General features: G+C 46.6%; 206 protein-coding genes, 5 tRNA genes and 1 pseudogene (2 of these 212 only partly in view). 86 read left to right on the forward strand and 126 right to left on the reverse strand.

Annotated features, from left to right (window positions below; all coding sequences use genetic code 11):
* Positions 1 to 75 carry the start of a hypothetical protein gene (locus P2W84_RS11980; protein WP_276090376.1) on the reverse strand. It extends 366 nt beyond the left edge of the window, so only the first 75 of its 441 coding nucleotides appear in the window; its start codon is at positions 73 to 75; the stop codon falls past the left edge of the window.
* Between the two features lie 220 nt (positions 76 to 295).
* On the opposite strand from P2W84_RS11980, the gene P2W84_RS11985 reads away from it, so the two are divergent.
* From P2W84_RS11985 to P2W84_RS12000, 4 genes are all read left to right on the forward strand, one after another.
* Positions 296 to 511, forward strand: coding sequence for a hypothetical protein (locus P2W84_RS11985; protein ID WP_276090377.1), 216 nt, complete (start codon positions 296 to 298; stop codon positions 509 to 511).
* Between the two features lie 92 nt (positions 512 to 603).
* Positions 604 to 1,623, forward strand: coding sequence for an SDR family NAD(P)-dependent oxidoreductase (locus P2W84_RS11990; RefSeq protein WP_276090378.1), 1,020 nt, complete (start codon positions 604 to 606; stop codon positions 1,621 to 1,623).
* A gap of 39 nt (positions 1,624 to 1,662) precedes the next feature.
* On the forward strand, positions 1,663 to 2,472 hold the full coding sequence (locus tag P2W84_RS11995; RefSeq protein ID WP_276090379.1) for an AraC family transcriptional regulator: 810 nt from the start codon (positions 1,663 to 1,665) through the stop codon (positions 2,470 to 2,472).
* Between the two features lie 54 nt (positions 2,473 to 2,526).
* A complete protein-coding gene (locus P2W84_RS12000) occupies positions 2,527 to 3,060 on the forward strand; it encodes a dihydrofolate reductase family protein (RefSeq protein ID WP_276090380.1) in 534 nt (177 codons plus the stop codon).
* Between the two features lie 21 nt (positions 3,061 to 3,081).
* Here the strand turns inward: P2W84_RS12000 and P2W84_RS12005 are convergent, their stop codons facing one another.
* Positions 3,082 to 3,315, reverse strand: a complete 234-nt coding sequence (locus tag P2W84_RS12005) for a nuclear transport factor 2 family protein (RefSeq protein ID WP_276090381.1) — start codon at positions 3,313 to 3,315, stop codon at positions 3,082 to 3,084.
* Between the two features lie 109 nt (positions 3,316 to 3,424).
* Positions 3,425 to 4,207: an SDR family oxidoreductase gene (locus P2W84_RS12010; RefSeq protein ID WP_276090382.1), complete on the reverse strand. Its 783-nt coding sequence runs from the start codon at positions 4,205 to 4,207 to the stop codon at positions 3,425 to 3,427.
* 134 nt (positions 4,208 to 4,341) lie between these two features.
* Here P2W84_RS12010 and P2W84_RS12015 point away from each other — a divergent pair, with 134 nt between their 5' ends.
* Complete coding sequence (locus tag P2W84_RS12015) at positions 4,342 to 4,767, forward strand: helix-turn-helix domain-containing protein (RefSeq protein WP_276090383.1); 426 nt, start codon at positions 4,342 to 4,344, stop codon at positions 4,765 to 4,767.
* Here P2W84_RS12015 and P2W84_RS12020 read toward each other — a convergent pair.
* The gene (locus P2W84_RS12020; RefSeq protein WP_276090384.1) at positions 4,734 to 5,507 is read right to left on the reverse strand and encodes an SDR family oxidoreductase; all 774 of its coding nucleotides are present in this window, start codon (positions 5,505 to 5,507) and stop codon (positions 4,734 to 4,736) included. The two genes, P2W84_RS12015 and P2W84_RS12020, sit on opposite strands and share 34 nt — an antisense overlap.
* 114 nt (positions 5,508 to 5,621) lie before the next feature.
* Between P2W84_RS12020 and P2W84_RS12025 the strand changes: the two genes are divergently transcribed.
* Positions 5,622 to 5,948: a helix-turn-helix domain-containing protein gene (locus tag P2W84_RS12025; protein ID WP_276090385.1), complete on the forward strand. Its 327-nt coding sequence runs from the start codon at positions 5,622 to 5,624 to the stop codon at positions 5,946 to 5,948.
* A 264-nt stretch (positions 5,949 to 6,212) separates the two neighbouring features.
* Positions 6,213 to 6,995 carry a hypothetical protein gene (locus P2W84_RS12030; RefSeq protein WP_276090386.1) on the forward strand — a complete coding sequence of 261 codons (783 nt, stop codon included), beginning with the start codon at positions 6,213 to 6,215 and terminating at the stop codon, positions 6,993 to 6,995.
* Between the two features lie 23 nt (positions 6,996 to 7,018).
* Here P2W84_RS12030 and P2W84_RS12035 read toward each other — a convergent pair whose 3' ends face one another.
* Entirely contained in the window at positions 7,019 to 7,846 is an 828-nt protein-coding gene (locus P2W84_RS12035; protein ID WP_276090387.1) for an inorganic diphosphatase, read from the reverse strand.
* Positions 7,847 to 8,061: 215 nt separating this feature from the next.
* Here P2W84_RS12035 and P2W84_RS12040 point away from each other — a divergent pair, with 215 nt between their 5' ends.
* From P2W84_RS12040 to P2W84_RS12050, 3 genes are read left to right on the forward strand one after another with little or no spacing between them, the layout of a single operon-like run.
* The gene (locus P2W84_RS12040; protein WP_276090388.1) at positions 8,062 to 8,331 is read left to right on the forward strand and encodes a DUF4242 domain-containing protein; all 270 of its coding nucleotides are present in this window, start codon (positions 8,062 to 8,064) and stop codon (positions 8,329 to 8,331) included.
* Complete coding sequence (locus P2W84_RS12045) at positions 8,332 to 9,135, forward strand: AraC family transcriptional regulator (RefSeq protein WP_276090389.1); 804 nt, start codon at positions 8,332 to 8,334, stop codon at positions 9,133 to 9,135.
* Between the two features lie 19 nt (positions 9,136 to 9,154).
* Complete coding sequence (locus P2W84_RS12050; RefSeq protein WP_276090390.1) at positions 9,155 to 10,393, forward strand: S41 family peptidase; 1,239 nt, start codon at positions 9,155 to 9,157, stop codon at positions 10,391 to 10,393.
* 14 nt (positions 10,394 to 10,407) lie between these two features.
* Here the strand turns inward: P2W84_RS12050 and arr are convergent, their stop codons facing one another.
* On the reverse strand, positions 10,408 to 10,833 hold the full coding sequence (arr, locus tag P2W84_RS18005) for an NAD(+)--rifampin ADP-ribosyltransferase (protein WP_346348964.1): 426 nt from the start codon (positions 10,831 to 10,833) through the stop codon (positions 10,408 to 10,410).
* A 529-nt stretch (positions 10,834 to 11,362) separates the two neighbouring features.
* On the opposite strand from arr, the gene P2W84_RS12060 reads away from it, so the two are divergent.
* The 4 genes from P2W84_RS12060 to dnaE all read left to right on the forward strand — a co-directional run bounded on the left by P2W84_RS12060 (position 11,363) and on the right by dnaE (position 16,615).
* Positions 11,363 to 11,521 carry a hypothetical protein gene (locus P2W84_RS12060; protein WP_276090392.1) on the forward strand — a complete coding sequence of 53 codons (159 nt, stop codon included), beginning with the start codon at positions 11,363 to 11,365 and terminating at the stop codon, positions 11,519 to 11,521.
* A 108-nt stretch (positions 11,522 to 11,629) separates the two neighbouring features.
* The gene (locus P2W84_RS12065) at positions 11,630 to 12,331 is read left to right on the forward strand and encodes a hypothetical protein (protein ID WP_276090393.1); all 702 of its coding nucleotides are present in this window, start codon (positions 11,630 to 11,632) and stop codon (positions 12,329 to 12,331) included.
* A gap of 183 nt (positions 12,332 to 12,514) precedes the next feature.
* Positions 12,515 to 13,672 carry a DNA polymerase IV gene (gene dinB / locus P2W84_RS12070; RefSeq protein WP_276090394.1) on the forward strand — a complete coding sequence of 386 codons (1,158 nt, stop codon included), beginning with the start codon at positions 12,515 to 12,517 and terminating at the stop codon, positions 13,670 to 13,672.
* Between the two features lie 3 nt (positions 13,673 to 13,675).
* Positions 13,676 to 16,615 (forward strand): DNA polymerase III subunit alpha, encoded by a 2,940-nt coding sequence (gene dnaE / locus P2W84_RS12075; protein ID WP_276090395.1) that lies wholly within the window; start codon positions 13,676 to 13,678, stop codon positions 16,613 to 16,615.
* A 36-nt stretch (positions 16,616 to 16,651) separates the two neighbouring features.
* On the opposite strand, the gene P2W84_RS12080 is transcribed toward dnaE, so the two are convergent.
* Together P2W84_RS12080 and P2W84_RS12085 are read right to left on the reverse strand one after the other, a co-directional pair.
* Positions 16,652 to 17,131 carry a GNAT family N-acetyltransferase gene (locus P2W84_RS12080; RefSeq protein ID WP_276090396.1) on the reverse strand — a complete coding sequence of 160 codons (480 nt, stop codon included), beginning with the start codon at positions 17,129 to 17,131 and terminating at the stop codon, positions 16,652 to 16,654.
* 138 nt (positions 17,132 to 17,269) lie between these two features.
* Positions 17,270 to 18,364 (reverse strand): TlpA disulfide reductase family protein, encoded by a 1,095-nt coding sequence (locus P2W84_RS12085; RefSeq protein WP_276090397.1) that lies wholly within the window; start codon positions 18,362 to 18,364, stop codon positions 17,270 to 17,272.
* 177 nt (positions 18,365 to 18,541) lie between these two features.
* On the opposite strand from P2W84_RS12085, the gene P2W84_RS12090 reads away from it, so the two are divergent.
* Positions 18,542 to 21,109, forward strand: coding sequence for a TlpA disulfide reductase family protein (locus P2W84_RS12090; protein ID WP_276090398.1), 2,568 nt, complete (start codon positions 18,542 to 18,544; stop codon positions 21,107 to 21,109).
* Positions 21,110 to 21,288: 179 nt separating this feature from the next.
* Here P2W84_RS12090 and P2W84_RS12095 read toward each other — a convergent pair whose 3' ends face one another.
* The 4 genes from P2W84_RS12095 to P2W84_RS12110 form a co-directional block, all read right to left on the reverse strand.
* Positions 21,289 to 22,398: an FAD-dependent monooxygenase gene (locus P2W84_RS12095; protein ID WP_276090399.1), complete on the reverse strand. Its 1,110-nt coding sequence runs from the start codon at positions 22,396 to 22,398 to the stop codon at positions 21,289 to 21,291.
* A gap of 24 nt (positions 22,399 to 22,422) precedes the next feature.
* Complete coding sequence (locus tag P2W84_RS12100; protein WP_276090400.1) at positions 22,423 to 23,226, reverse strand: helix-turn-helix domain-containing protein; 804 nt, start codon at positions 23,224 to 23,226, stop codon at positions 22,423 to 22,425.
* 67 nt (positions 23,227 to 23,293) lie between these two features.
* Positions 23,294 to 24,847, reverse strand: a complete 1,554-nt coding sequence (locus P2W84_RS12105; RefSeq protein WP_276090401.1) for a TlpA disulfide reductase family protein — start codon at positions 24,845 to 24,847, stop codon at positions 23,294 to 23,296.
* Positions 24,848 to 24,892: 45 nt separating this feature from the next.
* The gene (locus tag P2W84_RS12110) at positions 24,893 to 27,700 is read right to left on the reverse strand and encodes a gliding motility-associated C-terminal domain-containing protein (RefSeq protein ID WP_276090402.1); all 2,808 of its coding nucleotides are present in this window, start codon (positions 27,698 to 27,700) and stop codon (positions 24,893 to 24,895) included.
* A gap of 87 nt (positions 27,701 to 27,787) precedes the next feature.
* Between P2W84_RS12110 and P2W84_RS12115 the strand changes: the two genes are divergently transcribed.
* The 3 genes from P2W84_RS12115 (at position 27,788) to P2W84_RS12125 (ending at position 31,212) form a co-directional block, all read left to right on the forward strand.
* Positions 27,788 to 28,327: a hypothetical protein gene (locus tag P2W84_RS12115; protein WP_276090403.1), complete on the forward strand. Its 540-nt coding sequence runs from the start codon at positions 27,788 to 27,790 to the stop codon at positions 28,325 to 28,327.
* Between the two features lie 81 nt (positions 28,328 to 28,408).
* Positions 28,409 to 29,230, forward strand: coding sequence for a type II CAAX endopeptidase family protein (locus P2W84_RS12120; protein ID WP_276090404.1), 822 nt, complete (start codon positions 28,409 to 28,411; stop codon positions 29,228 to 29,230).
* 626 nt (positions 29,231 to 29,856) lie between these two features.
* Positions 29,857 to 31,212, forward strand: a complete 1,356-nt coding sequence (locus P2W84_RS12125; protein WP_276090405.1) for a serine hydrolase domain-containing protein — start codon at positions 29,857 to 29,859, stop codon at positions 31,210 to 31,212.
* A gap of 62 nt (positions 31,213 to 31,274) precedes the next feature.
* Here P2W84_RS12125 and P2W84_RS12130 read toward each other — a convergent pair whose 3' ends face one another.
* Positions 31,275 to 32,084 (reverse strand): hypothetical protein, encoded by an 810-nt coding sequence (locus P2W84_RS12130; RefSeq protein WP_276090406.1) that lies wholly within the window; start codon positions 32,082 to 32,084, stop codon positions 31,275 to 31,277.
* A gap of 342 nt (positions 32,085 to 32,426) precedes the next feature.
* On the opposite strand from P2W84_RS12130, the gene P2W84_RS12135 reads away from it, so the two are divergent.
* Both P2W84_RS12135 and P2W84_RS12140 read left to right on the forward strand, forming a co-directional pair.
* Complete coding sequence (locus tag P2W84_RS12135) at positions 32,427 to 33,278, forward strand: AraC family transcriptional regulator (RefSeq protein ID WP_276090407.1); 852 nt, start codon at positions 32,427 to 32,429, stop codon at positions 33,276 to 33,278.
* Positions 33,279 to 33,365: 87 nt separating this feature from the next.
* Positions 33,366 to 33,782, forward strand: coding sequence for an OsmC family peroxiredoxin (locus P2W84_RS12140; RefSeq protein WP_276090408.1), 417 nt, complete (start codon positions 33,366 to 33,368; stop codon positions 33,780 to 33,782).
* Positions 33,783 to 33,931: 149 nt separating this feature from the next.
* Here P2W84_RS12140 and P2W84_RS12145 read toward each other — a convergent pair whose 3' ends face one another.
* Genes P2W84_RS12145 through P2W84_RS12165 form a run of 5 tightly spaced genes read right to left on the reverse strand, consistent with a single transcriptional unit; the run spans position 33,932 to position 37,243 of the window.
* Positions 33,932 to 35,245: a pepsin/retropepsin-like aspartic protease family protein gene (locus tag P2W84_RS12145; protein ID WP_276090409.1), complete on the reverse strand. Its 1,314-nt coding sequence runs from the start codon at positions 35,243 to 35,245 to the stop codon at positions 33,932 to 33,934.
* A 39-nt stretch (positions 35,246 to 35,284) separates the two neighbouring features.
* The gene (locus P2W84_RS12150; RefSeq protein WP_276090410.1) at positions 35,285 to 35,707 is read right to left on the reverse strand and encodes a hypothetical protein; all 423 of its coding nucleotides are present in this window, start codon (positions 35,705 to 35,707) and stop codon (positions 35,285 to 35,287) included.
* Complete coding sequence (locus P2W84_RS12155) at positions 35,704 to 36,147, reverse strand: hypothetical protein (protein WP_276090411.1); 444 nt, start codon at positions 36,145 to 36,147, stop codon at positions 35,704 to 35,706. The genes P2W84_RS12150 and P2W84_RS12155 overlap by 4 nt, the downstream gene beginning before the upstream one ends.
* Positions 36,148 to 36,167: 20 nt before the next feature.
* Positions 36,168 to 36,647, reverse strand: a complete 480-nt coding sequence (locus tag P2W84_RS12160; RefSeq protein WP_276090412.1) for a hypothetical protein — start codon at positions 36,645 to 36,647, stop codon at positions 36,168 to 36,170.
* A complete protein-coding gene (locus P2W84_RS12165; RefSeq protein WP_276090413.1) occupies positions 36,644 to 37,243 on the reverse strand; it encodes a sigma-70 family RNA polymerase sigma factor in 600 nt (199 codons plus the stop codon). Before P2W84_RS12165 ends, P2W84_RS12160 begins: the two co-directional genes overlap by 4 nt.
* A 168-nt stretch (positions 37,244 to 37,411) precedes the next feature.
* Here P2W84_RS12165 and P2W84_RS12170 point away from each other — a divergent pair, with 168 nt between their 5' ends.
* A complete protein-coding gene (locus P2W84_RS12170) occupies positions 37,412 to 37,870 on the forward strand; it encodes a hypothetical protein (protein WP_276090414.1) in 459 nt (152 codons plus the stop codon).
* Between the two features lie 88 nt (positions 37,871 to 37,958).
* On the opposite strand, the gene P2W84_RS12175 is transcribed toward P2W84_RS12170, so the two are convergent.
* The 11 genes from P2W84_RS12175 to P2W84_RS12225 all read right to left on the reverse strand — a co-directional run bounded on the left by P2W84_RS12175 (position 37,959) and on the right by P2W84_RS12225 (position 48,209).
* Positions 37,959 to 38,252: a hypothetical protein gene (locus P2W84_RS12175; protein ID WP_276090415.1), complete on the reverse strand. Its 294-nt coding sequence runs from the start codon at positions 38,250 to 38,252 to the stop codon at positions 37,959 to 37,961.
* A 17-nt stretch (positions 38,253 to 38,269) separates the two neighbouring features.
* Positions 38,270 to 38,512, reverse strand: coding sequence for a hypothetical protein (locus P2W84_RS12180; protein WP_276090416.1), 243 nt, complete (start codon positions 38,510 to 38,512; stop codon positions 38,270 to 38,272).
* Positions 38,513 to 38,549: 37 nt separating this feature from the next.
* Positions 38,550 to 38,759: a hypothetical protein gene (locus tag P2W84_RS12185; protein WP_276090417.1), complete on the reverse strand. Its 210-nt coding sequence runs from the start codon at positions 38,757 to 38,759 to the stop codon at positions 38,550 to 38,552.
* Positions 38,760 to 38,953: 194 nt separating this feature from the next.
* Positions 38,954 to 39,229: a spore photoproduct lyase family protein gene (locus tag P2W84_RS12190; protein ID WP_346348961.1), complete on the reverse strand. Its 276-nt coding sequence runs from the start codon at positions 39,227 to 39,229 to the stop codon at positions 38,954 to 38,956.
* Between the two features lie 31 nt (positions 39,230 to 39,260).
* Complete coding sequence (locus P2W84_RS12195) at positions 39,261 to 40,538, reverse strand: DUF6624 domain-containing protein (protein WP_276090419.1); 1,278 nt, start codon at positions 40,536 to 40,538, stop codon at positions 39,261 to 39,263.
* A gap of 200 nt (positions 40,539 to 40,738) precedes the next feature.
* Entirely contained in the window at positions 40,739 to 42,250 is a 1,512-nt protein-coding gene (locus P2W84_RS12200; RefSeq protein ID WP_276090420.1) for a serine hydrolase domain-containing protein, read from the reverse strand.
* 80 nt (positions 42,251 to 42,330) lie between these two features.
* Positions 42,331 to 43,509: a serine hydrolase domain-containing protein gene (locus P2W84_RS12205; RefSeq protein WP_276090421.1), complete on the reverse strand. Its 1,179-nt coding sequence runs from the start codon at positions 43,507 to 43,509 to the stop codon at positions 42,331 to 42,333.
* Between the two features lie 172 nt (positions 43,510 to 43,681).
* Positions 43,682 to 44,038 (reverse strand): hypothetical protein, encoded by a 357-nt coding sequence (locus P2W84_RS12210; protein ID WP_276090422.1) that lies wholly within the window; start codon positions 44,036 to 44,038, stop codon positions 43,682 to 43,684.
* Positions 44,039 to 44,222: 184 nt separating this feature from the next.
* Entirely contained in the window at positions 44,223 to 44,663 is a 441-nt protein-coding gene (locus P2W84_RS12215) for a GNAT family N-acetyltransferase (RefSeq protein WP_276090423.1), read from the reverse strand.
* 187 nt (positions 44,664 to 44,850) lie between these two features.
* Positions 44,851 to 47,520, reverse strand: coding sequence for a hypothetical protein (locus P2W84_RS12220; protein ID WP_276090424.1), 2,670 nt, complete (start codon positions 47,518 to 47,520; stop codon positions 44,851 to 44,853).
* A gap of 551 nt (positions 47,521 to 48,071) precedes the next feature.
* Positions 48,072 to 48,209 (reverse strand): hypothetical protein, encoded by a 138-nt coding sequence (locus tag P2W84_RS12225; RefSeq protein WP_276090425.1) that lies wholly within the window; start codon positions 48,207 to 48,209, stop codon positions 48,072 to 48,074.
* A gap of 166 nt (positions 48,210 to 48,375) precedes the next feature.
* Between P2W84_RS12225 and P2W84_RS12230 the strand changes: the two genes are divergently transcribed.
* Positions 48,376 to 49,251: a hypothetical protein gene (locus tag P2W84_RS12230; RefSeq protein ID WP_276090426.1), complete on the forward strand. Its 876-nt coding sequence runs from the start codon at positions 48,376 to 48,378 to the stop codon at positions 49,249 to 49,251.
* A 125-nt stretch (positions 49,252 to 49,376) separates the two neighbouring features.
* Here the strand turns inward: P2W84_RS12230 and P2W84_RS12235 are convergent, their stop codons facing one another.
* The 3 genes from P2W84_RS12235 to P2W84_RS12245 all read right to left on the reverse strand — a co-directional run bounded on the left by P2W84_RS12235 (position 49,377) and on the right by P2W84_RS12245 (position 51,056).
* The gene (locus P2W84_RS12235; protein ID WP_276090427.1) at positions 49,377 to 49,913 is read right to left on the reverse strand and encodes a S1C family serine protease; all 537 of its coding nucleotides are present in this window, start codon (positions 49,911 to 49,913) and stop codon (positions 49,377 to 49,379) included.
* 255 nt (positions 49,914 to 50,168) lie between these two features.
* The gene (locus P2W84_RS12240; protein ID WP_276090428.1) at positions 50,169 to 50,567 is read right to left on the reverse strand and encodes a glyoxalase; all 399 of its coding nucleotides are present in this window, start codon (positions 50,565 to 50,567) and stop codon (positions 50,169 to 50,171) included.
* A 72-nt stretch (positions 50,568 to 50,639) separates the two neighbouring features.
* Entirely contained in the window at positions 50,640 to 51,056 is a 417-nt protein-coding gene (locus P2W84_RS12245; protein ID WP_276090429.1) for a DoxX family protein, read from the reverse strand.
* A gap of 139 nt (positions 51,057 to 51,195) precedes the next feature.
* Here P2W84_RS12245 and P2W84_RS12250 point away from each other — a divergent pair, with 139 nt between their 5' ends.
* Positions 51,196 to 52,173: a helix-turn-helix domain-containing protein gene (locus P2W84_RS12250; RefSeq protein ID WP_276090430.1), complete on the forward strand. Its 978-nt coding sequence runs from the start codon at positions 51,196 to 51,198 to the stop codon at positions 52,171 to 52,173.
* A gap of 500 nt (positions 52,174 to 52,673) precedes the next feature.
* On the opposite strand, the gene P2W84_RS12255 is transcribed toward P2W84_RS12250, so the two are convergent.
* Positions 52,674 to 53,396, reverse strand: a complete 723-nt coding sequence (locus tag P2W84_RS12255; protein ID WP_276090431.1) for a hypothetical protein — start codon at positions 53,394 to 53,396, stop codon at positions 52,674 to 52,676.
* 206 nt (positions 53,397 to 53,602) lie between these two features.
* Between P2W84_RS12255 and P2W84_RS12260 the strand changes: the two genes are divergently transcribed.
* The 5 genes from P2W84_RS12260 to P2W84_RS12280 all read left to right on the forward strand — a co-directional run bounded on the left by P2W84_RS12260 (position 53,603) and on the right by P2W84_RS12280 (position 55,683).
* The gene (locus P2W84_RS12260; protein ID WP_276090432.1) at positions 53,603 to 54,055 is read left to right on the forward strand and encodes a VOC family protein; all 453 of its coding nucleotides are present in this window, start codon (positions 53,603 to 53,605) and stop codon (positions 54,053 to 54,055) included.
* A 39-nt stretch (positions 54,056 to 54,094) separates the two neighbouring features.
* Positions 54,095 to 54,328: a hypothetical protein gene (locus tag P2W84_RS12265; protein ID WP_276090699.1), complete on the forward strand. Its 234-nt coding sequence runs from the start codon at positions 54,095 to 54,097 to the stop codon at positions 54,326 to 54,328.
* 131 nt (positions 54,329 to 54,459) lie between these two features.
* The gene (locus P2W84_RS12270) at positions 54,460 to 54,909 is read left to right on the forward strand and encodes a hypothetical protein (protein WP_276090433.1); all 450 of its coding nucleotides are present in this window, start codon (positions 54,460 to 54,462) and stop codon (positions 54,907 to 54,909) included.
* 35 nt (positions 54,910 to 54,944) lie between these two features.
* Positions 54,945 to 55,097, forward strand: coding sequence for a DUF3606 domain-containing protein (locus tag P2W84_RS12275; protein WP_276090434.1), 153 nt, complete (start codon positions 54,945 to 54,947; stop codon positions 55,095 to 55,097).
* A 235-nt stretch (positions 55,098 to 55,332) separates the two neighbouring features.
* Positions 55,333 to 55,683: a nuclear transport factor 2 family protein gene (locus P2W84_RS12280; RefSeq protein ID WP_276090435.1), complete on the forward strand. Its 351-nt coding sequence runs from the start codon at positions 55,333 to 55,335 to the stop codon at positions 55,681 to 55,683.
* Between the two features lie 44 nt (positions 55,684 to 55,727).
* Here P2W84_RS12280 and P2W84_RS12285 read toward each other — a convergent pair whose 3' ends face one another.
* A complete protein-coding gene (locus tag P2W84_RS12285) occupies positions 55,728 to 56,201 on the reverse strand; it encodes a hypothetical protein (RefSeq protein WP_276090436.1) in 474 nt (157 codons plus the stop codon).
* A 289-nt stretch (positions 56,202 to 56,490) separates the two neighbouring features.
* On the opposite strand from P2W84_RS12285, the gene P2W84_RS12290 reads away from it, so the two are divergent.
* Positions 56,491 to 57,042 carry a dihydrofolate reductase family protein gene (locus P2W84_RS12290; RefSeq protein ID WP_276090437.1) on the forward strand — a complete coding sequence of 184 codons (552 nt, stop codon included), beginning with the start codon at positions 56,491 to 56,493 and terminating at the stop codon, positions 57,040 to 57,042.
* A gap of 60 nt (positions 57,043 to 57,102) precedes the next feature.
* Here P2W84_RS12290 and P2W84_RS12295 read toward each other — a convergent pair whose 3' ends face one another.
* Positions 57,103 to 57,333: a hypothetical protein gene (locus P2W84_RS12295; protein WP_276090438.1), complete on the reverse strand. Its 231-nt coding sequence runs from the start codon at positions 57,331 to 57,333 to the stop codon at positions 57,103 to 57,105.
* Between the two features lie 73 nt (positions 57,334 to 57,406).
* Between P2W84_RS12295 and P2W84_RS12300 the strand changes: the two genes are divergently transcribed.
* Positions 57,407 to 58,591, forward strand: coding sequence for an SGNH/GDSL hydrolase family protein (locus P2W84_RS12300; RefSeq protein ID WP_276090439.1), 1,185 nt, complete (start codon positions 57,407 to 57,409; stop codon positions 58,589 to 58,591).
* Positions 58,592 to 58,848: 257 nt separating this feature from the next.
* On the forward strand, positions 58,849 to 59,160 hold the full coding sequence (locus P2W84_RS12305; protein ID WP_276090440.1) for a hypothetical protein: 312 nt from the start codon (positions 58,849 to 58,851) through the stop codon (positions 59,158 to 59,160).
* Between the two features lie 996 nt (positions 59,161 to 60,156).
* Here the strand turns inward: P2W84_RS12305 and P2W84_RS12310 are convergent.
* The 5 genes from P2W84_RS12310 to P2W84_RS12330 all read right to left on the reverse strand — a co-directional run bounded on the left by P2W84_RS12310 (position 60,157) and on the right by P2W84_RS12330 (position 68,020).
* Positions 60,157 to 60,810, reverse strand: a complete 654-nt coding sequence (locus P2W84_RS12310; protein ID WP_276090441.1) for a PIN domain-containing protein — start codon at positions 60,808 to 60,810, stop codon at positions 60,157 to 60,159.
* A gap of 295 nt (positions 60,811 to 61,105) precedes the next feature.
* A complete protein-coding gene (locus tag P2W84_RS12315; protein ID WP_276090442.1) occupies positions 61,106 to 63,946 on the reverse strand; it encodes a DUF6493 family protein in 2,841 nt (946 codons plus the stop codon).
* A 6-nt stretch (positions 63,947 to 63,952) separates the two neighbouring features.
* Positions 63,953 to 65,200 (reverse strand): SWIM zinc finger family protein, encoded by a 1,248-nt coding sequence (locus tag P2W84_RS12320; protein WP_276090443.1) that lies wholly within the window; start codon positions 65,198 to 65,200, stop codon positions 63,953 to 63,955.
* A gap of 424 nt (positions 65,201 to 65,624) precedes the next feature.
* Positions 65,625 to 67,067, reverse strand: coding sequence for a hypothetical protein (locus P2W84_RS12325; protein WP_276090444.1), 1,443 nt, complete (start codon positions 67,065 to 67,067; stop codon positions 65,625 to 65,627).
* 275 nt (positions 67,068 to 67,342) lie between these two features.
* The gene (locus P2W84_RS12330) at positions 67,343 to 68,020 is read right to left on the reverse strand and encodes an energy transducer TonB (RefSeq protein WP_276090445.1); all 678 of its coding nucleotides are present in this window, start codon (positions 68,018 to 68,020) and stop codon (positions 67,343 to 67,345) included.
* A gap of 518 nt (positions 68,021 to 68,538) precedes the next feature.
* Here P2W84_RS12330 and P2W84_RS12335 point away from each other — a divergent pair.
* The 3 genes from P2W84_RS12335 to P2W84_RS12345 all read left to right on the forward strand — a co-directional run bounded on the left by P2W84_RS12335 (position 68,539) and on the right by P2W84_RS12345 (position 74,521).
* Positions 68,539 to 72,189 (forward strand): P-loop NTPase fold protein, encoded by a 3,651-nt coding sequence (locus tag P2W84_RS12335; RefSeq protein WP_276090446.1) that lies wholly within the window; start codon positions 68,539 to 68,541, stop codon positions 72,187 to 72,189.
* Between the two features lie 492 nt (positions 72,190 to 72,681).
* A complete protein-coding gene (locus tag P2W84_RS12340; RefSeq protein ID WP_276090447.1) occupies positions 72,682 to 73,938 on the forward strand; it encodes an AAA family ATPase in 1,257 nt (418 codons plus the stop codon).
* Positions 73,916 to 74,521 carry a hypothetical protein gene (locus P2W84_RS12345; protein ID WP_276090448.1) on the forward strand — a complete coding sequence of 202 codons (606 nt, stop codon included), beginning with the start codon at positions 73,916 to 73,918 and terminating at the stop codon, positions 74,519 to 74,521. Before P2W84_RS12340 ends, P2W84_RS12345 begins: the two co-directional genes overlap by 23 nt.
* A gap of 458 nt (positions 74,522 to 74,979) precedes the next feature.
* Here P2W84_RS12345 and P2W84_RS12350 read toward each other — a convergent pair.
* Both P2W84_RS12350 and P2W84_RS12355 read right to left on the reverse strand, forming a co-directional pair.
* Positions 74,980 to 75,055: transfer RNA gene (locus P2W84_RS12350), tRNA-His, on the reverse strand.
* A 169-nt stretch (positions 75,056 to 75,224) separates the two neighbouring features.
* Positions 75,225 to 75,791: a DUF1572 domain-containing protein gene (locus P2W84_RS12355; RefSeq protein WP_276090449.1), complete on the reverse strand. Its 567-nt coding sequence runs from the start codon at positions 75,789 to 75,791 to the stop codon at positions 75,225 to 75,227.
* 157 nt (positions 75,792 to 75,948) lie between these two features.
* On the opposite strand from P2W84_RS12355, the gene P2W84_RS12360 reads away from it, so the two are divergent.
* The 3 genes from P2W84_RS12360 (at position 75,949) to P2W84_RS12370 (ending at position 78,940) form a co-directional block, all read left to right on the forward strand.
* Positions 75,949 to 76,470: a TlpA disulfide reductase family protein gene (locus tag P2W84_RS12360; protein WP_276090450.1), complete on the forward strand. Its 522-nt coding sequence runs from the start codon at positions 75,949 to 75,951 to the stop codon at positions 76,468 to 76,470.
* Complete coding sequence (locus P2W84_RS12365) at positions 76,467 to 78,707, forward strand: S41 family peptidase (protein ID WP_276090451.1); 2,241 nt, start codon at positions 76,467 to 76,469, stop codon at positions 78,705 to 78,707. Before P2W84_RS12360 ends, P2W84_RS12365 begins: the two co-directional genes overlap by 4 nt.
* A 77-nt stretch (positions 78,708 to 78,784) precedes the next feature.
* Entirely contained in the window at positions 78,785 to 78,940 is a 156-nt protein-coding gene (locus P2W84_RS12370; protein WP_276090452.1) for a hypothetical protein, read from the forward strand.
* A 39-nt stretch (positions 78,941 to 78,979) separates the two neighbouring features.
* Here the strand turns inward: P2W84_RS12370 and P2W84_RS12375 are convergent, their stop codons facing one another.
* From P2W84_RS12375 to P2W84_RS12475, 21 genes and pseudogenes are all read right to left on the reverse strand, one after another.
* A complete protein-coding gene (locus tag P2W84_RS12375) occupies positions 78,980 to 79,609 on the reverse strand; it encodes a peptidoglycan-binding protein (RefSeq protein ID WP_276090453.1) in 630 nt (209 codons plus the stop codon).
* A complete protein-coding gene (locus P2W84_RS12380) occupies positions 79,528 to 79,899 on the reverse strand; it encodes a hypothetical protein (protein WP_276090454.1) in 372 nt (123 codons plus the stop codon). The genes P2W84_RS12375 and P2W84_RS12380 overlap by 82 nt, the downstream gene beginning before the upstream one ends.
* A gap of 307 nt (positions 79,900 to 80,206) precedes the next feature.
* A complete protein-coding gene (locus tag P2W84_RS12385) occupies positions 80,207 to 80,854 on the reverse strand; it encodes a DUF6266 family protein (RefSeq protein WP_276090455.1) in 648 nt (215 codons plus the stop codon).
* Between the two features lie 128 nt (positions 80,855 to 80,982).
* The gene (locus tag P2W84_RS12390) at positions 80,983 to 81,444 is read right to left on the reverse strand and encodes a hypothetical protein (RefSeq protein ID WP_276090457.1); all 462 of its coding nucleotides are present in this window, start codon (positions 81,442 to 81,444) and stop codon (positions 80,983 to 80,985) included.
* 99 nt (positions 81,445 to 81,543) lie between these two features.
* Positions 81,544 to 82,209: a cyclic nucleotide-binding domain-containing protein gene (locus tag P2W84_RS12395; RefSeq protein WP_276090458.1), complete on the reverse strand. Its 666-nt coding sequence runs from the start codon at positions 82,207 to 82,209 to the stop codon at positions 81,544 to 81,546.
* Positions 82,210 to 82,530: 321 nt separating this feature from the next.
* Positions 82,531 to 82,854: a hypothetical protein gene (locus tag P2W84_RS12400; protein ID WP_276090459.1), complete on the reverse strand. Its 324-nt coding sequence runs from the start codon at positions 82,852 to 82,854 to the stop codon at positions 82,531 to 82,533.
* Between the two features lie 72 nt (positions 82,855 to 82,926).
* Entirely contained in the window at positions 82,927 to 83,256 is a 330-nt protein-coding gene (locus P2W84_RS12405) for an AraC family transcriptional regulator (protein ID WP_276090460.1), read from the reverse strand.
* Position 83,257: 1 nt separating this feature from the next.
* A complete protein-coding gene (locus P2W84_RS12410; RefSeq protein ID WP_276090461.1) occupies positions 83,258 to 83,632 on the reverse strand; it encodes a hypothetical protein in 375 nt (124 codons plus the stop codon).
* A 240-nt stretch (positions 83,633 to 83,872) separates the two neighbouring features.
* Positions 83,873 to 84,466, reverse strand: coding sequence for a sugar-binding domain-containing protein (locus P2W84_RS12415; protein WP_276090462.1), 594 nt, complete (start codon positions 84,464 to 84,466; stop codon positions 83,873 to 83,875).
* 8 nt (positions 84,467 to 84,474) lie between these two features.
* Positions 84,475 to 87,132, reverse strand: a complete 2,658-nt coding sequence (locus P2W84_RS12420; protein ID WP_276090463.1) for a prolyl oligopeptidase family serine peptidase — start codon at positions 87,130 to 87,132, stop codon at positions 84,475 to 84,477.
* Between the two features lies 1 nt (position 87,133).
* Positions 87,134 to 88,435, reverse strand: a complete 1,302-nt coding sequence (locus tag P2W84_RS12425; RefSeq protein WP_276090464.1) for a thioredoxin fold domain-containing protein — start codon at positions 88,433 to 88,435, stop codon at positions 87,134 to 87,136.
* A gap of 66 nt (positions 88,436 to 88,501) precedes the next feature.
* On the reverse strand, positions 88,502 to 89,938 hold the full coding sequence (locus P2W84_RS12430; RefSeq protein ID WP_276090465.1) for a RagB/SusD family nutrient uptake outer membrane protein: 1,437 nt from the start codon (positions 89,936 to 89,938) through the stop codon (positions 88,502 to 88,504).
* Positions 89,939 to 89,947: 9 nt separating this feature from the next.
* Positions 89,948 to 93,292 (reverse strand): SusC/RagA family TonB-linked outer membrane protein, encoded by a 3,345-nt coding sequence (locus tag P2W84_RS12435; protein WP_276090466.1) that lies wholly within the window; start codon positions 93,290 to 93,292, stop codon positions 89,948 to 89,950.
* A gap of 266 nt (positions 93,293 to 93,558) precedes the next feature.
* Positions 93,559 to 95,154 (reverse strand): FecR family protein, encoded by a 1,596-nt coding sequence (locus P2W84_RS12440; RefSeq protein WP_276090467.1) that lies wholly within the window; start codon positions 95,152 to 95,154, stop codon positions 93,559 to 93,561.
* A gap of 517 nt (positions 95,155 to 95,671) precedes the next feature.
* Positions 95,672 to 95,964 (reverse strand): annotated as a pseudogene (locus P2W84_RS12445) (recombinase family protein); the annotation flags it as partial.
* Between the two features lie 795 nt (positions 95,965 to 96,759).
* Positions 96,760 to 98,508: an SAVED domain-containing protein gene (locus tag P2W84_RS12450; protein WP_276090468.1), complete on the reverse strand. Its 1,749-nt coding sequence runs from the start codon at positions 98,506 to 98,508 to the stop codon at positions 96,760 to 96,762.
* A 17-nt stretch (positions 98,509 to 98,525) separates the two neighbouring features.
* Positions 98,526 to 98,741 (reverse strand): hypothetical protein, encoded by a 216-nt coding sequence (locus P2W84_RS12455; protein WP_276090469.1) that lies wholly within the window; start codon positions 98,739 to 98,741, stop codon positions 98,526 to 98,528.
* A gap of 178 nt (positions 98,742 to 98,919) precedes the next feature.
* Positions 98,920 to 100,131, reverse strand: coding sequence for a nucleotidyltransferase (locus P2W84_RS12460; RefSeq protein ID WP_276090470.1), 1,212 nt, complete (start codon positions 100,129 to 100,131; stop codon positions 98,920 to 98,922).
* Positions 100,128 to 100,340 carry a hypothetical protein gene (locus tag P2W84_RS12465; protein WP_276090471.1) on the reverse strand — a complete coding sequence of 71 codons (213 nt, stop codon included), beginning with the start codon at positions 100,338 to 100,340 and terminating at the stop codon, positions 100,128 to 100,130. Before P2W84_RS12465 ends, P2W84_RS12460 begins: the two co-directional genes overlap by 4 nt.
* A 266-nt stretch (positions 100,341 to 100,606) precedes the next feature.
* Positions 100,607 to 101,617, reverse strand: a complete 1,011-nt coding sequence (locus tag P2W84_RS12470; RefSeq protein WP_276090472.1) for a type II toxin-antitoxin system antitoxin SocA domain-containing protein — start codon at positions 101,615 to 101,617, stop codon at positions 100,607 to 100,609.
* Between the two features lie 6 nt (positions 101,618 to 101,623).
* On the reverse strand, positions 101,624 to 101,971 hold the full coding sequence (locus P2W84_RS12475) for a hypothetical protein (protein WP_276090473.1): 348 nt from the start codon (positions 101,969 to 101,971) through the stop codon (positions 101,624 to 101,626).
* 182 nt (positions 101,972 to 102,153) lie between these two features.
* Here P2W84_RS12475 and P2W84_RS12480 point away from each other — a divergent pair, with 182 nt between their 5' ends.
* The 4 genes from P2W84_RS12480 (at position 102,154) to P2W84_RS12495 (ending at position 104,409) form a co-directional block, all read left to right on the forward strand.
* Positions 102,154 to 102,906, forward strand: a complete 753-nt coding sequence (locus tag P2W84_RS12480; RefSeq protein ID WP_276090474.1) for an Rpn family recombination-promoting nuclease/putative transposase — start codon at positions 102,154 to 102,156, stop codon at positions 102,904 to 102,906.
* A 366-nt stretch (positions 102,907 to 103,272) separates the two neighbouring features.
* Positions 103,273 to 103,569: a GIY-YIG nuclease family protein gene (locus P2W84_RS12485; RefSeq protein WP_276090475.1), complete on the forward strand. Its 297-nt coding sequence runs from the start codon at positions 103,273 to 103,275 to the stop codon at positions 103,567 to 103,569.
* Positions 103,570 to 103,662: 93 nt separating this feature from the next.
* Complete coding sequence (locus tag P2W84_RS12490) at positions 103,663 to 103,953, forward strand: DUF2695 domain-containing protein (protein ID WP_276090476.1); 291 nt, start codon at positions 103,663 to 103,665, stop codon at positions 103,951 to 103,953.
* Positions 103,954 to 103,959: 6 nt separating this feature from the next.
* Complete coding sequence (locus P2W84_RS12495) at positions 103,960 to 104,409, forward strand: hypothetical protein (protein WP_276090477.1); 450 nt, start codon at positions 103,960 to 103,962, stop codon at positions 104,407 to 104,409.
* 140 nt (positions 104,410 to 104,549) lie between these two features.
* On the opposite strand, the gene P2W84_RS12500 is transcribed toward P2W84_RS12495, so the two are convergent.
* A complete protein-coding gene (locus tag P2W84_RS12500) occupies positions 104,550 to 105,083 on the reverse strand; it encodes a hypothetical protein (protein ID WP_276090478.1) in 534 nt (177 codons plus the stop codon).
* A gap of 255 nt (positions 105,084 to 105,338) precedes the next feature.
* Here P2W84_RS12500 and P2W84_RS12505 point away from each other — a divergent pair, with 255 nt between their 5' ends.
* Positions 105,339 to 105,725, forward strand: coding sequence for a PD-(D/E)XK nuclease family transposase (locus P2W84_RS12505; protein WP_276090479.1), 387 nt, complete (start codon positions 105,339 to 105,341; stop codon positions 105,723 to 105,725).
* A 298-nt stretch (positions 105,726 to 106,023) separates the two neighbouring features.
* On the opposite strand, the gene P2W84_RS12510 is transcribed toward P2W84_RS12505, so the two are convergent.
* Positions 106,024 to 106,548: a hypothetical protein gene (locus P2W84_RS12510; RefSeq protein ID WP_276090480.1), complete on the reverse strand. Its 525-nt coding sequence runs from the start codon at positions 106,546 to 106,548 to the stop codon at positions 106,024 to 106,026.
* A gap of 55 nt (positions 106,549 to 106,603) precedes the next feature.
* Entirely contained in the window at positions 106,604 to 107,137 is a 534-nt protein-coding gene (locus tag P2W84_RS12515) for a hypothetical protein (RefSeq protein WP_276090481.1), read from the reverse strand.
* A gap of 486 nt (positions 107,138 to 107,623) precedes the next feature.
* On the opposite strand from P2W84_RS12515, the gene P2W84_RS12520 reads away from it, so the two are divergent.
* The 3 genes from P2W84_RS12520 (at position 107,624) to P2W84_RS12530 (ending at position 109,619) form a co-directional block, all read left to right on the forward strand.
* Positions 107,624 to 108,079: a helix-turn-helix domain-containing protein gene (locus tag P2W84_RS12520; RefSeq protein WP_276090482.1), complete on the forward strand. Its 456-nt coding sequence runs from the start codon at positions 107,624 to 107,626 to the stop codon at positions 108,077 to 108,079.
* A gap of 514 nt (positions 108,080 to 108,593) precedes the next feature.
* Positions 108,594 to 108,773: a hypothetical protein gene (locus P2W84_RS12525; protein WP_276090483.1), complete on the forward strand. Its 180-nt coding sequence runs from the start codon at positions 108,594 to 108,596 to the stop codon at positions 108,771 to 108,773.
* Positions 108,774 to 108,818: 45 nt separating this feature from the next.
* A complete protein-coding gene (locus tag P2W84_RS12530) occupies positions 108,819 to 109,619 on the forward strand; it encodes a hypothetical protein (protein WP_276090484.1) in 801 nt (266 codons plus the stop codon).
* A gap of 89 nt (positions 109,620 to 109,708) precedes the next feature.
* Here the strand turns inward: P2W84_RS12530 and P2W84_RS12535 are convergent, their stop codons facing one another.
* Both P2W84_RS12535 and P2W84_RS12540 read right to left on the reverse strand, forming a co-directional pair.
* Complete coding sequence (locus P2W84_RS12535) at positions 109,709 to 110,314, reverse strand: hypothetical protein (protein ID WP_276090485.1); 606 nt, start codon at positions 110,312 to 110,314, stop codon at positions 109,709 to 109,711.
* Between the two features lie 324 nt (positions 110,315 to 110,638).
* Entirely contained in the window at positions 110,639 to 111,022 is a 384-nt protein-coding gene (locus P2W84_RS12540; RefSeq protein WP_276090486.1) for an STAS/SEC14 domain-containing protein, read from the reverse strand.
* A gap of 28 nt (positions 111,023 to 111,050) precedes the next feature.
* Here P2W84_RS12540 and P2W84_RS12545 point away from each other — a divergent pair, with 28 nt between their 5' ends.
* Both P2W84_RS12545 and P2W84_RS12550 read left to right on the forward strand, forming a co-directional pair.
* Positions 111,051 to 111,287: a hypothetical protein gene (locus P2W84_RS12545; RefSeq protein WP_276090487.1), complete on the forward strand. Its 237-nt coding sequence runs from the start codon at positions 111,051 to 111,053 to the stop codon at positions 111,285 to 111,287.
* A gap of 123 nt (positions 111,288 to 111,410) precedes the next feature.
* Positions 111,411 to 111,875 carry a BLUF domain-containing protein gene (locus P2W84_RS12550; protein ID WP_276090488.1) on the forward strand — a complete coding sequence of 155 codons (465 nt, stop codon included), beginning with the start codon at positions 111,411 to 111,413 and terminating at the stop codon, positions 111,873 to 111,875.
* Between the two features lie 15 nt (positions 111,876 to 111,890).
* On the opposite strand, the gene P2W84_RS12555 is transcribed toward P2W84_RS12550, so the two are convergent.
* Complete coding sequence (locus P2W84_RS12555; protein WP_276090489.1) at positions 111,891 to 112,475, reverse strand: RNA polymerase sigma-70 factor; 585 nt, start codon at positions 112,473 to 112,475, stop codon at positions 111,891 to 111,893.
* An 89-nt stretch (positions 112,476 to 112,564) separates the two neighbouring features.
* Complete coding sequence (locus P2W84_RS12560) at positions 112,565 to 112,780, reverse strand: hypothetical protein (RefSeq protein ID WP_276090490.1); 216 nt, start codon at positions 112,778 to 112,780, stop codon at positions 112,565 to 112,567.
* A 245-nt stretch (positions 112,781 to 113,025) separates the two neighbouring features.
* Between P2W84_RS12560 and P2W84_RS12565 the strand changes: the two genes are divergently transcribed.
* Positions 113,026 to 114,336 carry a hypothetical protein gene (locus tag P2W84_RS12565; protein WP_276090491.1) on the forward strand — a complete coding sequence of 437 codons (1,311 nt, stop codon included), beginning with the start codon at positions 113,026 to 113,028 and terminating at the stop codon, positions 114,334 to 114,336.
* Entirely contained in the window at positions 114,333 to 115,820 is a 1,488-nt protein-coding gene (locus P2W84_RS12570; RefSeq protein WP_276090492.1) for a PKD domain-containing protein, read from the forward strand. Before P2W84_RS12565 ends, P2W84_RS12570 begins: the two co-directional genes overlap by 4 nt.
* Positions 115,821 to 115,842: 22 nt before the next feature.
* Here the strand turns inward: P2W84_RS12570 and P2W84_RS12575 are convergent, their stop codons facing one another.
* From P2W84_RS12575 to P2W84_RS12585, 3 genes are all read right to left on the reverse strand, one after another.
* Complete coding sequence (locus tag P2W84_RS12575) at positions 115,843 to 117,966, reverse strand: cation:proton antiporter (RefSeq protein WP_276090493.1); 2,124 nt, start codon at positions 117,964 to 117,966, stop codon at positions 115,843 to 115,845.
* 2 nt (positions 117,967 to 117,968) lie between these two features.
* Positions 117,969 to 118,541 carry a hypothetical protein gene (locus P2W84_RS12580; protein WP_276090494.1) on the reverse strand — a complete coding sequence of 191 codons (573 nt, stop codon included), beginning with the start codon at positions 118,539 to 118,541 and terminating at the stop codon, positions 117,969 to 117,971.
* A 184-nt stretch (positions 118,542 to 118,725) separates the two neighbouring features.
* Positions 118,726 to 119,244 carry a nuclear transport factor 2 family protein gene (locus P2W84_RS12585; protein ID WP_276090495.1) on the reverse strand — a complete coding sequence of 173 codons (519 nt, stop codon included), beginning with the start codon at positions 119,242 to 119,244 and terminating at the stop codon, positions 118,726 to 118,728.
* A 223-nt stretch (positions 119,245 to 119,467) separates the two neighbouring features.
* Here P2W84_RS12585 and P2W84_RS12590 point away from each other — a divergent pair, with 223 nt between their 5' ends.
* On the forward strand, positions 119,468 to 120,094 hold the full coding sequence (locus P2W84_RS12590; RefSeq protein ID WP_276090496.1) for an ATP-binding cassette domain-containing protein: 627 nt from the start codon (positions 119,468 to 119,470) through the stop codon (positions 120,092 to 120,094).
* Entirely contained in the window at positions 120,091 to 121,308 is a 1,218-nt protein-coding gene (locus tag P2W84_RS12595) for an FtsX-like permease family protein (protein ID WP_276090497.1), read from the forward strand. The genes P2W84_RS12590 and P2W84_RS12595 overlap by 4 nt, the downstream gene beginning before the upstream one ends.
* Here the strand turns inward: P2W84_RS12595 and P2W84_RS12600 are convergent.
* On the reverse strand, positions 121,269 to 122,249 hold the full coding sequence (locus P2W84_RS12600; protein ID WP_276090498.1) for a methylenetetrahydrofolate reductase: 981 nt from the start codon (positions 122,247 to 122,249) through the stop codon (positions 121,269 to 121,271). The two genes, P2W84_RS12595 and P2W84_RS12600, sit on opposite strands and share 40 nt — an antisense overlap.
* A 10-nt stretch (positions 122,250 to 122,259) precedes the next feature.
* The gene (metE, locus tag P2W84_RS12605; RefSeq protein ID WP_276090499.1) at positions 122,260 to 124,548 is read right to left on the reverse strand and encodes a 5-methyltetrahydropteroyltriglutamate--homocysteine S-methyltransferase; all 2,289 of its coding nucleotides are present in this window, start codon (positions 124,546 to 124,548) and stop codon (positions 122,260 to 122,262) included.
* A gap of 207 nt (positions 124,549 to 124,755) precedes the next feature.
* Here metE and P2W84_RS12610 point away from each other — a divergent pair, with 207 nt between their 5' ends.
* Entirely contained in the window at positions 124,756 to 125,217 is a 462-nt protein-coding gene (locus P2W84_RS12610; protein WP_276090500.1) for an Lrp/AsnC family transcriptional regulator, read from the forward strand.
* A gap of 4 nt (positions 125,218 to 125,221) precedes the next feature.
* Here the strand turns inward: P2W84_RS12610 and P2W84_RS12615 are convergent, their stop codons facing one another.
* Positions 125,222 to 125,662 (reverse strand): hypothetical protein, encoded by a 441-nt coding sequence (locus P2W84_RS12615; RefSeq protein WP_276090501.1) that lies wholly within the window; start codon positions 125,660 to 125,662, stop codon positions 125,222 to 125,224.
* An 88-nt stretch (positions 125,663 to 125,750) separates the two neighbouring features.
* On the opposite strand from P2W84_RS12615, the gene P2W84_RS12620 reads away from it, so the two are divergent.
* Together P2W84_RS12620 and P2W84_RS12625 are read left to right on the forward strand one after the other, a co-directional pair.
* The gene (locus P2W84_RS12620; protein WP_276090502.1) at positions 125,751 to 126,686 is read left to right on the forward strand and encodes an alpha/beta hydrolase; all 936 of its coding nucleotides are present in this window, start codon (positions 125,751 to 125,753) and stop codon (positions 126,684 to 126,686) included.
* 133 nt (positions 126,687 to 126,819) lie between these two features.
* Entirely contained in the window at positions 126,820 to 128,436 is a 1,617-nt protein-coding gene (locus P2W84_RS12625; RefSeq protein ID WP_276090503.1) for an ABC-F family ATP-binding cassette domain-containing protein, read from the forward strand.
* On the opposite strand, the gene P2W84_RS12630 is transcribed toward P2W84_RS12625, so the two are convergent.
* The gene (locus tag P2W84_RS12630; protein ID WP_276090504.1) at positions 128,361 to 128,573 is read right to left on the reverse strand and encodes a hypothetical protein; all 213 of its coding nucleotides are present in this window, start codon (positions 128,571 to 128,573) and stop codon (positions 128,361 to 128,363) included. The genes P2W84_RS12625 and P2W84_RS12630 overlap by 76 nt on opposite strands.
* A 108-nt stretch (positions 128,574 to 128,681) precedes the next feature.
* Here P2W84_RS12630 and P2W84_RS12635 point away from each other — a divergent pair, with 108 nt between their 5' ends.
* Both P2W84_RS12635 and P2W84_RS12640 read left to right on the forward strand, forming a co-directional pair.
* Positions 128,682 to 131,006 (forward strand): alpha-L-rhamnosidase C-terminal domain-containing protein, encoded by a 2,325-nt coding sequence (locus P2W84_RS12635; protein WP_276090505.1) that lies wholly within the window; start codon positions 128,682 to 128,684, stop codon positions 131,004 to 131,006.
* A gap of 60 nt (positions 131,007 to 131,066) precedes the next feature.
* Complete coding sequence (locus P2W84_RS12640) at positions 131,067 to 133,364, forward strand: GH92 family glycosyl hydrolase (protein ID WP_276090506.1); 2,298 nt, start codon at positions 131,067 to 131,069, stop codon at positions 133,362 to 133,364.
* Here the strand turns inward: P2W84_RS12640 and P2W84_RS12645 are convergent.
* Positions 133,358 to 134,713 (reverse strand): sugar porter family MFS transporter, encoded by a 1,356-nt coding sequence (locus tag P2W84_RS12645; protein ID WP_276090507.1) that lies wholly within the window; start codon positions 134,711 to 134,713, stop codon positions 133,358 to 133,360. The genes P2W84_RS12640 and P2W84_RS12645 overlap by 7 nt on opposite strands.
* 39 nt (positions 134,714 to 134,752) lie before the next feature.
* Positions 134,753 to 136,579: a class I mannose-6-phosphate isomerase gene (locus tag P2W84_RS12650; protein WP_276090508.1), complete on the reverse strand. Its 1,827-nt coding sequence runs from the start codon at positions 136,577 to 136,579 to the stop codon at positions 134,753 to 134,755.
* Between the two features lie 104 nt (positions 136,580 to 136,683).
* On the opposite strand from P2W84_RS12650, the gene P2W84_RS12655 reads away from it, so the two are divergent.
* Positions 136,684 to 137,418, forward strand: coding sequence for a GntR family transcriptional regulator (locus P2W84_RS12655; protein ID WP_276090509.1), 735 nt, complete (start codon positions 136,684 to 136,686; stop codon positions 137,416 to 137,418).
* Here the strand turns inward: P2W84_RS12655 and P2W84_RS12660 are convergent.
* The 4 genes from P2W84_RS12660 to P2W84_RS12675 form a co-directional block, all read right to left on the reverse strand.
* The gene (locus tag P2W84_RS12660) at positions 137,415 to 140,561 is read right to left on the reverse strand and encodes a GH92 family glycosyl hydrolase (protein WP_276090510.1); all 3,147 of its coding nucleotides are present in this window, start codon (positions 140,559 to 140,561) and stop codon (positions 137,415 to 137,417) included. The two genes, P2W84_RS12655 and P2W84_RS12660, sit on opposite strands and share 4 nt — an antisense overlap.
* A gap of 110 nt (positions 140,562 to 140,671) precedes the next feature.
* Positions 140,672 to 141,163, reverse strand: a complete 492-nt coding sequence (locus tag P2W84_RS12665) for a metallophosphoesterase family protein (RefSeq protein ID WP_276090511.1) — start codon at positions 141,161 to 141,163, stop codon at positions 140,672 to 140,674.
* A gap of 30 nt (positions 141,164 to 141,193) precedes the next feature.
* Positions 141,194 to 142,021 carry a PAS domain-containing protein gene (locus tag P2W84_RS12670; protein ID WP_276090512.1) on the reverse strand — a complete coding sequence of 276 codons (828 nt, stop codon included), beginning with the start codon at positions 142,019 to 142,021 and terminating at the stop codon, positions 141,194 to 141,196.
* An 85-nt stretch (positions 142,022 to 142,106) separates the two neighbouring features.
* Entirely contained in the window at positions 142,107 to 142,826 is a 720-nt protein-coding gene (locus tag P2W84_RS12675) for a hypothetical protein (protein WP_276090513.1), read from the reverse strand.
* Positions 142,827 to 143,060: 234 nt separating this feature from the next.
* On the opposite strand from P2W84_RS12675, the gene P2W84_RS12680 reads away from it, so the two are divergent.
* From P2W84_RS12680 to P2W84_RS12715, 8 genes are read left to right on the forward strand one after another with little or no spacing between them, the layout of a single operon-like run.
* Positions 143,061 to 143,414, forward strand: a complete 354-nt coding sequence (locus P2W84_RS12680; RefSeq protein WP_276090514.1) for an S-adenosylmethionine decarboxylase — start codon at positions 143,061 to 143,063, stop codon at positions 143,412 to 143,414.
* Between the two features lies 1 nt (position 143,415).
* Positions 143,416 to 144,717 carry a DUF4178 domain-containing protein gene (locus P2W84_RS12685; protein ID WP_276090515.1) on the forward strand — a complete coding sequence of 434 codons (1,302 nt, stop codon included), beginning with the start codon at positions 143,416 to 143,418 and terminating at the stop codon, positions 144,715 to 144,717.
* Between the two features lie 7 nt (positions 144,718 to 144,724).
* Positions 144,725 to 144,898: a hypothetical protein gene (locus tag P2W84_RS12690; RefSeq protein WP_276090516.1), complete on the forward strand. Its 174-nt coding sequence runs from the start codon at positions 144,725 to 144,727 to the stop codon at positions 144,896 to 144,898.
* Positions 144,899 to 144,932: 34 nt separating this feature from the next.
* On the forward strand, positions 144,933 to 145,133 hold the full coding sequence (locus P2W84_RS12695; protein ID WP_276090517.1) for a DUF350 domain-containing protein: 201 nt from the start codon (positions 144,933 to 144,935) through the stop codon (positions 145,131 to 145,133).
* 20 nt (positions 145,134 to 145,153) lie between these two features.
* On the forward strand, positions 145,154 to 146,662 hold the full coding sequence (locus P2W84_RS12700) for a polyamine aminopropyltransferase (RefSeq protein WP_276090518.1): 1,509 nt from the start codon (positions 145,154 to 145,156) through the stop codon (positions 146,660 to 146,662).
* The gene (locus tag P2W84_RS12705) at positions 146,640 to 148,313 is read left to right on the forward strand and encodes an FAD-dependent oxidoreductase (protein WP_276090519.1); all 1,674 of its coding nucleotides are present in this window, start codon (positions 146,640 to 146,642) and stop codon (positions 148,311 to 148,313) included. The genes P2W84_RS12700 and P2W84_RS12705 overlap by 23 nt, the downstream gene beginning before the upstream one ends.
* Positions 148,297 to 149,364, forward strand: coding sequence for a hypothetical protein (locus P2W84_RS12710; protein WP_276090520.1), 1,068 nt, complete (start codon positions 148,297 to 148,299; stop codon positions 149,362 to 149,364). Before P2W84_RS12705 ends, P2W84_RS12710 begins: the two co-directional genes overlap by 17 nt.
* Before the next feature lie 36 nt (positions 149,365 to 149,400).
* Positions 149,401 to 150,846: a DUF4419 domain-containing protein gene (locus P2W84_RS12715; protein WP_276090521.1), complete on the forward strand. Its 1,446-nt coding sequence runs from the start codon at positions 149,401 to 149,403 to the stop codon at positions 150,844 to 150,846.
* On the opposite strand, the gene P2W84_RS12720 is transcribed toward P2W84_RS12715, so the two are convergent.
* Positions 150,843 to 151,751 carry a glutamate--tRNA ligase family protein gene (locus P2W84_RS12720; RefSeq protein WP_276090522.1) on the reverse strand — a complete coding sequence of 303 codons (909 nt, stop codon included), beginning with the start codon at positions 151,749 to 151,751 and terminating at the stop codon, positions 150,843 to 150,845. The two genes, P2W84_RS12715 and P2W84_RS12720, sit on opposite strands and share 4 nt — an antisense overlap.
* A 132-nt stretch (positions 151,752 to 151,883) precedes the next feature.
* On the opposite strand from P2W84_RS12720, the gene P2W84_RS12725 reads away from it, so the two are divergent.
* The 4 genes from P2W84_RS12725 to P2W84_RS12740 all read left to right on the forward strand — a co-directional run bounded on the left by P2W84_RS12725 (position 151,884) and on the right by P2W84_RS12740 (position 155,050).
* Positions 151,884 to 151,957 (forward strand) — tRNA-Asp (locus tag P2W84_RS12725).
* A gap of 576 nt (positions 151,958 to 152,533) precedes the next feature.
* Positions 152,534 to 153,172: a hypothetical protein gene (locus P2W84_RS12730; protein WP_276090523.1), complete on the forward strand. Its 639-nt coding sequence runs from the start codon at positions 152,534 to 152,536 to the stop codon at positions 153,170 to 153,172.
* On the forward strand, positions 153,169 to 154,026 hold the full coding sequence (locus tag P2W84_RS12735; protein ID WP_276090525.1) for a nucleotidyl transferase AbiEii/AbiGii toxin family protein: 858 nt from the start codon (positions 153,169 to 153,171) through the stop codon (positions 154,024 to 154,026). The genes P2W84_RS12730 and P2W84_RS12735 overlap by 4 nt, the downstream gene beginning before the upstream one ends.
* An 88-nt stretch (positions 154,027 to 154,114) precedes the next feature.
* Positions 154,115 to 155,050, forward strand: coding sequence for a hypothetical protein (locus P2W84_RS12740; RefSeq protein ID WP_276090526.1), 936 nt, complete (start codon positions 154,115 to 154,117; stop codon positions 155,048 to 155,050).
* Positions 155,051 to 155,062: 12 nt separating this feature from the next.
* On the opposite strand, the gene P2W84_RS12745 is transcribed toward P2W84_RS12740, so the two are convergent.
* Positions 155,063 to 155,794 (reverse strand): methyltransferase, encoded by a 732-nt coding sequence (locus P2W84_RS12745; protein WP_276090527.1) that lies wholly within the window; start codon positions 155,792 to 155,794, stop codon positions 155,063 to 155,065.
* A 95-nt stretch (positions 155,795 to 155,889) separates the two neighbouring features.
* Between P2W84_RS12745 and purL the strand changes: the two genes are divergently transcribed.
* Positions 155,890 to 159,555 carry a phosphoribosylformylglycinamidine synthase gene (gene purL / locus P2W84_RS12750; RefSeq protein ID WP_276090528.1) on the forward strand — a complete coding sequence of 1,222 codons (3,666 nt, stop codon included), beginning with the start codon at positions 155,890 to 155,892 and terminating at the stop codon, positions 159,553 to 159,555.
* Here the strand turns inward: purL and P2W84_RS12755 are convergent.
* The 9 genes from P2W84_RS12755 to P2W84_RS12795 form a co-directional block, all read right to left on the reverse strand.
* Positions 159,552 to 160,004, reverse strand: a complete 453-nt coding sequence (locus P2W84_RS12755; RefSeq protein ID WP_276090529.1) for an Rrf2 family transcriptional regulator — start codon at positions 160,002 to 160,004, stop codon at positions 159,552 to 159,554. The two genes, purL and P2W84_RS12755, sit on opposite strands and share 4 nt — an antisense overlap.
* 60 nt (positions 160,005 to 160,064) lie before the next feature.
* Complete coding sequence (locus P2W84_RS12760; RefSeq protein ID WP_276090530.1) at positions 160,065 to 165,395, reverse strand: carboxypeptidase regulatory-like domain-containing protein; 5,331 nt, start codon at positions 165,393 to 165,395, stop codon at positions 160,065 to 160,067.
* Positions 165,396 to 165,449: 54 nt separating this feature from the next.
* Positions 165,450 to 166,922: a carboxypeptidase-like regulatory domain-containing protein gene (locus tag P2W84_RS12765; RefSeq protein ID WP_276090531.1), complete on the reverse strand. Its 1,473-nt coding sequence runs from the start codon at positions 166,920 to 166,922 to the stop codon at positions 165,450 to 165,452.
* Positions 166,923 to 166,924: 2 nt separating this feature from the next.
* Complete coding sequence (locus tag P2W84_RS12770; RefSeq protein ID WP_276090532.1) at positions 166,925 to 168,013, reverse strand: FecR domain-containing protein; 1,089 nt, start codon at positions 168,011 to 168,013, stop codon at positions 166,925 to 166,927.
* A gap of 73 nt (positions 168,014 to 168,086) precedes the next feature.
* Positions 168,087 to 168,662, reverse strand: a complete 576-nt coding sequence (locus P2W84_RS12775) for an RNA polymerase sigma-70 factor (protein WP_276090533.1) — start codon at positions 168,660 to 168,662, stop codon at positions 168,087 to 168,089.
* 70 nt (positions 168,663 to 168,732) lie between these two features.
* Positions 168,733 to 169,386, reverse strand: a complete 654-nt coding sequence (locus tag P2W84_RS12780; protein WP_276090534.1) for a DNA/RNA non-specific endonuclease — start codon at positions 169,384 to 169,386, stop codon at positions 168,733 to 168,735.
* A gap of 102 nt (positions 169,387 to 169,488) precedes the next feature.
* Positions 169,489 to 170,367, reverse strand: coding sequence for an energy transducer TonB (locus P2W84_RS12785; RefSeq protein WP_276090535.1), 879 nt, complete (start codon positions 170,365 to 170,367; stop codon positions 169,489 to 169,491).
* Between the two features lie 63 nt (positions 170,368 to 170,430).
* Positions 170,431 to 172,680 carry a GH92 family glycosyl hydrolase gene (locus tag P2W84_RS12790; protein WP_276090536.1) on the reverse strand — a complete coding sequence of 750 codons (2,250 nt, stop codon included), beginning with the start codon at positions 172,678 to 172,680 and terminating at the stop codon, positions 170,431 to 170,433.
* A gap of 107 nt (positions 172,681 to 172,787) precedes the next feature.
* Positions 172,788 to 174,194, reverse strand: a complete 1,407-nt coding sequence (locus P2W84_RS12795) for a sugar MFS transporter (RefSeq protein ID WP_276090537.1) — start codon at positions 174,192 to 174,194, stop codon at positions 172,788 to 172,790.
* Between the two features lie 226 nt (positions 174,195 to 174,420).
* Here P2W84_RS12795 and P2W84_RS12800 point away from each other — a divergent pair, with 226 nt between their 5' ends.
* The gene (locus tag P2W84_RS12800; protein ID WP_276090538.1) at positions 174,421 to 176,604 is read left to right on the forward strand and encodes a glutamine synthetase III; all 2,184 of its coding nucleotides are present in this window, start codon (positions 174,421 to 174,423) and stop codon (positions 176,602 to 176,604) included.
* 80 nt (positions 176,605 to 176,684) lie between these two features.
* Positions 176,685 to 177,866, forward strand: coding sequence for an AIR synthase related protein (locus P2W84_RS12805; protein WP_276090539.1), 1,182 nt, complete (start codon positions 176,685 to 176,687; stop codon positions 177,864 to 177,866).
* Here the strand turns inward: P2W84_RS12805 and P2W84_RS12810 are convergent.
* From P2W84_RS12810 to P2W84_RS12855, 10 genes are all read right to left on the reverse strand, one after another.
* A complete protein-coding gene (locus P2W84_RS12810; protein WP_276090540.1) occupies positions 177,853 to 178,545 on the reverse strand; it encodes an SGNH/GDSL hydrolase family protein in 693 nt (230 codons plus the stop codon). The genes P2W84_RS12805 and P2W84_RS12810 overlap by 14 nt on opposite strands.
* Positions 178,546 to 178,630: 85 nt before the next feature.
* Positions 178,631 to 179,911: an MFS transporter gene (locus tag P2W84_RS12815; RefSeq protein ID WP_276090541.1), complete on the reverse strand. Its 1,281-nt coding sequence runs from the start codon at positions 179,909 to 179,911 to the stop codon at positions 178,631 to 178,633.
* A gap of 26 nt (positions 179,912 to 179,937) precedes the next feature.
* Positions 179,938 to 182,151, reverse strand: coding sequence for a PVC-type heme-binding CxxCH protein (locus P2W84_RS12820; RefSeq protein WP_276090542.1), 2,214 nt, complete (start codon positions 182,149 to 182,151; stop codon positions 179,938 to 179,940).
* 30 nt (positions 182,152 to 182,181) lie between these two features.
* The gene (locus P2W84_RS12825) at positions 182,182 to 182,913 is read right to left on the reverse strand and encodes a ThuA domain-containing protein (protein WP_276090543.1); all 732 of its coding nucleotides are present in this window, start codon (positions 182,911 to 182,913) and stop codon (positions 182,182 to 182,184) included.
* 6 nt (positions 182,914 to 182,919) lie between these two features.
* The gene (locus P2W84_RS12830; RefSeq protein WP_276090544.1) at positions 182,920 to 183,324 is read right to left on the reverse strand and encodes a c-type cytochrome; all 405 of its coding nucleotides are present in this window, start codon (positions 183,322 to 183,324) and stop codon (positions 182,920 to 182,922) included.
* 106 nt (positions 183,325 to 183,430) lie between these two features.
* Positions 183,431 to 185,956, reverse strand: coding sequence for a galactose oxidase (locus tag P2W84_RS12835; RefSeq protein WP_276090545.1), 2,526 nt, complete (start codon positions 185,954 to 185,956; stop codon positions 183,431 to 183,433).
* An 85-nt stretch (positions 185,957 to 186,041) separates the two neighbouring features.
* Positions 186,042 to 188,255, reverse strand: coding sequence for a GH92 family glycosyl hydrolase (locus P2W84_RS12840; RefSeq protein WP_276090546.1), 2,214 nt, complete (start codon positions 188,253 to 188,255; stop codon positions 186,042 to 186,044).
* 217 nt (positions 188,256 to 188,472) lie between these two features.
* Positions 188,473 to 190,710: a S46 family peptidase gene (locus tag P2W84_RS12845; protein WP_276090547.1), complete on the reverse strand. Its 2,238-nt coding sequence runs from the start codon at positions 190,708 to 190,710 to the stop codon at positions 188,473 to 188,475.
* Positions 190,711 to 190,787: 77 nt separating this feature from the next.
* Positions 190,788 to 191,030, reverse strand: a complete 243-nt coding sequence (locus tag P2W84_RS12850; RefSeq protein WP_276090548.1) for a hypothetical protein — start codon at positions 191,028 to 191,030, stop codon at positions 190,788 to 190,790.
* A gap of 153 nt (positions 191,031 to 191,183) precedes the next feature.
* On the reverse strand, positions 191,184 to 194,330 hold the full coding sequence (locus P2W84_RS12855) for a TonB-dependent receptor (protein WP_276090549.1): 3,147 nt from the start codon (positions 194,328 to 194,330) through the stop codon (positions 191,184 to 191,186).
* Between the two features lie 324 nt (positions 194,331 to 194,654).
* On the opposite strand from P2W84_RS12855, the gene lpdA reads away from it, so the two are divergent.
* The 4 genes from lpdA (at position 194,655) to P2W84_RS12875 (ending at position 199,018) form a co-directional block, all read left to right on the forward strand.
* Entirely contained in the window at positions 194,655 to 196,043 is a 1,389-nt protein-coding gene (gene lpdA, locus P2W84_RS12860; RefSeq protein ID WP_276090550.1) for a dihydrolipoyl dehydrogenase, read from the forward strand.
* Between the two features lie 85 nt (positions 196,044 to 196,128).
* Positions 196,129 to 196,974: an MBL fold metallo-hydrolase gene (locus P2W84_RS12865; protein ID WP_276090551.1), complete on the forward strand. Its 846-nt coding sequence runs from the start codon at positions 196,129 to 196,131 to the stop codon at positions 196,972 to 196,974.
* Positions 196,975 to 197,152: 178 nt separating this feature from the next.
* Positions 197,153 to 198,013 carry an RNA polymerase sigma factor RpoD/SigA gene (locus tag P2W84_RS12870; RefSeq protein ID WP_008242129.1) on the forward strand — a complete coding sequence of 287 codons (861 nt, stop codon included), beginning with the start codon at positions 197,153 to 197,155 and terminating at the stop codon, positions 198,011 to 198,013.
* 111 nt (positions 198,014 to 198,124) lie between these two features.
* Complete coding sequence (locus P2W84_RS12875; protein ID WP_276090552.1) at positions 198,125 to 199,018, forward strand: M28 family peptidase; 894 nt, start codon at positions 198,125 to 198,127, stop codon at positions 199,016 to 199,018.
* Here the strand turns inward: P2W84_RS12875 and P2W84_RS12880 are convergent.
* From P2W84_RS12880 to P2W84_RS12900, 5 genes are all read right to left on the reverse strand, one after another.
* Complete coding sequence (locus tag P2W84_RS12880) at positions 199,015 to 199,281, reverse strand: hypothetical protein (RefSeq protein ID WP_276090553.1); 267 nt, start codon at positions 199,279 to 199,281, stop codon at positions 199,015 to 199,017. The genes P2W84_RS12875 and P2W84_RS12880 overlap by 4 nt on opposite strands.
* A 105-nt stretch (positions 199,282 to 199,386) precedes the next feature.
* The gene (locus P2W84_RS12885) at positions 199,387 to 201,027 is read right to left on the reverse strand and encodes a S41 family peptidase (protein WP_276090554.1); all 1,641 of its coding nucleotides are present in this window, start codon (positions 201,025 to 201,027) and stop codon (positions 199,387 to 199,389) included.
* 64 nt (positions 201,028 to 201,091) lie between these two features.
* A complete protein-coding gene (locus tag P2W84_RS12890) occupies positions 201,092 to 201,706 on the reverse strand; it encodes an HAD hydrolase-like protein (protein WP_276090555.1) in 615 nt (204 codons plus the stop codon).
* Positions 201,696 to 201,998, reverse strand: coding sequence for a hypothetical protein (locus P2W84_RS12895; RefSeq protein WP_276090556.1), 303 nt, complete (start codon positions 201,996 to 201,998; stop codon positions 201,696 to 201,698). The genes P2W84_RS12890 and P2W84_RS12895 overlap by 11 nt, the downstream gene beginning before the upstream one ends.
* Positions 201,995 to 202,645, reverse strand: a complete 651-nt coding sequence (locus P2W84_RS12900; RefSeq protein WP_276090557.1) for an ABC transporter ATP-binding protein — start codon at positions 202,643 to 202,645, stop codon at positions 201,995 to 201,997. Before P2W84_RS12900 ends, P2W84_RS12895 begins: the two co-directional genes overlap by 4 nt.
* Positions 202,646 to 202,743: 98 nt before the next feature.
* Here P2W84_RS12900 and sucC point away from each other — a divergent pair, with 98 nt between their 5' ends.
* Entirely contained in the window at positions 202,744 to 203,934 is a 1,191-nt protein-coding gene (sucC, locus tag P2W84_RS12905; RefSeq protein ID WP_276090558.1) for an ADP-forming succinate--CoA ligase subunit beta, read from the forward strand.
* A gap of 439 nt (positions 203,935 to 204,373) precedes the next feature.
* Complete coding sequence (gene asnS / locus P2W84_RS12910; RefSeq protein WP_276090559.1) at positions 204,374 to 205,822, forward strand: asparagine--tRNA ligase; 1,449 nt, start codon at positions 204,374 to 204,376, stop codon at positions 205,820 to 205,822.
* A gap of 73 nt (positions 205,823 to 205,895) precedes the next feature.
* Here the strand turns inward: asnS and P2W84_RS12915 are convergent, their stop codons facing one another.
* Positions 205,896 to 207,542, reverse strand: a complete 1,647-nt coding sequence (locus tag P2W84_RS12915; RefSeq protein ID WP_276090560.1) for an FMN-binding glutamate synthase family protein — start codon at positions 207,540 to 207,542, stop codon at positions 205,896 to 205,898.
* A gap of 38 nt (positions 207,543 to 207,580) precedes the next feature.
* On the opposite strand from P2W84_RS12915, the gene P2W84_RS12920 reads away from it, so the two are divergent.
* Positions 207,581 to 208,201: an L-threonylcarbamoyladenylate synthase gene (locus P2W84_RS12920; protein WP_276090561.1), complete on the forward strand. Its 621-nt coding sequence runs from the start codon at positions 207,581 to 207,583 to the stop codon at positions 208,199 to 208,201.
* A gap of 47 nt (positions 208,202 to 208,248) precedes the next feature.
* Here P2W84_RS12920 and trpA read toward each other — a convergent pair whose 3' ends face one another.
* From trpA to recR, 6 genes are all read right to left on the reverse strand, one after another.
* On the reverse strand, positions 208,249 to 209,019 hold the full coding sequence (gene trpA / locus P2W84_RS12925; RefSeq protein ID WP_276090562.1) for a tryptophan synthase subunit alpha: 771 nt from the start codon (positions 209,017 to 209,019) through the stop codon (positions 208,249 to 208,251).
* 2 nt (positions 209,020 to 209,021) lie between these two features.
* On the reverse strand, positions 209,022 to 210,203 hold the full coding sequence (gene trpB, locus P2W84_RS12930) for a tryptophan synthase subunit beta (RefSeq protein ID WP_276090563.1): 1,182 nt from the start codon (positions 210,201 to 210,203) through the stop codon (positions 209,022 to 209,024).
* Positions 210,200 to 210,835 carry a phosphoribosylanthranilate isomerase gene (locus P2W84_RS12935; RefSeq protein WP_276090564.1) on the reverse strand — a complete coding sequence of 212 codons (636 nt, stop codon included), beginning with the start codon at positions 210,833 to 210,835 and terminating at the stop codon, positions 210,200 to 210,202. Before P2W84_RS12935 ends, trpB begins: the two co-directional genes overlap by 4 nt.
* Positions 210,835 to 211,824: an anthranilate phosphoribosyltransferase gene (trpD, locus tag P2W84_RS12940; protein ID WP_276090565.1), complete on the reverse strand. Its 990-nt coding sequence runs from the start codon at positions 211,822 to 211,824 to the stop codon at positions 210,835 to 210,837. The genes P2W84_RS12935 and trpD overlap by 1 nt, the downstream gene beginning before the upstream one ends.
* A 201-nt stretch (positions 211,825 to 212,025) precedes the next feature.
* Complete coding sequence (locus P2W84_RS12945; protein ID WP_276090566.1) at positions 212,026 to 212,841, reverse strand: SDR family oxidoreductase; 816 nt, start codon at positions 212,839 to 212,841, stop codon at positions 212,026 to 212,028.
* 6 nt (positions 212,842 to 212,847) lie between these two features.
* A complete protein-coding gene (recR, locus tag P2W84_RS12950; RefSeq protein ID WP_276090567.1) occupies positions 212,848 to 213,465 on the reverse strand; it encodes a recombination mediator RecR in 618 nt (205 codons plus the stop codon).
* Between the two features lie 63 nt (positions 213,466 to 213,528).
* On the opposite strand from recR, the gene P2W84_RS12955 reads away from it, so the two are divergent.
* Entirely contained in the window at positions 213,529 to 215,037 is a 1,509-nt protein-coding gene (locus P2W84_RS12955) for a sodium:solute symporter (RefSeq protein ID WP_276090568.1), read from the forward strand.
* A gap of 50 nt (positions 215,038 to 215,087) precedes the next feature.
* Positions 215,088 to 215,795 (forward strand): TIGR00730 family Rossman fold protein, encoded by a 708-nt coding sequence (locus P2W84_RS12960; RefSeq protein ID WP_276090569.1) that lies wholly within the window; start codon positions 215,088 to 215,090, stop codon positions 215,793 to 215,795.
* A 32-nt stretch (positions 215,796 to 215,827) separates the two neighbouring features.
* On the opposite strand, the gene P2W84_RS12965 is transcribed toward P2W84_RS12960, so the two are convergent.
* Positions 215,828 to 216,358, reverse strand: coding sequence for a sigma-70 family RNA polymerase sigma factor (locus tag P2W84_RS12965; protein ID WP_276090570.1), 531 nt, complete (start codon positions 216,356 to 216,358; stop codon positions 215,828 to 215,830).
* Positions 216,359 to 216,475: 117 nt separating this feature from the next.
* The gene (locus P2W84_RS12970; RefSeq protein ID WP_276090571.1) at positions 216,476 to 217,225 is read right to left on the reverse strand and encodes a sensor histidine kinase; all 750 of its coding nucleotides are present in this window, start codon (positions 217,223 to 217,225) and stop codon (positions 216,476 to 216,478) included.
* Positions 217,226 to 217,464: 239 nt separating this feature from the next.
* On the opposite strand from P2W84_RS12970, the gene P2W84_RS12975 reads away from it, so the two are divergent.
* On the forward strand, positions 217,465 to 218,115 hold the full coding sequence (locus P2W84_RS12975) for a response regulator transcription factor (RefSeq protein WP_276090572.1): 651 nt from the start codon (positions 217,465 to 217,467) through the stop codon (positions 218,113 to 218,115).
* A gap of 55 nt (positions 218,116 to 218,170) precedes the next feature.
* Here P2W84_RS12975 and P2W84_RS12980 read toward each other — a convergent pair.
* Positions 218,171 to 218,243, reverse strand: a tRNA-Gly gene (locus tag P2W84_RS12980).
* A 272-nt stretch (positions 218,244 to 218,515) separates the two neighbouring features.
* Positions 218,516 to 222,331 carry a TIM-barrel domain-containing protein gene (locus P2W84_RS12985; protein WP_276090573.1) on the reverse strand — a complete coding sequence of 1,272 codons (3,816 nt, stop codon included), beginning with the start codon at positions 222,329 to 222,331 and terminating at the stop codon, positions 218,516 to 218,518.
* Between the two features lie 146 nt (positions 222,332 to 222,477).
* On the opposite strand from P2W84_RS12985, the gene P2W84_RS12990 reads away from it, so the two are divergent.
* Positions 222,478 to 223,560 (forward strand): acyltransferase, encoded by a 1,083-nt coding sequence (locus P2W84_RS12990; RefSeq protein ID WP_276090574.1) that lies wholly within the window; start codon positions 222,478 to 222,480, stop codon positions 223,558 to 223,560.
* Here P2W84_RS12990 and P2W84_RS12995 read toward each other — a convergent pair.
* Positions 223,553 to 224,467 carry a response regulator transcription factor gene (locus P2W84_RS12995; protein WP_276090575.1) on the reverse strand — a complete coding sequence of 305 codons (915 nt, stop codon included), beginning with the start codon at positions 224,465 to 224,467 and terminating at the stop codon, positions 223,553 to 223,555. The two genes, P2W84_RS12990 and P2W84_RS12995, sit on opposite strands and share 8 nt — an antisense overlap.
* Before the next feature lie 20 nt (positions 224,468 to 224,487).
* Positions 224,488 to 225,252: an SDR family oxidoreductase gene (locus tag P2W84_RS13000; protein WP_276090576.1), complete on the reverse strand. Its 765-nt coding sequence runs from the start codon at positions 225,250 to 225,252 to the stop codon at positions 224,488 to 224,490.
* 110 nt (positions 225,253 to 225,362) lie between these two features.
* Between P2W84_RS13000 and P2W84_RS13005 the strand changes: the two genes are divergently transcribed.
* Positions 225,363 to 225,527: a DUF3050 domain-containing protein gene (locus P2W84_RS13005; protein ID WP_346348965.1), complete on the forward strand. Its 165-nt coding sequence runs from the start codon at positions 225,363 to 225,365 to the stop codon at positions 225,525 to 225,527.
* 60 nt (positions 225,528 to 225,587) lie between these two features.
* Here the strand turns inward: P2W84_RS13005 and P2W84_RS13010 are convergent.
* The 3 genes from P2W84_RS13010 to P2W84_RS13020 all read right to left on the reverse strand — a co-directional run bounded on the left by P2W84_RS13010 (position 225,588) and on the right by P2W84_RS13020 (position 226,375).
* Positions 225,588 to 225,672, reverse strand: a tRNA-Leu gene (locus tag P2W84_RS13010).
* A gap of 46 nt (positions 225,673 to 225,718) precedes the next feature.
* Positions 225,719 to 225,791, reverse strand: a tRNA-Gly gene (locus P2W84_RS13015).
* Between the two features lie 89 nt (positions 225,792 to 225,880).
* Positions 225,881 to 226,375 (reverse strand): regulatory protein RecX, encoded by a 495-nt coding sequence (locus P2W84_RS13020; protein WP_276090577.1) that lies wholly within the window; start codon positions 226,373 to 226,375, stop codon positions 225,881 to 225,883.
* 186 nt (positions 226,376 to 226,561) lie between these two features.
* On the opposite strand from P2W84_RS13020, the gene P2W84_RS13025 reads away from it, so the two are divergent.
* Positions 226,562 to 227,248 (forward strand): ABC transporter substrate-binding protein, encoded by a 687-nt coding sequence (locus tag P2W84_RS13025; protein ID WP_276090578.1) that lies wholly within the window; start codon positions 226,562 to 226,564, stop codon positions 227,246 to 227,248.
* A 15-nt stretch (positions 227,249 to 227,263) separates the two neighbouring features.
* Here P2W84_RS13025 and P2W84_RS13030 read toward each other — a convergent pair whose 3' ends face one another.
* A complete protein-coding gene (locus P2W84_RS13030) occupies positions 227,264 to 228,451 on the reverse strand; it encodes an aminotransferase class V-fold PLP-dependent enzyme (RefSeq protein WP_276090579.1) in 1,188 nt (395 codons plus the stop codon).
* Between the two features lie 116 nt (positions 228,452 to 228,567).
* Here P2W84_RS13030 and P2W84_RS13035 point away from each other — a divergent pair, with 116 nt between their 5' ends.
* A protein-coding gene (locus tag P2W84_RS13035) for a bifunctional UDP-N-acetylmuramoyl-tripeptide:D-alanyl-D-alanine ligase/alanine racemase (RefSeq protein WP_276090580.1) crosses the window boundary here: on the forward strand, positions 228,568 to 230,686 show its 5' portion. It continues 341 nt past the right edge of the window; only the first 2,119 of its 2,460 coding nucleotides appear in the window; the start codon lies at positions 228,568 to 228,570; the stop codon falls past the right edge of the window.

Raw genomic sequence — 230,686 nt, forward strand, 5'->3', positions numbered from 1 at the left:
AGTTTGAGCAAACCCCTGGCGGCCGCCTGCAAACAATAGCAATATCAGGAAGCAAAGTGATGTAAGGCTTTTCATAATACCGGTTTTTACTGAAGATAACGCTTCTGTGGCTAATAAACAATTCAAAGCAGATAAATCGTTATACTGATCATTATACAGAATCAGTTCACACGGTGTTTAACAGCGTACGGATGCTCAATGGAAAGGGTTAATTCCGGGTTGACTTTCAGCGGTAAATACCCGGTAACGTCGAACAAATTGTCACCCTACTTGTTTTTACACCAAAATTAAGACCATGAACAGAACCGTTGGATTGATATTAATTGTACTAGGTGTCGTTATGCTTGTTTGGACAGGTTTCACATACACCAAGAAAGAAAAAATCGTGGACGCTGGTCCAATCCAGATTTCAGCCGATAAAGAAAAGTCCGTCAACTGGCCACCTTACGCTGGCGGATTGCTGTTGATTGGCGGGATCATCATTTTTGCTACCGCAAAGAAATCAGGGTAACTGACACTATAAACAAAGTTAAATGACACGCTAAACAAAACCTGCCTTTCGGCAGCCGCCTAAATTTGTCTTAACATTCAATCAAAAACAGAATGAAAAAGAACAATTATCAAGGCGCACTGCAACACCCACTAGGTTCAGGTTTTAATGCTACCTCGACAGCAACAGAAGTAATCAAAGGCATTGACCTTACAGGAAAAATCGCCATCGTCACCGGTGGTAACACCGGAATTGGCCTGGAAACTACAAAAGTACTGGCAGCAGCGGGAGCAACGGTTATCGTACCGGCAAGAGATATTGAAAAGGCGAGGAAAAACCTGCAGGGCATTCCAAATGTGGAAATCGAAACCATGGATCTTGCCAAGCCTGAAACCATCGACGCATTCGCCGAAAAATTCCTGGCATCCTGCCGACCACTACATTTGTTGATCAACAACGCAGGGATCATGTGGGTACCTTTGCAAAGAGATAGTCGCGGTTTCGAATCCCAGTTATCAACCAATTACTTTGGCCAGTTCCAGTTGGTGGCGAGGCTATGGCCTGCATTAAAAGATGCCACCGGAGCACGTGTAGTCAATGTATCCTCACTGGGACACCACATGGCCCCGTTTGATTTCGATGACCCGAACTTCGGACATAGGGAATATCAGACGTTGTTGAGTTACGGACAGTCAAAAACAGCCAGTAACCTATTTGCACTTGAACTGGATAACCGGGCAAAATCACATCAGGTAAGGGCATATTCATTACATCCGGGTTCAATCGCAGGAACAGAATTGGCAAGAGATGCAGACCCGGAACTGTTCAAACAGATGGGCTTTTTTGATGAACATGGAAATATGCGGCCGGAAATACTTGCCAGCCTGAAGACTATACCGCAAGGTGCAGCAACCTCAGTATGGGTTGCCACCAGTCCATTACTTAACAATATCGGCGGTGTTTACTGCGAAGACGCAGATATAGCCGAACTGCTTACAGAAGATCCTTCGTTTAAAACCAAAGCTAAGCTACACCAAAGTGGCGTAATGCCCTATTCGTTGGATGAAAGCAATGCCAAAAAGCTATGGGATCTGACTCAGGAAATGACAGGAATAGAGTTTAATATAAATTAAACCATGTAAAAAAATAATAATTTTATAGCTTTTATAGCAATGCAGCATATATCCAAATACCTGACCAAAGACATCAAGCTTTCCAGTTATGAAGATAAGCTATTCAAGTCTGACCTGATATTTGATGATCATATGCTGGTGTGGTTTATTTCCGGAGAAACCAAGATCATACAGGCCGAATCCACCTTCAGCTTCAAAACAGGCGATATCTTCCTGATCCCACGGAATGAACTTGCCACGATTATCAATTATCCAAAAAATGGCCTGCCACATCAGACCGTAGTCATGCATTTGTCCACGGAGCGGCTAAAAAAGTTCTACGAAAAAATTGACTACGCTAAAAAAATACAGCCCAGGCAGAAAATATACTGCTTCAGCAATCACCCCTTGCTGGAAAGCTGCCTGGCTTCGCTGATACCCTATTTCGAGCTGAAAGGTCAATTTCCGGAAAGTCTCGCCACACTTAAAATCGAAGAGGCCATTAGTATCCTAAGGCTGATCGATCCGAGTGTGGACAGCGTTTTAGCCAATTTTGATGTTCCGGGCAAGATCGATCTTATCGATTTTATGCAGCGCAACTTTATGTTCAACATGTCGCTGGAAAAACTGGGTTATCTAACAGGCCGCAGCCTGTCAACCTTCAACAGGGATTTCAGGAAGTTATTCAATACCACTCCTCAAAAGTGGCTGACAGATAAAAGATTGGAACTGGCCTATTATCATCTGGTAGAAAAAAAGAAAAAACCGACAGAGATTTATCTGGAAGTCGGTTTTGAAGACCTCTCCCATTTTTCCTATATCTTTAAAAAGAAATACGGAGTTTCGCCCAATATGCTTTCCAGATCTTAGCAACGACATCAGGTAAAAGAGCAGTACATTTGCAAAAAATTAACCGAGAAAAGAATGCGAAAAATTTCACTTTTCATTGCGATGAGCCTGGATGGTTATATTGCAAAACCCAACGATGACCTGAGCTTTTTGAAAATGGTAGAAAAAGAAGGAGAAGATTATGGCTACGCGGATTTTACTTCCCATATCGATACTATAGTTATTGGCAGGAAAACATATGACTATGTAGTCAGCGAAATCGGGGCATCCCACTACGACAATGGACAAAGAGATATCTATGTCATCACCAGAACCGACAGACCGAAAGTCGGCAGAACAACTTTCTATACAGGCAGCTTAACCGCTTTGGTTGATCATTTAAAATCGGAAAACGGCAAAAACATCTATTGCGACGGTGGAGCAGAAATCATCAACGAACTATTGAAGCATGACTTGATTGACGAGTTTATAATCTCGGTTATTCCAGTTTTATTGGGCAATGGCACACGACTATTTAAAGATGGAAGACCTGAGCAGACACTCCAGTTTATTACAGCCAAGACATTTGATACAGGATTGTCGCAACTGCATTACAAGCGCAAAAAGTAGTAACTTACTTTTACTAGCAACTCATCCTGTAATCTTTAAAGATTGTATCAATCCATCGGCAATCTCTAAGTGATAACTCAATACGATAGGGCTTCCGGCAAATTTCCCCGAGGTATTTGCCCTTAAAATGCTTTCCGATCCTTTTTCTTCAAAACTGACCGGCGCTATGGTAGCCTTGTATCGCGTGTTGGCATCCGCGATCCAAAGTGTGATCTCTTTTCGTCCTCTGTGCGTTTTGCCTTCATCATGGACCACGGCCGTTTAAGAGAAGCAATTTGCGTAAGCAATGCTATCAAAGCTGTTTTGTGTTTTTACTAAATCCGATACTACTCTTGGTAAGTTCATAATTCTTTATTTTGGTTTATTAAATAGTTGGTACCGTTCCGCCGTCAATGACAAAATTTGTTCCTGTTAGATAACTGGCCCTCGGCGAAACGAGGAAACCAATTAATTCAGCTACTTCATCTGGTTCAGCGGGTCTGCCGTAAGGTATTCCACCTAAGGCGTCCATTACACTTTGCTGGGCTTCTTCTACAGTACTATTTGCATTTCTCGCGATCTCACCCAACCAGGCTACCGATGCTGTGGTATTTATCCATCCCGGCGAAACAGTGAGCACGCGGACACCTTTTGGCGCAACTTCATTCGATAAGCTTTTACTGTAATTGATCAATCCTGCTTTCGAAGCTGCGTACGGCAAGGTCGAATCATACAGCGGCAATTTGCCCTGGATGGAAGCGATGTGAATGATAACACCACTTTTCCGATCGATCATTTGTGGTAAAAATCCTCTGTCAAGCCTGACGGGAGCAAGTAGGTTAGCTTGCAGTGTAGATAGCCAATCCCCATCGTTCAACACTGAAAAACCACCGGCGGGTGTGGAGGAACCACCAAGGTTGTTGACCAGGATATCCAGTCTGCCATAGGTTGACAGCACTTCGCTGATTACTTTTTGCGCATCTTCTGCCTTGCTCAGGTCAGCAGGAATAAAATGCAGACTGCTGTTTTCTTTTTCAGGAGCATTCCTTGCAGTGATCACTACCGTTGCACCACCTTGCAACAGCCTTTCTGCAATTGCCTTTCCGGCTCCTTTTGTACCTCCTGTTACCAGGGCAATTTTGCATGACAGTTCATTTTGATAATCCATTTTGATTGTCTTTTAAATTTCTTTGTACAAATCTCTGAAGTACATTAGCGCCTCACAAGTACGGAGTTACGATTCAGATAGGGATAAGTTTTTCCCCTATTGCTCAACATGGGATATAGGTTTAATTTTGCGATATGTATGAAAGGAAAGTAATACCGAACCTGAATTGCGGACTCGACCTGATAGGTGAAGTACTGTATGGCAAATGGAAGATACGCCTGCTTTGGTTTATCGATCAGGGACATAAACGCCCAAGCGAACTGCAACGCAAAATACCCGATGCTTCACGCAGGGTATTGAACATGCAGTTGAATGAATTGGAAAGACACGAACTGGTTACCAGAAAAATCTATCCTGTTGTGCCGCCGAAAGTAGAATACAGCCTTACTGAATTTGGTAAGACAATTATTCCCCTGATTGCCGCATTAGGACAATGGGGCGATGAACATCAAGACCGTTTACGGGATGCAATCTTAAAACAAATTAAAACTTCGGAACTGGACGACACTAATCAGGATTCCGCATTTTATGCTGTCGGTAACGCGCCACCATCTACATAATAATTAGTTCCGGTAATGTACCTGGCCTCCGGAGAAACCAAAAAAGCTATCAGACTAGCAATTTCCTCAGGCTCGGCCATTCTGCCTATAGGAACTCCAACCTTGTCCATCACACCTTTAAAAGCATCATCAACGGTAATATTTGAAGAATCTGCAATATTTTCTATAAAATCCATCATTAGCTGTGTTTTTACAACACCTGGTGAGACGACGTTGACACGTATCCCTTTCGGCGCCAATTCATTTGCCAAGGCCTTGCTATATGTGTTCAATGCGGCTTTTGCAGAAGAATAGGACATTGTCATCTCCCAGATTGGCAATTTTGCGGCACCGGTAGAAATATTGACGATTACACCCCTATTTTGTTTAATCATCGCAGGTAATAGTACCTTATTAATTCTGACAACAGATAGAAAATTTAATTGCCAGTCATTATACCAATGTTCATCCGAAAGTGTATCAAAGCCGCCACCCGGGCTTAAATTAGCCCCTGCATTGTTGACAATAATATCTATCCTGCCATATTTTTCAATAATTTCTTTAGCTATAGCTGCAGCATTTTGTGCTTGGGTAAGGTCAGCCGCGATGAAATAATGTCCATTTATGTTTTCTTTTGGTGCAGTTCGTGCAGTTACGACCACCTGAGCACCTCTGCTACTTAGTTTATCAGCAATGGCTTTACCAATGCCTTTTGTTCCGCCGGTTACAAGAGCGACCTGCCCTTTTAATGTTTTTTCCATAATTTTTATTTAAAAATGAGTTGTAAAGTAAAACATGTTACTTTACTTTTGAAAGTAGGAACACTTATGTATAGTGATACCATATGGTAAAGCTTTGCTGTAGATCAGATCATTATGAAAGAAAAAAAAATTAAAAAAAATGATGAACGCTGCGCACTTCAGGAAATTTTAGATGTAATCGGCGGAAAATGGTCAATGTCAATTATCTACGCGCTATTTCAAGGTAAAAAGCGTTTCAGCGAATTAGAGCGAATGATACCAAAAATTAATACCCGCATGTTGGTAAAGGAATTGAAGAATATGGAAGCAAATGGAATTGTCACAAGAGACGTTTTTGCAACCGTACCGCCCACAGTAGAATATAACCTTACTCCAAAAGGCAAAAAATTAGAAAATTCAATTAATGAGCTGTATAAATGGGGACTTGAGTATGTAAATTGAAGTTGATGTTAAAAAACTCCCGTCTGGCAGCACTCGAATGCAGAACCAAGAATCCTGGTAAAGCAAATGAAGCAAAACCTGGAAAAAGCATTGGAAAATTATGATGACCCCAAAGAGCAAATAACCGGATTTTAGGCCTTCATAAGATTCAAAGTTCTATCCGTTCACAATTATCTTTTAATTTTAGCGCCACAGAATCAATTAATTGAATATTTTATATATCTTTAAGCGAAAACGTGCTAGCCCGAAAACAAGTACAACCCTATGAAATACAAATTGACACTACTATTTGCCGCAGCAATTTTTATTTTATCCTGCAGCAAAAAAGATCCGGATGAGAATATGAACCCCTGTTCTCCATTGATCCTGGTCACGAAAGTAAGTGGAATGAAGCACGAAAGCAATGGCAGCGTGAGTCCTGTAAACATGATTTTTAGTTATGAATATGGCCGCCCCATTCAAATAACAGATGGCTTGAAAACTACGAAATTCTTCTACGATAGTTCTATTAATTCCGTTTACAAGGTCGAACATACAGATAGTGCCGCATCCCCGGTTAAACGTACGCTATTTCAGGCTTTGAATATATCAGACGCCGGTCCAATACAGGTCAATGAATTTCATTATGAAGGAAATCAGCTGACCTTTGAATCGGTTAACGACTACACCTATACTGACGGACTTGTTTCCAAATTACAGAAAACCTCTGACAATATTGTCCTGACACAAAAATACACGTGGAAGGACGGAAATATGATCACATTCGACAATGGCAAAGGCACGGTGTACCGATATAAATATAACGATAAACTAAATCCATTTGTCAACAGATTTACCAGGTACCAGACAGGGCCTGTTGATTTTACCTCAGCAAACTTAGTTACAGAAATTGAAGAGGTAACAGATGGGGTAAGCAAGATAAGTACAATGACCTACACTTACAACCCGGACGGCTATCCGTTAACGGCAAGATCTGTTAATCAAGAAGGAACGGTGACACTTTATCTTACCTTCGAATACCAGGAATTCAAATCTCCATGTTATTAGTTGGGTATTTCGGCAAAACCTGATCATTCCATCAATTTCCGGGTGTCGCTCAGCAACACTAAAATTTCCTCCTGTTTCAATTGCTGCTCCAGCCTCTCTTTAAGATCAATCCAAAATTCTGTTTCCCTGGCATTGATCAACACCTCATAGATAAGCAATTCATCCAGCTCAGTATCCTGGGCATCCCTTTTCCAGATCCCTTTAGCGGGCGCACGAGAATAGACGGTTACCCCTCTAAAACGCTCCTTCAACTCTTCGCTTAGCTTGCTGTAAAATTGTTGCGGAAAAGGCTGCCCTTGCCTGTCGTTCAAAGGAACAAAAAGCTGCACCAGCATATCCTTCAAATTAGGATTTTCAGATTTTTTGACCATGGCCGACGCCGCTTTGGCACTTATTCTTTCCAGAGGGCTAAATACTTTGCCTGCCTGTTCATTGTAGTTGCTGAAAAAATACTCCAATTCACCCAGCAAACTTTTAGGTAGATCAGACAAATTTTCTACCGCTGCATATTGCCTGGAAACCCCGGCTACCGCAATGAGCCTGTCATTGCGCATCCGCTTGCCGTCGCGCTCCTGCTGCTCCGCTTTAATCGCACCAATGATCCGGCAATCCAGGGCACAGCCCGGAAAAGTAGCAAATTCAGAAATGACCATAATGTCCAATGGATCCCCGTCACCGCCGGTTGTACCAGGAATATAGCCAAAGTCAAATGGAAATACCAAGCCAGCCGGCATAACCTTTTTAAGCTTAAAGCAGCCCAATTTCACATCAAAGTCGTATTTAATGCCCATGCCTTTCGGCGTTTCTATGATTGCCGTAGTCCAGGATGTTTTTTCGTGCTGTTTTTTCATGGAAAGAAGGTGCGTTTCAATTGATCAAACAATTGGCCTGTGGTATAGTTTACTGCCAAGAATATTCAGGAGGGATAATGCTCCTCATCAAGGCTGAAATCCGGCCAGGCACATCAAATTGCAATATCTTACAATGCAGCATCCTCTTTGTCTGCTAACTTAGTGGAAACAAGTGATTCACAATAGTCACACAGCAACCTAAAAACAACAAAAAAATGAAGAAATTTGTCATTGAAAGAGACCTGCCCGGGGCAGGACAACTGTCTGCGGAAGAATTGGCCGCGATATCTGCAACCTCCTGCGCGGTGGTAGACCAGCTGGAAAAGCCCTATCACTGGATCCAATCCTTTGTCACACAGGATAAGATCTATTGCATCCATATCGCCGAAAGTGAAGAGGTTGTAAGAGAACATGCACAAAAAGGTAACTTCCCCGTCACCTCCATTGCCGAGGTGAAGGCCATGATAGATCCAACAACAAGATAATTGTCAATTTGGGCAACGAATGCCATGCCATCCAAGTATTACAAGTTAAACATAGGCGAAGGTCTTGAAGCGCTGTCAGTGAAGAACTACAACAGTTCCTTTCCCTCACACTTCCATCCAACCTATAATATTACCCTGATCTACTACGGTGCCTTCAACACCAGGCTGGACGATAACCTGCTGGTGGCCCCGAGTGGCACCATACTGATCACCAATCCTCAGGAAATCCATTCCAATCCCTTTGACAGAAATGAGAGCGTGTCCTTCTTTACTTTTTACGTGAGTCAGGACTTCCTTGAATATTGCAATCAGAGCAGGTCGATATTTTTTAACCAAAAGGTGATCTACGACCAGGAATTGTTTGCCGATCTGCACCAGTTTGCCAATGTCATAGATCAGGCACATGTCCTTCCCGACTACGAGGAAGGGCTTAGGCAGGTACTTTCTCAACTTGCCATGAGACACGGCGATGAAATGGCAGACTTGCAAGACACCAGGATCAAGTCCCTGTTCGATGAATTCCTCGCGGAGCAAAACCTGAAGAAATTCTCTTTGGAGGAGGCCGCCAGCCGATTTGGCATCGACAAGTTCAAGTTCATCAGGTTGTTCAAGTTACAGACGGGGCTAACACCGAACAACTATTTTATACTCCAACGCATAGAGAAAAGTAAATCGATGCTTAAGCAGGGCAATGAGCTGCTGAGCATCGCCATCGAACTGGGCTTTTATGATGCGGCACATTATTGCAACTACTTCAAAAAATTCACGGGCATCTCCCCCATTGCCTACAGTACCAACCGCTAGTCGAGCAAGTTCCAGAAGAATGAAAAAAATATTTTTCCTGATCGGTTATCTATCCACATTCACGGCCTTTTCACAAACCCTCACCAACCAGCAATACAGAACAGATTTCGATTATTTCTGGAATACCATCAATGACAACTATGCCTATTTCCAAAAGAAAGGCATCGACTGGAACAGCTTAAGGCCAGTCTATCAGGCACAAGTCGACACTGTAAGTACCCGAAATGGCTTTGTCCGCATCCTTGAAAAGGCCATAAATGAACTCTACGACCACCATTGCTCGCTCAACACCAACACCCCCGCCTCAAGCAGGCTGATTCCCACCGGCACCGACCTATGGGCATCATACCACGATGGCAAGCCGGTCATCGACGAGGTGAGAATAGGTATGGGCGCCGATAAGGTCGGCATTCAGGCAGGCATGGAAATCATGGCCATCAACGACCTTGAAGTAGCAAAAGCCATACTGCCCTACCTTGCACATACAAGAACCGCAGAAGCCTGGAACTTTGCCCTTCGCCTGGCACTTGCCGGCAACCATATAGATAAAAGGAAGATCACTGTAAAAACCATCAGCGGAACAAGGGATTTCTTTCCCGACCAGGACGGTTTGTTACTGGAACATATTGAGTATCCGGCGATGGTGCAATCCAAAACTTCCCATGAAATTGACTACATCAAAATCAATAACTTTCTTTACGATAACCAGCTGATCCCCAGATTTGACAGTGTCCTGAATGCATCCCTGGAAAAAAAGGCACTGATCATCGACCTCCGGGAAACTCCCAGCGGGGGAAATACGAGTGTGGCCAGGGCAATCCTCGGGCGCTTCATTTCAAAAGAGCAGTGCTACCAAAAGCATGAGCTTTATGCAGAAGAAAGGGAAACCGGCATCAAGCGCTCCTGGGTAGAGATCGTATCGCCCAGGGGCGTCACCTATAATGGCAAAGTGGTCATCCTGGCCAACCATTGGACCGGCAGCATCAGCGAGGGCATTACCATCGCTTTTGACGGTATGAAAAGAGCCACGGTGATCGGTACAGAATTGGCCAGGCTGAATGGTGCGGTGGAAAGTTTCAGGATGCCCGGCACGAAGATTGGCTTCAACATCTCAACCGAGCGGTTATACCATATCAATGGAACCGCACGTGAATGCTATCAGCCAGCCATCAAAGTTTCCATGGCAAACCAGCACCCCGGAGACGACCCGATCCTGGCTAAAGCCATTGATTTCCTGAAGGCAAAAAAGGATTTTTGACCATACACTAAACATCAATTGATAATTTCACCTTTCTTGTCAGCAAACCTGTCACGAATCCGCTGTATCTGTTCCGGTGTGGTTCTTTGCCATTCTGTTACTTCACCAACAATCTTCAAGGGTTCCGTGCTCCGGTAGGAACGCGTCGGATTACCAGGGAATTTCAAATTAGTCACATTGGGATCATCCTCGAAACTGCCCGTTGGCTCAACAATATACACCCGTTCCGGATTTTCACCTGGGGCTAAAGCAGCAGCCAGGCCAGCCCCACCTGGCAGAGCAGTAAAGTAAATGTGGTTCATCACGAAGTCAGACTGATAATTGGAAACCCGGCCGGCATTCAGTAACTCACCCGTCCTGAGCTGCGCTTTGGTTCCATGATAAAACGGGCCCTTATCAATTGGCTGGCCTGCAGACGTTGTCGCCAGCTCCTTGTGCATGGCTGCTTTCTTTAAATCGCAGACTTCATGATACCATCTCGATAAATTCGTGTGCAGCGAAGGAAAGGCACTCCTCACGGCGTCATTGCCCACCTTCAATGCCAGCTCTAAAGCCCTTTCATACCACAAAATCCTTTCCGAAGCAGTGGGCTGAAGGCGGGCTATAAACCACGCTGCAAGAAATCTTTCGAAGTCGTTGGTCGCGCTATGCCAGCTGTGTAAGAATGTATCTCTGGCTTCTTCAAGTTGTCCCTGTTCTTCTAGTTTCATACCCTGCATGCAGAGCTTAACGATAGCATTGTCCGGATGGAAATCTGTATTCATATTCAGTTAGTTTCTCCAAAAATAGTACCTCAAACCCATAAAAAACCGCTTTTCCAACTATATTTTACCGGACATACAATCACAACAAATTCTGCGTTATACATACAACAGATGGAAATCAACTTCCGCATTTCTGTACCCTCACGAAAACCAACAGCGATCAAGAGTGTTATAGCAACAAATCATTCACTAAAATTCAGTTATTATGGCACGAGGAAGCAAAGTAGAACGCAATTCGGTATCGAATCAACCACATGAGATCAAGTACGAAGCCGGTAAAATGGGCGTTAGCCAGGCAGACATTAAGGAAGCGAAAAAAGGCGGCTCCAACCAGCGCAAGCAGATCGAAAAGAAAATGAAATAAACCAGGCCCCTTTCGGGGCCTTTTTTTTCAGATAGATACAAGAAAACCATGCTAAAACTACCTACCCTATTCATGATTTATTAGCTTTGGCAGCTAATCAAAAGGACAATGGAATTTAAAGAAAGTACGCAGTCCATACTCACCAAAAATCAGGAATTTACGGTAACGTTACTGGAAACAGAGAAGCCATCATGCATTGGTGTTTTCGCTGCTGGACGTGGTGGAAACCCATCCAGATACCTCCTTTTACTAAGGACATTGGCAGAACAGGGATGCACAGTTATTGCGCCCCATTTTCAAATGTTCGAATCTCCTTTACCTACAAATGAGGAACTCGATACACGCATCAGGCTCCTTGAAACGGTTATAGAGCACTATTCATATGTGCATGAGAAAATTACCGGCATAGGCCATTCTATAGGTGGAACTTTATTGCTCACTCTTGCCGGAGGAAACGCCCTTACTTATTCGGGACACCAATTGCGTACGCAATCAATTTGGAGATTTGATCGGCTTGCCCTTATGGCACCGCCAGTGGATTTCTTTCTGCACCCTGAAGCGCTCCAGGCAGTCAATACGCAGGTCTATCTGCGTAATGGAGGGACAGATACTATTACTCCTCCCAGTAAAGCCTTACGGTTAAAAGAACAATTTCGCAACCCAAGCCAGATAGAATTTATTTTAGATGAGCAAGCCGGGCATTTTAGTTATATGAACGAACTGCCTCCTGGGGTTAAAGATACGCAACCCAACCGACAGGATTTCTTAGCAGATTTAGCCAATGATATTGCTGGATATATCACTTCTTAATCCATGCCTCAGGAGGCTTTTCATGCTTGACACTTTTTTTACCCTCATTTTTAAATACCAGACAATACTAAATTTATTAGTCTTATAGCCACCAAACTAAAGTCATAAAACTAATTAATTTAGCTTTTTATTTGCATTTACACTTACAAATGCTCTAGCTTTGTTGCAACCTAAAATTCATTTATGTCCGGGGATAAACAAATTATTCACATGGATCAGGATGCCTTTTTTGTCTCCGTCGAAGTCAGAAAAGATCCTTCGCTGATTGGGAAGCCTGTAATCATTGGCGGCGCCTCAGATCGTGGGGTGGTGGCTTCATGCAGCTATGAAGCTAGAAAATTTGGCGTACACTCTGCAATGTCGTCCCGAATGGCAAAACAACTTTGCCCCCATGCGGTATTTATCAGGGGAAATATGGACGAATATTCCAAAGCCTCCCATGAGATCACGGACATTTTAAAAGAGCGGGTCCCGCTCATTGAAAAAGCCAGTATTGACGAGCATTATATCGACATGACCGGTATGGACAAATTTCATGGCACCCAGAAATATGCGCATGAACTCCGGGCGCTGGTCATCAAAGAGACCGGGCTCCCGATCTCTTTTGGATTATCGGTCAACAAAACCGTTTCCAAGATGGCCACCAATGAATGTAAGCCCAATGGCGAACTGAATGTGAAAGCCCCCGAAGTCCAGCCCTTTCTCAATCCGTTATCCATCCGCAAAATACCTGGACTGGGAGAAAAGACTTTCATCAAGCTCAGCGACATGGGCATCAAAAGAATACATACCCTTTCGCAGATCCATCCAGACCAGATGTATTTCCTGCTCGGTAAATCAGGTCTGTCGCTGCTTCAAAAAGCCAAGGGCATAGACCTTAGCCCGGTCATTCCTTACAGTGAGCAAAAATCCATTGGAACCCAGTGTACCTTCCATGCCGATTCCATTGATATTGAAATGATGAATAATTTGCTTACGGCCCAGGTAATGGATGTTGCTTTCCAGCTGCGCGAGAAAAAAAAGCTTTGTTCCTGTGTCACAGTCACCATCCGCTACGCCAATTTTGAAACCGAGACCAAACAAATGGCCATTGGCTATACCTCATTGGACAGCGTACTGATCACCACAGCGAAAGACCTGTTCAAAAAAATGTATAACCGGAGGATGCTGCTCCGCCTGATTGGCGTAAGACTGAGCAATCTGGTCTCTGGTTTCGAACAGATCGATTTATACAGCGAATCCCAGGAGCAGTACAGTCTGGTGCAGGCACTGGATAAAATCCGCAGACGTTTCGGTCAGGATGCAGTGACCAGGGCCTCAGCGATGGACATCAAATTGTAAGCGATGTATCTGAACGTCCATTCCCAATACAGCCTTCGGTACGGCACCATGTCCATTCAGACACTGGTAGAAGAAGCACATGTTCGTGGGATCACCCAAATGGCGCTGACCGACATCAACAACTCTACCGGGGTAATGGAATTCATGCGCGAGTGCAGGAAACATAAGATCAAACCTATTGGCGGCCTCGAATTTCGAAGAGATAAGAAATTGCTCTACGTCGGCATTGCACGCAATAAGGAGGGCATGAAAGAACTCAATGAGTTCCTGAGCGAACACAACCTGTCTCAAAAGGAGCTGCCCGATGAGCCCAATTTGTTTAAAGATGCCTACATCATCTACCCTTTTGGGCATAAACGTCCGTTGAGGGAAAGTGAATACATCGGAATACGCTTTGACGAACTGCATCAGCTCCACAACCGGAAGCCCGAACAACCGGAAAAATTAGTCGTCCTTCAACCGGTCTTCGTTGCCGGTAAAATTGGCTATCGGCTCCACGAATATCTAAGGGGAATCGACCTCAATACCCTGATCACCATGGTAGAGAAGGAAGACAAGTGCAAAGAGACCGACTTGTTTATGGACCTCGGTGAACTGGAAAATAAATATGCCAGGTATGCCTTTATCCTGGAAAATACCCGCAGGCTCATGGATAGTTGCCAAATGGACTACCCTGAAGGCAAGATCAAGCTGAACCGCAAAACCTTTACCGGGAATAAAAAGGACGATAAGCTGCTGCTGGAAAAGCTGGCCATGGAAGGAATGTTATACAGGTATGGCAACAAGAACAAGGAAGCACTGAGACGGTTAAAAAAAGAACTGAAGGTCATCATTGACCTTGAATTCTGTGCTTACTTTCTGATCACCAATGACATCATCCAATATTCCATGCGCAGAGGCTACTACCATGTAGGCCGGGGCTCCGGTGCCAACAGCATCGTAGCATATTGCCTCCGCATCACCGATGTAGACCCTATTGAACTGGATCTGTACTTCGAACGTTTCCTGAATGCAGAACGCACCAGCCCTCCGGATTTCGACATCGATTACAGCTGGGATGAACGCGAAGACGTGCAGGACTATATTTTCAAACGATACGGCCGGGAGCATACAGCGCTGCTGGGCGCGATGTCAACATTTAAAGACCGCTCCATTATCCGTGAGATTGGCAAGGTAATGGGGCTTCCCAAATCGGAAATTGACGGCTTTACCGACCCCAGTCGAATGACCGTAAACCGTGACAACGAAACATTTAAAAAGATCATGGCCATTTACGAGCTGATGAGCCAAATGCCGAACCAAAGAAGCATCCATGCTGGAGGCGTACTTATCTCGGAAGAACCAATTACCTATTACACGGCCCTTGACTTGCCACCTAAAGGCATGCCCACTGTCCAGTGGGATATGTATGAGGCAGAAGAAATTGGTTATGACAAATACGACATTCTCTCCCAGCGTGGTATTGGCCACATTAAGGAAGCGGTAAAACTAGTGCAACAGAACCAGCAAAAAATAATCGACATCCACCAGGTACGTAAGTTTATGAAAGATGAGCATGTGAATGAGCGCCTGAAAACCGGCAATACCATTGGATGCTTTTACGTCGAGTCCCCGGCCATGCGGCAACTATTATCCAAGTTGAAGTGCGACAATTACCTTACCCTGGTCGCAGCAAGCTCGATCATACGTCCCGGCGTAGCCCAGTCAGGCATGATGAAAACCTATATCCAGAACTTTCATCGTCCCGATGCCGTCCAATACCTGCATCCGGTCATGGAAGAACAGCTAAAGGAAACCTTTGGCGTCATGGTTTACCAGGAAGACGTCATCAAGATCTGTATCCATTACGGAGGTATGGATGGAACCGATGCAGACATCCTGCGCCGGGGAATGAGTGGCAAGTATCGCTCAAGAGTAGAATTTGACCGGCTCGTCGAAAAGTTCCATGAAGGCGCCAAGACTTTGGGCAGACCGGAGCCGGTCACCAAAGAAGTCTGGCGGCAGGTATCCAGTTTCGCCGGGTATAGCTTCTCCAAGGCACATTCGGCCAGTTTCGCTGTGGAGAGTTACCAGAGCCTATTTCTAAAAACCTACTACCCGCTTGAATTCATGGTCGGGGTCTTAAATAATTACGGCGGTTTTTATACCCGTTGGCTTTATGTGCATGAGCTCAGGAAAGCCGGGGCAAATGTCCATCTGCCTTGTGTAAACCATAGTAATAGCGTGGTTTCTCTTTATGGAACAGATGCCTGGCTGGGATTTATCGGCATTCAGGGATTGGAAAGCAAGTTTATTGAAGGCATTCCCGAGGAACGTAGGCAGAATGGTCATTATACCGATCTGGAAGATTTTGTTAAACGAACAGAGATCAGTCTGGAGCAGGTAGTGGTCCTGATCAGGGTGGGCGCCTTCCGCTTTACCAGGAAAAGTAAAAAAGCCCTGCTCTGGGATGCCCATACCCTGCTGGGGCAGAAGGCAAAACCCAGCAATCATGCGGAGCTATTCCAGGTTCAGGCCAGACACTATACCTTGCCCGATCTGGTCAACACCAAATTGGAAGATGCCTATCATGAACTGGAACTGCTTGGCTACCCTTTAACGCTATCTATGTTTGATTTGCTGAAGACCAGCTTCCGGGGGCAGATCCAGGCCAAAGATCTGACCGCTTATACCGGTCAAACCATTAAAATGGTAGGCCAATACGTTTGTGAAAAGACAGTACGTACCAGAAACAACAAAAAAATGTGGTTCGGCACCTTTCTGGACAACGACGGCAGCTTCTTCGATACTACGCATTTTCCAAAGGATACACCGTCCTATCCTTTCAGGGGTACAGGCTGTTATTTGATATTGGGCAAAGTTGTGGAAGACTTTGGTTTTCCAAGCATTGAAGTCCAAAAATTCGCTAAGCTGGAAATTGCAGAAAATCCAGTAATGGCCTAATAGCTCCGCAGTTCGATGCCCCTTTCTGGGACGAAGTCAAATCCGGTCTGACCATTCCATGCGATAGTTCACAATAACCACCTCCCCAATCAGGTTCTTATTTTCATTGATCATAACAAAACCTTTCCTTTCAAAGAATGCCCTGGCAGTCTTGCTCACATCAGCAGTGATTTTTGCACCATTGTTTATGAAAGCCTGCTTCAGCAGCGCATCAAATAGCAAATTGGCAATACCTCGCCGCTGAAAATCCTTCGAAACATATAAAACATCAAGGTAATTTTCATTTGTCAAGCTACCAAATCCGGCGATCTGCCCCTCCAGTTCAGCAACCAGAAAGTATTGCGATGCAATCCTTCTTTCCCATCGGGCATGATCTCTCCCGAGGTTCGACCAAATTTCCAGTTGCTGATCATCGTAATCAGCGCTACCGATCGTCAGCACTGTCTTTACATACAGATCAATAATATCGGGAATATCGGTCGCTAAAGCAGGTCGCAGTCTAAGGTCATTCGCCATCCCACAAATCTACACTTTCACTATTAAATAGAGTGAGAAATTCCTGCTATAGGCCCAGACCTGAGATTGCTGACGATAAACATTCATCTCCATCTCCACAAACTGCCAGTACCCCCCGCTGAGCTTAAATCAACCCGCTCATCGTAAAAGTGCATTTAACGCTGAAAGCAGCTGCTCTCCAAATAAATCGATTCCAAGGATTTTACCATCCGGACCAATAAGGAAATTAGAGGGCACTTTCTTCAGTCCATATTTCCTGTAAGCGGAATTATTTATTCCTTTCAGGTCGCTGAGCTGCAACCAGGGAAGCTGGTCGTCGTGTATTGCCTTCATCCATGGCTCCCGCTTATCGTCGACTGATACACCGACAATGGTAAAGTTCTTTGATTTGAATTGATGATACGCCAGCTTCAAATTCGGATTTTCCTGACGGCAGGGTATACACCAGGATGCCCAAAAATCAACCAGGACGTATTTTCCCTTAAAATCGTAAAGGTTGAAATTTTTCCCCGCCGTATCCGGCAACCGAAAATCAGGCAGCGCCGAAGCCTGCATCAGGCTATCAATCTTGTACTTGATTTGCTGTCCGATATGGTTGCCCTTCGCTTTTAAGCTGAAGCTGTTATAAAGGCGAATGAAACGCTGATCGTCAATCTTCGACATTCCACTTAAAAGTATTGGGTTAAGGTAGGAATCAGGATTGCTTTCTATATACTGCAGCTTCATCCGGTCAACAGCTGACCAGTAGACCGTCATCAGTGAGTCCAAAATCGCTTTAAATTTAACGTCTTTTGAGCTTAACCATTCTGTCTGCACCTTGAATGCCTCAGCGTATTCTGGAATCTTTCGCGTCGAACTCATAAAATTGTTGTATTCGATGGCTGTCGGACTCCCGGAGATTTGCAGATGATGCATCAGTGAGTCAAGAATTTTAACGTTTACCTTTCCGGGAGCGAGCAAAATCTCATGCCCAGCCTCTCCAGATTCCAGGTAGAACAAATCGCCGTGACCGGCAGACAAAGTCACACTGAACTTCCCGTTCACTACCGGAACATGATGCTGTGAGTAGTATTGCCTGGTTTGCTTGTTTTTTTCACTAATAACCAGCGTGTCCGGATAACTGCTGGTTTCAAAGCTACCGGTAATTTCGACCTTCTCCTGACTTTTAACCGTCATCACAGTGAGCAACAATATCAGGCCTGTCGCCGCTAAACAATGTAATGATATGTTCATTGTTAAATTTACTATATCCTACCGATAAAAACCTACAACTTATGCCGTGTTCACCGATTAACTATCCTCAAAAACTCCCTTAACACAGTTTAACAATTTTATTCTTTTGTAATTGACATTTTATCACGTACTTGAAAGCCAAAACCAATAGGTTAACCAAAAAAATACCCTAAAGCTATGAAACGCTCCCTCACACTGTCTTTCCTTCTTGTCCTTTTGTTTTGCTTTCATTCAAACGCGGCCGTCAAAATCCCGGCAAAACTTCAGGGGCTTTGGCTTATAGAATCCACCACAAAAGGCAACTGGGACGCCCTCACCATTGCAGGCAACCAGATCGAATTCTTTTACGACCTTTATCAGGTAGATAGTATCTCAGGTGTAGCGCCAAAATACCATATCTGGCTCTCCAATAAAGTTAAGGGCAAGATCTCCCTCCGTGCAGAACTTAGTTCCGATAGTACAGGCTCTTTCCAGTTTGATAAATGGGATAAGCCTAAGACCTGCAGACAGGTCAGCAAACATCCGGATATGGTCTACTACCCTATTGACCAAGTTCAAAAGGAGGTCAACGGAGAATGGGTATCTGGAGATCAGCTAAATGATTCCTTTTCCATAAAAGGAAGACAAATCCTTTTGCAAGGGCAGAAATGGGACATTCAGTGGTTTGGCAAATACCTCAACAGGGAATACCGTGCCCTGATCAAAAATAAGAATAATTACAGGCTAATCTATATAACGGGCAATGGCAGAACTCGTCGCATTGCTGCAGAAGGAGCAGCCAAGAGTTATAGCGCGAAAGCAAATAACCCCGCTGTATATCAGTTGCTGGGCAACTGGTACGATCCTGAAGCCAATAAATGGACCTTTGGGTTCTTTGAGGACTTTGCAATTTATAACAATGAATTCTGGAATTACCAGGAGCTGAAATTTTCAGCAAAAAAGTGCAGAGTTACCTTAAAGAACAGAGACAAGACCATTAACCTCATTGTGGAAAAGACAAACGACAGTCTGGTGTCTGTCCAGGCCGAAAATCAAGTACACCGGCAATACAAACGTGCAGGTAAAACCTTACCGCCTTACGCTACCAGTGACGAAACTACTTTCAAAGACACCCATTTTCAGCAAGTAGACACCGCGTACATTACAGGCTACCTGCGCAATGCGCCAAATCTCGAACCATTCAGAGTATCCAGAATCAACATTATCAAGGGAGATGAAGAGGAAATATATGCAGATGTAGATTCCCTTGGCCGTTTCCTCATCAAAGTCCCGCTGCTAAATACACAGCAGGTTTTTCTAGACTGGCATAGAATGCAAAAAATCGACATACTTGAACCTGGAGAGCACTATTTTTTATATCATGACTTCAACTCAGGACAATACCTTATGATGGGCGACGACGTGCGCTTGCACAACGAACTTGCGAGTTATCAGCCATATGCTGCATTCGCCCTTACAGAAGAAGAAAATAGCCGACGTGCAGAAGTGAATAAAATGAAAGGTATGGATTACCTGCAGGCTAAGAAGGCCGAACTAAAGAAGGCAAATACCTTTTTTGCCAACTACCTCAAACGCAACCTTCACCTTTCCGCAAAGACCAGGTATTTTGTCTGGAATTTTAACAGGTATAACATAGGCTTTTACCTGATGCAAAAGCGTTTCGATCTCGATAGACGCAACAGAGAGCATTTCCCTGCTGAATATATGGCCTATGTAAAGGATTCCCTGTTTATCGATCCGGTCGAACCCTATACTTTAGTGCGCGACTTCTCGACCTTCAGCAGAGATTACGTGCAATATATGAAACAGGATATCCGGGAATCCGGAGTTTCTCACCTGCAGACCTTATTGCGCCTGATCAACAACGGCACCATACCGGCAAGCGACCCTGAAAAAAAAGCAGTGATGCTTTCCTGGCAGATCGATAGCATTGCCAACGTTGACTCCATACGTGCAAAACAGCTGACAAAGAAATTAAACCTGAACCAATCGAAACTAGTGAGTAATCTTCGGTTAAAGCATCAGTCCCTGATAACAGATGTGGCAACAGAGACACTGGTATATAACATGCTGCAATCTGACATCGCAGGTAACCGGCAGCTTATCCCCAACGAGGACATCAGAAATACTTACAACGTGCAGGCAATAATGAGCTACCTGGATATGACAAGAAAGCCATTGGAATCCGGAAAATTCGAGGCCGCACTACAAGAGATAAAGTCTCCTGTATTTCAAACCAGCGTTCAGGATTACCAAAATTTCCTGCTCAAAAAAACAACGATAGATTTTGCCTATGCAGCCAGCCTGAAAAACACTGAACACCTGAAATCTTCAAAAGATGCAGACTCCCTATTTAAGGCGCTCCTGGAACCCTATAAAGGCAAAGTAGTTTACATAGATTTCTGGGGTACCTGGTGTGGCCCGTGCCGGGAAGAAATGAAATATGTCGGCAAGGCAAAAGAAGCATTGAAAGGCAAAGATGTCATATTCATGTATTTCGCAAACAACTCTCCTGAATTTACCTGGAAAAACATGATCAAAGAACTGGATTTAACAGGGGAAAATGTAGTTCATTACCGGCTCCCCGACTCCCAGCAATATATGTTAGAGCGCCGCCTTTCAGTCAGCTCCTTCCCTACTTATATGCTGGTTGACAAAACTGGAAACATAACCACAACGAAAGCCCCAAGACCGAGCAATCCGGATGAACTGGTAACTAAGGTTGATGAGCTGCTGAAACAATAGTTAAATAGCATATTCGCTGGCCAGAAGAGTTATTCGCCACAAAGTTCAGCTCAATGCAGGTACGTGTTTCAAAAAGACCTGAATATCGGCAAATCAGCAGAGATCAAGGTTACCATGAATGGCACCGGGGATACTGAAGGGCCAGGCGGTAAGCAGTGGCCACGGTGTGTCAGGTTTGCTTAAAAATGCCTCGCCTCCGTATTTCGCTGCCGGATCTCTTCTTCAGTTTTTAAAACGAAATGCGTCTTTACATTTTGTTCGGCCATTGCCTGTACCTCTTCTATTTGCGGTCGCAAAAGCTTTTCATATTCAGCAAATGCAAAGCGGTGATCGCCGTTGTGTTTGACCAATGCATCGGCCAAAGCCGCCGAACCCTGAATCGCCAGCGATCCGCCCTGACCGGCGGCTGGCGAAGGACAATAGGCGGCATCCCCTACCAACGCAACCCTACCCTTTGACCACGACGGCATTTTGATCTGGCAAAACTTGTCAAAATAGAAATCAGCCCCTGCTACCTCATCAAGCAATTCTCCGGTTCGCCAACCATCTCCCTTAAATCTTTCTGCAATGATTTGACGTTGTTGGGCAGAATCACGGTAATCATAGGAGATCTCGCCCGAAAGGAAAATAAAGATGACATCGGTTTTGCCATTGTAAGCATTCAACATCAATGACTTATAGGGAACGCTAAAGGTTTGCATCGTGCGCTGCGGCACTAACAATTTTGGTATAATACTGATGGCGAAGTAAGCGCCAAGGAAATGCTCGAAATCTTGTTCCGGGCCGAAGCAAAGTTTACGGGTACCTGAATGCGAACCATCACAGCCGATCACCAGGTCAAATTCACTCCTTTTATCACTTCGAAAAGTAACCTCGACATTTTCGCCCGAATCGCTCAGCTGCGCAATGCGGTCATTAAACCAAAACTCCACCTTCTGATCCAGTGCCTGCATCAATACATCTACGAACTGCTCACGCTCAATCTCCAGCTCCCCGCCCAACTCAGGTCCGGACCCATCATTGATAACAATCGTGCCTTCTGTGATATCCTGTGCATTTTTATACTCGATGCGGTCAACACCCAGGTGGTGTGCCCTGAGTTGCTCATATAAACCCATGCGCTTGACAATAGCGACCGCTGGCTCGTTCAAGTCTACCGCGGCACCATTGGTGCGTGGCGCTGCAGCTGATTCCACAACAGTTACCTGATAACCGATATGCTCTAACCACCAAGCCGTTGTCAGCCCGGCAATACTGGCTCCCGATACTAATACTTTTTGATCTTTCATGACACAAAGGTCTGTGCCGCTTGATCAATTGGATAGAATAATTGCGACAAAATCATCACTTAGGCCACCTCGGCGTTTGGCAAAAGCTGCCGCAGTAGTACCGCTGTAACGTTTGAATTCCCGGCTCAAATGCGACTGGTCGGCATAGCCCAATTCATGCGCTAAAGCTGAAAGGCTGGTTTCCGGTGCACGCCACAAACGATCGCGCACCTGCTCAAAACGGATCAGGCCCGAGACATCTTTGACTGTATATCCGGAAGAAGCCTTAAACTTTCGCTCCAAAGTACGCACCGTCGCGTTGGCTGCGGCGGCAACTGAACTTATTGGTAGGGAACCGTTTGCGGCCAACATGGCCTGACCGGCTTTTTTCAATTCCGGTTTTAGCGACTGTTGACACGCTAAAAACCAATCCCTGATTAGCATTAAGGCAGCATCAATGTTGCCATCAACGAGTAATGCTTCCAGATCTGTCTTTAAACTAGCCAACGGATGCGTAAAAGACTGCACCCCGCCTTTGACCGACTTGAGACCAAGCATATCGTAAACAGCCCAGGGAGCGCACTTGATACCAATAATCTGTAAATGCCCCGCGGCACGGAAATAAATCGGGTGCTGTAATAGGCCGACAATATAAGGCGAAGGTAAAGCCGTAGCCAGTCCATCATGCACCAGACTGCATTCACTCCCAAAATAGAAGATGATCTCTGCATTCCCGTCAGGCATCACCTCAAAATCTGCGGGTACAGCACCAAAGTCCATCTCCCGGAACCAAAATGCCCGGATGCTGTCTTGTAATATTTCCGGCGCCTCAATTTCCCGATGCTGCATAGTCAAAATTAATAAACCCCATATAAGCAGAAAAGTGGCCGAAAGACCAGCAGCTCCGGTTTGCCCGTTACTTCCAATAACTGCTCGGAAACTTTTCGGGAAAATACTTCTGAAACTCGCTCTTAAGGTTATAGGAAGCAAAGTTATCATCTTGTATCTTGCCTTCTGCATCGACCAGTACATACCTGGGTATGCCATTAAATTTAAACAGCTCCCTCAAGGCCAGATACTCATCAGCAGTAATCCGATGCGTGTTGGTCATCAGATTCTTTTTGGTGAAATCCTCATAGAAAGCTTCCCCGGTACTTTCGCTGTCTGTGACGAATACATAGTCGAAGTCCGGATTGTCCTTATACTTCTTTCGCAGTTCCAGACTGCTCTCAATTCCAGCACGACATGGGCTGCACCACTCCGCCCAAAAATCAACGATCAGCACCTTTCCTTTTAGTGGGCTGATTATCTTTTTAAACACACCGGCAGCCGCGGTGTTGGGTAAATCGTACGCCACCTTTCCAAGCTTGTATTTCTCATACATCCGGTCCATCTCCCGCAATACAAAGTGATCCTTAATAGATTTAGACAGCATGGCAATTTCGCCGTCAAGTCGCTGTTCTTTGTACTGGGAAAACTTAAAAATGGAAAGTAATGAGCGTACTTTCGCGATATCGTAAACCAAATTTGACGTCTTATTTTTGCTGAGATATGCGGAATCCAAAGCGTTGTAATTTCTCACTTTTTGATTTCTATACAGAATCATGCGATCGAAGACAGGGGAATACTCGAAGCGGTTGATGAATGTTGAAAAGCGATCAGAAACCAATAACGTGCGGTCATTCAAATTTATTCTGGTTAAGAAATCGCAATAGTTTTCCGGCATAGGTAATTTCAACACCTCATTTTGTGGATCCTGTTTCTGATAATAATCACGCGACACTTCATAGTCAAGCAGATAAACCGCATACATCAGATCCACCTGGTTTTTGACCATTTTTCGCACCCTCTCGGTCGTCTGCATTACCTTCATCGCACTGTCTGCTTTCCTGCTTGCTGTTTCCCAGTTTCTCAGCTGTTCCTGTTTAAAATCTTCCGGCTTCTGTGTTTTCTGGTAATTTTCCAATTTATCGTAGTCTGGATTGGGTAGTTGGATGGCAGCAAACTGATCGTTCACGGACTTAAGAACACCCAAATATTCAGCGCTTTTGCCATCCAAAATAACCCCGGTAGTGATTCCAGGCTCAGCGTAGAAATGTATTCTGTCATTATTAATGATAATGCTGGACACTATCGGATGTACACCTGGCAGGCTACACTCAAAAGTCCCATCCTTATTGATTCTAACTGTAGTGGGGAAATCTTCGTTAGTCAGCTGGTTACTATGATAAATGATGCCGCTCGCATAACCTGCATTTTTATCATAACCTTTAATGTAGCCAAAGATTTTAATAGAATCGCTCGTAAAAAATCCTTTATGCTTTGGTCTAGCCCCTTTTAACGCTGCTTTTTCATTGAGCCATTTCTGGATTGGAACAGGTATGGAAGCATCAAGCTTTGATTGCCCCGTGGTTTGTGCTTTCGCGAACAGTACAATCAGTGCAAGCGCGATGGAAAGAAGATATTTCATGAGATATGGTTAATTTTAAGTGAAGATACAAAACTTTAGCTTCTACTACCTAATCAAGAAGATATAGCCAGACAAACGTTTCCGGTTGTCGAGTTCAATGACATAGTAATACGTTCCCGTGGGCAGGGCCTTGCCATTATGAGTTCCATCCCAGGGTTTGGGATATGCCAAACTTTTGAATATCAGCTGACCAGTGCGGTTATAAATTGTCAATTTACTGTATCTATAGGAGTCTAATCCGGAAATTAACAACTTATCATTGATGCCATCTCCGTTGGGAGTAAATGCGTTGGGGACCATTAATTTCTCTTGAACAAAAATCGATACCTCATCAGTCACTGTGAAACATCCATTTGGCGATTTTACGGTAAGCCGGTAGGTAACGTCTTCTGTAGGACTTGCGGTAGGACGGGCAAGAGAGGGGTCATCCAGATAAGTTGCGGGTGTCCAGGTGTAAGTAGCACCTTCTACATCGCTAATCTGGGCACCTAGCATTATTTTATCGCCCTTCATTATTGCCGTGTCAACGCCGGCGTTCAATATGGGCTTATCTATTACCACTACCTTGACAGATAACACAGCACTGCAGGAACCATTAAAAACCGTCACCCTATAGCTCGTGCTTGCAGTTGGTTTAGCGGTTGGCGATGCTATATCTGTTGCAGAGAGACCCGCTGCGGGCGACCAGGAGTACTGAGTGCCGCCAGTAGCAGTTAAGGTTACACTATTGCCTATGCAAACAGTTTGTTCGGCCGATACTGTCGGTATAGGTGTAGCATTAATCATCATTTTAACGATGTTACTTGGGGTACCCATGTTGCAGGGCGCGCTTGTAATCAGCCGACGAAAATAGGTAGTGACAGTAAGAGGCGGTGGGTCATATTCAATCGAAGTGGCACCACCAATATTTATAAAATTAACACTATCCGTTGACTGCTGCCACTGGTAATCCACATGGCCCGTGGCTTTCACTGGCGAACCGCGAATGATCCCGGGATCACCAGAATTGCAAAAATTCAACATAGATGGGGCTGTGATGGTATTTTTCGATGCGGCTGTCAAAAGGGTTAATGTAATTACATTACTGGCGTTCAGCGCCGCACACTCCGATGTGATGATCTTGCGGCGGTAATAGGTTGTCGCAGATAATACCGTCGGCTGAAAATCTTTTGAAACCGCGCCTGCAATATCTTTGAAGGTCATGTTATCCAATGATTGCTGCCATTGGTAAGTGTAATTACTTCCGACGGGAACGCTACCGATAATAACTCCCGGATCAGTGTCCGGGCAAATTTCCGATACTGCGGGCGCGGTAGCCGTGTTGTTAGCAATCGGTATTTCATTTGTAGGGGAATACCGTATGATAAACATATCTCTCAGCCCGCGGAATGGGGGATTAACATTATTGGCTGTCATGCTATTCACACCGCATCCTGTACCGTTAAAATTAACGGTAGTAATAAACGCACCGGTTACCACTATTTCATCGCTGACATTTACTGTTACATCCTGGACACCAACTTGCGATAATTTATTAACGTAGTTAAGGTTAATTGAAGTACCAGTGCCACCGGCAAGGTCGGGTATGCGAAATGCCCATTTGTAGTTGCCGTTCTCATCATACTTGGCTAAAAACATATTAACGGACTCATTAGCATTACGTTCGGCTAGGGAGGAAGAATGATCGAAATCGACATTTCCAAAAAAATTGCCAGTGAGGTATAAACTGTTATCCGGTCCGGTTGTCATTCCGGTATTAAGCACAGTAGCATTTGTACCATTTATACTTTTATGATACAACAAATTTCCGGCTGATGAATATTTTGCAATAAACATATCCTGCGTTCCTTTAACGACCAGGGTTGGGGCCACGCCAAAATCTACTTGAGAAGAAAACGAACCATTTATATAAATGTTGTCCTGACTATCTAATGCCAGCTTAACATTGTTCTTGTTCGCATTCACATTAATGGTCTTGATCCATTGTAAAATGCCTGCTGGTGAATATTTGGCAATAAACAAAGTATGGTTGGCATTAACATTGACGGGTGTGCCTAATGGATTGTAATTAACCATACCATCGGTGTAGCCAGCAACAATAATGTCGTTTTTACTATCAACCAATGTCTCTATCGCTGAATTATTGGATAAACCTGTTGAGCCGAGGTTAAATTTCCAAATCACATTACCATCGGGATCATATTTTACCACCAAACCATCATAGGTTCCTTTTGCGGTAACCACACCTTCTACGTCAGGTGATCCTCCAAACCTAAATGCAGCGATCAAATTTCCGGCGTCATCGCTGGACACTTTATGCCCTGTTTGTGCATCCTCATATATCAGCACTCTGTCCGGGTCTATTGGAATATTTTTGCTGCCGCTTTCGACTAATTTCTCCCACAACACGTTTCCATCGTTGTCAAGATGCAAAATAAAAGCATCTGAATAACCGTTTGCATTGTTGTGCGGAACCTTAGGGGGTCTCTCTCCAATCACGGTGATGTTGCCGTTACGGTCAAGGTCAAGCCAATTTCCGGTGCCACTAAATGACTTTGCCCAAACAAGAGTACCTGCCGCGCTATATTTAGCAACAAACCCGCTGGCAATTACTCCGAGGGTAAATATATCTGGAGAAGGGTCGAAATCAACGTTATTTGTTTTAGCGCTGAAACCGCCAATGACGTAACTATTGCCCTGACTATCCAGTTTTACAACAGAACCATAAGCGTTAGCTTCCTCACCCCCAACATTTAGCATCAAACTCGGCGCCACAGGGATCTTTTGCCCAAATCCGCAGAGAGGTAGTGCACCAAGCAAAACAATAACACAAAATAATCTACTGAGAATCATTGACTTGTAATCTTCAAGTTAAAAAGACTATTTCATTTTTCCTATCTTTAGTTAAACAAGTTTTGCTGACATCTAAATTGCTCTTCTATGTCAAAAAAGATTTACCTGTTCATCGTCGCTTTCTGCCTGCTGAATTCATCTATTGCCAGGCAGGCCAAATCGGACAAAATCACAAGCGAGAGGATCGCGGCCGAGAAACTCGTTTCAACGGTCAATCCCAGCGACACATTGCTCGAAATCCTGACCAGGCGCATACGCAATTTCACTTTTCTGCAACAAACAATGAATTATGCACCGCTCAGTTATGCCAGTCCCCCGTTTTGTGAGCTCGGCAGTCCAAAAGATGGTTATATCTTATCCGCGGACATTCAGCCTAACTTTGTCATTGGCGGGAAAAGGTGGTCGGTTCCAGTCCATTTGACAGCCAGGTATAAAGTCCGGATATTTCGTGACGATGAACAGGCGGGGGACCGTTCATTGCCAGTCAGGACGCCGAGCTTTATGCCAGGGTTCACCGCCTTCTATCCTCTTCAAAGGTATTTGCAATATCTACTATCAGCAAAGCTACAGCTTTGTAAGGATAGGTGTTGCGCTGGGATTTTTTGTCGCACCAGGCATGATCGGTAACAAGTAGCATGACAACGTTCTTGCCCGGAAACTGGTCATAAAACTTCAGGTAAGTACCCCGGAATAAACAATAACAAATAGATGAATACCCAAACCAAACTCCATCAACTGATCATTTATTTCACGCTCGCGTACCTTATTAGCTGGATTATCTGGTTCCCCCTTTACAGCCCGGCCTTTGGCGTAAATGGCTTGCCCGTGCTGCCGCTTCATCATGGCATCGGTGGTCTCGGCCCGATGATCGCATCCTTGATCTGCACCCGGGTGTTTGAAGGTGAACAGGGACTAAAAATCCTTGTTCGGCAAATGGGGAAATTCAAGCCAATGCTTTACGTCGCCATTGCTTTGCTCGCTCCTTTCCTGCTTGCAGGGATCGCAGCTGTTATCAATCAGCTGCTGAATCATCACCCGGTTGAGTTGCCAGGGCTTTTTGTTGCCAAGGAATTTCCGGAGTTTAATTTTATTGGGTTTCTGCTCTACAACCTACTGTTTTTCGGGTTCGGTGAAGAAGTAGGCTGGCGAGGTTTTGCGTTGCCACGTTTGCAAGCCCGGTATAACGCTTTGTGGTCAAGTCTCGTCCTCACGTTTTTCTGGGCTTTGTGGCACTGGCCACTGTTTTTGTACCGTCCCGGATTTATAGACATGGGTATTGCCGGAACCTTCGGCTGGATATTCAGCCTGCTCACCGGCAGTGTGCTGTTGACCTGGCTTTATAATAGTTCAAAAGCCAGCATACTGGTATGTGCTATTTTTCATTCTACGATTGACATCGCGTTCCTGGCAGACTTTACCGATCAGAATATCATTAATTATATGGGTATGCTAATTACTGTGTGGGGGATCGCGACCATTATGATTTTTAAGCCTAAAAATTTATCGACCACTGAAAAGATCAAATTATGACCGAGACCTCCCCCCGGACGCATTATCATACAAATGGAAAAGCTCAGCTCCTATAAATGCATCAGTTAAATCAACCTTAAATTCACTCATACTCGCAACCCATATAGGTACCTAGCTTTTCCCTCATACGGCGAAGCAAAGCCCAAGGCCCTGTTGCCCGACTCGCAGGCGTACAGCATATTACACTCCACCCTCATTCCTATTATCATTGACCAGCGTGAGTGCTGATATCAAGCAAAAATGCTATTTTCCTACATTGGTACAAGATTGACCGCACCATTGTCAGGAAACCAAACATAAGCTGCTATGTTTAAATAAAATCTCAAAATCGCATTGCGAAATCTAAGACAGCATCTATCATCAACATTGTTGGTCTGGCCATTGGACTGACCGCAAGTTTACTTTTGCTGCTGTACATATTCTATGAACTGAATTTTGACCGGCAGTCTCGCCACGACTTTTTAGATCAGCATATTCTTGCAATCCTGAACCAGTGCCCATAGTATTTGCCCGCATTGGAACATTTTGTTCGGAACCGAACAAATGCTGAAACAAAAATGTGCTTTTCTGGTCAATAGATCAACATTTGCTCTGGCACACAAAATGCCAGAACCCAGAAAATTTATATGCTAAAAAGATTCTCTATCCTGATCCTGGCTTCGGCCTTACTGCTAACAGCAACGCCTTCGGTTGCGCAATTACCGGCAAAGCTAGATAGTATTGTCCAAACCTACACAGGCCTTGGCGAATTCAATGGTACAGTTCTGGTTGCTCAAAGAGGTAAAATCCTTTTGAATAAAGGGTACGGCCTGGCTGATCAGGATAAAGCATCACCCAACAAACCTGAAACCATATTCGGCATCGCTTCAATTACCAAAACATTTACATCCACACTGGTACTTAAACTTGCTGAGCAGAAGAAACTTGCGATCAGTGACAAGATCAATAAATATTTTCCGGAGTTAAGAAATTGCGGCAGCATAACGATCGGTCATTTGCTCAGCCACACCTCTGGAATCAGTGACAGGGCAATCGAAGAGAAGTTCAGGAACGTCGACCTGACGGCCAAAACATTAGAGGAGAAACTGATGATCGAACTGGACAAAACGCCGCTTGCTTTAATCCCTGGGACGACTTTCAGCTACAGCAACCGCGGTTACTACTTACTAGGTTACCTGATTGCAAAAATAACCAATATGAGTTATGAGCAGGCTGTGAGCGCTTACATATTGAAACCATACCGATTAAAAAACAGCGGTTTTGACTTTGCAGCACTTCCCCAAAACCAGAGAGCCAAGGGCTATTGGGCCGAGAACGGGAAAAACTATGACAAAGAGACGCCATTAAACGACCCAAGGATCACGTTTGCTGCCGGAGCACTGTACTCGACAGTTGGCGATCTCTACCGCTGGCACCAGGTCTTACAACAAGGGAAGTTCATCAGCGAGAAAAGTCAGGACCTCGCGTATAAAAAGTATTCTCCGACTTATGGTTATGGTTTTCAGATTGACTCCGTCAACGGGCAGCAACTCGTATCCCATAGCGGTGGCTTTTGGGGTTTCAGAAGTAATTTTGCAAGAATCCCAAAAGACGATATCTGCGTAATTCTGTTGTCCAATCATGAGGTTTCAGGATTGGGTGAGATCACCAGAAACTTACTACAAGCCGTCTACCATCTACCTGTGAAATTGCCAGTAAAGCGCATTCCAGTCCAGGTGTCCAGAGAAATCCTGGAAAGGTATACCGGCAACTATGAAATTTCGGCGCCGCCACTAAAACTAGAAGTTAAACTTGAGGAAAAAGGCCTTGTAGTTTACCCATTTCAGGGGCCAAAATCCGAACTGGCCGCATTGGATGCATCCCATTTCTATGATATGCTTCAGGAAAGCATTGAGATCACCTTTGAAGAGCAAAACGGAGAAAAGCAGATGCGAATCAAAATCAATGGTAATGAAAGGATCGCTTTAAAAAAGGGAGAATGACTACTCACCCATGTGAAAATGCGTTTCATCTTCCAGGAATAACATTACCGAACAGTGGCCGTTCAGTAGTTAAAAATAACCTCTACCCCATCAGTAACGTATTCGATCTTCTGTAACTGCCTATTGTCTATTGTATAGTTAAACGCCTTCGTTTTGGTTTCCTGCAAGGTCCCATTCACAATTAGCTTGGTGATAATTTTTTTTGGCAATTTATTGAGCCGGCTTAATAATGGGTAATTAAAAAAGGTATAATCTGGTTGAACCAGGTGCCAAAAATCCAGCACAGCCCATGGCAAGAATTGCAGCTCTACACTGTAATCAGAGAAGTAATACTCTATTTTCCGGTTTGGCTGAGCAGGGTAGGTAATTGCCGCCTTAGTTAACATACCTTGTCCGTCATATTCATAAGTGGATGTGGCTACCAGGTTGCTTTTGAACTCATCGAATTGCAGATACTTCATTGATTTCAAAGTGCCTGTAGCATTGTAATCAAAATCAAGTCGAGAGCCGTGATGCTCATCGTTGATCACAACTTCCTCTATGTTGCTGATCTGTCCGGCTGTATTATAACTGAATTTATTCTTTTTAATATCGTCTTTGGTAATATCAATAAGTACGCTGTTTTGATAAGAAAACTTGCGGATGTGCCCGCCTGCGTTTTGTAGCCCGCCTATCGTTTTTTTCAGCGAGCCGTCGGAATTATAAGTAAACTCTTCTTTTGCTGAGTTGCTCCAGTTTGTAGATTTCAATGGTGTGCCGGTTGGCTTTACATTAACTACAGGCGCAAGATCAGGCTTTGTGGCGTCTTTAGTACATGCAGTTTGCAAAGTAAGGATGGTGAATACGGTAGCAGTAAGGATTTGGTATTTCATGTGTAAACGATAGTAATCTCGTAATTGGAGACGTCAGTTGCAGCAGGTTCGTAACGGGTACCGCCAAATAAATTATTCAAACCATACTTATTTTATGGTCAGTTGCATGTGAGTATGTTGTCTGCCGGACAGCATTACAGAATGCTTTTCGACGAAGCCTAAATCGCTGTAAAGGCGTTTTGCTTGTAGCTCGCCAGGCCGCCCACCAAGAAGCTTTTGGAAAGCAGCATACCAATTTCGGGCACATATTCCAGCCAGATGGGACCTCATACGCCACGGCATTGGATATTTTTGTATTATTACCATTCAATTTACAAACCTCAGGGAATTCAGTGAACAGTAATGCAAGACAGCTATAAAAAGATCGATCTGCTGGGAAAGCCTTTCCTGCAAAAGCTGGTGGTAAAACCGCCCTTTGCCTATGACTTCCCGGTAGAAGAACGTGCCTGCTTTTTATATGTTTTACAGGGCGAAATGCAGTTTCAGTTTGAGGATGACCGGACCGATATTCCTGTTAACCATTCGCTGTTATTGAATTGCCTTAATCCGGGGAAACAAATTCGTAATACCAGAGACGCCGGCACGGGCGAAGTGGTCATCGTCACCTTTCACCCGGAAATCTTAAAGAAAGTTTATGAAAGGGAATTGCCGGCCATTATTCAACCAGGCAGATCTGTATCCAATCAATCTCAGGGCAGGATCAATAATGATTTTCTGATCCAGAAGTATATTGAGGGGCTGCTTTTTTATTTCGAGAATCCGTCACTGGTGAATGAGGAGCTATTGATCTTAAAACTGAAGGAAATCATCCTTTTATTATCCCAAACGCAGCAGGCTGATACCATTCAGGTTATTTTATCCCAGCTTTTTTCTCCTGCAAAATTTTCCTTCAGACAAATTATTGAAGCTTATCTGTTCGCACAGATCAACATCGAAGAACTGGCGCAAAAAACCAACTTAAGTGTTTCGTCTTTCAAAAGAGAGTTCGCTAAATTGTATAACGATACGCCCGCAAATTATATGAGGAACAAAAAGCTGGAGAAAGCCGCGGAACTGCTTTTGGCTTCCGATAATCGCATTGCTGATATTGCCTATCAGTGTGGTTTTAATGATCTGGCTAATTTTACCAAAAGCTTTCACGACAGGTACCAGCTCTCGCCAAGCCAATACCGGCTGAACCAAATTGCCAAGTAATTGAGCTGAATTACAAAACGTGTATGCTGTCTACGCTGCACCTTTGTATTGTCAATATCGACAATCAAAATTTAATTCATCAACAACATGAAACGTACAGCAAAAGCACATTGGGAAGGCACCATTAAAGAAGGCAAAGGCCATTTAAGTACCCAAAGCGAAATTTTAAACCAAACCAACTACAGCTTCAAAACCCGCTTTACGGGCGAAGAAAAAGGCACCAACCCGGAAGAACTGTTGGCCGCGGCACATGCCGGATGTTTTACCATGGCCGTGAGCTTAGGGTTAACAGAAAAGGGATTCAACCCTGCATCCCTGGATACCGAAGCAACTTTAGTAATGGAAGGAGCCAGTATCAAAAGTATCCATCTTGCGATTACAGGCGTGATGACTGGCGCCAGTGCAGCAGAATTTGAAGCAATTGTAAGCGGCGCAGAGAAAAATTGTCTGATCTCAAAAGTATTGAACATACCCCTCAGTTCAGAAGCTCATCTGGCATCTTAATTTTCAGTTTTTTCTCATCTTGGGTTCCCACGGTTAACGAGTTTCGTGCTGTTTATAGCAGGTTCTGTCTACCAATTTATCAAGCAGCAGAAACTTAACTGGCAATAGGTACAACGCAATTTAAGGAGAACGATCACCAGTCGTTCTCCTTAATTCACCAGAGCACAATTGAGCCTGTTTTTCCTGCGCTGGCGCCTGTACCTAACTAATCTTACAATTCCATAAGTGGCACCCGAAAGCAAAACAAGGGCAGATGCGACGATCCGGATCATTTGAGTTTTGAACTCCGCGAAGGTCGCGTAGTTTTCGTTTTGCAGGGCATTTGGCTTGAGATAAATGATGCCTTTATGGTTATCTAAAACGACGTTGAACTGGTTAAGAACCTGATTGCCGAGCAAACTTTGCTTGGGATGGGGATACTTGGGGTTATTGACGTTTGTAACGATATCCCGGAAAGACTTACCGCCGATTTTGACTTCCTCGATGCGGACGATGCGTTTGTTGCCCAGGCTTAGGATCTTCTCGAACTTGTTCCAAAGATCATATCGGTTGGTGAAGTCATCTCCGACAAGCATGGTGCCTTCCCGTCCGGTGTCAAAAAGGAAGTGGAACGGGTAGTAATGCTTTCCTACTTTCACCTGGACTTCAAATCGCGGTCTGTCCTGGTAATAGATGACATCGTGTGCGCTGTATCCGGCGAGGTCCTTTTGAAGGGTGTCCGACAGGATCATGATTTGCTTCTCATAGTCGATCTCAACGATCTTATCGCGAAGAAGGGAATTGCCGATGATCAGGTCCTCCCCTTCATCGAGGTTCCTGACCTGGACCAGCGGGACGTTTTTCCAGCTCAATCCCGCAATCTGGAGCTGGTTGCTGCTGGAGCTAGGTTCGTTTCGCGTGCCACTGGAGTTTTGTACAGAAATGGTCCCGTCAAATTTGACCTTGGCTATTTCCGCTGACGTGTGGTTAAGGGCCGTGATCCCCGCCCCGAAATCGAACATGATGGTTAGCTCCCGGCTGCCATTCAGTTTCCCTTTGAAGTAGATCCGGCTGTCCTTCATGAAAAATGGTAAAGTATCTGCCTGTTGACTGGCTGTGTTCTGAATTCGCCCCGGGCTGATATTACTCTGGTAGTTTGCTGAGATGCGGGTAAAGCAGCTGTCCTTTCCCTTCAATATGACAAAGTCACACGTCTTTCCGTACTGGGGCGTAAAAGAGATACAGTCCCGGTCGGTGATGAAAGTAACCTTGCGGTTTGCCCTGGGCACTTGCACAAAATAGGTATCGGGTCTCGCCTGAGGGCTTAAGGTCCAGCTGTCCTTGCTGAGTTCCCTGCCGTCACGGATGCTGACCGTCGGCTTGCCTGAGCGGATGACCGGAAGCTGGGTCTGCGCGCTAAGTGGGTTGGATTCGGGCAACAGCAGGCCCAGCGCAAGAATTGCGCGAATGAGAAATGGTTTCATTTTAGTGAAGTCTTTGTTGTCTTTCTGGTTTGCTTTGTGCTATTGCCGCCTTGTGGAATCGCTGACCTGCTTAACGATATAGTCGTTGATACGCCTGAAGTCGGCTTTGAATTTTTCAATAGCATCCGCACTGTTCTTGCTACGATCTGCGGTGATATTCAGCCTGCGGCCCTTGGCGTAAACTTTGCAATTTCTGCCGTCGTTGAAGGTGACTGCGACCGTGTCACCGCTTTTTGTTAAAACGCTGTTGGTTTGGCTCCAGGTTTTGATGTAGGAAAGAACGCTGGCGGATTTCTCAATTGGGTAGCTGGCCATCAGGGAGCTTTGCCGGTCGTCCTCGGTGTAGGTTATAGTCGTCCGCGACGGGTTATTGTAATCCCGGCTGATCACGTAATTACCGATCAGGTAGATCCCGACAATAATTGCGGTCAGTACAAAGATGATAATTATTGGCTTTTTCATGAGCTTTTACGTCTTCTGATCAGATAATAGGTAAGCAAACCCAGCGCTACCGCGAAACTAAGGATAATCGCGGAATGAAGGCCCAGGGGCTGGGTAAAATAGCATAGGGTCAGACCTAAGCCGGCAGCGATAAGCACGCAGCTGTACTTCAGCGCAAGTTCTGCCAGATTGGTTTGCTTGGGAAGGATTTGGCTGATCACTTCCGGCGAAGCGCTGTGCTCGATAAGCGTGCGGAGCAGCCGATCATTGAGGAATAGCCGGACCAGGGTAAGTAAGAAGGAGCTTGCGATCCAGACGCACAGCAGGATAGCGATTGCATTCATGGCAAAGAGCATCGTCTCTGCGTTGCCCATTCCTCCTACTTGCTTACTGTTGGCCAGTGCTGGGCTAAGCAGCATTGCGGCAGCCAGTTTGTATTTTATTTTTGCTGATGATTTCATGTCAATACGTTTATAGCAAATCAGACCGTCAGGTTCCGACCCGGTTGCAAAAAAATTGTTTTTTGTTGGATGGCCTCGTGCATAGCCCGCTGGTACCGGACTACCAGAATGATCAATTGAGTAATACAAAGGGCAGCGGCAGGCAGGCTGAGCAGGTAAAGTTGCGCGGTCGGAATTGTTTTGGTCAGCCAGATGATGTTACCGGAGTAGCCTACCAGTGAAATACCCACAATGGCGATGCCTGCAACCGCAGCTGCAATGGCAATCCATGGCAGGGATGCCTTTCTCGCCTGCAGGTCGGTCTGGGGTACCAACTCATTCAGATCGAAGTCAAATGCCGGTACCGGCATTTCCTTTAGTGCTGCGCTGATCAGCCGGTATTCGGCTAACTGCGCCTGGCAAGCAGAGCAGGAGTCGAGGTGCAGCTGATCTTTGACCGAGATCTGCTTCGGTGCGTCGGCATATTGTTGAAACTGGGCTTCTGAGAGGTGGCTGTTCATAATTCCTCCTTTTTTTGATATCGGATGAGTATTGTTTTGAGCTGCTGGCGTGCCCGGAACAGGTAGGACTTAATAGTACCTTCGGGCAAGTCGGTGATTTTGGCGATTTCTTGCAGGGTCATTTCCTGCTGGTAATAAAGGCTGATCAGGGTCTGGTGGAGCGGCGAAAGCTGGCTGGTCGCTTTTTCAATAGTTTGCTTGAGCTCCCTTTCAAAGAGCCGGCGCTCCGTCTGGTTTTCCTGCTGCTGGGTCAGTGTAGCTGCCGGATCGTCATCTGTTTGTTCGAAAAAGCGTTCCATCAGGATGGGCCGCTTTTTGGCCAGGTGGTTCAGACAGGTGTTGTAGGCGATCTGGGCAATCCAGGTAGACAGTTTGCTTTGAAATTTAAAGCTTCGCAGGCCCTGGTGGACCTTTAAGTAAACATCCTGAGCGATGTCTTTGCGGTCATCGGCAACAGGTATCATGCGAAACAGCATCGAGGCAACCAGCTTTTCTGTACGGGCAATCAGCTGGCGAAAAGCATGGGGCTGCCCCGCAAGTATCGCCCTCACCAGTTGCTGATCCTGTATCCGCTGTATGTCGTTTTCTGTCTCCAATTGTTTGTTAGACCAGCAGATTACCTGCCGGTTGCAAATATTTCAATTTAAATTAAATGCAGCAATTTGATCTGCCACCTCATTGAGCAACCGCAAGTCAGGTTTTAACAAAACCTGTAAACCGCAAACTTATCGCAATCCAGAGATGTTTAATGGAAAAACCGATACATGCCTAAACTGCGCATTCAATCATCAAAGTACTATCAGGCTGGCCTTGAATCGGAAAAGCTTGGCGACTTTGAACAGGCCCTGAAACTTCATCAAAAAGCAGTCAAATCTGACACGATGAATGATCTTGCCTGGAGCCGGTCAATGATACTGCTGCGCAAACTCAAAAGAAGCGATGAGGAAGTTCAGACAATAAAAAGTGCAATCGCCGCATACACCAAAGCCCTGCATGAAACTCAGCAGAAATGGGCGAAAGAACACAAGGAAAAAATCACGACCAGTAAAGCATTGGCCGAGATGCTTGGAATGATCGGTAAGAACGGACTGCCGGAAATCGCCAGTGAACCACTGCAGCGCTGGGAAACAAGACTTCACTTGCTCAGCCACCGCATTAAAAACGCAAAGGCAAAAGCAGCAAAAAAGTCCAAGCCAGCGGCTAAAAAAGGAAAAGACGTGTAGTTGCTTTGGCCAAGAACCAGACTAGAGCTTAAAAATCAAGCGTATCCGCAATAAATATTATTTCAATTTGCAATACAGTTAGCTCAGATTATTCACGCGCCTCCAGTCCACTGAATCCAATATCGCCGTCGGCGTCCAGCCAGATATCAAAAGAAACATCAAAATCCACATCAATTCTTCTTGGCGACAAAAAAGTGTTCTCATCGTGACTTAAAACCGGCTTTAACTGATGGGCGGCATCCAGCAACGCATCGACGACGGTTTCAGCCACCCTTGGCGCCGCATGCAGGAAGAACAGATTCAAGAAATACCATTCCACGGCCAGCTCATTAAGCTCATGATCGTCCTGGGACGCAGCATAATTTTTAAATGTCTTTCTCATAGTCAAGCCATGTCAATTTAATGTGCCGGTTTAGGCGTCCACTGCTCATGGACCTGGATGACCTGGCGGATACTGTCCAACAATGGTAAATCCAGCTTGCAGTGCTCCGCTTTACAGCTGGAGTGGTCATCTTGATCCAAGGATAACGTGCCGACATATGCGCCCTGGTCATATAGCTCGTACCGCTGGTCCCCTAAAGGTTTGACATCAAAAAAAACACCTTTGCCGTCATTGGCGGCTTCTATCCTGAATTGCTCCATAACTATACCTTATATGCTAATTGCCTGCTCCCATCAATTATTCTGTATCCTCATTGCCAGACGCATTGCCTGCCAGGTCTCCGGAAATTTCATCGTCCTGGTCATCCGGATCTGTATTGCCAGTTTCCGATTCATTCTGTATGCCCTGTTGGCTTTTGGACTCGTCCGAACCCAGCTCTGTGTAATTCGCCTTTTGGTTTTCGTTCTGACCGCGCGTTTCCATTTGTTGATGCTGTGAAACTTCCATATCTGTATAGTTTTTGATAAGGCATGATTACCTTATTGTTGTGATTAACAATAGGCAGTAGCCTTTGTTTCGCTTAGAATATCTGATCTTACAATAGGGAATCTCCTGCAAACAAAAATCAAGCAGCTTCCCCACCATCTCCCGCTTCATATTATTCTTATAGCGCACATTCCGCTGGTCGGTTTGCCTATACTTTACCTGCTGAATATCCGGTTTCCAAAGTACATCTTCGGTCTTAGAATGCCATAGTACAAGGGCTTCCATCCGTCGAGCCAGGCTTCGTAATAAATGACCGGCGCAAAAATGACATTTACCTCATAACCCACCTCCCGGAATTCATTCATCACCGCGATGCGGTCACTCACGGGCGACGTCGTTACGTCTACCAGTTTACTCATTTCATGGGGCATCAAATTGAAAAGGATCCTCGTATGCCCCTTGGGTTTATCACTCAACATTTCGCGGTTCACAAACTTGCCGATTGTATTGGTATTACGTTTTTTATTTGCTAAGTCGCTTAACGATTTCAAGCCATCTCGGATCGTCGTAAAGTACTTTAAAAGAGGATTGCTTTTCCAATTGCTTCTTGTTTAAACTTCCTCTGAGAGATAGTAAATCTAAAAAATCCAACGCTATGCTTTTGTATTTTTTATCTGCGTTTTTCGAGGCAATTTTTGCAAAAATAATCGCTGCTTCGAAATTATCGGCATCACTCATACCTCCCAAAAAACTAGAGGCATTGTTATAAAAATCATAGCTTTTCTGAAATTCGTTTTTTGTATAATAAAATTTTGCACTGTCTATAAGTAAACGCACTTGCATCTCGTAATCAGCATCTTTACTCTGGGATTGTTCAAGGCTTACAGGATGATAATCAAATCCATAAGTTAGTGCGTAGATTTTTAAAGGTTGTAATCCGATTTTTTGTCTTCGCTTATCGGCCAAATACTCCTTTAATATAGTTCTAAACGCAGAAGCTGTGCCATTGCCAGACCATTCCACTTGTGTACCATATAGCTGCTTGTAATTCAGATTGCACTGAACCCTGTCGTAAAGAAAAGCATAGTTTTCCATATTGATTTCCTTTGTCTCTTTAAGCTTTTCCATAGCTTTAAGGGCTGTTTGCTGAAATAGGACATCTTGGTCGGCGTGTTGAACAATAAGCCATAAATTGTTCTGCCCATCTTTTCCTATCTGTGATATTTTGAGCCATCCGTATTGCTTGATAATTTCCTTTACACGGCTCATATTGCTGAAATCTGATTTCATGATGTGTCTATCAATGGTTTCCCTTGCACTATCGCTCTTCGCCTGAATTTTCTGATATCTAAGCTTTTGATCATTCAATGTCATTAAATTAATTTCCCTACGCAATGCAGACAATTGCAAAGTCTTCACATAACTGCTTTCTGCCGATGAAGCGCTATCTTTAATCAGCTTCCATTTTTCAGGGTAAGCATTTCTTATAAAGTCAAAATACGGGTCGAGTGATAGCCAATCTGCTTCAGTCCATCCATTTTCTATTGAAAGTTGAAGGTATTGGAAAGCTTTGTTTGCATTGCTATCTAACGAATACATACCTGCCACTTTATAAGCCGTTAATGCATCAGGTGCTTTTATTTTAAATGCCTGTTCATAATTGGCAATTGCACTTTTATAATTTTTTTGAAGATGCAATAATCCAGCTTTGGCTATCAAGATCTGATAGATGCTGTCTGATTGTGCGTATGAAGCAGTCAAAAAAAAACAAGAAAAACAAATAATTAAGATTGACTTCATCGAACATGTCTTATTAATCAGAGTTCGATAAGAATTTAGATTTAGAGCTGTAATCATGATCGTATATAAGTAAATCAACTATTTAATCAACTAAGTTTAATCCAGTAAGCTTTCAGATTAGGGGATGATCATCGGGTCTATTACATTACTATTTCCTTATCGGTTCCATGTGAGATCGCATCCATGTCCTTTTATAAACCTTATTTGCCAGCTATCAATTCCTCCAGTATCTTCTTGCCCGGCAAATTTTCCGGAAACATCTCTACCGACTTTCGGTACATATCAATTGCGTCCTCTCGCCTCCCGCTTTGCAGCAAAGCTTTACCATAGCTATCATACGTATTCCAGCTTTGCGGGAATAGCAAGGTACATAACTTTAGCGTTTCCAAAGCGGCTTGATTATGCCGGTCAGACAAGAGTTCCAAACCCAATTCATTTAACTCCCGCTCATCGGTGAAATAATGAGCCGTATCAGCCTTATGCATATTAAAAAACGTTGCCGCAGCATCTGCGCCGTCTTTCAGCAATATCCGCACGTAGGGGAGAAATAGCGATTGAGGGCGTGGCGGTTCGGGAGGAAAAAATTCAGTCCCATAAATTATATTGAATGTCTGCTTACACGCATCTCCAAACCCCGTGCTCTCCGCATTATCCAGCAAGATCAGTGTCTTACCGCTCTTCAGATCATGACAGAAAAAAGTGAAAAAACCAGGTTCGCGCCCGGTATGCATCACTATTTTACCCAACCCACTGACCGGCAGGAACCAGCCCAAACCATAAGCCGCAGGGCCGAATTCACCGTCCGGCATCGCCGGATTGCCATCGGTCAACCGGTAAGGGGTAAACGCCTCATCCAGCAGTTTCTTACCTAAAAGCCGATGTTTATCCAGTGCTAACACAAACTTCAACAGATCAGGCGTCGTGCTCACGATATTTGTCGGACCATACAAGCCACGCATATTATAGCTCCAGCGCCTTACTTTTCCGCTCAGTTCAATATTTTGCAGGTCACCCAGATAGTGATGGCGCACCAAGTAACCCGACACCCGGTTAGGATCATTCTGACGGCTCCCCAACAGATAACTGTCCTTCATGCCAGCGGGCGCAAAAATATGCCTAGCCAGGTAAATTGCAAAAGGCTCGCCGCTTACTTTCTCTACCACCAGCGCCAGCAGCGCAAAACCAATATTGTTATAGCGCCATTGACTCCCAGGGGCAAAGGCCAGCGGCCTGTTCCATTTGATCAGGGCCGGAACAATGTCCTGGTTGCTGACCCTCAAAGCAGTATCTGCATCTATCTTCGGAAAGAACAATTCCTCCTTGTCCGGCAAGCCCGATGTATGACTCAGCAAATGCCGGATGGTCAGCGTAAGGAATGGGAAATCAGGAAGAAACCGCTGCACCGAATCATCCAGAGATAGTCTGCCTTTCTCCACTAACTGCAAGATTGCCAATGATGTGAAAGTTTTGGAAACTGATCCAATCTGAAAGGCCGAGCCTAATGTGTTCGTCTTGTGGGTATCTATTTGCGCAAAGCCTACCGAACGCCGATAAACAACGCGATCACCCTGTGCTACCAGGATGTTTCCATTGAAATGCTTTGCGGTATCCAATGTGGTAAACAAACTATCCAGCCGCTGAACCGTTTGCCCATACAACGAAAAATTAATCCATAAAAAACAGGCGACCAGCGCCAACTTTAATAATCTCATAAACCTCAAAAATAAAAACATCGGCGGATGCGACAACTATCTCTTAAAACTCTGCTGGATGCTGTCTTACCAAATTTCGACTAATTGTTTTCGTGCTGCTGAGCAGCAATACTTATTAATTTGCGGCTGATCGCTTCAACCGGTATATGGGCGTTCACTGAAACGGCTAGAAAAATTTTGGTCTTTACATCAAAGATCAGCAAAGCGCGATAAGTTTCCGTGCCTCCTGTATGACCGATCCATTGGTCTTGCTGTCCATTAATACCCTCAAAGTCGGTTACCATAATTCCTTGCCCATAAAATATTCCTTTATCGGGCATCGGGTACAAGTTCTGCAATCGGGCAGCAACGGTTGTTTTGGGAATGATAGACCCGTTCAGCAGAGCAAATAAAAATACAGCCATGTCTTTGGCATTGGCTGCGATATCGCCTGTTCCCAGCGGTACCGAATAGTCTTCATTTACCGGTAATCCGTCGGCGGTATGACCTTTTGCGAGGTTAGCAGGCATTTTAGCCTGCGTTAGTACTTTTAGCGAAGATAGATGCAGTGGCACAGCAAAACGTTGCGCTACAGCCTCAGCATAGCTGCGTTTATCCACTTGTTGAATAATCATTGCCAACAGCAGATAACCGGTATTGCTATAGGACCAGTATTTTCCCGGAGGGAATAAATTCTTCTGCTGTAAAGCAATATCGATCAGATCCTCAGCAGTATAATGTTTTTCTCTTTTGAAGATGGTAGTGTCTGTATTAAAACTGGCCAGCCCACTGGTATGATGCAGCAACTGACCAATGCTGATCTCCCGGGCGTGTTCAAACTGTGGGAACCATTTCGCAAGTTTATCGTCGTAGCTTAATTTAGAGTCCTGTACTAACTCGTCAATGATTGTAGCCGTGATCATCTTGGTCACACTCGCCCAATAGAAAACACTCGTGCTGTCCGCTTTTTGCTTGTTCGAATTTGACAGAAAACCGGTCGTATTTTGCCAGAGCCCTTTGCCGGGGATCAACATCGCTGCTGTAATACCTGGCATCTTCGTAACAGGAAACAACCGATGGATGGCGGCATCCAGTGAATCTTGCAGTGGACCAGATAGTGGTTGAGTGATCTTATAATCCGCTGAAGCGAAAGAGATCGCCTCTGCAGGAATAGATTCGTGTTTATTAAATGCTTGGGCATGCAGGTCATTTTTACTGCAGCCGGAAGTGATCAGGACCAAAACCAATGGCCAAAGCAATGCTATTTTTGTATAATGCATGTATTTTTGTTGGTAAAATTAAGAACAGTCTTATTGAAAAAATAGAATAATATTAGCCTAGAGTTTGCGAAAATGGCTAGGCAAAAATCCGGTAAACTGCTTAAAGTTACGGATAAAATGGCTTTGGTCGGCAAAGCCGCACCGGAATGCGATGGCAGATAACGGTATGCCCTTAATTCCTATTCCATTCATCCGGCAAAAGTTCCCCGAGTTTTTTGGCCCACAATGGCGTTTTGCCGGCATAGGTATCTCCTGCCCCACTGAGCAGGTCCAGCACTGACATCATGATCTGGGTACCAGACGAAGGACAACCGCTGCGTACCTCGTTGAAGATACGCAGCATGTTTAATTTAAAATTCGCCACATTCAGTGTGCTCAGGTCAAAAGACTTTAAAAAATATTCTGGGATCTCAAGATTAATATTTCTGCAGAAAGGTGCACCAGGAAGTGTCCGGTGCCACTCACCCGGAGCAAAACATGCGATATCGCCGGGCTTTCGTTCAAAACTACCATTTTTCCTGCTTTCCACATTTCCACCATCCAGTATAAAACTGATAACCGCATTCTCATGGGCCCCATGACATATTGGTCGAAATCCTTAAGAACATCTACTTCGAACCCAAACAGATTGAATTTTTAAAATCCGCAGTGCGGACGATGCTCGAAGGGCTCGTCAAAATCAACTATGAAACTTCCTGTTTGACATCGGGTTGTTAATGACGGTTTGTCCAGCTCTGATGGCTCAGCTCGAATTTGGTTTCCCCGTTTGCGTACCTTCCTGCCCGTATCCAGCCCTGAAGTTCATAAAATCTTTCTGCACGGGTATTCGGGGCGGTCCCCAACACGATGTTCTCGCTGGTTTGTTCAAAATACCAGTCCACCATCAACTTGTGTAGTTGCTTTCCTATTCCCTGCTGATCGAATTGCGGATCTACAAATAACGCCCATACACTATGCCCTTTCAGATCAACTATTGAAAAGCCGACAACCTGCCCATTAATTTCACACACCCAGCCTTTTCCTTTCTCTGTGATATAATAGATCACATCGCGGTCCGGGACAAGATCAGGGTTACTCAGGGTGTTTTCTTTGACCAGATGCCTCACTACCTGCATTTGCTTAACATCACAAATTTCTGCTATTCTAAAAATCATGGCAACAAGATGTCAAATATTCCCAGACATACAAAGTGAGTAATGGCATACTGGCATTCAAAAAGTCAGCTCCCGGAATGGTAAAGATCACCGCTATACTATCCTGTTGCTAAAGTGGTATCTGACGAATCGTTCTTTTCCGGGTCTTTATGAACTCATCCAATTTGAAAGGTGGTTTGCAAATTACTTAGTTTTCAGCCGCGTCCCTGTACCTGATCTTTTCTGATTGAACAACAGGTTCCCATTTCGACAAATACTTGCTTTGTAAGACCCGGTATTCTGCGTCTGTAATGTCGTTATTTGAAAATTCAATCTCAAGCTGTGAACTTGCCCTCTCAATGTAGTCGTCCAAGTTAATGTAGGATAGATTGTTATCTGAGAGGGAGATGTATTTCAAATTTTGGAATGCGCAGATCAGCTGTAAATGCTCGCCCGTGATCCTATTCGAAGACAAGTAAAGAGTCTCTAAAACTCGTTTCGACCCAATTAACGGCCGTAGTCCTGAGCCAGTTAACGAGCAGTGGGATAAATCGATTGATGTAAGATTGGAAAACGGTGGAAGTGAAGCCATAACGTCTTCGTTCAGGGGATTTTCCGAGAGATTCAGAATGGATATCGTTGTGCAGAAATGATTCTGATCTGACAGGAACACGCCATGGACCGCATTATTCCTCAGGTCAACGGTGTGGATGATGTCCAATTCATTCAGGAAATGTAAGTGCTGGTCAATAACGCGGTTGTCCTGTATCCATAGATACTTTAAGCTGGCTTTACTGCTAAGCAAGGACTGAAGACCCGACCCAACCAGTCGATTTCCGTTCAACAAAACTCGTTCCAGATTCACAAAGTCGGAAAGATAACTTAGCGATGCATCTTCGATTCTATTAGCAATCAGGCTAATCTGCCTGACCGTGTGCGCTGAAGCCTTAAATTGCCTCAGCAGCGTTCCATCTAGGTTACAGCCGTCGACTAGAATATTCCGCAAGCCATCACAATTTGAGAATGCACTGAAGTCATCGTCTTTGAGCTGACACCTTCTTATCACTACTGATATCAGCTTTATGGATTTTGAAAAGGCTTTCAACTGGTCGCCGGATAAATCGGCATCTGTAAGCATCAAATACTCTAATGCATCAACGCCGTCGAGATATTTCAGCTCATTGTCCTCCAGTACCTTTCCAACGAAACACAAACCAGAAATATACCTTTTTAATCGTTGAACCGACTGAAGTAACAATTGTCTTTCGCTTTGATTTGCGCAGCGAAATGTGAAATTTGTTATGTGTATAAAACTTAGCTTTTCGAGTATTGGACGCCAGCTGTCATCGGCAGCGATGATCAAGCTTTCTTCGATCTTACTTAACAGCACTTCGTTAACAAGTTGCTGATCAGAGAATAGATGATCAAATGATGCGGATAGCTCGATCATGTGCTTGCTACTAGGTCCACAATCTTTCAAGCTTATCAAATCTTCGACATCTTGGAGTGTTACCTTAGCGGGAAGTTCTTCAAATACCCTATTGATGTTCATGCCATGGTAAGCTGCGTTTAATTTTTTGTTGCTTTCCGGCAGACGTTGTGCAATCAGGAAAGACATGGCCATCTTGAAATGAATTAAAGGCACTTTAATCTCATCCTGAGGACACCTGTTGATGTAATCTACCAGAAAGAACTCCATCACCTCGTTACTGACAAAGCCAAAGTATACTGAGTCCTCTGACGAGAATTTCTGAAGCAAGGACCTGTCACCCCAACCTGAAAAACCTTCAAGAACTCGCGCTTCTTGCTCAAAAGCTATTAATCCACCTCCAACAATACCCCTGATATGTCCGTTTCTCTCTCGTCGTGCTATTTCGAATGCCAGGTCTTCACAAAATTTTCTGAGCCGCACCTGATCAACACCCTTTGCGGACTCCCGGGTTAACCAATTTTCAACGATAATTCGCAAAATTCTTTCCGAGGTCAGGCGTTTCCCGTCAGAGGTAACGGAAGAGTAATTCGCCAAAACATCTTCCAGATTATTTAACACCAGGGGTACTTCGACAATTGTCAAATTACGTTCTCTCATTTTGTAGGTAAGCCAATGTAAGTCTTTAAGCAGACTACTGTTTTTTTGACCTGGATGCTTTAGTGTGAGATATTCATCCTGCTGGTTGGCATCAAATGGGAGAAGAGTGATAAAATTAGGTGGGAATTTGTCAATGCCGACCTGCAAAGTGCGGTTAGAGAGTTCGTCTGTCTGAAGGAATTGTTCTCTGACGGTGATGACCACTTTTTTAAAATGAACGGCCTGCTGATTGATGAAATCATGATAGGTCTTGATAAACGTCGACCAGTAGAGGTCGGGAGCGCCCGCGGGTGCAATAAATTCGTCCAGCGCATCGATTAATAAAATGGTTTTAGCAGCTTTACCACTGCTAATCAGTCCTTCAATGATTTGTTTTGAATTTTCATGGTACATGATCCCAAATGCTACTTTCGCATTTTTGTGCCGATGCTTGATTTCCAGATAAAGATTTGCCAGAAACGTCGTCTTACCCAGGCCAGTCGGTGCAGTGATTAAGTGTAAGGGTTTGGGATCTGCGCCAAGCAAAAGGCCGGTTAGATAAGTGATCCCGTTGTCATAGATTTTGCCACCGTTGAATACCCTATTAGGTATGAAATGAGTTGTGTACCGCTTCGATATTTGCTCCGCAATCCTGGGATCGATCATTTGTATCTTTTTAAATCCGGCCAGTAATTTCTTATGGAAAATGGTGTATATCCCAATGATGATTGCAGTGATCAAACCCGTAATCAGGGCTGGCGTATCGATTAGGCCGTCGACAATAGATGCGTTAATTAATGTGAATTCCATGGTATTTCTAAAGTTGCAAAATAATGAAATGGAATTGTTTTATCCTCTAAAATAGCACTTGTTTGTAGATTTGAGTAAGCTGTCCACCCCATTTCGGTCAAACCTGTACAGCCCGTCTAGCCCTGAAAAGACATACATTGGCCTTCTCGCCTCAAACACCAAGGGTACCGACCTAAGCCCCAATTCGCATTATCATCAGCCAATAAAGCAAAAACCTGGCAAATCCAATCCAAAGAACTCCTCTAAGCCAACTCTCTTAAATCAACCTTCCAGTTTCAGAACTCACATCTGAAATGGCCGACCAAAGAAGCGTTCAGTTCGACCAAATCCACGAAAGAACAGCAGAACCCGCCAACCCGAAATCAACACCTTAAAACACTTAAAATCAAGCCGATCGAACACTTTACAGCGAAATAAACTGATCAATATAAAGCGAAATCACGGCAAAGCGTGAGCGGAATCCACTGCACACATTCGAAGCTAGCCCTACCATACATTTGCCGCTTGATAGTCTTTAGCGTATTTACATTGCCTCCTACCGGGCCATTGCTTCAGGGCAAGCTGATCGCGTTTTCAATGGACTTGTAATCCCTTAACAGACCATTTGCAAAAGTGGCTATCTCGCTAATCCCTGAGTTCAGCACATTTTCTATCCAGCACTGGAGTTGATTTCCCAACTTGTTTTCCATATCGCGAAGATGAATGCCGCTTAATCCAATAAATCCACAAACGTGCGGAAGAAGGGAATCGAACCCCATAAGAAAAAAACAGCCCTTTTCAGGTTGATACCATACTTTGTCTTCCGTTTAGTTGCGAAATCAATAAAGCTTTGGTAATTTTAAACTACAGTAACAAATGAAAAAATATCGGTTCACTTTCTTACTATTTCAGTTTCTCACGCTCTGCTCTTGTGAATTTGCAACTGAAAAATTAGAAATTAAGCCATTGCAGCAGAAAAAAAGCAAAATAATAACGGCTAACATTTTATCATCAACAACTACTCTTTCCTCCAATGGTCCGGGGAATACATACGAGTTAATTGACAGCGTATTTGGGCCTTCTTCAGAGGATCTCCCTGATTGCGGGCATACAAGTTTCGGAAGGCATATTGTAGAAGTATTTGATAACACGTTATCTCAGAATGTGTTTGTGTTTTACGCACATGTTAATGACGATGATGATAGGTGTATATCTTCTGACAAACAAAGAACTGAAATAAAGACTCATTGGCTATCCTCAAGTAACCTGAGGGCCTCAAATGGAGATACAGTGATATACAATTGGAAATTCAAAATCGATCTTGGTTTTAAACCTTCACCGAGTTTTACAAACCTGCATCAGATCATGGCTGGGAATGGTGATAATGCACACCCTATTTTCACATTGACTCCAAGATATAATTCTGGCGGCGACAAAATGGAGATTGTTTATATGAACTCTTCAGGTACGATTACAAAACCTAAAATTGTAGGTCTTGTTGGCTTTAAAGGTCATTGGGTGTCTGTTACGGAAACGGTAGTATATGGTTCAACTGGAAGCTATTCAATTAATATAAACAGAATATCAGACAACGTAAATTTACTTAGTTACACCAATAATAATATTGAGATATTCCGTTTAGGAACTACTTGGTATCGGCCAAAATGGGGTATTTACAGAGGCTTAGCAGATTCATCTTACTTACGTGATGAAGAAGTACGCTTTGCAGATTTCTCAATTACAAAATTTTAATTGTTCGCAATTTGATAACCATAATGCTTGGCTTCATTGTTGATTCCAGCAGGAAATAATCTGCCCACTTTACTTTGATGAAGTTCCTTTCTTGACCTTCAAGTTACAACCCCAGTACCGATAGCTTAAATAAAGCCTGAATATCGGTTGTTCACTTTGATGTTAAACTTCAGAATCGCCACAGCATCTACATTGCGCCCCTCAGCCAACAGCTTTTCGGCAGTTTCTCTTAAACCGTTCCGGTTTAGGCTGCACAAATTGTATGCATAATAATTCTTTGGTCTTTGATCAGGTCCTGATACAGCTTCTTCGCAGCCCCAACACCGTCCTTTGATTACTGTATTGTAAACCAACTCACCATAATCCTTTTTCAGCTGGTTAAGCCCAGTTTTTTTATCCAGCACATCCTTCAGGTATTCAGTGGAAATCGCTACAGACACATTCCCAACCTTAGAACCTGCACTACCCGTGATGATCCCGATCAGGTAACCTTTGGCATCAATTACCGGCGAACCACTGCAACCGCCCTTATGCGTCTTCATGTCCCGTTCAATCAGGATATCCATTCCGTATTTCTGATATACCTTGCCTTCATGAACCGTACACAGACTATCCTCATAGGCACAGCTTAGAAAAAGGAGAATGAACGTAGCGGTCACCATTTTTAAACTGCACCTCGTTAATCAGTGCAATCTTCGGCCACTCAGCAATTGGTTTGCCTACCCAGCTTTCCTTTTGCTGGGCGAACCCGTGATCGAAAAGCACATTAGCATCTGAAATAACAAACTAGTTTTCATATGAACATTGTTAATTCCCCAAACCTAAATTAACCAGCTCATTCCGGCACCAGCAACTTTGTAAAAAGAATTGTAAAAAAAGTAAATTCCACTTAAAGCATCACAGTTGCGATACGCATGCTAAACACAAAGTATCCACCTCACATCAAAAGCATCGGTCACTTCAATAAGTTGTTGGTCCTCATCAATGGTATCCTGACCTGATACTGCAGCTTTCAATTTAACAATAATTGCATTTCTATCCCCGGCATTTTTACATGGCAAAAAGACCGAGAGATAATTCCCGATCTTCCTTCCTTCGTCATGGACAAGGTCCGAACCATGAACGATGATGCTGTCCGAAACCAGCGAGCCCCTGATAACGGGGCTTCCGGTATAACCATTCAGAGGTTCATCAAAAGTCTCAAAATACAACTCGCCTCCGAAACAAGAATGATAAAGCATAAGCGCCGCTTTACAATTGCCGGTAAAAGTTATAAAAACACCGCCTTTTAATGTCTTTTCATTTTTAAATTCCATATTATTGAATTACAGGGCCGGTATTCGGGTAAAGCCGGACAGCCCGATTTGTACCATGCGTTATTCAATGGCTTAGGCGAGCTGTTCTTTTCTTATTTTATTGCCATAGGCATAGGAGATAGCAAGAATACCCAGCACCACAATCGGCAGGAGCATAAATCCTATGTTTCTATCAACAGCGGCATGACTGATAAATGCAAAGATCAGGTTAAATGTTAGGCCGGCATACGCCCATTCCCTTACTTTACCTGGTATTTTAGGTAATGAAATTGCTATTACCCCTAATACTTTACAGACGATCAGCGTATAAGCAAAGTAATCAGGATATCCCAGCGGCTTTGTACCCGCGTTTACATACTCTGGTGCAAAAAACACGGTACTAAGCGGCATTACACCTTCCCAAAGAATCAGGATGGCTGTCGCCACCCAAAATATTATCTTGTATTTATTAATGGTCGCTTCTACCGTAATTCTTTGTTGTACTGTCATAACTTGTATTTTTTTATTCGTAATGATAAGACAAAGATGTAGCAGCTTTTAAAAATCAGACTGTAGTAAAAACGACAACTATGCAGGTGAATTACGACAAACTATTTTTTTTAACTTTACCCTTTAAACCGCCCCCTGTATGCGAATTTCAGTTTTTGTTCCTCAGTATGGTGTAATAGAGGCTATTACCCCCGCATTCCGTTCTTTCCACACAGCCAACGAATTTCTTACTGCTTATGGCAAAGCGCCGGCATTTAAAGTGGAATATGTAGGCCTTAATGAATATGTGCCTGCCAACAATGGCGAATACACCATAAAAACCGACAGACTGCTAAGGGATGTTGTATCAACCGACCTGCTCATTATACCTCCTCCATACGGACCTACTGATGCAGGGGTACGCACCAACGCCGAAGCGATACCCTATATTAAAGCCCTTCACCAGAAAGGGGCCAGTATAGCCAGCTTATGCCTTGGTGCTTTTCTAATTGCAGAAGCAGGACTGTTAAATGGAAAAAAATGCTCCACACATTGGGCGCATATAAACGAGTTCAGGGAACGATATCCCAATGTAGAAGTGCAGGATGGCGCAATAATTACGGAGCATGGCAATATCTATAGCAGTGGCGGGGCCAGCAGTCTTTGGAATTTGATATTATACCTGGTGGAGAAATTTTCTGACAGGGATACAGCAATACTGATCTCCAAGTATTTTGCACTGGATATAGGCCGGGATAGCCAGAACCAATTCGCCATATTCAGGGGGCAGAGAAATCATGGTTATCCGGACATTCAAAAGGTTCAGGATCACATTGAGAAAAGTTACGAAGATAAAATTACTATTGAAGATCTGGCCAACCTTGCAGGTGCCAGCCGGCGGACTTTTGAAAGGCGGTTTAAGGAAGCGACCAATAATACGCCGGTTGAATACATACAACGTGTACGGATAGAGGCCGCCAAGAAGTTTTTTGAAGCTTCTCGAAAAAATGTATCTGAAGTGATGTACGGTGTCGGATATACCGATACCAAAGCCTTTAGAGATACCTTTAAAAAGATTACAGGACTAAAACCGATTGAATACAGGAACAAGTTTGCAAGGGTTGCCAATGAGGTGTAAAGCGTAAAACACCCTGTAAAATTCATTCTATAGAAACAGCAAAGGCCAGTTAGAGCCGATAGCTTTCTGCGATTTTAAAGCCTGGACCTTTTATACTTGAGGTTTCCTGGGCAAAGCTCTGTCTTGAAAGCGAGATAAGCGCGGCGACAGAGCGCGCGAGAAATTTGCTATTTCCACAACTGAGTTTCGTTTCTTAAGGGTTCAATCCAGTACATCGCCCTCCCAAAATACGATTGGCCATACCTCCGCGAAAACCATCCCCGGCAAGTACGAAGCACCTATCAAAGGCAATGTCGATCCCAACGGCTGGTTTCATATAAAGATCGTCGTCGGCAAAACCCGAATTCAAGTGTAGATGAATGACGAAACTGCACCACTACTCACAATAAGCCCATTGAATCCAACCATCAACGGTAAAATTGGCTTCTGGGTCGGCAATGGCTCCGATGGGAAGTTCAGGAACATGCAGCTGCTAGTGGACAAACTTTAAGGATGCCCTATCACTGTATCCAGGTCCTTCGCATCGATATCAGCTTCCACTCATTATCCCTGTACTCCAAAAATGCCTCACCACCTTCATAGGCCTTTAAGTATTCAATTTTTGCATACCTAAAGTCCTTATCAAAAATCAACGCACTGATTTTAGGCACCGATGCCATTGTCCAGCCGCGCCAGTCGGATGGAAAAACCGGTAAGAATTTCGAAAGAATCCTTACTCGAACACTATCCGCCCAAATGCTGTTAACGTCAGGTCCATAGCCATACGCTAACGATTTGCTTCCGGCTTTGATGGACCTGATAAACGATTCGTGGTACTTCTTTTCAACATTTTTCAAAATGTTATCGATCGCATATTTCTTACCCTCTTCCTCTGTATAATACACCTTATCCCGTTGGAATATGTCAAACTTATTCTGGACAACGAAATATTTTACCATCGTATCCCGATCGTTAACCAACGCCTCAAGCTCATGATCCGCCAGCTTATACCCGGTAAAAAATGCTTCAACCACACCATACGCCTGCTGTATCGGCCTCCGCATCTGCTTCCGCTCCTCAGCACTGGCAGGCTTATGCTCATTGGCCCACGCATCAATAAATTCCTGAAGCTTCTCCTTAGATCGCACCGCATATGCAGCCTCCAGTTGCTCTCCGGTCTGCCCTTGCAAACGCTGGGAGCCAATTGCCAGGATTAGAAAAAAGACGAGCGATAATTTACTCATATATAAAGCGGTTTCGGTAAATTACGAATAATATGAAACCATTCCAATCAAACGTAAGCCGACCGTAGGGACACTTCTCCAACTTGCAGGACTTCTTCTGCGGATGTTATGCCAATCCTTTATATTTGATAATTATCCTAAAAGCGAACCCGGTTCGAACTGGTAACATGAAAGAAATTATTACTCAAATTATTTAGCAACTAACCATGGCAGAGAACAAATTATTAAGAATGGACAATGTCGGGATTGTCGTGGAATCCCTTGATGAGGTGATTTTGTTTTTCGAGGAAATTGGCCTCAGGCTGGAGGGCAGATCAACCATTGAGGGCGAGTGGGCCGGCAGGGTTACAGGCGTGGCCGGCCAGGTTGTGGAGATCGCCATGATGGTCACACCAGACGGGCATAGTAAACTGGAGCTTTCACGTTTTATAAAACCAGGGGTTATCGCTGATCACCGCCATGCGCCAGTAAATGCCCTTGGATATTTGCGAACGATGTTTGCTGTTGAGGATGTAGAGGAACTGGTATCGAGGCTTATCAAAAAGCACGGCGCGGAGCTAGTCGGCGAAATCGTGAATTACCAGAATGTTTACAAGCTTTGCTATGTCAGGGGAACAGAAGGTATACTCATTGGGCTGGCTGAACAGTTGAACGATTGAGACATTCTGCTCGGCGCTGGCTCGACAGAGATTTATGGCCTGGCAGGTGCGCGCATAGGCTATGCAGTTGCCCATCCGGAAATGATCGACCACCTCTCAAAACTCCAGTCAAATACCAATAACAGTGTAAGCCTGCTTTCGAAGATAGCGGCCGTTGCCTCGCTAAAAGAGAACAACATTCAGGGTACCGGTGTTTATCAGGAAGCCGGCAAATGGACACGGATTACAGTCGGCACCATGAAAGAGATGCAGCGATTCATTAGTGTGCTGTAGAATCCGGATTGAACGACAACTCCTGAAATCGCATTCATAACCCGTAAAAAATTTACGCATTATCAAACCGACATAAAAGGTGAACAATCCAGCCCAGGTACTGTTAGATAACTGAACCAATTCACTCAGCTATGCAATGCTTGAAAGAAAAACTACTTACCAGGTTTCCCTTTATTGTAGCAGTAGATGCAAATCAGGATCTCAATTTATTCGACATACGTCTTGACCCCTCGGTTCAGCACACCGCCCCGCTGGTAAGGGAACTATACACCTATTTTGAAAGTTATCTGCAAATTTATGGCAACACGAAGGAGGGATATTTGTTTACCATTTACCAGGGTGGCCAGGTCATTGACGGCCTGTCCTTCAACCTCCCTGACCACCAGTACCACATTACTATCGATATCGATGGAAAAATCGAGCAACTCCGGATAGTGGATGTGATGGGTGCAACAGGCGAGTATTCGGTATACAATTCGGATTTCGAGCGCCTGGGAACGATCAGCACAGACACCTTTCCGTTGTTCACTCCCGGCGATCATTGGACAACAGATAACCTCGGATTAAAGCGCCTCACCTGAATACCATCATCACTCGAATCGGAGAGCAGATCCAGATGGAAGAAGAAAAGTTTGAGATCGACGTCAACGATCCGGACGATGTTGCTTTCTGGGCTGAACAATTCCAGATCGAGATCAAAGAACTCCAAAAGGCCATCAGAGTCGTTGGAGCTAATGTGGAGCAGATCACGGCTTACCTTCAAAAATAAGCGTAATTGTTTGTTTTTACTTAAACAAGCGAGCAATTCACGAACATGCTAAAACCGCGTCAACAAAGCATGTTGGCGCAGACATCGCCATTAAACCAATAGAGCCTACCCGCTCCACGACACGGGTACACCCCAACACGAAATTCTCGGTAGCCGCGGACCTTCTTGTCAAGGTCTATTGAATAGAAATGTAAACCACCTTGCCTTCCGGAATGTTGTTTACAAAAAACAACTTATGGAACATACACAATTACAGGCCTCTGAAATTGTTCGGAATTTTATACAAGCATTGAACGAAGAGGACTTCGAGACAGCACGAGCACTGGTCACTGAGGATCTTATCTTTAAAGGAGTGATGGGTGAACGCAGTGGCGCCGAAGCCTATTTCAACGACATGGAAAAGATGAAATTGAAATACAGGATTCAAAAGGTGTTTGTAGCGGACCCAGAAAATGTCTGCCTGGCGTACGATATCGATATGGGCAATGACCTGACAGTTTTCAGCTTTGGCTGGTATAGGTTGAGAGAAGAGAAAATTCAAAACATCCGCGTCGTGTTTGACCCTAGACCGCTGCTTGAACAGTAAATTTATTTACCTGCAACTCGTAATTTCGCCGCAATCTCTTTCATTCAGGCTTCCAGGCTAACAGCTTCCTGTTCACGATACGGCAGTGTAATCATGTATTCTTTCCATCCATTAGTTCCTTTAAGCGCCTGCTTTTCCATGGTTTCAAAAGCGAGCTCCTTCTCTTTCGCCCCGTTCACCCTCATCCATAGCCCCGCGTATCCCTCATGGATGTTTTCCGTTTTCAAGTGTCCGATAAGCGTCACCTGTTTCCCCTGAAAAGTTCCTGGTATAGTATAAACTATAGCACCATTACCCATTTTTTCATTTGAACTAATGGATACAGAATACTTGCCTTGAACCTTTACATTGCTATCAAGTTTGACATCATATAAATTGCGCCTGTGATAAGTTAAATCCCAGCCTTGGGGGCTACCTGTGTCATCCGGATCCTCCAAATTACCATTGAATCGCTGGGCGTCAGCATTTTGAATCAAAAAGAAGAAAAGAAGCGATAACGAAAGCGTAAAAATTTTCATCCCGAAAGATAGGTCGAACGGCAAAACCAGGCAATTCAACCCCTGCTATTTAACATCTTTTAACCTTCGTTATTTAGTCGATCTGATCAATATCGACATCCCAAAAAAGTGCATTACGAAGTATTTCCAAATTCGGGCGAAGCTGCACATTCCTCGAAATCGGCTAACACGCCTCACAAAGATCACCGTGATACCAGCAAAGGGAAATATCGGGATCTGGGGCATTGGGGGCCCTTATTTGTCGTGAATTCCCCCTTTGGAATTTGCCATCATCGCTTACCTTTGGTTTATGAGGAAAGTGAAATTCTGTATGAACATCAGCCTTGATGGCTATTGTGACCATACCATTGGTTCCCCGAGTGAAGAACTGATGGAATACTTCACAGCGTCGATGGACGATGTGGATCTGTTGTTTTATGGCCGGGTAATGTACGAGCTGATGTTTCCTTACTGGGCAGATGTCGCGAGGGACAAGTCGGGCTCGGATGAGGAGAACAGGTTTGCGGAGCGATTGTGCTCAATTGAGCGGGTGGTGGTCTCTACGACGCTGAATAGCGGTGACGGCATGACGCGTATTGTTCGGAGTAATCCGGCAGAGGAGCTTTTGCGTTTGAAGCAGGGAAAGGGCGGCGCGATATCAGTTGACTCTGTAAGTATGCTCCCGGAAATTATTACGGCGGGGCTTATCGACGAATTTTACCTGGTCATTCATCCGGTGATCGCAGGTCAGGGAAGGCAACTGCTACCTGCCGGAAGCCTTCAACAGCTCTTACGGCTTAGACTGACAGAGACTAAAATTTTCCAAAACGGATGCGTGGCGCATCATTATGTAAGGCAGTAATATCTTCTGCAAGGGTTGGTGCATCATGATCTATACCATCTTGGGCAGTTGGGAATAAGGTCAAATATTTACGACCTCAAATCCGCCGTACGTGACCATCTCGGCCGAATGGTGCACTGCGAGTCTGAGTTTCATTTTCTCGATCAGTGTCTTCGCGTAAGCGATGCTGCTATGGATGTCTGTGGTGCCTCTGACTTCGATCCCGCGTGCCAGTACCTTGAATTTCGTGGGTTCGAACTTTTCGATGAACTTCTGGATGTCTGCTGTAAAAAATGAAGCTGCGAATTGCATGTCAAAATAGGTTGCCTAACAAGTTACCCATAAAACCAGTTATCAATTGCTGGTTCTCTGAAAACCATAATAAATGCCTAATATTACCCGGATGAGATTTTACCTGACTTTTATAGCAGCACTGGCGAGTTACCTAACCGTATGCGCCAGACCTAAACCGGCTGTCCTCTACCACAACGCATTTGAAGCGCAAAAGGAGTACCCCGAGTTAATCACTGCCGGCACCGGTGCGAAACTTACCACTGGTGGTCTACAACTTACAAGCCCGGGACTGGTCAGGCTAAACAAGTACTATTCGCTCGCCCGAAGAGTTATTCGCTACAAGATTCAACTGGGCGCTGGCACGAAAGCGGTGTTTCAAAGTGACCAGGGTGACTTTAAAGCCTTCATTGATATGTCCCGCAAACAGATTAGCATCGCCACAAACCCCGTAAAACAGGTGGATGCGAGTTTCCTCACGCCCCAGCACGAATACCTGATAGAAGTGCATCGAGATTACCAGGTGTCAAAGCTATGGGTTAAAGACCTGAATAGCGGCAAATCGGCGGAGATCATCGTTACCATGGATGGCACGGGTGGATGTGGCAAGGGAGCTGAAGGACCAGGCTTCTTCGCAGGCTTGCAGCATGATTACTATTGCTTTGGCCTTACCGAAGGCAGCGGGATGTTGGTGAAACAGATAACAGTAAGCTCAAAGGACAGTAAAGTCAAGCTGCTGATTTATGGGGACTCGATTACTGAGCCTGAGGGTTACTATCCTACAGGCGATTTTAGCCGTTCATGGACCCAATTGGTCATCGCTCGACTAAAGGGCCAGGCGGTAAGCAGCGGCCGCGGTGGCTGCACCATCCATGAAGTCCGAACCCGCATTGCCAACGAACTTCCCTATCTGAAGACAAAATACGTCATGGTTACGATAGGCACCAACGGCGGGAATACCGAGGAAAATTTGAGTGAGCTGGTTGATTATATCCTGTCCCAGGGAGCTGTGCCAATATTGAATAATATTCCCGCAAACGAAAGCGGGACCCAGATCGGAGTAAACGCAGTAATTGAAAAAGTACGGCAAAAATACCGTTTACATGGCTGCCATTTCGACAAAGCGACCTCCATAGATAAAGATGGAAGGACCGTCGATAAAAACACCATGTACTTTGAGGACTACGACTGGGGTAAAATCTATCATCATCCCAATAAACTCGGCGCGCAGCGTATGTACCAGCAAACACTTATAGATGTTCCCGAAATTTATAGATAGGAAAAATATACCTGTTTCCAATCAATGCGCATTAGCCATAACGCTAAATCTGAATTGCTTTAGGGTGTAAAAGGGCACGCTTTTTTCCAGTGGCGGCGCTGTATATGACATAACCTATCAATGCTAAAAAGGCTCCGATTACTACAACATATGTTAAATAGTAGACAATCAAGTACAACAAACGCTCACCAAAGGTCAGTCCTTGTTGTAGTGGTTTGTGTTTCTTCCGCCGCGGCACATAGCAGTACGAAAAGGACATGGTGCAACCATTGGAATGTGATGGTGCAACCCAGTGCGAACTGCGCGTGTTGCGTCTGGCTGATAGCGCTTTCTTCACCCCAGGATCAGCACATTCTTTTTATTCCAAAGCCAGTCCTCCACAGACCCTTCAACGCGCAAATGATTCGGACACCATACCTTTTACCTTGGGTGCTAAACGTAAAGTCTATGTCAATGCAAAGCTAAACGGCTCTGTAGTTCGTAACATTCAACTTGATCTGGGTGCCGGCGGTACAGTCATTAACGAAGCGGCAGTAAAAAAGTCAGCATCAATTTCGACGGTAAAGTAAATCTGGCCAATTCAGATGGTGTTAACAAAGCGGACGCAGCGAGTAAAAACAGACTTCAGATTGGCAGCCTGGTGTGGGACAAGGTTCCGGTAGTCGTTGCCCGCAACATGAAGCCGCATAAGTATCTCCTTGAATTTATCCGCCTGGGAAAGAAAAACTTGACTTACAAGACCTGCATCGGATGCAATCATAGTCTGATAGTGCAGGACAAAAACGGAGAAAAGCTCAGCTATTGGAGTGAGTATGTAAAGGAAATGTTCAGCTGGGCTGGATTGAAATAGGCTGATTAAGAACTGAACTAATTCAGTCGTCGCAGCGCTATGCCAGCATTGCTCACGTACATCCCCGGCCATGTCATAAAGAGACCTGCGCTTTAACGGAACCGAAATCACCGCTTTAAGTCCCTGCTTACTTTTTGCTTGATCGGTAAGAACGGACCGCCTGAGATCGGAAAAAGGCGTGTAGTTGCTTTGGCCAAAGGCGGACAATGCCGGCCACTATAACCGCATCATAAAGAAAGTGTATCCGCACAAAAGAAAGTATAAATGAACTTGACAAATCAGTCACAATTGTCTTTTGTTGCAGGTAAATGAAAGGAAAGCCGATCTCCCGAAAAGTCAGTTCGTTCCAAAAAATGGGCAATAGCGATACGACCACAAACGCTAAGAGGAAATACAAAAGAATTCTCATAATTACATGCTTAAAATCAGGTTTTAAAATCAATCCGTGACTGACGTAACGTGAAAGTTACCCTATCTCAAGCATATGCTCACCAGTGCCGATAGTGACATTGATAAATTTACTACCGCATTCCCAACAACGAACGATATTAAAGAGCAGAAGTTAAGACTCCACCAGCGATTGAGACTTGGGCGCAAGATACAGGCATTCCATCATTGCGCGCGTAATGCCTGATACCTTCAGCGTATAATCACCAAAATCAGCATCGTATTAAGTTAATATTATCCCCTGAAAATTACTCTATTTCAGTTACCATCAATTGCAGTTTCTTTTATACGCCAAAACATCTCTATTGAATTCATAGACACTCTGGAAAGCAAAAATATAATCAGTTTGATATCCTTCCCGCTTCAATTCAAATACTAAATCCTCATGAAAATCTCCTTCATCTGTTAAAAAATCTTTCCGATTTGCAGTGATGAAAATCAATTCTAAGGAATTTTGATTGGTTACATCTTTTTTAGAAATCAAGGTTTTAATGTTCTCCCAAATAAGATTGTCTCTATATCCTTTTTCATTAACATTAAAAGGCTTCTTAGCATACATTGCTTTTTTCGCGAGATATTGATGAGAAGTCTTAGGATATGGGAGTATATGAATATGATGAATAGATATCAGTTCTTTTATATAATACTCGTAATTGTAAATACACTCCAATATAAAATCAGAAGTAATTGGGTGTTTTAAATTAGTTCTTGCATCTCTATTTAATCCTTCGAATTCAAAATCTATATCTGTATGATATTTCTCTAGACGCTGTCTAAATTTATTAAAGACCTCATCTAATACAATGCAGGGAATATAAAGGTCTATTGATCCATTTTTTGCAGCTGCAAGCAAAATCGAAAACTCACGAGACGACATGCTAAAATCTTTTATGATTACATTAGAGTCCAGAACTACTTTCATATCATAAATCAGTTCACACAAAAAATACGTTTAATTAAGCTATTTGAGATGATGCTGTAAAACAGAAACTCGTTAAAAATTTAAAGATAGTTAGAACAATCAATAGACTTTGATATCCATCTTGAAGAATTCCGCATGATCCAATAAATCCACAAACGTGCGGAAGAAGGGAATCGAACCCCATAAGAAAAAAACAGCCCTTTTCAGAATGTTAAAAATCTGGATGGAAGGACATTCAAGATTTGATCTCCTTGGCCGTCTTACGCAAGAAGATCAAAGAAAAAGAAAACCCCATTCAGCCGGTAATCCTTTTAATTACTTTCTTTAACGCTTCGGCAGTTCCCCAAGTGTTCAATTTCCGGATAACTCTATCATCTTCTACCTTGCTATTATTGATGGATAAAACCTCTGCATAAATCTCCAGAAGTTTTTTACAACCGTTGATAGTAGTATCATTCATCTCTGCTATACAGGATGTTAGTAGGTTTTCCAGTGCCCTATTATGTTTCTGCGATATCTGAAACATATTTGAAATAACCAGGTCAGTAAAGCGTTTTAATGGCGCAAGCTCTATAGACTCATGCTTGCCAACGATCTTGCCGATAGTACTGCTGTCTAAATTTTCCTCAGTTATCCCTTTTATCCATAATTCCGCAGCATAAGTTCGCACTGTCCTATCGCTGCTAATCATACAGGATGCGATAAGCAAGTCAGACATAGTACCTGGGTGATAATTTAGGGTGAGAAGCGCTTCCAGCGTATAAATGATCAGCTTTTTATCGTTCTCACTTGAAAAATCTACATAGCGCAAGCCCTTATGAATAATGTGGGCAATAAGGATGTCCGGCTGCCGTGGGTTTAAATAAAACAGGCGTTTGATGTCGTTATGTTCGGCGGAAATATAATCAAACTTCAACTCTGTGCAATCATAAACCGAAGGTTCGACCTCCTCAACGCTCCGAAGCACTTTACTTAATATAGTTTTAAAAGCAGATGCTTTTTTTTGCTTATCGCTGAAATTGATCCTGATTACTTTTCTTTTGGCAGGAACGTCGAAATATTTTCTCACTTTGTAATCGTATTCCTGAAAGACATAGTCCTCCACTAAGGAGTTCCATGCAAATTCGCAGCTGAGGTCGGATTTAATATTCCCAGCTACAAGCCAGGCATTTTTCATTCTGGAATTCTTTTGTGGGCGGTAATCTTCACCCAAAATAAATCTCACTAAATCCCTGTATTCCCCCTTAAGATTTTCGTTGGCGGCACTGATCGCCGCAGGTACATTGCCCGCATGGCAGCGCACAACGGCGATTTGAAGGTCCATATCATCGGGCATAACATCGGCCCGCTGGTAGAGACTCAAACGCTCAATCAAAACAATTATAGAAACCCAGCAAGGCGCATGTGTGGGTGTAGACAGTAAGGGCAAACTTATCTTTCTCTCCAACAGGGAAAAAGCACTCAGCAAAATATGTTTATGAGGTTTATACCCTTTGGAACGTGTATACACGTCCCAGGTTTTTATGCCGCTCAGCCTTATTTTATAACCATCCCATTTCGCTTTCCTTTCCTCTTCCAATTTTACAAATGATTGTTGCATTATCCTGATGGGTTCAGCGGCTATGGGGTTAAAGCTAACCAATAGCTGGCCATAGCTTATGAAAAATTTTGCCAGCATACTGTCCAGATACCCCATTGAAATGGTCCAGTCGTTCGTTATCATTTTGTACGCCCGCTGAAAAGCCGGCATTAGCTTAAGTATATTGTCCGCCGTCATCTCATTTTGAAACTTAAGCATCGCGGCGGGCAATAGGTCAAAATGGTAAGTTTGGTTTTGGTCAAATGACTGGCTGGCTAAAAATACAAATTCATCAAAGTTTTCTGGCAGACAAATTTCAACGAGATCTGAACTTGAATCAGCCAGAACGTCATCCGTTAAAACGACTCTGTTATCAAACCCTGCTGAGAAGTCCGATAAAAGATTTTTTGCTTCAGAAAACAGGGCATCATAATAGCTTTGGATGGCCTCTTTGATGTCGCCGGAGTCTGGTACGCCATATTTTTTTATCAATTTGGCAGCCCTCAATTGTAGGTTATTGTCCTGGTGTATGAAGGCCTGACAAGACAGGATACAAATTTGCTCGCGTTGGCCGGTATATATTTTAGCCAGTTTGTCTAAAAGCATCAGCGCCGAAGACACGGCTGTTTTCGATTCGGCGGTTAATACCAGGGATACATGGTCAAGGAAAGGTGCGACCACAAACCCGGAATCAGTTACCAGCTCCTTAAACAATTTCAACACCACGTTGTAGGGCTTGCTATTTGCTGAATTAAATGTATTGAGTAAATCATTTTGAAAATACAGCAGCTCTGCTTTCGTTGGTTCCAGAAACATAAAAAGATCCATGAACCAATTGGATGCAGATTGATTAAAGTTTTTTGTTGCCGCCGAAATACTTTCCTTCAAAAGCCTTTCCCTGCTGATTTTTCCTTCGTCTGCATACCTTTTCAGGGTATACATCCACCGACCCGGGGCAGAATCATCCTCAAATTTTTTGTAGCCCTCCGCAGCATGAAGGTTGCTTTCGAATTCAAATAAATACCAGATATGTTCTTGTAAGGTTACCGCCCTTTTTAAAAGGTTTTCGGGCTTATACTCAAATTTCCAGGTCTTTTCCTGCCTCGGAAAAATGAATGCAGGTAGGATTTTTGCGATCATCAGCTGATTAGCCTGCAAATAGCCTTGTTCTATCAAATCCATATACCAGTCATAATCGAAAGGTACAAATTCCTTAAGGGCAAGTTTGTCGACATAATCGTTAAACCAATCTGGGCAATACCAGGGCAAGATGTCGGTGAGATTTTCGCGATTAACTACGCGCAAAGCAGTACTTTGCTCGAAATCTTTTTGGTTGAAACAAATGAACTCGGCTAAGCCTAAAATGCGGTATTGTGACTCTGTTCCTCTAGACGAATAAGAACCGTTTCCTTGCTGCACAAATTCCGAGTAGTATTTGTCAAGCTTTTTAAGCGCCGGGTACAGCTCCTTTTTTTGGCCCTTATCCAGTTTTTTTAAAAAGGGCATTACATCCTTTTTCTTTTCAACTATACTGGTGAATTCTTCAATGATACCCATCGCAGTTTAATTGACAATTAGCTTTTTGACAGCTAAAATGTGCTTACAAATACCCCGCTCACCCTGGTTTTTGCTAAACCAGGTACAGGTACATTGTTCTTTGGCACCTTCGAGGATAACCGTATGGATAACGCCCGTCCCTTCAACCTGCCCCTCTACTTTATCATCCTGGTGCGAAATGATCTTTACCTTTCCTTCAGCCAGTAGTTTTTCCGCATCCTTTAATCGCGGATTAAGACTCATGATACGACTTAACTTAAAGGGCAGCCGTCTGTAGAAGAAATTATTTTCATCAAGATCATATCCCAATAAGCCGATTGCAGAAAGCCGGCCCGTTATATTCTCTATTTTTTTCAGGTCGAGCCCTTCATTTACAGCAAGCAGAGTTGCGTTAAATTCCTGGTTGGCGTAACTATAATTGTCTACAAGCGTTATCCAATGGTCAGGAATATCTTCAACCAGCGCGTCCAATGCGGCGCCTTCTCCCGAGAATCCGCGCCAGGCATCCCGGGATAAGGAAAGCGTAAATCTGACAGCGCCGATATAAACCTGCCAGGTAGTCGACTGCATGGTAGCATGAGGAAATACCTTTAGCTCGTCAGCGATGGCCAATAAAGGTTCAATTAATTTTAAGCGATGTATGCCGCCAACAGTAATGGCATCATTTGATTTGACCGGAGAAAACATGGGTTTTCCGCCTCGTATCAATAAATAATAGTCTGTTTTAGGTTTACCAGTCGGTATGGTTTTAAATAGCTGCAGGGCCTGGAGACGATTAAACGAGTGCACTTTTTCAGATTCGGAAAGAAACATTTGTACCGAGGTCAACCCCTTTATCCATTTAACAGGCAGGGGAACCTTTCGTTCAATTACGTTTTCATTTTCCCGATGTAAACCAAACTCCTTTTGACCGATAGAAAGTAAAACATTTTCATTTTTTCGGATACTGCTTAACGCAGAAAGCATGGGTTGATTAAAATCCACATTGGTAGTCCCACTTTCTAAAAATTCTCCATCATGTCCATCGCCTAAGATATCCACCCTTGCATAAACACCGGCGCAATGAGAAAACCCCTCAAATCTGATTTTTTCGTTGCCCGCAGTAACAATAGGATCTTTTAACAAAGCGAGCTGAAAAGGTGATAAATTGAAACTGGATTGCACCACATTAGAAAGCGTGAGCAGGCACCGCGCCGTTGTATAGGGGTCGGTTAAGCGTCCCCAGAAAAAGCAGGGCACATTTTTTTTCTGCACTTCACTATATTTTGCCAGAAACAATTCGTCTGAAGAATCAGACCTATTTAAGGCTGAACATTTATGGTATTGATAGGTTATGGTTTCAGACATTGTTTTAAAAGCGCAAAAATGATAATGCCTAAAATAGGTCAAATTTTACAAAACTTTTTGGCTATTTGAAGATCAGTCTAAGTATATTTTTACCCTATTTCAGGACTGAGTTACTTTATCACATCCCCATACTTGTCCAGCTCTGTCCCGCAACCACTGCAAGTCCATCCTCCATACATCATCTGTCGCTGGTTCAAGGGTCGCCTGATGCGAGGTTGCTCGGTTTTACATATTGGACAGATTACAGAATTTAGGTTGATACCATACTTCGTCTTCCGTTTAGTTTGCACAATCAACCAAATGACCATACCTACTACAATAGCCGCTGCTTTTATTTTAGTTCTGTTTTAATCACCCCTGCATAAGTCGCTGCCCAGATCGCTCCGTCCTTATCTTTTATAATTCGCTCTATATTTACACTAGGTACGTTTGAATTTTCAGTAGTATAAATTTCAAGCTTTTTGCTCTCTATATTATATTTCAAGATCCCGACATTGTTCTGACTGAGCCAAAGATTACCAGTCTGCTCATCTAAAAAGAAATCATTAATGCTATTGCCAGCAAACATTTTAGGGTCTTCAGCAAACATTCTCTGCCAATTCCCATTTGGAGATAAAACGTAAATTCCAGCCGCCGTTCCCTTTTCATTGTAAAGTGAAAACCAAAGATTCCCCTTTTTATCTTCATACATCTTTGAAATGTATGCCATTGAAAGTGGTGTAGACTTATCATTTAAGACTGTAGTATTACCCTTTTCAATGATCACGTTACCCTCAAAGGTACCAATCCAGGTGCGTTCTTTACTATCTACAAATACACCCAAAGTTTTGTCTGATGTTAGTTTAGAGTTCTTTTTCGTCATCTCGCTCCATTTCTGACCATCAAATTTAGATACCCCATTCCAGGAGGTAAAAAGGACGTTTCCAGAATGATCAACGAAAATCTTTCTGACCCAGTTAATTGGTGAGTTTATAGAATCAAATTTGGTCCAGACATGGTTATCATAGCGGTAAACATCATATCCGATTACAAACCATTTATTATCCTTTTTATCCACCTCCATATCTCTTACCGATTGGGTTTCGTTTTTGTTGTAGGAGGCTGGTGATATGATGGTGTTAGATGAGTTGAAATGTTCCCACTTTCCGTTTTCTATCTTTATAATCCCATTATCTGTTCCAATCCAAATATTGCCTTTTTGATCACTCGCTACAGCTCTGGTCATGTCCCATGGCATTTCTGAGTTACTTTGATTAAAGACCTTCCATGTTTCACTGAGCTGTGATCTATCACTCCCCATTCGGTCTGGTGAACCTTTAGCAGACATGTTAGATTGATTGGTAAAATCAAAAATCCTCCTTTTTGCCCCGTAATTACCATTTTCGAACTGAAGTATAATCGACACGGAACTATTCTCTTTTTTGGTACCGGTAATTGCTGGGGTCCAATTTTCAGTGCTGTTAATTGAGGCTTTCAGCTTGAGATCGGTTGAGCTGATATTGGTTTTATTATCTACGCTTAACAGACAAGGTTTGCCATCCTGATCGATAAGTATCTGCATTTCAATGGTACCCTTTAAAATACCAAGGTTTTTTTCTCCAATTCCAGATAAGAGGTTTTGAATAATGGTTTTTGGTGGCTGTGCCTTTGTATCCCCACAGTCAAGACAAAAGGACGTGAGTTTACAGTCTTCGAACTTTTCGGGATAAAGGCTTTGCGAGCGTAATGTGCTGGTAATTATACCCAGGAATATTATTATTAAGATTTTTTTCAAGTGGTGCAAAAATTAAGAAACGATAAATTATTCAAAGGTATATTTTTTCCTGCCTACAGATGGTTTGTTATTATGGGCTAATGCTAAGTTTTCATTGAAAAATTGCGCACGTATCACAATCCAGGATGCTAACAGGTTTTCCAATGCCCTGTTGTGCTTCTGCGATGCCAGTATCGAAATCACCCTTTCAGAACACATCGAACCAGAGCTCGTTGAACTGAGCATTTTGGAACAATGCGTCAGGGAGTAAGAATACAAAGTTGATGACCATCAATCTATTGGCTCAACGTGTAGTTGAAGTTGAACTTGAATCTGACTGGTACTACTTTGCCATCGACATAGACAGGCAACCATCCGTCGGCAGGAAGAAGTTTAAATATCCTGATTGTTTCTTCCTCAAGCTTATGCCCAAGGTTAGTTTCCGCTTTGATGTCCTGCAGTCCGCGCGGAGTTAGGATTGCCGATAGGATCACCTTCCCTTGCGAGCCATAGGACTGCGCCTCAGCCGGATAACGAACGGCAGCAACCAAAATGGCGAGCATCTTTCTATCGCCGCCCATATAAAGGCTTTGTAACGGAAGTTCTTTAACCGGGTTGCCCTGTTCATCCAGTTGGGTAATACTTGAGATGATTTTAGTACCCCTATCCTCCAAAAGCTTCCTGTTCGAATAATCGTACTTAAATGTCAGTTCACCATTCCAGGAAGCCTCCCAAATGCCGGTCGGCGAGCCGCTTTCGTACTGGCCCTTTTCACGGTAAGACGAAAACTCTGCCTGGTAAGGACCATGCTTGATTTTTGGATCGGACTTCAGTACGGAATAGCTTTCTGCGATTTTAAAACCTGGACCTTTTATACTTGAGGTTACCTGCTTGGTTTCCTGGGCAAAGCTCTGACTTGAAAGCGAGATAAGCGCGGCGACAGAGCGCGCGAGACAATTTAAATAGCGTTTCATTTTGATAATTAAGGGGCTAATCTACTGAATCTTTAATTCATTTGATATGCGAAATTCTCTCCGATGGTTGAGTGTGTTTTTGATTTGCTTTATTGTCCAAAATACAGTTCATAGCCAACGTGCATTTCGGAAACCGACCAGCCTAGAACTCTTAGGCAAACAATATATGGGCATAGACATCCTGAAAGGATTCCTAAGTTTCAACATTTCGGAAGATGTTTGATTTTGCAGGCTGCTAAAAGCGCTGGGATATTAAATCTCTGACTTAAAATTATTAATGCTGCGATTTATCCGCAACCTGATTTGCTCAATATGTTTTTTTTACGAACTTTCAGTATCTATTTAACCTCATCATGAATTATATTCATCACTTCTACGTTCGTCATATTATCCGAATCCTGCGTTCGCCTAACTTCTTGATGCCATTTCTTCGTCCAAGCACAAGTCATCTCCGGATATCGTCGGCCATATCTTGCCACGTGTCAGTCGCGCCATATTTGCTTCTAAATCATTAATCAATGCTCAGAAATATCGTTTCCAAAATAAAGGTGCGTTTGCTGTATACTATTAGCAAGGCTATAGCATTCATCATGCGTTTGCTTAAGCTGATAGACAGCAAGATTACCGGCTTTGTCTACAATCCAAACCCACATGGACTTGAAGGTCTCACACCCTCTGAAGATGCAGACCCAGGCAATGTCTATACAGATTTACTTTATTGGGCGCTCAAGAACCCTGAATTGAAGAACGTTGCCCTCACCGGGCCCTACGGTTCCGGTAAAAGTAGTATCATAAGAACCTTTGAAAAGCGACACAGAGATTTTCGTTTCCTTAATATCTCCCTGGCCTCGTTTGACGAAGCCGTTAAGATCTCCGATGAGGAGCGCAAACGCATTGAATTAAGTATCCTCCAGCAGATATTTTATAAAGTAAAAAGCGGAAACGTGCCCTATTCGCGGTTTCGAAGAATCCGGAATATCCCACAATGGCGCATATTGATATTTTCGGCATCGATCGTAGTATTCTTGCTTTCTCTGGGAATAGTGGTTAAGCCACAGTGGTTTTTAGGGATTCCTTTTTGGGCAGAGTTTATTCAAAAGAATGAAAACGCTACAAAAGTACTGTATGGTGCCCTAGCACTCATCATTCTTGGTGCCATGGTTTTTTTAATCAAAATATTCAGGGCCTACGGGCATGCCAATCTTCAAAAATTAAACGTAACAAATGTGGAAGTCGAACTGGCTAAAGAAGCAGACTCGTCAATACTTAACAAGCAGCTAGATGAAATTATATACTTCTTTCAGAAATCCAGCTTTGATGTGGTCGTCATCGAGGATTTGGACCGGTTTAAAGATCCGGAGATTTTTACAACACTTCGGGAAATCAACATTCTGATTAACAGTTCATGCGACATTAATAGAAAAATAACTTTCGTTTACGCCCTAAAGGACGACATTTTCAAAGACAGCAACCGCACTAAATTTTTTGAATTTCTAATCCCGGTTATACCTGTACTTAGCCCGACTAATTCCGGACAACTTTTCATCAAAAAATTTGAAGAGTCCAATATGAAAGAAGGTCTTAGCGATATCTTTCTAAATGATATTACTCTATTTATCAATGACATGCGGACGCTTAAAAATATTTACAACGAATACGTCCTGTATAAGAAAAAGATTGGCTTAAACCTTAACCCGGAGAAACTGCTCGCCATCATCGTTTATAAAAATTTTTATCCATCAGACTTCGCCGAGTTAAACGAAAGCAAAGGCGTGATCAGTGAAACCTTTTTATTCAAGAAGAGCGCTGCTACTCAAATCAATAAAGGTAAATCTGAACAATTGGAGCAAATTGATTCGGAAATCAGAGAATTGCAAAAACAGTTTATTGTAAATCTTACCGAACTCAGATCGGTCTATGTTGTGGAACTCGCCAGAAAAATTTCCAATGCGTACCGCTATCGAATTGATGGTACCTTCTACCACTTACACGAATTAACGAACGAAGAACTTTTCACGCAGCTCCAAAACGAAAGTAATATCGTGTATAAACAGGACCAGTATAGCGGCACTTCAAATAGTGGGATAGGCTTTAGGGTCATTGAACAGAACGTTGATCCGAACAAGACTTTCTCGCAGCGGGCTAAAGCGGCAAAAGACCTAATGGAAGGAAGGGTAAATATTCTCAACCAGCAAAAAAAGACGCTGCAGGAAGAAATGGATCAGGTCAGCGGCTGGACGCTTAAAACCATGGTAAAAAAGCATCCTGATTCCCTGTATGAAAAAGCAGCAACACATAAGCTGCTGTCCTATATGATCCGCAAGGGATTTATCGATGAAATGTATCCCAACTACATTTCTCATTTCCATGAGGGCGCCATTACCCGCGCTGATATGGATTTTGTGATTAGTATCAAAAATAATGTAGCACTAGCTGTCGACTTTGAGATATCTAAATGTGATCAAATCATTAAGCGGCTCGAGATAGAGGAATTCAGGCAACCTCAGGCATTAAACATGAGCCTGGTAAATTACCTGGCCGATCATCATCAGGTCTACAGTCAGCAATACCAGGCAATGATTGGTCAGCTCACCAATCAATCTACCTCATCGTTCGATTTTCTGGATAAATACCTGGTTCATGGCAAATCAAAGGCCCGGATTTTCAGAGATACCACGGATCAACTGAGTTCTTTTTGGTCTGTTATTTCGACTGATCAAAACAGAGCCACCGGGCAAAAGGATCAATACCTTAAAGCCATAATTGAATATGCGAGTGACGCCGGGATCAGGAGATTAAATCAAAACGATTTATTAAAAAACTACATTGAAGAGATGCCAGACTTTTTAGCTTTATTCACAGCTAATACCGTCGTGCAGGCCCAAAAACGAATTCTCGAGCAATTGCAGATTAAATTAAAGAACCTGATCTATGACAAAGACAAAGAGAACCTATTTTCATACATAATTGATTATAACCACTACCTGATCAGCGCCGCCAATATCAGAACAGTTCTCCCTTATGAAGATCCGGAAGCAGATCTGTCGAAACTAGACGCCGCCAACTACACCACCATTAGAAAATCAGCGAGTGAAAAATTGGAAAGTTATATTCTAAGCGATATTGAAGAATACCTGGAGCGCGTATTTTTTAATGATACTAATAACCAGGAGGCCGAAGAATATCTGCTCGAATTACTAAACAACGAAGATATTGAGGATGAAGTGAAAGCTGAAATCCTTAGCACCAAGAAACGTGAGTTTGATCTGAGCGATATTCCAGACCAGCTCTGGACTGAGGCTATTTGCGTTTACAGCGTTAAACCATCCTGGGAGAACCTCTACTCGTACTGGACGTATGAACATTTGGATAAAGATGCACTGACTAAATATATCGATGCCAAAGCAAATGATTTGGCAAAGCAAAGTTTAATAAAACCAGAAGCAATTTCAGAGGAAGATGATAAAGGTGTAAGAGTTTTTCTGGCACTAAATGCAAATCTTTCTAAAGAATCATTTCGTATGATGACCAGGTTGAATTGGATATGGAGCAGCCTCTCATTTGAAAATTTGCCTCAAGAGTATGTCCAGGTCATGCTGTCTGAGGGAAAATTATCAATGAACATCAGTAACTACGAAAAACTCAAGACCAATTTCAACGGACTGAATATCAGTCTAATTGAAAGAGAATTCAGCGAATTCCTAAAATTAGAAGCTGAAATTGTTTTCGATGCTTCAGATCTGTTATTACTTTTTAAGTCCACCTTGATTAGCGCTGATCAAAAAATACAGATTCTACAAAATGCGGACCCAGAAAAAATCACAGGTAAAGATCTCTCTGATGCAGCTATAAACCTGGTACTTGACAAGAGATTTAGTGGGCTCCGGCAGGAAATGATCATTAGGCTTGTTAAAAACTCGAGTTCATACGCTTTGGATGTGAAATTGATAAACCTTCATCTCGGGGCTCTTTCTCACGAGGAGCTAGCCGGTATACTCAACAGCATGAGCGGGCCATTCGAACAAATTTTAGCCAGAAAAGGTGAACTGGCTAAGTTGGCGGACGATAACGAAAACCGGGCACTTTTAAACTATTTACTTGACCAGAAATTAATCTCCTCAATAAAGAAGAGTAAGGAAAATCTCGTGGTTTACAGGAAGAAAAGCTAACCAGGAATAGCGGCAGTTATGTGAGTTTTTCAGCGGTATTTAACACAAGGGAGCAAGCGTTTATTATATGGGGCCTGATTTTTCTCTTATTAATTTTCGTAGACAAAAGAGTCAGAAAGAACCTGCAGCCGGTAATCGTCGCTCTATTTGACAAAGTTCATTGTCATCTACTGCCTTACCATCCTTTATACCTTCGGTAGCATGCTACTTAAAGCGATCGGTATGTGGGATTAAGCGCTTGCAAAAGACACCCTGGTCTGGATTGTATTTGCACCATGCCTATAATCTATAAAGTCGGCGTTAGTAATGATCTGAAAATGTACTCATGTAAAGTATATTTTTTTCACATTTAGTTTATTATCTATTTGAATGCGATTCTTGGTAACGCTTATTTGTTTATATATAATTAATGGTTTTCCGGGGTATGGGGATAAGTAACGAGTACGAGTTTCAATAAAAGTTAAAGAATTAGTGTAATTTTGGTTTTGAAATATGATGGCTAGAATCAGTATTAGAAATATCGGACCTATCAACTCCGTTGATCTAAATCTAAATAAGATCAATGTCTTGATGGGACCTCAAAGTAGCGGGAAAAGCACTATTGCAAAGATCGTGAGTTTCTGTCGATGGGCAGAAAAACGCTATATATTAGATGGCAATAAGTTTGATTATGATCTGAAAGAAATGTTGTTAGGGTTTCATAAAATGAGTGAAGCTTACTTCAGCAAAGACTCTTCTTTTGAATATGAAAGTGATTTCCTAAAAATTCATCAAAGTGGTTTGAAATTCTCTTTAAAGTTCAGGTCAAAGAAAAAGAATAGGGAATTTCAAAAGTCCAAAAACATCTATATCCCTGCTGAACGCAACTTTGTATCCGCAATCCCTAATCTAGGTAAATATAACGAGACAAACGATAATATAATGAGTTTTCTCTATGATTGGTTTGATGCCAAGAAGAATTATCAGGAAGCCAACCCACTAGCGATATTAAACTTAGGGATTGAATACGCATTTGACAAAGAAATCGACCAGCTAACATTATTAAAAAGTAAGAAGAAGTTACATCTAAAAGACGCTTCCAGTGGCATACAGTCGATTACGCCGCTTTTCATGCTCGTTGATTACCTCACAGATTGGTTTTACCGCGAGACAAGAGTAAATTCGGTTAACGAAAGAGAAGAGATTATTAAGTCTATCATAGAGCATTACGTTGCAAAAGCGAACCTGATATCAGTTGGCTCTAACCTAGACAATATGCTGCCTAAAACAGAAATTAAATTAAGTGATCGTGAAATTGCTCAGATGCTTACACAGGTGGAAAATTGGACAAAATATTTCTTTACTAATTTTATTATTGAAGAACCTGAACAAAATTTGTTCCCAACCACACAAAGGGATTTCGTGTATTTCCTATTTGACCGAATAATAAATTCCAATCGGCCGCACTCTCTACTTATCACCACCCACAGTCCATTTATTCTTTATGCTATAAATAACTGTTTAATGGGAAAAAGAGTTAGTAGAGATATGCCAGAAGATGAGCAAATAGAGTTGCCAAGTCACCAGTCTTGGGCTTCTTCTGATTTGGTTTCGATTTGGCAAATCCATAATGGCGAAATCAAATCTGTTTTGGATGAACGCACAGGAACTGTCACAAAACACTATTTTAATGAGATCATGAACGAGCTTTTGGAAGAATATTATGACATGTTAAATTATTTCAAGAATGATCGACCTGTTCAGGGCTAACTTCCCAGATCATACTTTTCACGAAGAGAATTCAGAAGAACTATTTATCGTTGACCTAAAACCGTTGAGGCTTGGGGCAGAAGTGGTAATGTTAAATACACGTCCAATCCACGCCCATGTTCACTTATTTAATCCGAGGCAAGTCCCATTATTTTTTGATGGATTTCCAGATAATTCTTTTCAAATTGCACCTGGAAATCATTTGAAACAATGTGAATGTGTTATTTTTCCGCAAACCTGTGAGCAAGAAGATTGGGTATTGTTTATTGAAACAAAATATACCGAAAACATTGAGACCGCTTTCGACGAGGTGATAGATTACCCAAATGGAATGATCAATCAGATTGTAACTACAGTCAATTTCTTAAGGGATAATGGAATCATTCCTACAAATAAAAGAGTACATGCATTGGTTTCTTTTCCAAGACTAATAGAGGATTTTAATGCCTTCTTTTTCACTTCAACACCATCTGAAATCGATATTTTAACTGATTACAATATTATCATAAGGGCAAGCAATAAGGCAACAATCAGGAGTAACCGTAGGATTCATTTGAGTGTGATTAAACATTTTGGCGCTTAATTTGCGATGTTCCGCAAATGTTGTTGACGAGCGCTGTGTGTTTTAACAAAGTACAGCACATTTTATTTAACCCTTACCTGGCACTATATATAAAATAGTCCAAGTTCTTACTCAAAGCTTCATTTCAATGAGGTTTTTTCTGTTGGGCTTTCACCTTTTCCATGAACGTCGCTTTAGCTAGGCCCTTGAGCGGTAAGGCAACCAGATTAATGAGTGAATTGTCTGGGGTTGCCAGTGGTTTTGCTGGGATATACTTTCTCTGAATGGCCTAGAGGTTTAGTGATTAGGTTATTTTACAGGAAATAGGGACATTATTTCCTGTAAAATTCGTGTTTCAAAATGGGGCCTGTCGAACCGGAAAACTCAACAGGGCTGCCGAGTTAATTTATCTGGAAAACAATGCTTTACGAGCAAAAAAAATGGGACAAAAATCTGTTTTAAAGACCTTGTCCCATAAAGGGTGGAATATGGGGCTCGAACCCACGACCTCCTGAACCACAATCAGGCGCTCTAACCGACTGAGCTAAAACCACCGTTTTTTGAGTTTTGACAAAAGTACGACTTTAATTTTTGTCAGCAAATATTTTTAACCATTCCAGGAAAAAAATCATCTATAAAACTAAATATCAAGCCGTTTCTTTTCACATAAGACCCATGCAGGCCATCACCATCCACCTAGCCCCAAAGCCCCGTCACTTGAAAATCATTCCCTCTTCCCCAGAAACTCATCCGTAAAATGCCTTCTCCCCTTCTCCGTGGCAAACTTCTCCGCATTATACTGACTGGAATTCCCCCGCGGGATCGATAGCGAGCGCCACTCCGTTGCAGCCAGCTTACCGATATACACAATCTGCCCCACATGATACGGGTAATGCGCCAGCTGCCGATTAATCGCCTCCATTACCGAGTGCCCCTGGTTGCGGATATAAATCACCTTCTCCAGATCATCCTCCCCCAGCGACTTCAACGTATCCAGGAACACCTGCCAACCCTCATCCCACAGCGCCATCATCTCCGCCCGCGAAGCAATATCATTTTCAAACTCCCCATCACGGTTGCGCCACTCCTTCTCACCATCCGTGGTCAGGAAATCCGTCCAGCGGCTCTTCATATTCCCGGCCAGGTGCTTAACGATCGTCGCAATGCTGTTGCTGTCCTCATTATACTGCCAGAAAAGCTGCTCATCGGCCACCTGGGCAAAAGTCTGCTCACCCAGCAACTTATAATATTCAAACTGCTTGATCACGCTCTCCAGATAGTTGTTGCTCATCATTTTAAGTTTAGTCTGTACTCAAAAATAATGAATTTCATTCCCAAACTTTAATAGAAAAAGACGCCAGTCAGGTTTAGATCGTCCGCAAACCCCAATCAAGCGCACTTCAATTACCCTCCTTTTCTTTTCCGTGATAATTTGATTAACTTCAAATATGAAACTACTCAGATTAACACTTCTCCTGGGCTTACTGCCCCTGCTGACATTCGCGCAAACGGATTCAACCACGCTCACCAAAGTAGGTGACAAGTTGCCCGATTTCTCCTTCGAACTCGAAAAAGGCAAAACCGTCAGCATCAGCGATTACAAAGGAAAACTAATACTGATCAATTTCTTTGCGACCTGGTGCGGACCCTGCAACATGGAACTTCCGCTGGTACAAAAGCAGATCTGGGAAAAATATAAGGACCATCCTAAGTTCAGTTTCTTCGTATTCGGGCGCGAAGAAGGCTGGGACATCCTCGACCCCTTTAAGCAAAAGAAAGGATTTACCTTCCCTATGCTACCCGATCTGAAACGCGACATCTTTAAAAAATTTGCTACCCAATCCATCCCCCGAAACATCATCGCCGATGAAAAAGGCAACATCGTTTACCAATCCATAGGCTTCTACGAGGAAGAATTTGCCAAAATGGTCACATTCATCGACAACTACATGAAAACGCTTTCCAAATGAAAAAACTCCTGACGCTCCTTTTACTTTGCGCATCCTTATATACCTGCGCGCAAAAGCCTCATTACAATATAGATGCCGAGGAAATCGATGCCACAACCAGACTCCCCAAAGGCTGGACCTTTGCCTTCAATCCAGATCAGCAAAAAGCCTACAAGGCCACCCTTGACGAGGAAACCAAATATGCCGGAAAACACGCCATCGCCGTAGAGAACATCGGCAGCCAGGCACCTTTCTATGCCATCGATTACATCATCAGCAAAACATTTCAAGGCAAGGAAATCGAACTAAAAGGCTACATCAGTACCGAAAATGTCAAATCAGGGTATGCAGGCCTGTGGATGCGTATAGACGGTGAACAACCCACAATTGCTTTTGATAACATGAGTGGCCGGGGCCCTACAGGAAATACCGGCTGGCAGCAATATACCATCAAACTGCCTTACGATTCAGATGCTGCCAGATCGATCCATCTCGGCGGCCTGCTCGTTGGTGATGGCAAAGCTTGGTTCGATCAGCTCGAACTGTCCATAGATGGCAAACCGATCGACCTTGTGCCCGAAAAGAAGATAGAAATCACGAAAGCAAGCCTCGATACTGCTTTCAGAAACACCTCAGACATCAAACCCTTTAACCTGACCCCACGTATCCAGGAAAACCTGACAGTGGCGGGGCAGTTCTGGGGCTTTGTAAAATACCACCATCCGGCAATCGCAAAAGGCGATTATAACTGGGACGCGGAACTTTTCAGAAACCTGCCTAAGATCATTTCAGCTCCCGACAATGCCGGGCTCAGCAAAGTCTTGGAAGATTGGCTGGACAGGCTTCCTGTTGTTCAAGCCGATGAAAACAATGCAAACAGGCCCGGAGCGCTTGCCATCAGCCCCGATTATTGCAGCCTGCTGAATCAATCAGTACTGTCCGCGTCGCTTACAAAAAAGCTGACTGACATCAGGGAAAGCAAAAGAACCAACAAACATTATTACTTATCCTATTATCCCGGCGTCGGCAATCCCAAATTTGAACACGAACTGAGCTACAGCAATATCGCCTATCCGGATGCAGGAATCCGCCTGCTCAGTCTGTATAGGTACTGGACGATGATCAACTACTTCTTTCCCTACAAAGACGTAATTGGCAGAGACTGGAACGAGGTCCTGGCGGCTTCCGTCCCCGAGTTTGTGAATGCGAAAGATACCCGCGAATATTTGCTCGCTACCCTCAAACTCATCGCCGGTATCCACGATACCCATGCCAACATCTGGAGCCAGCACGCCGCCATCGAAGAATTCAAAGGCAAATTCAAGCTCCCTTTCAACGCAGAGTTTGTCGAAAACAAGCTGGTAGTAACCGCATATACCTACGGCGATACACTCAATGTCAAACAAAACTTTCAGATCGGAGATATCATTACAGAAATCAACGGGAAGCCGGTCGATGAGCTGATCAAAACATACCTGCCTTATACAGCCGCATCCAATTACGACACACAGCTTCGCGACCTGCCCTACGGCTATCTGCTCCGGGGACAATCACCCTCATTCAGCGTAACCCTGCTCAGGGATGGAAAAAAGATCCTTCAAAACACGCAAGGCTTACAATCCAGCTTCTACTACAAATCCGCGCAGCCTGACCAATCAGGCTTTAAATTGCTGGAGAACAAGATTGGATACGTTTATCCCGGCAGATACAAGAACAGCGATTTGCCCGCCATTAAAGAACTGTTCAAAGATACCAGGGGGATCATTGTCGACATGCGTTGCTACCCCTCTGAATTTATGCCTTTTACCTTCGGAAATTATATCAAGTCTCTCAATACCCCTTTCGTAAAATTCAGCAGCAGCGCTTCAGATCGCCCCGGACGCTTTACCTTCACTAAAGAAGTAAACAATGGCGGCGACAAAGATGCTTATAAGGGAAAGGTAGTTGTTATCGTTAACGCCACTTCCCAGAGTCAGGCGGAATACACGACCATGGCCTTTCAGAGTGCACCCAATGTCACTGTCATTGGCAGTACCACAGCAGGCGCAGACGGCAATGTCTCCACTATTTATCTACCCGGAGGCATACGGACCATGATCTCAGGAATCGGTGTTTTTTACCCCGATGGTACTCCCACACAAAGAGTCGGCGTGAAAATAGACCACGAGATCAGGCCTACAATAAAGGGCATTGCCGCAGGCAAAGATGAACTGCTGGAAAAAGCCAGGCAGCTCATCGAATCCGGCACAGGCAAGTAAATCTCCTTTTTACCAACAATCAAAATAACATTATCTTTGAAAAAAGACTCAACGAAATTACAGAAAGGAGCGATACCATGGGAATCGAAGAACAATTACTAGACCTGGCAAAAAAGGAAGGCAAACAAGAAGAAAAAATTCAGACTGCTCTCGAAATGAAGAAAAATCATTTTTCGGACGAGGTAATTGCTACTATCACCAAACTCACCCTCGAAGAAATCAAAAAACTCTGATAAAAAAGGAAGGCGATCTACTCTTAGACCGCCTTCTTTTTAAGACCCCTGCCCCTCAACCCAATCACTAAACCTGGCAATCGTCCGCCGGTGCCTGAGCCTCCGGTACACCCCATCACCCTCACGCGAACCCGCCACCGAAGTATTCCCCTCAATCGTCCGGCAGAAATCCCCCTGCACCCCCTCCACCAACCCACAATGCCCGATCCTGCCCAGCTTCGGAAAATAAATCCCAAACACCAAACCCCGCATCGGATCACGCCCCCTGTGGCTATAATCCCTCACCATCCACCCGTCATGTCGAGCCTGCGAGACATCCCTTGAACCACGCACAACCACTCCGCTCACCCCTCCCCAACCCACAACCCTCCCCTTCGGAAGCAACGCCGGGCTCCAGGCCGTCCGGGGAGCGGGAAACCCCGCATCCCTGAACCACATACTTACCGCCGCCGCGCACCACGGCGCAGGCGTTCCGATACCCACGTACTTAAGATAAGCCCCAACACGCGGCCCACAATTCTCACCACCTTCTTCCCGAACCCCGAGGTCCCTTTCCGCTGCTTTGATAACCCTGTCATAACCATCTCCTACAATACCGCCATCAGCACCAGCACGCCCGCCAATAGCAACAGCCCATAACAAACCACATAAAACCACAACTGTACGCATACATCCAAACCTTTAAAACGTGAAACCATACTGCCCAAACCCGGCAATCCCAAAAACTTAATCAACCCACTCACCAGCCACAAGCACAACCCCACCAATCCCAGATAACAAACCAGCGCAAGCAACACCAACACCCAAATCCCCGGATCCACAAAACCCGCCGTCTCATCCATATCCTGCACCACCCGCTGCAACAACGGCCACAACAGCACAAGCGTAATGAAAAACAACACTCTCTTAGTAACCTCAGCATTCCCCTTCAGGAAAGCCCTTTCTATTAATTCTTTCATAACATTCATAAAACTCATTTCTAATTTTTGTCCTTAACGGAGCCGATTTGCCACCAGCCTTTGAAGTGCAACCTCAACCCTGACTGCACGCCACACTTGACTGACCACCCTGACTGACCACCCAACCTGACTGAGCGCTTTGTCCGAAAAACCAGGTGTCTCTGAGCGGCATTTTGCAACATTGCGAAGCTTTGGGGCAAACAGCCGCAGAAGAGACCCTGGTTTTGAGTTAGCCAGTCAGCCTGACAAGTCAGTCAGCCAGGTAAACCTGTCAGTCAAGCCAGTCAGTGAAAGTCCAGTCAGCCTACTACTGCACTTCAACAGCCCCGGCAAACTGCGTAGTGCTCGTAACCTTCCCATCCGAAGACACAAAACTCACATACACATACACCACCTGTCCGCTCCACGTAGCTGGCACCGGCATGTCAAAAGACAAGTCAGACCGCACCGCGTCCCCAACCGACACCAAAAACGGATTCACCTCCAGCGGATTGTACACCAGCACCGCCAGCTTATCCGTACCCGCACCCGGCGTATAAGCCGGTACCGAGGCCAGCCAGGAAAGGTCAATCTGCGCATCCACCGTCGTGGCCCAGGCCAGACCAGCCGCCATTGCCAGCTTACCCTTGCTGAATAAAACCTGCGGATAATCAATCGACAAAGCAGGATAAACACCCGTCACCGCATTTTCCAGGTTATACTGCACCGCAGCATTCCAGGCGCTCATACCAGGAGCATGATCCTCAAACCCCACCCGGATAAAGGGCGAAACCCTGGAAAGAAACTGCGTAACCAACTTTACTTTCAGCTGCACCGGCAGCTGTGCCTCACTCGGCACCCTGTGACCCCTGGCCGCAGCCATAGCGATCACGTTTACTCCATTGACCACCCGGCCAACAGTGTTTCCGACCCTACCAACCCAGTGGTAAAAAGGTCCTCCTAATGATTTTCCCATCGTTCTTCAATTTTATGATGGTCAACGATTAGTTTTCTCTCCCGGCGCACCGCAATACACCGTACTCCGGAAAGAGATGCCTTAAAGGCATTTGAGCGCGTTAACCAGTTCTTCAGAGGTGAAAGCCGCTAGGCACACCTCAGCAACACCCGCTGCAGTTCATCCGCTTCACCTTCCCAGCCAAAACGGTGTTTCAACATACCGTCAGGGCTGAATTCCCATACCGAGATCAATGCACTGCCCGACGCCCGGATACCAATGTCAATGATCCAGTTCCGCTGCTTCGGTCCGCGCACCTGCAATGCATGCTGCCGGCCATCCCTGGAAACATTGCGGATATCGCGTTTCAGCCCTTCCACATCCAGCACATGGATCCTCAGCCTGCGCCTGCCCGAGCTGAAAAGAATACTGCCCGTACTTACCTTACGCTGAAGGCTGCTGGCGGGCCCGCTGCCATGCCTTTGGGCAATGCCCTCATTTCTGTAAGCCGTACCTGCGCTTACCATTTTGCGAACGCTGCCTGCGCCGCCACTTTTTCGGAAAACCCTTACCGAAAGGCCAACGTGGCCCGATACTTCCTGGTGTCTCATTATCCGGAATGATTAATAGTTCGTTAAATTTTTGATTACACAAAGATAACCCTGCTAAAATGAACCAACCTCCGCGCGACGGAGGTTGGTAAAAATGTTTCAAAAAAAATCCACACAATTTTTGTGGGCATCCATAATCTCGGTCATCTGCTCCTTCATACGGGAACGCGCATCAGCCAGTTGTCGTACTGAAATCCCTAGGAAATCTGCCAGATCGCGAGACCTGATCGGAGCCTGGTTTGCGGGCAGCATACCCGGAAAGTACCGGTAAAAAGTCAATACCCGTTCATCGAGATCCTCCAGGGCCAGCAGGTCACGGTGCAGCTTCTCCTTATATTGATTATACCTCAACGCAGTATAATAGGCAAACTCCTTCATCCCCGGAATTTCGGAATAGATACGCTCCATATCTTGCACAGCGATTTTTCGCACTGTAGTACCTTTACCCGTTACGATCTCATACTGCGACTCCTCCTGGTTTATAAAATCCATTAGGGCTACAATAGTGCCGGGCCTGTAGATCCGGAAGAGATACCGGTAGCCATTCAGGCCCCAGGCATAAATCCAGACATATCCCTTCACAACATAATAGGCATGCCTGGGCCTGCGGTCCTTTTCCTCCAGCACATGGTCGGTGGAAATTTCAACATTTTTACTCAGCACCTGCCATAGCAGCGGGGCGAGTTCTTCAGGGAGGGAAGCCTCCGGCCTGATACTTTGCAACAGCGCAAGCAGCGCCTCAAATACATCGTCATATTTAGACATTGAATTAATAAGGGTTAAATAGGTTAGTTGATCATCTTTGGCACCATCACCCGGCCAATGCCAGGGCAACAAATTGCCAATGCCTAGAGCGGCAGTATTTATGAGAAGAAGCGTTAAATCATATTTTGCTCTGTTTAATTTTTATACCTCAGGAACATTCCTTAAAGATGTCGCGAAGTTAAAACCGAGCCGGATATTCGCAAAATATTTTTGAAATAATTTATTGATTTTCAGAACATTAAGCAACAAAAAAGGCCGAAACATCCTGTTACGGCCCTTATCTCAAAAGTCGTTCTTAAGCTCTTAAAAAACTTACCTTAATTACGCCTTGTCAAACACCTCCCGCAGCAACTGCTCTCTTCCAATCGTTACACCCAGACGCTTCCGCAATTCCGGAACCGCCCGGCACTCCAATACCAGCATTTCATCGCCATCTGCCTTCGGCTTTAAGATCACCACCTGCCCATCTTCATTGCCGTGCGTCAGAAACACGTAAACCGAATCCTCCTGCGGACTTTTACCGGTATCCTTAAAAATCTTTTCCGACAATTCTACGTCGGTAAGATCCACATCAATCTCATGGGTGTAAATGTGGGCACTTCTGCCCTCCATAAAGGCCGCAGCCCTACTTTCTTGTTCTGTCATATTAAATATTAAAGTTGTTTTTGTTTCGTTTATTATTCATTCGTCATTGCGAGGTTGCGCAGCGACTCCACGTCATTGCGAGGTTGCGCAGCTTCCGAAGCAATCTCTAAACTCCCTCGGGCCCACCCCTTCCCTCCTCTTAAAGCTCCTGGTAAAATGCCCATGATCACAACAACCAATGGTATACGCAATCTCGCTTACCTTCAGGGATGAATGTATGAGGAGATAAAGCGCTTCCTGGTGTAGCCTTTCCTGGATCAGCTCATATATCGTTTTTCCGAAGCGGCGCCTGGTGAAGCCGTTCAGTACGTACAAAGTTGTATTCAGCCGGGCTGCATAGAACTCGGGGTGGTGGTGCCGCCGGAAGTGCTGTTCAAGAAGGATTTCGAAATCGCTGGTCATGTTAAAACATTTTGCTCCGCAGCACCTCCATTACCGAAGCCATCAACTCCCGTCCTGTGATCTGGTCAAGTTCTTCAGCAGTTATAGTTCTGGGAATCTCCCGTTCCTCCCTTAACCGCTCCAGTCGCTTTGCATACTTTATTCTCAAGATTTCCGGTTGATCCAGTTGTTCCTGGCTGAGCAGGCCGACAAAATCTTCTAAAGAGATTTTGAAAAAGTCGAGCAGCTTTACTGCAGCTAAAAAAGGTAAGTCCTTTTCCTCGCGCATGACTTTGAGGAAAGAGCCCTGGGTCAGATTCATCGCTTCGGCTAGGTCGATACGCCGCATGCGGGGTTTGGTTTTGATCAGGTGTTCTATTGCCTGGGGTATGGTCATAAAAATTGGATAATTAAATTGCTCTACTCGCCATTGTTACATCACAAATATTGCTTGTCCAATGGTTATATTATACAATCACATTTCTGCCGTTCCGGTAATGCTCCGAATCTGTGCTTCGTCAAGCGTCATCAGGGCAGACCAGCTTTTGAGGTTAAGCTTTTGCCTAAGAGATTTCTGAGGGCATATTTTTGCTATAATAAAATGCTAAAGTGCCGGCAGACTTCACCGATACATTGATCAGGCCATCGCCGGGTTGCTCACCTGTTTGCCGTGAGGGCCAATACCTTCATTGCTCGGGTCAAACATTTTCACCACAAGTTCATTTGTGCCTTCTTTCAGCGCTGGTGTGATGTCAAAGCTAAATTCGGTGTACCCACCGGTATGGGAACCAATTAGGGTTCCGTTGATATAACCCGCAGCCTCGTAGTCAACTGCACCGAAATTCAGTTTCAATTTCTCCCCCGGTTTCAGTTTTGGGCGATCAAAGGAACGTTTATACCAAAGAGTTTGCGTTGGCAACAACGATTTTTTCACACCTGATAAAGCCGATTCGATTGGATAAGGCACTAAGATTTGTCCTTCCCAGGTCTTCGGCTTGACAGCTCCTTTTTCAGTTATGGCATAGCGCCATAATCCATTAAGGTTGGTCCAGTGCTCTCTTGTCAATTGCGGGCGGGGATATTCTTTTAATGCATTTGCTGGTGAAACATCCTTTGCCCAGCGGCTTTGAATGGTCACGGGCTGCATTTTGTAACTATCTTGCCCAATAGCATTTTTGACTGAAAAAATCAGCAAAGCCGTGGCAAGGAATAAAGTTTTTGATCGGTTCATTATGTTTATTATTTAAAGTCTTCGTCTGATTCTGGCTGAGAAGATAGCGCATCCTTAATCCATTGAGGCTCTGGCGCATCCTTCAGAAAATGATCCCAAAATTGAATCGCTCGGGAATGAAAATCTAACCGACTTTCTCTACGGCCCAGACCGTGCCCCTCCGATTTATAATTTAGCCACCACACTTTTTTTTGCAAATCCCGAAGTGCTAGAAAGAAAGATCTGCTATGGATTGGGAGAACTGCCTGATCAAGTTCATTGTGAAGAAGCAATAAAGGTGTAGATACATTTCTGGACATTAGTATGGGAGAGTTCTTTATATAAGCTTCAGTATCTTCAAATAAGGTTGCACCTAACATATGTCCGAAGCCACTTAAACTATTAATATGGGAAATGCCATCTCTAAGTTGGGTCGCTTGACTGATCATATCAGATATACCGCACATTGAAATTGCAGCGCTGAATATTTTACTGTGAGTAATAATATAATTGACCTCCCATCCACCTGTACTGCCACCGCAGATGCCAAATTTATTTTCGTTTACCCAACTAAAGCTTTTTAAATGATTTACCGCGGCATGCACCGACTGGACAACATCGTCGCCTGCATATCTGTACCTCTCTTTTTTGACATCGGGCAGAAAAACCAGATATCCGCGGCTTAGAAGATGTGGGATACTTATTTCTCCTCCTGATGGCTCTGCATCAGGAAATGAATTCAGCAAATTACTTTTTTCTTCATAAATGTCCATGATGACCGGATATTTGTTTTTTGGGTTGAAATCTTCAGGTTTATAAAGAATTCCCTGATAGCATTTGCCGACACTATCCTTATAAGTATGCAACTCAGACTTCGACCACCAATATTGTTTCTGCGGTTGTAGCGAAGATATTATTTTGAAACGTTCCAAAGACCTACTGAAATAATAGTTAGGATAGTCATTCACCGTCTCTAAGCGCAAAATAAAACCTGAACATTTTTTAGCAGAAACCATCACGTCAGAGGATAGCTCCGGATATACGTGTTCTATTCCTTCTATATACATCGGTTGCATACTGAGGAGTTTTAGAGCTTTTTTAGGATAAAGTGAAAGAGAATAAAAGCCAAAGCGTTTATCCAATATGTTAAATGCTTTAAGCAATAATGTTCCGTCCTCTTTTTGAATTTGTCCAGGATTTTTTATTGCTAAAGAGAATACTGTCTTATTCGTTTTTCCAATCCCATTTGTTAAGTTTTCTGGTGGCCGTCTTTTATCAGGATCAAGCAGCCATATATCATATGTCCCCTGCACAAGTATTTGTTTGTCACTCCCTAGCCATCCAACAATTTTCTCCCGCCCAAGTGAATAGGTTGACGGGTAACCCTGTAACCGATAATCTGCAAACGCTTTTCCAGGAAAGTCCTTTGTCAAAACTAATTTTCTACCAGAAGCAATCTCATAACTACAATAGGCATTTATAACTGCGTCATAGTAAACAGCATATTTTCCACTGGGAGACAGTTCTATTACATTCATTGGTCCTTTGCAATCTTTCTCGATGATGACCTTTTCCCCTGTGACCGTATTGCAGGCCGTATAGGTTATTCGAGCTTCTTTATTCCAGAATTCGTTCTCATGACCAAATGACGATTTTACAAGCAAAACACTGTCATTTTCCGACGCGAATGCTATCTCAGATTCTGACCCACGGAGCAGCTGAGTGATTGTTCCGTTTTTAACATCAATGTTAGAGAGGTATTCCCGGGGATTTTGCGGACGTTCGAAATTGTTTCCAAAGTAAAAGCTTTTCAAAAAGCTGTCTTTATAACTCCAGATCTCAGGCTCTCCCTTATCATTCTTCCGGGGGGTGCCTTTGATGGAAAAAAATAGCCTGTCCCCGCTCTTGCTAAATTTGTAATATCGTCCTCCAATTACCACATTAGTTGTATCGGCCAGCAACTTACTGCTAACCAACAATTTTGAACAGCTTTCCCCGGTCTTATAATGCCAAATTTCCGGTTTTGCTCCAACAGTGGTCATAAAACAGACCTGTGAGCCGGAGTTGTCGAAAATAATATCGGAAACATCGTTCCCCTGATAAATTTTCTTTTCATTAAAACTTTTAAGATCGACGTAAAACACACTAATGCAATTTTTGCATCCGACCAAGGCGCGCCGTTTAATTACCAATCTGTCATTTCCGGTCGCAAGCTCATAATTGATAACCTCTGAAAATTTGCGAACTATGGTTCCATCAGGCTTAGACAATTTTAAGTTGCTATCTCTTTGACAATAATTCAAAATGTAACTGACCGAGTTAATTTTTATTATGTTGTATCTAGTTGTAGCTGGTGTTTTGAAAATTGATTTGTTCTGAAGATTTATTGCCAAAAGTGTGTCGTTTGGCAATTTTGCCAGAAAAAATCGGCCATCGTCTGAAAATGTAGGTCCATCTGCATATTGATAACGACGTTCCCAGGATCCTGATGTTGATTTTATTACCAGCGTGTGGCTTCCAAGAGGATAATTATCTATATTGAACGACGCGAACTCAGCATCAGGGCTTAGGACAGCACCGTTTACTTTCGGCCAACTGTAGGCAGCGTCTAGCTCGAAACGCTTCTTTTGAGCGTTTACAATTGTAGCTAACAGAGAAAAAAAAAGGGCCAAAAATTCTCGTTTCATATCAGTTAGTATAAGCCTGTATCCATGTAGGTTCGTTATTTGTGATTTTTTTTAAGACATCCTGATACCATGTCATAGTTTCAGTATCTAGCCCCTTGTCTTTTTTAGCCAATTCTAATGTCCTTTTGGCTGCTTTAAGTGCACGTTCCTTATATCCGGCTTTATACAAAATATTTGCATAAGTGTCCGAGTAGTGAAAATTTTCAGGGTATTTCTTCAGAATGATTTCCATGTATTCAATACCTTTTTGAAGGGAAGCTAAATCCTTTGCGTGTAGAAAAAATAATTCGTAAACAAGTGTGTTGATACCGTTGGCTCCTAACGGAGAGGTGTCTAAGCCATTAAGCGCCTTTTGTTCAATCTCGTACTTAATTTGACGGTCCCAATCCCCAAGCTTGTGATAAAACCTGATTTTTGCCCACAGTAAATTTCTTTTAGCATTGCTTCCTCCAAAACGTGTCCTCAGGCGCTGTTCGATTCTTTTCCAGTCGGGTTTTTCAGTGATTGCGTTGTCGTCCGTCCATAATAATGGTGAAAGTTCAAATTCTCTAATAATGAAATCCGTCGTACTCTGAGAAAATCCTTCCCACACCGACATTAAACTATCGGAATATTTTGGGTGATTCAGCATAAATTTAAAGATCTGGTCTTGAGGTCGAAACAGACGTCCAAAAGAAGATATGAATTTTGCAAAAGAATTATTGAGAACATTCACTGATTCTGTTTTATCGATGAAATGCCCCTTATAGTATTCTGCTACTTGAATCGCGGAAGAATCATCCTTTAGTTCCTTCAAGCGGAATGCAAAGTCATAAAGTTCTGTTTCGTTAAGCTCGTTTCGTTTGAAACGAATTAACAAGTCGTCATTTCTTAGTGCTTGATATTTCTTTAGTATAGCAAGAAAATTAGCGGGCGACTGATAACCAACTTCTTTTCCGATAAATTTCCCTTCAGCACTAAAAAATAAAAAACTAGGATAGGCAGTTATATACTTAGCTAAATCGTTGGCCTTTTGATACCATGCTTTGATCTTTTCAGAATCCCCATCGGTTTTGTCCATTTGAACCTTGACTGAGATGTAATTTTCGTTCGCTGCTACCCCAACATCAAGGTTTGTAAAAACATTAATATCCATATCCTTACAGGGAATGCACCAAGTAGTGTACGCATCCACAAATATGACTTTATTCTCGAGCTTAGCTTTGTCTAACACTTGGTTCCACGTTAAACCTTGCACAAAATTTATCTGTGCAAAGGACAATAAAGGTATCAGCCCCGCAAACAGAGTGATTAGCTTTTTCATAAAAAATTTATTTATGTGTATGCTAGTGCTTGGTAACCAAAGCACTAGCAATTATTCACTTTGATATTAATTTGAGTAGAACGGGTTCTGCTTTAAATTCCGATTTATCTGAATATCCGAAAATGGTATTGGATAGAGTGCTTTATAGAGTTGCCATGTGCTACCTTTTATTGTCGAGTAATTACCCATGATTTCATTCACTTTACCGGACCTTTTCAAGTCTAGCCACCTATGGCCACCCTCAGTAAACAACTCCAAACGTCGTTCTTTGAAAATTGCTAGCCGGATTTCGGAAACTTCTGAAGCAGGAGTATCACCCAATCCAGAACGGCGACGAATTAGATTTAAATCCTCTCTGGCACCTGAAGTGTTGTTTTGTTCATTCCTCGCTTCAGAACGAATCAAATAAAGTTCAGCTAGTCGCAACAGAATTTGATATTCAGTCTTCGGGATATCTGCCCTAACTTTATATTTTGAAGGATAAAAGTAGTCGATGGCGCCTATCTTTGTTGTTGAAACCCAATTACTTTTTCTCTTATCACTGGCTTCAAATTCCGACAACAAATTATCCGATAGTGCTACCTGGATAACATTTTCATTTGCATCAGGAATGAAGTATGCTCCTTCATCGGTATTGAAATTTGACTTGACTGGCTGTAACGCCCAGATTGTCTCTTTACTATTTTTTAGATAAATCTGATCCAAGGGAATCTCCGCTGAATACAGTTCTGTTTTTTTGATGACTTCAGAAGCAGCATTTTCAGCAGCACTATAATTTTTAGTATATAAATATACCCTTGCTAGCAATGCCTTTACCGCCATTACGTTTGGTCGCACCCGTTCACTGGTTACGCCGACTAACGTTTCATCTACATATCTGTCGTCTAACAGTTGTTCGGCCTTTAACAAGTCGCTTATAATCTGAAGATAGACTGCATCTGAGCTTGATCGTGTTAAGCCATTATTTATCTCGTAGTCGGTCGATAATGCTAAAGGTACATCTCCATATAGATTTACTAAATAAAAGTAAAAAAATGCACGAAGAAAATAAACCTCGCCTGTTAGCCTCTGCTTAACAGCAGGTGTTAATGATGAGGCTTGAGTTAAACCCTGAATAGCTGCATTTGTTAAATAGATATAGTTGTACAAAGGCCCCCAAAATTGAATATCATTATTTGCATTATAGTTTTCGGTTAAAGCATTTTGAAAATATTTAGCTGTATTGACGTCATTTGCAAGATTCAAAACTTTTAAATTGTCAGAAGAAAGTTCTGGATATAACGATAGGTTCAGTGAAAATGAAGCGCTCGCCATTTTGGTATAGATGCCCGTAACTGCACCTATCGCATTTGCATCGTCAGTAAAAACATTACCACCATTAACACTTGTAATCGGGGCATCGACTTCAATAAATTTCTTACATCCAGTTTGAAAGCTTAGAAAAACAATGAGTACTAGTGCAAACGTGGCTTTTTTCTTATAGTATTTGATATATATTTCCATAACTATTTATTATAAAGAAAGTTGAAGACCAATTGTATAAACTCGTAACGGCGGCAGGGAATTTTTCGATCTCGTCTCCGGATCAAAACCATAAAAGTTGGTAAAGGTCAAAAGGTTCTGTCCCTGCATATAAATCCTGGCCTGTGATATTTTAGCTTTTCCTAACCAACTCTGCGGCAAGCTATAGGATACAGTTGCGTTTCTCAGTCTAATAAAAGAGGCGTCGCTGATTGAAGCATTTGCGTCAAACATCGCCAATGAAGAGAAAAAGCCCTGGAAGAAATCTTGCGTAACTTTTTGTATTGTCGCATTATCTCCTTCTTTTCTCCAGCGGTCAATGAAATTATCCATCTGGTTTCCCATTCCAGCACCTGGGAACAAAGGATATGTGCTGTTGTTCCCATTTTGCTTTACGAACTGAAAAAGAAAATCAAAATTAAAACCCTTATAGCTCAAGCTATTCGACCAGCCACCATAGAATTTTGGGTCTAAATTGACTATTTCCGTCCTATCATCTCCACTCGGGCTAGACACCAAATCACCACTTTTACTTAAAAATTGGTACAATCCTGTCGTAGGGTTCACACCTTTAAAGTTATAAGCGCGTTTAATAAAAATCGACTCGCCTAAAACATAGAAGCTGGCATCAGGACTCTCTGCCAGTTTATCATACCTGACCAATTTATTTTTTGGAATAGTTAGATTAAATGAACTCTGCCAGCTGAACGTTTTTTTTCGAACCGGGTTCAAGTCCAATGAAAACTCCCATCCTTTGTTCTGTACTGTGGCAGGCAAGTTTCTAGTTATCCCAGCAAAGCCTGTTACACTTGAGAGGGGAGCGTTTAATAATTGATTTGCTGACCGGTTTCTAAAAAAATTAACATTCAAAAGGATTTTATCCCTTATAAATCCTAAATCTATTCCCAGATTAATCTTTTTGGTTTCTTCCCACTGTAAATATGGATTGGGCAGGCCGTTTGTTACAAGTCCGATTGTCTGTTGGTAGGGAACATCTGCAGGATATGGCTCATATAAATTCATAAACTTATAATCTCCTATTCCATCATTACCGGTGGTTCCGTAGCTAGCCTTTAATTTACCAAAACTTAAAAATGGCAGCTGCTCCTTAATTTTGGATGCATTTGTAAAAATCCAGGCACCAGCAACCGAATAGAAATTATTGAATAAATTTTCTGCTCCAAATCGACTGCTTCCATCTCGCCTGCCAGAGACCGTTAGAACGTATTTATCTTCATAATTATAGCTAAGCCGTCCAAAAATTGCACCGTATCTGTAAAATGACTCTAATGCGCCTGTCGCTGTTACATTTGGAGCCGCTAGTATATTTTCTAACTGGGAGTCATTATTGAAACCTTCACCTCTATAAGATCTCATATTGTTTCTGGTCTCCTGAAAGGTTGTTCCCAATATTGCATCAAGGCTACCAAATGTGAATTTTCTTGAATAGGTAAGTTGTGGTTCGACGATCCACGTGTCTACAAACTTATTTGAATAATTTGCTGCACGTTTTGAGAAGGTATTGCTAGGGCTAAGGGCCGCTTTGGGGAACGTACCAATTTCATCGTTTACCAGGCGGTTATAGCCCAGCGTTGATTTTAATGTTAACCCAGGGAAGAATTCATAAGACAGTAGGCCATTGCTTGTTAAACTGTTGACCTTGTTAGTATACAATTGCAACATCCTTGCCATCGGATTATCAAATGTTAATAATTTCGGGTCTTCAGGTAGGGGTTCCCAATTTAGAGAGCCGTCTGGATTGTATAAGGCGGGTGCATTTGGGGCAAGCGATACCGCGTCTGCGGTAAGATCAACTTGAGGAAGTGTATTTTTTCCCTTCAAATATCCAGCGGTAAAATTTACTTTGAACTTTCGGTTCGAGGACGTGTGGTTTACTACTAGGCGACTGCTTCCTTTTATATCGGAAAATTCCCCCGGAAAGACTGTAGTTTCCCTCAAGTAGCTACTGCTAAATAAGAATTGAGTATTCTCATTTCCACCAGATATTGACGCTTGGAAATTTTGGTATTGAGCAGTGCCCCCGATCAGCTGCTTTTGCCAATCCGTGTAGCGGTTCTGATCCCATACGGTTAAATCTGAATTGCCGCCAAATCCATCATAAGTGCCGGGGATAGATTGTCCCGCATTTGTGTAGGATTCTTTTCGCATTTCCAGGTAATCCTGCGTTTTTAACAAATCTAACTTGCTAACAATAGTTCCCCAGCCGGTTTGCGTATTAATATCTACTTTTGTTTTACCTGCTTTACCTGTTTTTGTAGTGATCAATATTGCACCATTTGCGGCTCTGGAGCCATAAATTGCAGTTGCATCACCATCTTTTAAAATTTCTATACTTTCAATATCGTTAGCGTTGATAAAATTAAGTGCACTTGGATTGCCACTAGGATTTATTCCCGTGCCTATAGCGGGGCTTCCTATAGCGTTGGGCTGATATGGTATGCCGTCTATCACATAAAATGGTATATTATTATTTGCCATGCTATTTCTACCCTGTACCAAGACACTTGTCCCCCCGGTACTTAGTCCGGAACTTTGCTGAACGAATAATCCAGGAACCCTTCCGGCAATTGCTAACAAAGGATTTGCTACGGGAGACTTTGCGATTAAATCTCCCTTTACCGTTGAAATGTTACCTGTGGTTAGGCGTCGGGAAGTAACGCCATATGCCATAATTTGAACCTCATCTAACTTGGAAGTGCTCTGCTGTAGCTGGACATACATAAAATCTTTATTTGATGGAACCTCCTTGCTGATATATCCTAAGTAGCTAAATATCAGCATTGAACCTTCTTCCACATTCTTCAGAAAAAAATCTCCGTTTCCACCAGTTGAAGTTGAACCCTTGCCTTCCTTAATACTTACAGTCACGCCAGACAATCCATTTCCTAACGAATCCACCACCTTACCTCTGACATCAATCGCCTGAAATCGGGCAATGATATTATCCAGCAATCCCTTTTCTCTTTTTTTGAGTACGATGTTCTGCTCCCTGATTTTGTAGTCAAGGTCAAGGTTTTTGATGGAGGCGGCTACTGCATCTTCTACGGATACATTCCGGATGTTCAGGCTGATCTTCTGGCCTTTCAGGTCGTTGACGTTGTAGATAAACTCGTATCCGCTTTGTTGTCTTATACTTTGTAAAACTTTTTCAATAGGCGTATTGCTTACATTCAGTGTGATTTTCTGTGCAAGTCCTTTTGCACTTACCTGTGCCAGGGCGATGATCATGATGAAAGTGGTGAGTTTCATAATCAATAGCAGTTTTTTTGGCGGTCGCAAATGGCGCACGCCGGGTTTAAAAGCAATTAAATTCATTACCTTCGTTTGGTTGAGTTGATTAAATCATTGTTTCCGCAATTGTTTATCCTGCACAGCACTGCTGTCAGGAAAGGTTGACTCAATCATTTGGCCGGCTAGTGATTCCACCCACTGTCCGGCTTTTTTATTCAGCCCCCTGTCTCATGCTTAGCTTGCCGTTCGCCTGTTTGTTCTGGTCATGGTTGTTGGTTTGTTTAGTTGATTATTTTTGTTTAGTTGATTATTTGTTTAGTTGATGATTATGGTTGGTTCAGGAATGATTTCTATTTGCTTACAATTATCGTTTTACCTTCTATTTTAAACTTCACCTTCAGGTCGCGCAGAATGTCCAGCGCCACAGAAGCGTTCACATTCCGGTTGATACCACCGGTAAATTTCAGCTCCGGCACCCCTTCCGGGTATTTTACCTCTACATTATACCAGCGGCTCAGCTGCCGCATCACCTCCTCCAGGCTGGCATTCTCAAACCTCAGCTTTCCGCTCCTCCAGGCCACAGCAGTTTCTGTATCCACCGTCTTTACCTTCAGGCCGCCATTAGTCAAGCTTGCCTGCTGGTTAGGCGTCAGTATCACCCCCTGCCCGTCATTGCGAGAATGCGCAGCTTTCGAAGCAATCTCACCACCCCTACTGTCATTGCTATTCCCCGTCATCTCGAGCGCAGTGAGAGATCTCTTGTCTTTGCTATTCCCCGTCATCTCCAGCGCCCCCTTACCGTCATTGCGAGAATGCGCAGCTTTCGAAGCAATCTCACCCTGCAAAGAAGATTGCCGCGTCGTTCCTCCTCGCAATGACGAGCTGCTAAGCAGCGACGACACGGATGCCGCCCCCTCAACCAACGTCGTCTTCACACTCCTTTCATCAGCATACGCATTAATGTTAAACTCCGTTCCAATATCCTCTACCACCTGCGCCCTTCCATCCGGCCTTTTGCTCACCACCCTGAAAGGTTGCTTGTCATTATGCACCACTACAAAATACGCTTCACCTTGCAGCAATATTTTTCTCTCGTTTCCAGAAAACTGAGCAGGAAACTCTAATCTTGAATCCGCATTCAGCCAAACCTTGGTTCCATCCGGCAAGGTAAAGGAATAAGTCTGGCCTCTGGCCGTCGTCGCGGTAAGCATCATTGCTTTGCTTTGCTCCTTTCCGTCATAACCTCCTTTACCGTCATTGCGAGGTTGCGCAGCTTCCGAAGCAATCTCATCAGGGGATTGCTTCGTCGTTCCTCCTCGCAATGACGACAAGGCCGATCCGTCGTCATACCTCAACGCTGTAGCACCCGCAGCAACTCCCACAACCACGCCCTTCTTCGCGCTATCTAGCTGGATCACCTGCCCGTTCGCTAAAGTAATCGTCGCACCATACTTACCCGGAGCCACATCATTCACCAACTCCCCGTTGTGGGTCACCCCGTCATGGTGAGCCTGCGAAGCAACCTCATACTTATACAACCACACCCCAAACACGATCGTCGCCACCGCGGCAGCCAAACCGGCGATCCATTTCCTGCTTCCGGCAGCAGTCTTCGACTGCCCGCCTGTCCACGGCCATAGCCGCACCGTTCTGCCCCGATGCCCCTGATCACTTTCTGTCCCCGCTTCCCTGCTGCTTTCTTCCAAACGCTCCGCTTCAATCCTGGCCTTCACCCGCGCCAGCGCACCTTCCACATCAGTATGCTCCAGTTCCAGCAGTGCCGCCGACAGGCTGTCCTGATCGGTGATCCTTCTGAAGATCTCCACATGCCGCACATCCGCAGCCAGCCAGGTTTCGAGCAGTTCCTGCTCTTCCCGGTCCAGCTTCCCCGCCAGGTGTCTTGCGATCACCCTGCCGATCTCAAATATGCCTGCTATCCCAGCCATGTGTTTCCTGTTTCTTTCAGTCTTTAAATGAATTCTTATCTAAATTACTATAGAAACGGAACCGAAACCACAAATCTCTAAAGACACCGAAAAAAAATTTTCAGCACCTTTCATATACCCATCCCAAAAATTCCGAATAGGTTACTGGTTACTGCCTAATCGTTGATTGCAACAATAAGGCAAATTATAACCCTCTCACCTGAATACAATCCAATAGGCAGGCAAGACTTTGCGAAAAAAAAGCTAAACTCTACCGAGGAAGATTTTTTTTCAGCAAATCCCTTGTGGGGTTTAGTCTTGAATGGCTAGTGGATTGCTCAGAAATTTACTTATAAAAAGGTCTATGGGGAAATTTAATTTGACCAGTTGGGTATGCGGGAAGTTTTAATGACTTTTAATAATAAGTAACTAAACGCTCAGTATGTCCGAGCAACTACACGACCAATTCAAGGATGTGCCCTCGCGAAATGTATCGCCAATAGCAATGCAACATCCAAATGATTCAATCGACCAGTTTACGCAGGATACCGATCATCGTATAAGCGTCCCCCGCATTCCGGCTGAAACGGTCCCACTTGGTGAACAGAATCAGGTTCCGCTTGCCCTTGGTCTTTTGATCTCCGCTAACAGCCTGCTCCAGGCCGGCCTGTCAAAGGATTTGGTGGAATGATCTTCCATAATCACCTTATGCACGATAATGTTGTTGATCTCGCAATAACGGCGCAAACGTTCTTCCTGATCCCATTGGGAGTAGCCCTTCTCGGCCTGTTCATCGGTACTTACGTGCACATATAAATCCGCCGATATCATATTTAACTAATTGATATACATACAATTTAAACAAAGAATATAGCAATTTCAGGATATTTTTTAGCCTCTTCAATACTGATATTGATCCCGTTTTTAGCCAGCAATTCCACCGCTACCTAGGACGCGATCATCCTGTTGTTATAGTGTTCTTTTTCCATAGGGAACACCGCCCTAAACAGCTTTCCCACATCCCCCAACGGGAACGACCGGGGAGTGTTTGGACCAGTCCTTTAAACCCCCTCACTCCGTAAACAACCGAAGCCCATGAGCCGTTTAATTGATATGTTGTCCGCTGCCGGTCGGGGTGTCTTATTAGCCCTACCTGCATCCTTAATCAAAAGATCGCCGTTGCCGCCTTGCTCCGGCGCTCTTTGTCGCTGCCGCCTTAATCGTTCTCCTTAAGGCTGTGCGGTGCTGAGGGATACCGAAAGCTTCGCGCGGCCGGTATCGTCGCAGGCTCGGCGCAGCTGCCTGCCTTTCCGAAGCAATTCGGAACGGGCACCCTGAGGGCAGCAAGGTCTGTGGGCAGTCCTTTCTGGTTGGCGGCAGAAAGCCTGACAGGCTGCCATTAGCCATCGGCCTACCGCGTTACGGATAGAATAACGTATCCTGCGCTGCAGATACAGCGGATAGCCGAACCCGCCGGGAAGCGGGGAACGCCCGGAACCATCTTTTGATCAACTACGCCAAATTACGTTAGAAAAATCAAACAAATTATAATACCGATCTCAAACATCATGTTTCACAGCTATCATCAGTTTGTTTTTTCCTGTATAAAACCTAAGGGTTGAACAACTATTTATAAACGACCTTATATAGCATTTCCAAAGCGTCACTTATCAAGGTTCCATCCAGTTTTCTAAATCCTTCAATCAGCCTCGTGTAATTTGGTGGGGTCGTCCGAGTCACTTTCCCATTTGCATAAACTGCCATTTCACCTACGCTACCGGCCATCTTCTCTAAGTTATAAAACACACGTTGATTGCTGGCCTTTATCAATAACCCTGAGAATTCTATTACCGGTTTTTCTGAAAGCACGTCTGCGATTTCCTTTAAAGAGTTAGTATACTTAATACGGATAGATTGCCAATACCAGATCAAAAACCTATTCATCCGACGTATTTGAATCTCCTTTAAATCTTCGCCAGTATCATCGAAAGACCACATCGTTTCCACCATGACCTGAATGGTATCCAAGAACCATGTTTTATATTTTTGTTCGTCAAACTTGTCATCATAAAGCTTCGACCAGGCATAGTCATTCAATAACGCATATACATCTGCATGATAATCTGATTCTTCAATTACTTTAGGAAAACTACCGATGCCGTCAGCAACTTGCTTATTAATATTATGGTAGCTGTAATGTAAAGATTCATGGAGCAGGAACAACCTTCCTGCTTTATTAACTACTGCCTCATCTTTCAATCTTTTCACCAGGGCAATAAAGAAACTGGTATCAATACTCCATTCGTAAGCCGCCTGATCGTAGTCAAATCCATTTGCGACGGTAATATTTTCCTGATTGATCTTGTCCCTTACAAGTAATTTGTTTTCTGTCAAAGGCTCAAGATGCCTCCAATAGGGAACATTGAAGGAAGACCAGTCCACATCAGTTGATAAATAATTGAACCAGTTGCCTTTGGGTTTATCGTTCAGATTTTTTATAAAGCGGTTAAGCTTTTGCGTTAACATATCATTCCAGCTTGCCCTGTACTTTGCCGCCAACTCGTATTGTTCGCCTGTAAAAACGACCTTTTCTTCAGTTGGCTGATTGATAATTATTGCTAATTGGCAAGGTGTTTCCACACTGCTTTTAAACTGATAGGTATATAGAATTGGGTAAATGTTGGGCTGTATTTTAAGCCCTAAAACAAAAGCGACCGGGATGGGAACACTTGCGAAGATATGTACTGCTGACAGATGTGGGAATTTTGAAATTAATATATTAAAAACCTCATCTATCTGCTTGCCAAATTCGATCAGGTCATTTTGATCATATAAATTCTCATATCCCGGCTTAACCACCTCCAAGTTAACCACCTTCATGAGCGATTCACCAACGACATCAGAAGTAGCATCGGCATTGACTTTAAAAGATACGCCAATATTTAGGGATACGTCTTTATTAGATAAGTTTTCATCATTCGGCAATCCTGACACTTGGTATTCCACTTGCATTTTATGTTCAAGTTCGTAACGCCATTCTTTCGTATCGTGTGTTCTGAACATCGGATAAACCTGTTGCCAGTTATCGATCAATGAGCCTAAATGTATGATTAACGGGATAGGTGCAAATCCAAAATAAAATATTGGCGTACCCGGATTCTGGTCAATAACAGGTTTAACCTTATCTGAGTATTGTTTCCTTTGTATGATTTCTAATTGATCCCAATCATCTATTGTGTCACCAAGCGCTATCGCTGCTGGTCTTATTTCAATAATAATAGGTTCGGCGTCTTTGTATTCTGATGGAACGGCTTTGATACATTCCTGATCAGAAATTTCGCTATGAACCGGATGTTTTATAATTATGTAAGTCATTTTTTTAGTTTTAGGATTTAATGTACAGTACCTCCGCCGTTCCAAACTCCTGTAGCCACCCAAATTTCATAATGGTACAGCCATTCAGATGCCCATAATAAAATGGTATTGGCTATTAACTTCGATGGTGTCCAGCCCTGGTTATCATGGTAATAAAGGCATAGTTTCTTTTCCGGGGTTGAATAAACATGCGGCAGGACTTTGCCATGGGCAATGATTAATTCAGGCTCCAATACATATACTTTAGGCCAGTCATGTAATTGATATACAATTTTAACCTTATAGGTAAGGCTAACCGGGGAGGGTGTAATTTCCCCGGTCCAGACCAATTGCTTTTTTTGAATCCTTATATCAGCCTCTGGATTAAAACGGCTTAATACGTCCTTTTGTACTTGTAAAGGCAGTATTCTATTATTCCTTGGTACCATCAAACGTGTGTTTAGGAACAGATTTGCTATAACCAATACCTAAGGTTGCTGTTCCAACTGCGGCTGTTAGGTTCTTACTTTCCCGAAGATCATTCAGGTTTTTTCCAACACCGTTTAACGCGTCATTTACAACCCTGGTGCCGAACAAAGGTTTAAGCGTTTCACCAATGTTGTAAATACCCTTTTGCATCTCAATGTTGGACAGGTCTTCCTTAACCTTCTTGAGCCATCCATAAAATTTGGTTTCCCGTTGTTTTTCCACCTGCCATTTATCAGCGAAATTTTCTCTGGGATTTACTGGATTGGGTACCCATTTTACTGCTACTCCGCCTATTATTCTTTGTTCAATAAACAACGGCATGCGGTCAATAATACCGATTAATGCGTCGTAAAGATTAGCTTGTCCCTGGTAGGCCCTTGCCGCTAAGGTTGTAATAATGATGGATACAGGTTTATCATCGCAATCATCTGCAAAATGAAGATCGCGGTGCCTTTTTAGAATTTGAATTGCCCGTTGCAAGGGCGTCCTTGCTTTAAAATCAGGTATATCATCAATTCTCTTATTGAGCACCTGGGACATCATTTTTTTAGCCTCTGTCAATTGCTCTTTCATTACATCAAGAAACCACAGGGCAAAGCCTTCCGTATTACTTTTAGGCCAATCATTAAACCTTAGCTTATAATTTGAACTTTTGTTATCAGTGATATTAATCGCGTGTTTGGCGTAATTGTAAGGGACACCCTGAGCGGTAATCCAGGAAAAGTCATCAGGAATAGCCGGAACTACATCGAGGTGGAACCGGGTTGCCTCAGCGTATTTTATCCGCCAGCATCTTCTATGTTCCTCATCCAACATACGTCTATAGTCGCTATCCTGCTGTAACCTGATTCTGAATAGTTCTTTTAAATCAAACTGGGACAAGGCGGTAGTATTTGTATTTAAAATACACGTCATGTCCACATCAAATTCGTCTTCTTCATTAACGGGTCGTACAGCAATGCCGACACGTAGAGAGCCCTGCAATAGGACCTGCGGGTAAAAACGCGCTAATAAGCTGCCCGGTTCAGAAAGATAGCTTCCCATCCTTAAAAACTTTTCGTTCGCCAGATCATATTGCGCATCAGTCAGATCCAATGCGTCTGCCAGTTTTTCGTAAAGAGAGGCAAAAAACTGTTTTTCTTGAAAGGAGATCATTGTTTACCTTCCTTTCTCACGCCCTTGAACTTCGTGCCGTCTTGTTTGACATCCATAAACCGACCTGTTGCCGAATCCCTTTTAATCCAATTTTCAGTTGTTGGATTGAATACTTGTGAACGGCCTTTGACCGCGCCTTGCCGGTGATGATCACCGGGCTTTCCATTTGTAGCCATGTTGCTAATTTTAAATAACGTAAAAACTGCCATCCCAAATTGGGATGAATTAATTTTTCTGATTGGGTCACGTTCAGAAAAACATGGCTTCAGGCTATGGAATGTGGGAAATTAAGAGGGTCGGAAGTAAGATTTAGTTTGCAGAACACAAACTTTTAATATCTTTACAACGTTATTTATACCAAATACCTTAATGTCACACACTGTATCTACCGTTTAAGACGCGGTTCCTGATTGCATTGAGACACATTATTAGCCTGAGGACTGCAATTCCCCAGGCTTTTTTATTATCCTTGCTTTTATATCGTTTCTAACTCAAATCCATATTCATAACTGATTAACTTTTTACCTTCCTGGTAATTCTCATACCAGGCTTTTTCCCGATGACTTGTTTCGATAATGTTGGAGACAGAAGTATTTTTAAATTTTGCTTCTACCTCTTTCAAAGAAGCTAATTCATCTTCATTAAATAATTCAGCATTAAATTTCCTTTCTGGATTCGGAAGGAATTGTTCACCCAAAGCACCGCTTGGAAATGATTTCTGCTGAATATTAATATCTTCATGGTCGGCAGCGAATTCAAAAATGCTGTTAAAATTATTAGGGACAGGCCCCATATCAATAGCACGGTACTGTGTCCCACTGATAGAAAAACAGGTCTTTCTGAAATTCACGAAATCCGCATAGAACAGCAATTTATTCATTTTAGTTTTCCATGGTCTTATAGTCGCCGTAAAATAAATGATCATTTCACGCAATTTTTCCAAGTTGGGTAAGGTATAGCCGGTATGAATCCCAATACTGCTGTCAAAACCCAATAAATAATCTTCAATATTAAAAGACCAGATCGATTGCTTTTCTTTTTCTATTAACTCGTCAATATGGCGGAGAATGTTCTTTTCTTCATCGCCCGAATAAACGCCGCTTAGCGTGATCAGGTGTTTGAATTTTTCGGGGTCCTGAGCCAGCTGGATCAATCGGGAATTTGATTCGTTCGGTACTTCTCCGTTTTCATAATTCCTATACATATTGGCTCCAAAACCCAAAATTTCAGACATTTTAATAGCCGGTACATTATATCGAACTCTTAACTCTTTAATTTGTTCCGGGTACGGAAGTTTATGCCGTTCACGGTATTTATTATACACCTGCAACATATTAACTTCGTCTAATTCGGTCGTTGTAAACTGTTCATTGGAATCTACACATTTAAAATTATGGTGAATCACCGTGAACTCTTCCTTCCTGAACACAATTACTCTTTTTTCTTTTTGCAAGATCATTTCCTTGCCTGTTATTGGACTTTTCATAACATTTTACTTAAAAGGGTATGTTAAAGGATATTCCGCTACATGGAATGAAACACAAATCACTTCAGCATTTACCATGCCGAGTGTAATCTTTATATATACTTCATTCTTTTTAATCTCTTTCCCAAAAACCCACATATCACTCCCGCCATATAATTTTTCTTTTAACGGTCCTTGGCAATAATCTTCTGCCTGAAGAGCGTCCAAAACAGCATCTCTGTCAAGCGGTCGCAATTCTAAATCTGCCAACGCCTGTGAGTTCTTGCCGCGGTCATCTCGATACAATATTCGCCAAATCGACTTCTTTGTCTTAAAGTCAGCAAGGAAAGAACGAACTTCTACAATATTACTCACAATGCAAATATAGTAAAAAGAATTACAAATTCAACTTTAAAGTTGAATTTGCATACAAATATTCATATGTAAACTTTAAAGTTGAATTTCGCAATTTTACAGGGTATTTAAAAACAAAAGTCCGCCAGTCGTCCGGCAGCCTTTCCTCAAAACAGTTAAAAAGACAACGAACAGCAGCGGACATGAAAGGTTGCTGGAGTTTGAAGAGAAATGGGGCAAAATATCCCTTGAGCTCCGTGGTGTTCGACGTACTCTGTACAACCAATAATGGCGAAAAGATTCTTATAGAGGTACAGCACAGCAGGCCCATCAACTTCAAAAAAAGAGGGATCTATTACATTTCCCGCCTGATCAGCGAACAGGCACCGAAAGGCAAGATGTCCGAATGGCAGTACGACATTTCTGAGGTTTATTTTATCGCGATTCTCGACAAGCCCGAGCCACCGGTCACCAAAAACAAGCTGACCTCGAAAGAGCGCTACGTACATGACGTCTGTCTCTGCTACAGGGAAACCGGTGAAATATTTTACGATGATCTCGGTTACATCTATATTGATTTGACTAATTTTGCAAAGACCGATGAGGAATGCAACATTCCGCTGGACAGGTGGTTATACGAACTGAAGCACATGCCCGAGCGGGACGATTGCCCGCCTCATCTGACAGACACGATTTTTGGTAAACTTTACAGCGTAGGCGAATACGCCAACCTAAACAGGGAGGAACAAAAAATGTACGATCAGGAACTTAAACGCAAATGGGACAATGCAGCGGTACTCTCGCAGGCTAAACTGGAAGGAGAAGCCATCGGCAAGTTGAACGGTAAACTCGAAATCGCTGAAAAACTCAAGCGAAAAGGAATTGACATTGCCGAAATAGCCGAACTAACCGGTCTCTCTATCGAAGAAGTCGAAAAGCGACAATCAGCAACGTAAGCCATATTAATTGCTACAAAACATCCTGAAAAGGATAGCCATTGGCTATCCCTTCTTTATAATTACCTTGGCTAAATTGATTTGTAATCAGTTCCTCCATTCTATTGATACTGCACGGCCACAAAAATTTATTCCAAAGAATCACATACCCATCCCAAAAATTCCGCATAAGTTATCCAGGTTACCACTTCCGGTAGCAATTATTTTCAACTAACTTATGCAACATTCAAAGTACATCAATCCCCATTCTAAGTTTGTCACGTCATTGCGAGAATGCCCAGCTTTCGAAGCAATCTCCAACGCCTCCACGTCATTGCGAGAATGCCCAGCTTTCGAAGCAATCTCTAAATACAGCAGAATAAAGTAATGGACAAAGGTGGCTGGGTCTACATCATGACCAACAAATCACACACAGTATTGTATGTCGGCGTCACATCCGATATACGACAGCGCATATATGATCATAAAAACAGTACCTATCTGAACAGCTTTACATCCAGATACAAGGCTTTCAAATTGGTTTATTATAATTTCTTTGAATCCATTGAAGATGCGATCGATGAAGAAAAACGCATCAAAGCTGGAAGCAGGTTAAAAAAAATTCGACTTATAAATGAAGTAAATCCCCACTGGAATGACTTAACGGAAGAGGTTAACCAATAACTGAACAACAGATTGCTTCGAAAGCTGCGCATTCTCGCAATGACGAAAGCAAGAAATGTACAAATTAACTAACTTGCGGTAGATGATTTGAACATGACTGATAAAGCTCGACGAAAACAGATAAGGGACAGACTTCGATTAAAAGCAAAAGAAGAATTTGAAAGCAGTCTTCCTATGACCAGAGAGAAATTCAAGGGTCTGTTTGATTATTTGGATTCAGCGTTACAGAAGGAAAAATGCAACGATGACCATACTTTAACGATATGGTTCTTGAATTTGATAGGTGTCCAGAATGAGGGTGAAGTTGTTGGTTGGCTTATCGACAAGAATGGCTATTGTGATTGTGAAGTGCTGGCGAATGTTGAAGATCAATTTGAAAATTAATTGCAGATGAAAGCAGTTATCAGTGTTATTGGCGTTCTAATACTTGGTACGATTGGTTATTTGTTTTATTTCGCCTCTCAAATAAGTGCGGTTTACCCGCCAATTAAGACTTACGTTTATAATGGTGTCGACTATTCACTTCAGCAATCTATTGAAGATGTCGTTAACCGTGATTCAACTTTGTCTTTTACAATAACAGGTGTTACTGGTATCGGAGAACCTCACAAATATTACGCTGATGTATCTTATAAAAGGGGGACGCATAGGTATATTTTTAACATTAATTATGAAACCAAAAAAAGCTTTTGGCGAAATAACAAGTATACTGATTTAGCGTTGACTGGTACGTTTGACGAGACCAATAAAACAGGAGGATATTTAAAAAAGGATAAGGGAGTTAATGATATGGTAATCCTACTCGAGGAAATCTTAATTAATAGGCTAATATCAGATTAAGTCTTGACTACTTCTAATAGCATTGAAACGTTAAAAGGCTTTAAAACAGGAACCAGTTTATCTGATGACGTTGTAAGTTTTTGAAAACAATCTAAGGCTAGGTCTGATAAAGAACATAAGGAAACCAGGTGTAAGGTATTTTATGGCGCGAATTGTCTTTTTTTATAACGTAAGCTGCTGATAAATCTATCAAAAATCACATCAGCTTTTTCCCTTTTATCAACCGGAAAAACCAGAGCACAGCCAATGAAAATCGAACTACTATTATCTACTATAAACGAACTTAACAGCATCTTTGACTTGTCTCGGACAGGTCGATAAACTTTATAATAACTAAAACCGCCATTTTTCTGGATTTCAGTAATGGTAGTTTTCAATCCTAATTGCTTCTTCATATTGAAATCATCAGTTCTGAACCTTTCTAACAAATCCCCCTTTAGGGTATCTTCAGTAGCACGGAACTTGAAGATCATGTCATCAATTTGGTAAAATATGGCATCACTTGACTCGTCAATCACTGAACTTTGATTGCCGGTCTTCGGTTTGTACGTTTTTGTAACGTCAATGGAATTTTTCGGCTTCTTATACTTAAGTCCAACCGGAAGTTTATACTCCTGGGAATAAAGACCCTGTGAACAGATCAGCAACAAGACAGATATCAGGCAAATTTTCATATCTGAAGAATGAGATTATAAATTACAATTTATTCGCTGTTTTCACATACCCTTCCCAAAAATTCCGCATAAGTTATCCAGGTTACCACTTCCGGTAGCAATTATTTTCAACTAACTTATGCAAATCACAAAGTATGTCAACCCCAATTCTACGTTTGTCACGTCATTGCGAGAATGCGCAGCTTTCGAAGCAATCTCCAACGCTGGCACGTCATTGCGAGAGTTTAGAGTTTTCGCAATGACGAAACCAAGAAAATGTACAAATTGACTAATTTTACCAAATCTGAAGAGGAATGCGATACCGAACTGGACAGGTGGTTGTATGAGCTGAAGCACATGCCCGAACGCCAAAACCTACCGTCCCGACTGAGGTCAACCATCTTCGAAAAGCTTTACGCAATAGGTGAATACACCAACCTAACCAAGGAGGAACAAAAGATGTACGATCAGGAACTTAAACGCAAATGGGACAACGCAGCGGTACTCTCGCAGGCTAAACTGGAAGGAAAAGAAGAAGGAGAAGCCATCGGCAAATTGAACAGCAAACTCGAAATCGCTGAAAAACTCAAGCGAAAAGGAATGGACATTGCCGAAATAGCTGATTTAACCAGTCTCTCCATCGAAGAAATCGAAAAGCTATAATCAGCAAACGTAAGCCATATTAATTGCACAAAACATCCTGAAAAGGCATAGCCATCTGGCTATCCCTTCTTTATAATATCTTGGCCAAATCCATTCAATCCCCAATTCTACGACTGGCCGTCATTGCGAGAATGTACAGCTTTTGAAGCAATCTCAAAACACAACAGAATAAAGTGACAGATAAAGACGTCGACGGCCTCAGCACCGAAGTAAAAATAAACGGCATTGAAACTTTAAAGGCTTTAAAACAGGAGCCAGTTTCTCTGACAACGTTGTAGTCCCTCAAACACGAATAGCCTTATTTAAACTTCATTGTTTTTAAAAAGGCTGACAAAACACATTCGCCATGTTTCCTATCGCTTTTGGGAAACTCTGCTGCACCGCTTAAAGCCATTGTATGATTGTTATTCACGGCATAGAACAGAACATATCTTACGGGATCATCAGGATATTCATAGCTTGCCTGAACATATTTAAAATTATTCAGGGAGATAATTTCACTAATGTCATAAGGTATCTTTACTAACTGGCTATCCGACTTGAAATTAATACGCGCTTTCTCCAAGCGGTCCTGTTCTAGAGTACCTTTTTGAACATTAATGAGTACAAGCACGTTCTCGATTTGAAATAAATCGCCATTTTTGTCTTTATTATTTTGAATCACTGAAAGCTTCTCATTACCTTTTACCTTTACCTTTACTTTTTCTGATTGCGAAAGACTTTTATGACCGACAACGCTGATCATATCAGATAAATTCGTGGCTTGTCCCTTTACGCTATTGTAAAAAACAAAAATGGAAATTATTACGAACAGCATTTTCATACTTATCTAAAGGTAGTTGGATAAAAGAACATAAGGATACTACGTGTAAGCCGTTTCACGGCACTAATTGCTCTTTGTAACGTAAGCTGCTGATAAATTTATCAAAAATCACATTAGCTTTTTCCCTTTTATTAACCGGAAAAATCATAACACAGCCAACGAAAATTGAATGGCTGTTATCTAATATGTATGAACTTGCCTGCATCTTTGACCTGTCTAGGAGAGGCTTGTAAACCCGATAATAACTAAACTCTCCCTTTTTTTGGATTTCGGTTATGACCTTTTCTGGATTCAATTGCTGCTTCCCATTCAATGCATTTTTCCTTAACCTTTCTAACAAATTCTCCTCGAATGTTTTTTCTACAGCAGTCAATCTAAATATAATGTCATCATCAACCCGGTACAATATACCATCATTTGACAAATCAATAACCGACCTCCCATTGTCGGTCTTCCTTTCATAAGTTTTGGTGATGTCAATGGAATTTTTCGGCATTTTATACTTGAGTCCAGCTGGAAGCCTATATTCCTGGGAATAAAGGCCCGATGAACAGATCAGCAATAAAGCGCATATCAGGTAAATTTTCATATATGAAGAATGATATTATAAATTACTATTTATTCGCTGTTTTCACATATCAATTCCGAAAATTCCGCATAAGTTATCCAGGTTACCATTTCCGGTAACACTTATTCCAACTAACTTATGCAAATCACAAAGTATGTCAACCCCAGTTCTACGTTTGTCACGTCATTGCGAGAATGCGCAGCTTTCGAAGCAATCCTAATGAAGCAGTTATCAGTGTTATTGGAGTTCTACTTGGTACGGTTGTTTGGATGTTTTATTTCTCCTCTCAAATAAGTGGGATTTCTGGAATAAGGGTAATCGCTTGCCAGCATGTCTAAAAACCCTCTATTTCGAGGGTTCCCCCCAAGGGATCAACCTGAGCCAAAAAACGAGATTTAGAGATGTTCATCATTTTCTCCCCCACTATTCCATTTTTCGTTTGGTACGTTTGTTGCGTTTATTTCGTTTGTTACGTTTGTTTGTTTAACTTTGTAAAAACACCTTGATATGATTTCTGTAGAACAAATACGCAGGCCTTCCAAATTGGAGCAAAAAACCGCAATAGAATCGCTCCCAGCATTTTCTTCCATCGTCTCCGGCATACATTCTGAGCAGACCGAAATTGAGATTGAAGAAACTGGGGAACGGATTAAAATCCCGGCTAGAGCTTTGATATTTCTTGGTGATATACTTAAAGCTATGGGAGAAGGCAAGCCGGTTTCAATCGTTCCAATGGCGACAGAGGTAACTACTCAAAAAGCGGCAGAAATTATCGGCTGCTCACGACCATATCTGGTAAAACTTTTGGAACGAGGTGCTATTGATTTTGTAAAGGTTGGTAAGCACCGTAGAATTAAGTTTGAAGATGTTTTGGCCTATCGAGAAAAAATGAAAGCAGACCAGAAAAATCATCTTATTGATATCATGGGGGCTGATGAAGAACTAGGACTATATGATTCATAGTGTAAGGTTCAAAGCTGTTCTGGATACTAATGTGATTTTTCCGGTGGTCATCCGGGATTTATTGTTCTGGTTTGCCCACTACGACCTTTGTGATATAGTATTTACCCAACGTTCAAAACATTCCTACCGGCATCATTACAGAGACTAGTCTTCTAATAGACTATTTTATTAGCAAAAGCCAAATTATCCTAGGATAGTTAATGATGCGAGCAAAAGCAGCGCAAGTACAATCAATTTCGTAATGGCACAATATAGCGAAATCACGGTCTGACGAGTACTGAGATATTCATTATCTTCACAGGATGATTACAGGCTACTGGAACCTGATACTAGCTATCGGCTGCTTCGCATTGGCAGCGGTCTTGTTTGTGACTGATGCCTGGAGCAACAAAAACGGGCCCTACAAGAGTTGGATCTTTAGTTTGGAAAAGGGCTTTCGCATTTGGATGCTGATCATCATCCTGCTTCTTGGATGCGGTTATTTTTTTAAAGCTTTTTTAACGGGAGAGCGCTGATGATTTGCCAGATCACCGAGGAATGGCCGTATGTATACAGGTGGGGCAGATACATTAACGTGGATCCGGTCCACAACATGTACGGAGGGATTTTGGGTGTGGCCATGATCTTCGGGTTTTATGTCTACAGGGAGTGGCAGAAGGTGAAGGGTAAAAGCGACCGCGAGATCACAGTATAAGCGACTCTGATACACTTCGGAATTCCATGAATTGTGTATATTCACATGATGATTTCTAAAATTAAACGCTTTATCCCTGTTATGGTCCTGCTTTTGGCAGGTTGTTCCAAGAAAGAACCTGCTGCTGATCCGGATGTCTTGCCGGCTGCCCCGCCCCTGCTCAAATCATACAAATTCGAATATGGCACGCAATCGGAAATTTCTTATTATACTTATCAGGACAGAATACTGGAATCGATCAAGTCCCTTGGACCGGATTCGGGAATTACCCAACTATATAAAACCACTCAGGTTGTTGACAGCAAGATCAAAGAGCTGCGATATGAATATCGCAGCGACCGTGCGTCCCCGTTCTCGGTGTATCACGTGATCAAATACGAATATGTTCAGGGCCGGTTATCCAAACGCACGAGACTTGACACAACGCAGCAACAAATCTTTGATGTAACTGACTATACTTATGACTTGGCAGGTCATATCCAGCAGGTTTCCACCAATTCATTATTTGAATCGGTTTTATTCACCACTGTAGATAACCTGCGGTGCGACCGGAGAGGCAACGTGGTCTCCGGGGTGCATCATGAATACAGAGACGGTAAACTCGCAAGGGAATGGGCCTGGATTAGCACGTATGATGAAAAGATTAATCCCAGGCAATACCTTGATCCGTACGGGCCAGTCAGTGAATATTTTTCGCCCTCGAATATAACCAGTTCCAAACCGGCAGACGGAAGGCCCGGTAACATTACAAGCATAAGCTATGTTTACAATGCTGAAGGCTATCCGGTCTCGGGTATTCTTAAGTACGATTTCGGCAACGAGTCCCGGTTGAGCTATACCTATTAACTTTGAGCCCGGTAAGGAGGCGAGCGAAAAACTGAAGTGTCCAGCGGGACGACTGCCCGCCAGATCCGCAGGAAAGAATTCGGTAAACTTTACTGGGTCGGCGAATGCGCCAGCCTGAACTCTTTCAAGCAGCTCTTTATGTAGCGGATCAGTTCATAGGTTGTGATTTGTTTTGCGGTATCATAACCCGGGCGATATTTGTCCTGAAACAGTTGCAGGGAGTCACCCTCCAGGCCCGTGACCTGAGCGATCAGCTGTTTTGAGAATATGCGGTTTACGTATTGGGTTTTCTCTTCTTTAATAAGGGTTTGCTTAAGCTTGTCTGTAGGATTGTTTTTCTTGCCCAAAAATCCTGGGAGGTTTAGCAGGTTGATGCCGATGATGGACGAGGTTGAGTTCTGAAACCGCTGATAGTCCTTGCTGAATGAAGCCTGCTGACTGAAAAGATCCATGAATCCCGAGCCTGTGTATTTGTATACATTTGCAAAATTCTTCCTGTTGAACAGACTGTCCAGCCTGGTATTGCGGAAGGCTTTAATGTCTACTGTTTTCAGCTTGACGGCTGACGTTTTTACTGTGTCTGTGTTTGCGGTATCCTTATTTGTAGAGACCTGAGCATTTGCCGAGCCAGCAAGGAACAACAAGAGTGTAGTCCCCATCAGCAATATAAAAAGCGTCGTTTTTTGAGTTGTCATGAAGCAAAAATATCCATTGCCCGCTACTGCCTTTAAACATTAACATTCTTTAACACAGCACCTTATAATTACTATAGGACAATGAATTTAATTGGCCGAGAAATCATATAGCTGTAAGAAAGGCAAACCAGGCGAATCAGGGCTGGCAACAGCCCGAGCAATCTCTGCCTCCTGCCCGTCATTCGCCTCCACGTCATCTGAAAGACACGATTTTTGGTAAACTTTACAGCGTCTGCGAATACGCCAACCTAAACAGGGAGGAACAAAAAATGTACGATTAGCGTGGGCGAGGAATTGATCACCTTTTCCAAAGGCTTGGACGAACTAATCTGTTGCCTTATCGCTCACCCAGGCTATCGCCTCATCTAGCTCCGAACGCTCAAATCCTTTCGCCTCTCCTGGGCTGACGTAGCTAAACAGATCGGTAAACTTCTCAACCGCCTTCTGGTTAGTGACAATGGCCATTTTCTTCCACTGGGAAAAGTGACGGATACCCGCCACCATATCCTTCCACCAGGCACCGGCAGTAAAATTCTGCACCGACGTCTCCGACTCAAACCAGTCATGCACTTTAACTGTTAAAGAGCTAAAAAAAGCGCAATGGGATTCATCAGGCACGCGATCATCAGCATCGCAGATACAAGCAGCACCCCGCCCCAAATCCAGACCACAGGCATCACCTGGACCGACCGGAAATCCCTTCCGCATTATAAACTATAATACAAGAACACATCCTATGGAAGAATTCGAGATCAACGCAAATGACCAAGACAACGTGCGCAAATTTCGCTTAAAATCAGCTGGTAACCAGTGGTATGAGATCTACGATCAGACAGGCAGCCTGGCCGGCGAAATCAAAATAGACCAGGAAAACCACGAACACTGCGAAACAAAAGGTTGTACGCTGGACCTGCCCATCCTGGATTCGATCCGCAAGAGCATTTTTCTGCACAAAGTATTCAGCGAAGACTAGCCCTGCAGCGTGCGGCACGCTTGAGGGGAATAATGATCACGTATTTTTACGTGATATTCAGGTAATTATCACACCACTCACTCTAAAATAAATCACTAGATTTAAAAAAGGGGGATAATAACTATGGCAGCGCTTTATTATTTAATTTATACCAGTCAGGCAAAAAAGCTGATGGGCGATAGCGAACTGTTAGACCTGCTTTCCCAATCCAGGGGGAACAACAGCAGGTATCATCTCACCGGTATGCTGTTGTATATGGAAGGTAGATTTATCAGTAAGACAGAAGGAAGATTCATTCAAATATTGGAAGGAGATGAACACAACGTTCAGTTCATCTACGACCGGATCTGTAAAGATGACCGGAATCATGGTATAATGATGCTGGAATGCGGCACATGTACAGAAAGAGCTTTTCCCGGATGGACAATGGGCTTTAAATCATTGAGCGCAGACCAATACATAGCACATCCGGATTATTTTCAACTGGATCAGCATGCCCTGCTGCATGAACTTTCAGAGAAAAAGCACGAAAGGCTAAGACTGCTGCGCAGCTTCTATACCGTAAATACAGAAATGGACCAGCTGTAATGTACATTTTTACCTTCAGCCCCGTACCAGCAACATTAACATAGCCAGCCCCTTGGCGCTCAGCATCTTCCTGAGAAGCAGTATGCCCCTTGCCTTCTGGTTATTGACAGTACTGACGCTGATCTGCATCGCCTCGGCGATCTCCTTTCCGCTCATACCCTGTTCATAACTCATCCGCATGATATTGCGGCATTGTTCCGGCAACAATCCGATGGCTTGGCTGATCTCCATCAGTACCTCTGCCTGAATGATCTGCTCCTCGGTATCGGCATCGTACTGTTCCTGCTGCAAATACCATTTATTGTCCCGCTGCATCTTGCGCTGTTCGGTATCTGCTCCGTCCCGGCAACCGTTTTTGGTACTGATATACAGGAAGGCCCTCACCGACCGGTAATCCTCAAAATCGGCCCGCCGCTGCCACAGCTTAAACAAGGTGTCCTGCACCACTTCCTCCGCAACACCGGGCATGGCCACATACCTCCGCGCAAAAAAGCAAAGTGACGGATAAAGCCTGCGGAACAACTGGTCAAATGCACGCTCATCACCCGCCCTCAGCAAGGCCGTCAGTTCCTGTTCTGAATATATCGTATAAACAGCCATAAGACGTAGAGTTTTCCCTGCCTAAATATAACAAAAATCCAGCTTAACCCACACATGCCAGAATTCCGTAAGAAACAAAAAAAGCGCTGTTACAGCGCTTTGACTTCTTCAGGGGTAAGACCGGTAAGATCAGCGATCTCATCAGGAATCAAACCTTTATCTTTCAATTTTAAGGCCATTTCAACCGCTTTCCGCCGTTCTCCCTGCTCTATTCCTCGCTCCAGCCCCTCTTGCCTCGCAGTCTTAACAGCGTAGTCCATCACATTCTCGTTATCCCACTTGTATTTTAAATTCCTGTTGTACATCGCTCGTTCCTCCTTATTTAAATTGGTGTACTTGGCAAAGTTAAAGAAGTTAAGCTATTTCTGTGACTTCCGGCATCCCGACAAGACTGCCATATATATCCGCAATTTTTAACCGTACCGGAATTGGTACAGGATAACTATGCGGATTTTTTGGAATGGATATACAAAAAGTGGAAATAAGGAAAATTAACTCAGATCAAGGGGATAATCATAATTTTATTACCTTCGCAGAAACAATTTTTTTAATGAAATACTTTTATCGCTCTCTCCTCTGCAGCATACTGCTCTTTGCCGCATGCAAGAAAGAAACCGTAACGGAATATCGCTCAGTTCCCGGAAATTCAAAAGAAGTTAAGCTGACGATCGACAAAGTGATCAACGATTCTACCCTCGTGATCAAATGGACAAAATATGGCGGCTCCGACTTCCTTAAATATAAACTGACCCGCCAGGCTGCACCGATGGAAGACCGCAGCCATAGTACAACTATCATCATGGAAACCAGTGATCAGAACAAACTGGAGTTTGAGGAGCGGCAAATGCCATATTCACGGGACATCACCTACATTTTATCAGTTGTTACCAAAGATCAGAAAGAGATCCATTGGTCGGTCGTCCACACCCGTACAACTGCTCAGCAAGTAGCTGCTTTCAACGATGCGCAGATCAGCAAAAGTGCAAAAAAACTGTATCTGTTTAATTATGATTTTGGTCGAATTACCGCCTATGACTATGTATCCAATAAAATAGTCGCCAACACCAATCTGAAACGTAAGATCTCCTATATAGCTGCTGCTGATTATCAGGGTAATCCGGAAGTTTATGTGCCAACTGCCGACGGCTGGATCCTGATTCTGGACGGAAATAACCTTACGCTGAAAGATAAGATCTATGTGGGCGGACGGGCCATTACATCAGTAATCGCAGTAAATGAAAAACTCATTGCTTCAACCTCAGACGCCAGTGAGTCCCGGAATGACAATCAACATATTAAGATCTACCGCCGGTCAGACAAAAAAGTGATCGGAGTTACAGGCAATTACTACAATTCGCGCCTGCTGTATCTGGAAAACTCCAGTTATAACTTTATTGAGCTTAGTACCACCGTAGTTCCTGTCAACCTATCAGCCTTTACCATAGACGGTTCCGGGACACCAGTATCAAAGGGCCATAAAACTTACTTTGGCCTTGAGGTTTACCCCAGTATAATCAAGTCATTTCCTGCTGGTGACAAGTTCATTACCTCCTTATATGGAACTGTATTTAGCGCAGACCTCACCTATCAAAAAAATATAATTCAGCCAGCCGATGGACAATTGTTTTCAGACTTCGAGTTTAGCCAGGACGGATCAATGGTCTATTGCGCACATTTAAGCCTGGCAAAGATTACGGCGATAGATTATAACAGTCTGGAAATTCGAAAGACCTTCGCTACAAAATACCTCCCTGTCAGAATCTTCAGGGACGGACAGCAGCTTATTTCAGTAAACAAGTCTCCATACTACTTTTCAACAAAAGGAGAATCGGTGTATAGCGTTCAAAAATTCACATTATGATCAGGCAATCCAAATCACGATACATCGGGGCGATGGCCGTCCTGATCATTGCGGGTATTTTTTCCGCATGTACCAAAAAAGAGATAACCTACATTGATATTGAAGAACCAGGAGCCAGCGTCATCGTAGAAATGAAGGACCCTTATTCAAAATATGTACTTAAAAGTACCACCAACTTTGTCGACTCCACTTTTTATTTCAAGGTAACATCCGATTCTGCCTCAAACATTACTTATTCCTGGGATTTCGGAGATGGCACTACTTCCAGCGAGCGCAACGCAAGGCATAAATATTCGGAGATGGGAAAATATCAGGTCAAGCTCACCACCACCCGAGATAACATCGCCACCTCCGTGTGGCAGCAAGAACTGACGGTCATTAACGTGGAAACTTATCTGGACCTGTTCGGTGACAGGAGTGCGATACCCACCGACATACGGGAGCTTAAAAACAATGACATTCTGGTGCTTGGCTATTCCTATCCCAGCTCCGGGCTGAGCGAGCGAAAGGATTTCATCACCTGGCTTTCTGCAGGGATGAAACTTAAATCAAACAAAATATTTGACAAGGGCATGTACCTGGGTGCTATTATCGAAAGTACAGATGGATCCCTGGTTGCAATTGGTACCCTGTCGGGTAAAACCGATTACAATGAAGTGATCAAAATGACCGCGACCGGAGAAAAGCTCTGGAGTAAAACTTTTACAGAGGGGGACCACTTCCAGACCATTACCCAAACACCTGACGGCGGTTATATATTGACAGGTTCACGCAAGGTAACTGACCAGCTTGTCGTCCGCATGCGAGCGCTGGTCAAAAAAATCGACAGTGAGGGAAAACCGCAGTGGGAGCGCTTCTTTGGTACTGGAGATGGTCTGTCAACACCGCTGCTCGACCAGGCCGCAAATGTCATCGTGGAAACAGACGGCTATGTGTTTGCCGCCAATAAGCAGTCAAACGGTGGCAATAGCTGCAAATGCGATTCCCTGGCCGTCATCAAACTTGGCCCCGACGGGAAGGATGTCTGGAAAAAAACAGTAATGTGGGGCCTGAACAGGGAAGATCAGTCCGGTCCCGTAATCAGTTCAAAGCACAAAAACGGAACCTATATATTTGGCAGTTATGACGGCTTGTACATATTCTCAACTTCAGGCGAATTTCTGGATAGAAAGCTGTTGGAGGGCAATATGTCCTCACTCATCACCACTACTGAAGGTAATATCCAGACTTCAAGGACAGGTCCTTCCTATGTAACCGCCTATTCACATGGCTACGACGAAAACGGCGTGGTGCTCTGGTACTACACAGCCCCTGTACTCGTTCCTGTGAACGGAGGCTGGCAAAATAACCTGAGTAGTATAGCCGGCAAACTGGCTCCGCTGAAAGCCGGGGGCAGCATCCTTTCAGCCAGCTATTTTGTATCCGATACATTTAAACACGTTCCCTTCGTCGTCAAGATCGATAAAAACGGGAAGGCTATGTAGCATTGCCAGGAACATGTAACCACTACTTAAACAACCTGCCAATAATATTCCCGATCGCGGCAAAATCATCATGGTTGCTGATCGACCGCTTCTCCATATCCTCCTCCTTCACTTCCGAGAACGGGTAAATGAGCAGGTAGTTGTTGTTTTGCAGGTTCTGAGTAAGAAAATCCGGAAGAAGGCTCATCTGCGGAAGATAAGACACCATACCCCGCTTGGCCATCAGCACGATCAGCCCCTCGTCAGCCTTCAGTCCCGAAGCGATCCGCCCCGTTTCCTCCCATCCGGTCACCTCATTCAGTGAAGCCTCGATATTTGCCTTGCGGATGATCCGCTTCAGGATGCCGGTGATCTTCCCGTCTGCATAGAACTCCATAACCGCGCCCGATCTGCGCCCGATGTTCCAGACCCTCAGGAGCGCATAAAAAAAGCCAGGTTCCTGGTCAGCATGTTCCGGTATCAGCACCTTGTATCGCTTAACCGTCGAAACCGGCTGTGTAGCATGGTACACCAGGATATTCACGTGCTCATTGCGCAGGTAGCCATTATAAAGATTGTCCACAAAAGACCTGGAAAAGCCCTTACCATCCTTCAGCCCGATCATCAGGTCCGTGACCTTCTGTTCCTTCAGCACATTGGTGATCCCGCCGATGACATCATCGTCATACCTGGTCAGGGCTTGCAGCACCACATCTGCAGCCGCAGCCGTATCCACCGCCTTCTTCAGCACCTTCTCCGCATTTTTCATGGAAGATTCCCGCTTGTCTTCATTGATCACGTTCAGCGCCACCAGCCTGCTGTCCGCGGCGTCCGATTTCAGGAGCAGGCTCAGGTTTACCATACTTTCCACCGTTTCCTCGTGGTTCATGGCCAGCAGCATGTTCTCTTCGTCAGGATTATTGCCCGAAATGGTCTCTTCGTTCTCCGCATCGGCAATCCGTTGTGCACTCGACATCGAAATAAACGAGGATACTGTACAGGAAACCAGGATCAGCAGGATACTGCCGTTGAGCACATGCTCATTCAGCAACCTGATGGGTTCCCCGCTTGCCGTTTCCGAAATGATGATGTTATAGCCCACCATGACCGAAGCCAGTGTCGCTGCCGCAGATGCCGAACTCATACCGAAGATGAGCATGCCCTCGTCCCTGCTCAGCCGGAACGTCTTTTGCGTAGCGATCGCCGCCAGGTACTTGCCCCCTATCGAGCAGACGAGCATGACCGCAGCCACCCCGATGGTCTCCCAGCTTTTGAAAAACACCTTAAAATCGATCAGCATCCCCACGCTGATGAGGAAAAACGGGATAAAGATGGCATTGCCTACAAACTCCACCCGGTTCATCAGTGCGGAAGAATGCGGGATAAGCCTGTTAAGGGCCAGCCCGGCAAAAAAAGCACCGATAATGGCTTCAATACCCGCAAGCTCCGCAGCGAGCGCCGCCAGGTAAATAACGACCAGCACAAAGATATACTGGGATATTTTATCCTCCACATGCTTAAAGAACCACCTGGCGATGACCGGGAAAATGAAGAGTACGATGAAGCTGAACAGCAGGATAGATACCGACAGGGAGATCCAGAAACTGCTGTCTACCTGTCCCTGGGTCATCCCGACCACCACCGCCAGTACCAGCAGCGACAGTACATCCGTCACCATCGTACCTCCTACCGTAATGTTTACAGAAAGATTCTTGGCGATACCCAGTTTACTGACCAGCGGATACGCGATCAGGGTATGCGACGAGAACAGACTGGCGAACAGCACCGAGGTGAGCAGGTTAAAGTGCAATATATACAATCCTCCAAACAGGCCCAGTGCAAAGGGGACCGCAAAGGTATAGACGGAAAAGGCCAGGCTCTTCCATTTGTTTTTCTTGAAATCGCCCATATCGATTTCCAGACCGGCCAGAAACATAATGTACAGCAAGCCGGTCGTACCGGTAACCACTACACTGCTGTCGCGCGACAGCAGGTTATAACCATTGGGTCCCACGATGGCTCCGGCGATGATCAGGCCCAGCAGGTGCGGCACCTTGATCTTATTGAGCAGCAGCGGCGCACTCAGGATGATGATCAGTTCAAGCAGAAACTTAAGTACCGGGTCTTCTATGGGCAGGCTCAGGTGCTGGATACTCAGTAAAGGCATACTCATGGGTTTGACGGGCGTACCAGTTCAACGGAAAAACGGGCGGTGCAGTTGTTGTTCACGATGATTGTCTGTGTACCTTTCATCAAGGTGTTGCTGACTGGGGTAAGTACCACGCCGATATCTACCTTCCTGGTCGCCGTGGAATCTGTCCGGAACCGCAGCCTGACCTCCGTACTGTCCACTTCCGCGGAGTAGACACGCAGCAGTTTGTCCTTGTTGATGATCCTGGTAAAGATCCCGCTCGAATCACCGGCAAATTCCCAGTTGTCCGAGCGCTGGTCGCCCACCACATAATCGTTACAGTCCGACTCACGGCAAACCGTCTTTCCGCTCCACATACCGGCAAACCTTTCCGGCCAGGCCTGCCGGACCACGGAGTCCTGACGTGTCATCAGGCTATCGCGGAACCGCAGCAGTTGCTGGTACTCCGCAGCCTTTTCCGCAAAATCCATTTCCCGCCGGGTAATGGCCTGTTCACGTTTGTCCAGTTCTTTTTCTCGCTCACTATTCCGGCACGCCCCCAGCAGCCCGGCAATTGAAATCAGTAAAAATAATGGTATCTGTTTTATCATCATGATCCGGTTAATGTGTCTGCTCCACCCTACACTTAGCACCCCAGTCCATCATACCCTTCAAAAACCCGACCATTAACACCCCCGCAGCGCCCGTGCCTACTTCCCGGCAAACACAGCTTCCTCGACAACCTCCGAAAATTCCCTGATCACGAGCCTCGGCTTCTTCCCGTCACCCTCGAAGCTACTTAGCCGGGCCATGATCATAGCTCAGCACCCTGGACATTTTCCATTTGCCCTCTTTAAGCAACCAGAGGTTTGCAAACAGTGCATGGCCGTCCAGCCGCTCCGGCTTTCCCGAAGGCTTCAGGTAAAAAACATGTTCACCTGTAATCAGTGCGCCATACACCGTATCGGCAGATTTCAGCAAATGTATCTTTACGGTGCTGTCAAGTGGTACACGGCGCAACCGGTAATCGGGACCGCAAAGGTTCTTTTCGATACTCGCGAGCATTGCAGTCTTTCCCATGGTGACGCCGCCCTTGTCATGATAAAACTCAATATCATCAGCAATCAGGCGTTCCTGGAGCCCCAGGTCACAGCTGTTGTAACCAGACCAGAACAGGCTGTCCGCCTTCATGACTTTTTTTTCGGCAGCCATGTCCTGGGCTTTTAGGGATGTGGGGGCCGTCAGTGCAAAGCACATCGTGAGCGCGGTTATAAGGGATAAACTGGTGATCTTCATCGTAATGAGGTTTAACATTAGAGTTTGTCCGGAACCTTTTGTTTCGGAATGAAAGCCAGAAAACTGAAAAACAGGTATTATTTTATGAAAAACCTGAGCATCCCTGGCTTGTTCTAACCGTATAAATGAACACGAAATCCGCATCAGATATGGAAAACGAAAAGGCTGTGATCAGGATCAGGCATTAAAAATGTACATTTACTCCTATCTTTTTCCGTTATGAAGATCAAAAGAACCGTAAATGATCCAGCTCAGCTCCATAATACAGCAGTATGATACCGGACTGCGGATCAGCTTCCCCGACTGGCAGATTCCCGATGGCGCACGCTGGCTGATGCTGGGCAGGTCCGGCAGTGGTAAAACCACATTGCTGCATATCCTTTCAGGCTTACTGCGTCCAGTCTCGGGTGAGGTAGAGATCGATGGCACCAGCCTGTACCGGCTCGCTCCCCGGGAACTGGACCGGTTCCGCGGCAGCAGGATCGGGCTCGTATTCCAGCGCCCGCACCTCATCAGCAGCCTCACGGTTGAGGAAAACCTGCAGATCGCGCAGCAATTTGCGGGCCTCCCGCAAGACAAGGCGCGGATCCGGGAAGTACTGGATTCGCTTTCAATCAGCGATAAATCCGCCTCATTTCCGGGTCAGCTCAGCCAGGGCCAGCTGCAGCGTGTATCCATCGCCAGGGCCGTGATCAACCGCCCTGCGCTGCTCATCGCCGATGAACCTACCGCCAGTCTCGACGACGACAATGCCGCTTCCGCACTGGAACTGCTTTTTGAACAGTCCGCGCAAAACGGCGCCACACTGGTGGTCGCCACGCACGACCAGAGGATAAAACCCGCATTCAACAATACCTACCAGTTATGAACGTAGTCACCATCAGCTGGAAGAACATCCGGTCAAAACCCCTGGGCAGCGCACTGAACATCATGCTGGTCGCCTTTGGCACCGGCATCCTTACCCTCCTGCTCCTGGCCTCAGGCCAGATCAGCGACAAACTGGCCCGAAATTCCAAAGATATTGACCTGGTTGTGGGCGCCAAGGGAAGCCCGCTCCAGCTGATCCTGAGCAGTATTTACTATATCGATTTTCCTACGGGCAACATTCCGCTGAAGGATGCAGCACAGCTCATGCGCAATCCTATGGTCAGGAAGGCCGTTCCGCTCGCCCTTGGCGACAACTACAACGGCACACGGATCGTGGGAACGGATACCGGTTTTGTGGGGCTCTATGGGCTGAAACTGCATTCTGGGAGGTTCTGGCATTCCGATTTTGAAACGGTCATCGGCGCCGCCGTTGCCCGCAGCCAGCAGCTGAAGGTCGGGGACACTTTTTATGGTGCCCACGGTCTGACCGGCAGTTCGGATGTGCATCAGTCAAATGCCTATAAAGTAACCGGCATCCTGGAGGCGCAGGGCAGCGTGGCAGACGACCTCATCCTCACCACCATACCCAGCGTCTGGAAAATGCACAATGAGGAAAGTGCGCATGACCATCAGGAAGACGAGGCACACGATCATGATGCCCACAGCGAAGAAGACAAAGAGCTGACCGCGCTGCTGATCCAGTACCGCTCCCCCATGTCAGTCGCCATCTTTCCCCGCATGGTCAACGAAACGACCAATATGCAGGCAGCTTCTCCAGCACAGGAAAGCACACGGTTGTTCTCGCTGATCGGCGTGGGTGTCGATACCCTGCAATGGTTTGCGGTCCTCATTATGGTCATTGCCGGAATCAGTGTTTTCGTAAGCCTCTACAATGCCCTGAAGGAACGTGCCTATGACCTGGCTGTCATGCGGACACTGGGCGCTTCCCGCACCGCCGTTTTCGCCATCGTGATCTTTGAAGGCCTCGTGCTGACCTTTATCGGTTCCCTCGCCGGGGTGATCCTTGCCCACATCGGTATCGAACTGATCGGCAGCTACCAGGAAAGCAGTCAGGCGCGCCTCAGCGGACTCCTGTTCATGGGTTCCGAGCTGTACATCATTGCAGCAGGGCTGTTCACCGGGGTCGTCTCTTCCGTCATCCCGGCCATCCGCGCCTATAGGACCGATATCTCCGGGGTATTGTCCGGTAGATAAAGCGCTTCCGGCTTTCTGAGCCCGCGCGCGATCAGCATCGCCCCGATCTGCCGCACCAGGTCTACCGATGCCTCGATCTCGTCCTTCTGGATCGCGACGCTTTCGATATTGAACCCAAAGGGGACACAGCGTTCCGCACAAAAGGCCATGAGTTCGGCCGCGTTGTCCAGGCAGACCTTCACCGACCGCTCCAGCATGTCGTCTGCGTGCTTCAGTTCCTCCTTCAGGTCTTCAGGGATATGTATGCCCAGCCATTCCATAAAATGCAGCGTTTTCAGGGACCCGCAGGCGGTCAGCGTAAAGATAATGGCCGGCGGCGGAACCTGCCGCTCCCGGCAGGTCAGGCACAGGTCATCTACGATTTTTTTGGCATAGTCCACATTGAATATGCACTGGGAAACGAAATAAGATACCCCGCTGGCGGCCTTGTCCAGGATGCGTTTGTCTTCATCCCTCAGGGCCTGGTGCCGTTCAGGAATGGTCACTGCCCCGATCACCGAACTGGCCTCATGTTTCTTCCAGAGTGCATAAGCCTCCTTTAAAGTAGTCTTCACGACAAAGTCGGGCGCAGGCACGCCGACAAACACCGGGTAAAACTGGTGTGTCTGGAGATCGTCCAGCCATCGCGAAAGCTCGGCCCCTGTAAACTTTCCCGCGGGCCGGTAAATGATCTTGGGGATCTCAAGTGCCCCCAGGTATCTGCTGGCAAAGTCAAAGGGGTCGTGTGCGTTCAGGAAGGGGAATGGTCTTTCTTCCGGGGTGCGCGCCGACTCATCCTGTACGTCATAGACGATCAGCGCGTCAATATCGAGGGGTTGCAGCCGGGCAAGCGTCCGCTGAGCAATCTCAGCGGTCCGCTCGGGGCCTGTTTCTGCTTTTGGAGGCGTAATGCCATAGGTCAATATACCGGACTGGCCCGATCTGATCTTTTGTAAAAACATCTTTATCTGCTTAACTGATCTTTTCCCGTACCGCTCTGGCGGCGGCCACCATGTTTTCCAGTGCTGCTTTCGTTTCCGGCCATTTACGTGTCTTCAGTCCGCAGTCAGGGTTCACCCACAGGTTTTGCGCAGGCAGCAGGTCAGCTGCTTTGGTCAGCAGGGAAACCATCTCCTCTTTGCCGGGCACGCGCGGCGAGTGGATATCATATACGCCGGGCCCGATCTCGTTGGGATATTCAAAATGGGCAAAGGCCTGCAGCAGTTCCATCTGCGAGCGCGACGTCTCGATCGTGATCACATCTGCGTCCATCGCGGCAATGTGCTCGATGATGTCATTGAATTCGCTGTAGCACATATGGGTATGGATCTGAGTCGTATCCGCTACCCCGCTCGCCGTTACCCGGAAGGACTTTACCGCCCAGTCCAGGTAATGCGGCCGCTTTGCCCTGCGCAAAGGCAGGCCTTCCCGGATGGCAGCCTCATCGATCTGGATGATACCGATACCTGCCTTCTCCAGGGCCAGTACCTCATCGCGGATCGCCAGTGCGATCTGGTACGTGGTAACCTCACGCGGCTGGTCATCCCGCACAAAAGACCATTGCAGGATCGTCACCGGGCCGGTCAGCATGCCCTTCATTAATTTTTCCGTCTGCGCCGCGGCGAAGGTGGTCCAGCGCACAGTCATGTCCGCAGGGCGGCTGACATCGCCGTAGATGACCGGCGGCTTCACACAGCGGCTGCCGTAACTCTGTACCCAGCCGTTCCGGGTAAACAGGAATCCGTCCAGCTGCTCGCCGAAATACTCTACCATATCGTTGCGTTCGAACTCCCCATGGACCAGCACGTCAAGGCCGATCTCCTCCTGCCAGCGGATCGTGTCTATGGTCGCCCTTTCAATTTCCTGCCCGTATTGCTCCGGTGTCAGGTCACCCTTCTTGAACCGGGCACGCAACTGGCGGATCTCGTCCGTCTGCGGAAATGAGCCGATGGTCGTGGTGGGGAATGCCGGCAGCTTGAACCGCTCCCGGTGCAGCAGCTGGCGTACCGGGAATGCGCTGTTGCGGGTCGCGTCGGCTTCGGTGATCGCGGCAACGCGGTCCCTGACCGCCGGTTTGTGCACTTTTCCGGAATTGCGCCTGCGCTCAATGGCCGCCCTGTTCGCTTCCAGCAGTTCGGTATGGCCTTCGGTGATCTGCTTCAGTTCAGCGACTTCGTTCAGCTTCTGCCGGGCAAATGCCATCCAGTTCCTGATCTCCGGGTCAATAGCAGTTTCCTGGTCCAGGTCGATCGGGCTGTGCAGCAGCGAGCATGATGGGGCAATGATCACCCGGTCTGCACCGAGCTTTTGCGTGGCCTTTTTTATCAGCGCCAGCGATTTTTCATAATCGTTCTTCCATACATTGCGGCCGTCAACCACGCCAAGGGATAGCTGAAGTCCTTCGGGCACCAGGGCCAGTACTTCGTCCAGTTGCTCAGGCGCACGGACCAGATCAATGTGCAATGCTGCAACCGGAAGGTTCACCGCCACCTGCGTATTGTCCAGCAGGGCCTCAAAATAAGTGGCGACCAGCAGCTTCACGTCCGTCACGCGGTGAGCAATGGTCTCGTACGCATATTCAAAGGCTTCCTTGTCATTTTTGGACAGGTCAAGGGCCAGGCAGGGCTCATCGATCTGTATCCATTCCGCGCCCTGCTCCTTCAACCGGTTGATGATCTCTACATAGACAGGTACCAGCTGCCGGATCAGGTCAATGCGCTCAAAGCCCGCTTCCTTCTCCTTACCCAGCAGCAGATAGCTCACCGGGCCAACCAGTACCGGTTTGGCCTTTTCACCAAGCTGCTGTCTTGCGGCTGCATACTCGGCAAACACTTTCCCCGAAGACAGGCGGAACTGCTGCTGTGCGGTAAACTCCGGCACGATATAATGGTAATTGGTATCGAGCCATTTGGTCATTTCCATCGCGGTAATGTCCAGGCCGTCCTTCTGGTAACCGCGGGCCATAGCAAAATAAAGGTCGATCTCCCGGTTGCCTGCAATCTGGCCGACCGGGGCATAACGTTCGGGAACTGCCCCCAGCAGCAAACTGGTATCCAGCACCTGGTCATAAAAGCTGAAGTCATTGCAGGGGATCAGGTCGATACCGGCATCCAGTTGTGTCTTCCAGTTGTCTTCCCTGATCTTCCGCCCGGCTTCGTGGAGTTCATCCAGGCCGATCTTGCCCGCCCAGTATTGTTCACAGGCTTTCTTTAATTGTCTTTGGGCACCGATCCGCGGGTAACCCAGGTTTTGCGTTAGCATTTCTTTCTATTTGATTAAGGTAAAAATCTTGATAAACCGAACGATCATCTGCTTCCGGAAAGAACGATGATCTGGACAAAACTAGATATAAAAGATTTTAGACCTGTAATTACAAATAAATTCAGTGTTTTAATCTATATTTGAACATATAACAGAAAAATATACTTCAACAACCCGGTAATACACACCGGAAAAGAAAAATATACTATGGAAGATCTGGACGAAACCGACAAACAGCTGCTCAATCTTCTAGGACAGGACTCCAAACAGACCATCAGGGAACTCGCCGCCAGGGTCAATCTTTCGGCATCCCCGGTTTTTGAAAGGGTACGGCGCCTGGAGGCCAACGGCTATATCAAGAAATACATTGCCGTCATCGACGCTGAAAAAATGAATTACGGGCTGATCATTTTCTGCAATATCCGGCTGAAGCAGCACGACAAGAGCATCGGGCATGAATTTGTGACCGACATCATGCGCCTCGACGAAGTGGTCGAATGTTACAACATTTCCGGCGACTACGACTTTCTCCTCAAGGTCTACGCACGTGACATGAAGCATTACCAGGATTTCGTTTTCAACAAGCTCGGCTCCGTCAAAAGCATCGGCAGTACCCACAGCACCTTCGTCATGTGCGAGAACAAGAATTCCTACAACATCAACTTCTGATCCATCAATACTTCCTGCCGAAGGCAGAGAGCACCAGGCCGGTGACCAGTGCGCCGAAAAGATAATAGCCCACCGTCATTGCCTTGATCTCATCGGTTTTCGCAACAGACTTGGGGTTCAGGCCCAGCGGTTCGGGCAGCTTCACCGCACCGACGCCTGCCAGCAGCCCCATGGCGATAGCCTTCGTCCAGATGTGCCTTCTCCGTCCGCTGCCGATGAGGCTGTAATACAGCGTATTCGATAAGATATCACCGGCCAGGGTGAGGTTATAAAGCTCGTCCTTGTCGGTAATGTTGCCGCCGAAATGCCTGACCGTCTTTTGTAGTGCCTGCTCACCCAGGAAATCGATCCTTGGGGTGGTGCGCTTGTTTTTCAGCGATTCATGCAGGATATTCAGGGCAAGTGCCCCGCACAGCCCCGCAAATAAGTTACCGATCTTTGCCATAATCAGATGATTAAAAAAGTATTTTGTAACTATAACAATCAAACTCCCGAGGGGTTTGTTATACTTGCACACCTAGCATACACCCATCATGATGAAGACATCCGGAGTACTTTCCCGCAGTAAATTATTGCTCAGCCTTGCTGCCCTGAGCTTGCTGCTAACCACTTCCTGCAAAAAAGACAGGAAGGAAGAAGCAAAGGCAAGCGAGACCATCAGCGACATCAGCTACGGGGCGTCAGTACAGCAAAAGATGGACGTCTATCTTCCGGAAGGCCGCAATGCGGAAACCCGGGTCATTTTCTTTATCCATGGCGGCGGTTTCTTCAGCGGCGACAAGGCCAACCTTTCCGCCATCGCCCGGGAGTTGTCTGCAAAGGGATTCGCTGTCTTTAACATCAATTACCGCCTTGTCGACATCACAGGCGTGTTGAATAACCCACCTGCGCACCAGCCGAGCGTGGTGAAGATCGCCGACCAGTTGGAAGACATCCGCATGGCCGTAAACCTTGCCCTTTCCAAATCCGGCGAATGGACCTTTCGCCGGGACCATTGGTACATCGCCGGACATAGCGCGGGCGGCACCCTCGCCATGCTCTATGCGTACGGTGACCAAAACAAGGGTCAGTTTCGGGCGGTGGCTAACCTGGCAGGTGCTACGAACTTCGCGTTCAGCGACGAATCGGAACTCGGCCAGTTTGATCCGAAGATCATCGAAGTGATTTACCGGGCCGTCGGCGCAGAACCCAGGAACGAAAACAAGCTGGCCTATATGGCCGTCAGCCCCTACTGGGTGGTCAGCCGGGGCAAGGGAATCCCCACCCTGAACATCCGCCCCCAATTCAACCAGGTTTATGACTTACCCGATGGCAGCCAGGCAGAATACCAGAGATTTACCGACCTGCTGAACGCAAAATCAGTAGTCAATAAATGGGTCGAGGTTACCGGGGCAGACCATGGTTTTTCACGGCCCGCCGACCAGCAACTGGTACTCCATGAAACGGTCAGCTTCTTCGATGGACATTAAACCCTGAAAATGACCGGATATTTTTTTAAATTTGCAGCGCACTAACACCCCCCGCATGTAGGATTAAAATTTCTTTCGCAAAATAGATCGGCAGCCCAGGCTGTCATGGTTTCATTTTACAAATAGAAATTTTATGCTGATCCTACAGGACATCACTTATCTCCATCCGAACCAGGACGTGTTGTTCAGCAACATTTCCCTGAAACTCAATACCCACGACAAAGCGGCGCTGACCGGCAATAACGGTACGGGAAAATCTACGCTGTTGCAAATCGCCGCTGGCAGGCTAAAACCCGCCGCGGGAACTTTAACCGTGCCCGAAACGCCCTGGTACATTCCTCAGCTGACTGACCAGTACAATCACCTCAGCATCGCAGAGGTACTGGGCGTAGACCGCAAACTGAAGGCATTCCGGGAAATCATCGACGGCCACATGAACGAAGACAACCTGGCCCTGCTCAATGAAGACTGGACGATCGAAGAACGGAGTCAGGAAGCCCTCGCCCGCTGGGGCCTGGACGGGATCAGCCCGGACAGAAAGCTGGGATCGCTCAGCGGCGGACAGAAAACAAAGGTCTTCCTTGCCGGGATCCAGATTCATCAGCCACAGCTGGTACTGATGGATGAGCCGAGCAACCACCTGGACGGCAAGGCCAGGGCACAGCTTTACGAATACCTTACCACATGCAGGGAAACCCTGCTGGTGGTCAGCCACGACCGCAGCCTGCTGAACCTGCTGGATAAGACCTATGAGCTCAGCAACAAAGGGATCACCTGTTTTGGCGGCAATTATGAGTTTTATGCCAGTCAGAAGGCCATCGCACGTGAAGCACTTGACCACGACCTGAAGGAACAGGAAAAGGAATTGCGCAAGGCCGGGGCGGCGGAGCGGGAGACGCTCGACCGCAAACAGAAACTGGATGCCCGGGGAAAGAAAAAACAGGAAAAGGCAGGACTGCCCACCATATCCATGAATACCCTCCGCAATAATGCGGAAAAAAGTGCGGCCAGGCTAAAAAACACCCATGGTGAAAAAAAGGAGCAATTGCTCAGCGGCCTCAGGCAGCTCCGCGCCGGCCTGCCCCCGGAGGAACACATCAGGCTGGACCTGGAAGATCCCGCGCTACATTCCGGAAAAGTGCGCTTCAGTGCCGAAAACATCAATTACGATTACGGGCTGGGGCAGCTCTGGTCACGCGACCTTAGCTTTGACATCCGCAGCGGAGATCGGATACTCCTCAGCGGGGAGAACGGTTCGGGAAAGACGACCCTGATCCGCATCATCCTGGGCGAACTGGAACCAGGGGCAGGCCGCATTTTCAGGACAGATGCCAGTACCCTGTACATCGACCAGGATTATTCGCTCATCGACAGCCGCTATACAGTTTATGAACAGGCACAGCATTTCAATACCGGTAAACTGCAGGAACACGAGATCAGGACCCGGCTGAACCGCTTTCTCTTTGGCAGGGAAGACTTAGACAAGCCCTGTAACGCACTCAGCGGCGGGGAAAGGATGAGGCTGACACTTTGTGCGCTGAGCATACGCGACCAGGCACCGGATATGATCGTCCTCGATGAGCCCACCAATAACCTGGATATCGGCAATATAGAGGTCCTCACCGGGGCCATCAGCAGCTACAGGGGGACACTGTTGGTGGTATCCCACGATGCTTACTTCATCAGGGCACTCAACCTGGCCTTTAGGCTGTCCACCACATCGGGAGATAAAACATCGTTGTCCTGGTAGGCCATATCCTGTACCAGGTACTCTATGAGCAACCAGGAACGGTCTACGATGGACGCCAAAGGCCTCATCACCGGGCCGGCAGCATGCTGGCCCGACGGATCGGGGAACAGACGGTAGGTTTTGGACTGACTGGTCATAACAATAGGTTTATAGTTGTAAATATAATGATAATCAGGTGGTCTGCAATACCTGTCTTTCAACAGAAATGATTATTTTGGTTGTTCATACACATTGAAGCTAACCAAATGAGACCCGACCTCTTCAGGCAATTGTTCCTGCTTATCCTGCTGTGGCTTGTGTTGCCGCAAAAAGGCTCCGCAAAGCCAGGTATTGTTAAACATCGCGATCTTTCCGCCTCAGCTGCCCGGTGGATCGCTCCCGCAACGGATGCCAGCCAGCCCAATACCTGGATGGCCTGCCGGAAGACGTTCAACCTGGGCCGCAGACCCGCCAGCGTAATGGCCCGTATTGCTGCCGACAGCAAATACTGGCTGTGGGTAAACGGGAAGATGCTTGTCTTTGAAGGTGGCCTCAAACGCGGCCCGGACCCTGAAAACACCTATACAGACCAGGCAGACCTGGCCCCTTACCTCAAAACTGGCAGCAACGTCATTGCGGTGCTGGTCTGTTATTTCGGCAAGGAGGGCTTCTCGCACAAATCCAGCGGCAGGGCCGGGCTCTTCTTTGAAGCGGCTGCCCTGCCTGAAGTAAACAGCAACCAGAGCTGGAAATGCCAGGTGTTACCGGCCTACCAGACCGCGGCTGCCCCGCTGCCCAACTACCGCCTGCCGGAGTCGAGTATCCTGTACGATGCCCGGAAGGCTACGGATGGCTGGCAGACGGCTGCATTCAATGACAGCACCATGCCCCGGGCCAGGGAACTCGGCCCTGAAGGTTCGGCACCCTGGAACCGGCTCCTGCCCCGCCCCATTCCGCTGTTCAGGGACTTCGGGCTGAAGGCCTATCCTCAGGCGCCCGCATTCCCTTTTGTCAGCAAGGGCGACACCATCGTCTGCAACCTGCCTTACAATGCGCAGGTCACACCGTACCTGGAAATAGAGGCACCGGAAGCTGGCCGCAAGATCAGCATGTTCACCGACAATTACCTGCTTTTCCTGAAGGGGGAAGTAAACCTGCGCTCAGAGTACATTACCCGCAAGGGACGGCAGCACTATGAAAGCCTGGGCTGGATCAACGGGCATAAAATGTACTATGTCATCCCTGAAGGCATCAGGGTCCTCGGCCTTAAATACCGGGAGACCGGGTACGATACGGAGCTCAGCGGCAGTTTCAGCTGTGACCACGCCTTTCTGAACCAGCTCTGGCAGAAGGCACAGCGCACCCTTTACCTGAACATGCGCGACAGCTATATGGATTGCCCTGAACGCGAAAGGGCCCAGTGGACGGGAGATGCGGTGAACGAATCCGGACAGGCCTTTTATGCCCTCTCCCCCTCAAGCCATGCCCTCGGCCGCAAATGGCTGCATGAACTGGTGGCCTGGCAGAAGAAGGACAGCAGTCTTTTTGCTCCTGCTCCCGCAGGGAACTGGGATAAGGAACTCCCCGATCAGTCTATGGCCAGCATCGGCTACTACGGGCTCTGGAACTATTACCTGCATACCGGCGACAGGCAGACCCTCCGCGATGTCTACGATGGCGCCAGACGTTACCTGCTGGCCTGGAAGCTGAATGACCAGGGTACGGTCATCTTCAGGCCGGGGGGCTGGACCTGGGGCGACTGGGGTGATAACCGCGACATGCTGCTGCTGTATAACCTCTGGTATTACCTGGGCCTGAAGGGCATGCAGCTGACGGCAGCCGAGATCGGGCGTACAGAAGACGCGGCGACTTACGATACGCTGATGCAGCGGTTCGCACTTTCCTTTAACCGGCAGTTCTGGAACGGCAGCGCCTACCGGGACCCTGCCTACAAGGGCCGGACGGATGACCGCACACAGGCCCTGGCCATCTTGTCGGGCATTGCCGGGGAAGAGAAATACCCTGCCCTGCTCAAAGTCTTTCAAACGGAAGCACATGCGAGTCCCTATATGGAAAAGTATGTCTTTGAAGCCATGTTTGTGATGGGACAGGAAAAGGAAGCCCTGGAACGGCATGAAAAACGCTTCAGGCCCATGGTCAGCAACCCCAGGTTCACGACCTTGTTCGAGGTCTGGGAAATGAATGATGACGGTACCGGCAACGGAACGGTAAACCATGCCTGGAGCGGTGGCGGACTGACCGTCCTTTCCCAGTACCTGTCGGGTGTGGCCCCGCTGAAACCGGGCTACACGCAGTTCCAGGTCAAACCGCAGCCCGGTCCCCTGCAGCGTTTCGATACGAACGTTCCTTCCCGGGCGGGGAACATTAAAGTGAGCTGGAAACAGGATGGGAGCAAACAACTGATGACGCTCACCGTACCCCGGGATACAGAGGCATTCGTGACCCTGCCGGGAACAGGCTACCAGCAAATCCTGCTCAACGGCAAAGCTGCCTGGAAGAAGGGCGATGCCAGAAATCCCTTCGGAATGCTCAGGCTGAAAGGCGGAAGCTGGAAAATCGAAGCCAGTTAGGTCTTGACAGTCCGGCACCAAATCAATATGTTTGTACATATTGAACTAAAATGAATCGAAATGTATAAACATAAATACCTGCTGCCCGCCCTGCTCCTGCTCTTTTCGTGTGCCAGCCGAAAAGAAAACCTGCTGCAATATGCCGATCCGGGGATAGGGACGGCACACAGCCGCTGGTTCTTTTATACGCCGGCCGCTGTGCCCCACGGGATGGCCAAGCTGGCGCCTTCCACAGACGGACATTACGGAAACCCCAGCGGCTGGGAGGCCGTCGGCTATGACGTCAGGCATAAGTCCATAGAAGGCTTCGTCCATTTCCATGAATGGCAGGTGGGCGGCGTATCGGTCATGCCTGCCACTGGCCCGCGACTGCTGGTTCCCGGCGACCTGGAAGACGCAGAGAAAGGGATAAAGAAAGGCTACCGCTCTCTTTTTGACCATACCGACGAGGTGGCCAAACCAGGTTATTACAAGGTATTCCTGAAAGATTACGGAATTACTGCCGAGCTGACGGCAACGGAGCGTACCGGATTTCACCGGTATACCTTCCCCGAAAGCAAGGATGCCAGGATCATCCTGGATATCGGCAACAAACAGGGCGAAAGCGGCGAGGTACTGGATGCAGGGGTCAGCATGACCGACGATACGCATTTCGAAGGTTTTGTGACGACCTATCCCGCCTACATCAGGAAATATGATCCCCAGGGGAAGATCAATATGTACTTCTACGGCGAGATCAGCAGGAAACCGGCCATTACAGGCGGCTTTAACAAAGAAGGATTCAAAGAGAACACGAGATCGGCTACAGGAAAGGGTGCGGGAATGTTCCTGGAGTTTGCGACTAAGGCCGGTGAAACGATAGAACTCAAGGTCGGCCTTTCCTATACTTCGGCGGCCAGCGCAAAGAAAAACCTGGAAGCAGAAGCCGGCACAATGAATTTCGACCAGGCCAGGGCCCGTGCGCAACAGATCTGGGCGCAGGAACTGGGCAAGCTCCGGGTAAGTACCGCAGACCGGGCCGCAAAGACCAAGTTCTATACCGGTCTCTACCATGCATTGCTCGGACGCGGCATCATCAACGATCACGGAACGCCTGACCGCTACAACACCGACGCGATCTGGGGCGCGTTCTGGAACCTCACCCAGTTATGGGCACTGTCCTATCCGGAACACTACAACCATTATGTACAGTCGCAGCTTGACGTTTACCGGCAGCGGGGCTGGTTTGCCGATGGGGTCAGCAATGGGCATTTCACTTCAGGCGTAGGCACCAATTTCGTGGGCCTGGCCATTGCCGGCGCCTATCAGTGCGGCATCCGCGACTACGATACGGCACTTGCCTGGAAGGCCATTAAGGAAAATGAAACCAATGGCCGCAACCGGCCGGTCGGCTCAGGCAAGCTGGATGTGGAGGCTTTTATCCGGCATGGCTATTCCCCTTTCCTGGAGGAAGACCGGACCGACTCAACAGGTTCGAGGTTTTCGGCTTCCCATACCATGGAATACAGCTACAGTGCCTTTGCGGCTGCCCAGATGGCGAAGGCAATGGGTAAAACCAGCGACTATGATTTCTTCATCGGTAAATCCAATGGCTGGAAGTTACTGTTCAACCCTGAAAGCAAACTCATCCAGCCAAAAACCGCAGACGGCCGTTTCATCGGTAAGTTTGACCCGATGGAGCCCTGGCGGGGCTTCCAGGAAGGAAACGCCGTGCAATATACCTTCTATGTGCCGCAGGATCCTGCCGGGCTGATCGGCGCCGTTGGAAAGGATACGTTTAACGACCGGCTGGACGGCATTTTTACCACTGCACAGCAAAACAGCTTCGGTGGCGGAAAGACCATCAATGCCTTTGCCGGCATCAAGGCCAGTTACAACCACGGCAACCAGCCGAACCTGCATGTGAGCTGGCTGTTCAATTATTCGGGCAAGCCCTGGCTCACGCAGAAATGGACCAGGGCCATCTGCGACGAGTTTTACGGGACAGAGACCATTCACGGTTACGGCTATGGCCAGGACGAGGACCAGGGCCAGCTGGGCGCCTGGTATGTCATGGCATCGCTGGGCCTGTTTGATGTAAAAGGACTTACCGACCTGCGGCCGGCCATCCAGCTGGGCAGTCCCTTATTCGACCGCGCAGACATCCGGCTGGGCAATGGCAAAAAACTGAACATCGTGACGGTCGGCAACAGCAAGGAAAACGTCTATGTACAGGACGCGAGCTTCAACGGAAAGCCGCTCAGCAATGCCTGGATCTACCGGGACGAGCTGATGCAGGGCGGAAAGCTGGTCTTCAGAATGGGCGCGAAACCCAACGAACGATGGGGCAGCCAGGTGCCGCCCCCCTCGGTTCAGTGACGCTCCTTCCAGAACGATTCGATCTCTTCCAGTGACCTGCCCCTGGTCTCGGGCAGCAGCTTGTATACCGTAATGAAGGCGATCAGGCAGAAGAAACCGAAGATCCAGAAAGTAGCCGCCGTACCTGCACCGCGCAGCAGCATCGGCGTAAGTTGGCCCATGATGGTGTCGGCTACCCACATCACCATAATGCTCAGTCCCATGGCCTTGCCCCTGACGTGTGTGGGAAAGATCTCCGATGCCACGACAAACTTCAGCGGCCCTATGGAAAAGGCGAAACAGGCCAGGAACAGGATCATGCTTGCGATCAGCAGGATGCTTCCCGTCATTCCCTGCCAGAACAGTACGCCTGTCAGCAGCAAGCTGACCGTCGCACCCAGCGTCCCCGCGATATACAGTGGCCTTCTGCCCCACTGGTCTACCTTCCAGATGGCAATGAAGGTGAACAGCAGGTTGGCGGCCCCAAAGACGATCTGACCCATAAAGGAACTGCTCAGGGCGATCCCCGCGTCGCTTAGGATCGACGGTCCGTAGTAAATGATGGCATTGATGCCGCTCAGCTGGGAAAACAGCGGCAGCAGGATACCGAGCCACAAGGCTTTCCTCAGCCCGGGTGAGAACAGGTCTTTATAGCTGCCCTTTTTTTCCGCCGCCTGTACCGCGTCTTCGATACCGATCTTCGCCAGTATCTGCTTTCCCTCGGCTATAAATCCCCTGCGGATCAGCCAGCGGGGGCTTTCAGGGACGAAAAACAGACCCACCAGGAATAAGGCCGCCAGCAGGATCCCTACACTGAACATTCCGCGCCAGACTTCATCTGCATAGATCAGCCCGGCCAGCCCGGTCATGGACCGGTGTGTTTCCGAAAAGCTGAGCAACAGGGAATTGCTGATATAGGCCAGCAGGATGCCAACGGTGATCGCCAGCTGGTAACACGTAACCAGGCGGCCCCGCACAGCGGCGGGCGCGATCTCTGAAAGGTACAGGGGCACCACGATAGAGGCAATGCCAACCCCTACACCCCCGGCCAGCCTTGCCGTGATCAGCAGGCCGAGCGAATGTACCAGGGCGCAACCAGCGGCCGAGCCCAGGAACAGCAATGCGGCCAGGAACAACAGCTTACGCCTGCCCAGCCGGTCACTGAGGTCGCCCGCAAAAGCCACTCCGGCAATACAGCCTACCAGCGCAGAAGAAACGAACCAGCCCTCCTGCGCGGCGCTCAGCGCAAACTGCTCCCGTACAAAGGGCAATACTCCGGAAATAACGGCCATATCAAAGCCGAAAAGAAGACCGCCCAGTGAGGCGACCACCGTGACCAGCCCCAGGTAAAATCGATGAGATGCATTCATAAAGTCAATATCTGGTTAAATAAACTTACACAAAAAGGGCTACATGCCGTACCCGTCCTTCACAAAGGAACGGACCACCTTCGCCCTGCCCGCACCGTAGTTCAGGAGCTTATAGCTTCCCGCAGCGGCAGGTACGATAAAGGTTTCGGCATAGTGATACCTCTGGACAGGCTGCCCTGCAATGGCTACGCCGACCGACGCACCTTCTACCAGCATGAGCACATGACAGGCATCGTTCGTCAGGTTGTCCGTTTCGGTATCGAATTCCATACGCTCAACGGCGTAAAAATGGTCGGGGTGGGTACTCAGGCTGACCAGTTCCCAGTCACTGCCCCTGGCCGTTACCTCCTGCTTCGAAATGAGCTCTTCGCGGACCGCGTCGCCCTTTCTTTCGAAGCGCAGGTTATGGAAGGCGTGGGCGATGTTGATCGGCCTGGGGTTTCCGTTCAGGTCGAGCGACAGCCAGTCGTACATCTTAAAGGTAAAGATATATGGAGTGGCACTGATCTCCAGCACCATATTGTTTTTTCCGGAACTGTGTACCGTACCGTTGGGGATCAGGAACAACTCATGCTTGCGCGAAGGGAATTCCTGCACATAACGGGTGACTTCGAGCGGCTCTTTCCTGGCCTGGCTGTCTTCCAGCGCTGTCCTGAAGGCTACCGGGTCAATGTCCTCCCGGAAACCGAGATAGACCTTTGCATCAGGCTTACAGTCAATGATATAATAGGTTTCATCCTGGGTGATCTGCTCACCGAAATGCGCCCGGATATATGGCTTCGAAGGATGGCATTGTATGGACAGGTTGCCACCGTCGAAAGTATCCAGGAAATCGAAGCGGATCGGAAAATAAGGCCCGAACAGCCCGGCATGTTTCCCGAGCACATTTTTGTATTCGTACTGCATCATCAGGTCGAAGCTCAGTTCGAGCAGGTTGCCGTCGCTTTCCAGCACAATACCGTTTTCGGGGGTGATGAGCTCAAAAGACCAGGCATAATTGACCTCATCGGTATTGATGCCCCTCAGGTGCTCCTTCATCCACTGGCCGCCCCAGGAGCCTTTCTCGAACCAGGGCCTGGCCCTGAACGCCGAATGGCCAAGCCTGCTGAGCGCCTCCCGGAGACCATTTGCCGGCATCCAGCTGATGTCATCTCCCTGCTGCGCATCGGCAAATACGCTGATACGATCAAGTAAGGTACTGCGGTGCTTGTCCAGCACCACCCAGTCTACGAAGTAGAAACGCTTATACATTGCGGTAGCGGCTTCAGGGCGCGTTTTCCCGAGGTTGGTCACCGATCCCGCGCGCATACGGTACTGCAATTCATTTTTGGGCAGTTCCAGGTAAATGACCGGCGCGTCCCAGCCGCACAGCGCCGCACCCGGCCCGACAACGATGTTCAGGTCTGCCCCGCTGCCGGAAACAACCGATGTGATGGAACTTTCGTAAAAATCTCCGAGCTCAAGGCCTGTGCGTGTGCCCCATACGTCTTCCGGCGCACCGAGAAACGGACCAACCATTTCATCCAGCAATGCTTCCGCCTTCAGGTGGTCGCGCACATCATGCCAGTTGACCTTCAGGCCCTTTTCCGCAAAGTGCAGTCCCAGGGCATGCCTGATCTCGTCATAAAATACACCTGCATAGCCGTCGATGACCAGCAGCGGATGCCGGGCGGCCCAGTCTGCCAGTGTATCAAAACCACGGAAGATCTGTCCCTCCCCCACTGCAAAATGCGGAAAGTGTTCATAGACCGGTTCTGTTTCCCCCTGTTGTTCCAGGCGGGCCGGGAGTAAAGGCTGGCTGCTGTCCCGCCATTTTCCGGCCGTTATGTTCGCTGTAATATTTTCCGTGCTTTCTGTCTGCTGCATGATCTGACCCTTATCTGATTATCAATATGTACATACATACAAACATAATCATTTGGGCCACCTGTACAAATTAATTTTCATAATATTGTGTAAGTAAACAACCAATGAAACTGTCGCTAAACCATAAAAGCCCTATTCCGCTGCACATCCAGGCCGAAGACCTGCTGCGCCGGATGATCAAAGACCCTGAATTTCAGAATGGTAAACTGCTGCCCAATGAGGTCGATCTTGCCGCACAGCTGCGCATCTCCAGGACTACGCTGAGACAGGCCCTGAACAAACTGGTCTATGAAGGGCTCCTGGTCAGGAAAAAAGGCGTGGGCACCAAGGTCGCCGATACCGCGGTCAGCTCAAAATCTGCCAACTGGCTCAGCTTCTCGCAGGAAATGAAGGCCAGGGGCATTCCCATCCGCAACTTTGAACTGCACGTCAGCTGGGCCTATCCCGAGGAAGCGGTAACTGCCTTTTTAGAGGTGCCCGCAAACCAGAAGCTGCTGAAAGTCGAACGTCTCCGCGGCCGTCCGGAAGGCCCCTTCGTTTACTTTGTCTCCTGGTTCCATCCGGGCACCGGGCTTTCGGGGGAAGAAGACTTTAAAAGGCCCTTGTACGACATCCTCGAACAGGACTACGGGATAGTGGCCGAACTTTCCCGGGAAGAGATCAGCGCAAGGGGCGCAGACAAGTTCATTGCCGGAAAGCTGGAGACAGAAACCGGGAGCCCTGTACTGTTCCGGAAACGCTATGTCTACGACCAGGACGGACGCCCCATTGAATACAACCTGGGTTATTATAAGGCGGACAGCTTTGTATACAGTGTCGAAAGCCGCCGCGCCACCTAAAGCCCCCAGTCCTTATTGGGTACCGGGCCCATTTCCAGCACGAGGGAACCGCCCTTAAGCAGTTCAGCAGCAGGGAACTTAAAGGAATTCAGTGGTTTTCCGTTCAGCACCGCGTTCTGCACAAACTTATTGTCCCTGGAGGCATTTTTCGCCTCAATGACAAACGACTTCCCGCGGCCGTACTGCATGCCCAGATCGATGGTCACCTTAGGGTACAACGGACTGGCGATCTCATAGACCGGCTCCGTACTGCAGCCGCCGTCTGTCTGGAACAGGCCAAGCGCAGCCATGATGAACCAGGCGCTCATCTGTCCCTGGTCTTCGTCGCCCAGGTAGGCATTGGCCAGCCCGTACCCGTAATAGCGCTCGATGATCGCACGGCTCCATTGCTGGGTCAGCCATGGGCGCTTCACCCAGTTGAACAGGAAGGCAAAGTGCATGGACTGCTGGTTGCCCTGGATCACCGGGTAGTCCCAGTACTGGTCACCGGGCGCATTAAAGCGCAGCTTATTGCTCTCGGTAAAGCCCCAGGTCAGGCGGTCAATGAATTTGTCCGCTCCGATCTCCCTGGCCAGCGCGGGAACATCCTGCGGCACAAAATAGGTCAGCTGCCAGGCGTTCCCCTCTACATAATGTTCGTTGGCGCCCGACTTGAAGGGGTCGAAATCCGGCATCCAGCTCCCGTCAGACTTGCGCAGCCTGGCATAACCGGTTTCCTTGTCAATGGCGTTGCGCCAATAGCCGCCCCTTTCGGCAAATACCTTTTCATCTTCCTTTTTACCCAGGGCCCTGGCCATCTGCGAAACGGTCCAGTCGTCGTAGGCATACTCCAGTGTATTGGAAAAACGTCCCTTGTCATAAGGCACGTACTTGTGCTCCAGGTAAGGAATCAGGTCCCGGTTGCCCGCATAGCCCAGCCCAACCTTCTGGGAAGGGGTGGTCTGCATTTTTTTCATGGCCTCAAAGGCTTTTTCCGCATCAAAATCGCGGATCCCCATCTGATAAGCACTTACCATCAGCGGGATCTCATGCTCGGCGACCATGACCGGCACGTAGTTCATTCCCGCAGGTCCTTTGGCCAGCCAGCCATTGGTATTGTACATGGCCAGCTGCGACTTTACCCAGCGGGAAGACCATTCCGGGGTAACCAGATTCCAGAACTGGTTCAGGTTCCAGAAGGTGTTCCAGAAGGCATCGCAGCCCAGCGCGAGCTCACCGGGTCCTTTCAGCTGCTGTACTTTCTGGAATGCATCGACCCATTGCCCGTTGAGGTCACTCCAGGTGTTCCTGCTGGCCAGCGCACGGTACATATTACTGTAGAACCGTACTTTTTCCCGCCGGTCTGCCGTCTGTATCTTTAACCTGCCGATCAGTGCGTTCCAGGCCCTGAGCTGTCCCTGCCGCACCTTTTCAAAGCTCCAGCCATAAGGCACTGCGATTTCCTCCCGCAGGTTCATGGCCGCGTTTTCCAGGCTCACGAGCGAGATGCCGGTACGTACCTGGACGACCGGGTTTTCACGGGTATCGAACTCTACCCAGGCGCCTGCATCTTTTACCGCGCCTGAAGACACGATACCGGTCTCAGCTGTCTGCCCGTTGGTCCAGGTACCGAACTTCCGGATGGGGCGGTCAAACTCCATGACGAAGTGTATTTTATAATCCTGGTTCACATCACCCGACCAGGCACCCGGCGTAAACTGCCTGCTGATGCCCTCAATACGCCGGTCGCTTACCTTTCGCAGCGTTACATCCTTCAGGTCATACCGGTATTCGGCAGGGATCTGAAGATCGATCATGATCCTAGAATCCGTTCCTTTGGGATAAGTATAGCGCTGGAAGCTGCACCGTGTGGTCGCGGTCAGTTCTGCCTTGATGCCGTAATCCTTCAGTACCACCTCATAGGCCCCCAGGGGAGCTTTCTCCGTAGCCTTATCGATCTGGGAGCGGTAACCCCCGTCTTCACTCCGCTGGCCACCCATCCTGAGCTTCAGCGGCCCGTTGACCGGCAGGGTGCCCAGGCCGGCCATTGTCCATTCGTGGATATGGCTGAAGGTGCCGATGCTTTCGTAGATCGGGTCATACCCGGCCTGCCATCCTGCATCCTGGTTGTCCGGGCTTAGCTTGACCATGCTGAACGGCATCCAGGGTCCGGGTGCGATCATCCAGCGGGAATGGGCCACCCCCATTTTGGTATCTACATAACCGGCAGGCGTCTCCGGTATACCCGGCGCCCGCCGTACGGTGCCGGATTGGAGCAATGCCCCGTCCGCATAAACTTCATATTTACTTTGCCTCGCTGTCTTTACTGCAGGCATCGGGACCTCAAACTGGTATCTTGCTGTATCCAGACGCTGGCTGAACACCTCTTTCCCGTCAAGCTTCACGCTGAGTACCGGCTTCCCGGCCAGGTGCTCGGCGTCGACGATCAGTGGCTGGAAGCGGCTGCCTTCCCGCTCCAGTTCATAACCCGCGGCAGCAACATCGCGAAGGAACACCTTTCCTGGCCTGACCAGCTTCGTACCGGCAGGGCCGGTCAGTTTTACCTGGTCAAACACCAGCCAGCTGCCTTCTATGCTGGTCATCCGGATTTCATTACCCCCTTTCCTCAGCAATCCTGCAGGCAGCGGGATCTCGACCAGACACTCCCGGGCACCGGACAGGTCCCCTGCTATGGTATTGTCCTTTTCCTTTTTGGGCAGTTTGTTCAGGAAAGACCTGCCGTTGACGGTAACTTTGAGCCAGGGCGGCGTGGGCTGCTGATAGCCCAGCAGGTCGATCACCAGTTTCCAGTTGCCGGAAGCCGGTTGTGCCTCCAGTCCGAAAAGGATATTGGCATTGTGCGTGCGCGTACCGGCAGTCGGTCCTGTGCCTGCCCAGCCATCACGCGGGCCGGGCAATACATACGGCCAGTCTTTCTGTGCATCTGAGTACCCGACCAGGAAGTACCGGTCTTCCCAGCCATAGTCCTGATGCAGGAAATCCTTATATCCGGACGGGGCCAGCGCCATCCCCTCACTCTTATTGTCGTTCTTTCCGATTTCCCAAAGGGTCCGCTGTGCCAGTGCATGGCCTGCGGACAGCCAGGTAAAGATAAGTATGCCTGCGCCCTTCCAGAGGCTCCCGTATAAATTGATCTTGTTCATATCCGGATATATTTGTACATACATATTTAGGTAAATATTTCCATACTTGGTAAATAATCTGGATTTTTCTCCTGGAAACACTCTTGACAACCGGAGTATGTAAATACATACTAGCGTTTGCCGGTCTCGATCACTTCCAGGTTGCGCAGGCGTCCATCTGCCACATCAAAGCGGACAAGCGTCTTTACTTTATGCCAGCCCGAATTACCGGCCGCACCGGGATTGATGTGCATGCAGCTGATCTTCGGGTCGAACATGACCTTAAGGATATGGGAATGTCCGGTGATGAACAGTCCCGGCGGGTTGGTATAGATTTCGGGCTTTACCTGGGGTGAATATTTTTCGGGATACCCGCCGATATGCGTGATCCAGACGTCCAGTCCTTCGATGCTGAACCTCAGGTGCTCCGGGAATACGGCCCTGACCTCGCCGCCGTCGATATTGCCGTAGACACCCCGCAAAGGCTTGAAATCCGCCAGCGGGCCTGCTACCCCCGCACCGAAATCACCGGCGTGCCAGATCTCGTCACAGGACTCAAAATGCCGGAATACGGCGTCGTCAAGGAAACCATGAGTATCGGAAAGCAAGCCTATTTTTACCATGCAGCAAACGTAATCATTTTCGGTGCAAACTCAGGACGGCCGGTTTGCCGTATGGTCGTTGATCCTGTGGATCACTTCATCCAACTCTCCGGCCACCTTGCCCAGGTCAGAAATCAGCTCCGATATCTCGGGCGGTACATTGGCCTTGTCCATTTCAAAAATACGGACGATCCCGAGTATCCGGGCCAGCGGCCCCCTCACCTCATGTGACTGCATACGGGCAATTTCCTTCAGGCTCTCAATATAGCCCAGCCTTTCGGTAACATCCTGCGCAATGCCTTCATAGAAAAGAGGTTCCCCATCCTCACCGGTAATCGTTGTTGCCTTTTGCTGGATCCACTTCACTGTTCCGTCCTGGAGCAGTACCCTGTGGAGAAATTCATTTTCCACCGGCTGAGGCGTGTTCAGCATGGCTGCATCCGGAAACAAATGCCGGTCCTGGGGATGTACCGACTTCAGCAGGGACGCATAATCCGGCTTGTAATCTTCCTTTGAGAATCCCCAGATCCGGTAAACTTCGTCACTCCAGTACAACTGATGGCTTTTCAGGTCCAGCCGCCAGTAACCAAGCTTCGCGATTTTCTGTGCAGACAACAGCTGCCGTTCATGATCCCTGAGGCGCTGCTTGCTGGCCTCCAGCCTGTTGATATAGGAATCCATCTTCCTGTACTGCCTGCCCAGAGAAACGAATAAAATCAGAGAGGTCAGCACCACGAAAAGAGTGCCTTTATACGTTTGGATGACATCTGCCTTTTCCGGGTCGAACAGTGCGTCGATCAGCCGGTCGCTCAATACAATCCATACAACACCTGTGAAAAGGTATATGAGTGTTACGCTGATGGCATTGCCCGACTTCATGTATTATCCTTAAGCATCTAATATAAGAAAAAAGATGAAGCTGCCAAGAGAAAAAAGATCGCCGCGGAAGCCATACCCTTAAGCATCAGGACGGGACATAAACCGCCGCTATGATGGCAGAAGGGTTGCATGATTTGCTGTTCAGCATGGTCTGGAATCCCCCTGCCCTGGCGTAATAATTCAGCTCGAAGGCCACGACCGTAAGACGACCAGATTTCGCTTCAACAACCCATTGCTGTGCGGGCACGTTAGCCTCATCCTTGTCAATTTCCAGCTGAAAATACCTGGATGCCCCCTCCTTCCTGGTAAGCAGGTCTATTTCGATCGCTTTTACATCCATCAGACAGCCCGTCGCTCGCCATGGGAACCTCATGTCCGCACCAGGTTTAAACTCCGGCAGGCCGATCGTCAGTTCCTCTCCCTGTACCTGCACGACCGGCTCCACCCGGAAATAGTTTTTGAGGGGCGAATGTATATTGTACTCAAAACCCTGCAGGCGATGGAAGCTGCCTTCACGGAAACTGAATGTCTTCGTTTCTTTGTCAAAACATTGCCGCATCGCTTCCGCTACCTCTGTAACCAGCCGGTTGACCATTGCCCCGTCATAGAAGTTTTCAGGGCCTGTGTATCCGCGGATCAGCCGGGCAAGCGTACTTGACTGTCCGAACAGACCGGCACTTTGCTTTGTAGCCGCAGTCTGCCTGGGATGAAATGATTTGATTTGCAGGACCGTTTTGTCGCGCCATTGTTTTATCGTGACCTTGCCGAGGAGCCCGGTAAGGTTCTTTCCTTTCAAAATTGCCATAATTCAGTTTTTATCTGGTTAGTTAAAATACCGGCGCGAATATACAACAATAAGGGGTATGCTATTACTGAGAACATCTTGGCAGCATACTTACAGCATGTTGAGTCCACGTTTTTTCCGTAAAAACGTGGACTCAACGTGGACTCAACACGGAGGGAACATGGAGGGAGTGGTAACCTGGGTACTACTTTGCATTTCTTGATTTTTTTCTATTTTAGCAGCAAATCTAAGTTAATGCTTTACAAACCCGGCTTGCACATTTTAGCTGAATTTACCAGTGACCGTGAGGCGCTGCTTTCTGCATCTGAACTATCAAAAAACCTTTTTGACCAACTGATCTCAGCACATGGCCTTCAAAAAGTAGGAGAAGTGTACCATGATTTTGAAGGTGGAGGATTTACCGGAGTGGTCTGCCTTACAGAGTCTCACCTTTCCATTCATACCTGGCCGGAATTTAGCCTGGCAACCTTCGATGTGTTCCTTTCCAATTACAGGAATGAAAATTCGGAGAAAGTCAGGCAGATTTACCGGGATGTGCTTGAGTTCTTCAGCGGCGTTGAAATAAAGTGCTCAGAATTACAAAGGTAATATGTCTGCGATCGCTTTAAATGATTTTCCGGAGCCGGAAACCGTGGATTGCCCCGATTGCAAAACCGAAATCATCCTGCATGATCCTGCGGGCAGCGAATACTGCGTTTGTCCGGGATGCAGTTCGCTGATCAGATTCACTCCCGGCGATATCCCGCTGATCCAGAAACAGGCTCCAAAACCAAAACTGAACCCCGTGCTCGCTATCGGCGACACAGGAACCTTTGACGGCCATCGCTTCAAGGTGATCGCTTATATGGAAAAGAAGGAAAAAGGCACAACCTATAGCTGGAGGGAGTACCTGCTGTATAATTATGAAAAAGGCTATGCCACCTTTGCAGAATACGATGGACATTGGAACTTTGTTGCCGGAAAAGAATTTTACCCTGAACTGAGTAACCTGAAGGATCACAATCTGGACGCAATAACTTTTCAGAACCGGCAATTCCGGCTGTTCAACAAATATACGGTCGTGCTGACCGGGCGGGCAGGCGAATCCGACTGGGACCCCTTGCATGAAGTCATTAAAACAGCGGAATTTATCACGCCACCCGGAATCCTTTTTAAGGAAAAGGACCAGAACCGGAATGTCGCGTTTTACCTGGGGCGTTATGCAGAGCCCGAAGAAGTTGCAGAGGCATTCGGGAAAGATATTGCAGTGTTCCCTTCGCGGGTCGGGATAGGTGCGAACCAGCTATCCATACATCAGAAGCGCTGGAATGCAGTGTATGAACCAGCGCTCATCGGCATCCTGGTGACCGCGTTGATCGCGTTGCTGACCATATTTTTCAAACCTTCCACAACAGTACTTTCGGGTAATTTCGGACTGGATACCGACACCACAAAAGCCGAAACATTCAAGCCTTTCACTACCCCTTCTTTCGAACTGACAGATGCTTCGTCTTCGCTTGATTTCCACATAGAAGCCAATATTGACAACAACTGGGCGGAGAGCACGGTAGTGCTGGTCAACGAACAGGATAACCAAACCTGGGAGGTGACCGAAAGCATAGAATATTACTATGGCTATGAAGACGGCGAGCGTTGGTCTGAAGGTTCGCGGGATGCCAAAGTGCTGATTTCGGCAATACCGGCGGGAAAATACCACCTGAACATCTACCCTGCTTCCGGAAATACTTTGCAGAATACGATGCGGATCACTGTAACCGCCAATACGCTGATATGGCGAAACCTGCTGGCAACCATCATGTTACTCGCCTTGTACCCGGCTTATCTCTGGTACCGCATGCGCAATTATGAAAAACAACGGTGGATGAGCAGCGACCATTCACCATCTTATTAAGATAACAATGCAAAAAATAAAGACTTTACACATTTATACTGCGTTTGCCATTATTGTTACCTGCTATTACGCCTATACGGCATGGTATGGGATCGCTTACTGGGAAAGCAGCGAAGTAATACGCAATACCGAATATAACAGTAACCGGGTAAGGGGTGCGCATTCTTTTTATCACAAGTAAAATATCGAATATGAGCTTATATGAGTTAATCAACATGAAGTACATAGTGGCTTCTGTACTGTATTCAGTGATCGGTATCCTGATCCTGCTGATCTCCTTCTGGATCATTGAGCGGATCACGCCGGAAAATCTTTGGAAAGAGATCATTGATAAGCATAATATTGCACTGGCTATCGTATGCGCTGCTTTCATGATTTCAGTAGCCATCATCATCAGTTCCGCCATACACGGTTAAGGGAGCGCAAATTCTGCTGAATGAACAAAAAACTGCACACGCTGCTGCTGATCTCTGTCTTCGTAGTAGCCACCTGCGGGCTGATCTACGAGCTGATTGCCGGTACCCTGGCCAGCTACCTGCTGGGCGACTCGGTGACGCAGTTCAGCACCATCATCGGGGTGTACCTGTTTTCCATGGGCATCGGCTCCTGGGCATCGCGGTATTTCGAAAAACACATCATTACCTGGTTCATCCAGCTGGAGATCCTGGTCGGTCTGGTCGGTGGAACAAGTTCGACCATCCTCTTCCTGGTATTTGAAAGTGTGGCGTCTTTCCGCATCGTCCTGTACAGTCTGGTCGCGGTTACCGGGATTCTCGTCGGTCTGGAAATACCGCTGCTGATGCGCATTCTAAAGGACAGGTATGAATTTAAGGACCTGGTGTCTAAGGTTTTTACCTTTGATTACATCGGTGCCCTTCTGGCATCGCTGGTGTTCCCGCTACTGCTCATCCCCCATCTCGGTCTGGTTAAGACTTCCTACCTGATCGGCATCCTGAATGTTGCCGTGGCACTCCTGGTATGCTTTACTTTCAGGAAGGAAATCCGTGCAGCAGCCTACCTTCAGGCCGCCGCGGTGATCTGTATGCTTGCCCTTGGTACCGGGTTCATATTTGCCGACGTAATTACCAGTTTTTCAGAGCGGCAAACCTACTCGGATACGATCATTTACTCAAAGAGCACGCCTTATCAGCGCATTATCCTGACGAAAAAAGGAAAGGTGCTCCGCCTGTTCCTGAACGGTAACCTCCAGTTCAGTTCAGACGACGAATACCGTTACCATGAGGCTTTGGTGCATCCGGCACTGCAGGCTTTGCCAAAGGCCCGTAAAGTATTGGTCATGGGCGGAGGTGATGGTTTAGCCGTCAGGGAAATATTGAGGTACCCGAACATTGAACAGGTAACCCTGGTTGACCTGGACAAAGGTATGACCGATCTCTTCCGGTCAAACCCCATGCTGCTTGAACTCAACAACCGCTCGCTGATGTCCCGGAAGGTGAAGATTATCAATGCGGATGCATTTGCCTGGCTGCGCGCAAACCGGCAGCAGTTTGACTTTATGGTGGTAGACTTCCCTGATCCTTCAAATTATTCCGTAGGTAAACTGTACACGAATTCCTTTTATACGCTGGCCAGATCGGCGATGGCCCCCGGGGCAATTATGGTCGTACAGGCCACTTCTCCTTATGTAGCACCAAAATCCTTCTGGACAGTAGACAGTACTTTGCATTCCACGGGCTTGCATACGGTACCTTATCACAATTATGTGCCTTCTTTTGGTGAATGGGGCTACATCATGGCCATGGAAAAGCCGTTTTACAGAAAGCCCGAAAAATACCTGCCTGAAACCCGGTTTATGAGTCCGGAAAGCTTCGAGCAGATGCTGTTTTTTCCAAAGGACATGGCAAAGCGACCAGTAAGTGTAAACAGGCTTAACAACCAGATTTTGGTGAAGTACTTCGAAGATGAGTGGAGCTCGGTTTTATAAGCAGGAGAACCGGCGATGGCTGCCTGGAAGAAGATCGTTCCTGATCAGGTCCGCTGTACTGATATCGGCCATTTTTCTGGATGGATGTATCCGAAAATTCAAGCCCCCGGGCTATACGGTTCCCGGAAAACTGGCCGGCCCGGACCAGCGCTCCGGGCATATTCTTCGCGACAAGATTGCGCTGCCACCTCCGTCCGGAAGGCGCAAGGTGAAAACACTGATCATCGGTGGCGGGATTTCAGGACTTTCCGCCGCGCGGTGGCTGAAGTTGAATGGACATGATGATTTTGAACTGCTGGAACTGGAGCATCAACCCGGGGGCAACTCGCGTTCAGGGCTGAACAAGACATCCGCGTACCCCCTGGGCGCACACTATATTACGATTGCCAATGCGGAAGACCGCCTGATGACAGCATTTCTGGAGGAATGCGGGGTGATCAGGGCTTATGAAAACGGACTTCCCGTGTATAATGAATATCACCTCTGTTTCGATCCGGAGGAACGGCTGCTCATTAACGGTCAATGGCAGGAAGGGCTGGTACCGGAGTTCGGGATCAGCGACGCGGATCGCAGGCAGTTCAAAAAGTTCTTTGGGCTGATGGAGCATTTCCGGCAAGCCAGGGGTAATGACGGGCGCTATGCGTTTGACATCCCTTTAGATGCGAGTTCCAGGGACGAACGTTACAGGCGGCTGGACAGGATGAAATTTACAGAATACCTGAATGAAGCAGGTTTCCATGCGGAACCTCTGCTGTGGTACCTCGATTATTGCTGCAAGGACGATTACGGACAGCAGGCCGGAAAGATATCGGCATGGGCGGGTATCCACTACTTCGCGTCCCGGCGGGGAAAGGCGGCCAACGCAGATACCAACGCGGTGCTCACCTGGCCCGAAGGGAACGGCTGGCTATCGGAAAAGCTTGCAGGCGGCCTTAAAACACACATCAGGCAACGGCAACTCTGCTACAAGATGAGTCCGGAGGCGGATGGCGGCGTTAACGCCTGGGTTTATCATGCTGAAAGCGGTTCGACGGAACTGATCTGTGCGGAACGCGTGATCCTGGCCACTCCTCAGTTTGTAAACCAGAAGCTGCTTGCCGGTTTCCCGGATCGAAAGCTGGATATCAGAAAAATGAATTATGCCCCATGGTTTGTGGCAAATGTTACGGTCAGCGGGCTTCCGCAACGAAGCAAGGGCCCGGATCTTTGCTGGGACAATGTGGCTTACGGATCGGATGCCGTAGGCTATGTGAATGCAGGACATCAGTTGCTGAAGCGGGACGACGGGCGTACGGTATTGAGCTGGTACCTTCCACTTTGTAAGGAGCAGCCTCGTGTTGCCAGGCTGACGGCCTATACCAGAAGCTATGAACAATGGCTCGACATCATTTTGCCTGACCTGGAATTCATGCACCCGGGCATTACCCCATTCATCGAAGAGGTTGAATGCTGGGTCTGGGGCCATGGCATGATCAGTCCGGTGCCCGGTTACATCTGGGGCGATGACCGTGGCCTGGCCAGCCAGCCCCTGAATGGCAATATATTTTTTGCCCATACAGACCTCAGCGGGATATCGATCTTTGAGGAGGCCTTCCACCAGGGCATCCGGGCAGCCAGAGAAGTATTGCAGAGTTATGGAAAGAAAGACTGAACAGCCCTGGCTGCATTCCGCAATGCTGGACGGCGTCTTCATTTTGTCGCCACCCTTTATCGCCCTGGCACTGGTCGCTTTCCTGCCTTCTGTTTTCCAGTCGTCCGGGGAGATTCCTTTGATTTACTGGCTGGTCCTGGTGGTCTTCATTGATGTGGCGCACGTATACAGTACCTTGTACCGGACTTATTTCAGATCCTCAGAATTCAAAGGATTTTTGCTGATGGCTGTCCCATTGTGCTGCTACGTCAGCGGTGTAATACTCCATAGCCTGAATGGCATGCTTTTCTGGCGTTGCCTGGCCTACCTGGCGATATTTCATTTCGTAAGACAACAGTATGGCTTTATGCGCCTCTATTCCAGACACGAGCGCTCCCGTCCCTGGGAACGGCTGACTGACACGGTTGCCATTTATACGGCAACCCTCTACCCTTTGCTTTACTGGCACTTTGAAGGAGGCCGCGCTTTCAGCTGGTTTATTGAGGATGATGTATTGAGTTTTCCCGCACTACACATAGCAGCGATATCTCGTGTACTTTATTTTGCCGTGATTCTGGTTTACGTGATGAAGGAACTTGCAGCTATTGCCAGGACAGGCAGGTTTAACTGGCCGCGCAACCTGCTGGTGGCAGGAACCTTTTTATCATGGTACTTCGGCATTGTATTCTTTAACGGGGACATGGCTTTTACGACACTGAACGTGATCTCGCATGGCATACCCTACATGGCGTTGATCTGGGTCATGGAAGCGAAAAAAAACCGGTCGGAACCGGCAGGAAAACGTCTGCTCCTGGACATCACTTTCAGACGCACCTGGGGCCTGGTGTTTTTCGTATTCCTGCTCGCCCTGCTGGCGTATTTAGAGGAAGGTCTTTGGGACGGTCTGGTCTGGAAAGAACACGGCAGTGTTTTTAAATCGTTTTCAGGCCTTCCGCAAATCGACGATCATTTGCTGCTTTCTCTAGTGGTGCCGTTGCTGGCGCTTCCACAAGCAACACATTATGTTCTGGATGGCTTCATCTGGAAAATAAAAAAGTCACCTGTCCAATAAAAGTCTTATATTAACGGTAACCAATTGACTGCCTGTATGAAATTGCAAATTTTCCGCGCCGGAGCAGGTTATTGCCTGACAGTTGCGCTGCTTGCGTTAATGCCACTCTCTTCGCAGGCGCAGCGCAAGGTAGTCCTCGAGATAGAAAAGCTAAGTAAACCTGAAAAACTGCTCGGGCTTACGCCGGTTAAGAAGATCTATGAGAATATGATCATTTCCGGTTCCGGTATTGAAAAATATGAACTTAATGATTTCAAGGAATTTAAGACCGACATCGTAGCCTTCAGCGACAGGAACGGGCAACTCGTGGATATGGGTGCCCATGCCTTTTTCAACGGGATGTACCAGGCTTACGCCGACCATCGTCCTTTTGTGCTTTCACCGGATATGATGTGGTTGCTGATTGCACAGGGTTTTGCAAGGCATGTGAACAGTGATCCGAAACATTACCGTAAATATTTTACCAACCGTAGTGGCAAGACGAATCTGGTAGTAGAGAACAAGAATATCAGGCTGGAAGACCCAAACAGCCCCTGGGAAAAAGTATTTCCGGAATTTACCACGCAGATTGGCGGGTTTTCCGGAAAGGAACTCCAGCAAATAGCCACCTCAGACTTCAGCACGACAGATGCCACCGCCAGGCTGGCGTCGGAAGTGACGCTCATGGAAGCGGTAAAGCCCTATTTTGAGTTCGTCGTTATTTCTATAAGCTGCGGCATTCCTGAAATTACACTGGAAGGGACAACAAATGATTGGAATAAAGTGCTCGAGAAAGCCCGGTATCTGAAAAAGTACGAACTTGACTGGTGGATTTCCGAAATAGAACCATTGCTGCAGCAGTTTGTAAATGCCTCGCAGGGTAAGACCGACAAGCAGTTCTGGATGAATATGTTCAAGTACCATACGCTGGAAAAGTACGGCAAGCCGAAAGTGATCGATGGATGGATCGTCAAATTCTTCCCTTACGACAGAACCGGCAAACGCAACGGTCTTAAAGAGATATATTCCGGCAGCGGCAATCTCCCTTCGGAAATGGTCAAGGTGGATATGACCTATATTGCCATCGACAACAAGGAGACAAAAACGACTCCCCTTGAAATATGGGCGGGATTTACAGGACTGGAACAAAATCCTAAGACCTTTGCGCTCAAACCAAAGATTGGATGGATGATCCGAAAGAACGACGGGCAGAATAACCCCATTGCAAAAAAAATGATGTTGCTGGATACTACACAATTTAGCGGCGGCATCATGGTGAGGGTAAAATCTGTACCGAAAGAAATACTGGATCTACGGGAGGTGCGTTCGCTGGATATCTATTTTGTGGACGAAATTGACATTCCTGAGGAAATGGGCAGGATCAAAGTAGGAAGGTTAAACGTCCACGGAAAAATCTCTCAACCTGGGATTGACCGGATCCTAAAACTATTGCCGGACACCAGAATCACCATCAATGATAAGACCTACAACGACGACCGTTAATGACCTTGCTGGTTGAGCATAGCGTTACCCAGTTCTCGCCAGTCACTAAACGGATGGTTCAGGCCTGCCTGCTTGCCAATATGCGCAAATACTGCTTCTTTGCGCCATCCTTCCTTCCGCATGTGCCGGATGGAGGTGGCCCCGGCGGATTTAGATAATTTGGTACCGGCGGCATCGCTGAGCAACGCATGATGGTAAAAGGTATTCTGCCCGAACTGTTCATTTCCCATGGCATCCGCAAGCACGAGCTGTGCGCAGGTGGACGACCAGAGGTCTGCTCCCCGGACGATGAAGTCTACCCCAAAATGCAGGTCGTCGATGACGGAAGTGAGCTGATAAGCAGGGAAGCCGTCTTTTTTGCGAACGACAACATAGCCCTGGTCGGTGGGCAGAGCGGTATGAACAGGGCCTTCCGGGCTAAGCATCGTCACGGGAAAGCCCGCGGTAACGTTTAACCGCCAGCAAGTCTCCGGTGCGTCAAACGGCAGGTCGCGCTGGAGGCAGTGCCCATCGTAGCCCCCGCCCCCACTACGGGCGATACGGGTACGCGAGCAGTTGCAGGCAAATAGCCTTCCGGCATCACGGAGCTGAAGGAGGGCCTGCTCATAAAGCGGCATCCGGTGCAGCTGGGAATAGTTGCGGAGAAAATCATCCGCATTGCGGGGGCCTTCCTGCCAGGAAATTTCCAGGAAGTCCAGCGTATCAAAGATGTCACGAATGTATTCGGGCCTTACGCGGGCCTGGTCAAGATCGTCGATGCGCAGGAATATGGGGATGCCATGACGTTCTGCCAGTGTTGCGGTGATGATAAAAGACAGCGCGTTGCCAATGTGCAGAAAGCCGCTTGGCGTAGGCGCTATCCGGGTTTTATGGTATTTCTGAGGTTCTGCTGTGGGCTCATCCATAGGCTGAACGTGAAGTACCGAAAAAAATCTGCACAAAAAAAATATTATTTACTGGATAATTCGGCGAACAAATCTATATTTGCGCTCCCGAAACAATGATCCAGGGCTTAACGCCAGGGCAATTTCGGAAACGGTTTGGTAGTTCAGCTGGTTAGAATGCCGCCCTGTCACGGCGGAGGTCGCGGGTTCGAGTCCCGTCCAGACCGCTAAAAGAGCCGCAAGGCACATCAAAAGCGCTTAGACCTGTGATCTAAGCGCTTTTTTTACACCGAAAATCCGCATAATACCTCAACATTTATGACTCAGTCAGCGACCTATTCGGCGACTGGTTCGGAACACCTAATTTAGTCGCAACATTAATAATTAACTAATTATAAATCAATTATTTGAAATCATAAATTTGACCTTAAACACCTCATTTTTACATCAAATTTTTGGTTTAAAAATGAACAGATCAGGACTCAATCGGATGAGGTTAAACGACCTCAGTCCCGTTTGCTCCAAGGTTCGGAAACCAGCAAAATTAGTCAAAAAACTAGTTTTGATGACTAACTTGGTGACCTGTTTTGAATCTTCAAACAAGGTCACCAAACAAGAGGTTAATGATGTCCTGGACAGTTATTAGTAATGAAAATGCCCCAGAATTTACGGGGCGTCATGTAACATAATTAATAAATTATCGGAAAAAATCCGATTAATGACGTTATATTGAACATATATATATGTAAAATATTTTTACGTTAATCGGATAAATTCCGATTAATTAGTTATAATTTTACATTATGGATTTCGATGACATGTTAACCGATTATGCTGAAGAGCCATTGACGCGGCAAATTATTTTATCCTTGATTAAGGACTACAAGCGTCCTAATGATAAGATCGGGGAGCTCATGAAATCAGGCGAATTAACAGGCGTCAAGAACGGACTATATATACCTGGTCCTAATAGTAAGATAGCCAGGCCAGAACCGTATTTAATCGCGAACCACCTTTGGGGGCCAAGTTATATTTCAATGGAAACTGCTTTATCTTACTGGGGGCTCATCCCGGAACGGGTTTACGAAATCACTTCGGTTACCATTAAGGCATCCAGAAAATACAAGACAAATGCCGGAAGATATACGTTCAGGCATTGCCCGCTTCCTTATTATTCCTACGGGATCAAGGGTGTCCAACTGTCGCCAAAGCAAAACATATTGATGGCATCGCCAGAAAAAGCGATTTGCGACCAGATCATCATGACCTCCGGCATTCACCTGCGCAGTATCACCCAGGCTATTAAGCTGCTTACTGACGATCTGCGCATAGACGATGATAAATTGACCGGGCTCGACCTTAGGATGATGTCAACCTGGCTTGACGCCGCACCGAAGAAGTCCAGCTTAACAATGTTAATTAAAGCACTGCAAAGTTTATGATCATATCTGATTGGTTAAAAGAATATAACCCCCAAAATCAGCAGGAAGCGTTTGACGCCCTGCGGGAGATCATGCAGGAGATAACGCTTGCTGGCCTTAGCCGTTCAGGCTTTTTTGAAAAAGCGGCATTTTATGGGGGAACCGCCCTGAGAATATTCTATGGCCTGAACAGGTATTCGGAAGACCTGGATTTCTCCCTGCTCGAAAAAAACCCAAGCTTTTCGCTGGAACCTTATTTTCAGGCGATCGTAGATGAGTTCGCCTCGCTCGGCATTACCGTAAGTTTGAAGGAAAAGCAGAAATCTGTAGGGTCCAATGTTGAGTCTGCCTTTTTAAAATCAGATACCGTTTGGAAGGAACTGGTGCTGGAAAAGGTCGTCCCGCAAACCGGCATTAAGTTAATGCCTCAAATGAAAATTAAGATCGAGGTAGACAGGGACCCACCTTTAGGATTTGCTACGGAGGAAAAGTTACTTACACGGCCAATATCTTTTTATATAAAGACCTTTACCCTGCCGAGTCTTTTCGCAGGCAAAATGCATGCGCTATTATTCAGGAAATGGCAAAGCCGAGTGAAAGGCAGAGATTGGTATGACCTGGAATGGTACATTAAAAAAGGCATACCACTTGATTTGCACCACTTCTTGTTAAGGGCGCGCGATACCAGGGACTGGAAGGAAGAGACCATTAATAAAGAGCAGGTACTGACGTTGCTTAAGGAAAAAATAAACGAAGTCAATTTTGAACGTATTAAAGAGGATGTAATACGGTTTATCCCGGACGACGCGGCTTTAAAAATATGGAGCGCCAAATACTTTGCGGATCTGATTGAAAAGCTAAAGTTCGCAGAATAGGGCTGCACAGCCTATATCGACGATAACTGACTAAAATCGCTATCTTAGAAAATCCTGCTGACACGCAGGCTCCACCGTTATTACTGACATGAGAAAAATAATGTTCACCGCGGTTTGTGCCTTATTTGCCCAAACGGCAGCTGCAAGACAACAGGTACCGAAAGTAAATGCTTACCTGGAAACGATAGAGATAAAGACGGGTAAGCGAAAAGTCATTTACCAGGACACCGTGCTTTTCGAAGCGCCGAACTGGTCAAAGGACGGGCAGTTTCTGCTGATCAACCAAAAGGGAAAGTTGCACAAGGTATTTCTGAAGGACGGGAAAAAAGTGCAGATCGGTTTCCCGGCCAACCTTACGGCCAATAATGACCACGGGATATCACCGGATGGCAGACAGGTGGTGATCAGCAGCGGTGTGATTGAGGCAAACGATACCCTGAAGCACGGTGGATGGTCGGTTTTGTACACGGGCAGCATTGAAGGCGGTGCCCTGAAAAGAGTGACGCAACGTGGTCCCTCCTACTGGCATGGATGGAGTCCTGACGGAAGTACACTGGCATTTGTAGGCGAACGGAATGGCGGAAAAGACCTGGATGTTTTCACGGTATCCCTCAAAGATGGTAAGGAAACTCAACTGACGCAAGGCGGCGGGCTGGATGACGGCCCGGATTATTCTCCTGACGGAAAATACATTTATTACAACTCCTTCCGTACGGGCCGGATGCAGATCTGGCGTATGGATGCTGATGGCAGCAACCAGGTCCAGCTGACGGATGACCAGTACGCGAACTGGTTTCCCCACCCTTCACCCGATGGCAGACAACTGGTCATACTGACATTTATGGAAGACCAGTTGCAGGAACATCCTTTCGGTAAGGACGTGCAGCTCAGGCTGCTTGATCTTGCTTCAAAGAAGTTATCGCCCCTTACACCGGTTTTCTTTGGCGGGCAGGGAACGATCAATGTTCCTTCCTGGTCACCCGACGGGAAGTCGCTGGCTTTTGTCCGGTATGAACTGAGATAGGGCCGATTGTGATCAGTACGCCAGGAAAAAGTCTTTCAGCAGCAGCTGATATGCATTGCTGTGGGTGCCTTGCTGATCGTAAATGCAAAACTCTTCACGTAGGACAGGGCTTTCCGTGCAGCTGAGACAAATGATCTTGCGGATGACCGGTTTGCTGCTGTCGGACCGGACACTGACTTCGCTTTTAAGATAAAGTCCGAATTCACGGCACATACCACTAGTAATGAGATCGGCCTGCTTTACGGGGAGTATCAGCCATAGTAAACCCTCATCGCTGAGCAGTCCGGAGGCTTTGCGGAGCATGGCCGTAAAGAAATCCTCACTGGCATGCCGTGCGATGCTTTTCCGCTGTTCAGGATTTTTCAGGTCATTGACGAAATAAGGGGGATTGGAAACGATCAGGTCGTATTTAAGCGTGTGCTGATAGTCTTCTATTGCGGTGTGCTGAACCCTCAGGCGGCCTGCAAAGGGAGAGGCGGAAAAATTGGCGGCAGCGGTAATGCTCGCCTGCTGATCGATCTCGACAGCATCCACGCTGGCTTGCGGAAAACGCTGCGCAAGCATTAAAGCAATAACACCCGTGCCGGTACCGATGTCGAGGATACGGGCACCGTCATCATCCGGAAGGCGGGTATGCGGCAACCCGGCCAGGGCACCTATCAGGACACCGTCGGTATTGATCTTCATGGCACAACCCTCCTGATTGACCTGGAATTGTTTGAACCTGAAGATATGTCTTCCCATAGGCGTGTAAAGATGCGGAAAACATGGAATATATTGATCGGGAACTCCCCCATTTTAAAATATTAACCGTAAATTTGCGGCTTGAAAATTAAAGCATGATTTATTTCTTCTTAAGTCACTCTGAAACAGTTTTCGCCTTGCAAATTGAACGGGAACTGACCACCTCTGACATCACTAAACTGGAATGGCTCTTCGGCGGCGCCAGGCTGAGCACAGAAACTACCCTCGACGGTACGTTCGTAGGACCGCGTGCGGCGATGATTACGCCATGGAGTACCAATGCGGTAGAGATCACCCAGAACATGGACATTCAGGGTGTGGTGCGGATAGAAGAGTTCAAACGGGTAGCTGAGGACTTTTCGGGATACGACCCCATGCTTTCACAGAAATACGGCAGGCTTGACCAGGGCATCTATACGATCGATATCCGGCCGGAACCTATACTGGAGATTACCGATATTGCAGCCTATAACAAACAAGAGGGGCTATCCCTGAGCGAGGAAGAAGTGGCTTACCTGGAAGGGCTGGCCGGGAGGCTCGGGCGCCCGCTGACCGATTCGGAAGTGTTCGGCTTTTCGCAGGTGAACTCGGAGCACTGCCGCCACAAGATCTTCAATGGCAGGTTTATCATTGACGGTGAGGAAAAGCCTGCTTCGCTGTTCAAGCTGATCAAAAAGACTTCTGAAGAAAACCCAAATGATATTGTTTCTGCGTACAAGGACAACGTTGCCTTTGTTAAGGGACCTGTAGTTCAGCAGTTTGCCCCCAGACGTGCAGATGAACCCGATTATTATGCGGTCAGCGACTTTGAGTCGGTCATCTCGCTGAAGGCCGAAACCCACAACTTCCCGACGACAGTCGAGCCTTTTAACGGGGCGGCGACAGGCTCCGGCGGGGAGATCAGGGACAGGCTGGCCGGCGGACAGGGTGCATTGCCCCTGGCAGGTACGGCAGTATATATGACCGCGCTTTCCCGACTGGAACAGGGACGTCCCTGGGAAAAAGGGGTCGAAGAGCGTCAGTGGCTGTACCAGACGCCTATGGACATCCTGATCAAGGCAAGTAATGGCGCGACGGATTTCGGCAATAAGTTCGGACAGCCACTGATCACCGGATCGGTGCTGACCTTCGAGCATGAGGAGGAAGGCCGTAAACTGGGCTTTGACAAAGTGATCATGCTGGCAGGTGGTGTCGGATACGGCAAGGCCAGCCAGGCTAAGAAACATAAACCTTCGGAAGGCGACAAGATCGTGGTACTGGGCGGTGAGAACTACCGCATCGGTATGGGTGGCGCAGCGGTATCTTCGGCAGATACGGGTGCCTTTGGTACCGGCATTGAGCTGAACGCGGTACAGCGCTCCAACCCGGAAATGCAGAAACGCGCGGCCAATGCAGTGCGCGGCATGGTGGAAAGCGAGTACAACAGCATCATTTCCATCCACGACCACGGCGCAGGCGGTCACCTGAACTGCCTCTCGGAACTGGTCGAAGAGACCGGCGGTAAGATCGACCTGGACAAACTTCCGGTAGGTGACCCTACCCTTTCGGCCAAAGAGATCATTGGCAACGAATCTCAGGAACGCATGGGCCTGGTGATCGGCGAAAAAGATATTGAGACACTGCAGAAAATAACTGACCGTGAACGTTCACCGATGTACACCGTAGGAACGGTGACCGGCGACCACCGGTTTACCTTTGAATCGGCCAGCACCGGCATTAAACCGATGGACCTGGAACTGAAGGACATGTTCGGCAGCTCGCCGAAGTTTGTCATGGAAGACCAGACTGTAGAACGCAATTACGCACCGGTAGTTTATGATGCCGCAAAGTTCAGCGAATACCTGGAGCAGGTGCTGCAACTGGAGGCCGTGGCCTGCAAGGACTGGCTGACCAATAAGGTAGACCGCTGTGTGGGCGGCCGTGTGGCCAAGCAGCAGTGTGCCGGGCCGCTGCAATTGCCGCTGAACAATGTGGGCGTAATGGCGCTGGATTTTCAGGGCAGGGAAGGTATTGCCACCTCTATTGGCCATGCGCCGGTATCGGCACTGATTGACGCAGGGGCCGGCAGCCGGATCGCGGTGGCGGAGGCCCTGTCCAACCTGGTATGGGCACCGCTGAAGGACGGGTTGAAAAGCGTATCGCTTTCGGCCAACTGGATGTGGGCCTGCAAGAATGAAGGTGAGGATGCACGTTTGTACGAAGCGGTACAGGCCTGCTCGGACTTCGCCATTGCACTGGGCATCAATATTCCGACTGGAAAGGACTCTTTGTCCATGAAACAGAAATATAAGGACGGTGATGTCATTGCGCCCGGTACAGTGATCATTTCCGCGGCAGGTAACTGTAACGACATTACCAGGGTCGTGGAACCTGTATTGCAGAAGGATGGCGGTGCGATCTATTACATCAATCTGTCTGCTGACGGATACAAGCTCGGTGGCTCTTCCTTTGCGCAGATCCTGAACAAAGTGGGCAACGAGACCCCTGATGTAAAAGATGCAGCGGCCCTGAAGACTGCCTTCAATGCGGTCCAGGAACTGATCGGGGCCGGACTGATCGAAGCTGGCCATGATATCGGCAGCGGTGGCCTGATCACTACCCTGCTGGAGCTTTGCTTTGCAGACCGTAACCTGGGCGCAAAGATTGACCTTTCCGCACTTGGCGAGGCTGACCTGCTGAAGGTACTGTTTGCGGAAAATATCGGACTGGTTTTCCAGGCAGACGCCGCCGTGGAAAGTCTGCTTTCCGCTAAGGGTGTAAGCTTCAGCAAGATTGGGGAAGTGACGGATTCAGCTGTTCTGGAGATCAGGAATGCCGGAGCTGAAGCACTGAGCCTCGATATCGACCACCTGAGGGATGTCTGGTTTAAAACGTCCTATCTGCTGGATATCCGGCAAAGCGGTGCCGAAAAGGCCAGACAACGCTACGACAATTATAAGCACCAGGTGCTGAAATATAATTTCCCGGCAGATTTCAGCGGCAAAAAGCCGGTGATCGACGGAAGCAAACCAAGACCGAAGGCGGCAATTATCCGTGAAAAGGGAAGCAACTCGGAGCGGGAACTGGCCAACGCAATGTACCTGGCCGGCTTTGATGTAAAAGACGTACACATGACCGACCTGATCTATGGCCGCGAGACACTGGAAGACATCCAGTTTATCGGCGCGGTCGGCGGGTTCTCGAACTCTGACGTACTTGGTTCTGCAAAGGGCTGGGCCGGTGCGTTTATGTATAACGAAAAGGCAAGGATCGCACTGGAGAACTTCTTTGCCCGTCCGGATACACTTTCCGTGGGTATCTGTAACGGTTGCCAGCTGTTCATTGAACTCGGCCTGATCAACAAAGACCATGAAGTGAAGCCTAAGATGCTGCACAATAAAAGCGGCAAACACGAAAGTATCTTTACTTCGCTGACGATACAGAAAAACAACTCGGTCATGATGTCCAGCCTGGCTGGCGCCACGCTGGGTGTCTGGGTATCGCATGGCGAAGGACGTTTCCAGTTACCTTACGAGGAAAGCAGGTACCGCATCGTGTCGAAATACGCTTATGAGGCTTATCCGGCCAGTCCTAATGATTCAGATTTCAATACGGCAATGCTCTGCGATGAGTCCGGCCGTCACCTGGTCATGATGCCACATATTGAACGTTCACTGTTCCAGTGGCACTGGGCGAACTATCCGAAGGGACGCAAGGATGAAGTGACGCCCTGGATGGAGGCTTTCGTTAACGCAAGGAAGTGGATTGAGGAACATTATTAAGGGAAAGGTGCTATCTTTTTTAATCTGGTAACTCCTGAATTTAAGTCTTCATTGAACTCCCCTATCGTCGTGTTTTCCAGCATTTGGCGGATACGTTCCCTGATTGCCTTGAATTCATGGTGCAGTGGGCATGGATCGGTTTCAGAACAATAATCCAGACCCAGGCCACATCCCGTAAAAAGGCCATTACCATCAACGGCCTCAACAACTTCAGATAATTTTCTGTTGAGGGTGGTATCATCCATAAAAAAGCCTCCATTGGGGCCTTTAGCAGACTTTATGATGTTTCTGCGTACCAGATTCTGCAAAATTTTAGCTAAGAAGTGCTCCGGGGAATTAATTCCCGTCGCTATTTCCTTAATGCCTACCCTTCCACCATTGGCGGTCCGGTGTGAGATGAAGAAAACGGCGCGCATCGCATATTCACAAGTCTTAGAGAATACTCCCATAGCAGGAGCAAAACTAAGTAAAATTTCAATGAAAGTTCTGTTCCGTGGATGAGGCCTTCGTTAACGCTGGGAAGTGGATGGAGGAACAACTTTGATTTTTTCCTGCAGGCCGCCCGCCCTGCCGTCCATGTCTGCTCCCTGGACGTTCAGCGTATAGGTTCCCCGCTGGTCTGAGGTATAAAAGGAGACTTTTGCTCTACCCTCTGCATCTGTAACCACGTCTGGCTTCCAGTAGATGGTAGCCCGGTTATCAGGCGCAGCCAGGTCTTTATTGGAAGCGGTATACCTGGGGCTGTAAAATTCCGCGGGCTGCATTACAGGCAATGGCCGCAGTGTGGCAAAATCGGGCCTGCTGCTCCTGAACCAGCCCCTTCCGTTTGCCGTCGTGATCTCAACGAATGCAAAAGGCCTGTCCTTCTTGTTGGGACCCATAGCCCTGGTTTCCAGGTAAATATCCATATTTCCTGGATGATATGCAGGAATATACTGGTCGACACCTCCAGGCATCACCCGGGTATACTTCGACCTGATATAGTTCCGGGAGTACATTACCTCCATGCCCTTCATATTCTGGACCGTAAACGATCTGAGCGCATCGATGAGCATCTCAGGTCCCGGTGGCACATTCAGGCTGACCGGCAAGGCTCCGCCGTCAATGCCGACGACAACATGGTAACCGTTCCATAAAATGGTGGGCAGGTTCTCGTCGTAAACTACCTTCAGGCCCGGAAGCTTTTGCTTGAGCAGCTGGTATAAATCGGTAGTCGTTGACTTCTTGATGTCGGCTTCGTCAAAGACCAGATCTGCCCGCCCCGGCCCATTGCGGTTCTCAGAATTTCTAATGATCTTTTTGTCTCTGATCTCCACTTGCTTCAGCGGGATGCCTGCAAGCTTCAGGGCCGCTTCATCTTCCCGGAGCTTTGCATTCCTGACGTAATTCAGCTGGCGGAGACTGGTATTCACGTACCATGGGGATATGGGGTTCATGAGCGACTCGGGAGCCCTGGCCGGGGAAAACTGTTCAACGGTGACCGCTCCGAAGTGCATGGTGCGGCCTTTAGGCGTGCGCGCCTGGATAAAGAAGGACCCTGAATCAATGGGCGGAAGGTTTTCAAAGACATAGCGTCCGGCTGAATCGGTAATGGTGGTATTGATAAATATGGGTTTTTGTGAGGAGATGAGCATCTGCGCACCCGGTACAGGTTTATTGACCACATTGGTTACTGTTCCCCTGATGCGGAGGCTTCTTTCCGGATCGTATTTTAACGGAGAAGGTACCTGGAAGGCCTCCTTCCAGTCGTAACCGGCCCAGCCCTGGGTAAGCATCAGGTTATCCAGTGCCGTTAACCTGCTGGTGTCCCTGCTGTTGAAATAGTAACCGGGTGTCTCGACGGTCCCCTTAATGTCTGAACTGAGCAGCAACCGCGGCAGGATACCATAATTGTCCAGGCTGTCGGGGTTGACCTGGCTGTCATCGGTAACCGCCAGGGAGAAACTGCCCTTTACAGGCTCGCCGTATTTATCTTTGACCATCAGTTCCAGGCTGACACTGTCCCTCTCCAGGTAAGCCGGTTTATTTTTAACGACACTGAACTGTAACTGGTCATGCTGATCGACGAATACCATACGGCGGTTCAGCGGCACCTGGTTCTTCAGCAAGGTAAATTCGGTGATGCCACTGGGGAGGATGTTTTTTGGAACCTGATAAACCAGGTTCCCGGGATTAACCTCAGCGGAATAAGTAACGACACCGCGAGACAGTCCGACGAGTGTCCACACACTGCCGGTATCCGGTAACCCCTCGGTGGCACTGATGCTTACTTCCAGCACCTCGGCTCCTGGTTTTGCGGTCACCTTCATTACCGTGCCCTGCTGCTGTACGGCCGGCAGCGCAAAGGAAGCATCCCTGTCTTCAGATCCGTCCAGCCTGGCGGTATAGGTTTCTCCTGCCAGAGGCGTTAGTTCGAAACTTCCGGCTCCCTTATAAAGGCTCCTGAAGGAGGCGACCGCTTTTTTCCTGCTGTCATAGATTTTTCCAGACACAGCCATGCCCATCCCGTTTTCCGAAACTGCCTTAAAGCCGACCCTGGAAGGCAGACCTGCGACGAGATAACCACCTTCAGGCAGGAACTGCAGGTCTGTTTTCTGGATACGTTCGGGGTATAAAGGGATCACCAGCTGCTGGTTATTATCTGCAGGATGAAGGCTTTTCAGCGATATCCAGAGTTTACGGCCGTCCGTTTTGTCTTTCAGGGGATAGCTGATGCGCAGCCGTCCGTCTGCGCTGGTCTGCAGTTTCTCCTTTTGCAATACACGGTCCCCTTCCATCATGGTAACCGAAACATCCCGGAGCCCTGCAGTGCTTTGATCGGGTCTGCTCAGCACTAATTCTGTTTCCAGCTGGTCACTGACTTCATTCCGGACGATCTCAGACCTTGACTTCACCAGCCAGGTATCGGAGGTCGGAACCCCGAGGTACAATCGCTGGGTAAAAAAATGGCCGGGCCCGAAATTCTGCATCCAGTTCGTATAAGCCCTCAGGGTATATCCGCCCTCATGGAAAACGGAACGTTCGAGCGCGATCTGCGCATAGCCAATGCCTTCTTTGACCGGGATGCTGATCCTGCGGACCGTTTCTGCCGTATCATCATTCAGTTCTACATACAGCAGTCCGCTCTTTCTGGAAGCACCAAGACTGGAGCCATCAAAAAGATAGGCCTTGAACCAGATCGTATCGCCGATGTTATAGTAGGGCTTATCGGTGTGCAGGTAAAGTTTCTCTGCCGGCATACGCTGATGAAGTTCCTGCATCGCCTTTACAGCGGCTTGTGTACCGGCTCCGGGGGCTGGCAACTGTGACTGGGCGGAGAGGTGGTTTCCGGTCACTTCATACCGGTAGACCGCCCTTCCTAGTTCTCCCGCAGCATTGATGCCTTCTACGATGACTTTATACCGGCCAGGCCCGTCAGCGTTGAAATAACTGAAACTGGTGCGGCCATTGGCGTAGGTTTTTACTTTGGGGTTCCAGTAAACGGTACTGCGCAGATCGGGCAATTGCTGACTGATGTTCGGACGGTCGTAACGCGGGCTGTAAAATTCACGTGCATTGTTGAACCCCTTTGGTTTGATGTTGACTGTGCCGGGATTGTATCGGGGTATCCGTGACTTGCGGGTATAAATGAAAACGGCTGGACCGTTTACAATGCTGATCAGCGCCTGGTTATTGGTCAGCACATCGATCCGTACAATATCTTTTGGATCGATGCTGTTTTGGTCATAGATCTCTGCAGCTTCCAGAGCATCAATGCGACGTCCGTTCAGAAAGGTCTGCAAAGGGCTGTTCCTGTAATATGGATAGTTCATAACAGTGGGCTGCGTCATGGGATAAGGCTGAAAAACAACGCTGCCGAGGCGTCCCTGAAGGCAGATGCCGAGTGTGGCGCAAACTTCTGATTCCGGTATCTTATAACTGTAATCGGCATGTCCCTCCGGGATCTGATAGACTCCCTGAGTGCTCATCTGGTCCCGGTCAGCACGTGCTGCCCGGATCCTGACTTCTTTCAGGCGATTTACCCTTCCCTGCTGGCCAAGACGTACCCGCAGTTCATCCTGCTTGTTGCTGTTTTCGAGATAGGTCTTGTTCAGGTATGCTGTACTTTTCAGATAATCCGGCTGATGAGGGTTGACGCTGATGCCCTGCCTGGAAACCTCATCAAGGATAATTTCTACCTTTTTTCCATTCTTTGCGGTCCTTCCCTGAAGGGCAAACTTCAGGCTGTCGCCAAGGACAAGAGGCGCATAGCTGAAACGTCCGTCCGCATCGGTCTTTACCTGCTCCATAAAGCCGGGACTTAAAGACATCAGCGTTACGGTTCCGTTGACCACAGGTTTACCGGACAGGGTCAATACCCTGCCCGATAGCGCTGTGCCGAGAGACTCTGCCCGATAAATGGGATTAGCTTGGGCAGTAGTTATATTTTGAAGGTCCTTCCAGACGAATTTCCGGTATCCCTGGGTAAGCATCAGGTTATCGAGGGCCTTGTCTCTTTCTGCAGAATTTTCGTTGAAATAATAATTCGGCGTTTCGATATAGCCTTTGAGCTCGGAACTGAGCAGCAGGCTGGAAAAAATGCTGGTTTCCGTATTTTCATCGGAAGGAACCTTGTCTTCGTCGATCACGGCTACCGAAAAGTTACCCGCAACCGGGTTGCCCGCCGCATCACTGGCCTGAAGGGTGAGCTCGGCCCTGTCCCGGCTGGCATAGTTCGTTTTGCCTCCGGTAAGCGTGAGCTGCATATGATCGTCATTTTTTATGAAAGTCAGTCTTTCGGCAATAGGCTCGCCACCGTTGCTGAACAGGGTAAACTGTGCAATACCGGAAGGAAAGTCCTTTTTGGGGAGCCAGAACGAATTGATCTGCTTGCTGACCATGAGCTGCGCGGCGTAGATGACCGTACCACTGCTTTGTGCGATGATCCCAAGCGCTTGTGGCGTGCGCTGTTGTGCCCAGTCGGTATTGATGCGTACCAGCAGGCTGTCCGGTGTCATCTGGTAAACCCCGAGCACATATCCCTGATTCTGGGCTGCCGGCAGGACGACGGTTTTTGAAGACCCATCCTCAAAGCCGAGTTTTGCACTGTAGCGTCTTCCGGGTTCAGGCCTGATATTAAAGACCCCCATCCCTGCATACTGGCTTTCAAACTTTCCGAGTTCGGTGCCGTTGTCATCAAATACAGTACCTTTTACCGCTATACCTCTGCCTGTTGTGGCCACAGCCTTAAAGCCGATACGTGTTGCTACGTTATTGACCAGTGTTCCTCCTTCCGGAAAAAACCGGATATCTGCTCCCGAAAGGCTGTCAGGCACAGCGGTTTTACGCTGGACGACGTTTCTTTCCGGGCTTTCCCGGCGATTCGTCTTCTCTGCAGCACCAGACTGAAGATCGAGGGGATCGCCGATCAGCAGGTGCCTGTCGAAAAAGTAATCTTCCCCGGCATTCCGCATCCACTGTGTATAGGCCCTGAGTCGGTAATTTCCGGAAGTGTACCCGTCATCAATGGTAAAATCTCCCATGGCCATACCGCCGGTAACCGGAAGTTTAAGGGAAGATACCAGTGAATCGCGCTCGTTGATGAGTTCCACATACAATGCCCCGCTGAGTTTGGAGGGCTGGTGGCGGCTCCCCACTGTAAGGTAGGCCTTGAACCACAGGGTATCGCCCACCGCATAATAGGGCTTGTCGGTCTGGAGATAGACTTTCTCCTGCGGATTGGCATCCGACCATTTCTGAAGTGCGGCGGCAAGCCTTTCCACAGAGTCTTCTGCCCCGGGCATAAAGGCACAAAAGGCCAGGAATGACAGCAATAGCGGCAGAAGGTGTTTAGTTTTCATTTGAATTAGATGAGAGGTTAAAAAATCGGTGAGTTGTTTATTTCATTTTTTGGATCAGTCGTCTGGTAAACTATAGTCTAGCGGAAGCATATCTCCTACCATCTTGTAGGCCCATATCCCCTCGTAAAGTAAGGCACCAGGATCATTCAGCCCCCCGTTTTCATAAAAACCAACCGACTTGCCCAGCTGGTAGGCTAATGAAACCTGGCTTCTGCCCAGATCTCCGGGCCGCTTGATCCGATATTCCGGATGCCGCATAAAGTCGGCAGTTTCCTTTTCATTCTGATAGACTATGTATAGTGCATCGCTGAACCGCATCATCTTCTGGTGGTCAGATCTCTGGCTCACCAGCGAATCCAGCGACACTTCGCGGCGGACCAGAAGCTCTACCGTATCGGGCAGCTGTTTCTTGCCGAGCCAGTATTTCAGTGAGTCCTTTGCCCTTCTGACTTTTATTCCCTTCCGGAGATTTTCGGAAAACAATTTGATCCTTTTATCGATAAATTCATCTGAAGGCCGTTCCGGGTTGGGTGCCTTGATCATTTTATTGACAAGGAAACCTTCGATTTTGCTGGTATTTCTGTACAATGTGCTGAAGAAATGCTGTGGCGAGCCAGCGTAAGCCAGCCTGCGTTTCTTCTGGTAGCGCCTGCGTCTGGTTTCGTCTTTTTCCATTTCTTCGAAATACGGGTAGCCGTAAAAATGGACATAGCTGGTTTCTTCGTTGTGTTCAAAATATTCCAGCAGGTAATAGACCCGGTAACCGAGCGCATTGTTTTCGATGACCAGGAAATCATCGGCTGTAGCCATGAGGACATGCCTGGAAATATCGTAATCGAAGCGGATCACATCTGGGTTGATGATTTTACATTTACGGGCATTTTCCGAGGTCCCCAGAAAGCTTTCGCGAAAGGTCCTGAGGCGTTCGGCCCGGTGGATGTCTGGTCTGACCACGACTTCACTTAGTTCCTTCACGGACTCGTCCATGACAATGTCCAGATGCAGCGGCTTATTGTTGACCACGATCCCCTGGCTGGCGGGCTGGTATCCCATCATCTGCGCCAGTACGACGTAACTGCCTGAAGAGAGCCCGCTGACCATATATCGTCCTGAATTATCAGCTGAAGCACCCAGTTTGTAATTGCTGATGTAGACTGAAGCGCCAGGTAGCGGGTTGCCCATACGGTCTTTTACGGTGCCCTGCAAAGTGTAGCTGACCGCTGCAGGCCTGAGGGTATCTTTACGGACAACGGTAACCAGTTTGTCGAAGATGGCATACTTCAGCGAAGAACCGGAAAGGGCCGAATCAAGTGCCTGTTCTATACTGGCATTCTTAACATTGATATTGACCGGCTTGACGTACTTCATGGTCTGTTCGTTATAGAGAAAATCATATCCTGACTGTCTTCTGATCTCCTGAAATACGGACTGCAGTGCCGCCTGCTGCTGCCTGAGCGTAATTTTCTGGGCACCGGCGCCGAAGGCGGAGGCGAACAGGCAGAGAAAGATCAGCACTAGGTTTTTCATGTCTATTCAACAGTTAAGGTGTGTCCTTCCAGCTGAAACCTGACCTGGCCTGTCAGTTCCAGCGCCCGCAATACCGTAGATATCGGTTTGGACCGGGAAATAGTACCGCTGAACCTGATGTCCTTATCCATTCCCGCACCCTTGATATCCACATTATACCAGCGGGACAGTTGGCGCAGTATGCTGTCAAAGCGTTCGTTATCAAATATGAAATCGCCATTCTTCCAGGCCACGGATTCGCTGGCATTAACCTTACTGATGACCGGGGCACCTCCGCTTACCGCAGCTTGATGACCGGGCTTGAGTATGCTTTGCCCTTTTTCGTTTGTTACCTTAACTGAGCCCTCAAGCAAGGTAGTGCGGACAGCGTTTTCATCGTTGTAGGAGTTTACGTTAAAATGGGTGCCCAATACTTCGACCTCCTGTTTACTTGTTTTAACGATAAAAGGCCTGGAACGGTCTTTGGCTACTTCAAAATAAGCTTCCCCGATTAGTTTTACAGCACGGTTTTGCATCCCTGAGAAGCTGGTAGGATAAGTGATGGATGAAGCGGAATTGAGCCATACCTTCGAACCATCCGGTAAGACTACCCGGTATTGCTGCCCCCTGACCGTAGACAGTGTATTGACCGTACCGGAACCCGACCATTTTGTACTTGCTGAATAGATAACGGTACCATCGGCAGTTTTGCTGACCAGGGCTCCGGGCTCATCCGCGATCCTTCCGTTCCGGGACAGCCCGAGGTCAATTTTCTTTCCACTGGCCAGCGTAAGGACAGCGGCACTCTTTCCGGGCTGGATATCGGTATCGTAATTCGCATTTTTTAATACAGCAGTTTGCGTACCGGCCATTTTTGGCTGACGCTGCCAGAAAAATACCCCCGCTACGAGCAATAAGGCTGCCGCAGCAGCAGGATACCATAACCGGTAACTTACTGATTTCCGGGAATGACGTCCCTGCATCAGTTGCCTGTAAATCTGACCGGTCTCTGCCTCCAGTTCGGAAGCGCTAAGCTCCGGCAAATCCCGTTGCCGGAAGAAATGCAGCTTGTATTTTTGCGCTCGCTCGTTTTTGTCTTGTTGACCATTCATAGTATCGGGGTTTGCCTTACTACAGATAAAGACAATCTGCCGGCCCCGATTGGGTACAAGGCATTAAAAAAAATTAAGGAAAAAGCATGGCGATGAAAAATACGAGGCCCAACCTGAGCCTGAGGTGCCTCATGGCCCGCTTCAACTGCGTATTGACCGTTCCTTCACTAGTGCCGGTATAGGCAGCGATCTCCTTTGCGGTCATGTACTGTTTGCTTTTCAACTCGTATACCTCACGCATCTTCGGCGGCATTTCCGCGATGGTGCTTTCGATCATGGCCCTGATCTCCTTTTCCCGGATGCGGTAATCTGTCTGCTCCTCTTCAACAGGATTGCCTTCAACTGAAAGTTCAGTATATTTTTCCAGCACCTTCCTGTGTTTAAAGATATTGTAAATGCGGTTGAGCACCGAACGGTAGAGGTAGCCGGAAAGTGTCACCTTAAGATCCATTTCTGCCCTGTTGTTGAGCATCCAGGCAAAAACGTCCTGCACGACATCCCTGGAGTCTTCCTTATTGCCCAGTTTATGGTAGGCATACAGATAAAGCGGTTTGTCGTAGCGCTGGTAAATTTCCCGGAAGGCATGATCGTCGCCGCTTACAAAACGCTTCATCAGTTCAGGTTCGTTACAGGTACTATATTCTGCCATAGGGAAGCAACTCGTTTAGCTAAAGCTAGTTAAAAAACAGCTTCTGTCGCAATTTTTGAAAAGAATTTTGTCAGGGCACCAGCGGATAAGGGAGCTTCGCCTTGAGTCCGGCGAGGGTAAGGCTTTGCACCTGTCCGCTGTCATCGTTGGGAAAAAGCAGGCAATAGAGTATTTCATGCGTAGGCGGGTCGACAACAATTTTATAGCAATAGTCGGGAACACCCACCTGGCTGCCGGGTTTCAGCTTTTTACTGCCGTAGATGCCGCCGGCAATGATAAATATGGCCCTGGCCTGGGACATTTCCCTTAACCTGGTTTCCCATTTCTTCCAGATTCCGCGGTTGAGCCGGACAGTTTGGGGAAAGCAGTTGTAATAACAGAAGGTCTCCTTGTCGAGCGTACAGTCATACGCAAAATCTTCAGCATTGGCGAGATGGCCCTTATCATAACCCGTACCGGCATAATCACTGTCATCTGCCGTTTCCTCGCCGCACTTGCGGAAACTGAAGGACGAACGGTTACAGTCCCCGCCACCTTTCTTCAGCGTATAGGTAACGTATAAAGGGTTCTTTACTTCATAGGAAAAATAAGACTTGTAGATACTCGTCTGGATCACCTTGTCTGCCTGCCTCTGGGCCAGTAAGGAAACGGGGCAGATGACCAGCAGAAAAATCCGGAAGGCCAGGCGCAGGGCCGGGCGGATACTGCTTTGCTTAGGTTCCATGGTTTGCCGGTTTCTTATGGCTAAAGATACCAAAGTAATGCGGCAATCCAAGTAATTTTTTACCGGACTGCCGCTGCTGGTTATCTATTGCCTGAAGCCGTCTCAAATTGAAATAGAGAAGGAAATGGGCATGTGGAAACGTACGCGTACATTCCTGCCGTTCTGGACACCTGGCTTCCATTTCGGCGACCTCAGGATCACCCTTATGGCCTCCTCATCCAATGACTTGTGAATGCCCCGTTCTATCTGAACATTGGAAACCGAGCCATCCCGTTCCACGACAAAACTGACAAACACCTTTCCCTGCAGGTTAATTTCCTGTGCCTCGGAAGGATAGCGCAGGTTTCTCTGCAGATACCTTGCCCAGCCTTTCTGCCCGCCTTCAAACTCGGGGAAGGCCTGGATGTTGCCGCTCATTTCCATGATCTCCTCTCCGCTGCCGTTCCCGCTTTGCCCCGCACCAGTACCGGAGCCCAGGCTGCCGTTTCCTGTACCTTCGGCAGGCACAGATACCAGGTTTGTGGCCTCACCATCCTGGGTCACCGGACCCACCGCAGCATTTTCCAGTTGCGCCAATGTAGGGGGTTCGGTCTCGACCGGTGTGCTGACCACTTTCGGGCTGGAAGGAAGCGCTACCGTCTTTATTTTCTTTTTCACAGGTGCAGGATCGGGAACCTCGGGCTTTTTCTCTTCCGCTTTCGTAGGTTCTGTCTTCTGCTGCTCCACACGGGGCGCCATTTCCACAATGATCTCCCTTTCCGGTGAGGCAAGAGACACTACCTGTTCGTCCCCGCGAATCCATTTCCGGATCATCGGCGCCGCGAACACCAACACAAAAAGGGGTGCGGCGATGAACAAGGCCCGCAGGGTATTGCCTGCCGACTGCAGCCTGAGCGCATAGGCTCCATAAGCTTTGTTTCTGTCTTTGAATACAAGATTGAGCCACGCTCTCTTGTACAGGTCTGTGGTTGTGTTTAGCATAGTATTCAGGTGTTGATTGATCATATGATGCCATCAATACCCGAATTCCATAAGCTGAATGGTTTATGGTCTGGTCTCGTTTAACATCCATTGCTCATTGACCAGCGGGCTCATGACACCACTTGGGGGCTGGTCTGCCGGACTGGCGCCCCATTCCTTATTCGGCCTTGGCCCCATCACCAGGTTCAGTGTACCGCCGTTTTGCAGTTCTTTATGTCTGAACCAGGCTTTGTTCAGCGGTTTTCCATTCAGCATAGCCCCCTGGATATACAGGTTCCCTGCACTGTTCTTCGGTGCGTTGATGCTAAATACTTTTCCATCAGGCAGGTTTATGCGCACTTTCGTGAATACGGGACTGCCGATATTGTACATGGGGAGCCCCGGTGTTACGGGGAAAAAGCCCATCATCGAAAAAACTACGAAAGCCGACATGCCCCCGCCGTCTTCGTCACCGGGGATGCCAAAATAATTATCGGTATACCAGGTATCGAGCAGCATACGGATGCGCTTCTGTGCTTTCCAGGGCGAGCCGGTATAGTTATAGATATAGGGAATGTGAAAGCTCGGCTCGTTTCCCATTACAAACTGTCCTACCAGTCCGGATGCATCTGGCTGGGTCTTCCAGAAATGGAATTTAGCCGTACCCAGGTCTTCGCGGAATAACTGGTCAAGTTTGGCCTCGGCAGCCTGCCTCCCGCCCATCAGCCTGATGAGCCCCTGAAGATCGTGCTTAACTACCCAGTTATAGGTATAGGCATTGTTTTCGGTAAAAAATTCCCGCCCCGCCGCTTTGGGGTCCATGTTGTCTATCCAGTTGCCCTGCTTGTCTTTTGCCCACATAAAGCCTTTGTCTGCACGGTAGACATTTTTGTAATGGTACGCCCGGTTCAGGAAAAGTCGCTGCTCTTCCACCGGTTTCCGGAACCACTTGCCCAATTGCCCGATGGCCCAGTCGCTGTAGCTGTTTTCCAGCGTAACCGAAACGGCCTGGCGTTTTTCCCATACGTTCTCTACCTGTGGAACCGTCTCTGCTTCTCCATAGGGTAAGCCTGGCATATAGCCATGCGCATTGTAGAAAGAATCCAGCACCGTAGCGGGGCCATTGTTCCAGGGAAGCAATGTTCCCTCCAGTGAATTTTTCCGCAGGCCTGCATAAGCCGCTTCCTTATCGGCGATGGGGATGCCCTTAAGATAAGCGTCCAGTATCCAGGTGGCGGCATGGTTACCGGTCATGGCCGGCCAGTCGCCAAATACCAGCGCAAATGAGGGCATCCAGCCCCCCTGTTTATACATATCTACATAGGAATTGATCTTGTCGGCCTCTTTTTTTGGATTAAGTATGGTGTGGAGCGGCTCCAGGGCAATGTAATTGTCCCATATCCAGTTGTCTACATAAAACGGCTTGTCGCTTTTATGTACCTGGTGATCAAAGCCGCTATAGTATTGCCCGTATTCACTGATATCTACCATCCGTTCGTAACACCGGTACAAGGCCGTATAAAAAACGCGCCTCTGCGCAGGTGTCCCACCCTCCACATTGATCTGGGACATCACTTTATTCCATTCGTGGTATGCCTTGTTTTTCACCGCGTTAAAATCACCGCCCGGAATTTCCCTGCCCAGATTGGCCTTTGCCTGTTCTACAGATATATAAGAAATGGCATAACGCATGCTGACCTGTTCAGGTACTTTGACCAGCACCTGCCTTTTACCGGCGCCCTCACGGTAAACTGCGCCCTGTTGCGCTGCACTGAGTTCGGCATAAAAAAAGGCTTTCATGCCACGGAATACCTCAGTTCCGCTAATGCTGCTGCCATCCGTATTGATCTCGCCCCCCTCATTCAATATGCCCAGCCGGAGATAGTGTGGCCCGCTTCCCTTAAAGCTGATTTTAAAGACTCCTGACTTTGCACCAGGTGAGAATTCAGTAATGGTCCCATTGTCGCCGAGTTCAGACCGGTAATAATAAGGGGTCAGCACCTCATGGTCGTAGACCTCCTTTCTGTCCCACAATCCTGAAGGATCACCACTGACCGGCAGAAAGCTGAACAGCGAGAAGACACGGTGAGCGGCTACCGTCAGCGGAAAATAGGCCACCTGGTCATCGAGGGCATCTTTGCGTACCGGATAGACACGGACCATCTGGTTGGGAAGCTGTACCGTTGGCCTGGTAGGTTCCAGGATCAGCCCCACCCCGCCGATGGACGGGTCTACATCATTTAAATTGGAAACCCTGGTTCCGGGAGACTGGGCAAATACCGGCGCACTGAGCAACGTGCAGGCCAGTAAAAGAAGCATAGGTTTAATGGACATGGTTCTGGTTACATTTGGTTCATCATGCCGGGGGGCACAATAAACCAAATGTAAACAAAACAACTTGTATATACAAGAACTTATAGATGTCTGTCATCGCGCGGCGATCAGTGCCCGCCGCTAACTTGCTCTGCCTTTACATTACCAAGCTTGGCTGAGCAATAAAAGCCAAAGAAAGCAATGTACAGGTAGCACAGTACAGGTACAAAGAAGGAATGCTGGATACCGAAACTATCGGCAAGCGCACCTTGTACAAGCGGCAGCAATGCGCCGCCAAGTATGGCCATAACCAACAGCGAAGAGCCCTGGCTGGTGTATTTACCCAGGCCATGGATCGACAAGGTAAAGATATTAGACCACATGATGGAATTGAACAAACCGATGCCCAGGATAGTCCACATGGAAGTAGAACCCGTGGAGAAAATGGTAAACAGCACGAGGCCTGCCGAGATCAGTGCGAAGATGGACAGGGTACGTGCAGGTGCTGCCTTACCGATAAAGAAGCCAAGCAGGTTGATACCGATAAAGATCAGGAAGGTAGAGATCTGCGCAAAGTTCAGGTCAACGATGAAAAAGATCAGCAGGAATACTGCAATGGCAGTCACGACCATCAGTAACGCTTTCCTGCCACCCGGCAGCTCCTGGTTCAGGGAAATAGACCCGAGGAAACGTCCGATCATGGCACCACCCCAGTAAAGGGCAAGGTAATTTTTGCTGACCGCCTCTGGCAGGCCCATAATTTCCGGAAGCGCCAGGAAGTTGATGATAAAACTGCCGATACATACTTCTCCGCCTACATAAAAGAAAATGGCCAGGATGCCCAGCTTAAGCTGTGGAAACTGCAATGCACCCAGACCACGCTCGGCAGACTCTTCGGAACGGAAATCCGGAAGCTTGATCCGCCAGAGCAAAAAGGCCAGCAGCAAAAAGATACCGGTAAATATAATATAAGGTACTTCCGTAGCAGCGGCAGTGATCTCGCCGTTGACTGCAAAAAATTCAAAGATCAGGTATCCGCCGATGATCGGCGCAATGGTGGTGCCCAGTGAGTTGAAAGCCTGGGCAAGGTTCAGACGGCTGGAAGCGCCTTCCGGTTTACCCAGAAGGGATACATAAGGGTTGGCAGCGATCTGCAGCAAGGTAAAACCCAGACCCATAATGAACAGTGCGCTCAGGAAAAGTCCGTATACGGAATACCTGGCTGCAGGGAAAAACAGGAAACAGCCGACAGACGCAACGATCAGTCCGAGCAGCATGCCGTTTTTGTAGCCGATCTTGTTAATGGGATCCCCTTTGAAGTAAGAGATCACAAAGTAGAGCAGCGAACCGATGAAATAAGCGCCGAAAAACGCAAACTGTACCAGCATAGACTGCAGGTAGCTGAGCTGGAACAGCTCTTTCAGATGTGGGATAAGTACATCGTTCATACAGGTTAGAAAACCCCACATGAAGAATAAAGTGGTGAGACTGACAAAGGGGATGGTATAACCCTTGTTTTCTGAAGTATTGCTCATATTAGTTTATAGAAGGTTGTAATATTAAAAGGTTTTAGCAAATATGGCAAAATAGCGCGGAATTGCAAAAATCATTGAAATGTCCTTTTCGGTGCAAATCGGAACAAAGACAGCAAAAAACTTCATAAAAAACTTGAATTTTTAACTTCACTTAGTATTTTTACATCAAATCAGGAGGAAATAATTAAAAAATACTCTATTTTTGGCTAAATTTTTGAACAAATAAATGAAAAGCTTAAGAACAATCGCACTAAAAGAAGCGCAATCGAGAATTTCTCCGGAAGTGAAGGCACCTGCTGCAAAGATTTCCGAGTTTTTCGGCGTTAACGTTTTTGACAAGAAAAAGATGAAAGATTTTCTGTCAAAAGAAGTTTATGAGAAACTAGTATCGGCTATTGATCAGGGTGAACTGATCAATTTAACTGATGCCAACCAGATTGCCGCCGCAATGAAAAGCTGGGCAATGGGCAAAGGGGCTACCCACTACACCCACTGGTTCCAGCCGCTTACCGGTACTACTGCTGAAAAGCACGATTCGTTCTTTGAGCCTAGCAGTGAAGGCCCTATCGAGAAGTTTGCAGGAAGCGCTTTGGTTCAGCAGGAACCTGACGCATCCAGCTTCCCGAACGGCGGTATCCGCAATACTTTCGAGGCCCGCGGTTATACTGCATGGGACCCGTCATCCCCTGCTTTCATTATGGAGAGCAAAGCCGGTAAGACGCTTTGTATCCCAACTGTATTTGTATCTTACACTGGTGAGGCACTTGACTACAAGGCGCCTTTGCTGAAGGCCCTTGCCGCTATGGACAAGGCTGCCGTAGACGTTTGCCAGTATTTTGATAAGAGCATTACCAAGGTAAATGCTTCCCTGGGTATCGAGCAGGAATATTTCCTGGTTGACCTTTCCATGTACAATGCACGCCCTGACCTGGCGCTGACCGGCCGTACGCTGTTCGGCCACATGTCAGCAAAAGGACAGCAACTGGAAGACCACTATTTCGGTTCTATTCCTGAGCGCGTATTTACCTTCATGGTAGATTTCGAGAATGAAGCCCTGAAACTGGGTATCCCTCTGAAAACCCGCCACAACGAAGTAGCGCCTTCACAGTTCGAATGCGCCCCTATCTATGAGGAGATCAACCTGGCCATCGACCACAACCAGCTGTTGATGGACCTGATGGAGAAGGTAGCGCTAAGGCACAACTTCAAAGTGTTGCTGCATGAGAAACCTTATGCCGGCATCAACGGATCAGGCAAGCACAACAACTGGTCAATGATCACTGACACAGGCAAAAACCTGCTTGCTCCGGGCAAGACTCCTAAGAACAACCTGATGTTCCTGACCTTCTTTGTGAACACCATCAAAGCGGTACACGAACATTCAGACCTGCTGAGGGCTTCCATTGCTTCGGTAAGCAACGACCACCGTCTGGGCGCCAACGAGGCTCCTCCCGCGATCATCTCTATCTTCCTCGGCCAGCAGCTGAACGAGGTTCTGGATGAAATCGAGCATTCAAGGATCAGCAAAAAGATCAAGGAAGACAACGCGCTTTGGCTGGGTATTCCTAAGATCCCTCAGATCCTGCTGGACAATACCGACCGTAACCGTACCTCTCCTTTCGCCTTCACCGGAAACAAATTTGAGCTGAGGGCCGTAGGTTCATCAGCAAACTCCGCCGCGCCAATGACCATCCTCAACGCGATCGTTGCGGATCAACTGGTGAAATTTAAGGCCGAAGTTGACAAACTGATCAAAAAAGGCGAGAAGAAAGATATCGCGCTGCTGACCGTGATCAAGAAATACATTAAAGAGTCTAAAGACATCCGCTTTGAAGGAAACGGCTACAGCCAGGAATGGGCGGATGAGGCTGAAAAACGCGGACTGTCCAACATCAAGACTACACCTAAGGCACTGGATGCTTACGTATCTGAAAAATCTACAGATCTCCTTACCCGTCTGAACATCTACAGCAAGCGCGAACTGCATGCCCGTCATGACATCCTGCTGGAGAACTATTATAAGAAACTTCAGATCGAGGCCAGGGTAATCGGTGAGGTAGCCAACAGCATGATCATCCCTGCTACCGTTGCTTACCAGAATTCACTGATCGAAAATGCAAAGGGCTTGAAGGAACTTGGCCTGGACGATGCAGCTTTGTCTACACCGGTTTCTATCATCAACAAACTGTCTCAGCACCTGGCTATCGTGAAAAACAGCACTGATGCCATGCTGGAGCAGCGTAAGAAGGTAAACACCATTGAAGATACCCGCGAGAAGGCGATCGGATATGATGAAAAAGTAAAATCTTACTTCGACGAGATCCGTTACCACGCCGACAAGCTGGAGCAGATCGTTGACGACAGTGTATGGCCGTTGCCTAAGTTCAGGGAACTGCTGTTCATGAAATAAGCCACATTTGAGCGATTCATTTTGTTGATACCCCCTGTCCCGGTGACAGGGGGTATTTTTTTTGTTATCTTTGCCGCAACATGAGTGACAACAGGTACAATCAACGCGGTGTTTCCGCATCTAAGGAAGATGTCCACGAGGCCATTAAGAACATTGACAAGGGTTTGTTTCCGCAGGCTTTCTGTAAGATCATCCCCGATATACTGACCGGTGACCCGGATTTCTGCAACATCATGCATGCAGACGGTGCCGGTACCAAGTCTTCACTGGCTTATGCCTACTGGAAGGAAACCGGAGATATTTCGGTATGGAAAGGTATTGCCCAGGATGCGATCATCATGAACATTGATGACCTGATCTGTGTAGGTGCAACGGAGAACATCCTGTTATCATCCACCATAGGACGCAACAAGAACCTGATTCCCGGCGAAGTGATCGCAGCCATTATCAACGGGACAGAGGAAATACTTGCTGAACTTCGGGAACAGGGAATTTCTATCTATTCCACAGGGGGCGAAACCGCAGACGTAGGCGACCTGGTACGTACCATTATTGTCGATTCAACGGTGACCTGCCGTATGCAGCGCAGCAAGGTCATCAGCAACCATAAGATCAGCCCGGGCAACGTGATCGTTGGTCTTGCTTCCTCTGGGCAAGCTACCTATGAAACGGAATATAACGGTGGCATGGGCTCTAACGGGCTTACTTCCGCGCGTCACGATGTGTTCGGCAAGAGTGTTGCCGAGAAATATCCGGAGAGCTATGATCCTGCGGTGCCTTATGACCTGGTTTTCTCTGGGGGAAAGAAACTGACTGACCTTATAGAAATCGGTGACGGAAAGACAGTAACGGCGGGAAAACTGGTACTCTCTCCTACCCGTACCTATGCCCCGGTGATCAGCAAGGTACTCGAATTGTACAGGAGCCGGATCGGCGGAATTGTGCATTGCAGCGGCGGGGCACAGACGAAAGTATTGCATTTCCTGAACGAAGGTATACATGTGATCAAAGACAATCTTTTCCCGGTACCGCCCCTGTTTAGCCTGATACAGGAACAATCCGGCACGGACTGGAAGGAAATGTACAAGGTATTCAATATGGGTCACCGCATGGAACTTTATGTACCCGGGGAGATCGCAGAAGAGATCATCCGGATATCAAAAAGCTTCAACATTGACGCGCAGATTATCGGCAAAGTTGAAGCTTCTGATAAGAAACAGGTAACGGTTAAGTCGCCCTACGGAGACTTTATTTACGAATAGCCTTTGCTATCGCTTTTTCTACCAGCGGTTCCATGATCGCATAGCCGGCCTTGTTGGGATGGATGCCGTCATCGGCGAGGTGCTTGGGCAGGCCGTTGCGCTCATCTTTCATTGCGCTGAAATAATCGACGTATTCCAGTTTATGCGCCTCCGCATAGGACCTGATCCACTTGTTCAGTTCGATCACCTTGCCTGCAGGCTCCAGCCCTGGCTTCCATGGAAAATCATAAGCAGGCAATACGGAGGAAAGTACCACGCTGATCTTATTGGCCCTGGCGATTTCTGCCATGGACTGGATATTGTTTTCGATCATTTCGAGTGTGGAGGGACCGGTATTGCCGGCAATATCATTGATCCCGCAAAGCAGGACCACGACCTTCGGCCTGAGGGCGACTACATCCTGGTGGAAACGTACCAGCATCTGGGGTGTGGTCTGTCCGCTGATCCCCCTGTTAATGTAAGGCCTGCCGGAAAAAAACTCCGGCCTGTTGGCCTTCCAGAATTCGGTGATCGAGTTTCCCATAAAAACGATACGTTTTTCTCCGGCAGCCGGGGCACCCAGTTTTGCGTTCTCCTCCTGGTATTTCTTAAGATTCGGCCAGTCTTGTGCCTGGGCAGAAAAGAAAGAGGAGAAAAGCAGTGCAACGGCCATGATACGGTTCTTAAAAATTTGGTTCATTTTGTATTTTGGTTAAATTAAAAAGCCACTAAATATAGAAATATCTACATTAATGGCTTTTTAGAACTGAAAAATCAGCTGATCCTTAAGCTACCTGTACCGGGGCAACTCCTCCCGGTTTTCTCGACCTCATGTAAACTACGAGGCCTGCAAAGGCGACAATAAGGATAATGGGCAGTATCAGGGTCACCTGCAGGACTTCGGGACCTGCAAGGTTCTTTGCCGTACCTAAGGCTGCAGCTTCGGGAGTACCTTCCAGCGCGGCCACATAGGTATTCAGATCGGCACCTGCCGGAAGATGTTTCACGATGAGCCCGTCATAAAAACTTCCCATGAATATGGTATAGACAGAAACCGCAAACATTCCCGCTCCACCCAGCAGATTGATGCCCAGCGCACCGGATTGCGGAATATTTTCTGCCACAAAGCCGATCATGGTTGGCCAGAAATAACATACGCCGATGCCAAAGACAACTGCGGCAAAGAATACCGAACTTCCTGTAAATGTACTCAGCATGTAAAGACCTGCCGCAGCGAATATGGCCGAAAACAAAAGCACACCCTGGGGAGCCAGTTTTTTCACAATTGGTTTTGCAAAGGCCCTGCCGATAACCATGATCCCGGTAGTCAGCGTCAGCAGCAGCAGCGCATTATCGGTAACGTTCTTCAGTAACATACCGATCCACTGACCGGTAAATAACTCGGTTATGGCGGTCATGAACATGCAGATGAACATAAAGATGAACAGCGGGGAGGCTACAGCCTTATACATATCGGCACTGGAGTACCCTGAGGAAACCCTTTCAGTAACCGGAAAATCAAGCTTTGAAAACAGGTAGCCATAGATGAGTGTCGGGATGAGCATCGTCGCTACCTGCAGCTGCCAGCCAAGGTTCAGGCTGACAAATAAGGTGACCAGCAAGGTCCCGATCACGATTCCGCCGGGGAACCACAAGTGGAAATAGTTGAGCCTGGTAGTTTTTTCATCCGGATAAAGCGTTGCCACCAGTGGGTTACAGGCCGCTTCTACCGTGCCGTTGGCGATACCGATAAGCAGGGTAGAGAAAAACAATGTCCAGTATCCCTGTGCAAAAATGGTAAGCACAATGCCCAGCAGGTGGAACAAAAATGCAATGACCAGCAGGCGCTTCATGCCAATGATGTCGACAATAAAGCCCCCGATAACCACAGCGAGAGGAAAACCCCAGAAGGCGGTAGCAGTGATTGTGCCCAGTTGGGTGGCGTTGAGGTGAAAGTCAATTCCTAATTGTCCCATCATCCCGGCACGGATCCCAAAGGAAAGGGAAGTAACTAGCAATGCCAGGCAACTCGCCCAGAATAACTTGTTGGTTTGAATGTTATGCATATATTTGGTTTTGGTTGGTGACAAAATTATGGTTTTGCATCTAATTCCTTCATCGTCCAGGGTTGATTACGTCCCCTGGTTCGCTCGCGGATCTTTTTAACCTCCTCAGGTTTGATCACGGAAGCTTTGTTACCCAGATCATTCCGGATATAACTCAGTACAGCCGCAATATATTCATCGGTATTGGCGCCCATCGCAGGCATCGCGTCTGTATAGTTTTTGCCGTTTACAGGGCCGGTGAGCCCGTGCAGCAAAATTTTAATCAGCTTTTCGGGGTCTCCGGTGACATCCTTTGCTCCTGCCAGCGCGGGTGCAGGCATAGCACCACCGATATTTACTCCTTTTCCATCGGCGCCGTGGCAGGTTGCACATAGCTGCTTAAAGCTGACGGCGCCATCTGTGATTAATTTCCGGTCCGCTTCTGCAAGTCTCCTGCTTTCCTCTTCCCTGGCCTTTCTCCGGTCCATATCTACCTGGAAACGTTTCTGTGATTCAACAAGGGCAAGGTCATCGGGATGATGTTGTACCAGCTCGTTAACAATGGCCCGGGCTTTCTCTGAAGGACTGAACCTGAGGGTAAGAGCCAGCTGGAAGCGGACATCTGCGCTCGGATCATTCTTTAAGGGTTCCAGGGCATTGACCAGCGCTGCATCTCCTTTTCGCACCGCTCCCTCTGCAATCCAGACCGCTGTCCGGCGCACTTCCGCATCCTGGTCTTTTAATGCCGTCAGCAATACCGGTCTGTCCAGTGACTTTAGCCCGTCAAGGGTCCAGAGGGCATGGATACGCCCCAGGGGTTCCCTGGCACCGGTGGCCATCGTCACCAGTTCGGGTACCACCGATTGATCAGCCCGGATCACAATGAGTTTCTGGGCAGTCTCCCGCCACCAGGCATTCGGATGCGACAGGTACTGTACCAGTTGTCTGCTGGGCTGGCTGAGCATGGCAGGTTTGGTCTTGTCTCTTTTTAAGCCGTCATAAACCACTCTGTAGATACGGCCTCTGCCAATATTTTTTTCGAGGCCTCTTTCGATGATCTTAGGACGGAGATAGCTCCCCGGTTTCGTCCATTCACTTTCCTGGATAATACCACGGTACATATCCACGATGTAAAGACTTCCGTCCGGTCCGGTAATACTGTTTACCGGCCGGAAGTTCATATCTGAGGAAGCGATAAACTCTTCCTTGTCATAGGCGTTCCTGAGCGTGATCTTTCCGTTGGTATTGATCACCTTGGCACGCCTGATCAGCCGCCCTACCGGCTCACAGATCAGCAAATCTCCGTTAAGGTCGGCAGGCAGGGAGTTGCCCCGGTAAATCGATTGCCCTGTACAGGCAGTAAAATGGTTCAGGGTGCTGTCAGGGCGTAAACGTCCCGGTCCGCCCTGTACATCGGGCGTAGAAATAACCGGCCATACTGCCTGAAACTCGTCATTATACTGGTCGCCGAAATCCAGTCTTCCAAAATATGGGTTCTGCTGAAACCCGAGCGCAGGCGCTTCTCCTCCGGCGGCGGAAAAATAAAGACGGCCATAGTTATCGTTGGCCAAGCCCCATTGCCCGCCGGGGCCTTCGTGCAGGTACTCCGTTTTCAGCATACCGTTGTCATATTGATAACGCACATTTTCAACAGTGACATAAATCTTGTTGTCCAGGTTCCATACCAGGCCGCTCCGCTGGTGTTCCAGGTTCGCCCTGTTTTCCGAATCATTAGTAAATACACGTATCTTTTCATCTGCCACTCCGTCGTTGTTGGTATCGCGGTAGCTGTAAATGCTGTTGTCCCAGGTTTCAGCAACCAGTAAACGGTCGTCAAGGGGCAGGATCATTCTCGGTAATACCAGTTTATCGATGAAGACCACAGATTTGTCCATTTTACCGTCACCATTGGTATCTTCCAGCCTCTTGACCGTACATACCGGCTTCATCTCACCTGTACCGTTGGCATCCTGCATATAGGTATTCATTTCCGCAACGAACATACGCCCGTTGCCATCCCAGGCAATCTGTACAGGCTCATGGATCATGGGCTCACTGGCCACAAGTTCAAGGTGATAACCTTTTTGCAGATAGATCTGCTTCATGCTTTCTTCAGGGGAGAGAAAAGCGGGAGAGGGTCTGGTATTGACAATTACCTTGCCTTCTTCATTTCTTTTAAGGGCCGTCTGCGCTACTTTACAGGTATACGCAAGCGTGGACACGCCGAGCATGCCCAGCACCCAATGTCTGGTCCGTATCATGGTTTATAGGTGGTTAATCTGTGGTGCGGGCTATTTCTTCAGGCCAAGCGCGTATTTGATACCGCCAAGCAGATGCTGAAGATACAGAGGCTCGTCATAAGACTCCTTGGTATGACCAAGTTCAGTGTAAAATGCACGGCCGCCGTCATATTCATGATACCAGGCCATTGGGTGGCTGTCGCCCATTGCTCCCTTTCCCGGATCATAACTTTTCTCATCGATGTATACAAGTGGCTTCAGGTCCTTTGCCATCCATTTGAAATTGTACCACTCATCCCTGCGTTTCCACTCTGCCGGAAGGTGTTTTGTAGAGAGGTGTGTCCGGTCGGTTACCTTCAGCGTTGCGTCCTGCTGGGCCGGGTGCGAACCAAAATAAGCACCCACCAGGTTACCGTACCAGGGCCAGTTATATTCCGTATCTGTTGCGGCGTGAATCCCTACAAAACCTTTTCCGCTTCTGATGTATCTTTCAAAAGCAGCCTGCTGCTCATCATTAAGCACGTCCCCTGTCGTACTGAGGAAAATAACCGCATCGTACTGCTTCAGGTTCGCGTCCGTAAATTTTCCGGCATTCACTGTGCTGTCGACATCGATCTTGTTTTCGGACCCCAGTTTCTGGATGGCGGCAAGTCCTTCTTTGATCGCATCATGATGGAATTCCACCGTTCTGCAGAAGACAAGTACCTTTTTATTCTTTGCATAGGCCGTTGAGCCTAGCAATATTCCTCCGGTAAGGAGGAATAAGGCTAAGATTCTTTTCATATCCGGTTATTTTACAGACAGCACGTAAGTAACGATCTTTTTGGCATCATCTACGGACAGGGCCGGGTGCGGGGACATCGGGATTGCTCCCCATACACCAGATCCGCCTTCCACAACCTTTTTTGCCAGGCTGTTTTTATTTTCTTCGTTATAAGGATATTTCTTTGCGATCTGTTTGAAGCCCGGGCCAACCAGTTTACCGTCTGGTTTATGACAGGCCGCGCAATCTGATTTGGCCATCAGCGCCTTGCCTTCAGCGATTTCTGCTGCAGACGGGCCTTTAGCGGCGGAAGCCGCGGCAGCTGGCTTTTTTGCCGCAGCAGCCGGCTTTTTGGTCTGGGCAAATCCCTGAGAAGCGCAAATGGTAACGATGGCAAACGCCATTGCAGGAATAATTAAGGTCCTTTTCATTTGTGTGTAAATTGATATAAGTGTGAAATTATTTTTAAAGCTTAAAAAAACATTAAAAAATGATTAATCGCAAATCAATATTGCAATTAAATGCATTATTTAACATTTATCCATGTCCCAGTACCTCTGCAAAACTCTTCCCGAAGTCCTCGTCATATAACGTCCTGTATTCCCGGCAAAAGAGTGCATAGGTATTCTTCGCCTGCGTATGTTTGCCCAGATAGGCCAGCGCCCTGCATTTCATGCGCATGGCCTCTTCATTGACAGGATCGAAGCAAAAAATATAACCGGCCAGTTCGATCAGCGTATCGGGAGCTTGTTCCACATCAACGGAAGCCGAAAAACTGATGCACATATCGATGACCTCATTGGATACTTCCGCCTTGAAAACATCCATCCAGCCATAGTTTACATCGGGCAGCAGGGCTCCTCGCCTGATGATCGCAGCAAGCCCCCTGATGCGCTCCAGGTCCGGTATGCTCTTTTCCCTGACAAGAGATACGTATGCTTTATAGTCTACCCATGTGCTGTCCTTGTCAAAGTCGAGCTTCCAGTATCCGGTTTCCTTGGAAATGGTACATCCGTCAAGCTTATCGAGTATATTCCGCAGCTTGACGATGCTTACAGACCTGTTGTTCCTGGCGCTTTCTTCTGATTTATCAAACCATAAAAGTTCCTTTAACTTTTCCGAACTGATCCCCCGCTCCCAGCGGACACTGTAAATTAAAATGATCAGGAACAATTCCCTGATCAGGGGAGTAAACTGACGGGTAATTTCCGTTCCTTCGCGGTCAAATACCTGCATATCGCCAAAAAGAAACACTTTGTTTGCCGGCTTTTCCCCAATCTGCTCCTCCTTGATCTCTTCCGGTACCGCTGGCGTAGGAACTTCCTGCTGATCTCCCTTCTTTCCTTTGCGCCGCCAAAACGAAAAAACCAGCAGTGCTGTAATACCGAGTGCCCCGGCAGCTGACAACCAGTACAGTACGGATATGTTATGCCCATTAACGCGCTTGAGTTCAGTCTGTATCGGAGGCGCTGACAAGGCATAGGCCTTTACAGTGGTCAGGTTGTTGTCTTCCCAGTAAAGCGTTACCGCAATTAACTGGTTGCTTTCCCTGCAGAAGAAAAGGTCTGCATAAGAACGTACATCATGGAACAGATAAGGCACAGGACTGCCGCACAGCTTAATTTCCGGGCGATCCAGCGATCCTTCCATCAACTGTAAATTCGAACGGTACTTATTTTTGGGAAACTTCAGCGCATAATAAGTCCTGGCCTTTTCGTTGATCACCATCGAATTGGCAAACACGAAATCTTCGCCCGCCACGTCCAGTTCATAACGCTTACGGAGCCGCCTGGTCCCGGCATCAAAATACAGCAGATCGTAAAGGTTCCTGGGATTGAGCATCTGCTGTCCGCTGGAACTGCCGTAGCCGCCCAGGATGTAAGCGCCATTGCCAATCCGTCCGAGTGCAGCCAGGTATCGGGGCGTCAGCGTGTCTCCCGTAACCTTTACCTCCTGCCAGCTGCCCGTTGGAAAATGATAGCGGTGAAACTGGTTTTTATAGACGAAATGCCCGTAGCCGCCCAGGGTATACAGCGAGGAATCTGCCGGCAGGTAAAACTTGTTGTATAACCAGAAATCGGTAATGTTCGCCTGGGGAAAGTTCTGAGTCCAGCCCGAAGTTACTGTATCAAACCTGCTCACCAGGTGCCGGTCGATATAGAAGGTCAGCAGGTTGCCCGCGTCATCGACGACAGATTGGGAACCGCGGAGCAGCCTTAACTTCCCGGTAGTGTATGGAATGCGCCGCTGCTGGCCCTTTCTTATATTGCAGACGATCAGTGAATCGTCCGAAACGATGTACAGCAGTTCCTTTTTCCCATCGAAAGCCACCGTTGCCGCTCCGCTTACCCTGGTATCCAGCAAGGGCTGCCATTGGTCATGCAGTTTCTTTATCCATAAAGGCTTCAGGGCTGCACCGTCATTTCCCGAAAGTTCTTCATGCGCAGTATTGCCGGCATCTTCACTGAGCTTCCAGAAATACCTTGCCTTCCCCCCTTCCCGGATGGTGATGTTACGCAGTTTCATCGGGGGTACGTCCGTAGTTTTAAAGCCCAGGTATTCGTTTGCCCCGAATAGTATCTTCATACATGGATTTTTATTCATCACCAGCCTGGTCTGATAGACCTCGCCCCTGCTCTCCAGGCGCAACACCATTTTCCTGGTGTCGAAGGATAACCTGAGCTTGTTCCACTTTTCAAAAAGGTCCTTTTCCGGAATATCGAACAGAATATCGGAAAAATGTTCTCCGATCACTACGCTGAAATGCTTCCCGGCTGCCGCATTACGGTCATAGATCAGGTCTATATTTTCACCGCCGCCGTCTATGAGGCGCAGCACATAACCAAAATAATCTTTACGCCCCCTGAACAAGGTGAGGTCAAAGGAGAGTTCAAAGTCTTTCTCAAAGCAAAGTGTGCCTTCAGGGCTCAGATCAAGGCCAGTACGCTGATCCTGCACGACCTCATGGCTATAAAAGCCAAGCCCGTAAGACTGGCCCCTGCAGTCTCCGGCAACAAGCAGCAGAGAAAGAAACGAAAGGAGTATTGATGCCCCGGTCCTCATATAAAGGACTAATATAACATATCCGGTTGGGTTTCAGGAAAAGGCCCGTTAACTTTGGTATCGTTAACGGGCCTTTTAAGCTGGCTTACTTCAGCCCCCATTTCTTATTGGGAAGAGGCCCCATTTCCAGTTCGAGCTTACCGCCCTCCACCAGTTGCTGATGCGTGAACCAGGGAGTATCCAGTACTTTTCCGTTAAATTTCGCACTTTGGATATACTTGTTCTGCGCGGAACATTTATTGGCAACGACCTGGAACTGCTTACCATTGGGCAAGGTAATGGTTACCTGCTCAAATATCGGGCTGCCAATGGTATATACCGGGGTTCCTGGTGTCAGCGGGTAGAAGCCCATGGAAGAAAATACGACAAACGCAGTCATACCGCCGCCGTCTTCATCACCGGGAATACCAAATACATTGTCTTTAAACCAGGTATCGAGCAGGAAACGGATACGCTTCTGTGTTTTCCAGGGTGAACTGCTGTAGTTATACAGATAAGGGATGTGGAAGCTGGGCTCATTGCCCATAGAATACTGGCCTACGATCCCCGTAAAATCCGGGAACTTTGCCCAAAGCTCATATTTGCTCCTGCCAAGAGGTTCACGGAACAACTGGTCCAGCTTGCCTTCAAATTTATCCACGCCACCGAACAGGCCGATAAGCCCCTTTACGTCATGCTGTACCTGCCAGAGATAAGTCCAGCCATTGTTTTCGTCATAATATTCACGGCCGCCCATACCGCCGTCAAATTTAGGGTCGATATTGATCCAGTTGCCTTCTTTGTCCTTGGGAAGAAACATCTGCTGCTTATTGTCCCAAAGGTTCTTATAATTATTGCTTCTGGCATTGAACAGGCTATAATCGTCGCTTTTCTTCAGTTCCTGTGCAAACTGGCCCAGCGCCCAGTCATCATAACTGTGCCCCAGGGTAATGGCCACGGCCTGACGTTTTTCGAAGCCATGCACTTCTTTGACGGTCTCTTTCTCACCCGGTTTTAAAGCCGGGAAATAGCCCTTTTCATAGTAAAAATCTTCCAGTTCCGTCTTAGGCCCGTTCTTCCATGGCAGCATGGTCGCCTGGGTAGCATTTTTACGCATGCCCTCATAAGCCACGTTCACATCATAATTGCGGATGCCTTTACGGTAACCGTCAAGAAAGGTAATGGTGGAATGGAAACCGTTCATACACGGATTGTCACCAAACAAGAGCGGGAAGGTAGGTACCCAGCCACTCTGCTGGTACATCAGCACATAAGAATTCAGCATATCTGCTTCCTGGTCGGGGTTCAGGATGGTCCTTAGCGGATGATGCGCCAGGTAAGTATCCCAAACCCAGTCGTCTACATAAAAGGGACGGTTGGTCTTGTGGATCTGCTTGTCGTAACCGCTGTAATATTGCCCGTCTTCAGTAATGTCTACCATCCGCTCGTAGCAGCGGTAAAGTGCGGTATAAAAGGAACGTTTCTGTGCCCCGGTACCGCCGGTAGCCTGGATCTGATTGATCACTTTTGACCATGCTGCCTCTCCCAGTTTTGACTGCTGTTCGAAGGTTACGGACTTAAGTTCATGTTCATAGTTCTTCTTTGCCTGGTCGGGACTGATGAACGACAAGGCATACCTGAACTCTATGGTTTGTGCCGACTGATCCGCAAAGTTCAGCAGCAATCTGTTGCCGTCCTTCTCCGCGGTAGCCGGCAGACTGAAGGTACCGTAAAGATAGACCTTTACATCAGCCCAGGTTTCCATCCCGGTAACTTCCTTAGGAGAGGCCAGTGAGACCTGGAAATCGCCACCGTTATATTTATCAAAGATCAGTGCCTTGCCGCTGCCCTTTGGAAAATCGAAGCGGAATATCCCGGCTTTCTTTCCTGGGGTAAACTGTACCTTGATGTCACTGTCGATAAGATAAGTCGAATAATACCATGGCCGGTTAATCTCCAGGTCATGGTCATAGGTCATCCTTTTCCTGTCTGATGTGCTGTTAGCAGGCTTTACCGCAAATACCTGCCCGTTACGGTGCGAGACTACTGTAAGGGGGAAACTGGATATCTGATCGTCCATATAATCGGCACGCTGGGGCGTCATCCGGATGACCTGGTTGGGCAACTGTATGGTGGGTCTTGTAGGCTCAAGAATAGCCCCTACATTACCGATCCTGGGATCGACGTACTTCAGGTTACCATCTCCATAGTTCTGCGGTTGCGCAACATAGGCAGGTTGCTGTGCCACCGCAAACATGAATGGCAGGCTGGCTACGGCCATCGCTAAAATTGTTTTTCTGGGTTCAAATAATTTGGTCATGTGTGGTTAATTGTCAGCTGAGTCCAGCTGGTTGTATAAAGCTCTAAAATAATAAATTCCGGAAGGTTTAACGGCCCGGCACATAAATTACGACCGAATACATTAATAAAACATTAATTATTCCTTAAAGCCAGGTCTATTTATCATTCACCCAATAAAAAAAAAGCATTCGGGGTATGGAGGTTCCCTGAATGCCTTTCCTGTTTTGAGGACTGAATTACTTTACTGCCTTGAGCGCCGGTCTGCTCAGCTTCCTGCCGGCAGGCCTGGCAGGAGCTTTGCCGGCCACTCCGTCTTTTCTGATGTCCAGTTCGGCGATCAGGTTTTTAGCACCGCCAAGTATATCGATACACCAGAGCACATAACGAACGTCAACACATATCGTCCGCTTAAACTGCTTGTCGAATGCAATATCTCCGCTCATCGCTTCCCAGTTGCCGTCAAAAGCCAGTCCGATCAGCTCTCCGTTGCCGTTGATGACAGGAGAACCTGAGTTGCCACCTGTAATGTCATTATTGGTAATGAATCCGACAGTCAGGGTACCGTTATTACCATATTGCCCGAAGTTCTTCTTTTTATAGTTTTCGATCAGGTTGGCGGGAAGGTCAAATTCCCCGTCGCCGGGAATGTATTTCTGCATGACTCCTTCTATGGTGGTGGTCGTTTTGTATTCAATCCCATCCTTTGGTGAGTAATCCTGCACATTTCCGTAGGACAGCCTCATGGTGAAGTTTGCATCGGGATACATCAGCTTACCCGTATTTTTTTCCAGGATCGCCTTCAGGTACAAGTGGTCAAGCTCAGCTTTTTTAGCTTCAAAATCAGCGACAAGGGAACCAAAATTGGTCTTGATATAATCGGCAGGGACCAGGTTGAGCGCATACTTATAACCAGGATCATTGCCCACCGCTTCTGCCGAAGGATGAGCAGCGATGAAAGCCTTTAATTTTTCTGGCCTGATAAAATTGCTGTTGTCCCACAGGTAGTCTGCAAATTTAGCAAAAGTGGATTCGGGATTTCCTGTCCAGTATTTCTCAGCGATCTCAGCAAAGAATTTAGGCTGCGAGCGCACCGGTACATCCTGGTAGAACGAGGCCAGTATCTGTGCAAAAATCTTTTTATCTGCCGTTTCATTATAAGTTGTCTCGTAAGCCTGCACAGCTGCTTCCAGTTTTTGTTTAACCTGCTGATACCCTGCCTCATCGTACTTAGCCGTGGTCAGACCAATCAGTGTTTTACCGATACCTGCTGCATTGGCTGCCCACTGGGAAGCGAGAAAGCCCTCATTGATGTAGGTACGCTGTACGGAAATAGGGTCAATGGTCTTATAGATCTGGTCGTATTGTTCCATGAGCCCTGCGAACTCGCTTTTCTGCGCAGCCCATTCTGTAAAGGATTTCTCTTCCGCACGTTTGTGATCGGCTACCTTAAGCCGTTTCAGCTGTTCAGTCTGTCCGATAAAATATTTCCAGTAGTTGGCAATCTGGGCATATTTTGAGGAGAGCTTCAGGCGGGTCTCTACATTCTTGTCCATTTCCTCTTTCCAGGCCTTCAGCCTGATATCGCGGAGTTTGACGATGGTCGGGTTCACTTTATTGACCGCGAGATCAACGCCATAGGATGTCAGATATCGGTCTGTGCGCCCGGGAAAACCGTAAACAATAGAAAAATCACCCTTCTTTACGCCTTTGATAGATACGGGCAGGTATTTCTTCGGCTTATAGGGAACGTTATCTGCAGCGTATGCTGCAGCCTGGTTATTTTTGGATGCATATACCCTGAAAACAGAAAAATCGCCGGTCTGACGAGGCCATTCCCAATTATCGGTATCTCCACCGAACTTACCAATGTTCTGCGGTGGTGCACCGACCAGCCTCACGTCATCGAAACGTTCATAGACAAACAAAATAAACTGATTGGACTTGTAGAAATCCTTCACATTGGCTTCAATGGCGGGGCCAGTTACCGCTGCTTTAGAAATGGCTGCGAAAACTTCCTGGAGTTTAGCTTCTCTGTCGACCCCTTTAAGCCCTTTGGTTTCTGCCTCTACCTTTGCGGTCACATCTTCCATCCTTTGCAGAAATCTTACAAAAAGACCTGCTATGGGCTTTTCCTCTCCGTAGTTCCTGGCGTAAAAACCATTGTCCAGGATGTTGTTCTGTGCGGTAGAGTTAGATGCAATCGCATCATAACCACAATGGTGGTTGGTAAAGATCAGTCCTTTGTCGGAGACGATCTCTCCTGTACAAAAACCACCGAAATGTACGATGGCATCTTTAAGACTTGAGCCATTTGCATTGTACAGGTCCTGTGTGGTGAGCTTAAAGCCCTGCTTCTTCATCTGCTCGTAGTTCTTACCGATCAGCATCGGTATCCACATTCCCTCATCTGCCTTTACAGTAAGCGAAGTGCACAAGGTTACCATGCACAGCAGCAGAAAGCTAATTTTCCTCATGATTTAAACAGTTAGTTGATGGTGCGAATTTAAGGAATTTATCCTTAGAAAAACCCATCTGAACTTTCGCAAACGACCTATAAGAGACCAGGGATACCTTTATTGTTTTTTTCGATATGCTCAAAATACTGCTTCAGTTCGTCTACCAGGATAAGCGTACGAAGCCGCTCGTTTCTTTCCTCATCAACAACCGCAGACATTGCCCAGCCTGCATATAGCTTATCAAGTAATTTGTAGATATCTTCAAAAGAATGTCCGTTTAAAAGACCTTCCTCTGCTTCAGGCCCTTTTGTATTTTTAGTGCTTGTACCCGGTTTCATATATTTTTTCCCTTTATTCTTTATTGTTGTAATAACGTTGTTACTATAGAAAAACTTGTGCCACAATAACTGTTTTTCTGACAGGTGAATAAAAAAAGAAAGGGCGCCTGCTCAGGTGCCCTTTCTTTTTTGTTTCCGGATGGTTTTCCCTTGTTAATTAAACAGGTACCTTACACCGAACTGGGCAGCCCAGCGTGAACGTACCTGGTCAACACTGTAAATAGTGTTATCAGCGGGTGCCCGGAAGGTAAATCCTCCGCCATTGCTTGAACTGTAATTAATCAGTGTGGTTGCTCCATTGCTATTACCTATGGTATAAGCGCGGCCCCATTTCTTATTGATCAGGTTACCTACATTAAACACGTCAACAGATAACTGTAATTTATTGGATGTGCCTTTAATCAGACCACCGATATCTTGTAACAATCTTGCATCGAAAGAATGTTCCCATGGTCCTCTGGCTCCAAAACGCTCTGCATATTTACCTCTCCTGCTTCTCAGGTAGGAATCGTTTTCGATGTAGGCGTTAAGCGCGTTCCATTGCGCTTCTGGACTGATCGCCGGACTAGGATTGTTTCCTGTAACTGCCGGAATGGTAACCAGTTTAATCTCGGAAGCATTTCTAGGTATATAGATCAGGTCATTCTGATTCGCACCGTCTCCGTTCAGATCTCCGTTGTAAAGATAGGTATTGGCCTCTCCTGACCTTCCTGAATAGAAAATTCCAAGGGAAGTACCAAACAGTCTGTTTTTGCCATACCTGACCCCATAATTCAGACTACCCACAAGACGGTTCCGGATGTCAAATTTTGAGTAAGATACCTGTGAGTAGTTTGGATTGGTGACGATCTGGTTAAACTGCCAGTTGGAACGGGCCGTAGAGCTGGCCCCGCTGTTTTTTTCCTTTGCTTCCCCGTAAGTATAGGCGATAGAAGCATCCAGGCCAAACAGGAAGGATTTCTGAAGCTGTGCAGTCAACGTGTAAGAATAACCTTTGCTGGTATTGGAAAGCAACAGCGCATTGGTCACTGTTGAATTGACTTTTCCGCCATAGGTAGGTCTGTTGTCATTTCCTCCGCTTAGCGAAGGATTCAACGTACCTGTTACGCCTTTGATATTGATATCTGCATAATCGATACTATTCAGGTATTGGTTGTAAATCGCTTCCAGGGTTGCGACGATACCGCCTGGGACTTTAATGTCAGTCGCCAGGTTAGACCTGAAAGTTTGCGGGAGCCTGAAATTCTGGTCAATCAGGTTTAATTCATAAGTTTTAACGGTTGAACTTCCGATATTTTGCTGTTCATTTGGATCAGGAATGAACTTGACGGGAGGCGGAGTACGCTGGTTGACAGTTCCGAAAAGCACCCCGTTATTGGTAAACTGGTTAGACAACCAGACAAAAGGTACACGACCGGTAAAGATGCCTGAACCACCTCTGAGCTGTACACTCTTATCACCAAAAACATCATAATTGAAACCAATTCTCGGAGACACAAGAGGTCTGCTTTTAGGGGTAATGTCCGTTCTGTATCCGAATGCAGTTTCTGCAAGCGGATTTCTCTCTGGCTTATCTCTGAAGATAGGGACGTCCACCCTCATACCTGCTGTCAGTTTAAATTCGGGAGAAACCTGGATCTCATCTTGTCCGTAAAAAGACAGTTGCGCGGCTGAGAAACGTGCTTCGCCTGGATTGCTGGTAATTGGATAAGTAGCTTCACCGGTTAGAGGCTTGTCGGCCATAAAATCGGCCAGTGAGTTAAAGGTCCAGTAGCCATACCTGTTATTGACAAAGAGGTTCCTGAATTTAAAGAACTCGTTATGTGTACCGACAGTAAATGTATGGTTACCCGTAAAAATCTTAAAGTTATCGGTAATTTCCAGAATATTCTGGTCAAGCTGGTTGGCTGTGCTGCTTCTTTCTGAGCCAAAGTTAACCTGGTTGGTTGATGATCCGTTGATATTATTGATCTGTACATGTGGGAATAAAGCGCCAAAAGTGGAACGTGCGTCACGTACAGTAGTATATCCTACAAGCAGGTTATTGGAAAGAGATTCGTTGAATTTTGAACGCAGTTCCATTACGGTAATGTTCTGCTTGCTGTTATTTCTTCCACCGTTGTTACCGAACTTAAAATTGGTAGCTGAACGGGAAAATACATCATCGAAAGCCTTTATATAGTTATGCCGCACCATCAGCTGGTTTTTGGAATTGATGTTCCAGTCTAATCTTGCGAAGATTTTATCATTCTGCGTTAAAGTGGGTTCTGCAGTGATCCCTCCTACGTCGTAACCATATTTAGTTTTAACAAAATCGGCGATCTCCTGTGCCTGAGCTACGGTAAGCAGTGCACCTGGCTCCCCGGCACCCAGAGTTGTAGGTGCCTTTTTCCTGCCTAGCTCTCCGTTCACAAAGAAAAACAGTTTATCTTTTACGATCGGCCCGCCCAGGCGGAATCCATATTGATAATCTGTAAAATCAGGTGACTTTACGCCATTGGGCTGCTTGCCTACGGTATTCTGGTTTCTGCCGAATACATAGGCTGAACCTTCTACCTTATTGGTTCCTGAACGGGTGATCGCATTTATTCCTGCACCGGTAAAGTTACCATAGGTGATGTCATATGGTGCCAGTACTACCTGGATTTCCTGGATCGCATCCAATGAGATGGGCTGGGTATTGGCGCCGCTACCTGGCGTAATTGCTGTACTTGAGGCCGCAAATACATCGTTGTTGACTGCACCGTCAATGGTGATGTTATTGAAACGAGGGTTTGCACCTCCGAAAGAGTTGCCGTTTGATTGGGGAGTCAACCTATAATAGTCGGATAGTGAACGACTAAGAGTAGGCAAAGACTCAATCTGCTCCTTACTGATATTTGTAGCTGCTCCTGTTTTCTTGCTGTTGAAAATCGGGTTCTTCCTGCCCGCAATCACAACTTCCTGGAGTTGTTCGCCATTCTCGCCGAGTTTTACATTGATAGGAAAAGATTCTCCGAGTTTCAGGCGGATGTCTGTCAGGGTCTCCGGCTGGAAGCCGACATAGGAAATGGTTACGGTATAAGGACCGCCCACCCGCATATTTGCGATCGCAAAACGTCCCTCTGCATTAGTAACTACACCGTATACGGTTCCGGTAGGCTCGTGAACAGCTTTGATACTTGCGCCCGGTAACGCACCTCTGTTGTCTGTAACGACCCCGTTAATAGCAGATGTAGTGACCTGCGCAATGGCCTGCGGGACAATACCTGCAAAGACCATAACCAGTACCACAATTCTCAGTAGTAAAGATTTCTTCATGTTTGTTGTTTTTTTATGTGCACGTATCACCAAATGATACGGCGGCAAATTTAAATAGAAAAAAACGCAGGATCCTGGATTTAATGTTAAATAATTATTAAGAATCCCAAGAGTTTTCAACATTTAACCCTGAAAAATTTACCACATAATCAACAGCTATACAGTTATTTATATTCATTCTACACAATAAATTGAATACACCTTAGTGTCAATAACACACTCAACGCGCCCAGACATTGTCATAAAACGTCAGGGGCATGGTTTAATGAACATTTTTGCTATTTTTGGCGCTGACTAAATGTTAAAATCCTTTAGATTGAAGATATGAACTACGACGTTATTGTAATTGGCAGCGGTCCCGGCGGATACGTAGCTGCCATCAGAGCTTCGCAACTGGGCTTGAAAACGGCCATTGTGGAGCGTGAGTCTCTTGGCGGTATCTGCCTGAACTGGGGATGTATCCCTACCAAAGCCTTATTGAAGAGTGCCCAGGTGTTTGAATACATTAACCATGCTTCTGAATATGGGATCAAAACAGCTGAAGCCGAAGCCGATTTCGCGGCAGTGATCAAAAGGAGCCGTGGTGTGGCCGAAGGCATGAGCAAAGGCGTCCAGTTCCTGATGAAGAAGAACAAGATTGACGTGATCATGGGCACCGCTAAAGTTAAGCCAGGCAATAAAGTGGAAGTGAAGTCTGAAGATGGCAGCCAGAAAGAATATGCAGGTAAGCACATCATCATCGCTACCGGTGGGAGGTCAAGGGAACTGCCTAACCTCAAACAGGACGGCAAAAAGGTGATCGGCTACAGGCAGGCAATGGTATTACCTGAGCAGCCAAAATCTATGGTAGTTGTTGGCTCAGGTGCCATTGGTGTCGAGTTTGCCTACTTCTATGCAACGATGGGCACAAAGGTGACCATCGTGGAATTCATGGAAAATGTGGTACCTGTAGAAGACGAGGACGTATCGAAACAATTACTGCGCAGCTTCAAGAAAGCCGGTATCGAGGTCATGACTTCTTCAAGTGTAGAATCTGTGGACACCAGCGGTGCCGGATGCAAGGTACAGGTAAAAACAGCTTCAGGTATGCAGACGATTGAGTGCGACATCGTACTTTCTGCAGCAGGCGTTGTGGCTAACATTGAAAATATAGGGCTGGAGGAAACCGGCATCAAAACCGAAAAAGGTAAAGTGGTGGTGGACGAGTTCTATAACACTTCCGTTAAGGGATATTATGCAATTGGTGATATTGTAGGCGGACAAGCTTTGGCACACGTGGCTTCTGCGGAAGGCATTATCTGCGTGGAGAAGATTGCCGGACACAAACCAGAACCGCTGAACTACAACAACATTCCGGGATGCACATACTGCAGTCCTGAGATCGCTTCTGTTGGCTATACCGAAAAAGCAGCTAAAGCCGCAGGTTATGAACTGAAGATCGGCAAATTTCCTTTTTCCGCTTCGGGTAAGGCAAGTGCCGCTGGTGCGAAGGATGGCTTTGTGAAACTTATTTTTGACGCTAAATACGGTGAATTACTGGGCGCGCATATGATCGGCGCCAATGTAACGGAGATGATCGCAGAGATCGTGGTGGCGCGTAAACTGGAAACCACGGGTCATGAAATGATCAAATCTGTGCATCCGCACCCAACCATGAGCGAGGCGATTATGGAGGCTGCTGCTGATGCATACGGTGAAGTGATCCATCTTTAAGAACAGGTCGCAGCTATTTATAGAAAGGTCGCTCTGTGAGCGGCCTTTTTTGTTAGCTTTAGTTCACTTAAGAAACATCGACTACATGCGACTACATACGATTGATACCGGCTTTTTCAAACTCGACGGCGGGGCGATGTTTGGCGTGGTGCCAAAATCTATCTGGCAACGCAGCAACCCTGCGGATGAAAACAATATGTGTACCTGGGCCATGCGTTGTCTGCTGATTGAGGATGGGAACAGGCTGATCCTAATCGACACAGGTATAGGAAATAAACAGGATGAAAAATTCCTCAGACACTATTATTTACACGGGGAAAGCAGTCTGGATAAATCTCTGGAAAAGAAAGGGTTTAACCGGAATGATATTACTGACGTATTTTTAACACATTTGCATTTTGACCATTGCGGCGGAGCCATCGAAAGGGCTGATAACGGTAGTCTGGTACCTGCCTTTGAGAATGCCGTCTATTGGAGCAATGAAAAACACTGGAACTGGGCGGTCAACCCCAATGCCAGGGAAAAGGCTTCTTTTCTGAAAGAAAACATTCTGCCAATACAGGAAAGCGGACAACTTAAATTCATAGCCGAAGATGAGCATACCAGTTTTGCACCAGGCATCAGCATCAGGTTTGCCTATGGACACACCGATGCCATGATGCTGCCCCAAATTGAGTACAATAACAAAAAAATTGTCTACATGGCAGATCTATTGCCATCGACCGGTCATATTCCGTTGCCCTATGTCATGTCTTACGATATGTTTCCGTTGCAGACACTGGAGGAAAAGGGCAAATTCCTGAGGGAAGCAGCAGAACATCAGTATATCCTTTACCTGGAGCATGACCCTGTTAATGAATGCTGTACAGTACAGGCTACTGAAAAAGGAATCCGTTTGGCCGAAACATTTTCGCTTGACAATTGTACTTAGGTACATGGCTTACAGTGGCATAGACATGCTGTCAAATGTACTTTGGAATAATTTTTGCTCCTGAAGTCTTGTATAAATAACATGTGTAAAGTGTAACGTTTCCAGTAATTTATCCTTTAAATTCTATATTAAATCCTTACTTTTGCACGTCCAAAACATAGAGTACCAAAACATATAAATGAGACAACTCAAGATTACGCAGTCGATTACCAACCGTGAAAGCCAGTCGCTGGACAAATATCTTCACGAGATTGGTAAAGTAGATTTGATTACCGCAGAGGAAGAAGTAATATTAGCAAGAAAGATAAGGGAAGGGGATCAGGCAGCACTGGAGCGTTTAACAAAGACTAACCTGCGTTTTGTGGTCTCTGTAGCCAAGCAATACCAAAACCAGGGCCTTACGTTGGGGGATCTTATCAATGAAGGAAATCTGGGTTTGATCAAGGCTGCAAAAAGATTTGACGAGACGAAAGGATTTAAGTTCATCTCTTATGCGGTATGGTGGATCCGGCAATCTATCCTTCAGGCTATTGCGGAGCAAAGCCGTATCGTACGCCTGCCTTTGAACCAGGTCGGTTCCCTGAGCAAGATCAGCAAGGCATTTTCCAAGCTTGAGCAGGAATATGAGCGGGAACCCTCTCCGGAGGAACTGGCCGATATACTGGAAACTACCGTTGACAAAATATCTGATACATTGAGCAATTCGGGACGTCATGTTTCTATGGATGCCCCCTTTGTACAGGGTGAGGAAAATACGTTGCTCGACGTGCTTGAAAATCATGAACCGAATACAGACAGTTCACTGATCAACGAATCACTCTCTGAGGAAATCAAAAGGTCTTTATCAACGCTGACAGAACGTGAGCGTGAGATTATTGTCTTATTCTTCGGACTGAGCACAAACCACCCGCTATCACTCGAGGAGATTGGTGAGAAATTCAATCTGACCAGGGAACGTGTACGTCAGATCAAAGATAAGGCCCTGCAGCGCTTAAGACATACCTCCAGGAGCAAGATATTAAAGTCTTACCTGGGTTAGCAGGTGAACTATAGTTCCGGCAGGCCTGGAAGCTGCAAAAAGATAAAGATTGGGCAAATGCCCGATCTTTTTTTATTTTTATCCCCTACTCAAGGCTAATTCTGCATACTGATGAAAGACTACCTGTTGCTTTGCTTATTGTTTCTTGCAGGCTGTAGCAGCGCACAAAAAAACGGACCGCAAGCTGAAAACCAGTTGCTCAACGACGTAAAAGTACTTTCTTCTGACCTATATGAAGGGAGAAAAACCGGAACAAGAGGGGCATTACTGGCCAGGGAATACATTTCCGGACGTTTTAAGGAAATCGGGCTAAAGGCCTTTGACAGTACTTATGCACAAACCTTCTCGTTCAGAGGGGAAAATGAGCTAATGACCGGAACAAACCTGATCGGTTATGTCCAGGGACAAACGGATGATGTCATCGTTATTTCTGCCCATTACGATCATTTGGGAATGATTAATAAGGAAATCTATAACGGTGCAGATGATAATGCTTCCGGTATCGCCGCATTATTGCAATTTGCCAAATACTTTTCCGGTATCAAACCGGTTAAAACACTTGTATTTGCAGCTTTTGACGCAGAAGAAATGGGCCTTAGGGGCGCAAAAGCCTTTGTAGCCAACCCTCCTGTAGCGATCAGCAAGATCTTATTGAACATCAATATGGACATGATCAGCCATAACGATAACAATGAACTGTATGTCTGTGGCACTTTTAAACATCCGGAATTAAAGCAATTCATCAACCCGGGCAATGTTCCCGTCAAGGTTATTCCCGGCCACGATGATCCCGGACAAGGCCATGATGACTGGACGAACCAAAGCGACCAGGGTGCCTTTAATGAAAAAGCCATTCCATTCCTGTATTTTGGCGTGGAAGACCATAAGGACTATCACAAACCGACAGATGATTATGAAAACATCAACAAGGTGTTCCTTGTCCGGGCTGCAGACGCAATACAGCATGTCATCAGCAACGTAGACAAAGGTTTTAAGGCCCGTTAAAAATCAATATCTATCAGGCTGTTCAGCGGAATATGTATACCATTCTTTAACTGGAGATACTTTTCTGTAACCGACCACACGGTAGTATTCACTGTCTTTACTCCTTCCCTGGTATTAAATGTAATATCGGCCTTCGATTTAAATTCGTTTCCCAGCCGCTGTGCCGAATACAGCTTACCGCTCAGTTCCCTTGAATGGTCCTGATCCGCCGGAATGATCTTACTTACCTCAATTGCTTCTTTCTGAATTAATTCCCCTAACATATGACGAAACGTTATTGTGTTAACTAAATATGCGTTTTATCTTGTTAAATCGCAATAGCGGTATTCCTGTCCTGTATCGGGATATTGTAAAATAATTGTAGCAACTTAAGGCTTGCGCGGCCTGGACCTGGTCTCGATCATGCCGGTAAATTCACTGCCTTTAACAGGCTTCATTACCGAACTGTTATCGAACTGTACCTGTTTACCGTTTACGGTCATTAAGGAGCCTGCTGACCTGGTTGCGCTTATTGCGGCATTGGATGGGTTGATTACGCTGAGGGCCTTGGCGGTATAAGGTTCTTTGGCATCGCCGAAATTGTATCGTGGGTCATCAAAGAAATCAGTCTCATTATCATTTTCAGGATAATCCGGTGTTATTCCTGAAAAATATCCGCCTTGCCCGGCTGAATTTTTAGTTTCAAACATAGCCATCAGGACATCATATCTGTTTTCCAGCCTGACAGGGAAAAAACCGACCGGCTTACCATACGTAGTTTCTCCCACCAGTTTAACGTTCATTTTCGGTTTCAGACTGTTGATGACCAGTTCGCTTGCAGATGCGGTACTGCCACTGACTATAAACACCACATTAGCTACATTACCAAGATTACCTGCTTTTTGAAAACGATAGGTATTTGCGGAAACGGAATAATCGGCGTCATCGAAATAGTTGGCCGGCTTGCCGTTACCATTGAGCTCTACGTGCCCGTCACTGCCTATGATTGGCTGGTTTTTCATTATAGTCGCTTTCCCGGCCTGCATGATCGCATTAAAGTATTCAATATACATTACTCCTGAAACCCCCGATGGTGCAATCAGGTTCGCCAGATGCTCGGCAGTACTGACATAGCCACCGCCATTATATCTCAGGTCAATGATCAGATCGGTTACTCCCTGGCCTGAAAAACCCGTAAACGCACTATTCAGCACATCTAAGGCATTCTCGGGAGTGGAGAACCTGGCAAAGTTCAGGTAACCGATTTTCCTGGTGCCGGCCGTAAACACCTTGGAAAGATAAACAGGGCTACTTTTGTAGGCAGTTTTGTTTAGCGTTACATTAAAGGCGGTGTAATTGTTCTTGTCTGTATAATAATTGCCTTCAATGGTGACCGTATTGCCGTAAAGTGCATCCAGGATCGAAGATTCAGCTGTATAATCAGTCCCTATCGCCTGCCCGTTAATCTTCCGGATGTTATATCCTCTGACAACTCCTTTTTTATCAGCATCAGACCCTGGGTAGACCGCAGTTACAAAGAGTAAATACGCCCTGGTACTCGTGCTGGTCCTGTAAATGATCGGCCGGATGCCGATATCATTACCATTTCCCTCCAGGTCCACAGCGGCCTTAGCTCCGGGCAGCAAAGCAACAGTACCAGGATTGCGTGTGGTAATGTCTTCTATATAGGAATATTTTAAATCGGTACTACCGGAAATATAGTCAGCAGAGCGCGATGCCTTTCCTATATTAAAAAGATTTGTTTCATAATTGGCAAGATCGGTTGCGGCACCGGTGTACTGCCTGGGCTCGTAAGTATCGTAAGATGGCAACGAAGTATTCCAGTAATAAATCTGCTTGGCATAGAGAAACAAAGAATCGTTAGTGAGCGCTCTTCTGTCTGTCGTTGGAGTTTGTTTATTGTTAGTCTCACTGTCTGACGGCGACTTTTTATCCTTTTTGCAGGCGCTAAACAATAAAATAGCGAGCGCAGCCGTAGATAAAGCGTTATTTCTGATGGTCTTTTTCATATGGGTTCTGTTGAGGGACTGATGACGGTTTGTATGGAACTATGGTAAAGTGATATTAACGTGATTAAATTAGCAATAGTTTATCGACCCGCAAAAATTCTATTCCGGCTGTTCTGGCGCATTCCTCATCTTTTTCCGCAGTACCGATCATAAGTACTTCCCTGTTCTTCAGATTTCGCCCGGCAATAAGACTTAATAAACCTTCTGCGGAAGGTTTCGGGGCAGACTCCGACGAAAAATGTACCTCAAGGTAAGCTTCCAGCCCGTTCCATTCCGTCTGCCTGATCTTGTTAAGCTGCGCAGCCGGGTCACCATCGGTAAAGATGAACAATTGTTTCCGCTCCAGGACAATATCCTGCATGAATCGGAGCACTTCATTGAACATCAGCAGTTTTAAAGGCAAACGGGCACCCGTCAGGAGCATCTCAAAGTTCATGCGGTACTTTTCGCTGATGCCAAAGCGTTGTGCGGCTACATTGAACACGAGATCAGGTCCTTTGGTATTAAATACTTCCTGCATTGTCCCCAGTATTGCCCGGGCATCCATTTGTTCAGTATACTCCATGAACTGGGCAAAAAGGTAATATACCTGCAACAGATAGTCCTTTGCCGGATAGATCACATCATCCAGTTCGAAAATGAAGGCCTGCTTTTCCTTAAGGTATCTTTCAGTAGTCATGGATCATCAAACGGATGTTAAATTCCATAAAGAGTTGCCTCGCAGCAAGAAGGGCATCCTTTTCAAAATCATATACGGGCAATACCGTATCAACTCCCTGATCGAGACAAAAGGTCAGTAATACATGGGCCGTAGTATCTTTATTAAGCTCACCCAGAGAAAAGAAACGACAATTGGAGAAGGGTATCTGCGGTACATCTCCGTAATCGGCCAGTATCAACTCCTCAGCGCTGAAATTACGCAGAAGTTTAAACGCCGTTGCTGATTTACCCCCGGTGATCAGTAACTTCATATGATCATACCGTCTTTCATGGTAACTACCCTGTCGCTGATCTTGGCAAGCCCTTCGTTATGCGTTACGATTACAAAGGTTTGTCCAAAGCTGTCGCGCAAGGTAATAAAGAACTGATGTAAAAGATCGGCATTGGCAGAGTCAAGATTGCCAGAGGGTTCGTCCGCAAGGATAATCGCAGGGTCATTGATCAGGGCCCTGGCGACTGCAACACGTTGCTGCTCGCCGCCTGAAAGCTGGTTTGGCTTATGATAGGCCCGGTCCCCAAGCCCCAACAGCCTTAAAATCCCCATCGCTTTCTCTTCGGCCTGTTTACGCGTTTTTCCGGCAATAAAAGCGGGGATACAAACATTTTCCAGCGCATTGAATTCGGGGAGCAGGTGATGAAACTGAAATACAAAACCAATATTCCTGTTACGGAAAACACTCAATGCCTCACCTGAAAGACCGGCTGTAGCCACCCCATTAAGTGTCACCTCACCCTTATCCGCAACGTCGAGCGTACCCAGAATATGGAGCAATGTGCTCTTACCGGCACCGGAAGCCCCGATGATACTAACGATCTCCCCCCTTTTTACTTCAAGGTCCACTCCTTTGAGAATGGGCAGCTGTCCGTAAGACTTTTGAATACCTGTGGCCTTTAGCATAACTGCAAACTTAAGAAAAAGTAAGGAGCTAAAAATCCCCGCGGCCTCATTTGTTAGAAACCAATTGAAATTGTAGATTTGGGTCAAATTTTTTCAGCATGAACATCCACGAATACCAAGGTAAAGAAATACTAAAAAGTTTTGGGGTTGCTGTACAGGAAGGCATTCTGGCCGAAACTGTGGAGCAGGCAGTAGAAGCCGCCAAAAAAATGAAGGCCGATTATAATTCTGACTGGGTTGTCGTTAAGGCACAGATCCACGCAGGAGGAAGAGGTAAAGGCGGCGGTGTAAAACTGGCCAAAAACCTGGATGAGGTACAGGAAAGAGCTTCGGCCATACTGGGCATGCAGCTGATTACCCCGCAGACCGGACCTGAAGGAAAACGCGTGAACAAAGTACTGATCGCCCAGGATGTATATTACCCCGGACCTTCCGAAACCAAGGAATTCTATATGAGCGTACTGCTTAACCGTGCAAGGGGACGTAATATTATTATGTACTCTACCGAAGGGGGAATGGATATTGAGGAAGTAGCAGAAAAGACACCACACCTGATCTTCAAGGAAGAGATTGATCCTAAGGTGGGCCTGCAAGCTTTCCAGGCACGTAAAATTGCTTTTAACCTCGGTCTGAGCGGTACTGCATTTAAAGAAATGGTGAAATTTGTAAGCGCACTCTATAAAGCTTATGATGCCACCGATTCCTCCATGTTCGAGATCAATCCGGTATTGAAGACTTCAGATGATAAGATCATTGCGGTTGACGCAAAAGTTGACCTGGATGAAAATGCGCTTTTCCGTCACCCGGATTATGCGGCGATGCGCGATAAACTCGAGGAGGATCCTACCGACGTAGAGGCTAGTGAATCAAATCTGAACTATGTGAAACTGGACGGAAATGTAGGCTGTATGGTCAATGGCGCAGGACTGGCCATGGCAACTATGGATATCATTAAACTGGCTGGTGGCGAACCTGCTAACTTCCTTGATGTTGGCGGTACTGCCAATGCGCAGACGGTTAAGGCCGGATTCAATATCATCCTTAAAGACCCTAACGTTAAGGCTATCCTCATCAATATCTTTGGTGGTATCGTGCGTTGTGACCGGGTTGCTCAGGGCGTAATCGATGCTTATAATGAAATTGGCGATGTACCGGTCCCGATCATTTGCCGTCTGCAGGGAACCAATGCAGAAGAGGCAAAGAAGCTGATAGATGACTCTGGATTGAAGGTATATTCAGCTATTGCACTTAAAGAAGCAGCAGGACTGGTAACTGAAGTACTTTCTTAAGGTAATAATCAGAATAACACTATAAAAAAGAGGGGTAACCGATATTGGTTACCCCTCTTTTGTTATACAAAAATAGAATTGAATCAAAAAAAACACATTTCCAACCAAAAAAAACACTTTTTGAAAAGAAAAGGCCAAAAACCATCCGGATTTTGGCCTCTCTAACCAAATATAAATTAAACGAGCATTACAAATATATGAAATTTTCAAAAAATCAACCATAAAAAACAATAAATTTTAACAAAAAACAAAAAGCACCAAAAAATAAACCACAAAAACACTTTAAAAAAACACATAATTCACAAAAACATCATAAATAATTAACAATTTTCAAAAATAAACGACTTAAAAAACAATAACTCACATAAAAAACTCAATCCAAACACTATTATTATTTCTTCATGTAATTGCTTAATTTTGGCATTCTCAAAAAAACACGATGATTAAGCGAGAAAAAATAAAAGAGCTATTAGCTGCTACGGCATTTAACAGGGAGGTATCTGTTATGGGTTGGGTGCGCACCTTTCGCAACAACCAGTTTATCGCGTTAAATGATGGTTCCTGCATGGGAAACATCCAGGTTGTAGTTAACTTTAATAATACCCCGGAAGAACTGCTGAAGAGAATTACTACCGGGGCTGCCATTTCCGTTAAGGGTACTTTGATCGAATCACTTGGAAAAGGTCAGCGCGTAGAGGTAAAAGCAAGTTCAATTGAAATCCTGGGAGACAGCGACCCGGAAAGATATCCGCTTCAGCCAAAAAAGCACAGCCTTGAATTTTTAAGGGAAATAGCACATCTGCGTTTCCGCACGAATACCTTTAACGCAATATTTAAAGTTCGTCATGCGCTCGCATTTGCCGTTCATCAGTTTTATAACGAGCGTGGCTTTGTATACATGCATACGCCGATCATCACTGCGTCAGATGCAGAAGGTGCGGGAGAAATGTTCAGGGTAACCACCATTGACCCGGAAAATCCGCCGCGCACAACCGAAGGTAAGATTGATTACAATGAAGATTTCTTTGGCCGTTCTACAAACCTTACCGTTTCCGGTCAGCTGGAAGGAGAACTCGCCGCAATGGCCTTTGGACAGATCTACACCTTCGGGCCTACCTTCAGGGCGGAGAACTCCAACACCACAAGACACCTGGCCGAGTTCTGGATGATCGAGCCTGAGGTGGCATTCGCAGACCTTGAAGACAACATGAAACTTGCGGAGGACATGCTGAAATATCTGATCAGATATGCACTGGACAACTGCGGTGAGGAACTTGAATTTTTGAACACACGCTTACTGGAGGAAGAAAAGTCAAAACCTCAGCATGAACGCTCAGAACTTTCACTGATCGACAAACTGAACTTCTGCCTAAACAACGACTTCGAACATCTGACCTATACCGAGGCAATTGCTATCCTGAAGGCATCCAAGCCTAACCAGAAAAAGCAGTTTAAGTACCTGATCGATGAGTGGGGTGCAGACCTGCAATCTGAGCATGAGCGTTATCTGGTGGAAAAGCATTTCAAGAAGCCTGTAATCCTTACTGATTATCCGGCAGATATCAAGTCTTTCTATATGCGTCAGAATGAGCCGGACGATCAGGGCAGAAAGACAGTAGCGGCAATGGACATCCTTTTCCCGGGCATTGGCGAGATTGTGGGCGGCTCTCAGCGTGAGGAGCGGCTGGACAGGTTAACCCAGCGCATGCGGGACCTGAACATTCCGGAAGAAGAGTTATGGTGGTTCCTGGATACACGTAGATTTGGTTCTGCACCGCATTCTGGTTTCGGGCTTGGCTTCGAACGACTGGTGCTGTTTGTGACCGGAATGACGAATATCCGTGACGTGATCGCGTTTCCGCGTTTTCCAAGAAATGCTGAATTTTAAGACAAGTATTAACCCAAAAAGAAAGCCCGGTCGAATGTCCGGGCTTTCTTTTTATAATAAAAATGCGATCCGGTCAGCCTTCCTGACCGGATGAATTGGCGTGGACATAATCCACCATCGAAACTTTATAATCTGTCGGCACAAAGCTTGCCGATGTACTCAAAGCCATACCAAGCTCAAATCTTACAGGATAGGGCGTTTGAAGCAAACTCCCTGCGGTAACATAGGGGAAGCTCTCCATATAGGACTGCATTACATCTGGAGCGATCCTCCGGTTAATATAAGCCCTGGTAAGCTGATAAGGATGTCGTAATCCCGCTGCACCCAGCAATTCCACCGCACTGGCCACGGTAAGCCGGTGGAAGTTAAACACCCTGACCGTCTTGTCTTCTACTACAAGTCCTTTGGCAAGACTCGGATCCTGGGTGGCCACCCCTGTAGGACAGGTATTACTGTTACATTCCAGTGCCTGTATACAACCCAATGCAAACATCATACCCCTCGCGGAATTACAAAGATCGGCCCCAAGTGCAATGTTCTTAACCAAATCAAAACCCGAGGCTATCTTACCGGATGCAATGATTTTGATGTGCTTTTTCAGATCAAACCCCGTCAGCACATCATAAACAAAAGCTACTCCCTCACGAAGTGGCATTCCTACTGAATTAGAAAACTCCTGTGGAGATGCACCCGTACCACCTTCACCCCCATCTACGGTAATAAAATCTACAAAAGTCCCGGTTTCAGCCATCGCTTTACAAATAGCGAAGAACTCACTTCTGCGCCCGATACACAACTTGATTCCCACCGGCTTTCCACCCGATAGCTCCCGTAATTTCCTTACAAAGGCAATCAGTTCCAGCGGTGTACTGAAAGCAGCATGTGCAGGTGGGGAGATCACATCAAAACCTTCTTTAACTAAGCGGATACGTGCAATTTCAGGTGTCACCTTCTTTGCAGGCAGAATGCCGCCATGTCCCGGCTTAGCACCCTGGGAAAGCTTAATCTCGATCATCTTTACCTGCTGAAGCTTAGATCGCTCAGCAAATGCTTCGAAATTGAAACTACCATCGTGGTTCCTGCATCCAAAATATCCGGTACCTATCTGCCAGACCAGGTCGCCCCCGGGCCTCAGGTGATAATCGCTGATCCCCCCTTCTCCGGTATTGTGCGCAAAACTGCCCATCTTTGCCCCTCCGTTAAGCGCCAGGATGGCATTTTCACTCAATGAGCCAAAACTCATCGCAGATATATTATAAATGCTTGCAGAATAAGGCTGCAAACAATCAGGTCCGCCGATCAGCACCCGGGGGTTCTCGTCCAGCTCATGATGGCTAATGGCAGAGATACTATGACTCAACCATTCATAGCCGTTTTCATATACATCAAACTGGGTACCGAAGGGAATCGTATCATTTTCCATTTTTGCCCTCTGATAGATCAGTGAGCGGTTCAACCGGCTGAACGGCTTGCCGTTTGTATCACTTTCTACAAAATACTGGTAAATCTTGGGCCTGAGGTCTTCCATGAAATAACGTAGCCTTCCGACAACAGGATAATTCCGGACAATACTGTGCTTCGGCTGGTTCAGGTCATATATACCCAAAATCACAACTGGCCCGGTAAATATAAACGCCCACCAAAATGGCGGCCAGGCCAAACTAATCATTATGGTAGCTGTTACAAGGAATGCTGCAATAGCGACGAATGCTTTTCTCATATTTGTTTAATTTACAAAAAAAAATCGTAAAATTTGCCATGCTGATCAGGATTTACCCCGAAAACCCAAACCCTAGGGCCATAGAACAAGTTGTCGAAGTACTCAGAAAAGGAGGCATCATTATTTACCCTACAGATACAGTTTACGGGCTTGGCTGTGACATCACCAACCAGCGGGCTATTGAGAAAATCTGTCAGATCAGAGGCATTAAACCTGAGAAAGCGAATTTCTCCTTTATCTGTTCTGATCTCAGCCATATATCGGATTATATCAAACCGATAGACACCACTGTCTTCCGCTTACTGAAAAAGGCCCTTCCCGGACCCTTCACTTTTATCTTTAATGCCAGCAATAATGTACCCAAGCTTTTGAGCTCCAACAAAAGAACTGCAGGCATCAGGGTTCCGGACAACAATATCGCACGTGAAATCGTCCGTCAGCTCGGCAACCCGATACTTTCGACTTCCATTCACGATGACGATGAAGTAATAGAATATTCGACAGACCCCGAACTGATCCACGAAAAATATGAAGGGAGAGTAGATATTGTGATCGACGGAGGATATGGTGACAATGAACCATCCACGGTTGTGGATTGTACCTCAGGAGATTTTGAAATCCTCCGGCAGGGAAAAGGAGTCCTTGAAGACTATATCTGAACATCCTCAGGGCTCCCTATCCGGTTCCGGCAGGCTGACAGGGCAGGTTATAATTCCCTGAACTGTCGCATGAACCGTTGTACGCTGCCTTTTATATCAGCAGCATCCAGACTTTTTACAAAGGCACTACCGATAATGGCTCCGTTTGCATAGGCGCAAGCTTTTTCAAATGTCTCCTTGCTATTGATACCAAAACCAATCATTGTCGGGTTGTCCAGCTTCATGTCTGCAATACGGGAGAAATATGCTTCCGTACTTTCAGACACCTGCAGGTTCTTTCCTGTTGTTGCCGAAGAAGACAGCAGGTAAACAAACCCGCTGGTCAGCCCGTCAATCTTACGGATGCGTTCTTCTGAAGTCTGCGGCGTAACCAGGAAGATATTGGTCAGGCCGTTTTGTTCAAAAACCGGTTGGTAAAGCGTTTCATACTCCACCATCGGGAGATCTGGAACAATGCAACCATCGACGCCTGCTTCAGCACATGCGCGGCAAAAATTCTCTACCCCAAACTGCAGCACAGGATTCACATACCCCATTAACAGCACCGGAATATTTACACGGTTACGCAGTTCCTTCAGCTGCGTGAAAAGTGTCTTAAGGTCCATCCCATTATCCAGCGCCCTTTTGCTGCTTTCCTGGATTACAGGGCCGTCTGCTACCGGATCTGAATAAGGGAACCCGATTTCCAGCAGATCGGCACCACAACGCTCCAGTTCCTCTGCTATCGTCAGCGTATCGTCCAAGGAGGGGAACCCGGCAGTATAATAGATCGACAAAATGTCCTTTTTTTCCGCAAATAACTTTTTAATCCTGTTCATCTTTATAAACCAAAATATTTCATGTAAGTATCCATATCCTTATCGCCCCTGCCTGAAAGACATACCACGACGTTTTCACCACCTGTAAAGTTCATTTTTTCCAGATATGCAAGCGCATGGGCACTTTCAATCGCGGGAATAATGCCTTCCATCTGCGTCAGCAGCAACCCGGCCTGTAAAGCTTCGTCGTCAGTGACCGATACGTACCTGCCCCTGCCGGTCTTAAACAAATGTGCATGCTGAGGGCCAATGCCAGGATAGTCCAGCCCCGCTGAGACCGAATGGGGTTCTACTACCTGCCCGTCATGTGTCTGCATCAGTATGCTCCTGCTGCCATGCAATACCCCTTCTTTGCCCAGATAAGTAGTCGCCGCAGAAAAACCACTGTCCACACCCTTTCCCGCAGCCTCAACAGCAATCAGCTTCACCTGCTCATCGTCAATAAAATGATAAAACATACCCATGGCATTACTTCCGCCTCCTACACATGCCAGGACATAGTCCGGGCTTCCGTTACCTGTCTGTTCAGCCAGTTGCTTTTTAGCCTCCTCAGAAATGACCGACTGAAACCTGGCCACCATATCCGGGTAAGGATGCGGTCCCACTACGGATCCGATAATATAATGTGTATCCACCGGATTGTTGATCCAGTCGCGCATGGCTTCATTCGTGGCGTCTTTAAGCGTCTTACTGCCCGAAGTTGCAGCGACTACCTTCGCGCCAAGCATTTTCATCCTGGCCACATTGGGTGCCTGACGCTTAATGTCCACCTCCCCCATGTATACTACGCACTCCAGCCCACGGAGTGCACAAACTGTAGCAGTAGCCACACCATGTTGCCCCGCACCGGTTTCCGCAATGATCCGCTTCTTGCCGAGCCTTTCCGCCAGCAATATCTGACCGATCGTATTGTTAACCTTGTGTGCGCCGGTATGGTTCAGGTCTTCACGCTTCAGAAATATATTTGCCTTATAGCGATCGGAAAGCCTTCCCGCCAAATACAGCGGTGATGGGCGGCCGACGTAATCCTTCAGCAAATGATGAAATTCTTCCTGAAAATTTTCATCAGCGATAATCTTCAGGTAATTCTGCCTCAGCTCCTCTACATTGGGATATAGCATCTCAGGAATGTAAGCACCTCCGAAGTCGCCATAGTATCCCTTTTCATTTACAAAATAGCTCATAATGATAGTCTAGTCTTAAAGTCTTTTAATTTTGTTATATCTTTCAGGCCTGGCTCCAGCTCAAACCTGCTGTTTACATCCACAGCATATAAACGCTGGTCGGTTATCCTCAGCACATCATCCACATTTTCCAGGCCAACTCCCCCGCTCAGAAAGTAAGGTTTATCCAAATGGTATCCTTGTAACAATTCCCATTCAAAACGCCTGCCTGAACCGCCGTGGTCCGGCGTCTTTGTATCAAAAAGAAAGAAATCCACATTTGACGCATAAGCGTCCAGCTGACTGAAGTCAAAGGAAACATCAATGCCAAATGCTTTGATCAGTTGCACTTCCTCAGGAAGGATCATTTTCAAGAGTTTCACCATTTCAGGAGTTTCATTACCGTGAAGCTGAACCGCATCCAGCCGGTACTTAACAATTTTTACGGCAATTTCCTCAACCGTTTCATTTACAAACACACCTGTTTTTTTAATGGACTCCGGAAGTTCCCTGATTACTTCAGCGGCCAGACGGCCGGGATAGCGTTTTGAACCGGCATAAAAGATAAACCCCATATAATCCGGACCTAGCTCCGCAACCTCCTTCACATTTGACGGCAGCTTCATACCACATACTTTCAGTTTTACTTTCATTACCTGCCTGTCAACAAGTTAAAGCTTCTCAATGCCTTTTTCCCAAGTAAAGACTCCTCTGCCTCATAGTAACAATCGGCAAATGATTTCCGGTCATCAATTGTTTTCAGTGCCAGTGCCGCGTTGCACAACACTACATTTTGCTGGGCTTCTGTTCCGCTTCCAAGCAATACATCCATAAATATCTTTGCTGATGATGCTACGGTATCTCCACCTTTAATGTCCTGTTCTCTGAACTGCCCAAACCCAAGGTCACTGACCCTGATCAAAGCCTCTCCTGTTTTACTGAAGGTTTTAAAGTCACAGGTCAGCGAAACTTCATCGAAGCCGTCCACTGCATGAAGAATCGTATAATTCTTATCGGTTTCCTGATACAGATAGGCATACAACCTTGCCAGTTCCAGGCTAAATACACCTACAATCTGGTTTTTAGGCTGTGCCGGGTTCACCATCGGTCCAAGCATGTTAAAGAAGGTCTTTACCCCCAGTTCCTTACGTATCGGAGCTACGGTTTTCATCGCGGGATTAAACAGAGGCGCGTGAATGAAGCAAATCCCGGCAGTATCGAGGCTATGCCTCAGCACATCCTGCTCATTACTGAACGAATAGCCAAGAAATTCCATGACATTAGAGGAACCACAACCGGAGGAGACTCCATAATTACCATGTTTTGCAACCTTGTGGCCCGCTCCGGCCACTACAAAAGAAGCCAGGGTAGAAATATTAAAGGTATCCTTACCGTCACCGCCGGTACCGCAAAGGTCAACCAGCTCATAATCTGAAAAATCAAGTTTTATACAAAGGTCCAGCATTGCATCTCGAAACCCCTGCAATTCGGCTACCGTAATATTGCGCATGCCATATGCTGTTATGAACGCGGCGATCTGCGAAGTATTGAATTCACCCAGGGCAATAGCAGTAAGTATCCGCTGTGCTTCCTGCCGGCTAAAAGTCTTGTTCTCAAACAAGTGGTTTAATATTTTTTTCATAATAAAAAAGGGTTGCTTTACGGCAACCCTCAAATCAGTTTATAATAAAATAAAACGTTCACATACGGGGTTACACTACGCGATCTGCGTTGTGCCACCACCAGTTGATATGTCCGTTTGTTAAAATCATTCTGTCGCAAATATGAAATTGTTTTCCCAAAGCAGCAAATCTTTCTAAAAAAAAATATGATTTGGCTGGAGTCAGCTGATCAGCGCATTCTTTTCTTTTGAGAAATGGTTATATACCAGCTTATCTGCCAGACCTGGCAGCAGTTTGTTCAGCCATACGGTTAGCTTGCCCTGGCCTGTCATAACCAATGTACGCCTGCGGGCTTCTACCCCATCCGCAATCAGTGCCGCCACTTCCTCAGACGTCATCATTTTACCCTCTTCCATACTGGTCTCTCCATGTGCCTGGCCATCTTTGGCCAGAGCCGTAAACCTGATGTTAGAAGCCGTGAACCCGGGGCAAGCCACCATCACATGGACCCCGGTCTTCAGCAGTTCCGTCCGCAAAGACTCCATAAAGCCGTTCACGGCGAATTTAGAAGCTGAATATCCCGTACGTCCGGGCAAGCCTCTGTAACCGGCGATTGAAGACACACCTACGATACTGCCTTTTGACCTCAACAGCTCGGGCAAGGCAAATTTGGTACAATATACCGTCCCCCAGAAATTAACATCCATCAGCTGCCTCAGTACAGACAGATCAAGATCATTAAACAATGCCCTCATGGAAAGTCCAGCATTGTTCAGCAATATATCGATCCTGCCAAAAGTCAGCACAGCCTGCTTTACTACCTGTTCGCAGTCCTCCTCCCGGCTCACGTCTGCCTGCACCGCTACCGCCTTAATTCCGTACGCACCTTCCAGTTCTGCTGTAAGCTCACATAAGGTTACATACTGACGGGCAGCCAATACCAGGTTTGCACCGCGTTTCGCAAATTCCTGGGCGCATGCCCGTCCGATACCAGAAGAAGCACCGGTAATGATCACTACTTTATTCCTAAAACTCATCGGTTATTATTTGATTAAAGAATTTTCGTAAGGCACCCGGGTGGCGATAGATCTGCCCAATGTAATCTCATCCGCATATTCCAGTTCGCCTCCAAAGGCAATTCCACGAGCTATAGTCGTGACCGGCACTCCGAAATCCTTCAGTCTTTTATAAAGGTAGAATAAGGTCGTATCGCCCTCCATCGTAGCACTGAGCGCCAAAATCACCTCTTTTACAGACCCTGCAGCTACACGTTCCACCAGCGAATCGATAAACAGGTCTGAAGGTCCCACCCCATCCATCGGAGAGATCAGGCCGCCAAGCACATGATAAACTCCGAAAAACTGGGAAGTATTTTCAATAGCCATGACATCACGGGTATCTTCCACCACACAGATCGTTTCCCGGTCACGTTTAGGCGAGGCGCAGATCGTACAAACCGGGCTATCAGAAATGTTACGGCAGATTTCACAATGCCTGATCTCATTGCGTAAACGGATCAGGACATTACCAAAGCGTTCAACTTCTTCCTTTTCCCTGCCCAGCAGGTGCAGCACCAGGCGAAGGGCTGTTTTCTGCCCTACTCCCGGCAATTTGGCAAATTCAGCGACCGCATCCTCTAGCAACCTGGAAGAAAAGTTCATCCTGCAAACTTAGGAATTTAAACTTTCATTTTCTTACATTTAACACCTTAACATACCCAGTTTATGAGCCCGGCGATACTCCTGTCTTTTTTAATCGGATACTTTCTGCTGCTGATCGTCATTGCGTTCGCAACCTCAAAAAAATCATCGGACAACTCTACCTTTTTCGTAGCCAACCGTAACTCCAGGTGGTATCTGGTCGCCTTCGGGATGATCGGCACCGCCCTTTCCGGCGTCACCTTTATTTCTGTGCCCGGCGAAGTCGGCTCCCCTGCGGGCAACCAGTTCCAGTATTTCCAGTTTGTACTGGGTAACGCCGTAGGCTTTATCATCATTGCAACCGTACTGCTGCCCCTTTATTACCGCATGCGGCTTACGTCCATCTATGGCTATATCGAACAACGCCTCGGGCATTACAGCTATAAAACCGCCGCCAGCATTTTCCTCATCAGCCGTACCATTGGTTCCGCATTCCGGTTATACCTGGTCGTCATCGTACTTCAAAGATTCATATTCGACAGCTATGGGGTCCCTTTCTGGGCTACGGTGCTCATATCCCTGCTGCTGATCTGGTCTTATACCTTTAAGGGAGGTTTGAAAACCATTATTATCACCGATACCCTTCAGACTTTCTTTCTTGTATTTTCCGTATTTCTTACGCTTTACTTTATCTGCAGCAGCCTGGGCCTTAACATTCCGCAGGCAGTCGAAACTGTAAAAAACAGCAGTTATTCCAAAGTTTTTTTCTTTGACGATTTCCTGACCAACGGCTTTCATTTTGGCAAAGCCTTTATCGGCGGCCTGTTCGTAACCATCGCCATGACCGGCCTTGACCAGGACCTGATGCAGAAAAATCTCAGTATGAAGACTATTGGTGAGGCGCAGAAAAACATGTTCACTTTCACAGGCATATTTGTGGTCCTGAACATCTTCTTTCTCAGTGTCGGCGCGTTACTCTATATTTTTGCAAATCAAAACGGGATTGATATTCCCCTTGACCACGTGACAGGCAAACCCCGCACAGACTTCCTGTTTCCGGAGATTGCACTTAATCACCTCAGTACCATACCGGCTATTGTCTTTATGCTGGGACTGACCGCTGCCACCTTTGCCACAACTGATTCAGCGCTTACCGCACTCACCACATCTTTCTGTGTGGACTTTCTGGGCATGCACAAAGGAACAGACAACAATTCAGCGGCATCCGTTCGTAAACGCCATGGTGTACATATCAGTTTTTCTTTACTCATGTTCGTGGTCATCATCTTCTTCAATGCATTTAATGATGAGTCTGTGGTTAAGGGAATATTCAAGGTAGCCTCCTATACCTACGGACCGCTGCTGGGTCTTTACAGCTTCGGGCTGTTTGTCAAAGGTCGTGGCCTGCGTGACAAACTCGTACCCTTTATCTGTATGCTATCGCCGGCGTTATGCTACTACCTTAACGAACATTCCGCTACATTGCTTGGCGGCTATACATTCAGCGTCGAGCTGATCCTGGTCAATGGCCTGATCACCTTTACCGGCTTGCTGATCATCAGCAGGAAGACCGACCTGCAAACCCGATTTTAAAATACGATATCCGATTATACAACCCATTACCAATTGTAAATTATCCGAAAATGACTAGTGAAGAGAAAATAAGAAGCGCCTTTGAAAACAAGAACTGGCAGGAGATCAAAGTTACCGATTCCTGGCAGATCTTCAAGATCATGGCCGAATTCGTAGACGGATTTGAAAAGCTCGCAAAGATAGGCCCCTGTGTGTCTATATTTGGTTCCGCCAGAACAGCAGAGACCAGCAAATACTATGAGATTGCCGTAGAATGCGGCAGACTGCTCACTGAACGGGGGTACGGAGTCATCACCGGGGGCGGCCCCGGAATTATGGAAGCGGGCAATAAAGGGGCACACATGAACGGGGGCAAATCTGTAGGACTTAATATTGAGCTTCCGTTCGAGCAGTTTCACAACAAGTATATCGACCACAACAAGCTTATGGAATTCGACTACTTTTTTGTCCGTAAAGTGATGTTCATGAAATATTCACAGGGATTCATTGTATTGCCCGGGGGCATGGGCACCATGGACGAACTTTTCGAGGCGATCACCCTTATACAGACCGGCAAGATCGCCCGGTTCCCTATTGTACTTATCGGCAAGGAATACTGGGGCGGCCTGATACAATGGATAAGCAATACCATGCTCGAAAAAGAGCACAATATCCATGCGGAAGACCTTAATCTTTTCCGGCTGGTAGATACTGCAGAAGAAGCAACAGAACACATCTTCAGGTTCTACGACAAATATGTACTCAAACCCAACTTTTAATCCAGTATCGGGCCATATAAGCGCAAGGTGCACTAAACACGCACCTTACGCTTATATCCTTCCCTGTACATCTTTAACTGGTCCTTCAGCAGTTGACGTGCAATATGTATACGCGTCTTAACCGTACCAATCGGTATATTGAGTTCCTCAGCTATCTCAGCATACTTATATCCCTCGAAATACCGGAGAAAGGGTCGTGAATATTCCGGCTGCAGGCTGGCAAGCGCCTGATTAATATCCTTCATAAGAAACTTGTTCTCCGCCTGATTTTTTTCCGCGCTGATCCTAAGATGTTCAGGCGTAAACTCAGCACAGTTTTCCACGACTGCCATCTTTCTTGTCATTTTACGATAGTCATTGATAAAGGTGTTCTTCATGATCGTATAGAGCCAGCCACGCATATTGGTGCCTTTCTGATAAAGGTCATGATAACGGATCGCTTTAATGATGGTGTCCTGAACGAGGTCATGCGCATCTTCCACATTACTGGTAAACTTCATGGCAAAGGTCTCCAGGCACGATTTGTGGCTGCAGATTTCGTCTGTTAAAAGCAAGTCATTCATAGGTGATGATTATAGGGGTTTATAACTGAAAGCTTTCAATCCCTATACCAAGTCTGCCATTATCACCTGAAAGTCACTACATTCAGGTATATCATCATCCGCTTTACGTATTAATACTCAAGGCGCCTTCAGATTAGGAATAGTGATATCTATTATCGTCTTTCCGGGTAAAGAACTTACCTGAAAACTTCCCTTTAATACTGCAACCTTCTCCCTTATTGTCTTCAGTCCTATTCCTTCTGCCTTATGAGAAACATCAAATCCTATCCCGTCATCTGAAACAGAGATATAGTAGGTATCATTCCTGAAACCCATACTTATACAGATCTTCTTTGCCTGGGCGTGTTTCACGACATTAGTAACCAGTTCCTGTACGGTCCTGTAAATAGCCACTTCAATATGTTGTTCGCCTCTTGCAGGTAAATAGGAAAAATCAAACTGTATAGGGATGAAGTCGTTAAACTGCCGCCCGATATCCTCAACTGCCGCCTTAAGCCCAAAATCCTCCAGCACTGCGGGCATCAGTTCATGTGAGATACGCCTGGATGCCTTAATTGCCTTCTTAACAAGTCCAGTGATATATTTCTGAATTTCGTTATGTTCTTCAGACCACACCTGCCCGGGTTTAACATTCAGACGGTTAAGATTCAGCTGCACACCATAAAGTAACTGACCCAATCCATTGTGCAGGCTATCGGCAATTCTCTTCCTTTCTGCTTCCTGTGCATGCATCTGGCTTACGACCAACGCGATACGGTGTTGCTCAGCCATACGTGAAATCTCCTGCAAAAGCAAAGCGATGCGTTGCTGCGCCACCATTAACTGATCAGGCAGATCTGCATTGTCGAAAGGATCTTCTGGCTGCATAGAGTTACTTTAGGCAGCAAATATTAAAAAACAGAAAGGCATACCTTATCCCTGCAATACAAATCAGGTATTAATTCAAAACAATTCTGGCGCGCACGCGTATTTATACTGAACGGCAACACCAAACACGCGTTATGTGGTATTAATACTTAATCTGAAACGCCCTATATAGTAAAGTAGACCGCAATGGCTACCTTACACTAAAAACTAAAATAGTGTCATCAGAAAAGAAAATAAAAATGTTACGTGTAATATTAGCAGAGGACCATAATATTGTCAGAAATGGCATCCGAATGCTATTGGAAGCCGATTCAGGTATACACATCTCCGGTGAAGCCACCAACGGCCTTGAAGTGTTAAACCTGCTTGACCAGGGAACAAAAGCCGATGTAATCTTGGCGGATATCAATATGCCCGTTATGGATGGCATTATGCTGCTCAGAGAGTTAAACAACAGGACTGCAACCCTCCCCGTCCTTTTTCTATCCATGATAGACAATGAAAAATATGTTGCCCAGGCCTTTAGCGAAGGAGCTTCAGGTTATCTTTTCAAAAATGTAAGTGCCGATGAACTGATGTTTGCCCTCCGGCACGTCAGCGCAGGGGGGCGCTATATCTGTTCTGAGCTTTCGCTTACCTTACTCGAGAAACTGCTTAAAGACCCCTATCCTTCCAAAAACATATCCGATACACCTATCGATTTCTCTGAAAGGGAGTTTGAGATCCTGCATCTTATAGCAGAAGGTATGACCAATCAGGAAATATCGGAAAAGCTTTTTATCAGCAAAAGAACTGTAGAAGGTCATCGTCAGAGCCTGCTGGAAAAGACAGGTTCCAGAAATACAGCAACCCTTATCAGGTTTGCCATTATGAACCGGCTGATCAGTTAAACAGACACAACCTTATCAAACAAAAAAGCCTCCCGTATGGAAGGCTTTTTCTATGAGCGAAAAACGAGGTTCGAACTCGCGACCTCAACCTTGGCAAGGTTGCGCTCTACCAACTGAGCTATTTTCGCTGATTTCAAGACTACCGTGTCTCCGACTTTGGTAGGTGTTGCAAAGATACGATTCAAAGATCATTTTCAAAATGTTTTTCAAAACTTTCTGTTCTTTTTTTCCAGTAAAAGCCTGTAAAAACGGTCCTCAGCAACGCTTATTGGCGAAATACAATTGAACCTCAACCTTTTAACCCCTTCTTCCAGCTACCAGCATATCTCTGTTTTTTAGAAAATATTGATAATGCTGCGCAGTTAAGATACCCCTTTACCTCCGATTTTCTGAGAACTGGTTATTCAACCGGTAGCTGTCCTATTCCCTGACCCACAAGCAAAGTATGACCAAGCTTAAACCCAGGATTGAACTTTCGCTTCGCACGAAAACGCAGAACCATTATTTCTTTGCTGCCGGACAACAATTCCTTTTTGCCGGTATTGACAAATGTCGGGTAGAGCACTTTGCTTCCGTCGGCATGAAGTCTGTCGACCGACAGGTTGTCCATCGCTGCCATATTAATGGGATCCACCTTCAAAAATTCAATATCTTCAGGATTGTAAGCCAAACTGAAACTCAGGCCATTAATGTTTTTCAGGTTCACACCAGATATGACCAGGTCAACTTGCTCGCCTTTCTCGTATACGTCTTTCTGTCCCCCGAGTGTCAGCTGTCCTTCAGCTTTGCCAAAGGGACCGTTTCCTACCCCGCCCTGCAGTTTTGTAGCAACCGCAGAGACATCATATGCATCGATGACACCATTGACATTAATGTCACCTTTTTCAATATATCCCTCAAAATCAGGGTCACCCTTTTTTAACCCGATATAGTTTGAATACGAAATCAAATCCGCTTCATCTATCTTACCATCACTATTAACATCTCCCTGCAGGGCAGCAACAGATCCGGGGGCCTTAAATACATACAACTCTCTTCCTGACCCAAAATTACCTACAGCGTTATCCACACTTACTTTGATGTACCTGGCCGCAGCACCCGCTGCAAACTGGAAGACCTTAACAGAATCAGACCGTTTAAGTGCCCACTTACCTGAGTCCGTCCAGTGTTCACGGTCATTACCATAAGAAACATTTGCATTAAGCCAGGTACCGTTACCAGCCCCCAGTCTGGGCAGGTATTGAAGCATATTCAACTGGTATACGGCTCCAAGATCAAGTACCAGGTCAAAAGGCACCGCCTTCTGACCATATTCCGTATGCCACATCTTGTTCTGGTCAAAATCAAAGAGTGCCTCAAGGCCTTCGCCATCCTGGCTCTTGGCGCTGGCAGTTGCCGTTATGCCCGGAATTGCATATTTAAACGGATCGGCCGCAGTCTTACGCTGGAACCTCAACCAGGGGGAATATCCCTTGCTGTTCACCGCACGTAACTGAAAATGATATATGCTGTCCGGGACCAGCCCTTCGAAAAGAAAACTGGTATCCTGTATAAGCGTATAACGCATGCCGTCAAACATAACCTCATAAAAGTCGGCATTTGCTATTTTTTTCCAGCTCGGAGACAAGCTATATGGTGCCGTATCCGTCACGGCACCGGCGGCTTCCGGAAGTTCAAGAGTTCCTTCTTTTTTCAGGTAAGCTTTTCCAGGTCGGAATACGGCCCCTTCAATTCTTAGTACAATATCACTCCGGGTTACATCAGACGGAGCCAGCCTTACCCTTAATTGCGGATTTCTGATCATCTTCTGTTTGGCAAACCCACTTCCCGGCGTAGAAAAAAGATTGATATCCGGAGCTTCAATGTAAGTAAATGTATTGGATCTCAGGGTATCACCAGGTTTGATCAGCTGCCTGGTCAACTTTACCTCTTTTCCACCCATCTTTACACTGACATTTTCAGGTGGCGCGGTGAGATTGACCAGGAACTCTGTAGCCTTCTTCCTGACAAATCCCGGATAGTTTCCTTTGGCGGCATGAACGATAACTTCGGCCTTTCCGCCCTTGATACTGGTTTCTATAAACGTCTGTACCCCTTCACCCTGTTTATAGCGCTCCGTCCTTCCGTCATCATCATATTCCGTGAAACTGCAAGACTTGCCAATGTAAATTTCATAGTACCGTTTTGAAGGATCAATTTCCTTTACATTGTTACTGGCACTGGTATAGGGAATGATCGCTCCTGCCTTTACAAAGACCGGCAACTTCCACAGGGGAGCTTCAAAGCTGTTTATCACTTGCCCGCCCTCATAAGCCTCACCAGTCAGGTAATCAAACCAGGTACCCTTCGGAAGGTAGATGTTATGCCGCACATCATTTCCCAGCGAATCTGCGCGTATCTGCCTGTATACAGGAGCAATGAGAAAGTTCGGCCCGTACATGAATTCGTATTGGGTACCGACACCCTGCGTGTAGCTGTTTCGTTCCTCGAGAAAGATAGCCCTGACCATCGGAAGACCGTTCATGGCTTCCTTTGCAATACTGTAGGTATAAGGTAAGAGGGCCGATTTCCACTTCAGATAATGCCGGTTAATGGATGCGACCGGCTCACCGAGTGCCTGAGGATATTTCTCATTTGCTCCCCATCCATCCATATTGAGCTGCATGGGTGTAAATGTCTTCCACTGAAAATCCCTTGTGTTGACCACTGGGTTACGCCCGCCGAAAATACCGTCCATATCTGAAGAAATATTGGGCTGGCCCGAGAGCCCTGCGCCTATATAGGTCGGGATATGGAACCTGATGTATTCCCAGTTACCCCCCGTCTGGTCGCCTGTCCATACACCGGCATAGCGTTGTGTGCCTGCCCAGCCGTCAAGTGTAATGATAAAGGGCCTGCTACCACCTCCATAAACCGGGGTCAGCTTTGCCACATCGCTGATCCCGTGCAAACCAAAAGAATACCCCGATCCTACCCATGCCACATCTGTTTTAAGTACACGCACCCCGGCGTCCCTGGTCTCTTTGATGATGTCCCGTTGCAGTACTGCACTCAGATTTGGCTTCGGGTACAAGTCAGATTGAGTCCACAAGCCAATTTCAACGCCTTGCCCCCTTGCATAGTCACCTAGGGATTTCAGGTTGAGTATATTAGAATCCAGTGAAGAAGTCTGTCCGTAGCCGGCACCATAGCCGTCATTTGGCAACAGCCAGCCAAGTGGCATATCATTTCGTTTATACCTGTCAATTGCCGCCCGGGCAGAAAACTGATAATTGCCGAGCTCCCCGTTCAGCGATTCTTTTATCCCGCCATTATCCTTCTGGCTTTCACTGTACGTTTTTCCGTCTTCGAACAAGATTCCTTTCTGATCCTGTTTCCAGAAATCACGGTTATAGGCATTCAGGTGTCCCTGGTAAAAACCGAACTTAGGCAGAAGCACAGGCCTTCCTGTCAGCTGGTAGAAGCTGTTCAGCAGATTTTCCGGAGTATTGCCTGCCATAAAGAAGACATCGAGATAATTTGTTTCGTGACCGATACTGATCACTCCACTACCGGCGGCCCTGAAATCGTACATTCCTTTTCTGAACGTATGCCAAAGCAGACCATACCCCTTTGTCGACCAGAAAAAAGGTGTAGGTGATGCCACTCCTCCGTCGGTCCAGCTATTCTGGTTCTCAATAGCTATTACGTTTCCACGATGTGAAAAACGGCCGTTCTGTACACCTCCGCCATAGAAATATTCATCTGCAGAAGCACGAAGCTTCAGCAAAGTTTGCTGCCCCCCGTAATAAACAGGCTCAGCCTGTTCCAGCAAGGTATTACCACTCACACGGTCTGTTACCTTAAATAGGCCATTTTCCTTTCGGAACTGCAAAATGATTTTTCCGGTATTGATCCGCACAACCTCATTGTCTGCCTGCAATTCCAGCGTTCCAACCGGCCTTCTGGGATTGTCAGCAAGGATATTAACCGGATTAGGTGCCTCAGGATCCCTGACATCGCCGCCAGACGGATCCCGGAACATGCGAAAGATGGTCGTACTGTAAAAATCCAGCAAAAGCGGGGTGCTATTTTTAAACGATACCTCAATACGCGTTGCACTTGTCTTCCTGGCATTCAAAATTTTAGTTTGCGCAAAAAGCCCAAAGACCGGAAGCAAAACCAGGCACACGATCACCAGTGGAGTTCTGAAGGAAGATAAAGGTTTGTTAAGCATGCAAAAAAGATTAGGTCAGCAACAGGCAGAAACAAAGTTATCAACTGTTAAGATACGACAATCAAATATATCTGCACAAACGTTTGCCTCCACCGCAACCTTCAGGTATTTGGCAGGATTATCAATTTTAGATAACTTGTGCAGAGATGGAGACAAGCAAACAGCATTTCAAAATTCTCGATGGACTAAGGGGAATCGCTGCCCTGGCCGTAGTAATATTTCACTTTATGGAGTGGATTTATGCGGATTTCAGCCAAAACTTTATTGCCCATGGTTTTCTGGCAGTCGATTTCTTCTTTTGCCTGTCAGGGTTTGTGATCGGATATGCTTATGATGACCGTATAGGAAAGATCGGAGTACGGGAGTTCTTTAAATCAAGGATCATCAGACTTCACCCCCTCGTGCTGACCGGATCAGTGCTGGGTTTGCTGGCTTTTTTATTTGACCCCTTCGGCGGTCATCCGGAATTATACAGCACAGCTAAAATCATCCTGGTATTTTTGTGCTCCGCCCTGCTTATCCCCTTCCCCGTAATGGCCGACCGGGGATTTAACCTATTCAGTTTCAATGCCCCCTCGTGGTCTTTATTTTGGGAATATATCGCCAATATTGTATATGCATTTATACTTTCCAGGCTTAGCCGGGGTTATCTGCTGCTATTGACTTTTATTGCCGCCGTTGCCCTTTTCCTGGTCGCTTACCGTTCAGGCAATTTACTGGGTGGCTGGAGCGGTCCGACGTTCTTTGACGGGGCAGCACGCATATCCTACTCATTTTCCGCGGGGCTGCTGGTCTACCGCTCCAACTGGATCATTAAAAATAAACTCGGGTTTGCAGGCATAGCCATATTATTGTCGCTCGCCTTCTTAATGCCTTTCTCCAAATGGAACTGGTTATCCGAGCCCCTGGTGGTGGTGTTCTACTTTCCTTTACTGATCGCCCTGGGTGCCGGGGCTACGCTGACAGCTGGCCTTAAAAACTTCTGTATCTATTCCGGAAAAATCTCTTATCCGTTATATATGACACATTATGCGGTGCTGTGGATGTTTGGCAACTACTATACCAGCCATCAGCCCGGGACAAAGCAACTGACCTTTATCATTGTCGCGGGCATCATCCTGCTGACCGGCATAGCATACCTGGTCATGGTCGCTTATGACATCCCCGTGAGAAAGTACTTAAGCAACAAATGGAGTAAAAGAAAGCCGCAGCCCGACCTCCTTAATTGAATGATTGCCGGAATTCCAGGGGAGAAAGGCTGGTTTTTGACTTAAACAACTTGCTGAACGACTGTGGATGTTCAAAACCCAGGCCGTAAGCGATCTCACTTACCGTCAGATCCGTGGTCGATAACTTCTCCTTAGCCTTTTCGATTAGCTTATTGTGAATGTGCTGCTGTGTGCTTTGCCCGGTCAGCACCTTTAGTAACCCACTCAGGTAACCGGGCGACATGTTCAGGGTATCGGCGATTTCCTGTACGGAGGGCAATCCCCTGGCCACTATATCCGCATTTTGAAAATGGTCTGTCAGCAATTTGTCCAATCGTTCAAGTACACGATGGTTCGTGATCTTCCGCGTAATGAACTGCCGCTGATAGAACCGTTCCGAATAATTCAACAGGGTCTCAATCTGTGAAATAATGATATTCTGGCTGAAACGGTCAATATTCGCATGGTATTCCTGCCGGATATTCTGAACAATATTATTGAGCAACTCTTCCTCCTTTTCAGAAAGGAACAAAGCTTCGTTCACTGAATAATCGAAGAATTCATATCGTCTGATGGCGGCAGCTAAAGGCGTGTTCCAGATGAAGTCCGGATGGATCAGCAATATCCATCCGGAAGGTTGCAATTTCGTATCCGTTAGTGGAGTGGACTGCAACACCTGCCCTGGTGCCAGGAAATACATTACGCCTTCATCAAAGTCATAATCCTGCTGTCCGTAACGCATTTTTCCGCTCAACCCACGCTTCACCGAAATCGAATAATAATCTGCAACCGTTGCCATGATTTCAGTGTGTGCCCTGGCAGCAGCCACCAATGCATAGTCAACCACGCTGATGAGCGGATGTTCAGGTTTAGGGAGTTGGAAAATGTGGTGAAATTCGCTGATAGATTTGATCCTGTAGGGTTTCATGCGATAAAGATAATCATTGATCAGATCGCCTGCCCGCCAGACACTTCAATCCGTTGCGCATTGATCCAGAACGCTTCGTCCGTACAGAGAAACGCGACCACACCACCAATATCATCCGGCAGACCTGTACGGCCAAGCGCGGTAATTCCTGCGATCTGGCTATTGATCTCTTTATTGTCCCGTACACGACCGCCGCCAAAATCGGTCTCAATGGCACCAGGCGCGACAACATTGACCCGTATCCTCCGCTCACCCAGTTCCTTAGCCTGGTAGCGCGTAAGCGTCTCTACCGCTGCCTTTAAAGAGCCATACACAGATGAACCCGGCATTACCATTCGGGTAAGCCCCGAGGAAATGTTCACAATTCCGCCCCCGTTATTGAGGTAAGGCAATAGCTTTTGGGTCAGAAAGAAAACGCCTTTATAATGGATGTTAAATACGGCATCCATCTGCTGTTCCGTAGTATCCGTTACAGGGGCATAAAGCGCAGTGCCCGCATTATTGATCAGAAAATCTATATTCGGTTGCCCTGTTTCCCTGACAAGGTGGGTTGTCAGTTGTTCCACAAAAGTATCGAAGCCTGTTATATCACTGGTATCCAGTTGAAAAGCGACTGCATTTTGGCCCATCAGCTGAATTTCTTCAATCACCTCATCTGCGGCTTTCTTGTTTGCATTATAAGTAATTACCACATCAATCCCCTTTCTTGCAATTGCCAAAGCCATGTTTTTCCCCAACCCGCGGCTACCACCAGTGATCAGGGCAATCTTATTTTTTGTTTCCATATAACTTATTTTCTAATACAAAATTGCACAACCTTAGCGGCACAGACGTAGTCGAATCTGCGATTGTTGTAGCCTAAAAATACGAACTGAAAAGGACTTATATAATTACGATCGGAAATTTGCGGCAATTTATGGAATCGCATGTATTTGCTGTATGTGATTTCATGTGGCAGCTCAAAGCGCTTCAAGAGCAGCCCACTTGTACCAGTTTACCCTGGATTCCCGTAGGCAATGCGGAAACGCGCTATCTGATCTTTTTCCAGCGGGCCTCATAAGCAAATTATTGCCCAACAAAAAAGCGGCTGGAAAGTAAATTCCTAACCGCTTTGTTTAAGTACCTAGAGCGGGAATCGAACCCGCACGCCTGTTGAGGGCACAGGATTTTAAGTCCTGCGTGTCTACCAGTTCCACCATCTAGGCAGGTGTATACCTTTTAAATAAACACCTTCTGACGTAAGGTGTTCAGAGCGAAAAACGAGGTTCGAACTCGCGACCTCAACCTTGGCAAGGTTGCGCTCTACCAACTGAGCTATTTTCGCTTTTATTCATCGTGCCATCCGGCTTCTGCTTTTAAACCAAACAAAATACAACAACTGATTTCCGTTTGGGATTGCAAATATAAATACTTTTAACCAACCACCAAGTTATTTTTCAATAATACCTCTTCGATCAGATCCCGCTCAAAACCCCTCGACAGCAAATAGGAAAACAGCTTGTACCGGCGCTTAAAAGCATCCCGTTCGTGAAGGCCCGTCAATTTTCGTTCAGCCACCCCACGTATCGCTTCCAGATAAGCGTCCCCATCAATGGACTTCAGCGCACTGGCGATCAGCTTATCCGGCACCCGCTTCTGCTTAAGGCCCTGTCTGATCTTTATACGTCCCCATTTCTTGATACTGAATTTTCCTGAAACATAAGCCAGTGCAAAACGCTCTTCGTTTAAAAAGTTATCGGCAATCAGCTCTGAAATCAGTTCCTCCACATCATTCCGCCACACGCCCCATTCATAAAGCTTGTCGCGAACCTCTTGCTGCGATCGTTCCTGGTAAGCGCAGTAATGTTCCACCTTGCCTTTTGCTGCCGTTTTGGCCAGCCGTTCCTTTTTTTCTTCTAGTCTATCCATATATAAGCGCACAATATTAACGAAACATCCAGTTTAACCCAAAAACTAAACAATAACAACCGGAAAAATCAACCAGCAACACAAAACTAACCCCAAAACGCAGCAAAGCACATCAAAACATTCAACTATTACTAAAAAAACGTAAATTGCGCCAAGTCAAAACCAGCTGATTGACCGATCACCATTATGGCTGAAAAAAAAGTATTAAAAGTAGGGTTAGATTCCGCAGCCCCCTTCCCAATGCATTCCGATTATAACTCGGAGAAGTTCGAAGGTTTCGAAGTTGACCTGTTAAAAGCCATAAATAATCACCTGGGGCTTGAAGTACAATACGAAGTATCGCTTTGGGCCAATATACTCGAGCAGCTCTTCAGGGGTGAACTCGACCTGATCTGTTCTGCGGTAACCGTTACCCCTTCACGCAGGCACATTCTCGAGTTTACCAACCCTTATCTGCATTTCAGACTTTGTGCAGTGGTCAACTACGAAGATAATATCAGGACCATAAACGACCTGAGACACAAAACGATTGGTATCAGGGAACATACTGAAGCGGAAAAGTACGTGCACCAGAATTTCCCGAACAACAATATGGTCCACGCCGAGACCAACAAGGAACTTTACAGAAAACTCCAGGCGGGAAAGATTGACCTGCTCATAGACGACTCCCCCATTGCAGGCGGATTCCTTCAAAAGATCAAAAATCTGAAAGTGGGGCTTTACCTGCCAGGGACCGATTCTCAATACGCCATTGCCATGCGTAAGGGCGATATACAATTAAAAGACCAGTTCAATTCTGTATTAAGCTTACTAAAGGAAAACGGCACCTACCAGGAGATATACAAAAAATGGTTTACCGACGTGCAGTTTTAATCATCAGCCGACGCTTCAGATGATCGCCAGTTCCCGGCACAGGATACCAATTTCTTCCATGGTGTTGTAGTAGTGCAGAGAAGCACGGACGACCGTGCTGAGCCTGCTTTTCTCCATATAGATCGGGGTGGCCTGTGCACCACCGACAGATACGTTGATGCCCTTTGCCGCTAACCTGGCCTTCACATCCGCAGCATCTGCTCCTTTTACGGTAAAAGTCACGATACCGCTCTTGTGGCTCCCCGAGTCGTGAACGGTAACGCCGGGAATTTTGCCCAGCTCCTGCCTTGCGGTTGCAGAAAGTTGCCCGATCCGCTGCGCGATCCGGTCCAGTCCGATCTCCATGGCATATTCGATTGCCTTGCCCAATCCAAGCGTCAGTGCCCGGCTTTTCTCATACAGCTCAAACCGACGGGCATCCTGACGAAGCTCGTATCCGTTCAGTGATACATTTCCCGCGGCCAGGAAATCAAGCAGTACAGGTTTCATCTGGTCCTGGCTTCCCTTCTTCACAAACAGGAAACCGGTACCCCTCGGTGCCCTCAGGTACTTGCGCCCGGTTACTGAAAGCATGTCGCATTTGATCTTTCTAACGTCAAGAGGTAACTGCCCGGCACTTTGACAGGCATCAAGCAAGTATAATATCTGATTCTTCTCGGCAATGGCCCCTATCTCTTCTGCCGGCAGAACGCTCCCGCCTGAAGAGGAGACATGTGTCATTGCCATCAGTCTGGTCCTGGGGCTAATTGCCTTTTCCAGCTCAGACAGTGAAAAGTTCCCATCTTTATCATTAGGGATGACGATGACCCTGACCCCATCCGCTTTTTGCCTATCGACCAGGCCGATCAGGTTTGTAACATATTCCATTTCACTGGTAATGATCTCGTCACCTTCATTAAAGGACAGGCCCCTGAACGCGGTACCCCAGGCGGCGCTGGCATTTTCAAATATCGCCACTTCATCCTCTTCCGCATTGATCAGTTGCGCGATCCTGGTATAGACACCATTGATCCTGTCCATGTATTTTGCTTCGGTTTCATACCCTCCGGCGACTGCTTCCTCTCTAAGGTAATCGATCACCGTGTCAACAACAACATCAGGCGGCAGCGACGAGCCTGCATTGTTAAAGTGGACCAGGCTAGCACATCCCTTTGTTTGCAGACGCAGTATTGCGACTTCTTCTTCCGATAATATAAGCTCCATGTGGTTTTGTTTTCTCAGTTCAGTAATGTAAAGGTCGGCAATCTAAGTCTCATTCATCAACGGGATCATTACTTTAGTGTTTGGGTAAGTTAAGGAAATTCAGGTAATTTTGATGCATGAGCCATATCCCTTACACCCTGTCCCATATCGCCGGAATCCTTCAGCCGGAATCCTTTATCCGCCAGCCCGGACTCGTCATCAGCCAGCTGGTCATTGACAGCAGGTCGGTAATTGACCCCGAAGCGTCGCTGTTCTTTGCACTTTCAGGGAAACGGGACGGACATGAGTTCCTTCAGGATGCCTGGGATGCCGGTATCCGCAGCTTTGTGATCAGTGACAGGTCCTGCCTGGAACGCTTTCCGGACGCTAACCTCCTGTTGGTAGACGATGTGCTGGATGCCCTGCAAAAGCTGGCGGCTTATAACCGTCAGCAGTACGGTCTGAAGGTGCTGGCGGTTACCGGAAGTAACGGGAAGACGGTCGTGAAGGAATGGCTTTACCAGCTGCTTGCTGCAGACTTTAACATCGTGCGGAGCCCCCGCAGCTTCAATTCGCAGATCGGCGTGCCCCTTTCGGTATGGCAGATCAATGAGGCGCACAACCTCGGCATTTTTGAAGCAGGCATTTCGAAAGCAGGGGAAATGGATAACCTGGAAAGCGTGATCCGGCCGGAAGTGGGGATCCTGACTAATATTGGCGAGGCACATGCAGAGGGTTTTACCTCATCTGCAGAAAAGCTCCTGGAAAAACTGAAGCTGTTTCGTGGCACGGAACTGTTTATTTACTGCCCGGAATATACCACAGGTATTGCGGAAAAGGACCTGCCTGGAAAAAACCGCTTTTCCTGGAGCATGAAACAAAAGGCCGATCTTCAGGTCCTGTTTACGGAACCCATCGAAGGCCGTACCTATATCCGGGCCCGCTACCAGGGCGACGAAATTGAGTGCCTGATTCCCTTCAGGGACAGGGCCTCACTGGAGAACGGCATCATCTGCTGGGCTACGCTCCTGGCCCTGGGCTATACACCTCAGGAAGCCGATATCAGGTTGGAAAAGCTCACGTTAGTGGGCATGCGGCTGGAATTGAAGACAGGCATCAACCAATGTTCGCTGATCGATGACTCCTACAGTGCGGATATATCTTCTCTGGCGGTGGCACTGGATTTCCTGAACCTGCAAAACCAGCATCCTAAGAAGACCCTGATCCTTTCCGACCTTTATGAAACAGGGAAGCCAGACCATGTACTGTATGCAGAGATTGCCGCATTGCTGAAACAAAAGCAGTTGAACCGGCTGATCGGTATCGGCCCGCATATATCTGCCGCAGCAGAACTGTTCGATCTGGAAAAGGAGTTTTACAACAGCACACAGGATTTCATCGTTAATTTTCCTGCAGTACACTTCAGCAATGAGACCATACTGCTGAAAGGCGCCCGGAAATTTGAATTTGAACGGATCAGCAAGCTGATCTCTCAAAAGATACACGATACCGTGCTCGAAATAGACCTCAATGCACTGGCTGGAAACCTCCAGTTCTACCGCAGCAAGCTAAGGCCCGGCGTGAAGCTGATGGCGATGGTCAAAGCCTTTTCCTATGGCAGTGGCAGTTTCGAAATTGCTAACCTGCTGCAATACCATAAGGCAGACTACCTTGCCGTGGCTTATACCGACGAGGGGGTTGCCTTGAGAAAGGCAGGCATTACGATGCCAATCATGGTGATGAGCCCGGAGCCTTCGGCCTTTGATGCCATTATCAAATATCGTCTGGAACCCGAGATTTACAACCTGGACATTCTGAAGAGCTTTACTGCTTACCTTAACGAGCATGAAAGGGGCTATCCGGTTCACCTGAAGCTGGATACAGGAATGCACCGGCTGGGTTTTGACCAGCCGGATATTCCCGAATTAGTGAACCTCCTGGAAAACCTGGATAAAATAAAGGTGGCGTCGGTATTTTCGCACCTGGTGGGCAGCGAAGAACAGGTTCACGATGAGTTTACCAAGCACCAGTTACAGCGTTACGGTGATATGGCCGGGCAGATCGCCGAACGGCTTGGTTATCCGTTCATCAGGCACATCTCCAATACATCGGGTATCACCCGGCACCCGGAAGCACAGCTCGATATGGTACGCCTGGGCATCGGGCTCTATGGTTTCGACGGTGGGCTGCCCGGTAACAAGGGATTACAGACAGTGGCTGTACTTAAGACCACCGTTACCCAGGTAAAACATATCA

The organism is Pedobacter sp. JY14-1, from assembly GCF_029269825.1.
Taxonomy (GTDB): Bacteria; Bacteroidota; Bacteroidia; order Sphingobacteriales; family Sphingobacteriaceae; genus Pedobacter.

Coding starts and splice junctions, on each gene's coding strand:
- P2W84_RS12810 (WP_276090540.1), bottom strand. CDS start 178,545: ATGAACCAAATTTTTAAGAACCGTATCATGGCCGTTGCACTGCTTTTC.
- P2W84_RS12085 (WP_276090397.1), bottom strand. CDS start 18,364: ATGAACATATCATTACATTGTTTAGCGGCGACAGGCCTGATATTGTTG.
- P2W84_RS12225 (WP_276090425.1), bottom strand. CDS start 48,209: ATGGAAAACAAGTTGGGAAATCAACTCCAGTGCTGGATAGAAAATGTG.
- P2W84_RS12485 (WP_276090475.1), top strand. CDS start 103,273: ATGGACAAAGGTGGCTGGGTCTACATCATGACCAACAAATCACACACA.
- P2W84_RS12515 (WP_276090481.1), bottom strand. CDS start 107,137: ATGAAAATTTACCTGATATGCGCTTTATTGCTGATCTGTTCATCGGGC.
- P2W84_RS12180 (WP_276090416.1), bottom strand. CDS start 38,512: ATGGAGCAATTCAGGATAGAAGCCGCCAATGACGGCAAAGGTGTTTTT.
- trpD (WP_276090565.1), bottom strand. CDS start 211,824: ATGAAAAAAATATTAAACCACTTGTTTGAGAACAAGACTTTTAGCCGG.
- P2W84_RS12220 (WP_276090424.1), bottom strand. CDS start 47,520: ATGGAATTCACATTAATTAACGCATCTATTGTCGACGGCCTAATCGAT.
- P2W84_RS12335 (WP_276090446.1), top strand. CDS start 68,539: ATGCTCAGAAATATCGTTTCCAAAATAAAGGTGCGTTTGCTGTATACT.
- P2W84_RS12360 (WP_276090450.1), top strand. CDS start 75,949: ATGAAACTACTCAGATTAACACTTCTCCTGGGCTTACTGCCCCTGCTG.
- P2W84_RS12995 (WP_276090575.1), bottom strand. CDS start 224,467: ATGAAACCCTACAGGATCAAATCTATCAGCGAATTTCACCACATTTTC.
- P2W84_RS12955 (WP_276090568.1), top strand. CDS start 213,529: ATGAGCCCGGCGATACTCCTGTCTTTTTTAATCGGATACTTTCTGCTG.
- P2W84_RS12385 (WP_276090455.1), bottom strand. CDS start 80,854: ATGGGAAAATCATTAGGAGGACCTTTTTACCACTGGGTTGGTAGGGTC.
- P2W84_RS12805 (WP_276090539.1), top strand. CDS start 176,685: ATGAGTGACAACAGGTACAATCAACGCGGTGTTTCCGCATCTAAGGAA.
- P2W84_RS12185 (WP_276090417.1), bottom strand. CDS start 38,759: ATGGAAGTTTCACAGCATCAACAAATGGAAACGCGCGGTCAGAACGAA.
- trpA (WP_276090562.1), bottom strand. CDS start 209,019: ATGAACAGGATTAAAAAGTTATTTGCGGAAAAAAAGGACATTTTGTCG.
- P2W84_RS12370 (WP_276090452.1), top strand. CDS start 78,785: ATGGGAATCGAAGAACAATTACTAGACCTGGCAAAAAAGGAAGGCAAA.
- P2W84_RS12965 (WP_276090570.1), bottom strand. CDS start 216,358: ATGAATGACTTGCTTTTAACAGACGAAATCTGCAGCCACAAATCGTGC.
- dinB (WP_276090394.1), top strand. CDS start 12,515: ATGTCCGGGGATAAACAAATTATTCACATGGATCAGGATGCCTTTTTT.
- P2W84_RS12415 (WP_276090462.1), bottom strand. CDS start 84,466: ATGAACCGATCAAAAACTTTATTCCTTGCCACGGCTTTGCTGATTTTT.
- P2W84_RS12825 (WP_276090543.1), bottom strand. CDS start 182,913: ATGAAAAGAATCTTAGCCTTATTCCTCCTTACCGGAGGAATATTGCTA.
- P2W84_RS12705 (WP_276090519.1), top strand. CDS start 146,640: ATGAGTGGAGCTCGGTTTTATAAGCAGGAGAACCGGCGATGGCTGCCT.
- P2W84_RS12820 (WP_276090542.1), bottom strand. CDS start 182,151: ATGATACGGACCAGACATTGGGTGCTGGGCATGCTCGGCGTGTCCACG.
- P2W84_RS12535 (WP_276090485.1), bottom strand. CDS start 110,314: ATGACAACTCAAAAAACGACGCTTTTTATATTGCTGATGGGGACTACA.
- P2W84_RS12465 (WP_276090471.1), bottom strand. CDS start 100,340: ATGGCAGTTTTTACGTTATTTAAAATTAGCAACATGGCTACAAATGGA.
- P2W84_RS12175 (WP_276090415.1), bottom strand. CDS start 38,252: ATGAGAAAGACATTTAAAAATTATGCTGCGTCCCAGGACGATCATGAG.
- P2W84_RS12095 (WP_276090399.1), bottom strand. CDS start 22,398: ATGAAAGATCAAAAAGTATTAGTATCGGGAGCCAGTATTGCCGGGCTG.
- P2W84_RS12745 (WP_276090527.1), bottom strand. CDS start 155,794: ATGGGAAGACATATCTTCAGGTTCAAACAATTCCAGGTCAATCAGGAG.
- P2W84_RS12365 (WP_276090451.1), top strand. CDS start 76,467: ATGAAAAAACTCCTGACGCTCCTTTTACTTTGCGCATCCTTATATACC.
- P2W84_RS12290 (WP_276090437.1), top strand. CDS start 56,491: ATGAGGAAAGTGAAATTCTGTATGAACATCAGCCTTGATGGCTATTGT.
- P2W84_RS12270 (WP_276090433.1), top strand. CDS start 54,460: ATGCAATGCTTGAAAGAAAAACTACTTACCAGGTTTCCCTTTATTGTA.
- P2W84_RS12125 (WP_276090405.1), top strand. CDS start 29,857: ATGCTAAAAAGATTCTCTATCCTGATCCTGGCTTCGGCCTTACTGCTA.
- P2W84_RS12700 (WP_276090518.1), top strand. CDS start 145,154: ATGAACAAAAAACTGCACACGCTGCTGCTGATCTCTGTCTTCGTAGTA.
- P2W84_RS12685 (WP_276090515.1), top strand. CDS start 143,416: ATGTCTGCGATCGCTTTAAATGATTTTCCGGAGCCGGAAACCGTGGAT.
- recR (WP_276090567.1), bottom strand. CDS start 213,465: ATGAACTTTTCTTCCAGGTTGCTAGAGGATGCGGTCGCTGAATTTGCC.
- P2W84_RS12985 (WP_276090573.1), bottom strand. CDS start 222,331: ATGCTTAACAAACCTTTATCTTCCTTCAGAACTCCACTGGTGATCGTG.
- P2W84_RS12480 (WP_276090474.1), top strand. CDS start 102,154: ATGAAAGGTTGCTGGAGTTTGAAGAGAAATGGGGCAAAATATCCCTTG.
- P2W84_RS12305 (WP_276090440.1), top strand. CDS start 58,849: ATGGTGCAACCATTGGAATGTGATGGTGCAACCCAGTGCGAACTGCGC.
- P2W84_RS12865 (WP_276090551.1), top strand. CDS start 196,129: ATGCGACTACATACGATTGATACCGGCTTTTTCAAACTCGACGGCGGG.
- P2W84_RS12340 (WP_276090447.1), top strand. CDS start 72,682: ATGATGGCTAGAATCAGTATTAGAAATATCGGACCTATCAACTCCGTT.
- P2W84_RS12200 (WP_276090420.1), bottom strand. CDS start 42,250: ATGAGATTATTAAAGTTGGCGCTGGTCGCCTGTTTTTTATGGATTAAT.
- P2W84_RS12890 (WP_276090555.1), bottom strand. CDS start 201,706: ATGACTACTGAAAGATACCTTAAGGAAAAGCAGGCCTTCATTTTCGAA.
- P2W84_RS12680 (WP_276090514.1), top strand. CDS start 143,061: ATGCTTTACAAACCCGGCTTGCACATTTTAGCTGAATTTACCAGTGAC.
- P2W84_RS12845 (WP_276090547.1), bottom strand. CDS start 190,710: ATGAGGAAAATTAGCTTTCTGCTGCTGTGCATGGTAACCTTGTGCACT.
- P2W84_RS12065 (WP_276090393.1), top strand. CDS start 11,630: ATGGAATTTAAAGAAAGTACGCAGTCCATACTCACCAAAAATCAGGAA.
- P2W84_RS12315 (WP_276090442.1), bottom strand. CDS start 63,946: ATGGGTATCATTGAAGAATTCACCAGTATAGTTGAAAAGAAAAAGGAT.
- P2W84_RS12565 (WP_276090491.1), top strand. CDS start 113,026: ATGAAATACTTTTATCGCTCTCTCCTCTGCAGCATACTGCTCTTTGCC.
- P2W84_RS12765 (WP_276090531.1), bottom strand. CDS start 166,922: ATGAAAAACCTAGTGCTGATCTTTCTCTGCCTGTTCGCCTCCGCCTTC.
- P2W84_RS12295 (WP_276090438.1), bottom strand. CDS start 57,333: ATGCAATTCGCAGCTTCATTTTTTACAGCAGACATCCAGAAGTTCATC.
- P2W84_RS12770 (WP_276090532.1), bottom strand. CDS start 168,013: ATGAATGGTCAACAAGACAAAAACGAGCGAGCGCAAAAATACAAGCTG.
- P2W84_RS12035 (WP_276090387.1), bottom strand. CDS start 7,846: ATGAAAAAACAGCACGAAAAAACATCCTGGACTACGGCAATCATAGAA.
- P2W84_RS12000 (WP_276090380.1), top strand. CDS start 2,527: ATGCGAAAAATTTCACTTTTCATTGCGATGAGCCTGGATGGTTATATT.
- P2W84_RS12405 (WP_276090460.1), bottom strand. CDS start 83,256: ATGACCAGCGATTTCGAAATCCTTCTTGAACAGCACTTCCGGCGGCAC.
- P2W84_RS12550 (WP_276090488.1), top strand. CDS start 111,411: ATGGCAGCGCTTTATTATTTAATTTATACCAGTCAGGCAAAAAAGCTG.
- P2W84_RS12850 (WP_276090548.1), bottom strand. CDS start 191,030: ATGAAACCGGGTACAAGCACTAAAAATACAAAAGGGCCTGAAGCAGAG.
- P2W84_RS12555 (WP_276090489.1), bottom strand. CDS start 112,475: ATGGCTGTTTATACGATATATTCAGAACAGGAACTGACGGCCTTGCTG.
- P2W84_RS12900 (WP_276090557.1), bottom strand. CDS start 202,645: ATGCTAAAGGCCACAGGTATTCAAAAGTCTTACGGACAGCTGCCCATT.
- P2W84_RS12495 (WP_276090477.1), top strand. CDS start 103,960: ATGAAAGCAGTTATCAGTGTTATTGGCGTTCTAATACTTGGTACGATT.
- P2W84_RS12010 (WP_276090382.1), bottom strand. CDS start 4,207: ATGGATTATCAAAATGAACTGTCATGCAAAATTGCCCTGGTAACAGGA.
- P2W84_RS12500 (WP_276090478.1), bottom strand. CDS start 105,083: ATGAAAATTTGCCTGATATCTGTCTTGTTGCTGATCTGTTCACAGGGT.
- P2W84_RS12785 (WP_276090535.1), bottom strand. CDS start 170,367: ATGCTAAACACAACCACAGACCTGTACAAGAGAGCGTGGCTCAATCTT.
- P2W84_RS12875 (WP_276090552.1), top strand. CDS start 198,125: ATGAAAGACTACCTGTTGCTTTGCTTATTGTTTCTTGCAGGCTGTAGC.
- P2W84_RS12250 (WP_276090430.1), top strand. CDS start 51,196: ATGCGAATTTCAGTTTTTGTTCCTCAGTATGGTGTAATAGAGGCTATT.
- P2W84_RS12430 (WP_276090465.1), bottom strand. CDS start 89,938: ATGGAAATATATATCAAATACTATAAGAAAAAAGCCACGTTTGCACTA.
- P2W84_RS12690 (WP_276090516.1), top strand. CDS start 144,725: ATGCAAAAAATAAAGACTTTACACATTTATACTGCGTTTGCCATTATT.
- P2W84_RS12450 (WP_276090468.1), bottom strand. CDS start 98,508: ATGACTTACATAATTATAAAACATCCGGTTCATAGCGAAATTTCTGAT.
- P2W84_RS12735 (WP_276090525.1), top strand. CDS start 153,169: ATGATCATATCTGATTGGTTAAAAGAATATAACCCCCAAAATCAGCAG.
- P2W84_RS11990 (WP_276090378.1), top strand. CDS start 604: ATGAAAAAGAACAATTATCAAGGCGCACTGCAACACCCACTAGGTTCA.
- P2W84_RS12345 (WP_276090448.1), top strand. CDS start 73,916: ATGATCGACCTGTTCAGGGCTAACTTCCCAGATCATACTTTTCACGAA.
- P2W84_RS12440 (WP_276090467.1), bottom strand. CDS start 95,154: ATGGCTGGGATAGCAGGCATATTTGAGATCGGCAGGGTGATCGCAAGA.
- P2W84_RS12520 (WP_276090482.1), top strand. CDS start 107,624: ATGATTTCTGTAGAACAAATACGCAGGCCTTCCAAATTGGAGCAAAAA.
- P2W84_RS12935 (WP_276090564.1), bottom strand. CDS start 210,835: ATGAAAGTAAAACTGAAAGTATGTGGTATGAAGCTGCCGTCAAATGTG.
- P2W84_RS13030 (WP_276090579.1), bottom strand. CDS start 228,451: ATGGAGCTTATATTATCGGAAGAAGAAGTCGCAATACTGCGTCTGCAA.
- P2W84_RS12510 (WP_276090480.1), bottom strand. CDS start 106,548: ATGAAAATGCTGTTCGTAATAATTTCCATTTTTGTTTTTTACAATAGC.
- P2W84_RS12645 (WP_276090507.1), bottom strand. CDS start 134,713: ATGAATGCATCTCATCGATTTTACCTGGGGCTGGTCACGGTGGTCGCC.
- P2W84_RS12245 (WP_276090429.1), bottom strand. CDS start 51,056: ATGACAGTACAACAAAGAATTACGGTAGAAGCGACCATTAATAAATAC.
- P2W84_RS12110 (WP_276090402.1), bottom strand. CDS start 27,700: ATGATTCTCAGTAGATTATTTTGTGTTATTGTTTTGCTTGGTGCACTA.
- P2W84_RS12585 (WP_276090495.1), bottom strand. CDS start 119,244: ATGTTAAACCTCATTACGATGAAGATCACCAGTTTATCCCTTATAACC.
- P2W84_RS12115 (WP_276090403.1), top strand. CDS start 27,788: ATGTCAAAAAAGATTTACCTGTTCATCGTCGCTTTCTGCCTGCTGAAT.
- arr (WP_346348964.1), bottom strand. CDS start 10,833: ATGCACAAGGAGCTGGCGACAACGTCTGCAGGCCAGCCAATTGATAAG.
- trpB (WP_276090563.1), bottom strand. CDS start 210,203: ATGAGCTATTTTGTAAATGAAAAGGGATACTATGGCGACTTCGGAGGT.
- P2W84_RS12240 (WP_276090428.1), bottom strand. CDS start 50,567: ATGGAATTTAAAAATGAAAAGACATTAAAAGGCGGTGTTTTTATAACT.
- P2W84_RS12150 (WP_276090410.1), bottom strand. CDS start 35,707: ATGAAAAAGCCAATAATTATCATCTTTGTACTGACCGCAATTATTGTC.
- metE (WP_276090499.1), bottom strand. CDS start 124,548: ATGCTAACGCAAAACCTGGGTTACCCGCGGATCGGTGCCCAAAGACAA.
- P2W84_RS12730 (WP_276090523.1), top strand. CDS start 152,534: ATGGATTTCGATGACATGTTAACCGATTATGCTGAAGAGCCATTGACG.
- P2W84_RS12815 (WP_276090541.1), bottom strand. CDS start 179,911: ATGCATAACATTCAAACCAACAAGTTATTCTGGGCGAGTTGCCTGGCA.
- P2W84_RS12400 (WP_276090459.1), bottom strand. CDS start 82,854: ATGACAGAACAAGAAAGTAGGGCTGCGGCCTTTATGGAGGGCAGAAGT.
- P2W84_RS12380 (WP_276090454.1), bottom strand. CDS start 79,899: ATGAAAGAATTAATAGAAAGGGCTTTCCTGAAGGGGAATGCTGAGGTT.
- P2W84_RS12720 (WP_276090522.1), bottom strand. CDS start 151,751: ATGGATGAGCCCACAGCAGAACCTCAGAAATACCATAAAACCCGGATA.
- P2W84_RS12595 (WP_276090497.1), top strand. CDS start 120,091: ATGAACGTAGTCACCATCAGCTGGAAGAACATCCGGTCAAAACCCCTG.
- P2W84_RS12975 (WP_276090572.1), top strand. CDS start 217,465: ATGTTACGTGTAATATTAGCAGAGGACCATAATATTGTCAGAAATGGC.
- P2W84_RS12610 (WP_276090500.1), top strand. CDS start 124,756: ATGGAAGATCTGGACGAAACCGACAAACAGCTGCTCAATCTTCTAGGA.
- P2W84_RS12025 (WP_276090385.1), top strand. CDS start 5,622: ATGAAAGAAAAAAAAATTAAAAAAAATGATGAACGCTGCGCACTTCAG.
- P2W84_RS12490 (WP_276090476.1), top strand. CDS start 103,663: ATGACTGATAAAGCTCGACGAAAACAGATAAGGGACAGACTTCGATTA.
- P2W84_RS12135 (WP_276090407.1), top strand. CDS start 32,427: ATGCAAGACAGCTATAAAAAGATCGATCTGCTGGGAAAGCCTTTCCTG.
- P2W84_RS12205 (WP_276090421.1), bottom strand. CDS start 43,509: ATGCATTATACAAAAATAGCATTGCTTTGGCCATTGGTTTTGGTCCTG.
- P2W84_RS12800 (WP_276090538.1), top strand. CDS start 174,421: ATGAAAAGCTTAAGAACAATCGCACTAAAAGAAGCGCAATCGAGAATT.
- P2W84_RS12170 (WP_276090414.1), top strand. CDS start 37,412: ATGCCTAAACTGCGCATTCAATCATCAAAGTACTATCAGGCTGGCCTT.
- P2W84_RS12395 (WP_276090458.1), bottom strand. CDS start 82,209: ATGTCTAAATATGACGATGTATTTGAGGCGCTGCTTGCGCTGTTGCAA.
- P2W84_RS12570 (WP_276090492.1), top strand. CDS start 114,333: ATGATCAGGCAATCCAAATCACGATACATCGGGGCGATGGCCGTCCTG.
- P2W84_RS12015 (WP_276090383.1), top strand. CDS start 4,342: ATGTATGAAAGGAAAGTAATACCGAACCTGAATTGCGGACTCGACCTG.
- P2W84_RS12040 (WP_276090388.1), top strand. CDS start 8,062: ATGAAGAAATTTGTCATTGAAAGAGACCTGCCCGGGGCAGGACAACTG.
- P2W84_RS12355 (WP_276090449.1), bottom strand. CDS start 75,791: ATGAGCAACAACTATCTGGAGAGCGTGATCAAGCAGTTTGAATATTAT.
- P2W84_RS11985 (WP_276090377.1), top strand. CDS start 296: ATGAACAGAACCGTTGGATTGATATTAATTGTACTAGGTGTCGTTATG.
- P2W84_RS12695 (WP_276090517.1), top strand. CDS start 144,933: ATGAAGTACATAGTGGCTTCTGTACTGTATTCAGTGATCGGTATCCTG.
- P2W84_RS12755 (WP_276090529.1), bottom strand. CDS start 160,004: ATGGGAGTATTCTCTAAGACTTGTGAATATGCGATGCGCGCCGTTTTC.
- P2W84_RS12100 (WP_276090400.1), bottom strand. CDS start 23,226: ATGCAGCATCGGGAAATTGAGGCGCCGGAAATATTACAAGACAGCATC.
- P2W84_RS13025 (WP_276090578.1), top strand. CDS start 226,562: ATGGCTGAAAAAAAAGTATTAAAAGTAGGGTTAGATTCCGCAGCCCCC.
- P2W84_RS12310 (WP_276090441.1), bottom strand. CDS start 60,810: ATGAAAGTAGTTCTGGACTCTAATGTAATCATAAAAGATTTTAGCATG.
- P2W84_RS12870 (WP_008242129.1), top strand. CDS start 197,153: ATGAGACAACTCAAGATTACGCAGTCGATTACCAACCGTGAAAGCCAG.
- P2W84_RS12945 (WP_276090566.1), bottom strand. CDS start 212,841: ATGAGTTTTAGGAATAAAGTAGTGATCATTACCGGTGCTTCTTCTGGT.
- P2W84_RS12215 (WP_276090423.1), bottom strand. CDS start 44,663: ATGATTTTTAGAATAGCAGAAATTTGTGATGTTAAGCAAATGCAGGTA.
- P2W84_RS12775 (WP_276090533.1), bottom strand. CDS start 168,662: ATGGCAGAATATAGTACCTGTAACGAACCTGAACTGATGAAGCGTTTT.
- P2W84_RS12195 (WP_276090419.1), bottom strand. CDS start 40,538: ATGAAGTCAATCTTAATTATTTGTTTTTCTTGTTTTTTTTTGACTGCT.
- P2W84_RS12990 (WP_276090574.1), top strand. CDS start 222,478: ATGGAGACAAGCAAACAGCATTTCAAAATTCTCGATGGACTAAGGGGA.
- P2W84_RS12840 (WP_276090546.1), bottom strand. CDS start 188,255: ATGACCAAATTATTTGAACCCAGAAAAACAATTTTAGCGATGGCCGTA.
- P2W84_RS12960 (WP_276090569.1), top strand. CDS start 215,088: ATGACTAGTGAAGAGAAAATAAGAAGCGCCTTTGAAAACAAGAACTGG.
- P2W84_RS12885 (WP_276090554.1), bottom strand. CDS start 201,027: ATGAAAAAGACCATCAGAAATAACGCTTTATCTACGGCTGCGCTCGCT.
- P2W84_RS12895 (WP_276090556.1), bottom strand. CDS start 201,998: ATGAAGTTACTGATCACCGGGGGTAAATCAGCAACGGCGTTTAAACTT.
- P2W84_RS12545 (WP_276090487.1), top strand. CDS start 111,051: ATGGAAGAATTCGAGATCAACGCAAATGACCAAGACAACGTGCGCAAA.
- P2W84_RS12145 (WP_276090409.1), bottom strand. CDS start 35,245: ATGAAACCATTTCTCATTCGCGCAATTCTTGCGCTGGGCCTGCTGTTG.
- P2W84_RS12630 (WP_276090504.1), bottom strand. CDS start 128,573: ATGACCAGTCAGTCCAAAACCTACCGTCTGTTCCCCGATCCGTCGGGC.
- P2W84_RS12275 (WP_276090434.1), top strand. CDS start 54,945: ATGGAAGAAGAAAAGTTTGAGATCGACGTCAACGATCCGGACGATGTT.
- P2W84_RS12670 (WP_276090512.1), bottom strand. CDS start 142,021: ATGAAGTCGGGCAATGCCATCAGCGTAACACTCATATACCTTTTCACA.
- P2W84_RS12330 (WP_276090445.1), bottom strand. CDS start 68,020: ATGAAACGCTATTTAAATTGTCTCGCGCGCTCTGTCGCCGCGCTTATC.
- lpdA (WP_276090550.1), top strand. CDS start 194,655: ATGAACTACGACGTTATTGTAATTGGCAGCGGTCCCGGCGGATACGTA.
- P2W84_RS12105 (WP_276090401.1), bottom strand. CDS start 24,847: ATGAAATATCTTCTTTCCATCGCGCTTGCACTGATTGTACTGTTCGCG.
- P2W84_RS12640 (WP_276090506.1), top strand. CDS start 131,067: ATGTATAAACATAAATACCTGCTGCCCGCCCTGCTCCTGCTCTTTTCG.
- sucC (WP_276090558.1), top strand. CDS start 202,744: ATGAACATCCACGAATACCAAGGTAAAGAAATACTAAAAAGTTTTGGG.
- asnS (WP_276090559.1), top strand. CDS start 204,374: ATGATTAAGCGAGAAAAAATAAAAGAGCTATTAGCTGCTACGGCATTT.
- P2W84_RS12020 (WP_276090384.1), bottom strand. CDS start 5,507: ATGGAAAAAACATTAAAAGGGCAGGTCGCTCTTGTAACCGGCGGAACA.
- P2W84_RS11995 (WP_276090379.1), top strand. CDS start 1,663: ATGCAGCATATATCCAAATACCTGACCAAAGACATCAAGCTTTCCAGT.
- P2W84_RS12080 (WP_276090396.1), bottom strand. CDS start 17,131: ATGGCGAATGACCTTAGACTGCGACCTGCTTTAGCGACCGATATTCCC.
- P2W84_RS12970 (WP_276090571.1), bottom strand. CDS start 217,225: ATGCAGCCAGAAGATCCTTTCGACAATGCAGATCTGCCTGATCAGTTA.
- P2W84_RS12285 (WP_276090436.1), bottom strand. CDS start 56,201: ATGAAAATTTTTACGCTTTCGTTATCGCTTCTTTTCTTCTTTTTGATT.
- P2W84_RS12625 (WP_276090503.1), top strand. CDS start 126,820: ATGCTGATCCTACAGGACATCACTTATCTCCATCCGAACCAGGACGTG.
- P2W84_RS12740 (WP_276090526.1), top strand. CDS start 154,115: ATGAGAAAAATAATGTTCACCGCGGTTTGTGCCTTATTTGCCCAAACG.
- P2W84_RS12660 (WP_276090510.1), bottom strand. CDS start 140,561: ATGAACAAGATCAATTTATACGGGAGCCTCTGGAAGGGCGCAGGCATA.
- P2W84_RS12235 (WP_276090427.1), bottom strand. CDS start 49,913: ATGGTGACCGCTACGTTCATTCTCCTTTTTCTAAGCTGTGCCTATGAG.
- P2W84_RS12410 (WP_276090461.1), bottom strand. CDS start 83,632: ATGACCATACCCCAGGCAATAGAACACCTGATCAAAACCAAACCCCGC.
- P2W84_RS12530 (WP_276090484.1), top strand. CDS start 108,819: ATGATGATTTCTAAAATTAAACGCTTTATCCCTGTTATGGTCCTGCTT.
- P2W84_RS12160 (WP_276090412.1), bottom strand. CDS start 36,647: ATGAACAGCCACCTCTCAGAAGCCCAGTTTCAACAATATGCCGACGCA.
- P2W84_RS12650 (WP_276090508.1), bottom strand. CDS start 136,579: ATGCAGCAGACAGAAAGCACGGAAAATATTACAGCGAACATAACGGCC.
- P2W84_RS12140 (WP_276090408.1), top strand. CDS start 33,366: ATGAAACGTACAGCAAAAGCACATTGGGAAGGCACCATTAAAGAAGGC.
- P2W84_RS12920 (WP_276090561.1), top strand. CDS start 207,581: ATGCTGATCAGGATTTACCCCGAAAACCCAAACCCTAGGGCCATAGAA.
- P2W84_RS12120 (WP_276090404.1), top strand. CDS start 28,409: ATGAATACCCAAACCAAACTCCATCAACTGATCATTTATTTCACGCTC.
- P2W84_RS13020 (WP_276090577.1), bottom strand. CDS start 226,375: ATGGATAGACTAGAAGAAAAAAAGGAACGGCTGGCCAAAACGGCAGCA.
- P2W84_RS12090 (WP_276090398.1), top strand. CDS start 18,542: ATGAAACGCTCCCTCACACTGTCTTTCCTTCTTGTCCTTTTGTTTTGC.
- P2W84_RS12655 (WP_276090509.1), top strand. CDS start 136,684: ATGAAACTGTCGCTAAACCATAAAAGCCCTATTCCGCTGCACATCCAG.
- P2W84_RS12300 (WP_276090439.1), top strand. CDS start 57,407: ATGCCTAATATTACCCGGATGAGATTTTACCTGACTTTTATAGCAGCA.
- P2W84_RS12675 (WP_276090513.1), bottom strand. CDS start 142,826: ATGGCAATTTTGAAAGGAAAGAACCTTACCGGGCTCCTCGGCAAGGTC.
- P2W84_RS12780 (WP_276090534.1), bottom strand. CDS start 169,386: ATGGAACCTAAGCAAAGCAGTATCCGCCCGGCCCTGCGCCTGGCCTTC.
- P2W84_RS12230 (WP_276090426.1), top strand. CDS start 48,376: ATGAAAAAATATCGGTTCACTTTCTTACTATTTCAGTTTCTCACGCTC.
- P2W84_RS12060 (WP_276090392.1), top strand. CDS start 11,363: ATGGCACGAGGAAGCAAAGTAGAACGCAATTCGGTATCGAATCAACCA.
- P2W84_RS12760 (WP_276090530.1), bottom strand. CDS start 165,395: ATGAAAACTAAACACCTTCTGCCGCTATTGCTGTCATTCCTGGCCTTT.
- P2W84_RS12880 (WP_276090553.1), bottom strand. CDS start 199,281: ATGTTAGGGGAATTAATTCAGAAAGAAGCAATTGAGGTAAGTAAGATC.
- P2W84_RS12425 (WP_276090464.1), bottom strand. CDS start 88,435: ATGAAAAAGCTAATCACTCTGTTTGCGGGGCTGATACCTTTATTGTCC.
- P2W84_RS12580 (WP_276090494.1), bottom strand. CDS start 118,541: ATGATAAAACAGATACCATTATTTTTACTGATTTCAATTGCCGGGCTG.
- P2W84_RS12525 (WP_276090483.1), top strand. CDS start 108,594: ATGATTTGCCAGATCACCGAGGAATGGCCGTATGTATACAGGTGGGGC.
- P2W84_RS12560 (WP_276090490.1), bottom strand. CDS start 112,780: ATGTACAACAGGAATTTAAAATACAAGTGGGATAACGAGAATGTGATG.
- P2W84_RS12620 (WP_276090502.1), top strand. CDS start 125,751: ATGATGAAGACATCCGGAGTACTTTCCCGCAGTAAATTATTGCTCAGC.
- P2W84_RS12665 (WP_276090511.1), bottom strand. CDS start 141,163: ATGGTAAAAATAGGCTTGCTTTCCGATACTCATGGTTTCCTTGACGAC.
- P2W84_RS12460 (WP_276090470.1), bottom strand. CDS start 100,131: ATGATCTCCTTTCAAGAAAAACAGTTTTTTGCCTCTCTTTACGAAAAA.
- P2W84_RS12540 (WP_276090486.1), bottom strand. CDS start 111,022: ATGCGGAAGGGATTTCCGGTCGGTCCAGGTGATGCCTGTGGTCTGGAT.
- P2W84_RS12590 (WP_276090496.1), top strand. CDS start 119,468: ATGATCCAGCTCAGCTCCATAATACAGCAGTATGATACCGGACTGCGG.
- P2W84_RS12420 (WP_276090463.1), bottom strand. CDS start 87,132: ATGAAACGAGAATTTTTGGCCCTTTTTTTTTCTCTGTTAGCTACAATT.
- dnaE (WP_276090395.1), top strand. CDS start 13,676: ATGTATCTGAACGTCCATTCCCAATACAGCCTTCGGTACGGCACCATG.
- P2W84_RS12155 (WP_276090411.1), bottom strand. CDS start 36,147: ATGAAATCATCAGCAAAAATAAAATACAAACTGGCTGCCGCAATGCTG.
- P2W84_RS12615 (WP_276090501.1), bottom strand. CDS start 125,662: ATGGCAAAGATCGGTAACTTATTTGCGGGGCTGTGCGGGGCACTTGCC.
- P2W84_RS12915 (WP_276090560.1), bottom strand. CDS start 207,542: ATGAGAAAAGCATTCGTCGCTATTGCAGCATTCCTTGTAACAGCTACC.
- P2W84_RS12260 (WP_276090432.1), top strand. CDS start 53,603: ATGGCAGAGAACAAATTATTAAGAATGGACAATGTCGGGATTGTCGTG.
- P2W84_RS12470 (WP_276090472.1), bottom strand. CDS start 101,617: ATGAAAAGTCCAATAACAGGCAAGGAAATGATCTTGCAAAAAGAAAAA.
- purL (WP_276090528.1), top strand. CDS start 155,890: ATGATTTATTTCTTCTTAAGTCACTCTGAAACAGTTTTCGCCTTGCAA.
- P2W84_RS13000 (WP_276090576.1), bottom strand. CDS start 225,252: ATGGAAACAAAAAATAAGATTGCCCTGATCACTGGTGGTAGCCGCGGG.
- P2W84_RS12375 (WP_276090453.1), bottom strand. CDS start 79,609: ATGCGTACAGTTGTGGTTTTATGTGGTTTGTTATGGGCTGTTGCTATT.
- P2W84_RS12635 (WP_276090505.1), top strand. CDS start 128,682: ATGAGACCCGACCTCTTCAGGCAATTGTTCCTGCTTATCCTGCTGTGG.
- P2W84_RS12575 (WP_276090493.1), bottom strand. CDS start 117,966: ATGCCTTTACTGAGTATCCAGCACCTGAGCCTGCCCATAGAAGACCCG.
- P2W84_RS12715 (WP_276090521.1), top strand. CDS start 149,401: ATGAAATTGCAAATTTTCCGCGCCGGAGCAGGTTATTGCCTGACAGTT.
- P2W84_RS12790 (WP_276090536.1), bottom strand. CDS start 172,680: ATGTCCATTAAACCTATGCTTCTTTTACTGGCCTGCACGTTGCTCAGT.
- P2W84_RS12050 (WP_276090390.1), top strand. CDS start 9,155: ATGAAAAAAATATTTTTCCTGATCGGTTATCTATCCACATTCACGGCC.
- P2W84_RS12830 (WP_276090544.1), bottom strand. CDS start 183,324: ATGAAAAGGACCTTAATTATTCCTGCAATGGCGTTTGCCATCGTTACC.
- P2W84_RS12280 (WP_276090435.1), top strand. CDS start 55,333: ATGGAACATACACAATTACAGGCCTCTGAAATTGTTCGGAATTTTATA.
- P2W84_RS12390 (WP_276090457.1), bottom strand. CDS start 81,444: ATGAGACACCAGGAAGTATCGGGCCACGTTGGCCTTTCGGTAAGGGTT.
- P2W84_RS12710 (WP_276090520.1), top strand. CDS start 148,297: ATGGAAAGAAAGACTGAACAGCCCTGGCTGCATTCCGCAATGCTGGAC.
- P2W84_RS12255 (WP_276090431.1), bottom strand. CDS start 53,396: ATGAGTAAATTATCGCTCGTCTTTTTTCTAATCCTGGCAATTGGCTCC.
- P2W84_RS12030 (WP_276090386.1), top strand. CDS start 6,213: ATGAAATACAAATTGACACTACTATTTGCCGCAGCAATTTTTATTTTA.
- P2W84_RS12835 (WP_276090545.1), bottom strand. CDS start 185,956: ATGAGGACCGGGGCATCAATACTCCTTTCGTTTCTTTCTCTGCTGCTT.
- P2W84_RS12435 (WP_276090466.1), bottom strand. CDS start 93,292: ATGAATTTAATTGCTTTTAAACCCGGCGTGCGCCATTTGCGACCGCCA.
- P2W84_RS12855 (WP_276090549.1), bottom strand. CDS start 194,330: ATGAAGAAATCTTTACTACTGAGAATTGTGGTACTGGTTATGGTCTTT.
- P2W84_RS12130 (WP_276090406.1), bottom strand. CDS start 32,084: ATGAAATACCAAATCCTTACTGCTACCGTATTCACCATCCTTACTTTG.
- P2W84_RS12505 (WP_276090479.1), top strand. CDS start 105,339: ATGTACAAATTGACTAATTTTACCAAATCTGAAGAGGAATGCGATACC.
- P2W84_RS12600 (WP_276090498.1), bottom strand. CDS start 122,249: ATGTTTTTACAAAAGATCAGATCGGGCCAGTCCGGTATATTGACCTAT.
- P2W84_RS12795 (WP_276090537.1), bottom strand. CDS start 174,194: ATGAGCAATACTTCAGAAAACAAGGGTTATACCATCCCCTTTGTCAGT.